The sequence below is a fragment of the Noviluteimonas lactosilytica genome (assembly GCF_020866925.1).
GTDB lineage: Bacteria > Pseudomonadota > Gammaproteobacteria > Xanthomonadales > Xanthomonadaceae > Noviluteimonas > Noviluteimonas lactosilytica.
This window is the reverse complement of record NZ_JAJGAK010000002.1, coordinates 341,938-555,893: the sequence shown is the minus strand read 5'-3', so window position 1 is coordinate 555,893 and position 213,956 is coordinate 341,938. Positions and strand designations below refer to the sequence as shown.

Sequence of the window (213,956 nt, the reverse complement as noted above, 5' to 3'; positions counted from 1 at the left end):
TTCCGCCGGATGCGTACTTGTTTCCCAGTCGGCAACGCGCCGACGCGCACCTTTCGACGCGGCAGTACGCACGCATCGTGAAAGGGTGGGTGCGAAGCGTCGGGCTGGGTGAGCCGAGCTACGGCACCCATTCGATGCGGCGCACGAAGGCGTCCCTGATCTATCAACGCACCAAGAACTTGCGCGCCGTTCAACTATTGCTTGGCCATTCCAAGATCGAAAGCACTGTCCGCTACTTGGGCGTTGAAGTGGATGACGCCCTGAGCATGGCCGAACAGACTGAGGTTTGATCAAGCAGTGCGCGAATGGCCGCCACCGGCCAGAAACGGACATTCACACATCAGCTCTACCGCATGGCGTCGAGCAACAACTGCCAGTAGCCCACGTCGATCCATCGGTCTTGTTTGAACCCAACACGCTTGAAATGCGCCACCTTCTCGAAGCCCATGCGCTCGTGCAGCGCGATGCTGGCATCGTTCGGAAGCGCGATCCCGCCGATGACGGTAACACGTCCGCTTCTGGCCGAGAGCGGACCCTGGCGGCCGCGGAGCTACGGAGTCGCCAAGTTGAATCAGAAAACTGATCCTCTCCGCTAGCATTAGCCCCGCTCCCGTCTTGGCTCTTGAGGAGCCAGCAAGAAGATCGATTCCTATTCAAGCGGGGGCATAAACGGGGGCACAAGAATTAAGGCGCCACAGTTGGCAGGAGTTTTCTGGGCTGAAACTAGTTCTGTTCGAGTCCTCTCCTGGCACCAGATTTCGCGCAGAACCCCCGAGCAATCGGGGGTTTTGTCGTTCAGGGGGTGGCAGCGGGCCGGAACACGGAAGGTGGGGTTGCCCGAAGCGACGCCTGCAGGTCTTCCATCGGCTTCTGCGACTCGTTGATTCCGCCATCGATGGGCCTGTCGATGTCGATGATCAACACGAGCGCGAGCGTGAACAGCAGGAACAGGAAGGTCGTCGACCATCGTTCGCGGCGGCTTTCGCGAGCGAACCCGACCAGGCCGGATGCGGCGACGAGGTAGATGAACAACACCAGGTAGACCTCGTAGGGCACCTTGGCGAGGCGGGAGATCTTGCGCGCTTCGCCCAGGTCGATGACCGCGTTCATCGAATCGATGTACGACGACGAGAAATCCATTCCGCGAATCGACGGCCACGCCGCGATGGTCGCGATCCAGAGGTCGGTCGTCATGCGGTCGTTGCGCGCCATCAGCGGGCGCGCCTCGGCGTTGGGGCGACGGGCCAGTTCCAGGCGGTTGTCGGTGTACGCCACCAGGAGCCCGCTGATGTGCGAGCGATGGGGTTCATCGAGGAGTTGCGTCCGCAGGTAGGCAGTGCCGATCGCGTTGGCCTCCTCGAGCACGAGCGCGCGACGCGTTTCGAAACGGTCGACCGCGAGCGCAAAGGTGAAGCCCACCAGCAACGCGAGCAAGCCGACGACGGAGGAGAGCATGAACCCTTCCTCGCCATCCGGTTTCGCTTCGACGGAAGACGTTACCCTCGACTTGTGCCATCGGCGCAGGCCGATCCCCACCGCGCGAGCCAGCGACATCGCGACGATCAACGACACGGCGATCAACCACAGCGGCGTCGCTTCGAGCCAGCCGGCAAAGCCCGGTGCGTTCATGCAACGGATCCTGGGTCAACGAACTGTCGCTGCATGCTCGCAGGTCGCTCCGATCGCTCGCTTGCGTAGTTCTACTGGTCGGTCCTGTGGAAACCACCGATGCCACTCGCCGTGGAATGGTCGACTCTGGTGCGTACCCCAAATGGATGACGGCCATGGGCAAGCACAACGGTGGTGGCAACGAGCCGGATTTCCCGCGCCACCTCGAACGCAACCACCTGCCCGAACCGGAATGGGCGTTTCCCGATGCAAGGATCGGGATGTACGCCACCGAGTCGAAGCCTGACTTCCCAAGGCCACGCGAAGCGCCGGAAGACGCACCGAACATCCTCTTCGTCCTGCTGGATGACGTCGGCTTCGGATGGTCGAGCGTCTGCGGAGGCCTGGTCCGCATGCCCGTGGCCGAGCGGCTTGCCGGACGTGGGCTGTTCTACAACCAGTTCCACACCACGGCGCTGTGTTCACCCACGCGCGCGGCGATGCTCACCGGCCGCAATCATCATTCGGTGGCCGCCGGCGTCATCCAGGAAATGGCGACGGGCTATCCCGGCTATTGCGGCATCATCCCCAAGAGTTGCGCCACCTTCGCAGAACTGCTCAAGCAGAGTGGCTACACCTGTGCGTGGTTCGGCAAGAACCACAACGTCCCCGACAACCAGACCAGCGCGGCAGGCCCGTTCGAAAACTGGCCGACGAACCAGGGCTTCGACTACTTCTATGGCTTCATCAGTGGCGAGACTGATCAGTTCTATCCCTCGCTGATTCGCAACACGGATCCGATCGAACCGCCGATGCGCCCGGAGCAGGGATACCAGCTCACGCGCGACCTCGCGGACCAATGCATCGGATGGATTCGCACGCAGAAGTCGATCGCGCCCGCGCGGCCGTTCATGGCGTACTTCTCCACGGGCGCGGCGCACGCCCCGCACCAGCCGCCGCTGGATTGGCGCGGCCGCAACGCGGGTCGCTTCGACATGGGGTGGGACCGCTATCGCGAGCAAGTCCACGCCGAACAGCTCAAGCGCGGCGTCATCCCGCCAGGCACGAAGCTCACGCCGCGCCCCGAGCAGATTCCTTCCTGGGACAGCCAGCCCGAAGCACATCGCAAGCTCTTCGCGCGGCAGGCGGAGAACTACGCCGACTTCCTCGAGCATGCCGACTTCGAAACCGGCCGCATCGTCGACGCCATCGAAGGCATGGGAGAGCTCGACAACACGCTGATCATCTATGTCATCGGCGACAACGGATCGAGCGGGGAAGGGTCGCTGGTCGGTACGCCGAACGAGATCATGAGCCTCAACGGTCGCCAGCCGTCGATGGAGGAATCGATCGGTTTCATGGATCGGTGGGGTTTGCCCGGCACCTCGCCGCATTACGCAGTGGGTTGGGCCTGGGCGGGCGACACGCCGTTCCAGTGGACCAAGCAGGTCGCCTCGCATTTCGGCGGCACGCGCAACGCGATGATCGTCTCCTGGCCGAAAGTGATCACCGACCACGGCCAGGTTCGCCCACAGTTCCATCACTGCATCGACCTGATGCCCACGTTGATGGAAGTGGTCGGCATCGCCGAACCCAAGGTCGTCAACGGCTACATCCAGCGACCGATCGAGGGCGTGAGCTTCGCCTACACCTTCGCCGACGGCGCCTCGGCCGTGCCAAGCGCACGGACGCAGCAGTACTTCGAGATGTTCGGCAATCGCGCGATGTACAGCAACGGATGGATGGCTTGTTGCCGGCACGGACGCTTGCCCTGGGAGACGTCCGGTTCCGCGGGTTTCGACGAAGACGTCTGGGAGCTCTACAACATCGCCGAGGATTTCAGCCAGGGCAACGACGTCGCACACGCGCATCCGGAGAAGGTGCGCGAGTTGCAGGACCAGTTCATGGCCGAGGCTGCGAAATACAACGTCTTGCCGCTTGACGACCGATTCGCGGAACGACTCGACACCACGCTTCGTCCCAGCTTCTTTGCCGGGCGCGATGTCGTGACCTTTTATCCAGGCATGACGCGCCTCCCCGAAGGCAGCGGACCGAAGCTTGTCGGCGTGCCGTTCACGATGACGGCGCCCATCGAAGTGCCGAAGCAGGGCGCGGAGGGCGTGGTCTTCGCGCTCGGCGGCGACGCGGCGGGATTTTCGCTGTTCCTGTGGGAGGGGAAGCCGCGCTTCCACTACAACTTCTTCGGGATCCGGCGCTATGACGCGATCGCACCCGAACGCTTGTCGCCGGGCAAGCACACGATCGAGATCGTGTTCGAACCTGCGTCGGCGACGCCCGGCGCACCCGCCGACGTCAGCATGTCCGTGGACGGCGCGCGCGTGGCGAGCGTGCACATCGACGAGCAGGTGCCACAACGATGCGGCACCGAGACGATGGACCTCGGCATGGATTGCGTGTCGCCGGTCTGCGCGGATTACGAGGACAAGGGGCTGTTCCCGTTCACGGGGACGATCGATTCGGTGACCTTCGCTTTCGGTCCGCATGTTCCGCCGACCGGCATGGAACGACTGCAACTCAGCGCACGGATGGATTGACGCACGCAACCGAGGAGCACGCTCATGGCAGCGCAAAAACCTTTCAACGGCGTCATCAAGCTCGACGTCCGGGATTCGAAGCCCGACTGGGGGCCTTTCACGCTGCCGCAAGCACCGAAGGGCGCGCCCAACATCCTGATCGTGCTGTACGACGATACTGGCCAGGCGGCATGGGAACCCTACGGCGGCCGCATCCGCATGCCCACGTTGCAGAAACTCGCCGACAACGGTCTCACCTACACGCAGTGGCATACGACTGCGCTGTGCTCGCCGACGCGGTCGTGTTTCCTCACCGGCCGCAACCACCATCTCAACGGTTGCTCGTGCATTACCGAAGCCGCGCAGGGGTTCCCGGGATGGAGCGGTCGCACGCCGGCCGAGTGCGCGACGATCGGACAGGTTTTGCAGGATGCCGGTTGGAGTACCTACTGGCTCGGGAAGGACCACAACGTGCCCGAGCAGGACATCGCGTCGGGCGCGAGTCGATCCGAATGGCCGTTGCGCAAGGGCTTCGACCGTTACTACGGATTCCTCGGCGGCGAAACCAACCAGTGGTATCCCGATCTCGTCGAGGACAACAAGTTCATCGACCAGCCCTACGGACCGGAAGACGGCTATCACCTGTCGAAAGACCTCGTCGACCAGGCGTTGCAGATGATCCGCGACCAGAAGGCGAGCAACCCATCGAAGCCGTGGTTCATGTGGTTGTGCCCCGGCGCGAACCACGCACCCCACCACGCGCCGAAAGAGTTCGTCGACAAGTACAAGGGTCAGTTCGACGACGGCTACGAGGCCTATCGCGAATGGGTCGTGCCGCGCATGGTCGAACGCGGCATGTTGCCGAAGGACACGACGCTCACGCCGATCAACCCACTGCCCGACGATATCGCCAACGCCGGCGATGCAGTGCGCCCGTGGGCTTCGCTCAACGCCGACGAGAAGCGCTTGTTCTCGCGCATGGCCGAAGTCTATGCCGGCTTCTCGGAATACACCGACGTGCAGGTCGGCCGGCTGATCGATTATCTCGAGGAGAGCGGTCAACTCGACAACACACTCGTGTTCTATTGCGCGGACAACGGTGCATCCGGCGAAGGCAGCCCGAGCGGGTCGGTCAACGAGAACAAGTTCTTCAACAACTTCCCGGACGAGCTGGAAGAGAACCTGAAGTACATCGACGTGCTCGGCGGCGTGGAAACCTACAACCACTATCCGACCGGCTGGGCGGTCGCATTCTCCACGCCGTACCAGATGTTCAAGCGTTACTCCGAATATGCCGGCGGCACCTGCTGCCCGATGGTCGTGCACTGGCCGAAGGGCATCAAGGCGAAAGGCGAAGTGCGCAATCAGTACCACCACGCCACCGACATCGTGCCGACGATCCTGGAGTCGTGCGGGCTGGAGATGCCGAAGACCTACAACGGCGTCGAGCAATACCCCTTGTCGGGCGTGTCGATGAAGTATTCCTTCGACGCCAGGCCCGACGGGCCGACGCGCAAGAAGCGCCAGTACTACGCGATGCTCGGCACGCGCGGCATGTGGGAAGACGGCTGGAAGGCGTCGGCCCTCCATGCGCCGCTGGTGAGCAAGGGCCACTTCGACAAGGACGAGTGGGAGCTTTATCACACCGATGTCGATCGCTCCGAATCGAAGAACCTCGCAAAGCAGCACCCCGAGAAACTCAAGGCGCTCATCGACGCATGGTTCGAAGAAGCCGAGATCAACAAGGTGCTTCCGCTCGACGATCGCACCGCGGCCGAACTGCTCGGCGTCGAACGACCTTCGGAAGAGGCCCCGCGCGAGCGCTACATCTACTATCCGGGGACGTCTCCGGTTCCGGAAGGCGTCGCGGTCAACACGCGCGGGCGTTCCTACAAGATCCTCGCCGACGTGGACATCCAGGGCGCCGACTGCGAAGGCGTCATCTTCGCCCATGGCTCGCGCTTCGGCGGGCACAGCCTCTTCATCAAGGACAAGAAGCTGCACTACGTGTCGAACTTCCTGGGGATCAAGCCCGAACAGAAGTTCGTCGCGGAGCAACCGCTCGAGCCCGGCAAGCACACGCTCGGCATCGAGTTCACGCGCGAGAAATCCGGCAAGCACGGCGAGTCGCTGGGCAAGGCGACGCTGTATGTCGACGACCAGGTCGTTGCGCAGGGCCCGATGAAGACGCAGCTCGGCAAGTTCACGCTTGCAGGCGATGGCCTGTGCATCGGCCGCGACAGCGGCGATGCGGTCAGCGAGGACTATGAATCCCCCGGCGAGTTCCGGGGCGGCGAAATCAAATTCGTCGGCGTCACTGTCGAAAAGGCCCAGTACCTCGACCTGGAGAAGCTGGCCGCGGCGGCGTTCGCGCGCGATTGAACCGGGAAGTCGCCAACCTCGACAAGTCGTTGATTCACAAGCCCACAATGCCGCTCGCCGGGTAGATCCGGCGAGGGCCTTGCGGCTCGCGGAACGCTTGGTTGCACCGGGAGCGCTTTGACGGGCAGTCCTCACGCCCGAAATCCCATGTGTCGCAAGCCACTTCGCAGGCCGCACATGAACAGGTTCTCCAGCTTCCTCCTTGGCGCTGCGCTGATCGCCGCAAGCTCGACCGTTGCCGCTGCCGACAAGGCGCCGGCGGAACCGCCGGTCGATTCGCCAACGGTCGTCCTCGTGCACGGCGCGTTCCTCGACGACGCTTCGTCCTGGAACAAGTTGATTCCGGTGCTCGAAGCCAAGGGCATCAAGACCGTCGTCGTGGACAATCCGCTGACCTCTTTGCAGGACGACGTCGATGCCACCCGTCGCGTCATCGACGCACAGACCGGTCCGGTCGTGCTGGTGGGGCATTCGTGGGGCGGCACGGTGATCACCGAGGCCGGCGCGAACGCGAAGGTGAAGGCGCTCGTGTATGTCGCGGGCTTCGCACCGTCTGCCGGCGCGTCGTCGCGCGATGACTTCAAGGATTTCCCCGCAGCGCCCGGCCTCGCGAATCCGGTGACCACGCCCGACGGTTACGTGACGTTGGCACGACAGACGATCCTCACCGACTTCGTGCAGGACGTGCCGCCGAAGGACGCGGTGGTGATCGCCGCGTCGCAGGCGCCGCTCCGCGCCGCGAACTACGACGAGCACGTGGGCACGCCCGCGTGGATGTCGAAGCCGAGCTGGTACATCGTCGCGGAGACCGATCGCATGTTCGATCCCGATGCGCAACGCGCGCTGGCGAACAAGATCCAGGCGAACACGGTGTCGCTGTTGTCGGGCCACGTGCCGATGCTGTCGCGTCCGGATGATGTTGCGAACGTGATCGAAGACGCCGTTCGTTCGTTGGATGTTCGCGGCGTCGCGGCGCTCAGCCAGCGGTAACGCCCCGCCTGTAGCGCCGACGCTGGCCGGGTTGAAACGGCCAGACCGTTGCGTGGGTGTCACGTCCGCCCGGAAGGAGGTGCCCCATGTACGCAACGACTCGGCGGTATGAAGGCGTGACCGATCCCGGCGAGGCAGGGCGCCGGGTCAACGAAGGCTTCGTGCCGCTCATCAGGCAGATGCCGGGGTTCGTGGCGTACTACTGGGCGGACGCCGGGGGTGGCGTAATGATCTCGACGAGCGTCTTCCAGGATCTGGCGGGCGTCGAAGACTGCAACAGGCAGGCTGCGGATTGGGTGCGCCAGAACATGGCGCCATTGCTTCCGAATCCGCCGCAGATCACCGCGGGTGAAGTTGTCGCGCACACGGCGAAGCAGGGATAGCTTCGCCTACACGCTGTATCCGGGCTTCTTGTAGAGATTCCCCGGCTTCGCGGTGATATCGGGCGCGACCACCTTCTCGGCCCATTCTTCCGACGGGATCTCCTCGAAGGACACCGACACGGAGGCCTCGCGCGAGCCGAGGAGGTCGATGACGTTCCGTGCGATCGCGTCGGCCAGCGCGGTCTTCTGCGCTTCGGTCTTTCCCGGCCACAGCTTGACGATGACGTGGGGCATGTCGTCCACCCTGGTTTTGTGCGATCGCCATCATGCGCCTGTTCGCAGCGGTTCACTCGCGAAGGATGCGCAGGACCTCCGCGATGGCCTGCGGATTCTCGTGGACGCGGTGCCCCGATTCGACGACGAGCGACGATGCGGCGCCGGGAAGCAGCGCGCTGTCGAGCGGCACGACGCCGTCGGTTCGGCGACCCGGTTGCGCGCCGGCGATCGTGTGATACGGAAATCCGGCAGGCGGCAACAGCGCTTCGGTCGCGCGACGCACGGGCTGCTCCGATTGCAGGGTCGTGATGCTGTTGATCCACCCTTGCCGGAGCACATCGCGCATTACCGGTCGCAACGCCGATGGATTGGCATTGGCGATGCGGCGCATCGCCTGCACTTCGATCGCGCGTCGTCCAACGAAATCCCCGGTGACGCGCCCGAGCATGGTGGCTGCCTCGGGGCTTCCTCGATGCGGCGCTGCGAGGAAGATCGCGCGGGACACGCCCGGATACGGATGGAAGAAGAAAATCCGCTTGATCACGTCCAGGTCTTCCGCACGCGCATCGAGCGACTCGGGCGGAACGAGGAACGCGGCATTCCATGGCGCATCGCCGCTGTCGGAGCAGAGCAAGCGAGCGACCACGCCGCCCATGCTGTGGCCGACGAACACGGCACTCGCGCGCGCCCTTGCGTTGCCGGTCGGATCGAGCACATGCCATGCCTCGTCCAGGTAGTCCTGGATGCGCAGGCGCGCCGCCAGCAGCGGCGCATCGGTCTGATGCACCACTTGCCAGATCTGGAATCGCGCGCGGAGTTGCTCGTCGCCCCAGATCGCATTCGACAGATGCGACCAGATCAGCGGATTGCTGCCCAGGCCATGGATCATCACCAGCGGACGCTTGCCGGGGTCATAATCCTCGAGCAGGTACAGGCCGGAGCGAAGTCCGATTTTCTTCCCGCCCACCAGGCCCCACAGGCCCAAGCGTTCGAGCTTCGAGATCTCCATGCACCACGCATACGCCGCGGACGTGTCGCATGCGAGCGGGAAGCGATGCGCGCCGATCGAAACCGCATCGAGTTTCAGTGGATCGGCCAGCACGAGGCGAGGTGTTGCATCCTCGCGAGCATCGGGCTCGATCCACGCAGTGAGATTGCGGAACGCGCCGGTTTGCGGCGCGAGTCGATCCAACGACGACGCATCCTGGCGGGACGACAACGTCGCAACAGGCACGCCGAAACCAGGACGGCTGTGACGCTGGCCGCCGAATACATCCATCGCGACATCCTGCGCACGCCTGATCCGCAGCGGCGGTCGAAGATGGTCCGAGACGTCGCGAAATTCGACGTGCAAACCTACGTCGCCCACTTGTCGCGGTCCCGCCGACCATCCATCGGGATGCTGCCGCAGCACGCGTGCGAAGACTTCGGCGGACGCCCGTGTCGCCATCGCCGCGGCTGCATCGGACAACGTGCGATCGTCGTTGTCGATCGCGCGATACGCGTCGATCGCGCGCTGCAACCACGCTTGCAACGCATTCGATTGCGAAGCGCTCATCGCGGCGTGCGCTACAACTGCGACTCGATCGGCAACCAGCTCGAAATTCGCACGAGCGCGCGACGCCAGAGACCGGCGTCGGGTTCGCGATCGAGCACGCGTTGCGTGGGCTGCGCGCCGTCGAGCCAGCGCAGGTCTCCCTGCTTGTCCCGGTACACCCGGTAACTCAGGTCCGAACCGCTCAGGCGCAAGTATTCGTCGCGCAGTTGAGACGCCATCACCGGGTCGTCGAACAACACGCCCATCTCGGTGTTGAGGTTCTTCGAGCGCGGGTCGACGTTGAACGAACCGACGAAGCCGCGCTCGCCGTCCAGCACGAAGGCCTTGGTGTGCAGGCTGGCCCGCTTGCCGACGAGCGTCTTCGCCGTGCGCTCGCGCGCGCTGGCACGAAGTTCGTGGATGTCCACGCCGTGTCCGACGAGGCGGCCCCGGTACGCAGCGTATCCGGCATGCACCGCGTAAACGTCGGTGGCCGCCAGCGAATTGGTGACGACGCCGACTCGCGCGCCGCGCTTCGTCAAGGCGGAGAGCATCGCCGTGCCGTCTTCACCCGGCACGAAGTAGGGCGAGATGACATACACCTCGCTGCGTGCGGCGGAGATCCTCGACGTGAGTCGCCCGACCAGCCATTCGGCGCGGTTGTCGCTCGCGCCTTTCACCGGTGGATCGGCGACGATCTGGATGCCCGCGCTCCAATGGGGATGCAGCACATTGCCGTAGTAATCGCGCGCCAGTTGCGAATCGGCGACGCGATCGAGATAGCGTCGCGCGCCTTCGCCCCGGGCGTCGCGAATGACCTTGGCGAGCAGGGCGCGCAACGCCTCCGGTTTCCCGGCGCCCAGCGTCGAAATGGGCACCGCCGCCGTGCTGTTCCAGTAGGCGTCGAAGATGGCCGTCGCCTGCTGTGCCGCCGGCCCGAGCAGGAGCAGGTCGAGGTCGCGGAAGTTCACCTCCGCGTCGGCGCTGAAGTACTGCTCGCCGATGTTGCGTCCCCCCACGATCGCGACACGGCCGTCGGCGATCCACGCCTTGTTGTGCATGCGGTGGTTCATGCTGACCATGCGCCTCATCAGTTCGAAGGCGCGTCCGACGCTCTCGCGGTTGCGGAACGGGTTGTACAGCCGCAGCTCGATGTTGGGATGCGCGTCGAGGGCGAGCAGGTGCGGATCGAGGCCGCTCGCATTCATGTCGTCGAGGAGGATGCGCACGCGCACGCCGCGCTCGGCAGCGTCGTGGGCTTCGCTCGCCAGCAGGCGCCCGGTGAGATCGTTGTGCCAGATGAAGTACTGCAGGTCGAGGCTGCGTCCGGCCTTGCGTGCAGAGAGGGCGCGCGCCGCGAACGCGTCGACGCCATCGGTCAGGAAGATCGCGCCGGTCTTGCCGGGATGCGCGGCGAGCAGCGGCGAGAGTTCGCGATCGATCCCGGTCTGCGCAGGCTGCAACGGCAATGCATGGCTCGGCACGCCGGTGGCCTGGGGTGCGAGTCGGTTCGTGAGCAAGAGGGCGCCTCCAACCAGGGCGATCAGGAACACGGGAGCAAGGACAAGCCGGTAGGACACGCGCCGCACCGTTTCAGCCTACACCCGCGATGCGCAACCCGAATGGGTGATGCATCGTGCCAACCGACTTGGCGACGCTGTGGGCATGGCGACGGCGCAACAGGACTACGTCTTCGGACCGGATGAACAGCCGGTCGTGCCGGGCTCGCCTTACACGCCCTGGCATCCGTGGCCGCGCCGGGTCAAGTACGGATTGGTCGCGATCGGCGTCGGCATCTCCGGGTCGTTCGCCAACGCGCTGGTGACCGTCAATATCGCGAGTCTCGCGGGCGGCATCGGTGAGTACGTCGTGCTCGCGAGTTGGCTGCCGGCGATCTTCGTTGCGATGAACGCCTGCGCCAACCTGATGCTGATCAAGTCGCGCTGGCGGTTCGGCATTCCGCTGATCACGCGCGCGGTCGTCGTGTTGTACGTGTGCATGGCGTTGCTGCAGTTCGCGATGCCCGGGTTCGCCACCGCCATCGCGGTGCGCGCGGCGAGCGGCATCGCCGCGGCCGCGCTGACGACGCTCGGCCTCTACGCGTTGCTGCAGGCGCTCTCGAAGAAGGTGCGGCCCGCGGCGGTCGCGATCGCGATCGTGCTTCCGCAGTTCGCCACGCCGCTTGCGCGCATGGTGCCGGTGGAGTTGCTGGCGCAGGACGCTTGGCGCGGACTGCGCCTGTTCGAATTGGGCACGGCGCTGGCCGCGCTTGCGTTCACATGGTCGTTGTCGTTGCCGCCAAGCCATCGGTTGCAGGCGTTCGAGCGCCTCGACTTCGTGACGATCGCAATCCTGGTGCCGGCCTTCGTGCTGCTCTGCGGCGTGCTGGGCCTGGGGCGCGTGGTGTGGTGGACGGACACGCCGTGGCTCGGCGTGATGCTGGCCGTGTCGGTGGTGTTGTTCGCGGTCGCGATCGGCATCGAACGCTCCCGCAGGGTCCCGCTCATCCACGTGACGTGGCTGGGCACCGCCGATCTCCTGCGCTTCACGGCGGTGGCGGTCCTCGTGCGACTCGCACTCGCGGAGCAAAGCTACGGGGCGGTGGGGTTGCTCACGTCGGGCGGGTTGAACAACGATCAATTGCGCACGTTGTTCCTGTGGGTGCTCGTGGCGATGGTGCTGGGAACGCTCACCGCCGCGGTGACGTTGTCGCTCGCGCGCCTGCCTTACCAGGTGATGGCCGCGGCCTTCATCATCGCGATCGGCGCCTGGCTCGACAGCGATGCCAACAATCTCACGCGACCGGAACAGTTGTACGTGAGCCAGGCGTTGATCGGTTTCGGCACGACGCTGTTCATCGGGCCGGCGCTGTTGTACGGACTGTTTCGCCTGCGCGCCGCCACGCCGCAGTTCCTCGTGAGCTTCGTCGTGCTCTTCGGCGTGACGCAGAACGTCGGCGGCCTCGCGGGATCGGCGTTGCTCGGTTCGTACCAGCAGATCGCGGCGCGTGAGCATGCGCAGGTGCTCTCGGCGCAGTTGGTCGCGTCGGACGCCAACGTCGCGACCCGCTTGCAGGGAGGCGCATCGACGCTTGCGCCGAGCGTCGTCGATCCCGGTCTGCGCAGCGCGCGCAGCGGCGCACTCCTGGCGCAGGCGTTGAACCGCGAAGCGAACGTGCTTGCGTTCAACGACGTGTTTCGCGTGGTCGCGATCCTCGCCGCGGCCACGGGTCTCTACGTGGCGTATCTCATTGCCGTGGCCGCCCGGAAGGGCGATCCATCGGCGCTGGACCCGAACCGATGAGCAACGACAACGTTCCGCCGCCGCAGGCGCCACCGCCGCAACAGCCACCGCCGCAGCCGTCATCCGCGCCCGCTCCCGGGCCCGCGCCGCCGCCGGGTGGGAACGCCGCACCGTGGCGTCCGCCGCCGTTGCGCCGGCGCAATCTCGTGTTGATCGCGGTGCTCGCCATCGCGGCGCTGTTGTTCATCCTGTCGGCGTGGGACCTGCCGCCCTTCGGTGGCCGCGTGCAGACCACCGACAACGCGTACGTGAGAGGGCGCGTGGCCTTCATCGCGCCGCAGGTCAGCGGCTACGTGGTCGCCGTGCACGTGCACGACTACCAGGACGTCCGCAAGGGGCAGCCGTTGGTGTCCATCGACGATCGCATCTATCGCGCACGCGTCGAGCAGGCGCGCGCGAATCTCGCCGCGCAGCGCGCAGCGCTGGCCAACAGCGCGCAGGCGCGTGCGTCGCGTAGCGCCGGGATCGATTCCCAGGTGGCGGGTTTGGCGAACGCGCGCGCGCAGCTGCTGCGCGCGCAGGCCGACATGGCGCGCGCGGAAGACCTCGTGCGCGACGGCTCCATCTCGATCCGCGAACGCGACCAGACCGCGGCGACCCTGCGACAGGCCGAGGCGGGCGTGCGGCAGTCGCTGGCCACGCAGGAAATCGCACGCCAGGATCTGCGCACCGTCGATGTCGGCCGCGCCGGACTGCAAGCGCAAGTCGAAGCCGCGGCCGCGCAACTGCATCTCGCCGAGATCGACCTCGGCAACACCGTCATCCGCGCGCCGGAATCCGGGCAGGTCGGCGAAGTCGGCGTGCGACTTGGCCAGTACGTCACCAATGGCGTGCAACTGATGGCGCTCGTGCCTCCCGATCGCTGGATCATCGCGAACTTCAAGGAGCAACAGATCGCGCGCATGAAGCGAGGACAGAAGGTGCGCTTCACCGTGGATGCATTGGGCGGCGAGGAGATGACCGGACGTGCCGAACGTCTGTCGCCTGCCGCCGGTTCCGAGTTCGCGGTGCTCAAGCCGGACAACGCGACAGGCAACTTCGTGAAGGTGCCGCAACGCATCGGCGTGCGCATCTCGATCGATCCCGGCCAGGCCGCATTGCCGCGGCTGCGACCCGGCATGTCCGTCGTCGTGCATGTCGACGACCGATCGCCATGAAGCGCATCGCAGCGCTGGCGTGTTGCATGTTCCTGCTCGCGGCATGCATGGGACCACGGCCCGATCCGCCGCCGGCGGCGAATGTCGTCCCGCCGGCCGAATGGCTCGGTCCCGCCGCGACCGGCGCGGCCGATCTGCGCGGCGACTGGTGGCGCGCGTTCGACGATCCCGTGCTCGATCGTCTCGTGGAGGAGGCGATCACCGGCAACGTCGACCTCGCGATCGCCGCCGCGCGCGTCGACGAAGCGCGTGCGCAGTTCCATTTCGTTGAAGGCCTCGCCGGGCCGGACGTGGCGTTCTCGGCCACCGGTGGTCGCCAGCGTGCTGTGAATGCTTTCGGGCGCGGATTGACGCAGACGTACGGGCAGGCGCAGGTGTTCGCGTCCTACGAAGTCGATCTGTTCGGGCGCCTGCGCGCGGCCAGTGAATCCGCGAGGGCCTCGCTGCTCGCGACCGAGGAAGCACGCGACACCCTGCGCCTGTCGGTCGCGGCCACGATGATCGGCGGCTACATCACGCTGCGCGCGCTGGACGCACGCCTCGTGCTGCTGCACGACACGCTGGAGGCGCGCGGGGAAACCTTGCGCCTCATCCGCAGGCGCGTGGACGCGGGCTACGGAACGCGACTCGAACTCGCGCAATCCGAAGCCGACTATCAGGCCGCCGCGCAGGCCATTCCGGCAACGCAACTCGCGATCGCGCGACAGGAACACGCACTGCGCGTCCTGCTTGGCGACAATCCCGGCGGCATCGTGCGCGGTCTCGCGCTCGTCGACCTGCGCGTCGCGGAACCGCCGCCCGCAGGCGTGCCTTCGTCGTTGTTGCGCAGTCGCCCCGACATTGCGCAAGCCGAGCATCAACTCGTCGCCGCCGATCGCAGCCTCGATGCGGCGCGCGCGGCATTCCTCCCGCGACTCCAGCTTTCCGGCTCGCTGGGCACGGTGGAATCGAACATCCTGCGCAGCGGCGTGGATGTCTTCACTCTCGGCGCAAGCGTGCTCGCGCCGCTCTTCCAGCGCGGAAAGCTGGAAGCGCAGGCGGACGCGGCGGCCGCGCGTCGCGACCAGGCCGCCTTCGCGTATCGCCGCACCGTGATCGTCGCGTTCCGCGAAGTGGAGGATGCGCTCTCCACGATCCAGCGCAGCGCGGAACAGGAGCAGGCGCTGCAAGCGCAGAACGAGGCGGCCACCGCGGCTTTGGAACTCGCCACGAAGCGTTACCGGTCGGGCTACTCGCCGTACCTCGAACAACTCGATGCGCAGCGCGCGAAGCTCGCCGGCGAAATCCTGCTGATCCAGGCGCGCGCCGATCGACTGACGGCGATCGTGTCGCTGCATCAGAGCCTGGGCGGCGGTTGGACGGCCGTGCGCTGAGTGATCGAAGCGATCACCTGGCGAGAACGCCGACCAGGAAGATGTCGACCACGCGCTCCACGCGCGCCCGTTGTGCGCGTTCGCCCAGCGGCTTCCGAACACCCAGCACGACTTCCAGGTGGGATTCGTCGCGCAGCATGCCGATGAAGTGTTCCGCGGCTTCGCGGGGATTGGCGACGTCGACCAACCCTGCACGCGAATAGTGCCGAAGCAGCCGCGCCAGGCTTTCGGTCGCGCGGCCAGGGCCGCTCTGGAGAAACGTTTCGGCGAGCCCGGGCATCCGGCCACTCTCGGCGATCACCACGCGGTAAAGCGCGATCGTTCGGGGATCCATCAGGATGCCCATGATCGCCCGTGCTGCACGGATGAGTTCGTGGCGCACGTCGTCGCCCGCGCGCTCCTCCGGTTCGATCGCGACCAACGCCTGTTCGGAGAGGTCGGCGATCATCGCGGCGAACAGGTCTTCCTTGCCGCCGAAGTGGCTGTAGATCGCGCGCTTGGAGCCGCCCACCTTGGCGATGACTGCGTCGACGCTGGTGTTGGCATAGCCGTCGCGGAGGAAGAGTTCGCTGGCCGCGTCGAGGATCTGGCTGCGCAGGGCGTCGGTGTTGCGCCGGCTCCGACGCTGCAGGGAATCGTTGGGATTCGGCATGGGCACGATCCGTGGGACTTGACGCGCAGGGTACCGACGATTACCTTTCTGCTCAATCGGTACTGCAAAGTACCTAACTCGCGAAGCCAGCGGACACCGACATGAACCCGACCTCCCCCCGGAATGCGCGCAGGCGCCGCGTCCTTCTCGTCGTGCTCGCCAGTTGCACGACGGTGGGCGCCCTCGCGTGGGCGACCCATGGCTGGCTGTGGAAGGGCGCGTCGGTCTCGACGGACAACGCCTACACGCGCGGTGAGGTCACTCCGATCGCGCCGCGTGCCTCCGGCTACGTGTCGGAGGTGCTCGTCGACGACAACGCGGCGGTGAAGAGCGGCGACGTGCTCTTCCGGATCGAGGATGCCGACTACCGTGCGCACCTCGAGGAGGCGCGCGCCAACGTGTCGCGCCAGGTTTCCGCGCTCGCGAGCCTCGAGAAGCAGATCCAGTTGCAGGAGACGATGATCGGCCAGGCGGGCGCCGAAGTGCGCGCCGCCGAAGTAGAGGCGAATCGCGCATCGCTGGACGCGCGTCGATTCGCGGACCTCGTGGCGCAGAACGCGGCCAGCCGGCAGGCGCAGGAAGCGGCGGACGCCACGCATCTCAAGGCGCTGGCGGCGAGCGACGCGGCGCGCGCGAATCGCACGGCGCAATCCGACAAACTCCAGGTGCTCCGCGCGCAGAGGCAGGAGATCGCCGCCGCGATGCGGCAGGCCGAAGCGGCACGCGAACTCGCGACGATCGCGTTGGGGCATACGGTGGTCCGCGCGCCCGTCGACGGCGTCGTCGCGAATCGCCAGGTGCGCGTCGGTCGCTACGTCGCGCCTGGCGCCGCCGCGTTGTCGCTGGTGCCGCTGCGCGACATCTGGGTGATCGCCAACTACAAGGAAACGCAGCTGACCGACGTCAAGGTCGGGGATCGCGCCGAAGTGACGTTCGACATGTATCCCGGCGTCGAGCTCAGCGGCACGGTCGACGGCATCGCGCCAGGCAGCGGCGCGCAGTTCGCCTTGCTGCCGGCCGACAACGCCACCGGCAACTTCACGAAGATCGTGCAGCGCGTGCCGGTCAAGATCGTGCTGGCGCCTTCGCACGCGTTGTCGGGCAAGCTGTTTGCCGGGCTCTCGGCCGAAGTGACGATCCACGCAGACAGCGGCGGCGCCACGACCGCGACGAATTGAACGCCGACATGGCCAGTGTGCTGCGCCGGTCGATCGCGCTGTCCGCCATCGCTGCGTTGATCGCGGTGGATGGTGTCAACGGCACGCTGTCGTCCGTCAATCGCGCGCAAGTGATGGGCGGGTTCGCGGCGACGCCCGACGAAGCGGCATGGTTGAACATCGGGTACGTCGCGGCCAAGCTCATGGCGTTCGCACTTGCGCCCTGGCTCATTGCGCGATACGGCATGAAGCGCACGGTGTCGATCGGTGGTTGGTGTCTCGCGGCAGCGACTGCAGCGCTCGCGTTTGCGCCTGCACTCGAAGCGGCGGTCCTGGTTCGTGTCGCGCAGGGCCTCTTCGGCGCGCTCGTCCTGGTGGGCGGACAAACGCTCGTGTTCCGTTCCTACTCGGCGACCAGGCAACCGCTGCTGCAAGGAACGCTGGCATTGGCGCTCGTCGTCGTGCCCGTGATGCTCGCGCCCGCGTTGCATGGATGGGCGACCGATCACGCCGACTGGCGCGTCGTGTTCGTCGGAGGTTCGCTGGCGGCGGCGCTCGCAGCCGGCGTGTTCCATCTTTCGCAGGACGCGGATGCTGTTTCCGTTGCGTCACCGCAAGCGCCCGCGTTCGGCACGATGCTCCTGCTCGCTTCGGGCATCGTGGGCGGGGTCTACGTCCTGCAGGAAGGGGCGCGATTCGACTGGTTCGATGCCGGCCACATCCGGCTGGTCGCGGTGCTCGCGAGCATCGCGCTGGTCGCCGCCTCGTGGCTATGGGTCCGTCGTCCCGCGACGCTGCGATTCCTGCGAAGCATCGGTGGAAACGGCGACTTCGTCCTCGGCTTGTGCGCGAGCTTCTTTGCGGGCTTCGCGCTGTTCGGCAGCGGCGCGGCGATTCCGCTGTTCGGCACCGTCGTGTTGTCGCTCAGTCCGGAATACGTCGGGCAACTTGCGCTGACGAGTTCCATCGCGGTCGCAGCCGGTTTGCTGCTGGCCGCCGCGGTCCTGCAATCCGGTCGCGTGCCGAGTCTCGCGCCGGTGCCCGTCGGCATCGTGCTGTTCATGGCGGGCATGTGGCTGCTCTCCTTCTCGAGCGCGCAGACGGGCGAGCCGCAGGTGCGGCTCGCGACGTGGCTTCGCGGCTTCGGCATGGGCGTGCTGTTCGTCTCGCTCACGATGATGACGCTGGGTCGATTGGCCAGCGGATGGATGGCCAACGGCGTCGCGCTGTTCAACGTCGGCAGGCAGGTGGGCGGACTGGCGGGGCTGGCATTCGTCACGACGATGCTGGAGTGGCGCATGCCCGCGCACGCGATGGTGCTGTCGCAGTACCTGCAGCCGGGAAGCGCCGCACTGGAGTCGACGCAAGCCGCTGCGACGAGCGCGCTGGCGGGAACCATCGACGGCGCGTCCGATGCTGCGTCGGCGAGCACCGCATTGCTCGCGCGGATGGTCAATCAACAATCGGGCGCGCGCGCCTTCGATGAAATCTTCCTCGGGCTCGCGCTGCTCTTCGTGGTCGCGATCCCCGTGATGGTGGGCATCAAGCGGCACCTGGCGACGCGGGCGCCGCGTCGCGCGCGAACCGACGTTCGCGCCCACGAGGCACCTCTGTCCGATCCCAGCGAAGCGCTCGCGTAAGCGAGCGCGGGGTCACGCAGTCAGCGGCAAGTCCGCGCGGCGGGCTCGCCGATCGGGAACAAGGCTTCGAGCACCGATCGCTCCATGCCGAGATAGATGTTGGAGTGCTTCAGGTCCGGGCGCGGTTCGTAGCGCCATTGCAGCGACGAGACCGGTGTTGTGCGCAGCACATCGGCAAACTGTCCGACCTCGCTGACGTTGCCGTCGACGCCGGCCGAAGCTAGGAACAAGCGCGCTTTCCCATCCGCGGGCCACGCAGCGATGATCGCGGCGGCCTCCTGCGTCATCCGCCCCTTGTTCCACCACAGGCTCGGGTCGAGCGCGATGTACGTGTTGAACAAACCGGGCGCGCGCAGCATCGATTCGACGATGAACAATCCCGCGAACGACTCGCCGATGATCGCGCGCTCGCCGTTGGTGCGATAACGCGCGTCCACGATGGGTTGCAGTTCGTGACGGAAGAAGTCGCGCAGCTTTCCCGAGCCGCCGGGCGTCTTCGTGACTTCGAGGTCCGCGGGATCGTCGGTCGGCCACGTCATGTCGCGGCGACGATTCGTGTTCTCGAGGCCAACGACGATCATCGGGCGGATGCGCGACGCGCGAATGAGATCGTCGACCGCCGAAGCCACGTGCGGGAAGTCCTCCGCCGTTCCGCCATCGGGCATGTAGAGCACATCGTAGCGATCGGCGGCGCAGCGGTCGTAATCCGGCGGAAGATAGACGTTGATGCGGCGGACTTCACCGAGGCGCGGGGATTCGATGCGCAGCGATTCATGGCGCACTTCGGCGGCCGCGATGCCGGGCAGGGCGCAGGAGAGAAGCAGGGCGGAGGCAAATGCGCGCGTCACGTAACCGACCCGTTCGGGGAATGATCGGTGCAGGTTACTTCAGAACCCCTTGCGCACGTTGACCCAGGCTTCCGTCGAACTGTAGTTGAACCCCACCACGTTGCTCTGGTCGCGGATGTACAGCAGCTCCGGCCGCAGCGACCACCCGTCCGCGAACGCCCAGATCAGGCCCGCGCCGCCTTCGTAGAGGTTGTCCTCGCGTCGCAGGATCACGCTCTCGTCGAGCGCGTCGGGATGGAAGTGCATGCGATCGGTGTTGTACACGTCGCGTTGCCACCAGGCGTAGGCGAACGCGTCGAGCGATGCGCTGAACGTCCAGTCGATGCTCGCGGTCGCGCCGTACAGGTCGGAGTCGCCGTCGGGTCGGGAGGTCGCGTAGTTCCGGCCGGCGTGCCCGATGAAGCCGAAACTGCCTGCGCCATCGGCGAAGGTGTGGTTCCATCCGGCGCTCGCGATCGCCGCGGTGCGACTCCGCGGACGCAGGGGGCCGTGCGGATAGCGGCGGCGTTCCACCGACATGCCGAGCGAGAACGTCGAGTCGACGTCGAGGTTGCGCGTCCAGTCGATGTAACCGGAGACGTCGTTGCGATAATTGCCTTCGCCGCGATAGCTCACGCGCCCGCGCAACCCGCCGGCGAAGCGGCTGTCGTCGAAGCCCGCGCTTCCTGCGAGGCCCCAGCGCAGGTCGCGGTCGTCGCGCGACCCGTCCTGGTAGTCGCGATGGCGATAGTCGAGGGTGAAGTCGATGGCGTGCCTGTCGTCGATGGCATGGTTGAGTCCGCCGCCCACGCGCACGTTGTAGAACGTTTCGCGCCGGTCACCGCCGCCGAGTGCGTTGGTGCCGCGCGTCGAGTTGACGCGATAGCGGCCCCCGCCGGCGGCGACGTAGCCGAACATCGTCGTGCGCCGAGCTTCTTCCAGTGCCTCGCGCGCGGCCTCGTCGTAGATCTGCACCTGCGTCAGGAGGTCCAGCGGCAGGTTGTCGAAATGCAGCACGAGCGCGAACTGGTTGCGCGCGCGTGCGTCTTCGCCGAGTGCGTGGTACGCGCGGCCCAGGGCGAGATGCGTGGCCGCTCGGTCCGGTGCGAGCGCGATGGCGCGTTCGAGAGCCACGCGCGCACGCGCGGCATCGCCGATGCCGAGTAGCGCGCGACCCAGCCAATAGAGGAGCGACGGGTCGTCGGCGTTCGTCGCTTCCAGCGGCGCGAGCAACGCATGCGCCTGCGTGTACTTGCCTTCGCGCACCAGCGATTCGGCAGCGGTCAGCGCGTCCTCCTGGGCGTGCAGGAAGAGCGGAACGATCGCGAGCAATGCGGCGCAAGCTGTGCAGCGACGAAAGCGCATCCGCGCTCCCCAGGCAACACAAGGCGTGCATCAGGCGGCGAGCGCCGTTAACGCGATGTCTGTGGACTCATCAATACCGATTAACCGGATCCTTACGTGAATGGCGCGATCCTTCGCGGGCTTCGTCCGTTCAGTTGATCGCTGGGGTCGAACATGGGTGGTCAGAAGATTTCAAGGACGCAACTGACCGCCATGGTCGTCGGCGGCATGGTCGGTGCGGGCATCTTCTCGTTGCCGCGGACATTCGCGAGCGCGACCGGTCCGTTCGGCGCGATCATCGCGTGGCTCATCGCCGGCACCGGCATGTACATGCTCGCGCGCGTCTTCCAGTTCATGGCGGAGCGCAAGCCGGAGCTCGACGCCGGCGTGTTCGCGTATGCGAAGGAAGGGTTCGGCGACTACCCCGGGTTCCTCTCCGCCTTCGGCTACTGGATCGGCAGTTGCATCGGCAACGTGTCGTACTGGGTGCTGATCAAGAGCACGCTGGGCGCGTTCTTCCCGGTGTTCGGCGAAGGCAACACGGTGGTCGCGATCGTGGTGGCGTCGATCGGCATCTGGGCGTTCCACTTCATGATCCTGCGCGGCGTGCAGCAGGCCGCGGCGATCAACAAGATCGTGACGATCGCCAAGGTGATCCCGATCCTGGCCTTCATCGTGATCCTGGCTTTCATGTTCAAGGCCGACATGTTCCGCTTCAACTTCTACGGCGGCGACCTGACCGGGTCGGTGTTCGAGCAGGTGCGCTCGACGATGCTCGTGACCGTGTTCGTGTTCCTGGGCATCGAGGGCGCGAGCGTGTATTCGCGCTATGCGCAGAAGCGCGAGGACGTGGGCTTCGCGACGATCAGCGGGTTCTTCATCGTGACGGCGCTGATGGTGCTGGTCACGCTGCTGCCGTATGCGGTGCTGGAACGCGCGACCGTCGCGGGCATGCGCCAACCCTCGATGGCCGCGGCGCTGGAAGCGGTGGTCGGGCCGTGGGGCGCGATCTTCGTCAGTGTCGGCTTGCTGGTGTCGGTGCTGGGTGCCTACCTGGCGTGGTCGCTGATCTGCGCGGAAGTGCTGTCCGCCGCGGCGCGCAACCGCGACATGCCGAAGCTGTTCGCGGTCGAGAACGCCAACAAGGTGCCATCCGCCGCACTGTGGGCCACGAACATCATCGTGCAGCTGATCGTCATCACGACGTACTGGTCGCGCGACGCCTTCAGCCTGATGCTCAACCTCACCAGCGCGATGTCGCTCATCCCGTTCCTGATGGTGGCGACGTATGCCTTCATGGTGACGCGGCGCGGCGAGACCTACGACAGGATCCGCCCGCACGACCACGGGCGCGACCTCGCCATCGCGGTCGTCGCGACGATCTACACCGCGTTCCTGCTCTACGCCGGCGGATTGAAGTTCATCGTGCTGTCCGCGGTGCTGTATGCGCCCGGCACGATCCTCTACGTGTGGGCGCGACGCGAACAGGGCGTGGCGGTGTTCGCGCGCTGGATCGACTGGGTGATCTTCGCCGCCGCCGCGATCGGCGCGATCGTGGGCGTGTACTGGATCGCCACGGGTTACATCGAAATCTGACATCAACGACAAGCACGGAGCAACGCCATGGCCGCAGCCATTGAACAAGCGTTCGGTGTCCATTCCGAAGTCGGCCAACTGCGCAAGGTGATGGTGTGTTCGCCGGGGCGCGCGCACCAGCGACTGACGCCGACGAACTCCGATCGCCTGTTGTTCGACGACGTGCTGTGGGTCGACAACGCCAAGCGCGACCACTTCGACTTCGTGTCGAAGATGCGCGACCTCGGCATCGACGTGGTCGAGATGCACAATCTGCTCGCGGAGACCGTTGCGATCCCCGAGGCCAAGAAGTGGATCCTCGACAACCAGATCGTGCCGAACCAGGTCGGCCTGGGGCTGGTGCACGAGATCCGCAGCTATCTCGATGGCATGGACCCGCGCGACCTGGCGGAAACACTGATCGGCGGATTGTCGATCGAAGAGTTCCCCGAGAAGTTCGGTGGAGATGTCCTCAAGGTCGTTCACGAAGCGGTCGGCCAGACCGAGTACCTGTTGCCGCCGCTGCCCAATACGCTGTTCACGCGCGACACGACCTGCTGGATCTATTCCGGCGTGACGCTCAATCCGTTGTACTGGCCCGCGCGCCACGAGGAGACGATCCTCGTCACCGCGATCTACAAGTTCCACCCGCAGTTCGCCGGCAAGGTGAACGTGTGGTGGGGCGATCCGCTCGCCGACCACGGCATCGCGACGCTCGAAGGCGGCGACGTCATGCCGATCGGCAGGAAGAACGTGCTGATCGGCATGAGCGAGCGCACGTCGCGGCAGGCGATCAGCCAACTGGCCAGCGTGCTGTTCGCGAAAGGCGCGGCCGAACGCGTGATCGTCGCGGTGGTCCCGAAGATGCGCACCGCGATGCACCTGGATACGGTGTTCACGTTCGCCGATCGCGACCTCGTGCTGCTCGCGCCGGAGTTCATCAGCCAGGTGCGGACCTTCTCGTATCGTCCGAGCGACCACCCGAGCGGCATCTCGTTGCATCGCGAGGCCAAGCCGTTCGTCGACGTCGTCGCCGAAGCGCTCGGCCTCAAGGCGCTGCGCGTCGTCGAAACCGGCGGCACCGCGTATCAGCAGGAGCGCACCCAGTGGGACAGCGGCGCGAACCTCGTCTGCGCGTCGCCGGGCGTCGTGTTCGCCTACGACCGCAACACGCACACCAACACGCAGCTGCGCAAGGCGGGTGTTGAAGTGATCACCATCGTCGGCGCGGAGTTGGGCCGCGGACGAGGGGGTGGACACTGCATGACATGTCCGATCGTCCGCGACCCGGTGGACTACTGATTCAGCTACGGATGAAGGCCAGCAGTTCCGGATTCACCACGTCGGCGTGCGTCGTGCACATGCCGTGCGGGAAGCCCGGATAGATCTTGAGGGTCGCGTTCTTCAGCAGCTTGCTCGAGCGCATCGCGGAGATGCCGACCGGCACGATCTGGTCGTCGTCGCCGTGCATGACCAGCGTCGGCACGTCGATCTGCTTGAGGTCTTCGGTGAAGTCGGTTTCCGAGAACGCCTTGATGCATTCCCACTGCGCGTTGGACGCGCCCATCATCGCCTGGCGCCACCAGTTCTGGCGGATCGGCTCGGACAGCGTCGCGCCTTCGCGGTTGAAGCTGTAGAACGGAATCGGGAAGGTCCAGTAGGCGTCGGCGCGATTGTTCGCGAGCTGCTTGCGCAGGTCGTCGAAGACTTCCAGCGGAATGCCGTCCGGCGTCTTGTCGCTCTTCACCATCACCGGCGGCACCGCGCCGATCAGCACGAGCTTGGCGACGCGACCCTTGCCGTGCTTCGCGACGTAGTGCGTCGCTTCGCCGCCGCCGGTGCTGTGGCCGATGTGGATGGCATCGCGCAGGTCGAGCTGCTGCACGAGCGCGGCGACGTCGGCGGCGTACGTATCCATGTCGTGGCCGCCCGACGTCTGCGTCGAACGTCCATGCCCGCGGCGGTCGTGCGCGATCACGCGATATCCCTGCGCGAGGAAGAACAGCATCTGCGCGTCCCAATCGTCGGCGGTCAGCGGCCAGCCGTGATGGAAGACGATCGGTTGGCCGCGGCCCCAATCCTTGTAGAAGATCTGCGTGCCGTCGGCCGTGGTGATGAAGCTCATGGGGGTTTCCTCTTCGATATCGCCGCGGGATCGCGGCGCAGGCCATAACGTAGGCTCGCGCCCGGCGAGCCGGTAGATATCGAGTGGGATGCGCGGTGTTGCGTTCCGCGCACCAATCGCTACTGCAGGTGCAAAGGCCGGTGCGACAGGATCTGTCGCAGCTTCTCCGGGTTGCGCTGCACGTAGATGCGCTGGATGTGCTCGCCGTCGCTGACATACGACTGCGCGGATTCGAGCTCGCCGTTGAAGTAGCGCAGCAAGCCGACGTTGCCGTTGATGAGCGCGAGTTCGATGCGCATGCCGTTCTCCGGCCGCAACGACGGCGCATACAGCAGCTGTGCGATGCGCTCGCCGCCGACCATCGGTTCCGGGAAGCTCTGCACGACGCCGCCGCCGTCGCCCATCAGGACCGCGGACTCATCCATCATGTCCTTCAGGCCGAGGAAGTCGCCTGTCGACAAGGCTTCGGCGAAGCGCTTCATCAGCCGCTGGTGCGCATCCTGCGTGACGACGTAACGCTTGCGGTCCTCGAGCAACTGCGCCTTCGCACGGTGCACGATCTGGCGGCACGCGGCTTCGCTCTTGCCGAGTGTCTTCGCGATTTCGGCGTAGTCGGCGTCGAAGACTTCGTGCAGCAGGAACGCGGCGCGCGCATCGGGCGCGAGCCGCTCCAGCACGAGGAGGAAGGCGATCGACACATCGCTGGAGACTTCGTTCAACTGTTCCGGCGTGGTCGGACCGTCGGTGAGGACCGGCTCGGGCAACCAGATGCCGACGTACTGCTCGCGGTTGGTGTGCGCGGAACGCAAACGGTCGATCGCGCGGCGGGTCGTGGTCGCGACCAGCCACGCTTCGGCGTTGTCGATCGACGCCTGGTCGGCTTCGTGCCACTGCAGCCAGGCGTCCTGCACCACGTCCTCGGCTTCGGCGAGCGAGCCGAGCATGCGGTAGGCGGCGCCGAGCAATCTGGGTCGCAGGCGGCTGAAGGTGTCGGTGGCGTCTTCCATGTCCGGACAGACGAGGAGGAAGACGCCATTGTGACATCCGGGTGGCGGGGCCCGGCTTCCCTCATTCGAGGGGCGTGAGCACCGGCTTGTCCTTGTCCTTGAGCAGCACGACCACGAACTTCGCGGGCTCGGTCTTGCTTGCGTTGCGGCCGACGGTGTGGATGTCGTTCGGTCCTTCGTGGAAGGTCTGGCCGGCATGCAGCGTGACTTCCTCGCCGCCCTTCAAGCCCATCACGATCGTGCCTTCGAGCACGTACAGGAAGGCATGCGCGTCGTGGCGATGCACGGGGTCTTCGCCACCGGGCGGATACTCGACCACGAGCATCGTCGCTTCCTTGCCCGGGTATTCGGGCAGGTCCTGGGTCATCACCGCGGTGACGCCTTTTTCGCCGGCGTGCGACGGCCCGGCATAGCCGATCGCAGCGGCGACCAGCAGCAGCGCGCCGGTGACGACCGACGTGGCGCGGAACTTCGAAGTCTTCTCGCTCATGACAGATTCGCCTTGTCGAGCCCGAACGCTTTGTCCAGCGAACCGGGCGTGGTGTTGAAGCCGACGTTGACCCGGTTCCAGGCGTTGACCGCCATCACCGAGAACGTGAGGTCCGAGAGCTCCTTCTCGGAGAACTGCGTGCGCACGCGATCGTAGATGTCCTGCGGCACGCCCTGCGGCGGCAGCGACGTGAGGGCTTCGGTCCATGCGAGCGCGGCGCGTTCGCGCGGTTCGAACAGCGTCGATTCGCGCCACGTCGCGAGGTGGTACAGGCGCAGCGGCCGTTCGCCGTGGATGGTCGCGGCCTTGCTGTGCATGTCGATGCAGAACGCACAACCGTTGAGTTGCGAAGCGCGGATGGACACCAGGTCCTGGATCGCCGGCTCGATGCCGGATTTCGAAACGAGCATGCTGAACTCGACCAGCTTGCTGAAGAGTTCGGGCGACTGCTCGCGGTAGTCGATGCGTTGCTGGCTCATGGGGGAGAGGCCTCGTTGGGTGAAGGCCCACAAGCTAGGCCCGCACCCGCTCGCCGGGTAGGCATGGCAGCGGACGCACCGTGTTGCCTGTCCCGCACCAATGGCAGCAAGAAGCAGGAGCAAAAACAGGGGTCAGAGCACCATTTCCTCCTGTCACAACTGCGCGCCCTGGTTCGACTACTGGGCATGGACAAGGAATACGTCTGGTCGGAGTTCCTGGCAGTGCTCGATTCGCTGCCGCCGACCACGCGCGCCGTGTTCCTGCTGCACCGGCTGTTCGATGCCAGCTTCGAAGACATCGAACGCACCACCGGTGTGCGGAGGGAAGCGTGCAGGGACCACCTCGACGTGGCCCGGCGCGCGATGTGCGACGCAGCAAGACGTAATCCCGATTCCAAACAGGCCGATTCCACCCAGGTTGACCCCACCCAGGATCATTCCCCCCAGGATCCAACGCGATGACCATGACCCTCCAGTCCCGCGATCCCGATCGCGATCTGCTTCCCACCAGCCTGTCGGCGAGCTACGCCGGCGTGGTCGCGTTCCTCGCGGTTGCGACCGAAGGCAGCTTCGCGCGCGCTGCCGACCGGCTCGGCGTCGGCCGCTCCGCGGTGAGCCGCAGCGTGCAGAAGCTGGAAGGACAGCTGGGCGCGCGCCTGTTCTCGCGCACGACGCGCTCGACATCGCTGACCGCCGAAGGCGAGGTGTTCTACGACGGCTGCCGGCCGGGCGTCGACCGCATCCTGCAGGCGATGGAAGAGATGCGCGACCTGCGCGAAGGGCCGCCGCGCGGCCAGCTGCGCGTGTCGGCGACGCACGGGTTCGGGCGCAAGGTGATCGCGCCGCTGCTGTCGCGCTTCCGTGAGCGATATCCCGAGGTCGCGGTCGAACTGATGCTCGACGAGCGCGCACCCGATCTCGCCGGCGAGCGCGTCGACGTCGCATTCCGCGAAGGCACCCTCGAAGACAGCCAGGTCGTCGCCAAGCAGCTGATCCCGATGCAGATGATCGTGTGCGCATCGCCGTCGTACGCGGCGCAACATGGTTTGCCCTCGAAGCTCGAGGACATCGATTCGCGCTGCTGCATCACGCTGCGTTCGGCCAATGGCCGCCTGCAGCCGTGGAGCTTCAAGGTCGAAGGCGTGTCGACGTCGGTGACGCCGCAGGGCGCGATGACGTTCAACGATTCCGAACTGGCGCTGCAGGCCGTCCTGCGCGGCGAGGGCATCGCGCAACTTCCCGCGTGCCTTGCGGCCGATGCGATGAAGGCGGGCCTGCTCGTAACCGCACTCGACCAGTACGCGCCCGACGACCGAGGCCATTTCCTTTGCTACCTCAGCCGCAAGCAACTGCCCAAGCGCATCCGCGCCTTCATCGATTTCATGACGACCGAGATCCGCGCGATCGATCTCGACACGATTTCGCAGTGGCGCCCGGTCGTCGCCGAGGCAGAGGCCGTCGCCGAGGCGGTCGCCGGCTGAGCGATTGGTGCGCAAAAGGCAACACGCTGCGTCCGCGCCCAGGGCTACTCGCACGCAGCGCCGGTTCCTAGCATCGGACCCTGGGCTTATTCACCGGAGGGAAGACAATGAAGATCCTGGTCATCGGCGGCACCGGCCGCATCGGCAGCAAGGTCGTGCAGCGCCTGCGCGACGCGGGCAACGAAGTGCTCGCCGCTTCGCCCGATACGGGCGTGAACATCCTGACGGGCGAAGGGCTCGACGCCGCGATGGCGGGCGCTTCCGTCGTCGTCGATCTCGCGAACTCGCCGCCGCCGTACACGGGCGACGCGGCGCTGAAGTTCTTCCGCGCGGCGGGCGAGCACATCCTCGCGGCCGAAAAGAAGGCGGGCGTGAAGCAGCACGTCGCGCTGTCGATCGTCGGCACCGACCGTCCCGGCATCAACGACTACTTCATCGCGAAGGCGGAGCAGGAGCGCCTGATTCGCGAATCCGGCGTGCCGTACACGATCATCCACTCCACGCAGTTCTTCGATTTCCTGCCGGGGATCATCGAGTCGGGCACCGACGGCGACACCGTGCGCCTGTCGTCCGCGCTCGTGCAGCTGATCGCCGCCGACGACGTCGCCGACGCGGTCTCGCGCAATGCACTGGCGCCGCCGGTCAACGGCGTCGTCGAAATCGCCGGCCCGGATCGCGTGTCGATCGCCGACGTCGGCAAGCGCTTCATGGATGCGGTGCACGACACGCGCGAAGTGGTCTCCGATGCGCAGGCGCCGTACTTCGGCATGCCGCTCGATCGCGATGCGCTCGTGCCGCTGGGCGATGCGTGGAAGGGCTCGATCGACTTCCAGCGCTGGTTCGCGCAATCGGGTTACGGCAAAGACACGTCGGCGAACGCATGACCACCCTCAAGCCCCTGCCGCTCGGCACGCTGGACAAGTTCGTCGGCGACGAGGCGGAAGCGTTGTACACCGGACGCGTGCTCGTCACCGGTGGCGAGGCTGCGCATGGACGCGCCTCGGGCGTGGTGTGTTCCGACGACGGTGCGCTGCGCGCCGACCTGCGCCTGCCCGAACACCTGGGCGGGCCGGGTGGCGGCAGCAATCCCGAGCAACTGTTCGCGGCCAGTTACGCCGCGTGTTTCCACGGCGTCATGAGCCTGCTCGCCGCGCGCCACGGCATCGAACTGCACGATGCGCGCGTCGAGGCGGCGGTGACGTTCGCACGCGATCCGGTGGACGGCTTGTTCCTGCTGTCGGCCGAATTGCGCGCGCACTTGCCGGGCGTGGATCGCACGGTGGCCGCCGAGCTGGTGCGCCACGCGGAGCGCTACTGCCCCTACGCCAAGATGTTCCGCCAGGGCATCGCCCACGTCGTTGCGCTGGCGCCAGAGTGAGAGGTGCCCCGTGGCCCTGAAGTACGAGAAGGTGAATCCGAAGAACCGCGTGCTCGCTTGGGTCGAGGATCGCATCCCGGTGTTGTCGTTCCTTTCGGCGCACACGACCGGGTATTACTCGCCGAAGAACTTCAACGTCTGGTACCTCTTCGGCGCCCTCGCGGGCGTCGTGCTGGTCAACCAGTTGCTGACCGGCATCTTCCTGACGATGCACTTCAAGCCTTCGGCGGCCGAGGCATTCTCGTCGGTCGAATACATCATGCGCGACGTGGAGTGGGGCTGGCTGATCCGCTACATGCACTCCACTGGCGCGTCGCTGTTCTTCGTCGTGGTGTACCTGCACATGTTCCGCGGCTTGCTGTACGGGTCGTACAAGCGGCCGCGCGAACTGGTGTGGATCCTCGGCATGCTGGTCTACCTCGTGCTGATGGCGGAGGCCTTCGTCGGTTACGTGTTGCCGTGGGGCCAGATGTCGTTCTGGGGCGCGAAGGTGATCATTTCGCTGTTCGGCGCGATCCCGGTCATCGGCAACGGCCTGACCGAATGGATCATGGGCGATTACCTGCCGGGCGACGCGACGCTCAACCGCTTCTTCGCGCTGCACGTGATCGCATTGCCGCTCGTGCTGTTGCTGCTGGTCACGCTGCACATCCTCGCGCTGCACGAAGTGGGGTCGAACAACCCCGACGGCGTCGAGATCTTCGACTCGCCCGCGCCCGACGGCAAGCCGCTCGACGGCATCCCGTTCCACCCGTACTACACGGTGGAAGACGTGCTGAGCACCGGCGTGTTCGTGACGCTCGCCGCGTTCGTGATCTTCTTCGCGCCGACCTTCGGCGGCTGGTTCCTGGAACACGACAACTTCACCGAGGCCAACAAGCTCGTGACGCCGGAGCACATCAAGCCGGTGTGGTACTTCACCCCGTACTACGCGATGTTGCGGGTGATCCCGCACAAGCTGCTCGGCGTGCTCACGATGTTCGCGGCGATCGGCGTGCTGTTCCTGCTGCCGTGGCTGGATCGCGGCAAGGTGCGCTCGATCCGCTATCGCGGGCTCGGCTTCAAGGTCGCGCTGATGCTGTTCGCGGCTGCGTTCGTGGGCTTGGGCGCGATCGGCGCGGGCGTGCTGCCGACGGCGATCGAAACCCTTCTCGGGCGCGTGCTGGTGGCCGTGTATTTCGGCTTCTTCGGTTTCCTCTGGGTGTACACCGCGTTCGGGTTCGAGCGCACCAGGCCCGTCCCCGCGCGCGTGACCGCGCTGCTGCACTGATCCGAGGACTCGACCATGTTGATCGACCGCAACTACACCTTGCCGGAATTCCTGCTGTGGACCCGGCGCAACATCTACCTGTTGCTGGTCCTGAGCATCGTGCCGGTGGTCCTCTACGAAGTGGTCGGACTCAAATTCCTGACCATCCCGTTCGCGATCGTGTTCCTGCTCGGTACGACGGTCGCGTTGTCGGCAGGCTTCAAGAACCTGCAGGCGTACAACCGCATGCAGGACGCGCAGGTGCTGTGGGTGACGATCGCGAGCACGAGCCGCGCGTTCGGCATCGCGTGCCGCGATCTCATTCCCGACCGCATGGTGGCGAAGGTGTTCGTCAACCGCCACCTCGCGTGGCTGGCGACGCTGCGGCACGAGATGCGCAAGCGCAAGCCGTGGGAGTCGACGGACAAGGCGTACAACGTCGAGTGGCGCAATCGCTACAAGATCCCCGAGCGCGAGCAGACGCTGAACTCGGAACTCCTGCGCTACCTCGCGCCCGACGAAGCCGCGCAGGTGCTGGAATCGCGCAACAAGGCCTACCAGGCGTTGGCGCTGCAGAGCGCGGATGCCAAGCGGCTGCTCGATGCGGGCGCGCTCAGCCCGGTCGCGTTCGCCGAAGTGCAGCGTGCGATGCGCGAGTTCCAGGACCAGCAATGCAAGACCGAGCGCATCAAGGACTTCCCGTATCCGCGCCAGCTCGCCTTTATCCATTCCACGTTCGTCTGGATCCTGTGCATCCTGCTGCCGTTCGGGATGATCAGCGAGTTCGAACGGCTCAACGAGATGGTGGCGGGGTGGGCGAGCGGCAGGATGGTGTGGCTCGCGATTCCGCTCAGCCTGCTGATTTCGTGGATGTACACCTCGCTCGACCAGGTGAACGAAGCAACCGAGAATCCCTTCGAGGGCGGCACGAACGACGTGCCGATCAGCCACATGTGCGAGCAGGTCGAGCTGGACCTGCGCGAAGTGCTCGGCGAGATCGGCCTGCCGCAGGCGGTGCGCACACCGTCGGGGATCGCGATGTAGGACAATGCGTGGATGATCGACAGGCGTTCCATCGACATCGGTTCCATCGACATCCGTGCATTCGAGCCGCGCTGGAGCCAGGACTTCGCGCGCCTCAACATCGATTGGCTCGAGCGCTACTTCAAGGTCGAGCCGATCGACCGCGAAGTGCTCTCCGACCCGCAGACCCACATCCTCGACCACGGCGGCCGCGTGCTGATGGCCGTCGACGAGCACGATCACGTGGTGGGCACCGTCGCGCTCAAGCGTGAAGACGCGGGTGTGTACGAACTCACGAAGATGGCGGTGGAGCCCGCGCAGCACGGCCGCGGCATCGGGCGTCTGCTGATGCAGGCGGCGCTGGAGGAGTTCCGTGCGATCGGCGGCCGCGAACTGTTCCTGGAGTCGAGCAGCAAGCTCGGTCCCGCGCTTCAGTTATATGAAAGCGTCGGCTTCCGCCATCGGCCCGCGCCGCGTCCCGGCTCGAAGTACGTGCGCGCGGATGTCTACATGGTGTGGGAGCCGGGCGAGGAGTAGAGTCGGGGCCGCGGGGGTGGGCTTTCGGAGGCGCGCGGGATGGTGCCGGAAGACGATGCAGTCGCGAAATCCAGGGAGCGCATCGCGTTCCTCCTGCTCACGGCCGTGGTGTTTCCGCTGGCGACGGTGATGATCGTCGCCGGTTACGGCTTCGCGGTGTGGGTCTGGCAGATGTTCGCCGGCCCGCCGACGGGAGGCTGACGCCATGCATCTCACCAGCCTGGTGGTGCAGCACCGGCCCGATGCGATCGGCCCGCTCACGGAAGCGATCGCGGCGAGCGATGACCTCCAGCTCGCGCGCACGGATTCGACCCGCAGCATCGTGGTGTGCGAAAGCGACGAGGCCGGCGCGGTGCTCGATCGCATCGAACACATGCGCGCCGTGCCCGGCGTGCTCAACGTGCTGCTGGTGCACCACCACGCCGAATCGGGTCCGCATCTGCTGACGCGCCGCGAGTTCATCCGCAACAGCGCGATCGCGACCGCGGCCGCCGCGGCCGGCATGACGCTGCCGGGCGACGCGCAGGTCGTCACCGAGGGCGATCTCACCAAGCTCGAATGGAACAAGGCGCCATGCCGCTTCTGCGGCACCGGGTGCGGCGTCAACGTGGCGGTGAAGAACGGCCGCGTGGTCGCGACGCACGGCGACGTGCATGCCGAGGTCAATCGCGGCATCAACTGCATCAAGGGTTACTTCCTCTCGAAGATCCTGTACGGCAGCGACCGCCTTACCACGCCCCTGCTGCGCAAGAAGAACGGCCAGTACGCGAAGGACGGCGAGTTCACGCAGGTAAGCTGGGACGAAGCCTTCGACGTGATGGCCGCGCAGTTCAAGCGCGTGCTGAAGGAGAAGGGGCCCGACGGCATCGGCATGTTCGGCTCGGGCCAGTGGACGATCTGGGAGGGCTACGCCGCCGCAAAACTGATGAAGGCGGGCTTTCGCAGCAACCACATCGATCCGAATGCGCGCCATTGCATGGCGTCGGCCGCGGCGGGCTTCATGCGCACCTTCGGCATGGACGAGCCGATGGGCGTGTACGACGACATGGAAGCGGCGGATGCGTTCGTGCTGTGGGGCTCGAACATGGCCGAGATGCACCCGATCCTGTGGACGCGGGTGACCGATCGCCGCCTGTCGAACCCGCACGTGCAGGTCGCGGTGTTGTCGACGTTCGAGCATCGCAGTTTCGAACTCGCCGACATCCCGATCGTGTTCAAGCCGCAGACCGACCTGGTCATCCTCAACTACATCGCCAACCACATCATCCGCAGCGGCAACGTCAATCGCGACTTCGTGTCGCGGCACGCGACGTTCAAGCGCGGCAACGACGACATCGGCTACGGCCTGCGCCCCGAACATCCGCTGCAGGTGCGTGCGAAGAACGCGAACGACCCGGGCGGCGGCACGCCGATCGACTTCGAAAAGTTCGCGGAATTCGTCGCGCCGTACACACTGGACAAGGCGGTCGAGATGACCGGCGTCGAACGTGGCTGGCTGCAGCGCCTCGCGGATCTCTACGCCGATCCGAAGATCAAGGTGATGTCGTTCTGGACGATGGGCTTCAACCAGCACACGCGCGGTGTGTGGGCCAACAACATGGTCTACAACATCCACCTGCTGACGGGGAAGATTTCCACGCCGGGCAACTCGCCGTTCTCGCTCACCGGGCAACCCTCCGCGTGCGGCACCGCGCGCGAGGTCGGCACGTTCAGCCATCGACTGCCGGCCGACATGGTCGTGAACAACCCGGAACATCGCCAGCACACCGAAGAGATCTGGAAGGTGCCGCCCGGCACGATCAACGGCAAGCCCGGTCTCGATGCCGTCGCGCAGAACCGCGCGTTGCGCGACGGCAAGCTCAATGCGTACTGGGTGCAGGTCAACAACAACATGCAGGCCGCGGCGAATCTCTACGAAGAGACGTGGCCCGGCTATCGCAACCCGCGCAACTTCATCGTCGTGTCCGATGCGTATCCGACCGTCACCGCGCAGGCCGCCGACCTGATCCTGCCCGCCGCGATGTGGGTCGAGAAGGAAGGCGCGTACGGCAACGCGGAACGGCGCACGCAATTCTGGCACCAGCTCGTGAAGGCGCCGGGCGAAGCGCGGTCCGACCTGTGGCAACTGATGGAGTTCTCCAAGCGCTTCACCACGGACGAAGTGTGGGCGCCCGATTTCCTCGCGGCGAATCCGTCGTTCAAGGGCAAGACGCTGTTCGACGTGCTGTATCGCAACGGGCAGGTGGACCGCTATCCGGTGACCGACATCGCGAAGGGCTTCGCGAACGACGAGTCGGCCGCGTTCGGGTTCTACGTACAGAAGGGGTTGTTCGAGGAATACGCGACATTCGGTCGCGGCCACGGGCACGACCTCGCACCGTTCGATACGTATCACCAGGTGCGCGGCTTGCGCTGGCCCGTCGTCGACGGCAAGGAAACGCTCTGGCGCTATCGCGAAGGCTCCGATCCGTTCGTGCCGAAGGGTGCGGGCTTCAGGTTCTATGGCAACAAGGACGGTCGTGCGGTGATCTGGGCGTTGCCGTACGAACCGCCGCCGGAATCGCCGGACCAGGATTTCGACATGTGGCTGGTGACCGGGCGCGTGCTCGAGCACTGGCACTCGGGTTCGATGACGATGCGCGTGCCCGAGTTGTTCCGCGCGGTGCCGGCCGCGGTGGTGTTCATGAATCCCGACGATGCGCGCGCGCGCGGCCTCAAGCGCGGCGACGCGGTGCGCGTGGTGTCGCGACGCGGCGAAATGCGCTCGCGCGTGGAGACGCGCGGACGCAACCGGATGCCGCAGGGCGTGATCTTCGTGCCGTGGTTCGATGCGGGGCAGCTGATCAACAAGGTGACGCTCGACGCCACCGACCCGATCTCGAAGCAGACCGATTACAAGAAGTGCGCGGTGAAAGTGGTTGCGGTGTAGGAGGGAGGCGATGCTCACAGGGCGTACGTGGTGGATGGCGGGCCTCATCGCGGTGGCGGCGATGGCGCTGGTCTTCTTCATCGGCTGGTGGGTCGGGCACCGCGGTGAACGCGAAGCGCCGGCGCCGCGCGCGACCGCTCGCGCCGCGGTCGTCGATGCAGCGCCCGCCGCCGGGCAGATCGATCCCATCCGTCGCGGCATTCCCGTCGACCAGGAAGCGACGCCGCCACCGATGGCGCGCGTGGAGAACGTCGACCTCAAGCGCCAGCGCGCCTACCCGATGCAACCGCCGACGATCCCGCATTCGATCGAAAACTACCAGGTCGACAAGAACAGCAACCGCTGCATGCTCTGCCACGCGCGCGCGAACGCCGAACAGTTCCAGGCCCCGCCCGTGAGCGTCACCCATTACATGGACCGCGACGATCAGTTCCTCGCGGCGATCTCGCCGCGGCGTTACTTCTGCAACCAGTGCCACGTGGTGCAGACCGATGCGCGCCTGCTCGTGGGCAACGATTTCAAGGACATCGATGCGTTGCTCGCCGCGGCCGCCGCCGAAGCGAATCCGCCCGGGGAAGCGCACTGATGCGGCGCCGCTTCCAGGCGTGGCTCGCGCCTTACCTGCGCACGCTGCGCTCGCCGAGCCGGCATTACAGCCTCGGCTTCCTCGTCGCGGCAGGCTTCCTCGCCGGCATCCTGTTCTGGGGCGGCTTCAACACCGCGCTGGAGGCGACCAACACCGAAGCTTTCTGCACCGGTTGCCACGAGATGCACGACAACGTCTTCCAGGAATTGAAGACGACGATCCATTACACGAACCGCTCCGGTGTGCGCGCAACGTGCCCCGACTGCCACGTGCCGCACGAGTGGACGGACAAGATCGCGCGCAAGATGCAGGCGTCGAAGGAAGTGTGGGGCAAGATTTTCGGCACCATCAACACGCGCGAGAAATTCCTCGACCAGCGATTGATCCTCGCGACGCACGAGTGGACGCGGTTGAAGGCCAACGATTCGCTCGAATGTCGCAATTGCCACGACTACGATTCGATGGATCTCACGCGGCAGGGGTCGCGCGCCGCGCGGATCCATCGGCAGTGGTTGGGAAGCGGCAGCCGGACCTGCATCGATTGCCACAAGGGCGTGGCGCATCGGTTGCCCGATATGTCAGAGGTTCCGCAGGGGTAGGGCCCGCTCGGGATGTCGATGTCCGAAAACGGCGTGTCCGCCCGGGCGCCCGGTGCTAGCCTGCGTCCATGTCGACCGTCATCCACCACGATGCACTGCCACCGCAACAGGTCTGCGAACGCGCGCGCCTGAGCCGCGACGTGCGCTTCGACGGGTTGTTCTTCACCGCGGTCACCAGCACGCGCATCTATTGCCGCCCCGTGTGCCCGGCGCCGACGCCGAAGCCACGGAACGTCACCTATTACCCCAATGCCGCGGCCGCCGAAGCGGCGGGCTTCCGACCGTGCCTGCGCTGCCGGCCCGAGTTGTCGCCGGGCGACGGCGCATGGCGTCGTGGCGATGCGGCAGTGGAACGCGCGATCAAGCTCATCCACGAGGGCGCGCTCACCGACGCCTCGGTCGAAGCGCTGGCCGCGCGCGTGAACCTCGGCGAACGCCAATTGCGGCGGTTGTTCGTCGAACGTCTCGGCGCATCGCCGGTCGGCGTGCACGGCACGCGCCGCTTGTTGTTCGCGAAGCAGTTGCTCACCGAAACCGACCTGTCGATCACCGACGTCGCGATGGCGGCGGGCTTCGGCAGCTTGCGGCGTTTCAACACGACGTTCCGCGAGGCGTACCGCATGGCGCCGCGCGAGTTGCGCAAGCGACCGATCGCACCGCGCGGGGAAACGCTCGTGCTGCGCCTGGGCTATCGGCCGCCGTACGACGTGCAGGCGATGCTCGCGTTCCTGCGTGGGCGCGCGATGCCCGGCGTCGAAGTGGTGGATGCGGCGAGTTACCAGCGTGTCGTCGCGCCGATGATCGCGGGCGGTGCGCCCGGTTGGCTGCGCGTGTCCGCGTGGCCGGGCGACGAAGCAGCATTGCGGCTCGAACTGCACGGCATCGCGCCGCTGCAGTTGCAGGCGGTGGTGCAGCGCGTGCGGCGCATGTTCGATCTCGACGCCGATCCGCAGGCGATCGCGGCCGCATTGTCGACCGACCGGCGCATGCGCGCATCGCTCGCGCGCAGACCCGGATTGCGATTGCCCAGCGGTTGGGACGGATTCGAGATCGCGGTGCGCGCGATCATCGGGCAACAAGTGAGCGTGGCGGCGGCGCGCACGGTCGCCACGCGCGTGGCACAACGTTACGGCACGTCGCTCGCGGCGCCCGTGGCCGAGGGGTTGCTGCATTTGTTTCCGACTCCCGATGCGCTGGCCGAGGCCGACCTCGAAAGCGCCGGCCTCACGCGCGCACGCGCCGGCACCATTCGCACGGTGGCGCGCGCGCTGCTCGACGGCGCGGTCGACTTCGCACCCGAACGCACGCTCGACGACTTCGTCGAACGCTGGACCGCATTGCCGGGCATCGGGCCCTGGACCGCGCACTACATCGCGATGCGCGCGCTGTCGCATCCGGATGCCTTCCCCGCGGAAGATCTCGTGTTGCAGAAGACGCTGCCGAACGACGGCACGCGACTCACCGCACGCGCGTTGCGCGAACGCGCGGAAGCGTGGCGGCCGTGGCGTGCCTATGCGGTGATCCACCTCTGGCACGAAGCCTCGAACGCGCAGGCGAGGGCGGCCGCATGAACACGCAACGCATCTTCCATCGCTTTCACGAGAGCCCGGTCGGGCCGCTGCTGCTCGCGGTGTCCGATGCGGGCGTGCACGCGATCGAGTTCCAGGCCTCGCGTCATCCCGTGCGCCGCGATGCGCGCTGGGAAGCGGAGCATCATCCGCTGCTCGATGAGGTCGCGTCGCAACTCGATGCGTACTTCGCCGGCGGACGCCGCGACTTCGACCTCCCGCTCGCACCGGAAGGCACGGCGTTCCAGCAATCCGTGTGGCGTGCGCTGTCCGGGATTCCCTTCGGCCAGACGCGCAGTTACGCGGACATCGCGAGCGTCATCGGCAAGCCGAACGCCGTGCGCGCGGTCGGCGCCGCGAATGGCCGCAACCCGATTCCCATCGTCGTGCCGTGCCATCGAGTGATCGGCGCCGACGGTACGTTGACGGGGTTCGGTGGAGGCTTGCCGACCAAGCGCTTCCTGTTGTCGCTCGAAGGTGCAATGCCATGAAAGAGCTCTCGACCTTCTTCATGTTCTCCGGCGACAACGCGGGCCGCGCGAAGGAAGCGATCGAGTTCTACGTCGGCTTGTTTCCGGATTCGAAGATCGAGTCCATCGAGCTCAACGGTCCCGATCGTCCGGATCCCGCCGACCACGTGCGCGTCGCGGCGTTCACGCTGAAGGGGCGGCGTTTCATGGCGATCGACAGCAGCGCGCCGCACGCCTTCGACTTCACGCCGTCAATGTCGCTGTTCGTCGATTGCGACAACGAGGGCGAACTCACGACATTGCACGACGCGCTGATCGTCGACGGACAGGCGCTGATGCCGCTTGCGAACTACGGCTTCAGCCGCCTGTTCGCGTGGGTGAACGACCGCTACGGCATCTCCTGGCAGCTCAACCTGCCGGAGTGATGGCTTCCCGTCGCGGCGCTAGGGCGGTGGGAACTTCGCGAACATCTGCGGGATGTAACGGGCGATCGCGGCGTCGATCCCTGCCGGCGTGTCCGGGACTTCGCCCGACGCCGTGCCGCGCCAGATCGCCTGCTTCGTCTTCGCGTCGTACATGTCGAGCGTCAACTGGCCCATGACGTTGACGCGCGGCCGCGACGTGCCGGTGCTCGTTCCGATGGCGCCGCCGCTGCTGCCGCCCCAGTTGCCGAGGCCGAAGCCGAAGGACACGTTGTCGTAGTTGACGTCTTCGCGCGTGCCCCAGCCGCCGAGCAGCGCGACATCGCCTTCGGCGACGCGTTGCCAGCCCTTCGCCGCGAGTTCGGCGTCGATCGCACGGACGAGCTTGTCGCGCACGATCGGCGATTGCGTCTGCGGTTCTTCGACCCAGGTGTAGGTGCGGAACCGGCTGAAGTCGACGCCCGGCGCCTGTTCGGTATGCACGACCGGTGCGCTGCTGGCGCACGCCGCGAGCGCGAGCGTCGCGGCAAGGATGAGTCGCTTCATCGGAGGATCCCTCCGTTGTGCGTGCGGCAAACCTAATGCCATGCGGACGGTCCGACAAGTGGCCGTTCGCCCAATGCGGATGCGTTGGCCCTCTCGATGCTCATCCATTCGCAAGGGGATCGCCCATGAAGCGCGTCGACGAAGCCTCACGCCGCAGGATCCTGCAACGCGCCGCGGCGATGGGCGCCGTGGTGCTGGCCGCGCCGTGGCGGGCGGCGCTCGCGAGCCTGTCGCCGACGCCGGCGCAGACGAGCGGGCCGTTCTATCCCGATCCCGTGCCGCTCGAAACCGACGGCGACCTCACGATGCTCAAGGGCGCGACGGCGCGCGCGAGCGGGCAGGTGATCCAGGTCAGTGGACGCTTGCTCGATCGCGACGGCAAACCGGTTCCCGGCGCGACGATCGAGGTCTGGCAGGCCAACGCACACGGACGCTACGCGCATCCGCGCGACGTCAACACCGCGCCGCTCGATCCGAACTTCCAGGGCTACGCGCGGCTGACCACCGATGCGGAAGGGCGCTACACCTTCACCACCATCAAGCCCGGCGCGTATCCAATCAACCCGGCGAACCCCGACGGGGTGCGTCCGCCGCACATCCATTTCGATGTCGAAGCGAAGGGACGGCATCTCGTCACGCAGATGTATTTCCCCGGCGAGCCGCTCAACGAAGGCGACGTCATCTTCGGCGCGCTCGGCAGGCAGAAGCAGGCCACGATCGCGCAGGCGCTCGGCGAGTCGGCCTACGGTTGGGACATCGTGCTGGGGAAAGGCTGACGCGCCTTCAGTCGACGGCGCTCGCGCCGAGTTCGTAGTGCACGACGTTGGGTTCGAATTCGAGCAGGAAGTCCCGGTCTTCCGGGTAGTACTTCGCGACTTCGATGTCGTCGCCCGCGAACGCTGCAATGGCCTCGCGCGAAGTCCAGTGCGTCATCGTGATGAAGTGCGCGACGTCGCCTTCGATGCGCCGCAACAGCCACACGCCCGCGTTGCCGGGGATGCGCCGATAGTCCGGGATCGCGCGCTCCTCGAGGAACGCGAAGTACGCATCGGCGTCGCGCGCGTGCGTCCGGCCATGCCACATGCGGACGATCATGGCGCGTCTCCGTCGGCGGGCCAGAAGATCGCCCAGGCCATGAAGCCTTCGCTGAAACGCGTGAAGCGATGCTCGACGCGTGCGGCCACGAAAAACAGGTCGCCAGGTGCGAAGGGATGCTCGACGCCGTCGATCGACAACACGCCGCTGCCCTGCACGATGCAGTAGAGCTCGTCTTCGTCGTGCGGCGTTTGCGGATCGGTGCCGACGGGCGCGTACAACTCCACCGACACGCCGCCGCGTGCGAATGCACGCGTGAAGCGCTCGCCCTCCGGCCACCGTGCGGTCGCGGGGCCTGGCAGTTTTCGCAGCAGATCGTGCGGGGACCAATGCATCGTCATGCCATCCGTCGTGGGGCGCCCTCACTATACGTTTGATCCAGATCAATGCACCCGCGGGCGCGCGGGCGCAACGTAGGACTCTCGAACGGAGGTCCACGCCATGCCGAAGGAATTCCTCGTTCCCGTGCCGACTGCGTCCGACGAAGATGCGGTGATCGACAAGGCCCTCGCATTCGCGGGCGCGCACGATGCGCGCCTCACGCTCTACGTGCCCGCGGCCATCCCGACGCCGATGGCGTCGCCGTGGGGCCTGGCCGCCGACACCATGATTGCCGAACTCTACGGCACCATCGAACGCGAAGCGCATGCACGCGCCGATGGGCTGCGACAACGCTTGCGCGACGTCGACGCCGCGTGGGACATCCGCGTGGGTCGCGCTCGGTTCTCCGATCCGTCGCTCACGTTCGCGCAGGAAGCGCGTTGCGCGGACCTGGCGATCGTCGGGCAACCGCACGGCGTGGATGCATCGAACTGGCACGACTACTTCAGCGCGACGCTGTTCGAATCCGGGCGGCCGGTGCTGGTGTTGCCGCGTCGCGGATTCGAGCCCAAGCCGATTCGACGCGTCCTGCTCGGATGGAAGCCGACGAAGGAGTGCGCGCGCGCCGTGCACGACGCGCTCGCGCAATTCGCGGCGACGCAGGCGGACGTCATGGCGGTCGACGTCGTGGTGGTCGACGAGGGCGACAACGATCCCGAGCGCGGTGCTGACGTCGCCGCGCACCTGGCCCATCGCGGCCTGGCGGTGACGAAGACCGCGATGCCCGCCGCGGGCAAGAGCGTGGCCACGACGTTGTTGCTGCATGCCGCGGCCACCGGCGCGGACCTGCTGGTCGTCGGCGGCTACGGACATTCGCGCCTGCGCGAATGGGTGCTCGGCGGCGCGACGCGCGACCTGCTCGAACAACTCGAACTTCCCGTCCTGTTCTCCCGTTGAGGGCCCGGCCGCTTGGCCCAACGGCCAATTGCGCGCGCGCGCGGGAAGGCATCCCCTAGCGGCCATTGCCCGCCACGCCGGAGTCCCGCCATGTCCGCGCATCGCCTGCTCGTCGCCGCTGCCCTGATCCTCGCCAGCGCTCCCTGCCTCGCGCTGCCCGACATCGCGCAGAGCGCTTCCGAGCGCTTCAACCGCCTGGATGTGAACCACGACGGCGTGCTGAGCCGTTACGAGACCGATGCCGAGGTCGTGTTCGCGGCGCTCGACACGGACGGCGACCAGTCGATCACGCCCGCCGAGCTCAAGCCGCTACTCCCCGCCGGCCTGACGGACGCCGAGGTCCTCGACCGCGTGCGCGTCGCCGATCGCGACGCCAACGACGTGCTCAACGAAGCCGAGCTCACCCGCGCGACCTCGATGCGCTTCGAGTGGCTCGACGCAAACAAGGACGGCAACGTCGACCAGCAGGAACTGCAGGAGCGGTTCCTGGTGAAGATGGTCAACTAGCGCTGCCCGACCAGGGCCGCGCGATCAGGACTGCGTGGCCGACGGCGGCGTGAGGTAGGTGCCGCGGAACTTCTGCACGATGCGCTTGGCGGTCTTCTTGACGGGACCGACGGTCGCGCGATGCAGCCCGGCCACCATGCGGCGGCTGCGCGGGATGCGCCAGCCGAAGCCTTCGGTGATCGCGCTCTGGCAGGGATTGCACGTGCCGCACGGCTTCATGTTGACCGGCGAGTGGCAGAACCACGTCTCCGTCATCAGCGGCATCCAGTTCCGCAACTCCGCTTCGCGGCGCATCTGGAACTTCGTGGTCCGCGCGAGCGGGAAGTTGTAGTGGCCGAACAGCAGGCGCAGGTCGGGGTCTTCGGTCTCGGGCAGCACGTAGGTCGTGTAGCCCGACCACGACGTCGCTTCGACGAAGAGGTCGGTCAGCAGCGCGCCCGCGCCGTGGTAGGTGTACTCCGCGCCGATCTCCAGGTTGCTGAAACCGCGCTGGCGGCAGAAGCGCGCCATCCAGCCGTACTGCGTGCCGATCGGATGGATGCGCACCACCCGTTGGTAGGCATGTTCGATTTCGGTATCGGGCAGCAGGTCGGTGATCTTCGTGAAGAGCGTCGGCCGCAGCATCGTGCGCGTGTGGGGATAGCGCTCCGCGAGCAGTTCGCGAAGGCGATCCATGGTCTTGAGTTCGACTGCGAGCGACCCGCGCTTTTCGTCGATCAGGTAGACGGGTTCGACCGGGCAGCCGTGCACGAGCAACAGCCGCAACAGTTGGAATGTCGAATCCCAACCACCGGTCCACATCAGTTGTACAGGCTTCCCTTCCATGTGGTCTCGGATCCCCCCGCAGGTTCCTAAAGGCCAACGTCGGCGGCCGCGAAATGCGGTCAGCCGGTGCCGGCGAGCGACGTGCTGTCGATGACGAACCGGTACTTCACGTCGCTTTTCAGCATCCGGTCGTAGGCCGCGTCGATCTGCTGGATCGGGATCATCTCGATGTCCGAGACGATGCCGTGTTTCGCGCAGAAGTCGAGCATCTCCTGTGTTTCGGGAATCCCGCCGATGAGCGAACCGGCGATCGATTTCCGCCCGAAGATCAGCACCGCGATATTGGGGCTCGGGTGCGGGTGCTCGGGAACACCCACCAGGCACAGCGTACCGTCGCGTTTGAGGAGTTTCGTGAAGGCGTTCAGATCGTGGCTCGCCGCGACGGTATCGAGGATGAAGTCGAAGGTTCCCGCGTGCGCGTCCATCGCATTTTCGTCACGCGAGATCACCACCTCGTCAGCGCCGAGCTTGTGCGCGTCCTGGCGCTTGCTCTCCGACGTCGTGAATGCGACCACGTGCGCGCCCATGGCGTCGGCGAGCTTGATGCCCATGTGTCCCAGACCGCCGATGCCGACGATGCCGACCTTCTTGCCGGGGCCGGCTTTCCAGTGACGAAGGGGTGAATACGTCGTGATGCCCGCGCAAAGCAGCGGCGCGACGGCGGCCAGCTGTTCCTTCGGGTGATGGATCTTCAGGATGAAGGATTCATCCACGACGATGCGTTGCGAGTAACCGCCGAGCGTGTGGCCCGGCGGATCGGCGGTCGGCCCGTTGTAGGTGCCGATGAAGCCCTGCTCGCAATATTGTTCGAGGCCTTGCTTGCACGAGGCGCATTCGCGGCAGCTGCCGACGAGGCAACCGATGCCCACGTTCTCGCCGACGGCGAAGCGCGTGACCTGCGCGCCGACCGCGGTGACCTCGCCGACGATCTCGTGGCCCGGCACGCACGGATACAGCGTGCCGCCCCATTCGGAGCGCACCGTGTGCAGGTCGGAGTGGCACACGCCGCAATAGCGGATTTCCACCTGCACGTCGCGTGGTCCGGGCTCGCGCCGCACGATGTCGAGCGGTTCGAGTGGCTTGTCGCCAGCGTGTGCGCCCCAGGCCCGGCTCTGCATTCGTGACTCCCCTTCGAGTTGAAGAAACCGGCAATGTAACGTGCGCGATGTGGCGGTCCAGTAGAAATACCGACGCATCGGCCAGTAGAGATTCGCTGGCTGATCGTAGCCGCTGTCCAGAAGATGACACTCCCCCAGTCAGGGAGTGCCCCGCATGGCCACCGCTTCGAAGAAGAAAAAAGCCGCATCCCCCGCGAAAAAATCCGCCGGCCGGAGCGGCGCGAGGAAACCGAACATCCTCGTGATCTGGGGCGACGACATCGGCATCGCGAACCTCAGCTGTTACACGCACGGCCTGATGGGCTACCACACGCCCAACATCGATCGGATCGCCCACGAGGGCATGATGTTCACCGACTCGTACGGCGAACAGAGCTGCACCGCGGGCCGTTCGTCGTTCATCACCGGCCAGAGCGTGCATCGCACCGGTTTGTCGAAGGTCGGCATCCCGGGCGCGGCGCAGGGCATGATGGAGTCGATCATCACCATCGCGTCGCTGATGAAGGACCAGGGCTACGCGACGGGGCAATTCGGCAAGAACCACCTGGGCGATCTCAACAAGCACCTGCCGACGCTGCACGGCTTCGACGAATTCTTCGGCAACCTCTATCACCTCAATGCCGAGGAAGAGCCGGAGATGGACGGCTACCCGAAGGACCCGCGCTATCGCGAGAAGTTCGGGCCGCGCGGCGTGATCCACAGCTACGCGACGGACAAGGACGACAAGACCACGCATCCGCGCTGGGGCAAGGTCGGCAAACAGAAGATCGAAGACACCGGGCCCCTGACGCGCAAGCGCATGGAAACGTGCGACGACGAATTCGTGTCCGCGGCGAGCGACTTCATCAAGCGCAACAACAAGGCGGGCACGCCGTTCTTCGTGTGGCTCAACACCACGCACATGCACTTCATCACGCACACCAAGCCGAAGAGCCTGGGGCAGGCGGGCGATCACCAGTCGGCGTACCACGACACGATGATCGACCACGATCGCAACGTCGGGCAGATGCTGGACCTGCTCGATGATCTCGGCATCGCGGACGACACCATCGTGGTGTATTCGACCGACAACGGTCCGCACATGAACAGTTGGCCGGACGCCGGCATGACGCCGTTCCGCAGCGAGAAGAACACCAACTGGGAAGGCGCGTTCCGCATCCCCGAAATGATCCGCTGGCCGGGCCACATCCCCGCGGGCGTGGTGTCGAACACGATCATCCAGCATCACGACTGGATGCCGACGCTGCTCGCCGCGGCGGGCGACACGACATGCGTCGATCGCCTGAAGAAGGGCGCGACCGTCAACGGACGCAAGTACAAGCAACACATCGACGGCTACAACTTCCTGCCGTACCTGACCGGCGAGGAAGAGGATGGCCCGCGCAGGTGGTTCTTCTACTTCAGCGACGACGGCGACGTGCTGGGCATCCGCTGGATGAACTGGAAGATCTGCTTCATGGAGCAACGTTGCCGCGGCACGATGCAGGTGTGGGCGGAACCGTTCACGCCGCTGCGCATGCCGAAGATGTTCAACCTGCGCACCGATCCGTTCGAACGCGCCGACCAGACGTCCAACACGTACTGGGACTGGGTCATCCACAACGCGTTCTGGATCTACGGCGCGCAGGCCGCGGCGGCGGAGTACCTGGAAACGTTCGTCGACTTCCCGCCGGCGCAGACGCCGGGCTCGTTCGACCTCAAGCAGGCCGAGCAGAAGATGGCGGAGATGAAGGCGAACGATTGAGTCGAATGTGCGAAGCATGAAACGCGAAGGCGATCGGTTTCCCGATCGCCTTCGTCGTGGGTGAGCGTGGAGCGTGTGGGTCAGTTGCTGCTGCCGTGCGGCGATTCCATTTTTTTCTGTGCTTCTTCCAGCGCCTTCTTGAGGCTCAGCGTATCGGCGCCCTGCGACGGCGGGAATTCCTGCAGACTCTTCAGGTGCGCGGCGATGAAGGGGCCCGCCGCGGTCGGTGCCCAGAGCTTCGATGCCAGGAACTTGCGACCGACGTAACCCCACTCGTGCGAGTGCGGCGACATCTTCTCCATCGGATCCATGAGCAGGTTGAACACGTAGGGCACGCTCGGGTACGCCTTCGGGTCGAACCAGCTGCCGGTCATCTTCACGCCGATGTGCATCTTCCAGGCATCGACGCGGATCGCCATCAGGTCGGTCTCGTCGTAGTAGAAGATCTCGCGCCGCGCGGACTTGGCCGATTTGCCGGTCCAGTGATCGAGGTTGTTGTATCCGTCCAGGTGCACCTTGTACTTGGTGCCGTTCATCTCGTAGCCCTTGAGCAGCTTGTCCTTGAGGTCGGGCAAGCCCGCGGCCGCGGCGAGCGTCGCATACACGTCCTCGTGGTTCTGCACGCCGTTGGAGACACTGCCCGGCTTGATGTGGCCTGGCCACTTCATCAGGCACGGCACGCGCACGCCGCCTTCCCACGTGGTGCCTTTCTCGCCGGCGAATGGCGCATAACCGCCGTCGGGCCAGTACATCAGCTCGTTGCCGTTGTCGGTGCTGTACATGACGATCGTGTTGTCGTCGACGCCCAGGTCCTTGAGCTTTTTCAGCAACGTGCCGACCTGTTCGTCGTGCTCGATCATCTTGGCGCGAATCACGTCCTCTTCGGCGCGACCCTCGTCCACCGCCATCTGGATGTACTTCTTCGGCGGGTGCGACCAGATGTGGCACGCGGTTGTGTTGTGCCAGCAGAAGAACGGCTTGCCGCTCTTGACCGCGCGGTCGAGCCAGTCGAGCGTATGGCCCAACACTTCGCCGTCGATGGTCTCCATGCGCTTGCGTGTCAGCGGGCCGGTGTCTTCGATCTTCTGCTTGCCGACCTTGCCGAACTTCGGGTCTTCCGTCGGGTCGTCCTTGTCGCTCGCCCAGGCATGCATCACGCCGCGCGGGCCGAACATGTCCTTGTACTTCGGGTTCTTCTGGCCCGGGTAGTCAAGTTCTTCCGGTTCCTCTTCCGCGTTGAGGTGGTAGAGATTGCCGAACCATTCGTCGAACCCATGCATCGTCGGCAGGAATTCGTTGCGGTCGCCGAGATGGTTCTTGCCGAATTGCGCCGTGACGTAGCCCTGTGACTTGAGGACTTCGGCGAGCGTGGGATCGCTCGCCTGGATGCCGCGCTTCGAACCCGGGATGCCGACGGTGGTCATGCCGGTGCGGATCGGGAGTTGGCCCATGATGAAGGCGGCGCGGCCCGCGGTGCAGCTCGGTTGTCCGTAGTGATCGGTGAACAGCATGCCGTCGCGCGCGATGCTGTCGATGTTGGGGGTTTGGCCCATCATGCCGTGGGTGTAGGCGCCGACATTCCACATGCCGATGTCGTCGCCCCAGATGACAAGGATGTTGGGCTTCGCGTTCGCTTTCGCGGTCGCCATGGCGGATGACTCCGAGGGAGGGAGTCACGCGAGTCTCCGGGTCGAACGTGCCTTGTCGCTACCGAAAATCGACTTGGTCGCGATGCGTAGATTTACCTACCGGAGGACGAACTCAGCGGTGTGCCGCCATGCGCTCGCAACTGTCCGCGCAGGCCTCGCAGGCATCGTGCGTGGTGGGCCATGCCGATCTGCCTGATGTCGAAGTGAACAGCGCACCACATCCCGCATCAAACTTGCGAAAAGAGGCCCGAATCTGCGAATGACCTGCCCCTGCGGGGTTGCCTCATCCGGCCGCTTGTTGAATCATCGGCCCCCATGGGGTTGTCACCTGACCTGCGGCGCTTCGTCGTCGCCAAGATTCCGAGCGTTTCGCACCTGGAGGCCTTGCTGCTGTTGCGGTCGACGAGCGCTGCATGGCCGATCGACCAACTCGGCGCGCGGTTGTACGTCTCGCTGCCGCAAGCCGAGCAGCTGGTCGACGACCTGCAGGCCCGCGGCCTGGCCGTGCACCTGGGGACGAATGCGCAATACCTGCCGAAGTCGGAGCGTCTCGCGCGCGCGGTCGACGAGCTCGCGACCGTGTACGGACGCCGCCTCGTGGAGATCACGCAGCTGATCCATTCGGTGAACGAGAAGAAGGCGCGCCGCTTCGCCGACGCATTCCTCCTGCGCAGCACGGACAAGGAGTCCTGATGCCGTTCGTCGTGTATGCGTTGTGCGCGTTGACCGCCGCGACGTGTGCGGTGCTGCTGTTCATCGCATGGAGCCGCAGTCGTTCGCGCATGCTGTGGTGGAGCGCGATCTGCTTCGTGTTCCTCACGCTGGCGAACGTGCTGCTGGTCGTCGACTTTTTCATCCTGCCCGACCGCGTGTTGTGGCCTGTGCGCCATGGGCTGAGCCTGGCCGCGATCAGCGCGCTGCTGTACGGCCTGATCTTCGAGGAGCCCTGAGCATGCAACTGTTCCTGCTCGGCATGATCTCGATGGGATGCGCGGTGGCCGCGTTGCTGTTCCTGCGCTTCTGGCGCTCGAGCGGCGATCGGTTCTTCCTGTTCTTCGCCGCGGCGTTCGCGATCGAAGGGCTCAACCGGTTCGTGTTCGCCTGGCTCGGCCCGGGCTCGAGCGACTACCAGCTCGGGTATGTGCTTGCGCGGCTGGTCGCGTTCACGCTGATCATCGCCGCGATCCTCGACAAGAACACGCGGCGCCGTTGATCCGCTCAGCCTTGCGGCATCGCGGACTCGATGCGCGCCGCGAGTTCGCTTCCGAGGTGCGCGTAGTCGCCGTCGAAACGCGTTCCGTTGATGAAGAACGTCGGCGTGCCGTTGACGCCGCTGCGCAGGCCGCCGTTGAACTCGGCGCGCACGTGCGGTGCAAGGCGTTCGGTGTCGAGGGTTTCGAGCAGCGCATCGACATCGAGGCCGAGCTCCGTCGCGAGGGTCTCGAACATCGGCCGCCCGAGGTGCGCCTGGCGCTCGAACAACGCGTCGTGCATCTCCCAATAGCGCCCGTGCTCGCCGGCGAACTCCGCGGTGCACGCCGCTTCCATCGCATGCGGATGCGCCTGCACGAGCGGGAAGTTGCGGAATACCAGGCGCATCCGGTCGCCGAAGCGTTCCTGCAACTGCTTCACGATCGGATACGCCGCGCCGCAGTACGGGCACTCGTAGTCGCCGTATTCCACCAGCGTCACCGGCGCATCGGCGGGGCCTTGCGCGTGGTCGTATTCGTCGACGGGTTTGCGAAGCGTGGACATCGCATCAGCCTCCGAGGCGATCGAGTGCGTCGAGGATGCCGTCGGCGCCGGGATTGACCGCCGTCGGCGAGAGGTAGCTCCATGCGATCCTGCCGTCGCCATCGAGCACGAACAACGCGCGCTTGCTCGTGCCCGTGTCCTCGTCGTACGCACCATAGGCTTTCGACACCGCGCCCTTCGGCTCGAAATCAGCGAGCAGGTTGAAGTGCAACTTGCGATCGAGCGCGAACGCCTGGTGGCACCACGCACTGTCGACGGAAATGCCGAGCAACGTGGCGTGCGATTGCGCGAAGGCGGGCAGCACTTCGTTGTACAGCGCCATCTGGTCGCCGCAGACCGGGCTCCAGTCGGCGGGATAGAACGCGAGGATCACCGGCCGCCCGCGCAGTTCCGACAGGCGCAGTTGCTGGTCGGGCGTCGCCTGCAGGCGGAAGTCGGGCGCGGGCGTACCGGCGGCGAGGATCACGGCCGCCTCCGCCAATGCCCGGGCGACACGCCGGTGACGCGGCGGAACGTGCGGGTGAAGTGGCTCTGGTCGAAGAAGCCGAGTTCGACCGCGACCGCCGAGATCGACGGGTTCTGCACGAGCATCGCCTTCGCCGCGGCCACGCGCGTGTTGCGCACGTATTGCATCGGGCTCGCGCCGGTCGTCGCGCGGAACAGCCGCGCGAAGTGGAAGCGGCTGATGCACGCCGCCGCGGCGAGGTCTTCGAGCGTGATCGCATCGCGCAGGTGCGCATCGATGTAGTCGCGCACGCGCGCCAGGGCACTGGGGGAGAGGGAGGGTGCCCTGGCGGCGGGCGCGGTGGACTGGGTCGCGAACATTTCCGGCTCCTCGGAGGAGGGCGCCAGCGTCGCGCCGATGCCGCCGGAGGCCCACCCCAATCGGCGGACCATGCCGGTCCCTCTATCGAGGGACCGGGCGCGAAGCACGTTCGATGCCAACGCATGTCTACGTTTGCAGGCACTGGTCCGGCGTCGCCGGATGCGTGTAGCGTGTTCGTTTCGACTCGATCGAGGCGCACGCGATGACCGTGGGAATCGTGACCGACCCGCGACCGGGCGACGACGCGAATGCCGCCGCGCCCATCCGCGTCATGATCGTCGACGACCACCCGTTGCTGCGCGAAGGCATCGCCGCAGTGCTGGAACAGCAACCGGACATGCTGCTGGTCGCCGAAGCCACCGACGGTGCGCAGGCGATCGAACGTTTCCGCGAAACGCGCCCCGACGTCACCCTGATGGACCTGCAGATGCCGAACATGCACGGCATCGACACGATCGCTGCGATCCGCGCGGAGTTTCCCGCCGCGCGCATCGTCGTGCTGACGACGTACCACGGCGACGTGCAGGCGCTGCGCGCGTTCAAGGCCGGCGCGTCGGGTTACCTGCTGAAGAACCTGCTGCGCCGCGAACTCATCGACACCATCCAGGCCGTGCATCGCGGCGCGCGCCGCATTCCGCCGGAGATCGCGAGCGAGATCGCCGAACACGCGGCGGCCGACGCGCTGAGTGCGCGTGAGGTCGAAGTCCTGCGTTGCGTCGCCCAGGGCAACGCCAACAAGCGCGTCGCGGTCCAGCTCGGCATCGCCGAGGAAACGGTCAAGGCGCACATGAAGAGCATCCTCGCCAAGCTCGGCGCGAACGACCGCACGCACGCGGTCACCATCGCGCTGCGTCGCGGGATCATCGACGTCGAGTAGCCGCGCGCCGGGATCGGCGGCCGCCGCAAAACAGCACGCACGTCCAAGCCGGCCGTCGGGCCGGGGTCCACCCTCGGCCCATGGACGGCCCGGCCTACCCGCGGGATCGCACCGGCGTGCTGCTGGTGGATCCCTACAACGACTTCATTTCCGACGGTGGAAAGGTGCAGCCGCGCGCGAAGGCGGTGATGGACGCCGTCGGCACCGTCGCGCACATGCGCGCGGTCGTCGACGCCGCGCGTGCCGCGGGCATCCGCGTCTTCTACGTGCCGCACCATCGCTCCCGCCCCGGCGACTTCACGACGTGGAAGTACCCGACGCCGTACCAGCAAGGCGCCGCGCGCGTGCAGGTGTTCGCCGAAGGCGAGTGGGGCGGCGAGTGGCATCCGGACTTCCAGCCGCGCGACGGCGACATCGTCGCGAGCCATCACTGGTCGAGCGGATTCGCCGGCACCGATCTCGACGTGCAACTGCGCCAGCACGGCATCGATCGCATCGTGCTGGTCGGCCTGCTCGCCAACACTTGCATCGAAGCGACCGGGCGTTACGGCATGGAGCTCGGTTACCACGTCACCCTCGTGCGCGACGCGACCGCCGCCTATTCGGAAGAGGCCATGCGTTGCGCGCACGACATCAACGGCCCAACCTACGCGCACGCGATCGTGGACACCGCGACGTTGCTGGCCGCCTTCCCCCGTCCCTGACACACGAGGAACCCCCATGGCCACGTTCACCACCAAAGACGGCACGACGCTCTACTACAAGGATTGGGGCAACGGCCCGGTCGTCAGTTTCAGCCACGGCTGGCCGCTGTCGGCCGACGCCTGGGAAGCGCAGATGTTCTTCCTCGCGTCGAACGGCTATCGCTGCATCGCGCACGATCGTCGCGGGCACGGGCGTTCGAGCCAGCCCTGGGACGGCAACGACATGGACACCTACGCCGACGATCTCGCGCAGTTGTTCGATGCGCTCGATCTCAAGGACGTCACGATGATCGGCCACTCCACCGGCGGCGGCGAAGTCGCGCGCTACATCGGCCGGCACGGCACGAAGCGGGTCAAGAAAGCCGTGCTGATGGGCGCGGTGCCACCCATCATGGTGAAGACCGACGCGAATCCCGAAGGGCTGCCGCTGGAAGTGTTCGACGGCTTCCGCAAGGCCTACCTCGAAGATCGCGCGCAATTCTTCCTCGACGTCGCCAGCGGCCCGTTCTTCGGCTTCAACCGCCCGGGCGCGAAAGTGTCGCAGGGCGCGATCCAGTCGTGGTGGCGCCAGGGCATGCAGTGCGGCCACAAGAACGGCTACGACTGCATCAAGGCGTTCTCGGAAACCGACTTCACGCAAGACCTGAAGAAGTTCGACGTGCCCACGCTGATCATCCACGGCGACGACGACCAGATCGTGCCGATCGGCGCGGCGGCGATGAAGTCGAGCAAGCTCGTGCCGAACGCGCAGTTGAAGATCTACAAGGGCGGCGGCCACAGCCTCGGCGACACGGCGAAGGATGAACTCAACGCCGACCTGCTCGCCTTCCTGAAGTCCTGAAGCATGGAGGACACCATGAACGCAATTCGCGAAATGGCGCGCGTCCACGAAGAATGGCTGCCCGGTTCGGACGGCATGAAGATCTTCGTGCGCTCGTGGCAACCCGTGCAGGCGCCGCGCGCGATCGTGGCGATCGTGCCCGGCTTCAAGTCGCACAGCGGCCACTACCAATGGACCGGCGAACACCTCGCCGCGCAGGGCTTCGCGGTGCACGCGGTCGACCTGCGCGGGCGCGGCAAGTCGGACGGCGAGCGGTTCTACATCGATCGCATCGAGGATTACCTCAGCGACATCCGCCTGCTCGTCGACACCGCGCGCGGCCGCAATCCGGGGTTGCCGCTGTTCCTGCTCGGGCACAGCGCGGGCGGCGTGCTCGCGACCGTGTTCGCGCTCGACCACCAGGACGAACTCGCGGGCCTGGTGTGCGAGAGCTTCGCCTACCAGGTGTTCGCACCGCCGGGTGCGTTGCCGATCGTGCGCGGCCTCGGCGCGATCGCGCCGCACCTGCACGTGCTGAAGTTGCCGAACAAGCACTTCTCGCGCGATCCGCAGGTGGTCGCCGCGATGGACCGCGATCCGCTGCTCGCGAACGAAGTGCAGCCCACGCACACCGTCGCCGAGATGCTGCGCGGCGCGGATCGCCTGACGCGCGAGTTCGGCGAGCTCAAGTTGCCGACGTTCATCCTGCACGGCACCGCCGACAAGGTGACCAAGCCCGCCGGGAGCCAATACTTCTTCGACCACTCGGGCGCGAAGGACAAGCAACTCAAGCTCTACCAGGGACACGCGCACGATCTGCTCAACGATCTCGACAAGCAGCAGGTGCTCGGGGACATCCGTGCATGGATGCTCGCGCGCCTCTGACCCGCGTGCCGCTGGTGGACGAGGTCCTCGGACCCTATCGCGCGCACATCGGCGAGGACTGGGCGGGGTACCGCAACCACGTGCTGCGGGTGCTGAACTTCTGCCGCGCGCTCTCCGGCGAGGACGCGCTGCCGGAGGCGCTCGTGATCGCCGCGGCTTTCCACGACCTCGGCATCTGGAGCGACGGCACGTTCGATTACATCGAACCGTCGGCGGCGCACGCGGCGAGCTGGCTGCACAGCCACGATCGTCCCGGCGAGGTCGACGCGGTGCAGTCGGTGATCCGCATGCACCACAAGCTGCGGCCGTGCGACGGCGTGCATGCCGTGCAAGCTGAGCCGTTCCGGCGCGCGGACCTCGTGGATGTGTCGCTGGGCGTCGTGCGCTTCGGGCTTTCGCGCGATTACGTCGCGCAGGTGCAACGCGCGCTGCCCGATCACGGCTTCCATTGGCGACTCGTGCAACTCGCGGGCCGCCAGTTCCTCAAGACCCCGTTGTCGCCATTGCCGATGCTGCGCTGGTAGCACGGCCCACCCCCAGGAGAGTTGCATGGTCACCGCCACGCCCGCCGCCGCCCGTTCGCTGCTGAACCCGAACGACCACCTGCTGCTGCTCATCGACTACCAGTCGCAGATGGCGTTCCCGCTGCGCACGATGGACATCGGCCAGTTGCGTTCGAACGTCGCCATGGTCGGCAAGGGTGCGAGCGGCTTCCAGGTGCCGACGCTCGTCACCACGGTCGCCGCGGACAGCTTCTCCGGCCCGATGTTCCCGGAGTTGCTCGACATCTTCGCGGACGCGAAGGTCGTCGACCGCACGACGATGAACTCGTGGGAGGACCCGAAGATCATCGATCGGGTGAATGCGGCGGGGAAGTCGCGCATCGTCATGGCAGGGTTGTGGACGAGCGTTTGCATCGTCGGTCCCGCGCTGTCGGCGATCGACCAGGGCTTCACGGTCTACGTCATCACCGACGCGTGCGGCGACGTCAGCGACGAAGCGCACGAACGCGCGGTGACGCGCATGGTGCAGGCCGGCGCGATTCCGATGACCGCGTTGCAATACCTGCTCGAGCTGCAGCGCGACTGGGCGCGCGCGACGACCTACGCACACACCACCGGCGTGGCGCGCGTGCATGCGGGCGGTTACGGGCTCGGCATCCAGTATGCGGCGCACATGTTCGGCGGGCACGAGGGCGGAGGCGGCTGATGGACCTCGTCGTCCGCAACGCGAAGGTCTGGACCGGCGACGCCGCGCAGCCGCAGGCGTCGGCGATCGGCGTGCGCGGCGACCGCGTCGTCGTGGTCGGCGACGATGCGAGTGTGATGGCGCAGGCGGGCGAGGCGAAGGTGATCGACGCCAACCGTCGTCGCATGATCCCCGGCTTGCACGACAGCCACACGCACCTGATCCGCGGCGGCCTGAACTACACGCTCGAGTTGCGCTGGGACGGCGTACGCTCGCTCGCCGATGCGATGGCGATGTTGCGCGAACAGGTCGCGCGCACGCCGGCGCCGCAATGGGTGCGCGTGGTCGGCGGCTTCAGCGAACACCAGTTCGTCGAGAAGCGCCTGCCGACGCTCGCCGAGATCAACGCGATCGCGCCGGACACGCCGGTGTTCATCCTGCATCTTTACGATCGCGCGCTGCTCAACGCCGCCGCGCTGCGCGCCGCCGGTTACACGCGCGACAGCCAGGATCCGCCGGGCGGAAGCATCGAGCGCGACAAGGCGGGCAACCCGACCGGGCTGCTGCTGGCCAAGCCGAATGCGTTGATCCTCTACGCGACGCTCGCGAAGGGGCCGAAGCTCCCGGTCGAGTGGCAGACCAATTCGACGCGCCACTTCATGCGTGAACTCAACCGGCTCGGCATCACGTCGGTGATCGATGCGGGCGGCGGCTTCCAGAACTATCCGGAAGACTACGAGGTGATCCAGTCGCTGCATCGCGACGACGCGCTGACGGTGCGCATCGCCTACAACCTGTTCACGCAGAACCGCGGCGGCGAACTGGGCGACTTCAGGCGCTGGAGCGACATGGTGTCGCCGGGCGCGGGCGACGATTTCCTGCGCCATAACGGCGCGGGCGAGATGCTGGTGTTCTCCGCGGCGGACTTCGAGGATTTCCGCGAACCGCGGCCGGAGCTTGCCGCGTCGATGGAGGACCAACTGGAAGCGGTGGCGACGCTGCTGGTCGACAAGCGCTGGCCGTTCCGCATCCACGCGACCTACGACGAATCGATCACGCGCATCCTCGATGCGTTCGAGCGCGTGCACAAACGTCGACCGTTCGAAGGCTTGCGCTTCACCATCGACCACGCGGAAACGATCTCCGACCGCAACATCGATCGCGTGGTCGCGCTTGGCGGCGGCATCGCGATCCAGCACCGCATGGCCTACCAGGGCGAATACTTCGTCGATCGCTACGGTCGCGAGAAAGCGTCGCGCGCGCCGCCGCTGGGCGCCATGCTTGCGGCCGGCGTGCCGGTCGGCGCCGGCACCGACGCCACGCGCGTGGCGAGTTACAACCCGTGGGTCGCGCTTGCATGGATGACGACGGGGCGCACGCTCGGCGGCATGGCGCTGTACGACGACGACAATCGCCTCGATCGCGATACTGCGCTGTCGCTGTGGACGCAGGGCAGTGCGTGGTTCGCCAACGCCGAAAAGACGCGCGGGCGTCTGTCGCCCGGGCAGCTCGCGGACTTCAGCCTGTTGTCGTCGGATTACTTCGACGTGCCCGACGATGCGATCTCCCGCATCGAAAGCGTGCTGACGGTCGTTGGTGGCCGCGTCGTGCACGGCGCCGGCGACTTCGAGAAAATGGCGCCCGTCCTTCCGCCGCCGATGCCCGAGTGGTCGCCCGTGCGTCGCCACGGCGGTTACCAGGGCGCGCGCGATCCCGCCGTCGCTGCGCAGGTTGCGCACGCCGCGCACGCGCATTGCGCCACGCACCCCCATGCGCACGCAGCGCACTTCGACGCACCGAGCCACGATCCGCTCGGCTTCTGGGGCCCGCTCGGCTGCAGCTGCTTTGCCTTCTGAGATGGACGCGCCCCAGCCCCGTGCCGACGCGACCCCGGGCGCGTGGGCGCCGCTGGGCGTGCCGGCGTTCCGCTCGCTGTGGCTGGCGATCGTGATCGGCAACATCGGCACGTGGGTCAACGATGTCGCTGCCGCTTGGCTGATGACGGAACTGACGGATGCGCCGTTGATGATCGCGGCGGTGCAGTCGGCGACGTCGTTGCCGATGGTGGTACTCGCGCTGGTCGCGGGAACGTTGGCGGACCTCGTCGATCGCCGACGCCTGTTGATCGTGATGCAGCTGTGGATGATGGCGGTCGCGACCGCGCTCGCCGTGCTCGCGTGGTTGGGGCAACTGCACGCGTGGTCGCTGCTGGCGCTGACGTTCGCGATCGGAGCGGGCGCGGCGCTGGCGATGCCGGCGCAGTCGGCCGTCACCCAGGAACTCGTGCCGCGACCGCTCGTCGCCCCCGCCATCGCGTTGTCGTCGGTCGGCATGAACATCGCGCGGTCGATCGGACCAGCGCTCGGCGGCACGATCGTCGCGGTGGCGGGCGTGGCCGCGGCGTTCGCGATCAACGCGATCAGCTTCCTCGGCACCGTGTTCGTGTTGCTTCGCTGGAAGCGCACGCCGGCCGCGGCGGCCGGACACGCGCCGCCGGAGAATTTCATCGGGGCCTTTCGCGCGGGGTTGCGTTTCGCGTGGCACGCGCCTGCATTCCGTTCGGTGATCGTGCGCGCGGCGTGCTTCTTCGTGTTCGCGAGTGCATTGACGGCGTTGTTGCCGCTGGTGGTGCGGCGCACGTTGCAGGGCGGAGCGGGCACGTTCGGCCTGTTGCTCGGGTGCATCGGCGTCGGTGCGCTGTTCGGCGCGGCGCTGTTGCCGCGCGTGCGTGCGCGATGGGGCGCGGATCGCCTGATCGTCGGCGGCGCCGTGGGCTATGCCGTGTGCATCGCACTGGTTGCGCAAGTGACGGCGGTGTGGCCGGCGTGCATCGTGATGCTGGCGGCGGGCATGACGTGGATCGCGGTGCTGTCGTCGTTCCAGGCGGCCGCGCAATTGTCGGTGCCGGCGTGGGTGCGTGCGCGGGCGCTGTCGCTGTACATCATGACCTTCGCCGGCGGCATGGCGCTCGGGAGCCTGGCGTGGGGTTCCGTCGCGCAGTTCGCATCGGTGCCGATGGCGCTGCGCATCGCGGCGTTGGGCACCATTGTCGCGTCGCTGTGGGCGGGGCGCTATCGCATCGGCGACGTGGCGCACCTCGACCTCGCGCCGTCGGGACATTGGCCGCAGCCGATCATGGCGGCGGTGCTCGAAGGCGATCGCGGCCCCGTGCTCGTCACGGTGGAATACGCGGTGGCGCCCGGGGAGAACGCGCGCTTCCATGCGCTGATGGCGGCGCTCGGCGAATCGCGCCGTCGCGACGGCGCGTTGCAGTGGTCCGTGCTCGAAGATGTCGCGCAGCCTGGTACGTGGCTCGAATCATTCATCGTCGGCTCGTGGTCCGAGCACCTTCGGCAACACCAGCGTGTCACCGGCGAGGAACGCCGCTTGCAGGCGGGGATCGCCGAAGCCCTCGTGCCCGGCGCCGCGCCGGTGGTGCGGCACTTCCTCGCGCCGGATGCGCGCGCACGGCACGCAAGGAGTGCGGGTGCATGAACGTCAAGTTCGCGATCGGGTTGTCGCTCGGCTTCTCCATCGGCTTCGTTTGCCGATGGTTCGGCATTCCCGCGCCCGCACCGCCCGTGCTGGTCGGCGCGCTGATCGTGTTCGCGATGACCTGCGGCTACGTGCTGGCCGATCGCTGGATCGCGCGTCGCCACGCGACCCAGCATCTGCAGTGCGGCGGTCCCACCGGCGATACGCACGCGGAGCGCACACGATGATGCTCGCGATTACCGGCGTGGTCATGGCGTTGCTGGTCGGCGTCGTCTGTCGCGTGCTCGATTTGCCGCTGCCCGCGCCGCCGCGCCTGCAGGGCGCATGGCTGGTGGTCGCGATGACGCTCGGCTTCATCGCGGCCGCGCGGGTGCTGGAGTAGGCGACGATGTCGGCGCGCATGCGCGCGACGTTGGCGGCTCTCTGCATCGCGTCGATGCTCGTCGCGGGCTGCGCGAGCGTGGGCGCGCGCGAAGGCGAGATGCCGGGCGGCATCGCACTCGATGGCCTCGCGGTCGCCGATCATCTCTCGGATACGACGCACGAAGTCCTCTCGATGCTCGCCATCCAGGGCGACTGCGAACGCGAAGCCGCGGCCTGCGCACGCGCCGTGATCGAAACCCCGGGCACCGTGCGCGAAGCGACCCGCCTGCTCGCGGCGGCCGACCTGCTGCATCGCGGTTCGCAACGCGGCGTGCGCCCGGTGCAACTCGCGCTCGATTGCGCGCGCCACACCGAGCGTTATCTGTTCGCAGAAAACCTCGAAGGCCGCAAATCGGCGCTCGACGCGCGTTCGCAACTGGCATTGCGCCTGCACGATGCGTGCACGTCGAAGTTGGTGAACGAGGTTCCCTTCGACCGCGCCGAACCGATTCGCTGGCGCTGGCGCACCGACGACGCGCGTTTCCCACGCGCCGACGTGCAACGCGTGGTGCTCGCCGCGGGCGTGCGCACGCAGGGCCTGCGCACGCGGCAGGTCGACGACGGGCTCGGCGTGGCGGCGGTGGCGATCGGGCAAGCGAAGGGAATGCCGATGTTCCCACCGCAGCCGTTCGCACTGGCGATCAACGTGCGTTACGTGCGCGATGCAACGGGGGAGTCATTGGAAGTCACCGACGCCTCCAGCCACCAGCGCATCGACACTGCGCTCGGCCGCGTCGACCTCGCGCGCGACACGACCGCGGCCTACGCGCTGTCGGCGGCGCTGTTCGACGAGGAACTCAACGCATGGGGCGGCTTGCGTCGACCGGAGGCGATGGTCACGAGCGAACTGCGCCTGCTCGCGCCGATCGATGCGGAGAAGACGCCGCTGGTGCTCGTGCATGGGTTCGCGAGCAGCCCGGTCGCATGGGCCAACTTCGCGAACGAAGTGCTCGGCGATCCGGAACTCGCGGATCGCTACCAGGTGTGGCTCGCGCGCTACTGGACCGGGCCGCCGCTGCTCGCCAATCGCTACGCGCTCGCGCGCGGCATCGGCACGTTGCGCGACGCACACGTGTCAGGCGGCGGCGATCCGTCGCTGGTGATCGTCGGGCATTCGATGGGCGGCGTGCTCGCGCGGTTGCTCGTGACCGATCCGGGCATGGCGCTGTGGAATGCGACGTTCGCGAAGCCGCCGGGAGCGCTCGGCGTGTCGCCGGAAGACGAGGCGCTCGCGCAGGAAGTCTTCCTGTTCAAGCCGGTGCCGGACATCGACACCGTGGTGTTCATCTCCACGCCGCATGGCGGCAGCGAAGCCGCGGACGGTGTGGTGGCGCGTTTGCTGCGCGGCCTGGTTGAGAGTTCGGCGCAGGCCATCGGCTTGCTCAAGCGCATCGCCACCGGCGCGCCCGATGCGATCCAGCCGGCGTTGCAACCCGTGTTCGCCGCCGGGGGACCGAACAGCCTCGACACGTTGTCGCCGCGGAATCCCGTGCATCGCGCGGCGCGCGGATTGCCGATCGTACCGGGCGTGGAAGCGTGGTCGCTGATCGGCATCGTCGATCCCGATCATCCGGAACGCGGCGACGGTGTCGTGCCGCTCGAAAGCCAGGCGTGGCCCGGTGCGAAGGAAGTCCGCATCCGCGGCGACCATCACCTGCAGGCGGAGCCGGCCACGGTGGCCGCGCTCAAACGCATCCTGCTCGATCGCCTCGCCCGCATGCCGCCGCGCACTGGACCACGCGAGTGATCCGGTGCGCGACGTGCATCAACCGCGGTGCGATTACTTCGCCGTGGCGCGCGAGCGGTCGAACACCAGCAGCATGCCGCCGAAGATCGCGGTGTTCTTGAGGAACGCGGTGAGCTGATCGCTGAACTGCGCCGGCTCGGCCGACCAGAACGCATGGAACACCAGCGTCACCGGCACGAGGAAGATCGCGAGGCCCAGCGCGGCCCAACGGGCCTTCCAGCCGGTGATCAACATCGCGCCGCCGATCAGTTCGATCGCGATCGTCGCGACGAGCACGAGGTCGGGGAAGGGCAGGCCGTTGCTGCCGATCCAGCCGGACACGTAGGCGAACGCACCGATCTTGGTGATCGCGGAAACGAAGAACAACGCGCCGAGCAGTGCGCGGCCGATGGCAAGCAGGGGATTGCGGGTCGAAGCGGTCATGACGGGTCTCCAGTCGAAGTGGACGGACGGATCAAAGGGGAAGATCGAACAACAGGATTTCGGCGTCGTCGCCGTTCGCGAGCACGATCGATGCTTCGCTCGTGATCTTCAGTGCGTCGCCGGCCTGCAAACGCTGGCCGCCGACATCGAGGCTGCCGCGCGCGACATGCACGTACGCACCGCGTCCGGCTTGCAGCGCGTGTTCGACACGGTCCTCGCCATCGAGGATCGACGCGAACAACGACGCGTCCTGGTGGATCACCATCGAACCGTCGCGCCCGTCGGACGAACCGATGAGGCGCAGCACGCCGCGCTTCGACGCCGGGTCGAAGTGCTTCTCCTCGTAGCTCGGCGGCAGGCCGTTGCGATCCGGGAAGATCCAGATCTGCAGGAAGTGCACCGGCGACTCGGGCGAATGGTTGAACTCGCTGTGGCGCACGCCCGTGCCCGCGCTCATGCGCTGCACGTCGCCGTAACGCAGCACCGAGCCGTTGCCCATGCTGTCCTTGTGTTCCAGCGCGCCGTCGAGGACGTAGGAGAGGATCTCCATGTCCGCGTGCCCGTGCGTGCCGAAACCCTGGGCCGGGGCGACCCGGTCCTCGTTGATCACGCGCAGCGGGCCGAAACCCATGTGCCGCGGATCGCGGTAGTCGGCGAAGGAGAAGGTGTGGCGGGAGCTCAGCCAGCCGTGTTCGGCCCGGCCGCGCTCGCTGCTCTTGCGGAGTTCCTGCATGACGCGCTCCAGTAGGTGGGACTGGCGCGCACTCTAGATTGTTGCAGAGGCTAAATAAATAAACGCAAAAGCCACGTATCGTTGCACATACGCAACAATCATCCGCGGTCGTCGGAGGACGAGATCGTGGCCCGGCGCAGGGCCCAGTCCTTGAAGCGCCGCGCGGCGGTGACCGCATACGCCGTGCGTGCCGGCACCACGAGTTCGATCGCGGTGCCGCCGTCGGCGCCGGGTCCGATCGACAGCGCGCCCTGCACGCGTTCGGCGCGCTCGCGCATGCCGGCCAGGCCCCAGTGCCCGCGCAGTCCGCCGGCGCGCGCGACGGCCGGATCCATGCCGCGCCCGTTGTCGACCACGCGCAACACGAACCGATGGTGGTCGAACACCAACAGCAGCTCGATCCGGCTCGCATCGGAGTGGTTGAACGCGTTGAACAGCGCTTCGCGACCGAGTTGGTACAGGTCGTCCTGCACGATCGGATCGATGGTGCGCTCCACGCCCTGGATCGCGTGGCAGAACTGCCCCGGATAGCCTTCGGCGAACTGTTGCCCCGCGCGCACGAGGGCGACCGGCAGCGACGCCGACGACTCGGTCGAACGCCGCATGTTGCTCACGCGATCGCGGCCTTCGACCAGCATGTCGTCGGCGCGATCGAGCGCGCGATCGATCGCGGCGCGCAGCGGATTGTCGGCGGGGATCTGCACGCCGATCGCGTGGAAACGCAGGATCAACCCGTGCAGGCCCTGCAGCAGCGTGTCGTGCAACTCGCGGGCGATGCGCTCGCGCTCGTCGTGGCGTTCCTGCAAACGCGCGAGCATCTGCCGTTCCATCTGATGCAGGCGCAACAGGTACAACGCGCCGATCACCGCCGCGCCGAAGGCGAAGCACAGGAACAAAAACCAGCGCGCCTGCCAGAACGCCGGCGCGATCGACACGCGCATCGCCGCTTCCGGCCCGCCCCACGCTTGCCCGGGATGCGCGGCCTGCACATGGAAGACGTAATCGCCCGGCGGCACGCGCGAATACGCGGCTTCGCGCCGCGTGCCCGCGTCCTGCCACGCATCGTCGAACCCCGCGAGGCGATAGCGGAAGCGCACGCGTTCCGGCGCGGTGAGCGTCATCGCGGTGAACACGAACTCGAGGTGGTCGGTGCCGACGGGAAAGTCGGTGGCGCCCTTCGCGTCGATCGCCTCGTCGCGCGCGCGCACGGTGAGCAGGCGGGCTTCGGGATTCGGGCCCGGGGGGCGCAGTTTTTCGGGATCGACCCAGGCCAGGCCGGAGTCGGTGCCGAACCACAACACGCCGTCGCTCGCTTCCAACGCCGTGGAGTCGGTGGTGTTCATCTGCGGCGCGCCGGGCAGGCCGTCGCTTTCATCGAAACGTTGCGCGCGCACCGCATGCTTCGGATTGCGCAGCAGCGCGCGCATCTCGTCGACCGGGATGCGGATGAGGCTGCGCATCTCCGACAACCACACGTCGCCCGAATGCGTCGGCACGATGCCGCCCACGGCGCCCGGTTGCTGCGATCCGGCGAAGCGCACGCGATGGAAGCGCTTGCCGTCGAAGAGCGCGACGCCGAGTTCGCCGCCGACCCAGCGCTGCACCGCGTTGCCGCGGATCACTTTCACGCGGCCGATGTCGAGACCGTCCTCCGGCCCGTACGACGTGACGCGACCATGGTCGACGACGCGGATGCGATTCTCGGTGTAGCCAAACCATTGCACGCCCGCGCCGTCGTCCCAGCTCGCGCTCGGCACGCGCGACAACAGGCCCTGCGGCAAGCGTGCGGGCGACCATGCATCGCCGTCGACTTCCCACAGGCCGAGATCGTCGACGCCGAGCCAGAGACCGCGGCCATCGGATGCGTTGGCGAGATCCCAGATCCACGAGTTCGCGACTTCGCGCGGACCGGGCACGACATCCACGCGCTCGCCGCGTTGCCGATACAGCACGCCCAGGCCGCCCCACCAGGTCGTGCCGTCGCGCGTGCGCAACACGCTGCGCGCCTGCACGGGCTGGCTCGCTTCGAGGAACGGCGTGCGCGCGCCCGCGCGATGCGCGGCGTCGATGCGCACGAGCGGCGAGGTGAACATCCCCGCGACCCACACCGCGCCGTCTTCACCCGCGGCGATGGTGTTGCTCGTGTAGGCCTCGGGCAACGCGACCGGCACGACGGGATTGGAGCGGAAGCGATCGAGCCCGCGCGACGTGGCGACCCACACGTTGCCTTCGCGGTCCTCGAACATGTGGATGATGTTGTCGCTGGTGAGGCCGTCCTCGTCGGTGTAGGTGTCGGCGTTCTCGATCGTCGCGCCCAGCGCTTGCGCAGGATCGCGCACGCGGTACAGGCCGAAGTCGTTGCCGAGCCACAGCGCGCCGTCGCGATCGAACATGACTTCGACGAAGGGCGGGCGCATCGCCGCGCGATCGAACACCGGCGGCCCCGACACCGGCACGCGCAACATGCCGCCGTCGCACGACACCCAGACCGTCGCGTGCGCGTCGGCGACCATCTCCACCGGTTCGCATGGGACGTCGGCGAGCTTGGCGAAGCGCGTCGCGCGCGGGGGCAACAGCAACACTTCGCGCCCGACGACCGCGACCAAGCCGCGCGGCAACGCGATGAGCTGACGGACGCGATCGTTCGGCACGCCCCACGCGTCGTCCAGCGATACCCAGCGCGTGCCGTTCCATTGCGCGATGCCTTCGTGCGTGCCGGCGAACAGGCGACCGTCGAGCGCCGTCCGGATGGAATACACCTGCGTCTTCGGAATCTGGTCCGGCCGCGTGTAGAGCGTCAGGCGGCCATCGCGGATGAAGCCCAGGCCCGAGGGACGGAACGACACCCACAATCCGCCATCGGCGGTCGCATGCAGCGCGTAGGAGTTGTGCGACGGCACCTGCACGTCGTTGGTCGGTTCGAAGCGCTGGAAGCGAATGCCGTCGAACCAATACAGGCCCTGCGTGCTGCCGACCCACAGGAAACCGTCGCGGGTCTGCGCGATCGCGCTGATCTGGCTCGGTGCGCCCTGCGCACGCGTCCACGCGGTGTGGTGGAACTGGTGCAGGCCGCGATCGGTGTCGAGCGCGCGTGCGTCGGGCGCCGCGAGCATCGCCAGCGAGGCCACCAACAACGCGGGAATCCATCGGCGCAGGTCCATGCGCGAATGCTAGCGCGGCGACGCGGTCGGCGAATGGCTCGATCGAGGGAGGTGCCCGCCGGGCAACAATCCCTCCCCCGCGAACGGGGGGAGGGCGTGGGGCGCAGCGTTACTCGCCCAACAGGTGCTGCTGCCAGAACAGCATCGTGGCCGCGCCGAAGTAGTCGGCGTTCGCCTTCTTCTGGAAACCGTGTCCTTCGTCGTTGAACAGCAGGTACCACACCGGCTGTCCGTTGCCGCGCACGGCTTTCACGATCTGCTCGGCTTCGGTGTACGGCACGCGCGGGTCGTTCTTGCCCTGGGCCACGAACAAGCGCGACGCGATGCGTTCGGGATGGCGGGCCGGCGAGATGCGCGCGAACACTTCCTGCATTTCCGGCGTGCGCTCGTCGCCGTATTCGGCGCGGCGCAGGTCGCGGCGATAGCTCTCGGTGTTGGTCAGGAACGTGGTGAAGTCGGAGATGCCGACGATGTCCACGCCCGCGCGGATGCGATCGCTGTAGTGCATCAGCGAGGCGAGCACCATGTAGCCGCCGTAGCTGCCGCCGTACACGCCGATGCGCGAGGCGTCGAGTTCGGGTTGCTTCGCGATCCAGTCGAGCAGCGCGCCGATGTCCTTGACCGAATCCTCGCGCAGCGCCGCGTTGTCGAGCGAGAGGTACGTCTTGCCGTAGCCGGTCGAGCCGCGCACGTTCGGCACCAGCATCGCCACGCCGAGTTCGTTGGCGAGGAACTGCGCGGTCGGGCTGAAGGTCGGCAGCGACTGGCCTTCCGGACCGCCGTGGATGTTGATGATCACCGGGAGCTTCCTGCCCTTCGGTGCGTTGGCGGGGCGGTAGTAGAACGCCGGGATCGTGCGCTGCTTGCCGTCGACCTGGTCGAAGGTCGAATAGCGCACCAGCGTCGGCGCCACGAATTTCGACGAATCGAGGCCGCCGACTTCGCTCTGCGTCCAGCGTTCGAGCTGCTTGCCAGCGAGGTCGATGACGTACGTATCGCTAGGCGACGTCGCGCTGTTGAGCGTGAGCGCCAGGCGCTTGCCGTCGGGCGAGAACTCGAAGCCGCCGATCACGCCGATCGGCAGGTCGGGGATCGCGACTTCCTTGTGCGAGGGCAGCGCGAGCACGTGCAGCTTGCTGATGCCGTCTTCGTTCGTCACGTACGCGAGGTGCTTGTCGTCGTCTGCGATGGTGAAGCCATCGACGTCCCACGGAATCGCGCGCGTCAGGATCTCGAGCTTGCCGCTCGCCGGTTCGTGCCAGCGCAGCGTCTGGAATTCCTGCGGCTGGCCCTGGATCGGTTCGTCGGACACGAAGTACACCGACTTGCCGTCGCCGGCGAACGCGAAGCCGCCGAACGACGCCTTGCCGCCGTCGACCGGGAACATCTCGAGCTTGCCGTCCTCGAGGTTCACCGCGCCCGGATACGACTCGGCCGCGGACACGTAACGCGAGACCAGCAATTCCTTGTTGTCGGGCGAGAAATCCATCGCGCCCCAGCTGCCGCCCTCGGTCACCACCGTCTTCGTTTCGCCGGTCGCCACGTTGCGCACGTAGATGTCGCGGTCGGTGCCGTTGCGACCCGTGCCCGCGTACGCCATCAGCGTGCCGTCGGGCGAGAACACCGCGCCGCCGTTCTGCGAACGCTTGCCGTCGGTGAGCATCGTCGTGTTGCGTGTGCCGAAGTCGAACCAGTACAGCTGCGAGAACTCGTCGCCGCCCTTGTCCTTCGAGAAGACGAAGCCGTTGGCTTTCGCTTTGGCCGGCGCCGCGGCGACGCCGCCGACCGGTTCCGGATAGAAGGTAAGCTGCTCGCGCGCGCCGAGCGGCTTGCACACGCGATGCACCTGCGAAGTCTCGGCGAAGCGCGTGTTGATCAGCACGCAGCCTTCGCGCGTCCAGCCCGCGAGACCCGCGCCGCGCGTGTTCTGGTAGCGACTGAGCTTCTCGAGCAGCTCCGCCGGGATGGCGGGGATGTTCTCGCTGACGCGATTGCCGACTTCCTCGCGTTGCACCGCGGCGGGCTTGGTCGAAGCAGGTTCGGCAGCGAAGGCCTGGGCACAGGCGAACGTCAGGACTGCGACAGGCAGTGTGCGGCGCAACATAAGGGAGGCTCCCCGCGGATGAAGGCCCGACTTTAGCGCGGGGAGGTGAGGAGAGGGCGTCGGCCGGAAGTCATGGCAGGGCAGAAGCGGGAAACGGGAAACAAAGAGCGGGAAACGGGAGGTTACTGTCCGCTCCGGCTTGCAGGTCCGTCGGCCGAAGTGAGCGCCTCTCTCCCGTTTCCCGCTCTTCGTTTCCCGTTTCCCTTCTCAGCCTTCCGGCAGCGACTTGTTGCGCTCGAGATTCGCCTGCAACGTCGCCAGTCGATCCCCGCGCCCTTCGCACAGCAGCACGAACATGCGATCGAGCAGATGCTGCACGCCGGATTGGTACAGCAGCGGCGCGACGTGCGGGCGGTCGTCGTGGCCGGCGATCAGCAACGCGATATCGGCGTGCGCACGCAGCGGGTTCGACGTGTGCCGCGTGACGCTCACGACCTTGCCCTGGCGTTCGCGCATGCTGCGGGCGAGCTGGCACAGCGCGGGTTGCTTGCCTTGTTCGCTGATCGCGAGCATGACGTCGCCGGCGCGGCACGAGGCGATGCTCGCGCCGAGGTGCGCGTAGTCGAAGTGGTGCAGGGCGGTGACGCCGAGCAACGTGAGTCGATAGGTGAACGCACGCGCGATCGCGCTGTCTTCCGCCGCGCCGAACAGCAGCACGCGGTTGGCGCGGCCGATCAGCGAGGCGACGTACTCGATCGCCGACGGCGGGTTGATCGCGCGCGTTTCCGCTTCGGCTTCGCTCTTGCGCCGCCACAGGTCGCCGGACACGAGTTCCGGCATTTCCTCGGTCGCGGGCACGATGGCGCCGCGTTCGGGCGTCATCGCTTCGGCGATCGAATACTTGAGGTCGGGGTAGCCGCGATAGCCGAGCTTCTGGCTGAACTTCACCACGCTCGACTGGCTGATGCCGAGCGCGGCCGCGAGCTGCTGCGACGAGTAGTCGCGCAGCAGCTGGGCGTTGTCCAGGATGAAGTCGGCGATCCGCCGCTCGATCGCGGACATCTGTTCGCGCTCGGCGCGGATCTTCGACAGCGGTTTCATGGTCACGCGGTCAACGGTTCCAGGCCGTTGATGCGGCGGATGCCGAGGCCCGGCGCGTCGGTGATCGTGATCTCCGATTCGTTGAAGATCACGCCGCCTTCGACGGGATTGAACTGGCTGAGCGACGGGCCGTCGAGGTCGACCTTGGTGATCGCGTCGGCCTTGGCGACCGCAAGATGCACTGCGGCGGCGACGCTGATCGAGGATTCCAGCATGCAACCGATCATGCACTCGATGCCGTGCAACGACGCGATGTCGGCCATGCGGATCGCGTTGGAGATGCCGCCGGTCTTCATCAGCTTGATGTTGATGATGTCGGCCGCGCGCATGCGGATCAGCTCGATGACCTGCGCCGGGCCGAACACGCTTTCGTCCGCCATGATCGGCGTGTGCACGCGCTCCGTGACGTAGCGCATGCCTTCCAGGTCGGTGGCCTTGACGGGCTGTTCGACGAGTTCGAGCACGATGCCCGCGTCTTCCATCGCGTTGATCGCGTGCACGGCCTGCTTCGCGGTCCAGCCCTGGTTGGCGTCGAGGCGGAGCAGGGCGCGGTTCTCGACCGCGGCGTAGATCGCCTTGGCGCGTTCGATGTCGACGCCGATTTCCTTGCCGACCTTGATCTTCAGCGAATCGAAACCGCGATCCACCGCCGCCAGCGAGTCGGCGACCATCTTGTCGATCGTGTCGACGCTGATGGTGATGTCGGTGGTGATGACCGGATCGCCGCCGCCGAGCACGCGATAGAGCGGCGCATCGAACGACTGCGCGAACAGGTCGTACAGCGCGATCTCCACCGCCGCCTTCGCGCTCGTGTTGCGTTCCATCGACGTCTGCACGAGGCGCGTGAGGCGGTTGAGGTCGGCGACGTCCTGGCCGATCAGGCGCGGCGCGATGTAGTTCCTGATCGCGTCGACGATCGAGCCATGCGTGTCGCCGGTGATCACGGCCGTCGCGGGCGCTTCCCCGTAACCGACGTGGCCGGTGTCGGTGTGCATCATCACGACGACGTCCTCCACCTTGTCGACCGTGCGCAGCGCGGTCTTGAACGGCGTCTTCAGCGGCACGCGCAGCATGCCGAACTCGATGCGGGTGATCTTCATGCGGAAGCGGCTCCGGCTTCGAAACTTGGGATGGATCAGTCCTGGGTCGCGACGCGGACGACGCTGGTCATGCGGTCCACGTAGCGGTGATCTTCGTCGTACATCAGCGGCAGCAGCGGCGTCACCGAGACGCCGTTGAGGTGCAGCGAGCGCAGTTTTCCGTCGGGCGCGCGCATCGTGCCGCCGTTGGTGTCGTGGATGACGAACGGCTGGTCGCCGATCCAGCCGATCACCATCATCACGTGGCCGGGGATGTAGACCAGGTCGCCGGGTTGCAGCGCCTCGACCGCGGCCTCGCGTTGCTCGCGCGTGCTCTTGTCGTCGAACAGCGTCTTGTGCAGCGACGGGCTCTTCGACTGGTCGCGCGTGTTGCGCGGCAACAGCACGCCCATGCTCGCGTAGATCTCGGACACGAAGCCGCTGCAGTCGCGCGCTTCGTAGTCGTGGCCCCAGCCATAGCGTTCGCCGAGGAACTTGAAGGCCTGGCGGATGATGTTGGCGTGGGTCAGCGGAAGCGGCGCGGCCGACGTGTCGGAGATGTCCTGCACGAGCGCGGGCGCGATGCGCAGCGCGCCGTCGGCTTCGCGGATCGGGAGTTGCACGACGTGCGAGGAGTACGGGTGCTGGCCGTTGACGATCTGGTCGGGCGGCACGGCGGCGAGCGGCAGGCGCGTGCCCATGTCGAGCAGCACGTCGGACGCCTGCGGCAGGTTCGGCGTGTAGGTCGTGCGCACCTTCGCGCCGGTCACGAGGCGATAGGGCGCCGCGTCGGCGAAGCCGAGGACGACGTCGCGCGCGCCTTCGGCGAGATGCTTGCGTTCCACCCAGGCGCGATAACGCTGGCTCACGACGAACGCCCACTGGCCGTCGCGGCTTTCATGCACGATCGCGACCGGCACGCCGGGGAACAGCGCGCTTTCCTGGAAGCGGTCGATGTCGGTGTCTTCGTTGTTCGAGAACACGCGCAGGGTCGTGGGGAACGTGCGCAGCGCGGCGCGGCTCACGACGAGCGCGTAGCGCGGCGTCGTGTCGGCGGCGATCCTGTCGAGCGCGAGCGCATCGACGAGGCCGTCGAGCGTGGCGGCGGGGACTTCCTTGTGCTGCTCATCGTACAGCGTGCGTGTCGGGCGTTCCGACAGATCGGTGATCCATTCGCGCACCGTGGCCTGCGGAATCGAGGCGGGCAGGGCGACGTCGTGGATGGTCGGGTCCTGCGCGCGCATCTTCGTGTTGGCGGCGCCGATCGCCGCCGCGTCGAGCAGCACGCGATTGGCATCCGTGCCCAGCTTCGACACCCAGAACTGCGGATCGAGCTGCGCGGCTTCGACGCCGACGACGCCGCTCGGCGGGCGCACCAGCTGCACCGGCTCGCGTGCGTACGCAGTGGACAGGACGAGCGCCAGCGCCGAGGCCAGCACGAACATGTTCGAACGGATGCGCATCTGCATTCTCCTCAAGGCGCCAGCGCTGCGAGCACTTGCGCCATGACCAAACCAAAACCCGTCCCGAGGATATAGCCGAGCAACGCAAGCAGGATGCCGACCGGGACGAGCGCGGGCGAATAGGAAGCGGCGAGCACCGGCGTCGCGGCGACACCGCCGACGTGCGCGAGCGACGCGATGCCGCAGAGGTACAAATCGAAACGGAACAGCTTCGCCAGCAGCGCGAGCAGCGCCGCATGGATGAGCAGGATCGACAGCCCGCACGCGATGTACCACGGCGCCGCGCCGATGCCTTCGAAATTGCTCTGCGAGGCGAGGATCGCGACGATGAAGATCAGCAGCGCGCTGGCGATCTTCGACGCGCCGGGGAAGCGCGCGAGCGGTGTGTGCGCGGCGACGAGGCCCAGGCCCGTCGCGATCATGATCGTGTATGAGGTCGCGCTGACGTATTGCGATTCGGGCAGCATCCCGGCGATCCAGCGCGAGGCGACGCCCGCGCCGAGCGCAAGGCCGAGCCACAGCAGGACCGCATCCGGCGTGATCGCGCCTTTCGCTTCGGGCACGGCCGCGATGATGTCGGCGCTCGACTTCGCACGCGTCCAGCGATCGAAGGCCGGCGCCAGGCGCCCGACCGAGAACAGCACCGCCACCCACACCGAATAGCAGAGCGCATCGGTCAGCAGTGCGAGCGCAATCGATTGCTCCGACAGCCCCGCGCCCTGCGCGACCGCGATCAGGTTCGCCGATCCGCCGACCCAGCTGCCGCTCAACGCGGCGAGCGGTTCCCACTTGGTGAGCGCGGGCAGGGCGTTGCGGAACAGCAGGTACGTGGTCGCGAACGCAATGAACAGGCACACCGTCGTGCTGAAGAACACCGCCAGCACGCGCGGCCCGAGCGCGAGGATCGCCCGCAGGTCGCAATGGATCATCAACAGGAACAGCATCGCCGGCAGGATCTGCGCGATCAGCGTCTTCTGCGCGGCCTGGATCTCGCCCTGCACGTGCCACGCGCCTGCGACCGACAGCGCGGTGACCAGCAGGTAGACCATGACGATCGGCGGCATGACGGAGAACACGCGCCATTGCGTGCGCCGCTCGAGCATGGGGAACAGCCCGGCGATCCCGAGCATCAGCGCGAGGTAGGGCCACACCGTCTGGATCATCCGGTTCCCCCGTCGCCCCGGGATCGGGGGCGGTCGGAATATATATTCATCGAAGCGGCCGGGGGAAGAATAATTTATTGACCGGCCATCACGGAGATGTTACAGAAGCATTTCGCAGCTCTCTCGCAGGGGTCGTGTGCGCTTGGACAAGGTCGGAGCCATCGCGATGTCCACTCCGCTCCACGTGCGTTCGCGCATGTGGATGCCCCTGCTGTCCCTCGCGATCGCCGGGTGCCTCGCCGCCGGCGCGGTCGCCGCCTTCGATCCGCCGCCCGCACCGCCCGCCATCGTGGCGATGGTCGATCGCGGCGACTTCAAGGCCGCGAACGCGGCGATCGACGAAGCGCTGAAGCAAAACCCCGACGCCGCGACGCAACGCGCACTCGATTACGAACGCGAGCGCATGCGCCGCATCCGCCTGGACTTCCCGCACGACGAAGCGAAGATCCGCGCGGACGTGAAGAAGCAGATCCCCGACCTGCGCGACGACGAGTTCGCGAAATGGGATGCGGCGAACCAGCTCGAACACATGACCATCGACGGTGAGAAGCGCTACTTCCAGCGCGCCGTCGGCAATCTCTGGCGCCTGAGCCCCGAAGCGGTCGCGCGCCGCACGGAGCCGCCGAAGCGCAACGACAACCCGCTCGAGAAGCTGCACCCGCACCACCAGCTCGCGCGCAAGACCGCGCTCGAGACGGGCAAGTCGAGCGTGCTGCCGCAGCGCGTGCGCATCACCCAGTCGCTGACCGTCAATGCCGACGCGGTGCCCGCGGGCGAGGCGATCGATGCGTGGATCCCGTTCCCGCGCCACATCCCCGGCCACCAGGACGACATCGAGCTCGTATCGACGACGCCCGCGAAGAACACCCTCGCGCCCGAATCCGCGCTGATGCGCACCGTGCACCTGCAGGACAAGGCCGAAGGCGGCAAGCCGACGCGCTTCGACGTCACCTACGAAGTCACGCTCTCCACGCAGTACCACGCGATCGATCCTGCGAAGGTCGTGCCGCTCACCGACGCGCAACGCACCGAGCTCGCGCCGTTCCTGGGCGAGGAAGCGCCGCATATCGTCTTCACCGATGCGATGAAGCAGTTGTCGCGACAGACCGTCGGCGACGAAAAGAACCCGTACGCCATCGCACGCAAGCTGTTCGCGCTTGTCGACGCCAACTATCCGTGGGCGGGCGCACGCGAATACTCGACGCTTTCCAACATCCCCGACTACGTGCTGCATGCGCGCCACGCCGATTGCGGCCAGCAGACGCTGCTGTTGATGACGCTGCTGCGCCTCAACGGGATTCCCGCGCGCTGGCAGTCGGGAATGATGTTCTCGGACACGGACTACTGGAACCTGCACGACTGGGGCCAGGTGTACATCGCACCTTATGGATGGGTGCCCATGGACGTGACGTTCGGCCGTCTCGCCGGCGATCCGGATGTGGAATGGTTCTACCTCGGTGGGCTCGATCGTTATCGCGTGGCGTTCAACGACGCATGGGGCACGCAGTTCGAACCCGCCAAGACGCACTTCCGCTCCGACAACGTCGACTCGCAGCGCGGCGAAGCGGAATGGCGGGGCGGCAACCTGTATTTCGACCAGTTCGACTACGACTTCGAATGGAACGTCGTTCCAGCCAAATAGCCGGGAGGGGCAAAGGGCATGAAGGGGATCAACCGAGTGAAGAAGAACGCCTTGCAGAAGTCGACGTTGTGGCTCGCGCTGGGCATGGCCCTGTCGATGCCGCTCGCGATGCCTGCGTTCGCGGCCAACACCGACGGTTCGCTCGTCGGCCACGTGCCCGCGGGCGCGCAGGTCACGGTGCGCAATCCGGAGACGGGTTTCGAACGCACGGTCACGGCGGATGCGGACGGCAGCTATCGCTTCCCGTTGCTGCCGGTCGGCAGGTACACCGTCGAGGTGCAGTCGGGCGGTGCCGCGGTCGGCAGCATCCAGACGGTCACCATCAGCCTCGGCAACGCGACGACGCATGACGTCGGCACGGGGCCTGCGACGCTGGAAGCGGTGACGGTGACGGGTTCGTCGATCTCGCCGATCGACGTGAGCTCCACCGAAACGGCGACCAACCTGACCATCGAACAGATCGATCGCCTGCCGGTGCAGCGCGACGCATTGTCGGTGGCGCTGCTCGCCCCGGGCGTGGTGCGCGGCGAATTCGGCGGCGTGTCGTTCGGCGGTTCGTCGGTCGCGGAGAACGCGGTCTACGTCAACGGCCTGAACATCACCGACTTCTACAACCGCGTCGGCTTCTCGACGGTGCCGTTCAACTTCTTCCAGGAATTCCAGGTCAAGACCGGCGGTTACTCGGTCGAATTCGGCCGCACCACCGGCGGCGTGCTCAACACCGTCACCAAGTCCGGTACCAACGACTTCAAGGCCGGCGCGCAGCTGGTGTACGAACCCGACTGGCTGCAGAGCGAGCAGCAGGACAACCCGGGCCGCATTTCGCGTTACGACGAGTTCGACCGCGCGGCGCTGAACCTCTGGGCGTCCGGCGCGATCGTGAAGGACAAGCTGTTCTTCTTCGGCATGTACGAAGCGCGCAAGTACGATCCGCGCAATTCGGACGACACCTACGACACGTTCTTCGATGGCCGTTCGAACCCCGGCTTCTGGGGCGCGAAGGTCGACTGGCAGATCACCAGCGACCACGTGATTTCGGCGATGGGCTTCTCCGACAAGACCAAGCTCACCACGGACGAGTACGGGATCGAGCCGGCGCAGGACCTCAACGGCGCGCGCATCTACCAGAACACCACGTTCAACGAGAGCGGCGGCGACAACTGGAACCTGACGTACACCGGCTACCTCACCGACACCTTCACGATGAAGGCGATGTACGGCGAGAACAGCCGCACCTCCGACATCCACAGCCTGACCGACGACCAGTGTTCGCTCGTGCAGGACCGTCGCGTGGGCTCGGGGTTCCTCGGCTGCACCAGCAACACGGCCGTGATCGCGCGCGCCGACGATCGCGAGCAGTACCGCCTGGACTTCGACTGGCAGCTGGGCGACCACCTGCTGCGCTTCGGTTACGACCACGAGAACAACACCAGCTTCTACAACCAGCGCTATCCCGGCGACGGCCGTCGCTTCGAAGTCTTCGAAGCCGGCGACGAGGTCAACGGCGTGCCCACGCCCGATGGCGTCGACGCGTACGTCCGCACGCGCGAGGTCCGCAACGAAGGCAACTTCGAGACGGTCAACTCGGCGTACTACCTCGAAGACAACTGGCAGATCACCGACAACTTCCTGCTCAACATCGGTATCCGCAACGAGGAGTTCGACAACAAGAACGGCGAGGGCGTCAGCTACATCAAGATGGACAACATGTGGGCGCCGCGCCTGGGCTTCTCCTGGGACATCCTCGGCGACTCCTCGTTGAAGATCTTCGGCAACGTCGGTCGTTACTTCCTGCCGGTCGCCAACGTCATCAACATCAAGCAGGCCGGTCCGTTCCTCGATCGCCGCACGTTCTACGTGTTCGAAGGCTTCGACGAGAACAACATCCCGATCCTCGGCGAGCAGCTCGGCGACGTGGACGACTCGCAGGGCGACGGCACCGTGCCCGACGTGCGCGGCGAAGTCGACGCGGACATGGATCCGGTCTACCAGGACGAGTTGATCCTGGGCTTCCAGAAGCAGATCGACGCGAACTGGTCGTTCGGCGCGCGCGGCATCTTCCGCAAGCTCACGAACGCGATCGACGACATGGAGATCACGTACAACGGGCTCTGCGAAGTCGGCGGCTTCATCATGGGCAACCCGGGTGAAGTGGCGACCATCTACAGCGACACCGACTGCGACGGCGAGAACGACGCCTTCGTCGACATCGACACCCGCAACACGGGCTGGGCGCTGTACGACGTGGACGGCAACTTCGTCGGGTCGACCGGCTGGATGAAGCCGCGCCGCGACTACCAGGCGATGGAGCTGGTGCTCGACCGCGCGTGGGACAACAACTGGTCGTTCAACGCGTCCTACACGCTCGCCTTCAGCCAGGGCAACGCGGAAGGCCCCGTCAACTCCGACACGGACTTCTCCGACTCCGGCCGTACCGAGGCGTTCGACAATCCGTGGGTGAACTTCAACGCGCACGGTTACCTGCCGAACGATCGTCGCCACCAGATCAAGTTGAACGGCACGTATGCGCTCAACGACGCGTGGGAGTTCGGCGCGACGCTGGATGGTCGTTCGGGCCGTCCGGTCAGCGTGTTCGGCGTCGGCAACCCGTTCGACGAGACCGAGTTCCACTCGTTCTACGTGTGTACCGCGAACTGCGATGCGTCGCATCCGGAACGCACGTACACGCTGTTCCCGCGCGGCAGCGAGGATCGCCTGCCGTGGGAATGGGACGTCGGCGCGAGCGTGACGTACAAGCACTCGTTCGGCGCTTCGGACCTGTCGGTGAAGTTCGCCGTCTTCAATCTCTTCGACCGCCAGGTCGTCAACGAGGTCAACGAAGATCGCGAACTCGCCAACGCCATCGGCCTGATCAACCCGCTGTACGGCCAGGGCACCGGCTACCAGGCGGCGCGCTACGGCCAGATCACGGTTTCGCTGGATTTCTAAGGCACCCCCGGCGGCCCCCCGGGCCGCCGTTTTTTTTCCGGGTGGAAGGATGAAGCGAACCGTTCTTTGCATGATGCTCGGCCTGCTCGCCTTCGGCGCGCAGGCCGGGCCATCACCGCAACAACCGTCATCGAACGCTACGTACGACCGCATCGTCGACGATGCGGTCGCGCGTTATCGATTGCCCGGCATCGCCGTCGGCGTGATCGAGGACGGCAGGATCACGTATGCGACCACGCGCGGCGAGCGCGTGGCCGGCAGCGGCGAAACATTGACGCCGCAATCCATTTTCAAGATCGCCTCGAACACCAAGGCGATGACCGCGAGCGTGCTTGCGCGCCTGGTCGACCAGGGCAAGTTGCGCTGGGACGATCCGGTGGTGAAGCACCTGCCGCGCTTCGCGATGTTCGATGCGTGGGTCACGCGCGAGATGACGGTGCGCGACCTGCTGGTGCACAACAGCGGCCTGCCGGAAGGCGGCGGCGACCTGATGCTGTGGCCGGAACCCAACAACTTCACGCGCGACGACATCGTCGCCGGACTGCGCCACATCAAGCCCGCCTACAGCTTCCGCTCGGGCTATGCGTACGACAACCTGCTGTACGTGGTCGCCGGCGAAGTGGCCGCGGCCGCGGGCGGCGCGCCGTACGAAACGCTCGTGCAACGCGAGATCTTCGAGCCGCTGGGGATGACGCGCTGCCGCGTCGGTGCGTTCGACCGTGATGCGACCGGCGATGTCGCGCAGCCCAACGTGCGCAAGCCCGACGGCCGTTATGTCGCCGGCGACAACGTCGACGACGCGCAGGTCCCCGCGATCACCTCCGCCGCCGCCGGCGGCATCCGCTGCAGCCTCGACGACATGCTGCGCTGGATGCAGGCGTGGCTCGCGCCCGATGCGCAGGCGAAGGCGTGGTTGTCGGAAGAACAGCGCAAGGAGATGTGGAAGGCGCGTACGCCGATGCCGATTTCCTCGCGCCGCGTGCGCTGGGACAACACGCACGCGCTTGCGTACGCGTATGGCTTCCGGCTCGCCGATGTCGACGGGCAATGGACCGTATCGCACACGGGCACGTTGTCGGGCATGTATTCGGCGATGGTGCTGCTGCCCGATCGTCGCAGCGGCTTCGTCTTCATGATCAACGGCGACGCCGACGATGCGCGCACCGCGCTGAGCACAGTGTTGCTGAAGACTTTCACGAAGCCGGGGCAGGGCGTCACGATCGCGCGCTACGCCGACGAGCTCGACGCGGAAGACAAGGACGCCGAAGCGAAGGCGAAGCACGAGACGAAACCCGATGCGCCGCGCACGCCGGTGACGGCGCCGTTCGACGACGCGCGCACGGGCACGTGGCGCGACCCGTGGTTCGGCACCGTGCGCGTGTGTCCCGCGAACGGGCGCCTGCGCTGGCAGTCTGAGAAGTCGCCGCTGATGGTCGGCACGATCGTCGCGGTGGACGGCCGCTGGCGCGTGGACTGGGACGAAGACCGCGTGGATCTCGAAGCCTGGGTCGACTTCGCCGACGGCCGCATGCGGATGGCGAAGGTCGATCCGGAAGGCGATTTCAGTTCCGACTACGAGGACCTCGATTTCACGCGCGTGGGCGACTGCGCGCTAAAGTAGGCCGCGCGTCCCGCACGACGGAGTCCGCGCCATGACATCGGCCACCCTCCAGCGCATCCTCGCCGCGATCTTCATCATCCTCGGCACGTGGTGCATGTTGCTGCCGCGCATGGTGGAGCAGCTGACGATCCGCCCCGAGCACCAGGTGCTCACGCCCGCCTCTTCGGTCTTCATCGCGTGCTTCGGCGCGCAGGCGGTGCTGTGCGGTGCGATCATCTGGTTCTCGAAGTTCACGCCGAAGACCTTCCTGGTCTTCGGCCTGCTGGGCTCGATCCCGTTCTTCGCGTTCAACTGGTACTTCTACTTCGTGCAACCGATCTTCACGAAGTGGATGCTGCTCGATCTCGCCGGCAACGTCGGCATCCTGCTGGTCGGGCTGATCGGCTATCGCATCTCCAAACGCGAGCATCCGTTAGGGTGAGGTTGCGTTCGACGCCGGCGCGGTCGACGCTGGCGCGGTCGACGAGAACGCTGCCTGCAGCTGCTTGCCTGCCAGTTGCTGCGCGTCCTTCGCCTTGTCGACCACGGCACCCATGCCGAAGAACTCGTGCGCGACGCCGTCGTAACGCTGCACCGTCACCGGCACGCCCGCGGCACGCAGCTTCTCGCCGAGTCGTTCGCCTTCCGAACGCAAGGGGTCGATCTGCGCGAGGATGATCGTCGTCGGCGGAAGGTTGGCGAGGTTCGCTTGATCGACCAGCGCAATGCGCGGATCCGACGCCTTCGACGCATCGCCCAGGTAATTCTTCGCGAACCATTCCATCATCGGTTTGTTGAGCGGCTTGGCGTTCGCGTTCTCGATGTACGACGGCGAATTCATGTCGTCGTCCGCGACCGGATACACCAGGACCTGCGCGAGCGGCGCCTGCCACTGGTTGTCGCGCGCGGCGATCGACACGTTCGCGGCCATGTTGCCGCCCGCGCTTTCGCCGACCACGGCGATGCGTTTCGGGTCGCCGCCCAGGCTTGCGGCATTCTTCAGCAGCCACTGATACGCGGCCTTCGTGTCTTCATGCGCGGCGGGGAAGGGATGCTCGTGGCCCTGGCGATAGTGTGTCGACACGACGACCGCCTTCGCTGCGTTGGCGATCGCGCGCGGGCTCGCGTCGTAGGTGTCGAGGTCGGCGATCACCCAGCCGCCGCCGTGGATGTACAGCACGACGGGGAACGGTCCTTCGCCTTCGGGCGTGTAGATGCGGATCGGCACCGCGCCGCGGGGGCCGGGGAACGTGCGGTTATCGACTTTCGCGACGGCTTCCGGCGTCGTCGGTTTGCCTTGCGACTCGAGCAACGCCTTCACCGCATCGGCAGGCGAGGGTTGCTTGCGTGCCTCGACGGCGGTGAGCGTTTCGATCGGCTTGCCGCCAAGTTTGCCGAGCTGGTCGAGCACGGCCTGCATCTGCGCATCCGCCTGCGGCGGCGTGCTTGCAGGCGTGGCCGCGGTTGCCGGCGTCGCTGGCGTCACGGCGTTGGCGAGCGTCGCAGGCGCGGCCGGCGTTGCAGGGGATTCCGCGTTGCGATTGCACGCGACTGCGAGCAGCGACAACGACAGCGCGAACAGCAGCGGTTTGCTTCCTTGCATGACGACATCCTCGGCAAGGCGATGCACGTCGCATCGCGGTGCCGTGGACGCTACGCAGCACGCGATCCACGTCGCGTGACCAGCCTCTTCCGTTGCAGGCTCCGCTCGCGCTCAGCGTTGTACGAACGCGATGTTGTCCAGCCGTGCCGAACGCGCCTGCGCAAGCACGCGCGTCACCACGCCGTAATCCGCGTCGCCGCTCGCATCGATCTCGAGCACCGGCGGCCGCTTCGCATCGCGTTGCGCTTCCACTTCCATCAACGATTGCAACGCGGAGAACGGTTGCGCCGCGCCGTTCCAGGTGACGGAACCATCGGCCAGGATCGCCAGGTGGATGCGTTGCGGCGGATCGACGATGTGCGGGGCCGGCTGCGGCAGGTTGAACTCGACCGACTTGGTCAGCGTCGGCGCGGCGACCATGAAGATGATCAGGAGGACCAGCATCACGTCGACCAGCGGGGTGATGTTGATGTCCGCGAAGTCGCGATCGATCGGCTGCGTGAATGCGGAGACGGCCATGCTGCACCTCCGGATGCGGGCGGGAGGCCCGCTTGGGGCCAACGTTACGCCCGACCTCACAAACCTCGCAACTGGCGTGAAGAGCGAGGCGATTTTCACGCCGTCGCAACATCCCGTTTGCTGCTGAGTTCGCGCAAGACGTGCCTGATTTCTCGCTTTAGCATTTTTGTAACATCACAAAAATCAGGCGTTTGGAGCGTCTTTTTCGCATTCAGAATTCGAAGCTGAACCGTACACGTGGACCAATCCGCAGAATTGCGAAATTCTGCTTCCCATCTTTCACGTGGTATCTACATTTGCCCTCGCCCCGGCGATGACCCGGGTTTGAACTTCAACGAGGGGAAACACCATGCAGTCCACGAACACCGCGCGCCGCGCCTTCATCAAGAACTCCGCGTTGGTCGCGGTCCCGCTGCTGATCGGCGGCGTTTCCCTGCCGGCCTTCGCGCTGACCACGCCGCCGACCCGCGCGCGCGGCACCACGATCCGCAACGTGAAGAACTACGGCGCCTACGGCGACGGTCTCCACGACGACACGGCCGCCATCCAGGCCGCCATCAACTCGCTGCCGACCACCGGCGGCATCGTGCAGATCCCGGCCGGCACGTACCTGATCGACGTGGCGAAGAAGATCAACTGCCGCAACCTCATGCTGCTGCAGATGGATCCGAACACGATCCTCAAGGCGAAGACCAACGGCCTGTCGCGTTATTACATCATCAACCTCAGCGGCAAGTCCGACGTCGAAGTCGCCGGCGGCCAGCTGGTCGGCGACCGCGACACGCACAACTATTCCGCCGTGTCGGGTACCCACGAGTGGGGCCACGGCATCTACGCCGGCAGCGGCGCCAAGCGCATCACGATCCGCGACCTCCGCGTGTCGAAGTGCACCGGCGACGGCGTGTGCATCGGTGGCGCGTCCTCGGACGTGGTCATCGCCAACATCATCTCGACCAACAACCGTCGCCAGGGCCTGTCGATCACCAACTGCTCGAACATCAAGGTCTACGACTCCGAGTTCAGCTACACGCAGGGCACGGCGCCGGAGTGCGGCATCGACATCGAGCCGGACGCGGGCTACACCTGCACCAACGTGCTGATCCAGAACTGCCGTTTGAACAACAACAAGAAGTACGGCATCAACATCTGGAACCGCACGACCAACGTGACGATCACCGGCTGCACGCTGGAATACAACGGCAGCCTCGGCATGGGCACCGTGGGCATCAACGGCCTGACGGTCACCAACAACACGTTCCGCTACAACTCGGCGACCGGCGTGGTCTACAACACGAACACGCTCAACGGCAAGCACAACGGCAACATGTCGTACAGCAACTACACGCGCCTCGGCGCGAAGACGCGCACGCCGTTCACGCAGACCGGCTGGTCGTCCAAGATCGAACGCGACGTGCTGCTGCGCAACGGCGCCCAGGTCGTCATCGGTTCGAACAACTTCAAGTAAGACCTGTCGCACTCGTCGGCGACACGAGGGCCCCCGGCAACGGGGGCCCTTTCTTTTTGCGCGACGCGCGCGGCGATCAGCGCACCGGAATCATCAGGTGCTGGTACGGCGTGCCCGCCCACATGACGTAAGGCACCGAGGTGTCGGGGTCGGCGTTGCCCGGATACATCGCATAGAACTCGGGCGCGGCGCCGACGATCATCACGTGCGGCCCGGTTTCCACCCAGTGGTTCTCCGCCGACGGCGCGGTCGCGTACGGATCGGTGTTGCTCGCATCGGTGCCGCCTTCGAGCATGTACATCAGGCCGACCTTGCCGACGGTCGGCGACTGCTTGCCCATCCACGCGTTCGCCCATGCCATCGCCGCCTCGTCCATGCACATCGGATCCGGGCCTGGCGTGGTGGGGTTGTCGGGCATGCAGGTGAACCCGTTGCTGCCTTCGCGCAGGATGCGCATGCCGCCCTTGTCGTCGGCGGCGACGATCTTCGCGCCGCTGGCGACTTTCGCCGGCGCGGCCTTCATCGCGCTGTCGATGAGTTGCTGGTCGGAGAAGGGCGCGGCCGGTTTGTCTTTTTCGCCGGCGAGGACCGCCACGCAGGCGGCCGCGAGCGTCGCGGCGAGCACGATCTGGATTCGACGCATCGGGAACCTCCACGAATCGCGCCGGACGCACGTCCGGCGTCCGGTTGAACGCGATCGGGGCACGGGTGCGGTCGTGTGCGGCGGGTTAACCCGCGATCAATGCGAGGCGCTGCTTTCCAAGCCGAGTTTCGCGTTGCGCCGATTCGGGTAATGCGCAAGCGCGCGCGCGTAAGCGTCATGTGCCTGCGCGCGCTGGCCGTTCGCGAGATAGGCCTGTGCGAGCAACTCTTCCGCAGGCAATGTCGGTCCGGGCGTCACTGCGTGCTTGGGCGTGCCGGATTCCAGTTGCGCCGCGGCCTGCAACTTGGCGATGCCATCGTCGACATGGTGGTTCGCCTGCGCGAGCGCGCCTTCGAGTTCGAGTCGCAGCACGCGGATGTTGCGCTCGAACAGCGATTCGCCCGCACGCGCGGCGTTCGCTTCGAGCGCCTGCAAACGCGCATGCGCGGTGCGCGCTGCATCGAGTTCGCCGATGCGCGCCGACCCCAGGCCGTGCGCGAACTGCGCGATCGCTTCCGGCCACGGAAACTTGTCCCACGCGACCCATGCGGGTTGGCGCGGCACGAGTGCGGCCGCGGCGTTCCAGTCGCCGGTTTCCAGCGGAATGCGCGCCTGCACGGACGCAAGGTGGAAGGCGGTCTTGAACGACGGTTGCAGGTGCTGTGTCGCGAGCAGTCGATCGCGTTGCTTCACGGCGTTCGCAACGTCGCCTTCCTGCAGGTACGCGTACACGAGGTACTCGATCGCATGCGGGAACTCGTCCCACACGAATTCGCCGCGCTCGCCCGCCGGGTAACGCAGCGCCGCATCCGCCGCGCGCAGGTTGCCGCGCACGACGCCGGCCCAGTCGCCCTGGCGCGTGTACACGTGCGTGGGCATGTGCAGCGCGTGCGGGTTATCGGGTGCGACGGATTCGTAGCGATGCACGACGTTCGGCGTTTCGCGCTCGCGGCCCGGGACGTCGTCGGCATGCACGAGGTAGTGCATCGCGCCGGGATGGTCGGGCGTGCGCGCGAGCACGGGCGCAAGGATCGCCGCGGCTTCGTCTGCGTTCGCACGCGTCGCGCGATCCTGCGGTGTCGTCGCGAGCACGGCCAGCGCGTGGAAGGCCGCCGCATCGGCATCCCGGGGAAACGCCGCATGCACGCGCGCCGACGCATCGGCCCAGCGACGGATGCGCGCCCAGTAGTCCTCGGAAGCCGGGTCCTGGAAGAAGGCCGCCGTCGCGTCGACGAACAATGTCTCGCGACGATCCTTCGTTCCGATCGCGCGTGCGCGCTCTACTTCATTCCAGCCCGCCTGGCGCTCGGCGAGATCGGGTCGCGTCGGCCACAGCGGCTGGAACAGCGTCGACGCCACGCCCCAGTGCGCCATCGCGCACTTCGGATCGCGCTCGGCGACCTCGCGAAACGCCGCGCGCGCCTGCGGATAGGTCATGTGGTGGAGCAGGGCGAGCGCGCGATCGAAGCCGGCCTGCACCGCCGGCGCGCAATGCACCTTGAAGTCGACGGCGCCCGCGGCGTGGCCGGCATGCGGATCGCCGGCCAACGCGGCGCTCGTGCATGTAACAAGAAGCAATGTAACGGCGCGCTTCACAGGGGCCTCCGTCTACATCGCACGGATCGTAGCCCCCATGTAATCGTATGCAAGGCCAGCCGCCGTCACCGCGGGTAGGGGCAATGCGGTTTAGTCTTTACCGTCGCCCAACCCCCATTCAGCCGCATGCCCGCTACGCCTGCTTCGCCCGCCACGCTGCTCGTCATCTTCGGCGCCTCCGGCGACCTCGCGCAGCGCATGCTGCTGCCTTCGTTGTATGGACTGCAGCAGGCGGGCCTGCTGCCGGACGGCTTGCGCATCCTCGGCACCGCGCGCAGCGAACTCGACGATGCGGCCTTCCGCGCGAACGTCGCCGACGCCGTGCGCGCGCAGGTGCCGGCCGCCGATCTCGACGATGGCTCGCTCGACACGTTGCTCGCGCGCATCGGCTACCAGCCGGCCGACAGCAGCGACGGCGCGTCGATGGAACGCCTCGGCGCGCGCATCCGCGAACTGCGCGACGGCGACATCCTCTACCACCTCAGCACCGCGCCGCGTTTCTATGGCCCCATCTGCGACGCGCTCGGTGCGCTCGACCTGGCTGGTCCCGGCACGCGCGTGATGCTCGAGAAGCCGATCGGCCACGACCTCGCCAGCGCGATCGCGATCAACGATGGCGTCGCGTGCGTGTTCGACGAAGACCGCGTGTTCCGCGTCGACCACTACCTGGGCAAGGAAGGCGTGCAGAACCTGATCGCGCTGCGCTTCGGCAACGCGATGTTCGAGCCGCTGTGGAATTCTCGCCACATCCAGCACGTGCAGATCACGGTGGCGGAGACGGTCGGCGTCGAAGGTCGCGGCGATTACTACGACACCAGCGGCGCCATGCGCGACATGGTGCAGAACCACCTGCTGCAGTTGCTGTGCCTGACCGCGATGGAGCCGCCGTCGCGCTTCGAGCCCACCGCGGTGCGCAACGAGAAGATCAAGGCGCTGCGTTCGCTGCGCCGCATCGGGCGCGCCGAAGCGCTGCACGAAACCGTCAGCGGGCAATACACGTCGGGCGCGGTCGGCGGCAGGGTCGTGCCGGGCTACGTCGAGGAACTCGGCCGGACGAGCCGCACCGAAACCTTCGTCGCGCTGCGCGCGCACATCGACAACTGGCGCTGGTCCGGCGTGCCGTTCTACCTGCGCACGGGCAAGCGACTGCCGAGTCGCGCGACCGAGATCCACCTGCAGTTCCGCGCGGTGCCGCATTCGATCTTCGATCCGGGGGCGCGCATCGCGCCGAACGCACTGACGATCCGCCTGCAGCCGGAAGAACGCATCGAACTGCGCCTGATGAGCAAGACGCCGGGCCTGGATCGCACGGGTCTGCAGTTGTCGCAGGTCGCGCTCGACCTCGACATGCACGAAGAGTTCGCCGCCGCGTCGCGTCGGCCCGCATACGAGCGCCTCTATCTCGACGCGCTGGAAGGCAACGGCACGCTGTTCGTGCGCCGCGACGAAACCGAAGCGGCGTGGGAATGGGTCGACGCGGTGATCGACGGCTGGCGCGCGAACGACATCGCGCCCAAACCCTATCCCGCCGGCACGTGGGGTCCCGCGAGCGCCGTGGCGATCACCGAACGCCATGGCCACACCTGGCGAGAGTGATGGCCTGGATCGAACACGACCACGCAAGTCCCGAAGCGCTCGCCGAAGCGCTCGCCGACGAGTTGCACGCGCGCTGCCGCGACGCGATCGACACGCGCGGCCGCGCGTTGCTCGCGCTCGCCGGGGGACGCACGCCGTTGCCGGCGTATCGTGCGTTCGCGGCGAAGCGGCTGGACTGGTCGTGCGTCGTGATGTTCCCCACCGACGAACGCTGCGTGCCGCACGATCATCCCGCGTGCAACGTGACCGAACTGCGGCATGCGTTCGATGGTGCGCGCGGCGAGATCATCGAGTCGCTGACGACCGAAGACGGCGATTGCGCGCGTTCGGAAATGCATGCGCGCCGGCGCCTTGCGGTGTATCCGGAATTGTTCGACGCGGTCGTGCTCGGCATGGGCCTGGACGCACACACCGCCTCGTTGTTCCCCGGCGCGCCGCAATTGCGTGAAGCGATGGACCTCGACAACGCGCTGCCCGCCACGCGCGTGGATCCGCATCCGTTGCCCCCCGAAGCCCCGTTCCCGCGCATTTCGCTCACGCTCTCGCACCTGCTGCATTCGCGCAGGCTGATCCTCGCGATCACGGGCGAGGGCAAGCGCGAGGTGTTGCGCAAAGCGCGCGCGTCCACCAGAGTCTCGTCCTTCCCCGTGGCCGCATTGGGGCAGGGGGAAACGGACGTGCACGTGCACTGGAGTCCTTGATGCACCCTGTCGTCGAACGTGTCACCCAACGCATCGTCGAACGCAGCCGCCGCACGCGCGGCGATTACGTCGCGCGCATGGATGCAGCCGCCGCCGCGCACGAAGGCCCGGCGCGCATGCGCCTGAGCTGCGGCAACCTCGCGCACGCCTTCGCGGCGTCGGGCGAAGACAAGCCGCGCCTGCGCGGCGGATACACCGGCAACATCGGCATCGTCACCGCCTACAACGACATGCTCTCGGCGCACCAGCCGATGGAGCATTACCCGACGCTGATCCGCATGGCCGCGCGCAACGCGGGCGGCAGCGCGCAGGTCGCCGGCGGCGTGCCGGCGATGTGCGACGGCGTGACGCAAGGGCGCGTCGGCATGGAGTTGTCGCTGTTCTCGCGCGACGCGATCGCGATGGCGACCGCCGTGTCGCTCTCGCACGACATGTTCGACGCGGTGCTGTGCCTGGGCGTGTGCGACAAGATCGTGCCGGGCCTGCTGATCGGCGCGCTGAGCTTCGGCCACCTGCCGGTGATCTTCGTGCCCGCAGGCCCGATGCCGCAGGGCCTGACCAACAAGGAAAAGGCGGCCGTCCGCCAGCGTTACGCCGAAGGCAAGGCGACGCGCGAGGAACTGCTCGACGCCGAAGCCGCCTCGTACCACGCGCCTGGCACCTGCACGTTCTACGGCACCGCCAATTCCAACCAGACGATGATGGAAGCGATGGGCCTGCACATGCCGGGCACCGCGTTCGTCAACCCGGGCACGCCGCTGCGCGATGCGCTCACGGTGGCGGCGACCGAACAATCGCTGCGCATCAGCAAACTCGGCGAAGACTTCCGGCCGCTGTACCGGACGATCGACGAACGCGCGATCGTCAACGCGATGGTCGCGCTCGCCGCCACCGGCGGATCGACCAACCACGCGATCCATCTCGTCGCGATGGCGCGTGCGGCGGGCGTGATCATCGACTGGGACGACCTCGACGAACTCTCGCGCGTCACGCCGCTGATCGTGCGCGCGTATCCCAACGGCGCCGCCGACGTGAACCACTTCCACGCCGCGGGCGGCATCGGCTTCGTGTTGCGCGAACTGATCGACGCCGGCCTCGTGCATGCCGACATCCCGTGCGTCAGCGGCGGCGACCTGCGCCAGCAGGCGATGGAACCCTGGCTCGACGGCACCGCGTTGCGCTGGCGCGATCCGCCCGCGGTGACACTCGATGCAGGCGTCGTGCGCCCGGCCGCCGATCCGTTCGACGTCGAAGGCGGCTTGCGTCGCGTGCAGGGCACGCTCGGCCGCGGCATCGTGAAAATCTCCGCCGTCGCGCCGGAATACCGCAGGATCGAAGCGCCCGCGCGCGTGTTCGAATCGCAGGACGACCTGCTCGCCGCGTTCAAGGAAGGCACGCTGCAGGGCGATCTTGTCGCCGTCATCCGCGGCCAGGGCCCGCGTGCGAACGGCATGCCGGAACTGCACAAGCTGACACCGACCCTCGCGGCGATGCAGGACCGCGGGCAGCGCGTCGCGTTGCTCACCGACGGCCGCATGTCGGGTGCGTCGGGCAAGGTGCTGTCGGCGATCCACGTCACGCCGGAATCCGCGGACGGCGGCCCGATTTCGCGCGTGCGCGACGGCGACCGCATCCGCATCGACGCGGATGCCGGCACGATCGACATCGGTGTTCCCCAATCCGAATGGCAGGCGCGCGAACCGCATCGCGCCGACCTCGCGGCCAACCGCACCGGCATGGGTCGCGAATTGTTCGCGATGATGCGCGCGCAGGTCGGCACCGCGGAGGCGGGCGGCAGCGCGTTGTGGACGGACGAGGAGGGCGCGCGATGACGATGGACGCCGCCTCGAAGCGGGCCTGCGCGCCGGACGTGGCGCTCGTCGCCGACATTGGCGGCACCAATGCCCGGTTCGCGCTGACCGACCTCGATGCGCCGACGGCGACGCTGCGCGAGATGCGCGCGCTGAAGGCCTCCGAGTTCGCGAGCCTGGAACACGCGATCGAACATTACCTGGCGGAAGTCGGCGTCGCGCCGAAACGCGGTGCGCTCGCGGTCGCGAGTCCGGCCGATCGCGACGAGATCCGGCTCACCAATCGCGCGTGGTCGTTCAGTCGCAGCGCGTTGCAGAAGACGCTCGGCTTCGACGAACTGCGCGTCATCAACGATTTCGGCGCCGTGGCCTGGGCCGTGCCTGCGCTGACGCAGGCCGATCGGGAAACGCTGCACGGCCCGACGTCGGGTCCGTTGCGCGGCCCGGTCACCGTGATGGGCCCGGGCACGGGCCTCGGTGTCGCGATGCTCGTCGGCGACGAAACGCACGGCTGGCACGCGGTCGAAACCGAAGGCGGGCACGTGACGTACGCGCCGATCGGGGAAGAAGAACAGGCGATCGCGCGCTGGCTGACGTCGCAGTTCGGCCGGTGTTCGAACGAGCGCGTGCTGTGCGGCGCGGGCCTTGCGCACGTCGATGCGGTGTTGCGCGGGGCGACGCACGATCTCGACGCGAAGGTCGTGTTGCGCGACCCGGCCGACATCGTCGCCGCCGCGCTCGCCGGACACGATGTCGCGGCGCGGCGCGCGCTCGCGCGCTTCTGCGCGGTGCTGGGCAGCGTGGCGGGCGACGCCGCGCTCATCCACGGCGCACGCACGGTGGTGATCGCCGGCGGCATGGTGCCGCGCTTCCTCGGGTTCCTGCGCAGCAGCGCGTTCCGCGAGAAGTTCCTGGCGAAGGGCCGCTTCGCCGCCTGGCTCGAGAACGTCACCATCCACTGCATCACGCACCCGCAGCCCGGCTTGCTCGGCGCGGCGATGGCGTTGCGCGCGAGCGCGAAGGCAACGACATGAACTGGACGATGGAATCGCGCATCGCGGCGGTCGATGCGATCCTGCGGGCCGCACCGGTGGTGCCGGTGCTGACCATCGAGCGCCTCGACGACGCCGTGCCGCTGGCGCGCGCGCTTGCCGACAACGGATTGCCGGTGCTCGAAGTCACGCTGCGCACCGATGTCGCGCGCGCGGCGATCGAGCGCATCGCGCGCGAGGTCCCCAATGCGATCGTCGGCGCGGGCACGGTGCTGAAGCGCGAGGATCTGCTCGCGGTCTCCGATGCCGGCGCGCAGTTCGCGATCTCGCCCGGGGTGACCGACGGGTTGTACGCCGCGGCCGCGACGTCGGCGATTCCCTTCATTCCCGCGATCGCGACTGCCAGCGAGTTGATGCACGGGCTCGACGAAGGACACGCGCGCTTCAAGTTCTTCCCGGCCGAATCGGCGGGCGGGGTGGGCGCGATGAAAGCCTTCGCGGGACCGTTCGCGCACGTGGGTTTCTGCCCGACCGGCGGCATCGACGCGGCGAAGGCGCCGGCGTATCTCGCGTTGCCGAACGTGATCACCGTCGGCGGTTCGTGGATGGTGCCGAAGGACGCGCTGGCCGCCCGCGACTGGGACACGATCGGCAAACTCGCGGCGGACTGCGCGCGCCTGCGCGGCTGACGCCGCGCTTCCGGAATTCCTACAAACCGACGCGGCATCTACCGATGCCGCGCGGCGACGCCGTGCGCGAGGCTGGCTCCGACCCCGACAAGGAGCAGCACATGCGCATCGAAGACGTCCACATCGGCATGAAGGAAAACGAACTGCGTGCCGCGCTTGGCGCGCCGTACCGCGTGCAACTGGCCGGTGCATCGATGGTGTATCGCTGGCAGGACGCGCACGGCGACGCCGACGCGTGCGAATGGCTGCGCGTGCGGTTGCGCCGCATCCGCGGGCAGACGATGGCGCATGCCGTCGTCGACCAGGTCGAGGGGCGCTGCAACGGCAAGGCGATCGCGATGCCGTGAGGCTCGCGGTCCTCCTCGCGCTATTGACATTGCTCGCTTATAGGCGAACACTCCCCATGCCCGTCGAACTCCGCCACTACATCTCGCCGTGGGGCTCGGACCCTTATCAGCGTTGGCTCAAGGACCTGCGCGACGTGCGCGGCAAGGTGGCGATCCTGCGGCGCATAGACCGCCTTGAGAACGACAACCCCGGCGACCACGCGCTATGCCGGGAAGGCGTGTGGGAGCTGCGCATCGACGCAGGCCCGGGCTATCGCGTGTATTTCGGCAAGGCCGGCGGCGCGATCGTGCTGCTGGGCGCCGGAGACAAGGATTCGCAGTGGCGCGACCTCGATCGCGCGATCGAAGCATGGCAGGACTACAAGAGAAGGAGCCGATCATGACCAAGCCGCACCGCAGCCACGACGAAGCGACCGCCGAACTGTTGCGCGAAGATCCTGCGCTCGCAGCCGAATACCTCGACGCCGTGCTCGAGGATGGCGACCAGGCGGAAGTCCTCATCGCCCTTCGCCACATCGTCAACGCGCGCAGCAGCATCCAGAAGGTCGCCGAGCAGACCGAGCTCAACGCGACCACGCTCTATCGCACGCTTTCACCCACGGGCAACCCGGAACTGCGCAGCCTCATGAAGGTGCTCGGCGCCGTCGGCCTGAGGCTCTCGATCGAACCCGTGCGCGCGTGATCCGCACCGCGCTGCGCGCAGGCAAAAAAAACCCTGCCGGCGCGAACCGGCAGGGCGGAGGTCACACGAGGGGTGATCAGAACTTGTAGCTGACGCCCAGCAGGTAGGTACGGCCCCACTCGATGTTCTCGAGCGGACGGTCCTTCGACGTGGCGTACGTGGTGTAGCCGGAGTTGGTCAGGTTGCTGGCCTGGAGCAGGAGGGTGACGCCCTTCAGCGCCGTGCCTTCGCCGAACATGTAGCTGACCTGCGCGTCGGTGATGTCTTCACCCTCGACGTAACGCAGCGTGCGCTCGGCGGCGAAGTTGCTGATCTCGCCGATGAAGTCCGAACGCCAGCGCTGGTTGACGCGCGCTTCGAAGCCGCCGCGCGCGTAGTACGCCGTGAAGCTGTAAACCTCGTCCGACAGGCCGGGCAGGGTGATGTTGCTCGCGCCGACGCTCGAGACGCTCGACGGATCCGGCGGGATCGTGATGTTGCTGTCGAAGAACGACGCGCTGCCGACGATGCCGAAGCCTTCCGCCGCGTCCCAGAACAGGTCGAGCGGGAGCGAAGCGGTCAGTTCGAGACCCTGCAGGTAGCCGCCCTTGCCGTTGTACGGCGCGGTGAACGTACCGATCGGCGACACCGGCACCGGGAAGGTGTCGGAGGTGATGAACGGCGTGAAGTCGAGCTGGCGACCTTCGGTGAAGATGTAGGTGCGCAGGTCCTTGTAGAAGGCTGCGGCCGACACGTAACCCTTGGTGCCTTCGAAGTACTTCTCGTACGACACGTCGAACGCGTTCGCTTCCCACGGATCGAGCAGCGGGTTACCGCCCGAGCCGCCCGGAAGCAGCGTCGAGGTGCTCACGCCGAATTCGAACGAGGCGCGGAGCTGGTCGAGGCGCGCGCGCGCGAGCTGGCGAGCCGCGGCGAAGCGCAGCGTCTGCTCGTGCGGCAGCATGAACGCGAGGTTGAGGCTCGGCAGCCAGTTCGTGTAGTCCTTGCCGTTCTCGAACGGCACGCGGTTTTCGCCTGCCGGGCGGTTCGGATCCCAGTAGAAGGAATTCGACGACTGGTCGGTGTGCTGCATCTGCACGCCGACGTTGCCGCGGACCGGGATCGAGCCCCACGTGGTGTCGATGTTGCCGCGCAGCCAGCCGGTGGTGATTTCTTCGTCGACCGTCCAGGCCTTCGACACGAGGTACGAGGCGTCTTCGTTCGGCGCAAACGTCATGTAGCGCGCGACGGCGCCCGGCACGTTCCAGGAAGGAATGAAGCCGATGCCGGCGAACGTCAGGTCGACCAGGCCGTACTGCAGGTCCGGCGCGATCGTCGTCGGGCCCTGCGCGCCGAGATTGATGTTGCCTTCCGGCTGGCGCTTGGTCTTCTCGCGATCACCGAAGTGGCCGCCGATGTCGAAGTCGGAGAACAGACCGTCGAGCGCGCCCGGCACCGGAATGTTGGCGTTGAGCTTGAAGCCCTTCAGTTCGTCGACGACGCGCGGCGTCTTGCCGTAACCCGAACCGTAGATCGTGTTCGCGATGAACAGCGTCGACGGATCGGAGTAATCGAGACCCGGCTGGATCGTGGCGAAGCCCGAGCTGGGGAAGTTGAGGTTCAGCGTGTCGAACGTCGGGTTCGGCAGCAGCTGCAGGTTGTTCTCGAGGCTGAGCTCGTCGCGGTGCGACTTCGACCAGCTCATGTCGGCGGTGAGGAGCACTTCGCCGGCCTTGATCTCGTTGTTCCAACCCACCGCGTCGATGCTGTCCTGGCGCTTGTTGTACATGCCGCGCACGAGCGGATACGCGTTGGTCAGCGTGCCGCCGGTCAGCGTGCCGTTGCCGTTGACGTTCGGCGTCCAGACCTGCGGGTCGGGGTTGCCGTTGTAGTTGAAGTTGGCCTCGAACTGGTTCGCCGTGTCTTCCTGCACCGCGGAGGTGTGGAAGATGTCGAGCGTGGAGGTCCACTCGGTGATCGGCGCGAACTGCACGGTGGCCATCGCCGCGTTGCGGCGGATGTGGCCGGTGCGGCGCAGCGCCTTGGCGCCGTCGGTGACGGACGTGCCTGCCGGCACGCCGTTGCGACCCGCGACCTGCCACGGCTCGTACAGGCCGGTCTGTTCTTCCTGGATCGGAATGTCGGAGTGCGAGAAGCCGATCGCGAGACCGAGGTCGCCGCCGGCGAACTGGTTGATCACGCTCGCGTTGATGCGATTGCCGTCGCCGTCGGCGTTCGCGGCCGAGCCCAGCGAGTTCTTCTGGTAGCGCGCGCTCACGGCGTACACCGGCTTGTCGAAGTCGAGCGGGCGCACGGTGCGCATGTCGATCGTGCCCGACAGGCCCTGGCCCACGAGCGCGGAGTCGGGCGTCTTGTACACGGTGACGCCGGACATCAGTTCGGACGGGTACTGGTCGAACTCGACGCTGCGGTTGTCGCCGGTGCTGACCATTTCGCGGCCGTTGAGCAGCGTGGTCGCGAAGTCGGGCGACAAGCCGCGGACGCTGATGACCTGCGCGCGGCCACCGACGCGCTGCGCGGCCAGGCCCGGCAGGCGCGAGATCGATTCGGCGACGGAGATGTCGGGCAGCTTGCCGATGTCTTCGGCGGAGATCGCTTCGACGATCGACGTCGAGCGCTGCTTCACGTTGATTGCGTCTTCGATACCGGCGCGGATGCCGGTGACCGTCACGGTCTGGAGCTGCTTTGCCTGCTGCTGCTCCGGCGTTTGCTGGTTGGCCTGCTGGTCCTGCGCGTTGGCGGTGTCGGCGTCGGTCGTCGTCGTGGTCGACTGCGCCCAGGCGCCGGTCGCCAGCATCATCGTGGCCGAAGCCAGCGCCACGCTGAGCATGTTTCGCTTCAACTGCTTCATTTAGCTCCCCTCCCAAAAGGAAAATCCCCGGTGACGGATGGTAGGCGGAGCCCGTCAGCTAACGACTTTTTTGCATACGTATTCATTACATCCGCGTTGCCTGCCGCTCGGCAGGGCGTCGGCGCGCATGGAATAGTCGGGGTCCGCCGCCCCCGAGCCCCGAGCCGCCCATGCATTCAGGTCCGCGCATTGCAGCCTTGGCGGCGCTCCTCTGGGCCGGATCGACCTTCGCGGCCGTGCCCGGCGACGGCCCGCTGCACGTGCCGTCGCCCGATTGGCGCGACCAGGTGCTGTACTTCCTGATGATCGACCGCTTCGCCAACGGCGATCGCGGCAACGACGACCAGCACGCAGGCGAGTTCGACCCCGCCGACAACGCGAAGTGGAGCGGCGGCGACCTGCGCGGCGCGCGCGAGCGCATCCCTTATATGCAGGCGCTCGGCGCGACGGGCGCCTGGATCACGCCGCCCGTGGCCAACCAATGGTGGAACCCGCGCTCCCGCTACGGCGGGTACCACGGCTACTGGGCGACCGACTTCTCGAAGGTCGACGCGCATTTCGGCACGCTCGGGGACTACCAAGCGCTCTCGCGTGCGCTGCACGGCGCGGGCATGTACCTCGTGCAGGACGTGGTGGTGAACCACACCGCGAACTTCTTCCGTTTCGACGCGCCGCCCGACGAAGCGGACATCGCACGCGGCCTGTCGTTCGCGCGCGACCCGCAGGGACGGACGGCGCCGACGCAATCGCCGTTCGACCGCAACGATCCGCGCGACCCCGCGCAGCGCAAGCAGGCGATCTATCACTGGACGCCGGACATCGTCGATTTCTCGAACGAGACGCAGCGCCTGACGTGGCAGCTCGCCGGCCTCGACGACATGAACACGGACAACCCGGTGGTGCGCCGCGCGTTGCGCGAGAGCTACGGCCAGTGGATCCGCGACGTCGGCGTCGACGCGTTCCGCGTCGACACCGCGTTCTACGTGCCGCCGACGTACTTCCTCGACTTCCTGCATGCCGACGATCCGCAGGCGCCCGGCATGGCGATCGTCGCGAAGGAGACGGGCCGCAACGATTTCCACGTCTTCGGCGAAGGCTTCGCGATGGACAGGCCGTTCGACGACACGCAGGCGCGGCGCATCGACGCGTACATGCGCACGCCCGACGGCACGAAGCTGCTGCCGGGGATGATCGACTTCCCGCTGTACGGCACGACCGTCGACGTGTTCGCGCGCGGCGTGCCGACCGCGCAGCTCGGCGATCGCCTGCAGCGCCGCATGCAGGTCCACGCCGATCCGTGGCGCATGCCGACCTTCATCGACAACCACGACGTCGATCGCTTCCTCGCCAGCGGCGACGAAACCGGGTTGAAGCAGGCGGTGCTGATGCTGATGACGGTGCCGGGCATCCCGGTGATCTGGCAGGGCACGGAGCAGGGCTTCACCGAGCAGCGTACGTCGATGTTCGCCGGGGGTTACGGCGCGCAGGGGCGCGATCACTTCGACCAGGACGCGCCGTTGTTCCGTTACGTGCAACGCGCGATCGCGCTGCGCCGCGGCGACAAGGTGTTCTCGCGCGGCACGCCCACGGTGTTGCGCGACAACGGGGCGGGTCCGGGCCCGATCGCCTGGCGCATGCGCACCGATGATGGCGCGCTTGCCATCGTCGCCATCAACACGGCACGACACGAGGTGTTGCTCGACAACCTCGACACGGGCGCCGCGCCCGACACGCAACTCGCGGGCGTGTTCGCGATCGACGGCGAAGCGCCGGCGCTGACCACCGATGCCAACGGGCGCGCGACGCTCGTGATGCCGCCGCGCGCGGGCTTCGTGTGGAAGTCGACGAACACGCCGGCCGAGGCGGGCTTCTCCGTCCGTCCGCCCTCGATCGATCCTTTGCCGCAATCGCGCTTCGGCGGCGACTTCACCATCGCGGGCACCGCCACCGGCGCCGAGCCCGTGCGCATCGTCGTCGACGACGACATCGAGCACGCGCTCACGGTCAAGCCGCGCAACGGACGCTGGGAAGCGAAGCTCGACACGTCCGCGATGATCGACCCCGATGTCGACCACGTCGTCGTCGCATGGGAGCGCACGTCGAACAACGCGAGCGAACGCCGCACCTTCCGCGTCGCGCGCGCATGGACGCCGGTCGCCGCGTTCGACGACCCGCAAGGCGACGACACCGGGCCGGACGGTCGCTATGCCTATCCGAGCGACGCGAGCTACACGCCGCGCCAGGGCGACATCGAGCGCGTCGAAGTCTCGACCGCCGGCGGCGCGCTGCGCATCGCGTTGCGCATGCGCGCGCTGAGCGCGCCGTGGAATCCGCCGAATGGATTCGACCACGTCGCGTTTTCCCTCTTCATCGATTTGCCGGACGAGAAGGGCGGCGCGCGCGCGATGCCCGGCCAGTTCGCCGACGTCCCCGACGACATGCGCTGGGACGTGCGCCTGCGCGCGAACGGCTGGACCAACGCGATATTCTCGTCGAAGGGCGCCTCCGCGACGCAGGACGGCACGCCGATCGCCGAAGCCGCGCTGCTGCATGTCGATGCCGCCACGCGCACCATCTCTTTCACGATTCCGGCCGCGGCACTCGGCCGTGCGACCGATCTGTCGGGCGCCCGCGTGTACGCGACGACCTGGGATTACGACGGCGGCTGGCGCGCGCTCGCGCCGGAAGCCGGACCGCACGCATTCGGCGGCGGCGATCCCGCGCGCGATCCGCGCGTGCTCGACGCCGTCGGACCCATTCGAATTCCATGAACCACCTCGGGGGAGGACCACGATGAGTACTGCCGCACCACCGATCGAACAACACGCCACCATGCGCGTGTTGCTGATCACCGCCGCCGCCGCGCTCGGCGGATTCCTGTTCGGTTACGACACCGCCGTGATCAACGGCGCGGTCGACGCGATTCGCGGCGAATTCGGCCTGAGCGCCGTCGCCACCGGTGTCGCCGTGTCGTGCGCACTCGTCGGTTCGGCGATCGGCGCGTGGTATGCCGGTCCGCTCGCCGACCGGTTCGGTCGCGTGTCGACGATGCGCGTGGCCGCGGCGTTGCTCGCGATCAGCGCGCTCGGTGCGGGCCTCGCGTTCGGCGTGTGGGACCTGATCTTCTGGCGCATCGTGGGGGGCATCGGCGTCGGTGTCGCGTCGGTGATCGCGCCGACGTACATCGCCGAGGTCTCGCCGGCGCACGTGCGCGGACGGCTCGGTTCGATGCAGCAGCTCGCGATCGTGCTCGGCATCTTCGCCTCGCTGCTCGCCGATGCCTGGCTCGCGAACACCGCGGGCGGTGCGGCGCAGCCGTTGTGGCTCGGCATGGACGCGTGGCGCTGGATGTTCCTGGTCGCGGTCGTGCCTGCGCTGATCTACGGCGCGCTCGTGTTCGGCGTGCCGGAATCGCCGCGCCATCTCGTCGCGAAGGGACGCTTCGAAGAGGCGAAGCGCGTGTTGCGCGACGTGCTCGACCTGCGCAACGAAGGCGCGCTCGACGCCAAGCTTGCCGACATCCGCAACAGCCTGCGGACGGAGTACGTGCCGCGTCTTTCGGATCTGCGTGGCCCGCGCATGGGGCTGCTGCCGATCGTGTGGGTCGGCATCCTGCTGTCGGTGTTCCAGCAGTTCGTCGGCATCAACGTGATCTTCTATTACTCGTCGACGCTGTGGCATTCGGTCGGCTTCAGCGAATCCGATGCGTTCTCGATCACCGTCGCGACGTCGATCGTCAACGTGCTGGTCACGCTCGTCGCGATCGCGCTGGTCGACAAGGTCGGGCGCAAGCCGTTGCTCCTCGTCGGCTCGGCGGGCATGGCGGTCACGCTCGGCCTGATGGCGGTGGCGTTCTCGCATGCCACCGGCACCGGTGCGTCGCTCACGTTGCCGGGCAACTGGGGCCCGACGGCGCTGGTGGCCGCGAACCTCTACGTCGTGTTCTTCGGCCTGAGCTGGGGTCCAATGGTGTGGGTGCTGCTCGGCGAGATGTTCCCGAACCGCATCCGCGCGATCGCACTCGCGGTCGCTGCCTCGGCGCAGTGGATCGCGAACTTCGTGATCACCGCGACCTTCCCGAGCCTCGCGGAGATGGGGCTGACGTTCGCTTACGGCCTCTATGCGGCGTTCGCGGTGATCTCGTTCGTCTTCGTGCAGCGCGCCGTGCGCGAGACGAAGGGCATGGAACTGGAAGCGATGACCGACTGAGGTCTGTCGAATCGAATGGGGGTTCGGCTACTTGCCAAATCCCCATTCCAGGAAGCCCGGCAACATCGCGGCCCACGACGATTGGCGATGGATGCCGCCGTCGAGTTCGACGACCTCGACCTCGTTCCCGGCCCGTTCGCGTAGCAACGTCGCGAGCTCATTCGCATCGTCGATGACGTCGATCATGCCGTCGCTGTCGCGATCGCCTTCTTCTTCCTTCGTGCCGACGGCGAAGTACGCGCGCAGGCCTCGCTTCGGTGCGTTGTCGGCGACGAGTGCTTGCGCGATGCGTCGATCGTTCGCATCGGCGAGCCAAAACGACGGCGAGAACGCGCCGATGCGGCCGAACACCTCGGGGTAGTTCCAGCCGAGCGAGAACGCGTGGATGCCGCCAAGAGACCAGCCGAGCACGGCGCGGCCGTCGGCATCGGCCTGCGTGCGCCAGTGCGCGTCGACGTAAGGCACGAGCGTGCCGACGACCCATTCGGACAATGCCTGCGCGTTCACGCCCACTTCGCCGTACTTCGTCGGCGACACGACGCTGCGGCCCGCGGCACGATCGGCCAGGCCGTAACCGGCCATGCGATCGCGCGGCATGTGCATCGCGACGACGATCAGCGGTGCGATCTTCTGTTCGCGGTAGAGGCGATCGAGCGTGTCGCGCACGTGGACGTCGGCGAGGTCCTGACCGTCGTCGAGATACAGCACGGGATAGCGCTTGCGTGCATTCGCGTCGTAGCCGGGCGGCAGCTGCACGTCTACGGTCATGTCTTCGACGCCCGACAGGTGCGCGGGCAGGCGGAACGTGAGCAGGTCGGGCAGGGTCGCGTTCTCCGGCTGCACGAACACCACGGCCGTGCGCGGCGGAATCGTGAAGCGCCCGGTGTCGCGATCGAATCGCGCGTCGCGGGCGCGCACGTCGGCCGCCGTCGGCGACAGGTGGACCGGATGCAAGACCCACGGTTCGCCGCGCGACGCGGGCAGCACGACGTCGCGCGCCTGCGTCGATGCGTTGAGGAAGTACTGCACGGCGGGGAAGCGCGCGCCCTCGAGGTCCGTGCCGTCGAGGCGGCCGGCGACCAGGTCGGGCGTGCCGGTGTCGGGGAAGGTCAGGCGCCGCTGCACATCGTCGGCGCCGCGCAAACGGAACAGCGTCGAACTCGCGCGAATCCGCACCAGGTCGCGAAACGCATCGCGCATCCACGCGATGTCCGCGGGGCGCGGCTCGATGCGCGCCGCATCGGCGAGCAGCGGCTCGATCGCGGCGTAATCCTGTTCGTTCTCCTTCGCCGGCGGCAGCGCACCGCCGAAACCGTTGTCGGTATACGTCCAGTTGAGCCGATTGAACGCATCGCCAGAGTCGAAGCTGTTGCGATCCAGCGACTTCGAACGCAGCACGTCGATGCCCGCGTGGTAGTACGCGACGCCCTGGCTGAACGCCGTCGTCGCCGCGCCGAGCAACTGCACGCGCGCGCGTTCTTCCGGCGTCGTGTCGCGAGGCAGCTTCAGCGCCGCGATGTCGAACAGCGTCTGGTTGTCGTGGTTCTCGACGTAGTTGACGACCTCGGACGGTTGCGTCGCGTAACCCGCGGGCTGTCCGTGGTAATCGATCGCCGACAGCTTGCGTCCATCGGCAAGCGTGTAATCACGCAACGTGCCGGCGAGTCCCGTGCGTACGAGGTCGGCATTCGCCGCCGTCGCGCCGCCCGTGATCCAGCCCTTCGCGTCGACCAGCGCAGGCACGTGATCGCCCGGCCCGCCGCCGCGCACCGCATCGCGCGCGCGATCGCTGAACGTGCCGATGCCGGAACCGCCGAGCGACAACTGCGAGGCCTGCACGAATCGTTTGCCGTCGGCGACTTCGCCGAAGTTCCATCCTTCGCCGATCAGCGGAATGTCGCGGCCCGTCGCGGCCTTCAACGCACGCTGCAGGTCCTCCATCGCCGCGCGCGGCTGGTGGCCCATGAGGTCGAAGCGGAACGAATCGATGCCGTACTGCGTGGCCCACAGCACGACCGAGTCGCGCATGAGCTTGGCCATCATGCGGTGTTCGGTCGCGGTGTTGGCGCAGCACGTGGACGTGGCGAGCGCGCCGTCGTCGTTGTAGCGGTGGTAGTAGCCGGGGACGATGCGGTCGAGCACCGACCATCCGTCCTGGCCCGCGGCCATCGTGTGGTTGTAGACGACGTCCATGCCGACGCGCAGGTTCGCGCGATGCAGCGCCTGCACCATGCGGCGGAACTCGACGATGCGCGCGACGCCGTCGGGATCGGTCGCGTAGCTGCCTTCGGGGGCGTTGAAGTGGAACGGGTCGTAGCCCCAGTTGAAGCAGTCTTCCTTCGTCTCGCCGGCCGGCTTGCAATCGCGCTCGGGCACCGATGCGAAATCGAACACGGGCAACAGGTGCACGTCGGTCACGCCTGCATCGGCGAGCGCGCGCAGGTGGCGCATGCCGTTGGATTCGGTGTCGGTGAACGCGAGGTACTTGCCGCGATGTTCGACGGGGACCGTGGCATCGTCGCGCGAGAAGTCGCGCACGTGCAGTTCGTAGACGACGAGGTCGGTCTGCGCGCCGATGCGGTCGGGACCCTTGGGGTCCCAGCCTTCGGGCTTCGTCGCCGTCGCCGCGAGGTCGAATTTCAGGCTGCGGGTGCCGTTCGCCGCGAGCGCCACGGAATACGGATCGGTGACGCGCTGCCGCACGAGCCCCGTGCCCGGCACGAACACATCGACGAGATAGAGGTAGTACGTTCCGTCGCGCACGGGCAGGGAAGCACGCCATGCGCCGGTCGCGTCGTCGCGCCGCATCGCGTGCAACGCCGTCGAAGCGGAGCGCGGTCCGTCGTAAGTGCACACCGCAACATGGCGCGCGGTCGGCGCCCACAACGCGAAGCCATCGTCGTTCGCGCCGAGCGCAAGCTTGTCGGCCGCATCGCCGTAGCGCGCATCGAGCGCGGCCGGCGACTGCACGTCGCGTGCATCCGGTGCATGCGTCTTCGACAACACGGTGAACGCCGCGGGATCGTCGCAATCCGCCTGCGTCGCCGCACGCGACCACGCCGGCGCGGCGCACGCCAGCAGCGCGACGCCGGCCAGCCACGTTCTCACGTTCAAAGCTGCGCGAAGAACACGCCGCGCGCCGGCAGGTGCAGCGTGCCGTCCACGATGCGGCCCGTCGCCAGTCCGTGATCCCCGATCGCCTTCGCGTCCTGGTGCGCGGGCAACTGCCATGCGACGTCCTTCCCCGACAGGTTGAAGGCCACCAGCATCGCCTGATCCGCGTGACGACGCACGAAGGCGAGCACGGGTTCGGGCGCATCGAGGAACGCGATGTCGCCCTCGACGAGCGCCGGGTGTGCCTTGCGCCAGCGCAGGAAGCGGCGCGTCGCGTTGAGCGCGGAATCGTTCGCGGCTTCCTGCGCCGCGACGTTGAGGCCGCGATGCTCGGAAGGAATCGGCAGCCACGGCTTGCACGCGCTGAAGCCGCCATCCTCGGTCCACGGCATCGGCGTGCGGCATCCGTCGCGGCCCTTGAAGTTCGGCCAGAAGGTGATGCCGTAGGGGTCCTGCAGGTCTTCGAATGCCACTTCGGCTTCGGTGAGTCCGAGTTCCTCGCCCTGGTACAGGCAGACCGATCCACGCAGCGAACACACGAGCGCGACGAGTTGCTTCGCGAGTGCCTCATTGTCGGTGCCGTCGCCCCAGCGCGTCACCGCGCGCACGACGTCGTGGTTGGAGATCGCCCAGCACGGCCAGCCGTGCGGCATCTTGGCTTCGAGCGTCTCGACCGTCATGCGGATGTAGGCCGCGCTCCTGTCGTCGGTCAGCAACTCGAAGCTGTAACCCATGTGCAGGCGCGTGTCGCCGACGTACTCGGCCATCGTCGCCAGCGAGTCTTCGGCCGAGATCTCGCCGAGCGCGGTCGCGCCCGGATACCGGTCGAGCAACGCGCGCAGTTGTTCGAGGAAGCGGAGGTTCTCGGGCTGCGTGTTGTTGTGCCAGTGGTACTGGAACGCGTACGGATTGTCCGGGCTGAAGCCGCGACCCACGCGCAGTTCCGCCGGCTTGGGCGGGTTGTCGCGCAGCTTCGCGTCGTGGAAGCAGAAGTTGATCGCGTCCAGGCGCAGGCCGTCGACGCCGCGATCGAGCCAGAACTTCACGTTGTCCAGCGTCGCCTGCTGCACCGCCGGATTGTGGAAGTTGAGGTCGGGCTGCGAGGCGAGGAAGTTGTGCAGGAAGTACTGCCCGCGGCGCGGTTCCCAGCGCCATGCGACACCGCCGAAGATCGACAGCCAGTTGTTGGGCGGCGTGCCGTCGGGTTTCGCGTCGGCCCACACGTACCAATCGTGCTTGTCGTTGTCGCGGGTCGCGCGGCTTTCCTCGAACCACTTGTGCTCGATCGACGTGTGGCTGAGCACCTGGTCGATCATCACGCGAATGCCGAGTGCGTGCGCCTTTGCGAGCACGCGATCGAAGTCCTCGAGCGTGCCGAACAACGGATCGACCGCGCGATAGTCGGCGATGTCGTAACCGAAGTCGGCCATCGGCGACTTGAAGAACGGCGAGATCCAGATCGCGTCCACGCCGAGGCTGGCCACGTAGTCGAGCCTGTCGAGGATGCCGGGGAGGTCGCCGACGCCGTCGCCATCCGTGTCCAGGAAGCTGCGCGGGTAGATCTGGTAGATCACCGCGCCACGCCACCAGCGATTGTTGTCCATGCGTCCTCTTCGCGAATCTGCGCGCGCGCGAAAGCACGTGCGGCTCGGGCGTCATCTTCCACGCCGACGCCGGGCGCGCGGATTGAATACGTTTGCAGCCTCGCCGTCCAGCACGAGGCCGCTGCACTACCATGGGCCGGGGCAGAGGGAGTGGGTATGGCAGGGCGTTGGCGGAAGACCCGGATCCGGGTGGTGACGACGATTGCAGCGGCGCTCCTGGCGTCGGTGTTGCCGTTGCCGGGTGCGTTCGCGGCCGAGTCGGCGATGCGGAGCGAAACGGCCAGCGCCGAGTTCGACCGTCTGTTCCAGCTCGCGCAGACCGAGCTCGAGCAGGACAAGGTCGACGCGATCACCGACTGGTCGTTCAACGACCAGGAACCATTCCCCTGCGTATGCTTCGAGACCGGCGAGAAGTGGCATTACGTGTGGACGCGCGATCTGTCGTTCGCGGCCGACCTCGCGCTCGCGCGGCTGGATCCGGAACGCACGAAGACCTCGCTGCGCTTCAAGTTGTCGGAAGTGCGCAACCCGGCGCGTCCGCAAGGCCTGTTCGTCGCGCAGGACACGGGCTCCGGCGGCAGCTGGCCGGTCAGCACCGATCGCGTGGTGTGGTTCCTCGCCGCGCGTCACCTGCTCGATGATCCGAAGTTCGCCGACGAGACCTGGCGTGCGTTGAACGACACGCTGGCGCAGGATCGGCAGTTCGCGTTCGACGCGTCGATGGGCCTGTATCGCGGCGAGACCTCGTTCCTCGACTGGCGCGAACAGAACTACCCGGCGTGGACCGCGAAGGACACGACCTTCATCGCGCAATCGTTCGCGCTGTCGACCAACGTGCTGCATTACGAAGCGCTGCGCCTGGCCGAACGGATGGCCGGCGAACGCAACGATCCGCGCGCGGCGCAGTACAGGCGCGAAGCCGATGCGCTGCGCGAAGCGATCGACCTTCGTTTCTGGCGCGAGGATCGCGGGCTTTACATGAGCTGGTTCGGCCCGGCGTTCGCGCCGATGCCGGTCGAAAACTACGATCTGCTGGGGACGTCGCTGGCGATCCTCGCTGGCGTCGCCCCGCAGGAACGCGCGCAACGCGCGCTGGCCCATTATCCGGTCGTCGAATTCGGCAGCCCGGTGATCTGGCCGCAGCAGCCGAACACCGCGATCTACCACAACCGCGCGATGTGGCCGTTCGTCAGCGCCTACGCCTTGCGCGCCGCGCGCAGGACCGCGAACGCCGAACGCATCGAACACGAGATCCGCTCGCTGATGCGCGGCACGCAGCGCGCGGGCTCGAACATGGAGAACTACGAGCTCACCACGCAGGACGTGCACGTGGACGATGGTCCGCTGAGCGGCCCGGTGGTGAATTCGAAACGGCAGCTGTGGTCGGTCGCCGGTTACATCGACATGGTGCAGCGCGGTGTGTTCGGTCTCGAAGAGGAAGGCCGCGTCGCGCCGCTGTTGCCCGTTGCACTGGCGAAGGAGCTGTTCGGTGACAAGCGCGAGATTCGACTCGTCATGCCGGGGCGCACGATCGTGTTGCGTCGGCCGAAGCATTGGGTCGGGCCGTTGCTCGGTGCGGCGGACGTCGATGTCGATGGCGACACGATGACGATCCATCTCGGTGCCGGCGAAGCACCCGCGACGACGCTGGTGAAGACAGGCGCGACATTCGCGCCCGCGCAACCCGCAGCGCCGCAAGCGACGAAGACGGCCGACGGTTGGAAGCTCGCGTTGCCGGCCGGCACGCGGCTGTACGTCGACGGCGTGCTGCACACGAAGGAAGACGCGGCGCGCGACCTGGTGCTGCCGGCCTCCGCGTATTCGCAATGTCTCGCCGCCACGGCGGTGGCGAACGACATCGAATCGCTGCCGTCGCCGACCGTTTGCATCGGACCCGAAGACCGCGTCGCAGGCGAGTTCCCGCGCAAGTGGACCGCGCCGCGCGACGGCCGCTTCCGCGCGCATTTCCGCTATCGCAACGCGAACGGCCCGATCAACACCGGCATCACCGCCGCGGTGAAGCTCGTGCAGATCCAGTGCGGCGCCATGCGAGAGTCCGTTCCGGTCGTCATGCCGCACAACGAAACCGAGACGGATTCGACCGCGTTCATGTTCGAAGCGAAGGCCGGTGCACGCTGCACGTTCGCGCTCGAAGACGGCTTCAACATGAGCGACCTGGCCCACTTCACGAATTACACCGGCGGCAAGGGCGGCGCGAGCGGCCCGTTGAACACCGCCGATGTCGGCACCCTCACGATCGTGCCGGCACGCTGAGACACCACGAGGACCTTCGATGAATTCGTCCACCCACACGCCGACGCCCACCGCAAAGCCGACGCTGTCGTTCTGGCAGATCTGGAACATGTGTTTCGGGTTCCTCGGCATCCAGTTCGGCTTCGCGCTGCAGAACGCGAACGTCAGCCGCATCTTCCAGACGCTCGGCGCGAAGATGGACGACATCCCGATCCTGTGGATCGCGGCGCCGCTCACTGGCCTGATCGTGCAGCCGATCGTCGGTTACCTTTCCGATCGCACGTGGACGGGTCTCGGACGCCGGCGTCCGTACTTCCTCGTCGGCGCGGTGCTGGCGACGTTCGCGCTGTTCTTCATGCCGAACTCGCCGACGTTGTGGATCGCCGCCGGTCTGCTGTGGGTGCTGGACGCGTCGATCAACATTTCGATGGAACCCTTCCGCGCATTCGTCGGCGACCAGTTGCCGGTGAAGCAGCGCGCGAACGGATACGCGATGCAGAGCTTCTTCATCGGCGTCGGTTCGGTGATCGCGAGCCTGCTGCCGTGGCTGCTGGCGAAGTTCGGCGTCGACAACACCGCGGGTCCCGGTGAAGTGCCGGCGACCGTGCACTACGCGTTCTACTTCGGCGGCGCGGTGCTGCTGGGCGCGATCCTGTGGACCGTGTTCACCACGCGCGAGTATCCGCCGGAGCGCCTGCATGCGTGGGACGAAGCGCCGCCGATCGCGCCGCGTGCGCGCGACACCGGCCGCATGCGTCGCAACGCGATGATCTGGCTCGTCGTCGGCATCGCCTTCATCGCCGCGGTGGCGACGCAGGGCTGGGCGAAGGAGCTCTACATCCTCGGCGGCCTGGTCACCGCGTACGGCGTGCTGCAGTTCATGCGCACGACGATGACGGGCGAGGGCGGCTTCCAGCACATCATGGACGACCTGCAGGACATGCCGCAGACGATGCGGCAACTCGCGGTCGTGCAGTTCTTCTCTTGGTTCGCGTTGTTCGCGATGTGGATCTACACGACGGGCGCGGTGACGTCGGTGCATTACGGCAGCAGCGACACGACTTCCGCCGCCTACAACGAAGGCGCGAACTGGGTAGGCGTGTTGTTCGCGGCCTACAACGGTTTCGCGGCGCTCGCGGCGATCGTGATCCCGTTCATGGTGAAGCGCTGGGGCCTGCGTGTCTCGCACCTGGTCAACGCGACGCTGGGCGGCCTCGGCCTGATCTCCATCGCGGTGTTCAAGGATCCGCAGTGGTTGCTGCTGTCGATGGTGGGCGTGGGCTTCGCGTGGGCCTCGATCCTGTCGCTGCCGTACGCGCTGCTGTCCGACTCCGTGCCCGCGCAGAAGATGGGCGTGTACATGGGCATCTTCAATTTCTTCATCGTGATCCCGCAGCTGGTCGCGGTCAGTACGTTGCCCGTGTTGATGCGTTGGTTCGGGAACCACCCGCTGTACATGCTCGTGATCGGTGGGATCAGCATGATCATCGCGGGCCTGTGCGTGTTGCGCGTGCGCGAACCTGCGATGCATGCGACCGCGGCGGTGACGCCGTGATGCTCGCTTCGAAGCGTCCGCTCGCAGTCGCGCTCGGCGTCGCGCTGATCGCCTGCGCCTGCAAGCCGTCGACGCCGCCTGCCGAACCACAGGCGCAAGCACCTGCGCAGGCGCCCAAGCCCGTCGAGTACTACGGCACCACCGAACCCTTCGCCGCCGACGCGGTGTACTTCCTCATGACCGATCGCTTCGTCAACGGCGACGAATCGAACGACCACCGGGACCAGGCCGCGAAGAACCCGAAGCTGCGCACCTTCGATCGCCCGACGCCGGGTGCGCCGAAGGGCAAGTCCGACAACGTCGGCTACATGGGCGGCGACTTCCGCGGCGTGCTCGACAATGCCAACTACATCCGGGACATGGGCTTCGGCGCGGTGTGGATCACGCCGATCGTCGACCAGCCCGACGAAGCGTTCACCGGCGGCGAGCCGGTGAAGTGGGCGGGTTTCTGGACCGACGGCGGCAAGACCGGCTACCACGGCTACTGGGGCGTCAACTTCTACAAGCTCGACGAACACCTGCCGAGCAAGGACCTCGACTTCCGCGGCCTTGCGAAGGGCCTGAAGTCGCACGGGCTCAAGACCGTGCTCGACATCGTGGCGAACCACGGCTCGCCGTCGTTCACGATGCCGAAGGACCAGCCGAAGTTCGGCGAGATCTACGATCGCGACGGCAAGCTGGTCGCCGATCACATGAACCTCGCGCCCGAGAAGCTCGATCCGGCGAATCCGCTCAACGCGTTCTACAACCGCAAGCCCGGCATCGCGCAGCTGTCCGACCTCAACGAGAACGACCCGCGCGTGCTGCCGTACCTGCTGGGCGCGTACGAACAGTGGATCGGGCAGGGCGCCGACGCGTTCCGCATCGACACGATCGGTTGGATGCCGCATTCGTTCTGGCATGCGTTCTCGACGAAGATCCGCGAGAAGCATCCGGGCTTCTTCATGTTCGGCGAAGCGTTCGAGTACGACGCCGCGAAGATCGCCGAACACACCTGGCCGGAGAACGCGGGCGTCAGCGTGCTCGACTTCCCGTTGCAGAAGGCGATGGGCGAAGCGTTCGGCGGCGCGACGTCGGGCAAGCCCGCGGCAGGTTACGAGCGCATCGCCGAAGCGCTGCATCTCACCAGCGGCCCGTACGCGAACCCGTACGACCTGATGACGTTCTACGACAACCACGACATGCCGCGCATCGACGCGACCGACGACGGGTTCGTCGACGCGAACAACGCGCTGTTCACCCTGCGCGGCATCCCGGTCGTCTACTACGGCTCGGAAACGGGCTTCGAACGCGGCACCGCCGAGCATGCGGGCAATCGCAACTACTACGGCCAGGAACGCGTCGACGCCGGCAAGGACCACCGCATCTGGCGCCAGCTGCGTCGCATCGCGAACGTGCGCAAGCAGGTGCCGGCGTTGCAGCGTGGCCTGCAGGTGAACGTCGAAATGCAGGGCGACCGCGCGGCCTTCTATCGCGTGCTGCAGCAGGGAGAGGCGAAGCAGATCGCGCTGGTGCTGCTCAACAAGGGCGAAACCCCGGCGCAGTTCTCGGTGCGCGAGTCGCTGCAGGCGGGGCAGTGGAAGAACGCGTTCGATGCGACGACGGTCGACGTCGCGGCAGGTGGCGCGATCGAGGCGACGGTGGCACCGCATGACGTCGCGGTGTTCGTGCTCGATGGCGCGACCGTGACCGACGCGACGCTGACGACCGAATTGGATCGCGCCATGGCGCGAGCGCGTCGTCGCGTCGACTGATCCCAGAAAGACAAAGCCCCTGCCGAGGCAGGGGCGGACACGGGTTCGAAGCGCTTGTCATCGCGGCTTCGACCGGCTGCAGCTACCAGCCCGAAGGGCTCTCATTGCAGTCTCGAAGGTCGTGTGTTCCCGACGACGCAAAGTGTGCGTCGTCGGTCGTCGAAATTCGACTGGATTTCGGCGCTTTTTAGTACGGCATCTTCGTCCGCTTCGCCGGCTTCCCGCGCACGGGCAGCGGCTTCGCGCCACGCTCTTCCACCAGGCGGAAATCGATCCGCCGATCCTCGACGCTCGCCTTGAGCACGATGATCTCCACGCGATCGCCCAGCCGGAATTCGCGCGCGGTGCGTTCGCCGGTGAGCGTCTTGCGGATCGGATCGAAGTGATAGTAGTCGTTCGGCAGCTGCGTCACGTGCACGAGGCCGTTGACCTTCGATTCGTCGAGTTCGATGAACAGGCCGAAGCTGGTCACGCCGCTGACGGTGCCGCCGAACTGGCCGCCGACGTGCTGCTCCATCCACGCGGCGCGGTAGCGTTCGTCGACTTCGCGCTCGGCTTCGTCGGCGCGGCGTTCGCGCTCGGAGCACTGCAGCGCCAGCGCGGCCATCTCGTGTTCGCTGTACTTGAAGTTGATCGCGTTGCCGCCCGCGAGCGCATGCTTGATCGCGCGATGCAGCAGCAGGTCGGGGTAGCGGCGGATCGGCGAGGTGAAGTGCCCGTAGGCCTCCAGCGCGAGGCCGAAGTGACCGAGGTTCTCGTGCGCGTACACCGCGAGCGCCTGGCTGCGCAGCAGCACCGATTCCAGCAGCGCGGCGTCGGGCCGTTCGCGGATCTTGCGCAGCAACGCGGTGAAGTCGCGCGGCTGCACCTTGTCCCACGTCGGCATCTTGAGCTTGAACTCCTTCAGGAATTCGAGCAGGTCGGTGTACTTCTGTTCCGGCGGCTTGTCGTGGATGCGGAAGGGCGCGGGGATCTTCTTCTTCAGCACGAACTTCGCGGCTTCCACGTTCGCCGCGATCATGCATTCCTCGATCAGCATGTGCGCGTCGTTGCGCTGGAGCATGCCGGCCTGCACGACTTCGTTGCCCGGGCCGAGGACGAAGCGCACTTCCGAGGACTCGAACTCGATCGCGCCGCGCTTTTCGCGCGCGCGCTTGAGGATCTGGTAGAGCTGGTGCAGGCGTTCGACCTGCGGCATGAGGCCGCCGATCACCTGCAGTGCGTCTTCGCGGTCTTCGGGCAGGGCATCGCCGCCCACCGCGTTCCACACTTGCGTGTAGGTCAGGCGCGCGTGCGAGTTCATCACCGCTTCGTAGAACTTCGAGCGCGTGACCTGGCCTTCGCGATCGATGTGCATGTCGCACACGAAGCACAGGCGATCGACCTTCGGGTTGAGCGAGCAGATGCCGTTGGACAGCGTCTCCGGCAGCATCGGGACGACGAAGCCGGGGAAGTACACGGACGTGGCGCGCAGCTGCGCTTCGTCGTCGAGCGGCGTGCCGGGGACGACGTAATGCGAGACGTCGGCGATGGCGACGATGAGGCGGAAACCATCGCGCGTCGGCTCCGCGTACACCGCATCGTCGAAGTCCTTCGCGTCTTCGCCGTCGATGGTGACCAGCGGCAGCGCGCGGAGGTCGACGCGGCCCTGGATCATCGATTCGTCGACGACCAGCGGCACGGCCGTCGCCTGGTCGAGCACCGCCTGCGGGAATTCGTGCGGCAATTCGTGCGCGTGGATCGCGGCTTCGACCGCGAGCGACGCGGTGAGGCGATCGCCGAGCACGGTGAGCACCTTGCCGATCGGTGGGCGCGAGCGGTCGGGCGCCTGGATCAACTCGGCGACGACGAGCTGGCCTGGCTTCGCATCGCCCGATTCCCCCGGCGGGATCAGCACGTTGCGCTGGATGCGGCGATCGTCGGGCACGACGTAACCGATGCCCGCTTCGACCGTGTAGCGGCCGAGCAGGCGATTGATGCGACGTTCGAGCACTTCGACGATCGCGCCTTCGCGACGACCGCGGCGATCCATGCCGGTGACCGACGCGAGCACGCGATCGCCGTGCATCACCTTGCGCATCTCGGAAGGCGGCAGGAACAAGTCGTCGCCGCCGCCCTTGTCGGGGCGCAGGAAACCGAAGCCGTCGGGGTTTGCAATTACGACGCCTGGCACGAGGTCCAGGCGTTCGGCGGGCATGTAGGCGCCGTTGCGGTTTTGATGCACCTGGCCGTCGCGGACCATCGCGTTGAGGCGCTTGGTGAGCGCGTCGAAGCGATCGGGTTCGGTCAGCGCGAGCTTGCCGGCGAGCGCATCGATGTCCATCGGGCCTTCGTTGGCCTCGAGGATGCGCAGCAGCATTTCTCGGCTGGCGATGGGTTGTTCGTAACGCGCGGCTTCGCGCGCGAAGTTCGGGTCGCGGTGCGGCGCGGGGCGCGGCGTCGACTTCGGGCCACCGCTGCTGCGCACTGGCGCGCCGCGCATGCCCGGCGGCGGCGGGGCCGGCATCCAGCCCGGGCGCTTCGCGGCCTTGTGTTTCGGGCCCCCCTTCGCGGGGGGTGCATTCTTCTTCGGGGGCTTGCCGCCACCGCGCTTGCTCGGGAATTTGGCCATGCGCGCATGGTCGCATGCCTGTTCATGTCGGCGCCGTCAACGACAGCGTGACCGGCCGGCCTTCACACGAAGGCCGCGCCTCTGCCATGCTCGGACCGATGCGCAAGAAGACCAAGGCCACCTCCGTCGACATCGCCTACCGCGCCGGCGTTTCGCAGGCGACGGTGTCGCGCGTGTTGCGCGGCAGCCCGCTGGTCAACATCGAAACGCGCAAGCGCGTGGAAGCCGTCGCGCGCGAACTCAACTACAAGGTCGACCGCCACGCATCGAGCCTGCGCACGCAACGCGCGGGTTGCATCGCGTTGCTGCTGTTCGAGGATCCGACGCCCGACGAGTCGCACATCAACCCGTTCTTCCTGTCGATGCTCGGCTCGATCACGCGTGCGTGCGCCAAGCATGGGCAGGACTTGCTCGTGAGCTTCCAGCAACTGAGCGACGACTGGCACGCCGATTACGAGAACAGCATGAAGGCCGACGGCCTGATCCTGCTCGGATACGGCGATTACCTGCTGTACCAGAGCACGCTCGATCGGTTGGTGGAGCAGGGCACGCACTTCGTGCGCTGGGGTGCGGTGTTGCCGGGGCAGCCCGGTGTGTCGATCGGCTGCGACAACTTCCACGGCGGGCAGCTGGTCGGCGAACACTTGTTTGCGCTGGGGCGTCGCAAGGTCGCGTTCCTCGGTGATGCGTCGAGCCGCTATCCGGAGTTCTTCGCGCGCTATCGCGGGTGCGGCGTCGCGCTGCACGACCTGGGCGTGCAGGTCGATCCTGCGTTGCAGGTCGATGCGGAGAGTTCGGAGGATGCGGGATATACCGCGGCGCGCACGTTGCTGGATCGTGGGGTGCCGTTCGATGCGGTGTTCGCGGCGAGCGACCTGATCGCGGTCGGCGCGATGCGTGCATTGGCCGAGCGCGGCCTGCGCGTTCCCGACGATGTCTCGGTCGTGGGCTTCGACGACATTCCCATGGCGCGATTCGCCAATCCCGCGCTGACGACGGTCTACCAGAACACGCAACGCGCGGGCGAGTTGCTCGTCGATTCGCTGCTGCGGCAGATCCGCGACGAACCCGTCGAGAGCCAGATGATTCCCGCGAGCCTGATCGTGCGGAAATCGAGCGGCGAAGTGCCGGAGCCGTCGGAAGAATAGGCGCAACCAGCCGGCGCACATCCACGAACATCATCGAACCGGCAGACCCTGCGGGCTTTGCGCCGGTCCGAGGGGAGCGGAACGGCGCGGATGATGCGGACACCACCTAGGGGGAGGGAGTGGGTGTCTGGCATTGAGGCGGGATGACCCGCCGACTGGTTGCTTTAGCTGTGTTCGATCAGAAGTCGAACCTGATCTGGAGTTGCGCGAGGTCCGTATCAAGGTCCTCGATCTCGAATCGGCTGTATTCGCCGCGCACGGCCCACTGATCGTTCAGGCGGTACTGCACGCCGACGCCGTAGGTCGGGTCGGTGCCGCTGTCGTCGCGGCTGCCGGTGAGGCCGGGCATCGCCTGGTCGAGGTTCCAGCGATGGAAGCCGGCCTTGGCGTACGCGGAGAACTGCGAGGTGATCGGCACGATGCCGACCGCGGTGAGATACGCGGTGTCGCCTTCGAAGCTCGGCGCACCCGCGACGTTCGATTCGATCTCGCCGAAATCGGCGTAACCGCCCTCGAGCGCGAAATACGGGTTGAACTGGTAACCGCCGAACGCGGAGAACGCGGTGTCTTCGTCGTCGAAGGCCCCTTCGTCCACGAACGACTCGCCGACGCCGGCGCCCGCATACCAACCCTTGTCATTGCTGTCCTGCGCCTGCGCGCCCAATGCGGTAGCGCCGAAGACGGCGGCGAGCAGAACGGAAGAAATCAACTTGGTCTTGCGCATGGAAACTCGATCCTTGGGGGGAGGGTCGCGGTCTTTCGCCGCTGACCGCCGCGCGGGTCCCGGGCCCGATGCCCGGGGCTGCCGCTACGTGCCGTCCCTTTGTATGACCGCGATTGCCGCGGACAATGTCGCGAATCGGCGACAGTCAGTCCCGGATACGGGACAGTGATGAATGCGCTAGGCTGGTTGACATGCACAGATGGTGGTTGCTCGCATCGCTTGCCTTTTCGCTCGTTGCATTCGCGGGCGACGAACCCGCGCACACGGCGCCTCTCGATGTCCGCAACTTCCTCGTGAAGCAAGGTTGCGACGAAGTCGTCGACTTCTACTCCGAGCAGGACGTCGTCGGGCAGCCTTACGTCTACGGCATCGGTTCGTTGATCGATGAGGGACCGCTCATGCGCGACTTCACGTTCGTCGCCTGGTGCGTGCGCGACCACGATTACCAAGTGGTCGCCGACCTGGGTGGACGTGCATGGCCCGGCGGTTGCCGCTTTCCGATTCGGGGGTTCGATTTCGCCGGAAGCCTGACGATCACCGACTCGGGGCGCGGCATCCTGATCCGATCGGAGCGCGACGGACTGGTCGTCACGATCCGGTGCGATGCGGGCCAGTGGGTTCGGCAAGCCTCCGACTGACGTCCTTCCCGCGCGCTTAGTAATAAACCGGCGACAGCAGGAAGCGGCCGGTCGGATCGAAGATCCGCAGGCGAGGCGCGCAATCGCAGCGCTGGCCCAGCGGGCAGCCGCATTCGCGTACGCGGGGTGCGAGCGCGACGTTCGCCGGCAGCACGATGGCGCTCGCTCGCGCCGGCGACGCGTGGGCCGGCGCCTTCTTCGGCTTGCTGACGCGAACGGCGGCCACGGCGCTCATCCCTGCTCACCCACTGCGATGACCGCGGGCGACGCGTTCGCTGCTTCGACATCGCGCCACCAACGCGTCGCGACGCGCGGCGCCGACAGATCCAGGCGTTCGCCCATGCGCGGCGTCGCGAGCGGGATGCCGCGCGCTTCGCTCAACGCGAGCACGCGTTCGAACGGCTCGTGCCAGCTGTGCATCGCGAGATCGAACGTGCCGTTGTGCACCGGCATCAACCAGCGACCACGCAGGTCTTCGTGCGCCTGCACGGTGTGCTCGGGCTGCATGTGCACGTACGGCCATTGCGCGTCGTAGGCGCCGGTTTCGATCATGGTCACGTCGAACGGTCCGAAGCGACGCCCGATTTCCTTGAACCCGTCGAAGTAACCGGTGTCGCCGCTGAAGAACAGGCGCGTGTCGCCGTCGACGATCACCCACGAGGCCCACAGCGTCTTGTTGCCGTCGAACACGCCGCGCCCGGAGAAGTGCTGCGCCGGCGTGGCGGTGAACTGGATGCCGTCGATCGTCGTGCCTTCCCACCAATCGAACTGGCGGACCTTCGATGCATCCACGCCCCACGCGATCAGGCGATCGCCGACGCCGAGCGGCGTGAGGAAGACATCGGTGGTCTTCGCCAATGCAAGCACCGTGTCGCGGTCGAGATGATCGTAATGGTCATGCGAGAGCAGCACGCCGCGCAGCGGCGGCAAGTCTGCGAGCGCGATCGGGGGCGCGTGGAAACGCTTCGGCCCCATCCATTGCACGGGCGACGCGCGCTCGGCGAACACGGGATCGGTGATCCAGAAGTCGCCGCGCAGTTTGATCAGCATCGTCGAATGGCCGAGGCGGAACAGGCTGCGATCGGGCGCCGCTTCGAGCTCGGCGCGCGTGAGCGTGTCCACGGGAATGGGTGCCGTCGGCACGGTGGTCTTCGGCTTGTTGAGAAGGACGTTCCAGAGGATCCCGAGCGTCTTGGCCAGGCCATCGGCGGGCTTCGGGGCTGGGTTGCGGAAGCGGCCGTCCGCGGCTTGCGGGGAGTTGGCATAGCCGGCGACGGGCAGGTTGGTCTTGGCGGCGGAGAGCAGGCAGGCGGTCACGAGAAGGGCTCCGGACAAGAGGAGGACGCGCCTAACCCATTGAAATCCGGGGGAGAAAGGCCGGGTGCGTCGGTGCATGGGCTGAATGGTGGCTCAGGAAGTACACGACACAGTGTAGTTCCTGATCCAGAAAAGTAAACCCACTGGTGTAAACTTTTTTGCCATGAACACGCAGCCCGCCCCGACCCGCCTGACCGACCGCAAACGCGAGGCGATCCTCGATGCCGCCGTGGCCGAGTTCCGCCAGGCCGGCTACGAGGCGACGAGCATGGATCGCGTCGCCGAGCGCGCCGGGGTTTCCAAGCGCACGGTCTACAACCACTTCGAGAGCAAGGAAGCACTGTTCGCGCAGATCCTCGAAAAGTTGTGGGATCGCAGCGCCGAGGGACGCGAGCTCGTCTACAACGCCGACCGCCCGCTGCGCGATCAGCTCATGGACCTGGTGATGCAGAAGCTGCGCTCGCTGGACGACACCAACTTCCTCGATCTCGCACGCGTCGCCATCGCCGCCGGCATCCATTCGCCGGAACGCGCACGCGAAATGGTCGCGCGCATGAACCAGCGCGAAGAAAGCCTCACCATCTGGATCCGCGCCGCCGCCGCGGACGGGCGCCTGAAAACGAACGACCCGGTGTTCGCGTCGACGCAGATGCAGGGGCTGGTGAAGAGCTTCGCGTTCTGGCCGCAGATCTCGATGGGACAGCCGCCGCTGGGCGACGAAGCGCAGAAGAAGGTCGCCGAAGGCGCGGTCGATATGTTCCTCGCCTGCTACGGCAAGTAAGCACCGCTACTCGACGCGCTCACCTTCGAAGCCCAGGTGCCGCGCAAGCCTGCGCACGCCGCGTTCGTTCGCCCGCCATGCGCGCGCTTCCAGTTGGTCGGAGACCATCGTGGCATCCATGCGCCACGTTTCGTTGCGCCAGTTGGTCATGTAGAACTCGCCGCTGCCCGCCTTGAGCATCGCGGCCAGGTCGACGTCGGAGAAGTGCGGCGTACCGTAAGGATGCGTGTGCGCGAGTGCGAACAGGCGGAAGCCCGCCGCGCGATACGCCTCGAACAAGGGCGCCGTCGCGACCTTGCGCACGTTGCGTCCGCCTTTCCCCGGCGTGAGATAGCCCCAGCCTTCGCCGACCTGCACGATCGCGGTGATGTATTCGGCGCGTCGAAGTTCGTGATAACGCCGGCCGAAGCATTTCGCTGCTTCGGCGCGCGTGGCGAAGCCCGCCAGTTCGACTTCGATCGTCCTCGGCACGCGCGTGCTTCGCGGATGCGACGTGGCGACCGTCGCCAACGTCGGCTCGAAGCGCGGTACATCGAGATCGCATGGATCGGCGCATGCGATGCCTGCCGCCGACAACATTGCCACGCACCACGCGCTTCCTTTCGCCACGATCGCGTCCATCCCGTTCGGAGGGACGGCATTGCAGCGGTTCGGTGCGCGTGCAGGGTGCGGCGCGCGGCGTCAGTGCGGTGGTGTTGATTCGCAGATGTCGCCTGAAAGGTCGCGAGACGTCAGCACGGCGAAGCCTCGTCCGCAATCGCAGACGAATGCCGAACTTGCAGAGGAGTTGGTATCGCACGATCTGCGCAAAATGCTGGAACTGCCGCCGACGGGAAGGACTGCCTGCCGTGATCGCAAAGGTTTGCTTCAGGATCGAACAGGACGAGGGGTTTCCGCCGATTCGCGTCGAGCAACTCGACGCGACGGCGCTGCCGGACGGGCACTTCCGATTGGAGAGCGGGCCGTGCTTCGCGGAAGGCGTCGCGTACCACGACATCGTGGAAGCGTTGCCGACGAGCGTGCCGGGTCAACATGCGTTCGTTCGTGTCGTCGAGCGATCGGGGTTCGTCTCCGTGTCCATCATCCTGCTGGACGACGATGTCGAAGGCCGGGTGATGGACGTGCTGCGTGGAAAGGATTGCGTCATCGAACAGGCGACGTTCGCCAGCTATCGCGTTGTCGCGGTTGGTGTCCCGCCGCAGACCGTGTACGCGCCGCTCATCGCGCAGCTTGGCGAGCTTGCCGACCGGGACCTGATCAGCCTGATCGAGATTGCGCTCGGCGCCCGGGACGAGCTGAGGGAAGGGGCGTAGCCGGAAGCTTCGGGTCGCATCAGGCACAATGCGCCCCCTATGAACAAATCCGCCCAATGGATCGCCGGCATCAACGCCGTCGCCTCCGCCATCGAGCACGACGCCGAGCACGTGCGTGAAATCCTGCTCGAGGCCGGTGCCAAGAACCCGCGCATTGCCGAGATCGAGGCCAACGCGCGCCGGGTGGGCATCGAAGTCCGTCGCGTCGCGACCAACGCGCTCGACGGCGTCGCGGGCGGGCTCCGCCACCAGGGCGCGGTCGCGCGCTATGCCGCGGCGAAGACCTGGGACGAAGACGAACTCGCCGGCCTCGTCGAAGCCGCCGAAGGCAAGGCCCTCGTGCTGGTCCTCGACGGCGTGCAGGATCCGCACAACCTCGGCGCATGCCTGCGCAGCGCCGCCGCTGCCGCGGTCACCGCGGTCGTGATCCCGAAGGACAAGGCGGTGCAGGTCAACGCCACCGTGCGCAAGACCTCCGCGGGCGCGGCCGACAGCATTCCCGTCGTGCGCGTCACCAATCTCGCGCGCTGCCTGCGCGACCTGCAGCAGCAGGGCGTGTGGATCTACGGGCTCGCGGGCGAAGCCGATGCGTCGCTGTATTCGATCGACCTCAAGGGCAACGTCGCGCTCGTGCTAGGCGGTGAAGCCGACGGGCTGCGTCGTTTGACGCGCGAGCATTGCGACCAGCTGGTGCGCATCCCGATGCCGGGCGAGTTCGAGAGCCTCAACGTGTCGGTCGCCACCGGCGTTGCGTTGTTCGAAGCGGTGCGGCAGCGCATCGCGTAGTAAACTGCCCGTCCATCACGGGAAGTGGGGACGACCCCACCGCTCCATTCGCATCCGGGGACGGCCCCAATCGCAATGGGAGCGTGTCATGCCCTGGATCGTGCTTGTCCTCGCGGGTCTGTTCGAGATCGGTTGGGCCATCGGCCTGAAGTACACCGACGGCTTCACGAAGTTGTGGCCCACGGTGGGCACCCTCGTGTCCATGGTGATCAGCCTCGGCTTGCTCGGCATCGCGATGAAGTCGCTGCCGGTCGGCACGGCTTACGCGGTGTGGGTCGGTGTCGGCGCCGTCGGCACGGCGATCCTCGGGATCGTGTTGCTCGGTGAACCGTCGAACGCGGGGCGACTCGTCAGCCTCGGGCTGATCATCGCGGGTATCGTCGGGTTGAAGCTCGCTTCGCCGTAACGGTTACGCCTGCGTGCCGGGCAACGCCGGCGTCGCGAAGCGATCGCTCCACGCGTTCGCCACCTTGCAGAACAACGCCGCCGTCTTCTCCGCGTCGTACACGGCGGAGTGCGCTTCTTCGCTGTTCCAGTCCATGCCCGCGGCCTGCACGGCGCGGGCGAGCACGGTTTGTCCGAACGCCACGCCGCCCAGCGTCACCGTGTCGAACACGCTGAAGGGATGGAACGGATTGCGCTTGTGTTGCGTGCGCGCGACCGCGGCGTTGAGGAAGTTGAGGTCGAAGTGCGCGTTGTGGCCGACGAGGATCGCGCGCTGGCAGTTGTGCTTGCGCACGGCGGCGCGCACCGCGGCGAAGACGTGGTCGAGGCCTTCCTTCTCGTGCTTGGCGAGGCGGAAGGGATGGTCGAGCACGATGCCGGTGATCTCCAGCGACTTCGGATCGATGTCCAGGCCGGGCGCGGGAATGAAGTGCGCGCTCGCGCCTTCGCCGGGGATGTAGCGGCCTTGTTCGTCGAGGTCGATCGGCACGACCGCGAGTTCGAGCAGCGCGTGCTTCTGCCAGTCGAATCCGCCGGTTTCCACGTCGACGACCACGGGCAGGTACCCGCGGAAGCGTTCGTTCATGCGTTTGAAAAGCGGCGCGTCGCTCGCGGCGACGGTCGGGGTTTCGGCCTGCGTCATCGCGACAGCCTAGCAGCGCGGTGCGGTTCCGAGGAGGACGGCATCGAGGCGCAGCTGCTGGAACTGTCGGGCGCCGTCGCGGAGGAAGGCGGCGCGGTCCGGTGCGGCCGCTTCGTCGGCCAGGGTTTCGAGGACTTCGCGGCCGGTGGCGTCCGCCGCTTCCAGCAGTTGGAGGAGGCGGAAGGTCAGCGGCGAGAGTTCGGAGAAGTGGACGTCGCCCGCGGGATCGCGGCGGACCAGCAGGAGGGTCGGATGGTCCGGTGGCGCGTCGGGTTGGTGGTCGGGGCCGATGCGGTGGACGGGCCAGGCGTAGGCGACGGGGCGGGCGTGCGGGGAGAGCAGCGGTGTGCCGTCGAGGAGGTCACCGTCGGGGTCGTGTGCGGGGAGCGGGTCGTCGGAGATCGAGACGGCAAGTTCGAGGTATTCGTAGTGCGCGAGTTCGGGGAGCCACGCGGGCCAGGATTCACGCGTGCGCGGTAATGACGGCGCACCGAGGTAATCGACGAACTCGGCGCCGACTTCGGTGAACAACGGCGTCGCGCACCGATGCGTCGCGTAGAACGCGCGCACGAGGTCGCGCCACGCTTCTTCGCCGAGCGTCTGCTTGATCACCGGGAATTTGGAGGCGAGCAAGCCTTCGAGGCTGTTGAACAGCAGATCGCGATACACCGCGAGGCGCCGTTCTTCGATGCCCGTGGGCGCGGCGTGGTGCACCGGGTCGCGCAGGTGCGCAGTGAATGCGAATTGCTGGTCGCGCAACGTGTCAGACATGGCGGCGCTGCACTTCGCGGATGCGTTCGACTTCGCCCAGCAACACGTCGAACGGCGGGAAGTTGAAGTCACGTTCGAGCAACGTGGGTCGCACGCCGTGCAGTACGTACGCATGGTCGAGCAGCGCCCACACGTCGTCCTTCACCGGCGCGCCGTGCGTGTCGATCTTCAGGTCGTCGGTTTCGTCGAAGTGGCCGGCGATGTGGTACTGCGCGACGCGCGCACTCGGCATTTGCGCGAGGAACGCGCGTGCGTCGTAACCGTGGTTGATCGCGTTGACGTAGACGTTGTTGACGTCGAGCAGCAGGTCGCAGTCGGCCGCATCGAGCACGGCGTTGACGAAGTCCGCCTCGTCGAGCGCACGGTTCGGCGCTGCGTAGTAACTGACGTTCTCGATCGCGATGCGGCGGCCGAGCCGATCCTGCACCGCCTTGATGCGGTCGGACACATGGCGCACGGCCTCAACGGTAAATGGAATCGGCAGCAGGTCGTAGAGCTGCCCGTCGTCGCTGCAATAACTCAAGTGTTCGCTGTAACTGCCGACCGCATGGCGATCGAGAAACGCACCGACGCGATCGACGAACGCGACGTCGAGCGCCGCGGGTCCGCCGAGCGACAGCGACAACCCGTGGCACGTGATCGGATGGCGCGCAGCGAGCGAGTCGAACGCATCGCCCAGGCGTCCGCCGACGCCGATCCAGTTTTCCGGTGCGCATTCGAGGAAATCGAACGCGCCCGATGGTGCGTCCTGCAGCGCGCCCAGGAGGGCGCGCCGCAGGCCGAGTCCCGCGCTGGCGTCGGCGAGGGGACGTTGCATCGGGCGATCAGGTCTCGCTGGCGCCGCCCATGTGTTCCTTGAGCTCATCGGCGGTGAGCACGCCGTCCTTGTTGGCGTCGTGGCCGTCGAAGTTCCCGCCGCCGTCCGCGTGCGCCGCGGTGTACTCGGCCTTGGTGATCTTGCCGTCCTTGTCGGCGTCCATGTGGTCCATGCCGCACTTGCCTTCGGACTTCATCTTCTCGTCGCCGGCCGCGGTCTTCTGTTCGGCGGCCATCTTGTCCTTGTGCTCCGCGCCGCACGAGCCCTCGGCCACGGCCGAGGCGGATGCCATGTAACCGGAAGCGAGCGGATGCATCGCGAACGACGAACCCGTCAGCACGAGGCCGCCCGCGAGCGCGGCGCCGAGGACGAGGGGGGATTTCATCTTGCTGGACATACGCATCTCCATGACGCGGCGTGGCCGCAGGGGGTGGAAGCGGGGCAATGATGCCTGAGTGGGGCTTCCGGGCGGAGATACGGGGGGGGGGGGGGGGGGGATGCAGGCTCCAAGGCGGGGAAACGGGAAACAAGAAGCGGGAAACGGGAAATCAGTCTTCACTTCGGCCGAAAGCCCACCGGCCGAAGCAGCGCCAACCTCCCGTTTCCCGCTCTTCGTTTCCCGTTTCCCGCTGTTCGTTTCACGCACTATTCGTCGCATCCCGCTTCTCGCGAGGCGGCAGCTGGTCCTCGCCATGCACCAGGAACCAGACGTTCTCCGCGATGTTGGTCGCGTGGTCGCCGATGCGTTCGAGGTTCTTGGCCATGAACAGCAGGTGCGTGCACGGGGTGATCGCGCGCGCGTCTTCCATCATGTAGGTCAGCAGTTCGCGGAAAAGGCCGGTGTAGAGCGTGTCGAGTTCGGCGTCGCGGGCGCGCACGCGCTGGGCGAGGTCGGCGTCGTTGTCGCGGTAGGCGACGAGGACGTCGCGCACCTGTTCCAGTGCGAGGCGGCCGAGTGCGTCGAGGCCGCGCGTGTGCGGCAGCGGCGGCGACAGGTTCAGCGCGGTCGAACGCTTGGCGACGTTGGCGGCGTAGTCGCCGATGCGTTCGAGGTCCGCGGCGACCTTGAGCGCGGCGAGGATCGTGCGCAGGTCGCGCGCGAGCGGGCCGCGCAGGGCGAGCTTCATCACGCCGTGGTCGACCTCGCGTTCGAGTGCGTCGATCGCTTCGTCGTTGGCGATGATGCGCTCGGCGGCCTTGTCGTCGCGGCGTTCCACCACGTCGAGCGCGGCTTCGAGCTGCGACGCGGCGATCGCGCCCATGCGCAGGATCTCCTCGAGCAGGCGATGCTGTTCTTCGTCGTAGCTCTTGACGATGTGGTCGTGCATGGTCGTGGTTGCCATTAGCCGAAGCGCCCCGTGATGTAGTCCTCGGTCTGCTGCTTCGAGGGATTGGAGAAGATGGTTTCGGTCGTGTCGTGTTCGACCAGGTCGCCCAGGTACATGAAGGCGGTGTAGTCGGACACGCGCGCGGCCTGCTGCATGTTGTGGGTGACGATGACGATCGTGTAGCGCTGCTTGAGTTCCTCGACCAGCTGCTCGATGCGGCTGGTGGAGATCGGGTCGAGCGCGGAGGTCGGTTCGTCGAGCAGCAGCACGTCGGGACGCAGGGCCACGGCGCGCGCGATGCACAGGCGCTGCTGCTGGCCGCCGGAGAGGCCCAGCGCGCTCTGCTTGAGCTTGTCCTTCACTTCGTCCCACAGCGCGGCCTGGCGCAGCGCTTCTTCCACGCGCGCGTCCATGTCGGACTTCGACAGGCGTTCGTGGTGGCGGATGCCATAGGCGACGTTCTCGAAGATCGTCATCGGGAACGGGACCGGCTTCTGGAACACCATGCCGACCTTGCTGCGCAGGCGGTTGAGCGGGTACTTCGGATCCAGCACGTTCTGCCCGTCGAGCAACACTTCGCCGGAGGCGACCTGCCTGGGGTACAGCGCGTAGATGCGGTTGAACACGCGCAGCAGCGTCGACTTGCCGCAGCCCGACGGTCCGATCAGCGCGGTGACGCGGCGCTCGGGGACGTCGAGGTGGATGTTCTTCACCGCATGGAACTTGTCGTAATGGAAGTTCAACCCGCGCGCGGCGAGCTTGATCGGTGCGTCCATGGCGTTGCCGGTGTCGCGCATGGGCGTTGCGACGGCGATGCGGGCGTCATTCATGGCAGGTGTCTTCTGGAAAACGGTCATGGGATCAGTCGTGGACGATGCGCGACCTGGCGACGATGGCGCGTGCCGCCAGCGAGATGAGGAGGACGAACAGGGTGAGCACGAAGGCGCCGGCCCAGGCGAGCGTGTGCCAGGCTTCGAACGGGCTCATCGCGTACTGGAAGATCACCACCGGCACGTTCGCCATCGGCTGCGACAGGTCGGTCGTCCAGTACTGGTTGTTGAGTGCGGTAAACAACAGCGGCGCGGTTTCGCCGGAAATGCGGGCCAGCGCGAGCAGGATGCCGGTGACGATGCCGGGCAACGAGGCGCGATAGAGCACCTGCATCGTGACCTTCCACTGCGGCACGCCGAGCGAGAGCGCGGCTTCGCGCATCTGCGCGGGCACCAGGCGCAGCATCTCGTCCGTCGTGCGCACGACGACCGGCAACACGATGAAGGCCAGCGCGACCGCACCGGCGAACGCGGAGAAGTGGCCCATCGGCGCGACCACGAGCGTGTACACGAACAGGCCGAGCACGATCGACGGCGCCGACAGCAGGATGTCGTTGACGAAGCGGATCGTTTCGCCGAGGCCCGCGGTCCAGCGGGTGCGGGCGAACTCCGCGAGATACGTGCCGGCGAGCACGCCGATCGGCGCACCGAACAACACGCCGAGCAGGCTCATCGCGATGCTGCCGAAGATCGCGTTGAGCATGCCGCCGTCGTCGCCGGGGGGCGGCGTCATCTTGGTGAAGAGGTCGAGATCGAGCGCCGCCAAGCCATTGGTCAGCGTCGTGTAGACGATCCACGCGAGCCAGAACAGGCCGAACAGCGTCGCCAGCGTGGCGAGCACCTGCGCGAACACGTTCGTCGCGCGGCGCATGTTGTAGAGCGCGTCGGTGGAGAGCATCAGTTGCCTTCCTTGCGCGAAAGCTGGCGGAGCATCAGGCGGGCGATGGTCAACACGGTGAAGGTCACGAGGAAGAGGACGAAGCCGAGTGCGATCAGCGAGGAGCGGTACATCTCCGAATCGGCTTCGGCGAATTCGTTGGCGATGGTCGCCGCGATCGAGTTGCCCGGCATCAGCAGCGACGTGGTGAGTTCATGCGCGTTGCCGAGCACGAAGGTCACTGCCATCGTTTCGCCGAGCGCGCGGCCGAGGCCGAGGAAGATGCCGCCGATCACCGCCGAGCGCGTGTAGGGCAGCACCACGTCCCACACCACTTCCCAGCGCGTCGAACCCAGCGCATACGCCGATTCCTTCAAACGCCCCGGCACGGTGAGGAACACTTCGCGCATCACCGATGCGATGAAGGGAATGACCATGATCGCGAGCACCAGGCCCGCGGTGCCCATGCCGAGGCCCAGCGGCGGACCGGCGAAGAACTGGCCGACGATCGGCCACTGGCCCATGTGTTCGTCGACCCACGGATACACGTGTTCGGAGAGCACGGGGACGAGCACGAACAAGCCCCACATGCCGTAGATGATCGAAGGAATGCCGGCGAGCAGTTCGATCGCCGCGCCGACCGGGCCGCGCAACCACTTCGGCGCGATCTCGGTGAGGAACATCGCAATGCCGAAGCTGACCGGCACGGCGATGATCATCGCGAGGATCGCGGTGACGACGGTGCCGTAGATCGGCACGAGCGCGCCGAACACCTGGTTGACCGGATCCCACGCGTCGGTCCACAGGAACTCCAGGCCGAACTTCTCGAACGCGAGACGGCCGCCCCACAACATCGACAGCGCGGCGGCGACGAGCGAGACGAGCACGAACACGCCGGCCGTACCGACGACCCACGCGAAGGTGCGGTCGTTGCGCACGTCGCGCGAGGAACGATCGTCGGTGATGGGTTGCGAAGGGAGGACGGTGGAGTTCATGGCGATAGCGTGTGGCAGTTCCGTGACACGCAAATGACAGGGCCGGAGGTTTCAAATGTCCGGGCAAAAAGAACGCGGGCTTGCGGCCCGCGTTCCGGTGATCGTCCCCGGGGAGGGGTGGGGATGCGATCAGTACTTCAGGTTCTGCTGCCAGTAGGCTTCGATCTGCTGCACGAGCGCGTCGGGCAGCGGGACGTAGTCGAGCTTCGTCGCCGCGGCGTCGCCGTTCGCGTACGCCCACTCGAAGAACTGCTTCGCGTTCTTCGCGCCTTCGGCGTTCTTCGGCTGCTTGTACATGAGGATGAAGTTGGTTGCGGTGATCGGCCAGGACTGCTCGCCCGGCGCGTTCGTCATCACCAGGTAGAAGTCCTTCGCGTTGGCCCATTCGGCGCTCGCGGCGGCGGCCTGGAAGCTGTCGTTGCTCGGCATGACGAAGTTGCCCGCGGCGTTCTTCATGCGCGAGTAGGTCATCTTGTTCTGCAGCGCGTAGGACATCTCGACGTAGCCGATGCCGCCCTGGATCTGCTTGACGTATGCGGCGACGCCTTCGTTGCCCTTGCCGCCGATGCCGGTCGGCCACTTCACGGCGGTGCCTTCGCCGACCGACGACTTCCACTCCGGGCTGACCTTGGAGAGGAAGTTGACGAAGTTGAACGTGGTGCCCGAACCGTCGGAGCGGTGCACGATCGTGATCTTCTTCGCCGGCAGCTTGATGCCGCCGTTGAGTTCGGCGATGCGCGGGTCGTTCCACATCTTGACCTTGCCGAGGAAGATGTCGGCCAGCAGCGGACCGTCGAGCTTCATCGCACCGGCCTGCACGCCCGGCAGGTTGATCACCGGCACGACGCCGCCAAGCACCGAGGGGAACTGCGCCAGGCCGAACTTCGCGAGTTCTTCCGGCTTCAGCGGCGCGTCCGACGAACCGAAGTCGACGGTGCCGGCCTTGATCTGCGCAATGCCGCCGCCCGAACCGATCGACTGGTAGTTGACCTTCTTCTGCGACGCGGCGGCGTAGTCGGCCGACCACTTCGACATGATGGGATACACGAACGACGCGCCCGCGCCGGTCACGTCGGCGGCATGGGCGGACGCGGCGAAACCGCCGGCAAGGACGAGCGCCAGCGACAGCGCGGTGGTGCGGAGCGGAGCGAAGTAGGACACGGGTGTCTCCTGGAGGGATGTGCACGGGCGCAACGCGGCCCGGATGCGTGCATTGCATAACGGTTGCGTGACACTCCGATGTTCGGCGTATGACACTCGCGTGACACGGTTGGAAAGCGCAGGTATCGCGCGGAGTAGAAGGGCGGAGGGGTGTGCATGCGTGCATGGCCCTCCGCCGGTCCTGGCAAGACCATCCATGGCCAGCCAAAGACCGGGCGCACGGCCATCCTGGCCGTGCTCTACGGGCCATCCACGCATGCACACCCCTCCTCACTCCCGCATCGTTACCTGCGCTTCTCCAACCTTTCCAAGTCAAAAGCGCAACACCAGCTTTTCGCTGTTCGCCGTTGCCGTTCGCTTCGAACGGTGGGAGGAATGGGGGCGCGGGAGGGGAGGTGAGGCACGGCGCGTGCACGCCTATGTACCCCCGAGCAAAACCAGGAGGGTTTTGCGCACGGTCTTTGGCTGGCCATGGATGGCGCTTGCCAGGACCGGCGGGGGTACATAGGCGTGCACGCGCCATGCCGTCGTTCAAACACCCGCGCCCCCATTCCCCCCGTCGCCGTCGAAACAAAAGGAGAGGGCGCGATCTTGCGATCGCGCCCTCCGGGGGGCCAATCCGTTTTTCCCGTGCGGCTTACCAGTAGAACTGGAGGCGCGCTTCGAGGATGTTGGGGTTGTCGTCCACGACGCGGTTGAAGGCGACGCCGTTGTTGATCGGGTCGTTCGCGTACGTCGCGCTGGTGGTGCCGATGTACTTCGAGCTGTCGACCATCACGTAGTTCAGCATGAACTTGAAGTTCGAGCGCCAGTACCAGTTCACGCCGAGCGTCCAGGCATCCATCTCGCCGCCGAGCGCGCCGAGGATGCGCGGGCTCTGGCCTTCGCGCGGGACGATCGTGCCGTCGTTGAGGTCGGCCGTGTCGTAGCGCAGGCCCAGCTGCCACATGCCCTTCGACGGATCCGTCGGCAGGCCGGTGGTCGGCGTGCCGCCCTTGTAGCCCCAGGTTTCGCCGGTGATGTTCCAGAGGCCCGAGATGTAGCCGGCCGAGCCGCTGAAGTTGGTGGCGGTCGTGCCGTAGCGCTCGGTGTCGGACGACATGTACTCGCCCTGGATCTTGAACGGGCCGTGCACGTAGAACGATTCCAGGCCCCACGTCTGCACGCGGTCGGTGTTCTTCATGTCGCCGGTGTCGACGATGCGGTTCGACAGGTCGGCCTGCGGGCGGATGCGCCAGCGCTGCGTGTCGGCGAACGTGTCGTAGTCGTTGTACGACGCGCCGATGTGGAAAATGTTGCCGCCGGAATTCACCGGGGCCCAGTAACCGCGCAGGCCCCAACCCGGGCCGTGCGGCGTCGGCGCCGGATGTTCGGTCAGTTCACGCGTGAAGTAGCTGGCCGCGATCGCCCAGTTGTTGTCGCCGTACTGGTACATCGCGCCGAGGCGGCGCGCGACGCCGAAGGTGTTGGTGACGGCGGCCTTGGAGATGAAATCGTTGTTCTTCGTCGACGACAGTTCTTCGAGCGAGTTCAGCTGCTTGTACTGGCCGACCTGGAAGAAGTGGTTGGCGTTGCCGCTGATCTTGTACTTGACGTTGACGTCGAGCCACTTGTCGGCCTTCGCGTCGTAGCCGGTGACCCACTCGATGTTGCCCGGGCCCTTGCCCTTGAGCACGAGTTCGGCGCGGCGCATTTCGTAGTCGGCATCGCTGCCGTCGGGACCGTCGGCGCTCAGTTCGGCGAAGTCTTCGTCGTACCAGTACGAGTCGGCCTGCACGAGGCCTTCGAAGGTGACTTCCGAATCGCCGATCACGTCGATGGCGACCTGCGCGTGCGCGGCCGGGGCGGCGAGATAGCCGATCGCGCCGAGCAGCGCGAGAGTCAGGGTGCTGCGGGTGAGGTTCATGGCAAGGCCCTTTTGGGCGGTAGTGGGCGAACGCCGCGCAGGTTAGGGCGTGAATCTTTCGTTATTGTGACAAGTTTCGTCCGCATGACATTGCGAAGACGGCTGGTCACACGTCGTCATCGACCGTCTTGTGCGGATATCGGCACAGATCCCGAATCGGGCAGGCGGGGCAACGCGGCTTGCGCGCGATGCAGGTGTAGCGGCCGTGCAGGATCAACCAGTGGTGCGCGTCGTGCAGGAATTCGGCGGGCACCACGTGCACGAGGTTGTCTTCGACTTCGCGGACATCCTTGCCGGGCGCCAGGCCGGTACGGTTGGCGACGCGGAAGATGTGCGTGTCGACCGCCATCGTCGGTTCGCCGAACGCGGTGTTGAGCACGACGTTCGCGGTCTTGCGGCCGACGCCGGGCAGCGCTTCGAGCGCTTCGCGCGTGCGCGGCACCTGACCGTCGTGTTCCGCGAGCAACTGTTCGCTCAGGGCAATCACGTTGGCGGCCTTCGCGTTGAACAGGCCGATCGTCGAAATGTAGCGCTTGAGCTTTTCGACGCCGAGCTTCGCGATCGCCTGCGGCGTGTTGGCGACGGGGAACAGCTTGCGCGTGGCCTTGTTCACGCCGACGTCGGTCGCCTGCGCGGAGAGCACGACCGCGACGAGGAGTTCGAACGGGGTCGAGTACTCGAGTTCGGTCGTTGGTTTCGGGTTGAGCTCGCGCAGGCGACCGAACAGCTCGGCGATCTGCGCGCGGGTGAGTTTGCTGCGACGCCGACGCGTCGCCTTCTTCGCGACGGGCACGCGCTACTCCGGCTTGCGTTGCGCGGCGCGCGCCTTCGCGCGTTCGAGCGCGGCGGCCGCGGCGGGCGGAAGCGCGGGCGCGCCGGTCGGCGCCTGCACGGGGGCGCGCTTCGCATCGCGCTCGCGTTGCAGGCGTGCGAGGCGCAGCGCGCGATCGCGATGGCGCTCGCGCGCGGCCAGGGCGCGGCGTCGGTCGTCGCGCGCGTGTGCGAGCGCTTCGCGGCAAGCGGGTGCGCATGTGCTGCACGCGATGTCGTCGAGCAGGCCGAGGTCGATCGCGCGATCGAGGTCGTCGTCGCGCAACGCCGCGTTGATGCGATGCGCGGCGTCGCCTTCCGGCGACGCGCACGCACAGGCGGGGCAGGGTTGCGTCCCCGCTTGCATCATCACTTTCCGGCGAACGACGGCTTGCGGCGTTCGAGGAACGCGGTCGTGCCTTCGCGCATGTCCTGCGTGGAGAACATCAGGCCGAACTGCGCGCTCTCGTATTCCAGGCCTTCCTCGATGCCGCACTCGCCGCCAACGTTGATGCAGTCGAGGATGCCGCGCAGTGCGAGCGGGGCGGCGTTGGCGAGTTGTTCCGCGAGCGCCATCGTCTGCGCTTCGAGTTCGGCGGCGGGCACGACGCGATTGACGATGCCCAGCTGCATCGCGCGTGCGGCGTCGATCGGCGCGCCGGCGAGGCAGAGTTCGAGCGTCGCCGCGCGACCGGCGAGGCGCAGCAGGCGCTGCGTGCCGCCGAAGCCGGGGATCAGGCCGAGGTTGATCTCGGGCTGGCCGACCTTCGCGGTGTCGGAGGCGATGCGCAGGTGGCAGCACATCGCGAGTTCGAGACCGCCGCCGAGCGCGAAGCCGTTGACCATCGCGATCACGGGCTTCGGCATCGTTTCGACGAAGCGCATCATGCGCGTGCCGCGCTGCGAGAAGTCGCGGCCTTCGACGGGCGTGAGCCCGTTCATCTCGGCGATGTCGGCGCCGGCGACGAACGCCTTGGGGCCGCTGCCGGTGAGCACGACCACGCGCACGGCGGGGTCTGCGGCCGCTTCTCGGAAGGCTGCATGCAACGCATCGAGCGTGGCCGCGTTCAAGGCGTTCAGCTTGTCGGGGCGATTGACGGTGATCACGCGCACGGCGCCGCGATCGGCGGTGAGCAGGACGGGGTCTGACATGCTATTCGGGCTCTGTATGGGGGCGAAACCGGCAGTGCGTAACCGGCTGTAGGAGGCGCTCGTCGGGGGGTTGGAACTTCGCTGGCGAAGCGCGGTCGGAGGGCTGCGGTCGTCAGTGGCGATTCAGCGCCCCCGCCGTTATCCTAGCGCGCCCTTCCGGGACAGACGGTCGGGCAATCCCATTCCAAGAGGTGTGTTCCGAATGAAGTTGCGTCTGCTTGCCGCGTCCGTCGCGGCCCTGACCCTGGCGATGGGTTTCGCCCACGCCCAGGACACCACGAGCGAGAAGGGCAAGCTCAGTTACTACTTCGGCTACCGCTTCGGCAGCGATCTCGCTGCGAGCGGCGAGCAGGTCGACCTCGCGGTGGTCTACAAGGCCCTGCAGGACGCCTACGCCAAGAAGCCGCCGACCGTCGCCGAGAAGGACCTGGCCCCGGCCGTCGAAGCCATGCAGAAGCGCCAGAAGGCCAAGATGGACAAGGCCAAGTCTGACTTCGACAAGCTTTCGACCGACAACAAGGCGAAGTCCGACCAGTTCCTGGCCGCCAACAAGGCCAAGGCCGGCGTGAAGACCCTGCCGAGCGGCGTGCAGTACCGCGTCATCGAAGCGGGCTCGGGCGCCAAGCCCACCACCGCCAGCACCGTCGACCTCGAAGTCGCCGGTCCGTTCGGCCTGAACCAGCGTCCCGCCACGGCCCCGGCCGCCGAGAAGCTGACGGGCATCAAGATGAGCGAAGTCGAGATGCGCGGCATGCGCGAAGCGCTGCAGCAGATGCCGGCCGGTTCGAAGTGGGAGATCGTGCTCCCGCCGGACCAGGGTTTCGGCGCCGATCCGCGCAGCCCGTTCCCGCCGAATGTCGCGGTCGTGTTCGACGTCAAGCTCGTCAACGTCAAGTAATCGCGATCCACCCATCGCGATCACGCAACATCGAGAACGCCGGCCCCGCGCCGGCGTTCTCTTTTTCGGCGCACGCATTCCTGCAAGACTCCACACCGATGTATTCCCCCACGTTCCGCCCCGTCCTCTCTCCCTGCGTCGGTGTGTGCCGGCTCGACGAACAAGGCGTGCTTTGCCTTGGTTGTCGCCGCACGACCGCGGAGATCGCGCGCTGGGGCCAGATGAGCGACGACGAACGCCTGCGCATGATGGAAGTCGTGCTGCCGATGCGTGAGTCGCTCGCCGAACAATGACCGGCGGCGTCGACCTGATGCACCTGCGCGCGGTGCTGCATCCGGTGGATGCGCCGCCGACCGGGCCCGGCTGGAACCACGCCGACCTCGATGGCCTGTTGCCCGATGCACCGTTGCGCGAAGCCGCGGTGCTGGTCGGTCTCGTCACGCGAGTCGAGGGCTGGCAGGTGTTGCTCACGCGGCGCACCGATGCGCTGCGCCATCACGCGGGCCAGGTGAGTTTCCCCGGCGGTCGCGTCGAACCGGGCGACCGCGACGCGATCGATGCCGCGCTGCGCGAAAGCCACGAGGAGATCGGCCTGGTCGCATCGCAGGCCGCGCCGATCGGCTTCCTCGATCCGTTGTGCACGATCACCGGCTTCCGCGTGTTGCCGCTGGTGGCGATGGTCGACCCGGAGTTCGTGCCGCAGCCCGATCCGGGCGAAGTGGCGGAAGTCTTCGAGGTTCCGCTCGCCTACCTCCTCGACCCGGCAAACCTCAACGCATCGCAGGTCGACACCATCCTCGGGCGCCCGATCCCCGGCGGGCGGCCGCGCACCGTGCTGGAATTCGTGGATAGGGGTAACCCGCGACAGCGGATCTGGGGCGCGACCGCGTCGATCCTGTACAACCTGCGCGAACGCATCGCCGCCGCGAGCGGCACACCATAGGACACTCGGGCCCCAGGCCCGACTCGGAGGACAGGATGGCCGGCTGGAACACCCTCGTGCAGGCGGAGACCCTCTCGATCGCGCTGGGCAGGCCCGACCTGAAGGTCGTCGATGCCCGCTTCACGATCGTCAATCCGGGCGCCGGCGAAAGCGCCTTCCTCGTCGGCCACATCCCGGGCGCGGTGTACGCGCACCTGGATCGCGACCTCTCCGACATGAAGCGCACCGGCGCGGGCCGCCACCCGTGGCCGGATGCGGCGACGTTCACGCAGAAGCTCGGCGAATGGGGCATCGGGCCCGACGACCAGGTGATCGTGTACGACGATGGCGACGGCGCGCACGCGGCGCGCTTCTGGTTCCTGATGCGCATGCTCGGCCACGAGAAGGTCGCGGTGCTCGACGGCGGGTGGAACCGATGGACCGCGCTCGGTTTGCCCGTCGACACCGCGACGCGCAAGCCGATCACCACGCGCTACCACGGCAAGTTCGACGAGTCGCGCCTGCTCGATGCGGACCAGGTGCGCGAACGCCTCGACGCCGGCGACGCGCTGATCGATGCGCGCGCGGCGGATCGCTTCCGCGGCGAGAACGAAATGCTCGACCGCGTCGCCGGCCACGTGCCCGGTGCGATCAATCGCCCGTTCGCCACGAACCTCGTCGACGGCAAGTTCAAATCGCCGTCGCAACTCGCCGACGAATTCCGCGCATTGCTCGACGGCACGCCGCCCGATCGCGCGATGGTGATGTGCGGCTCGGGCGTCACCGCGTGCCATCACCTGTTGGCGATGGAACGCGCGGGCCTGCGCGGCGCGCGCCTATTCACCGGTTCGTGGAGCGGCTGGATTTCCGATCCGTCGCGACCGATCGCGACGGGCGCCGACTGACCGAATTCCCCCGAAGGCGGGGCGAGCGTCCTTCGCGTTACTTGCCGAGTCGCGCCATCAACGCGCGCAACCCCTTCTGCGTATCCGGCGCAGCCCACGCATCGACGAAACGTTCCAGCCGGATGTTCTCCGGCTGCATCGCCGCGACGACATCGGCGCGCGAGATCGCGCGCGTGCGCAGCATCGGTTCGCGCGGCAACGCGATGAGGCCTTCGAGCCACACGCGCGCACGCGTCGCGACGTCGTCGATGTTCGTGAGTTCGTCGACCAGGCCGATCGCATGCGCCGTCGCGCTGTCGATCATCTGGCCGCCGACGAGCAACCGCTCCGCGCGATGCGGCCCGACGATGCGACGCATCAGCGTTTGCACGCCTTCGGGCGCGACGAGGCCCACCTGCGTTTCGTTGAGGCCGAGGCTGAAAGGCCCTTCGGCCATGACGCGATAGTCGCAGCACAACGCGAGCACGCAGCCGCCGGCGGGCGCATGGCCCGCGAGCGCGGCGGCGACCGGCACCGGCGATTCGGCGAGCGCACGCGCGGCGTCGAAGAACGCCGACCACGCCGACATCAGCGCCGCGCGATCCTCGCCGAGCGACAACAGGAACGGAACATCCAGGCCCGCGGAGAACACCTTCGGGCCGCCCGACAACACGATGCCCTGCGCGCCGCCGTCGATCGCTTCGGCGAGCGCGGTCCGCAGGTTGTTGCACAGGTCGGGATTCAGCGCGTTGACCGGTGCGCGCGCGAGCTTGAGTTCGACGATGGGGCCGTGCGGGATGCGTTCGACGAGCATGCGGGCGAGTCCGTGGCGGAGGAAGCGGTATCATAGGCGCATGGACGCATTCCGCCGCACGCTTGCTTCGTTCGCCATCGTCGTCGCCGCCGTCGCCACGCCCGCGTGCGCGAAGGAACCCGCAGGGAAGGGCGCGTGTGTTCCCGTCGTGCGCGACGGCTGGATCCGCCTCGTGCCCGGCGGCATGCCGATGCATGGCGGCTTCGGTCGCATCGACAACACGTGCGATGCACCGGCCACGATCACCGGTGCGAAGAGCGCGGCGTACGGCAGCGTCGAACTGCACGAGACCAAGCTCGTCGACGGCGTGAGCCGGATGCGCGCGGTGCCGACGCTTTCGATCGCGGCGAACGGCAACGCCGAGTTCGAGCCCGGCGACCTGCACATGATGCTGATGGATCCGGTGTCGCCGCTGAAGGCGGGCGACAAGGTGACGATCGACTTTGCGTTGCAGGACGGCCGCAACGTGCGCGGCACGTTCATCGTGCGCGCGCCCGGCGGCTGATCGAAGCGTAAGCGCGATCGCGAGAGCGATCCGCGCAGATCCGGGAAGTGCGGGAGATGTCGGTGCGATCGTGTGCGCCGACTGTGGCAGGACTTCCACAGAGAGAGCCCTGCCGATGATTTCGTTCACTCCGATGCTGCGTCCGCTGCACGCAGCCGTCCTGGTCGCCTCGTGTGCCGGTGCGTCGCTGTCATCGGTCGCGCACGCCACGTCCCCCAACGATCCGTTCTATCCGAACCAGCAGCATCTGTTCGGGCCGCAAGGCATCGGCGCGAACCTTGCGTGGGCGACGTCGCAGGGGGCGGGCGTGCATGTCGCGGTCATCGATGCGGGCATGGCGCCGCATCCCGACCTCGATGCGGCGCTGCTGCCGGGTTACGACTTCGTCGACGACGATGCGGATGCCCGCGTGCCGTCGTGCGCATCGACGTCGGGCACGCGCGTGGCGGGCACGATCGCCGCGATCACCAACAACGCGCGTGGCATCGCGGGCGTTGCGCCGCACGCGCGCATCGTGCCGATCCGCGTGGCGCCAGGATGCGGCGGCGACGCGCAGTCCGACGACATCGGTCGCGCGATCCGCTGGGCGATCGGCGAAAAGGTCGACACCGCGCCGGTCAATGCCAACCCCGTGGAGGTCGTCAACATCAGCCTGGGCAATCGATGGTCGTGCACGCCGGCCGTGCAATCGGCGATCGACCTCGCCGTTGGTCGAGGCGTTGCCGTCGTCGTGTCCGCAGGCGACGAGGGCGCGGATGCAGGTGGCGTCGAGCCAGCGAACTGCGCCAATACGATCGCGATCGCGGGCGTCGATTCGCAGGGCCGGCGCAACGTCTTCTCGAATCATGGCGTGGCAGTCGACCTCGCCGCGCCGGGCCAGGTCTGGTGGCCGAGCGTGGACGACCGAGTGCTCGCTTACGAAGAAGGATCGGCCCATGCCGCGGCGATGGCGTCGGGCATCGCGGCCCTGGTCCAGTCGGCCGCGACGATCCCGCTGACGCCGCGCCACCTCGAAGCGATGCTGAAAACGACGTCGAGGCCATTCCCCGCGACGCCTGATCGCCCCATCGGCGCCGGCATCGCGCACGCGCCCACGGCGCTCGACTACGTGACGCAACTCTCGCGCCCCAAGTTGCGCGGTGACTACCTCATCGTGCCGTCAGGCATGAACGGATGTCTGATCGTCGGCAACAACGGGCTCGCGGAACGACCGAGCTACCATCGCTGGGGCGGCACCGGCGGTCCGGAAACCTGCGGGCTCGGCAACACGAAGACGCTGTACGACAACAAGCAAGCCGTGTGGAAGCTGCAATCGGTCACGTCGAGCGACGGGCTGTCCGCTTACATCATCCGCAGTCGCGTGAACGACAAGTGCCTCATTCGCAGCAACGGCGGCAACGCGACTACGGCTTCGCTGCACATGTTCGCGCAGAGCGCCGATACCACGTGGTGCGGGCTCGCGAATGCGGATGCACTGATCGCGAACGGGCAGGCTGCGTGGTTCCTCCACGAGCCGGTCGACGCATCACGCGACGGCGCGACGTTTACGCAAGCCGGGCTCAAGCAATTGCGCGCGACTGTCGCGTACCTCGGCTTCGATTCCGCGACGGCGCCAGGCGAGAACCGCCTGCTGGCCGACGATGGGTGGTCGTTCGAGTTGCGTGCGATGCCGCTGGTGGATGAAGCGGGCGTGCCCATCGCAGGCCTGCCGGTGCGCATTCAATCCGACAGGAACCAACTTTGCCTCGATGTCGAAGGCGGCGTCGGCGCAGGGCATCGCCTGATCACGCACGGGTGCCACGACGGTCAGAACCAGCGATTCGTCCTGGGGAACGAGCGCCTCCACGTTGGCGACGCCAAGGCCTTCTGCGTCGAGATCAAGGACGGCAACCCTGCGCTGGAAGCGCACATCGTTGCCGCCACGTGCACGGGAGCGGTGCACCAGCGATGGGGTGTCGACGGATGGGGCCGCTTCTACAGCAGGATGAACACCACCCTGTGCATGACGCTGCTTCCGAACCCCTGGCGCATGGTGTCGTATCAGTGCCAGGACGCGGGGAGGCATCCCTTGCAGTCGTTCTACTTCACCGCGCCCTGACTCACGACGCCATCGCGCGAATCGACTCCGGCAGCGGGATGGGACGCCCGCTGCGCGGATCGATCCACACCATGACCACGTGCCCGTCGGCGTACAGCGTCGCGCCGTCCGCCGATGCGATGCGATGACCGACCGTGCAACTCGTGTTGCCGACCTTGTCGCCGTACAACTCGACGACGACGTCCGACGGGTACGGGATCGGCAGCTTGTAGTTGATCTGCACCGCGGCGAGCAGCGGCATCATCGTGTCGTTGACCCATTCGCTGTCGAGCGATGCGAACCAGCGGATGCGCGCTTCTTCCAGGTAGGTCAGGAAGTTCGAGTTGTTGACGTGGTTGAACGCATCGAGGTCGCGCCAGCGCAGCATCAGCGGCATGGTGAACAACGGCGTGCGCGGCGTCCCGGCGCTCATGCCGCGGACTTCCGCTTCGGCGCCTTGGCCGCGGCCTTCGCCGCCTTCTTCGCTGCGACCTTCTCGGCCTTGGTCGGCGGGCGCGGCGCTTCCGGACGCGCCGACGGCGCAGGCTTCGTCGGCTTCGCCTCCGTGCCGAGTACCTTCGCGAGGAAGCGGCCGGTGTGCGAGTGCGCGATGCCTGCGATGTCTTCCGGCGTGCCCGAGGCGAGGATCGTGCCGCCGCGATGCCCGCCTTCCGGACCGAGGTCGATGACCCAGTCGGCGGTCTTGATCACGTCGAGGTTGTGTTCGATCACCACGATCGTGTTGCCGTCGTCGCGCAGCTTGTGCAGCACGGCGAGCAGGTGCTCGATGTCGTGGAAGTGCAGGCCGGTGGTCGGCTCGTCGAGGATGTACAGCGTGCGGCCGGTGTCGCGGCGCGAGAGTTCCTTCGACAGCTTCACGCGCTGCGCTTCGCCGCCCGAGAGCGTGGTCGCCGGCTGGCCGAGCTTGACGTAGCTCAGGCCGACGTCCATCAGCGTTTCGAGCTTGCGCGCGATCGCGGGCACCGGTTCGAACAACGACAACGCATCCTCGACCGTCATCTCCAGCACGTCGTGGATGCTGTAGCCCTTGTAGAGGATTTCCAGCGTCTCGCGGTTGTAGCGCTTGGCGTGGCACACGTCGCACGGCACGTAGACGTCGGGCAGGAAGTGCATCTCGACCTTGATCAGGCCGTCGCCCTGGCACGCTTCGCAACGGCCGCCGCGTACGTTGAACGAGAAACGCCCCGGCGAGTAACCGCGCGCACGCGCTTCCGGCACGGAGGCGAACAACTCGCGCAGCGGCGTGAACAAGCCGGTGTACGTCGCCGGATTCGAGCGCGGCGTGCGGCCGATCGGCGACTGGTCGATGTCGACGACCTTGTCGAACAGATCGAGCCCATGCACTTCGCGGTGCGGCGAAGGCTTGTGCGACGCGCCGTTGATCTCGTTCGCGGCGAGCGCGTACAGCGTGTCGTTGATCAGCGTCGACTTGCCCGAGCCCGACACGCCGGTGACGGCGGTGAACAGGCCGGCCGGGATTTCGAGGTCGACGTCCTTGAGGTTGTGGCCGCTCGCGCCGAGCAGCCGCAGCGTCATCTTCTTGTTCGGCTTGTGGCGGTGCGCAGGAATCTCGATCTGCTTCTTGCCGCTCATGTACTGGCCGGTGAGCGAGCGCGGCGCCTTGAGGATGTCGGCGAACACGCCCTGCGCGACGACTTCGCCACCGTGCACGCCCGCGCCGGGACCGATGTCGACGATATGGTCGGCCAGGCGGATCGCGTCTTCGTCGTGTTCGACGACGATGACGGTGTTGCCCAGGTCGCGCAGGCGCGTGAGCGTACCGAGCAATCGTTCGTTGTCGCGCTGGTGCAGGCCGATCGACGGTTCGTCGAGCACGTACATCACGCCGACCAGGCCCGCGCCGATCTGCGACGCAAGGCGGATGCGCTGCGCTTCGCCGCCGGAGAGCGTGTCGGCCTTGCGCTCGAGCGTGAGGTAATCCAGGCCGACGTCGACGAGGAAGCGCAGGCGCTCGGCGATTTCCTTGACGATCTTCACCGCGATCTCGCCGCGCCAGCCGGGCAGTTCGAGATGCGCGAAGAACGTCAGCGCTTCATCCACCGGCAACACGACGATGTCCGACAGCGGGCGCTCGGCGACGAACACGTTGCGCGCGCTGCGATTGAGGCGCGCGCCGCCGCACTCGACGCACGGGCGCTCGCTGATGTACTTCGCGAGTTCCTCGCGCACGGCGGCGCTTTCGGTTTCCTGGTAGCGGCGCTCGAGGTTCGGCAGGATGCCTTCGAACTTGTGCTTGCGCTGCGTGCGCCCGCCCGCTTCGGTGAGATAGGTGAAGGACACGACCTGGTTGCCGCTGCCGTACAGCACGGCCTGTCGATGCGTTTCGTCGAGTTCCTGCCACGCGGTGTCGACGTCGAACCCGAAGTGGCGCGCGAGCGATGCGATCAGCTGGAAGTAGTAGATGTTGCGGCGATCCCATCCGCGCACCGCGCCCGCGGCGAGCGAGAGTTCCGGATGCACGACCACGCGCGAAGGATCGAAGAACTGGCTCACGCCGAGGCCGTCGCACGTCGGGCATGCGCCGACCGGCGAGTTGAAGGAGAACAGGCGCGGCTCGAGTTCCGGCAGCGAGTAATCGCACACCGGGCAGCTGTACTTCGACGAGAACAGCAGCGGCGTGGCGTTGGCGTCGTCGATCTGCTGCACGATCGCCATGCCGTCGCCGAGCTTGAGCGCGGTCTCGAAGGATTCGGCGAGGCGCTGCTTGAGATCCTCGCGCACCTTGAAGCGGTCGATCACCGCTTCGATCGTGTGCTTCTGGCGCAGCGCGAGCGGCGGCACCGCGTCGATCTCGTGCAGCACGCCGTCCACGCGCACGCGCACGAAGCCCTGCGCGCGCAGTTGTTCGAAGACCTGCGCGTGTTCGCCCTTGCGTTCGCGAATCACCGGCGCGAGCAGCATCCAGCGCTGCTCGGCGAGCTTCTCGTCCTTCGCGATCGCCAGCACCTGGTCGACCATCTGGCTGATGGTCTGCGCTTCGAGCGGGAACCCGTGGTCGGGGCAGCGCGGCGTGCCGACGCGTGCGTACAGCAGGCGCAGGTAGTCGTAGATCTCGGTGATGGTGCCGACGGTCGAGCGCGGGTTGTGCGAGGTCGCTTTCTGTTCGATCGCGATCGCCGGGCTCAGGCCCTCGATGTGGTCGACGTCGGGCTTCTCCATCACGCTCAGGAACTGGCGTGCGTAGGCCGACAGCGATTCGACATAGCGGCGCTGGCCTTCGGCGTAGATCGTGTCGAAGGCGAGCGACGACTTGCCCGAACCCGACAGCCCCGTGATGACGATCAGCTTGTCCCTGGGCAGGTCGATGTCCAGGTTCTTGAGGTTGTGCGTCCGCGCGCCGCGGATGCGGATGAAATCCATCGCCATCGAAAGTGGGGTCCGTGCAGGAGAGCCGTGGCCGAACAGGGGAGCGTATCGAGCCAACTAGGTGGGGGCAAATCGCCGATGCGCAAACCTGTGCGCGCGTCGGCGCACAGGTTGCGACTCAGGCTCCTGAACGGGCCGCGCAGCTCGATCAACGCAGGACCGTGAACTCCATGCGGCGGTTCTTCGCCCGCCCTTCCTCGGTGTTGTTGTCGGCCACCGGCTTGTCCTGGCCGTAGCCCTGGCTGGTGAGGTTGCCCGGGTCGACGCCGTCCTTCACCAGCTGCGTCACCACGGCGGCCGCGCGATCGCGCGAGAGCGTGAGGTTGGCCGCGGCATCGCCGGTGTTGTCGGTGTGGCCGCCGACTTCGATCCGCGTGCCGGCCGGTGCGGCCTTGATGACGCTGGCCGCCTTCGTGAGGATCGCCATGCTGTCGGCGGAGATCGTCGCGCTGTCGGTCTCGAAGTGGATCGTCATCAGGTTCAGCGCCTTCACCAGCTCGTCTGCGTTGAAGGTGCGGCCGACGAGTGCGTCGAGCGCCGCGCCCGCGTCGGGCAGGTCGATGACCGGCGGGGTGATCGCCGGCGCAGCGACGGTGGATGGCGTGGACACGGAGGCGACCGGCGCGGTTTCGCGCTTGCAACTGCGGAAGGCGAGGAAGGCGATCAGCGCGAGCGCGATGATCGCGATCCACGGCAACCAGCGGCTCATGCCGCCGCCCGCGGCGCGCACCACGTCGCCTCCCGCGGCCGCCGCGGCGCGCGCGCCGCCACTGACCGCCGCTGCACCGCCGCCGAGGAGGCCTGCGAGGCTCGCCGGGATCGAGGTCGGCATCTTGCCGCCCTCGGTCAGGCCGTTCACGACATTGGGCAACAGGCCGCTGAGCGCGCCGGACACGGTGCCGCGATCCAGGCCGAGCTTGCCGGCCATGTCGCCGATGGCCGAAGCACCGAGCACGTTTTCGACCTGGCCCGGGGCAATGGGCTGGTTCGGCCCGCCGCCGACCCAGGACTGGACCATGTCGCCCATGCCCTGCTGGCGGAAGCGGTCGAGGAAACCGGCGAATCCGCCGGACTGGTTGAACATCAGGCCGGTCAGCAACGCGAGCAGCTGGCGGACCTTGTCGGCGCCGATGCCGAAGCGGCCGGCGACCTGGTCGATGAGACCCTCGAACATGGGACGTTCCTCCCGAAGCGGTGGTGGGGAGCGCCGCGCCCCTCAGTCGCGGGCCCCGCATTTAGGCACCCGCGGGGGTTAAAGCGGCATCACACCGGCCGATGTCGGGTGGAGTTGACCGTAACCCGCTGAAACCCCTAGAATTCCGCTTCTGTTCGCCCTCGATGGCGGGCAGCGACCACAATAACTACAGAGGAAGGCTTGGTCATGTACGCAGTCCTGGTCACCGGCGGTAAGCAATACCGCGTGATGCAAGGCGAAACGCTCCGCGTCGAGTTGCTCGACGTCGAAGCCGGCAGCTCGGTCACGTTCGACAACGTGCTCATGCTCGGCGACGGCGAAGGCGTGACTCTCGGCGACGCCCTCAAGGGCGCGAGCGTCACCGCCACCGTCAAGGGTCACGGCCGCGCCGACAAGGTGCGCATCGTGAAGTTCCGCCGCCGCAAGCACCATCGCAAGCAGATGGGCCATCGGCAGCACTACACCGAAATCGAGATCACCGGCATCGCCGGTGGTTCCAAGAAGTAAGGAGCAGCAGCCATGGCACATAAAAAGGGCGTAGGTTCTTCGCGCAACGGCCGCGACTCCAATCCGAAGTACCTCGGCGTGAAGCTGTACGGTGGCCAGGTTGTCGAAGCCGGCAACATCATCGTGCGCCAGCGCGGTACGCAGTTCCATCCGGGTGGCGGCGTCGGCGTCGGCCGCGACCACACCCTGTTCGCGCTGGTCGACGGCAAGGTCGAGTTCTCGACCAAGGGCCCGAAGAAGCGCCGCACCGTCAGCGTCGTCGCGTAATCTCGACGCGCTGGTGTGCGACGAGCCCCGCTCCGGCGGGGCTTGTCGTTTGTAGCTCCCGAAAAATTCGAATCGCAACGCAACGCAACGCCCGCACGGATCGCCCCATGAAGCTCGTCGACGAAGCAGAAATCACCGTGACCGCCGGCAATGGCGGCAACGGCTCCATCAGTTTCCGGCGCGAGAAGTTCATCCCGCTCGGCGGTCCCGACGGCGGCGATGGCGGCGACGGCGGCAACGTGTATTTGCAGGCCGACGAGAACCTCAACACGCTCGTCGACTTCCGCCACCAGAAGCAGTTCCGCGCGCAACGCGGCGAGAACGGCATGAGCCGCCAGATGTACGGCAAGGGCGGCGAGGACATCACGATCACGGTGCCGGTCGGCACGGTCGTGCACAACGTCGAGACCGATGAAGTCATCGGCGACCTCACCGCGAATGGCGAGCGCCTGCTGGTCGCGCGCGGCGGCAAGGGCGGCCTCGGCAACATGCATTTCAAGAGTTCGATCAATCGCTCGCCGCGTCGCGCGACGCCTGGCGCCGAAGGCGAGATGCGCACGCTGCGCCTGGAACTCAAACTGCTCGCGGACGTCGGCCTGCTCGGCTTCCCGAACGCGGGCAAGTCGACCTTCATCCGCGCGGTGTCCGCCGCGACGCCGAAGGTCGCGGACTATCCGTTCACCACGCTCTATCCGAACCTCGGCGTCGTCAGCGTCGAACCGCACCGCAGCTTCGTCATCGCCGACATCCCCGGCCTGATCGAAGGCGCGGCGGAAGGCGCGGGCCTCGGCAGCCTGTTCCTGCGCCATGTGCAGCGCACGCGCCTGTTGCTGCACCTGGTCGATCTCGCGCCGATGGAAGGCGGCGTCGAAGCCTCGCCGGCCGAACAGGTCCGCGCGATCGAACACGAGTTGCGCAAGTACGATCCGGGCATGCTCGAGAAGCCCCGCTGGCTCGTGTTGAACAAGGCCGACCTGATGTTCGAGGACGAAGCGCGCGAGAAGGCCGAGGCCGTCGTGCGCGAACTCGGATGGACGCAGCCGTGGTACCTCGTGTCGGCCATCGGCCGCGAAGGCACGTGGCCGATCATGCTCGAGGTGCAGACGTTCTTCGATCGCCTGCGCGAGGAGCAGCTCGATGTCTGATGCCTGCGTGCAGGCAACAAAAAACCCCGCCGAGGCGGGGTTTCTTGCGAAAGCTGCTGCGGCGCCGGTATCAGGCGGCCTGCAGGGCCTTGATGCGCGCGGTGAGGCGGCTCTTGTGACGGGCGGCCTTGTTCTTGTGGATCAGGCCACGCGAGCTGAAGCGATCGAGGATCGGCTGGGCGACAACGAACGCGGCCTGGGCGGCAGCGGCATCGTTGGCGTCGAGCGCCTTCAGCACCTTCTTGACGGCGGTGCGCAGCATCGAGCGCTGAGCGGCGTTGCGAGCGTTGCGCACGACGGTCTGCTTGGCGCGCTTCTTGGCGGACTTGATATTGGCCACGACGGGAATCCTGGGGAATCGATGAAGAAAAAGATGGGGTGGGACGGCACAACGAAGCGCGGAAGTATGGACGCATCAATCACTTGCGTCAACCCGCGGGCTTGCGTCAACCAGCGGGTCACCGCATGACCGCTGCCTCCCAGCGCCCCCGCATGCTCCGGGGCATCCTGTCGTTCGGCAGCATGACCATGGTCAGCCGGGTGTTCGGCCTGGTCCGCGACATGGTCATCAACGCCGTGTTCGGCGCCAACGCCGCCACGGATGCGTTCTGGGTCGCCTTCCGCATCCCGAACTTCATGCGCCGGCTGTTCGCCGAAGGGTCGTTTTCGACCGCCTTCGTCCCCGTCTTCACGGAGGTCAAGGAGAAGCGCAGCCACGAGGAACTGAAGGAGCTGATGGCCCGCACCGCCGGCACGCTGGGCGGGGTGCTGCTGGTGATCGTCGCGCTGGGCGTGCTGTTCGCCCCGCAGGTCACGCTGCTGTTCTCGCCGGGCGCGGCGGACGAGCCGGCGAAGTTCTCGATGACGGTGCAGCTGCTGCGGCTGACGTTCCCGTTCCTGTTGTTCGTGTCGCTGACTGCGCTCGCGGCCGGCGCGCTCAACAGCTTCCAGCGCTTCGGCATGCCGGCGCTGACGCCGGTGATCCTCAATCTGTGCATGATCGCCGGCGCTTTGTGGCTCAGCCCCATGCTCGACGTGCCGATCCTCGCGCTCGGCTGGGCGATCCTCGTCGCGGGCGTGCTGCAGTTGCTGTTCCAGTTCCCGCAACTGGCGAAGCTCGACCTGCTGGTGTGGCCGAAGTGGGGCGCCGCCCACGCGGGCGTGCGTCGCGTGATGAAGCTGATGGTGCCGACGCTGTTCGGTTCGTCGGTCGCGCAGATCAACCTGCTGCTCGACACGATCATCGCGTCGTTGCTGATCGCCGGTTCGCAGACGTGGCTGTCGCAGGCCGATCGCTTCCTCGAATTGCCGCTCGGCGTGTTCGGCGTCGCGCTGGGCACGGTGATCCTGCCGGCGCTCGCGCGTCATCACGTCAACACCGATCGCGAAGGCTTCTCCAACGCGCTCGACTGGGGCCTGCGCACGACGATGATGATCGCGATCCCGGCGATGCTCGGCCTGATGCTGCTCGCCGTGCCGCTGGTGTCGACGCTGTTCCAGCATGGCCAGTTCACCGCGTTCGACACGCACATGGCGGCGTTGTCGGTGTTCGGCCTGAGCTTCGGCCTGCCGGCCTTCGCGCTGGTGAAGGTCGTGCTGCCCGCGTTCTACGCGCGCCAGGACACGACGACGCCGGTGCGCGCGGGCGTGGCATCGCTGATCGCGAACATGGTGTTCAACGGGCTGTTCCTCGCGATCCTGTACCTGCTGTGGGTGCCGGAAGAACTGCGCCACGTCCCGGTCCTCGTCGCGCTGGCCAAGGTGCCCGGCCTGCATTTCGCGCTGGGCCTTGCGAGCGCGGCGGCGAGCTACCTCAACCTCCTGCTGCTGTGGCGGTGGTTGCGGCAGGCGGGCGTGTACGAACGCAAACCGGGGTGGGGCAAGTTCCTGATGCGCCTGGGCGCGGCGTGCAGTGCGATGACGCTGTGCCTGCTCGCGGGCCTGAAGTGGGCGCCGGATTTCACGGTCGTGCCGGTGATGGAGCGGGTCCTGTGGCTCGGCCTGCTGGTCGGCGGCGGCGCGCTCGTCTATTTCGCTTCGATGGTCGCGCTGGGCTTCCGCCTGTCGGACCTCAGGGAACACTAGGTTGCCGGGCGGGCGGGGCGGGGCGCCCGCTATACTCCCGCGTTCCATGAGCAGGCTGTTCCGTGACGTCGAAGGCGGGCCCTTGTGCCCCCAAGGCAGCGTGGTCTGCATCGGCGCCTTCGACGGCCTCCATCTCGGCCATCGCGCGCTGGTGCGCCGCGCCGTCGAACGTGCGCGCGCGCTCGGCGTGCCCGCGGTCGTGCTCACGTTCGAACCGCTGCCGCGCGAGTTCTTCGCACCGCAGGATCCGCCGCCGCGCCTCACGCTCGCCCGTGCGAAGTTCGAGCAACTGCGCGCGCTCGGCGTCGATGTCGTCGGCCTGCTGCGCTTCGATGCGAAGCTCGCGTCGATGACCGCCGAGCGCTTCGTGCGCGAAGTGCTGATCGACCGCCTGCAGGCGCGCGAAACCTGGATCGGCCCCGACTTCCGCTTCGGCAAGGGGCGCGCGGGCGACCTCGCGTTGTTGCGCTCGTTCGACACCTTTGAATCGCACGCGATCCACCCCATTGTCGTGGATGGCGAACGTGTTTCCAGCACGCGCATCCGCGAGGCGCTGACGTCCGGCGACTTCGATGCGGCGGAACGCTGGCTCGGTCGCCGCTACGCGATCGGCGGGCGCGTGGTGCGCGGCAAGCAACTCGGGCGCACGCTCGGCTTTCCGACCGCGAACCTGCGCTACGGCCGCCGTCGTCCGCCGCTGCAGGGCATCTTCGCCACGCGCGTGCACGGGCTCGGCGATGCGCCGGTCGATTCGGTGTCGAGCTTCGGCACGCGGCCGACGGTCGCGGGCGTGGAGCCCCTGCTCGAGGCGCACCTGTTCGATTTCGACGGCGACCTGTACGGTCGTCGCATCGAAGTCGAGTTCATCGCGAAGCTGCGCGACGAACTCGCCTTCGCCGACCTGCCTGCGCTCGTCGCGCAGATGCACCGCGACGCCGACCAGGCGCGCGATCTCCTTTCCACCTTTTCGCAACAGGCTTGCGCGTGACCCACGATCGCGACCCCAACCAGTACAAGGCCACCATCCATCTCCCCGCGACGGAATTCCCGATGCGCGGCGACCTGCCCAAGCGCGAGCCCGAAACGCTCGCGCGCTGGGAGGCCGAAGGCCTGTACGCGCAGATCCGCGCGAAGGCGCAGGGCCGCCCGACGTTCGTGCTGCACGACGGCCCGCCGTACGCGAACGGCCAGATCCACATCGGCCATGCGGTCAACAAGGTCCTCAAGGACATGGTGGTGAAGTCGAAGCTGCTCTCGGGCTTCGACGCGCCTTACGTGCCCGGCTGGGATTGCCACGGCCTGCCGATCGAACTCGTCGTGGAGAAGAAGTTCGGCAAGGTCGGCACCAAGCTCGACGCCGCCGAATTCCGCGCGAAGTGCCGCGAATACGCGGGCGAGCAGATCGACGCGCAGCGCCGCGACTTCAAGCGCCTGGGCGTGACCGGCGAATGGGATCGCCCGTATCGCACGATGGATTTCCGCTACGAGGCGGACATGCTGCGCGCGCTCGCGAAGATCGTCGATCGCGGGCATCTGTCGCGCGGCGTGAAGCCGGTGCACTGGTGCTTCGATTGCGGATCGGCGCTCGCCGAGGCGGAGATCGAATACCAGGACAAGAGTTCGCCGGCGGTCGATGTCGCGTATCGCGCGCGCCAGTCGCAGCAGCTCGCGTCGGCGTTCGGCGTCGCGTTGCCCGAAGGCGTCGATGTCGCCGTGCCGATCTGGACCACGACGCCGTGGACGCTGCCGGCGAGCCTCGCGGTCACGCTCGGTCCCGAACTCGATTACGTGCTGGTCGAAGGCCCGGTGCAGCGCGACGGCACGCGCCTGTGGCTCGTGCTCGCCGAAGCGCTCGCCGAGAAGGCGCTCGCGCGTTACGGCGTGACCGACCTCGTCGTGCATGGGCGCGCGCTCGGCACCGAACTCGAAGGCCAGCGCCTGCAGCATCCGTTCTATGACCGTGAGATCCCGCTGATCCTCGGCGAACACGTGTCCGCCGAGGACGGCACCGGCGCCGTGCACACCGCGCCCGGCCACGGCCAGGAAGACTTCGCGGTCGGCCTGCATTACGGCCTCACCGACGCGTACACCGCGGCGCAGGTGAACCCGGTCGACGCGCGCGGCGTGTACCTGCCGTCGACGCCCGAAGCCAATGGCGTCGCGCTCGCCGGCCTGCACATCTGGAAGGCCAACGACACGATCGTCGAAGTGCTGCGCGACAACGGCGCGCTGCTCGCGCACGCGACGCTCGTGCACAGCTATCCGCACTGCTGGCGCCACAAGACGCCGGTGGCGTTCCGCGCGACGCCACAGTGGTTCATCTCGATGGAACAGGCGGGCCTGCGCCGCGACGCGTTGTCGTCGATCGGCAAGGTGGAGTTCTTCCCCGAGTGGGGCGAGGCGCGCATCTTCGCGATGGTCGAGGGCCGTCCCGACTGGTGCATCTCGCGCCAGCGCACGTGGGGCGTGCCGATCGCGTTGTTCGTCGATCGCGAAACGGGCGAACCGCATCCCGATTCCCCGGCGCTGATGCGCAAGGTCGCCGAGCGCGTCGAACAGGCGGGCGTCGATGCGTGGTACGCGCTCGATGCAGCCGACCTGCTCGGCGCAGATGCACCGCGGTACGACAAGGTCACCGACATCCTCGACGTCTGGTTCGATTCCGGCGCGAGCCACGAGTGCGTGCTCGCGCAGCGTCCGGACGACATGCTGCGCAAGCCGGCCGACCTGTATCTCGAAGGCTCCGACCAGCATCGCGGCTGGTTCCAGTCCTCGCTGCTCACGGGCGTGGCGATGGATGGCGTCGCGCCGTATCGGCAGGTCCTCACGCACGGCTTCACGGTCGACCAGAACGGTCGCAAGATGTCGAAGTCGCTGGGCAACACGATCGAACCGCAGCGCGTGATCGACCAGATGGGCGCCGACGTGCTGCGCATGTGGATCGCGTCCACCGACTACAACAACGAGATCGCCGTCTCCGACGAGATCCTCAAGCGCACCGGCGAGGTCTATCGCCGCATCCGCAACACCGCGCGCTTCCTGCTGGGCAACCTGCACGGCTTCGATCCGTCGCGCGATCTCGCGCCGCTCGACGCGATGGTCGCGCTCGATCGCTGGATCGTGCATCGCGCGTTCGCGTTGCAGGAGAAGATCGTCGCCGCGTACGCGCGCTACGACTTCGCCGAGATCGTGCAGTCGCTGGTGAACTTCTGCAGCGTCGACCTCGGCGCGCTGTACCTCGACGTCACCAAGGACCGCCTGTACACGCTGCGCGAGGACTCGCCGGCGCGTCGTTCGGCGCAGTCGGCGATGTACCGCATCAGCGAAGCCTTCGTGCGCTGGATCGCGCCGGTGCTGACGTTCACCGCGGATGAAATGTGGCGCCACCTGCCGGGCGAACGCGACGGCAACGTGCTGTTCGCGACGTGGTACGACGGTCTCGCGCCGCTCGGCGACGATGCGGTGTTGTCGCTCGAAGACATGGAACGCCTGCTCGCGTTGCGCGACGACGTCGCCAAGGTGCTCGAACCGATGCGCGCGAACGGTGCGATCGGCGCGGCGCTGGAAGCGGAGATCGGCCTGCGCTGCGGCGTGGCCGACCAAGGCTGGCTCGCGCCGCTGGTCGACGAACTGCGCTTCCTGCTGATCAGCGGCGACGTGCACCTGGTCGCCGACGACAATTCGCACGAGATCTCGGTGACCGCGGCGCCCACGCAGAAGACCAAGTGCGTGCGCTGCTGGCAGCATCGCGGCGACGTGGGCGCGGTGCTCGCGCATCCGCAACTGTGCGGCCGCTGCGTCGACAATGTCGAAGGCCCCGGCGAATCGAGGATGTACTTCTGATGACGAAGGTGTCGCCCAACGCAACGCCGTGGCTCGCCGTGTCGGCGCTGGTCATCGTGCTCGACCAGCTCACGAAGGAATGGGTCCTCAAGGCGCTGCCCGAATACCAGGCCGTGCCCGTCATCGAGGGGTTCTGGAACTGGTACCGCAGCTACAACACCGGCGCCGCCTTCAGTTTCCTGAGCGATGCCGGCGGCTGGCAGAAGTGGATGTTCACCGCGCTGGCCTTCGTCATCAGCGGCCTGCTGACGGTGTGGCTGTCGCGCACGCCGCGCCGCGACTGGCGCACGGCCGCCCCGTTCGCGCTGGTGATCGGCGGCGCGCTGGGCAACGTGATCGACCGGCTGCGCCACGGCCACGTGGTCGATTTCATCCAGTGGCACTGGCAGGACCACGCCTGGCCGGCCTTCAACGTGGCCGATTCGGCCATCGTCGTGGGCGCGATCGGGATCGCCCTGTTCGGCTTGTTGCAAGGCAAGCAGGCGAAGGAAGCGCGATAATCGCGGCCATGGACATCCTGCTGGCCAATCCCCGCGGTTTCTGCGCCGGTGTCGATCGCGCGATCGAGATCGTCAAGCGCGCGCTCGAACTGCTGGGCGCACCGATCTACGTGCGCCACGAAGTGGTGCACAACCGCTTCGTGGTCGACGACCTGAAGCATCGCGGCGCGGTCTTCGTCGAGGAGCTCGACGAAGTGCCCGACAACGCGACGGTGATCTTCTCCGCGCATGGCGTCTCGCAGGCGGTCCGCACCGAAGCGGCGCGCCGCGGGCTGAAGGTGTTCGACGCCACGTGCCCGCTGGTGACCAAGGTCCACCTCGAGGTCGCGCGCCAGTGCCGCGCCGGCCGCGACATGGTGCTGATCGGCCACGCCGGGCATCCGGAAGTCGAAGGCACGATGGGGCAGTGGAGCACGCAGAACGGCGGCGGGCGCATCTACCTCGTCGAAGACCTCGGCGACGTCGGCACGCTCGTCGTCGACCAGCCGGAGAACTGCGCCTACACGACGCAGACCACGCTGTCGGTCGACGACACGCGCGGCATCATCGACGCGCTGCGCCAGCGGTTCCCCGCGATCCAGGGCCCGAAGAACGACGACATCTGCTACGCGACGCAGAACCGGCAGGACGCGGTGCGCGAGCTCACGCGCGATTGCGACCTCGTGCTCGTCGTCGGTTCGCCCAACAGCTCCAACTCCAACCGCCTGCGCGAACTCGCCGAGCGCGAGGGCGTGGAAGCCCACCTCATCGACGGCGCCAGCGAGATCGACCCGCGCTGGGTCGAGGGCCGCCGCCACATCGGCGTCACCGCCGGCGCTTCCGCGCCCGACGTGCTGGTCCGCGGCGTGATCATGCGCCTGCGCGAACTGGGCGCAGGCGGCGTCCGCGAACTGGACGGCAAGCCCGAGGACATGGTGTTCGCGCTGCCGAAGGAGCTCCGCCTCACGCTGGTCGATTGACCCGCGGCAGGCCCGCACCCTAGAATTCACGGCTCGCCGGAATAGCTCAGTTGGTAGAGCGGCGCATTCGTAACCCCTTTTCGCAAGTTTCGAAGCGCATCCCACAAGCAACACCGCACTAGGCCCGCACACGCGGGCCTTTGTTTTTTAAGGCGTTTCCATCAAGTACGGATGGTCCTTACCCAATCATGGGTTTTGGCCGCTAGCTAGCGTTTGGCTTACCAGCTACTTACGGAGCCAGACGCAATGCGCACCCAGTTGACGAAGCGAATCGTCGCGAACGCCCAGCCACAGTCGAAACCCTACGAAATGAGGGACATCCTCGTTCGCGGGCTGATTTTGCGCGTTCAACCCTCAGGCCATAAAGCGTGGATCGTGTCCTGGGCGCATGGGAAGCGACGCACGCTTGGAGCCATCGATCATCTGACCCTGGAACAAGCCCGGGCGCACGCGTCCCAGGCGATGGCTGAGGCTGTCCAGCAGCGTCTGCCCAGCGTCGCCAAAGCAAAAGTCACAACCTGCGCGCTTGGCGATTTTTTAACAGACCACTACGAGCCTTGGGCGCGAGTTGAACTGCGTCGTGGGGCGAGATATGCCCAACGCATTCGCACGCACTTTGCAGACCTGCTGAAACGCCCGCTGCATGAAATCGACGTGCCGACAGTTGATCGCTGGTGGCGTGATCGCCTGTCTAATGACATCGGCAAGCAAGTTGTCAAGGCAACCGCATACAGGGACCTGGCAACGTTGCGGGCAGCGCTGTCGATGGCAGTGGAATGGAAACTGCTGGAGCAAAACGCGCTATTGGGCATGCGCCAGAAGGGTGTCGAGTCGCGCAAGATTGTTCGGTTCTTGTCGCTCGCAGAAGATTCCCAATTGCGCAAAGCGCTTGCAGCGCGCGATCGCAATCTCATTGAGGGTAGGGCGCGGGGCAACGAAGCGCGTAAAGCGCGCGAGATGCCGTTGCTGCCGGAATTGCCCCGCGACGGTTTTGGCGACCATCTGACGCCTATCGTGTTGCTCGCCATGAACACGGGATTACGGCGTGGCGAGCTACTGTCTTTGCGGTGGACAGACATCGATCTCCACGCGAAGGCGATCACCGTGCAGGCCGAAAACGCCAAGAGTGGTCGGCAACGCCATATCCCCCTAAACGCGGAAGCCTTAACGGTAGTCACGAAGTGGGCGAAACAGTCGGAAGGCAAGGGCAGGCTCTTTGATGCTCTGGACGTAAAGAAGGGCTGGTGCGCCTTGCTCGATAAGGCTGGTATCAAAGCCTTTCGCTTCCACGATCTGCGGCATGATTTCGCCAGCAAGCTTGTGCGCGCTGGGGTAGACCTCAACACCGTGCGCGAGCTGCTAGGTCACGCTGATATCAAGATGACCTTGCGATATAGCCACTTGTCACCCGATGGGCTTGCCGCAGCCGTGGCGAAGTTGGGCGCGTAGTCGCGAATCCGAGATCGAAGTCCTAGGTCCCATGTGGGGACCTCAACACCCGTGGCCCGAAGTGGACAACTGGCGGGTCGAACTCCATACAGGGGGAATGTCCGCTATCGGCCAGAAGCGAACATTCGCGTGCTACCAAAGTGATGTTGGATTAAACCAATAGCGCATCGACTGATCCCTGCGCGAGCGCAGCGAAGACCGCTTCGATGTTGGCCGCTTCCTTCGACCGGTCGTGCACCCATTCACCGCGTTTCACGAAAATGTTGCCGTGGTTGTGAATGAGCTCCCGACAACCGCACATCGCCGATGCTTGGACGGGATAGGTGCAGACCGCCATCATTCGGGCATTCTGGATCGCGACATTGACCATCGTCTCGTATTGCATGAAGCGGGACATGCTCTCGCTGTCTTGAACAAAGCTGACGCTCCCGGAAGCGCGAAGACCTTCGAAGCCCTGCTCCCTGGCGCTCGACCCCATCGCAGCAAACTGATAACTCAGTTGTTCCGGCGCCCTCACCGTGCCACTGGGATCGGTGTAGAACTCCGAATAATGCCGAATCTGCATCTGGCCTTTTGCCAGGTAGCGGTCGAGGTCCGGAACCTGCGCCGCAAGCGAATGCCTCGCTTCCTCGACGGTAAGGTCTGCGACCAGCCATGCGCACGCCTCGTTCCGCTCCAGCCCCTGCTTGAAATAGGGAACGAGCATTTCGAGTTGATCCTGTTTGGTCTCGTAGAATTGACACACGTGCGAGCCCCACGGCAGATCAAGCAAGGCCTGCTGGCTGGGCGCACGAAGCGTCACCACACCCTTCGAGATGAGATACAGGAGCAGTTCCGCGACGGCGTCGGACCCAAGTTGTTGCAGCAACCCCGGTTTGATGTCGGGAATGCGAGCCAACAGTGCGTCGGCCGCGTGCTCTGTTTCCGGAATGCCGGCAACAATCAGTTTCTGCCGAAGTGACGGGTTCGGTAATTTGCTACTCATCTAAAGTTCCCCATCTTCCAATCCGAACTCAATACGCGCCGGAGACGCAGGCGCAACCATACCAGCGAGCGACCGCTTTGGGTGCGACGTCCGCTATCGGCCAAAGCGGCCACTGGGGCAGCGTGTCTGCATCCGCCAGGAGCGGTCACCCGGAGGGATGCGAAAGTGAGTCAGGCTGTGCGCGCCAACATTCACAAAGCTAGGTCGTAGGTCAGGAACTTCGTCTTGCTGGCAATTTTGTCGTACGAACTCCGTGCCCGGTAGTTGTCTTCGGCCGTCAGCCAGCGGATCACCGACCAGCCCCGTTCGCGACCAATCGCGGCAACGGCTGCGATCAATTGCTTGCCGATGGCTTCGCCCCGAGCGCCCGGATCGACAAACAGGTCGTCCAGCCAACCGCCGATGGTCGCCGATAGCGGGCGTGCAAATGGGCGGTAATGGGCCAGCCCGACGGCCGTGCCGCCCGCGTCGAAGGCGATGAGTCCAGACAGCTCGTGCGCGGGATCATGAAGCCATGACCACACGGTCTCGCGCATTTGCGCAGATTGTTGAACCTGGTAGAAGGCCGCATATCCGCCGAACAGTACCGCCCAGACCTCATAGTCCTGCGCAGCGATGGGGCGGATGACAGCCATGGGAGTGTCCTCAACAGGTTGGCTAGGCGGACTGCAACACTATCCCCATGAGGGGTATGCGCGCATCTCAACGCAACCAAGCAGCCGGGTGTCCGCTTTGGGGCGGTAGCGGTTTTCGGGTGGCAGCTTTCGGGCAGAAGTGGACATTAGCGAGGGGCCTGGATGGGGCTTTGCCGACCTCGCGGAGCGGGCGTATAAGGCCTCATCGAGACGTTCTGGTTCGGGACAGTGGACACGCGGTCGATACGCGATCAGTTGTTTCGCGAGGTGCCCGTCGAGCGGCGCCCTAGCTTCGACCTGGTCGCTGTGCTGGTATTTTTGCCTGAGCGCAAAGAGTGGGAAGCAACCCACTATGCGGTCAGGGATGCCACCGGCAAGTGGATGCGTTGCTTCGGGATACACCCGGAGAACCCTCAAGAAGCGATGGATCGTGCGATGTCGTACCTTGAGAAAGTCGCCCCCAAGCACGCGGGTGACGATAGAAAAAAGGCCCCGCCGGGGGAAGGCGGGGCTCGGAAGATCGCTCGCAACCTAGGGGCGACCGGCTAGCTAGACTGCCTCACGGCGGGCGTCGTACGACCAAAAGGGCATTTGGACGTGCCAGCATTTCGGATAACGGAGGCCGACGACAAACCGGTCAGCCTGCCGATGTGGCCCATTCCAGCCCTAGTCCTCAGGCTGCATCTCCAACGAACTTGGGGGCTTCATGCCGAGCAGTTCCAGGACGCGGATTCGGACCGGCTCAATAGCTAAGTGAGTTAGCTTGGGAACCGGCACGAGAACGATCTCCGTCCCGGACTCGAATGGATTGGCCCACACAATCAACGAGATCAGGCCATCCGTCGCGCTCACGGTGCGGGCGCGGCGTAGGACCTCAACAGAAAGGTTGGGCAGCTCGACTACTTCCATGGCAGCTCGGGAATCGGGCGCGGCGGCGTGTCAGTCTAAGCGGCCGTCCTAAACGTAGTTTTGACTCGATACTTTCCATGTCCGCTTTGGGTCGAAAGCGGACACTCATTTGGGCTGACTAGTTTCGGAAGGAGGGCTGCGGCCATGAGTCAAGCGTCGCCTTGCGAACGCGACGCTCGCCCCCTCGGGATGAGCGGAAAGACCTATTGGATCAAAGACTACCGGCTGAGCTGACCCGTTGATAAATGGGGGTAAGTGCCTCTTAAGCCGGAGGCGCCTGGGGTTGAGATTGACCCAGATCCTGATGCACTGCACCACGTGTTCGCAGGCTCATCGGGTCTACAAAGCTGCTCAGGCATGAGGTCTCCAACAAATCCTCGGCGGGTAGAAAAGGCCTTCAGTCTCGGCGGACGGTGTAATCAATCGGAGTGTCGAGCTGATCAGGATGGTAGCCCGTCACCGCGACCGTTCGCTTGGGATTCAAGAGCATATTCACTCGGTTTGCGACTAAGTCGTGGTCCGGGACAATCACGTCAATCTGCCTGAGAGTGGCGTTATTCCAGCCTGACGCCAGCGTCTGGCAAAGCTCAGCGTCAAGAGGTGACAGAGACAGTCCGTAAACCACTACATGGGTAACGCCCTCTAGTCCCCTCATGATGCTCCCATGAATCGTTCCGATCTCCTTATCTTCTTCGGGCGTTCTGTAAGGCTCGCGGGTCACCTCAGTCGGCAAATAAAGCATGTGTTGATGGGCGATGCTCCCGTGAACATGCAGTGGACGAAGGGTGACCAGAAATCGATCGTGAAGGATCCTAAGTAACGCCTTGTCTACGACCTCGTCCCAGTTCGTGTTGATCAGCAAGAAGGTATTGGATCGATCGACTACGAATCGCTCAACAACCGATTCAAAAGATGAGCGGACCGAAAGCTCCCCCCGTTCTTCGGCATCTCTGAGTTCGTCGCAGATTCGCTGACGGACTTCTGCAAGAAACGTCTTATGTTTCGTTAGCTCGTTCGTGTCTCCGATACTCGCAAACCACCGCAAAAGATATACAAGCCGAGCCAAGAAGGAGTTGACCCCATCGCCATTGAGGGGGAAATCGTAATACGGTTGAACGGCGCGTAAAACGGGCGCCCACGCGTTCTGGACGGCGCCCGCTCCCACAATCAACGCGACCATCTTCCGGTCGGTTGCGTACGATGTGGGAGGCTGCTCTCGGCCTAGTGCCTGAGCAAGGCCGCGCGTGAGCTTGTTCTGCCCAACGGACTTCTTTCGCATTCCACATCCTTGTGCGTTCGTTGATTCGTTTCGGTGCCGCTGACGCTAAACACCAAACGTCGGCTCTCCGAATTTGACCCGCAACTCGGATATCAAATCTGTGTCCGTCGTATGCGGGGTTTCTTCGACGGAAACGTTGGGTCTGGCGCCGATCGCGCCAACAACGACATGCCGTCGGACGGTCAAGACCGCATCAGTTGGCATTGGAACAGTTTCGCCACCGTTGTCATGCTTATAGCTTCCATCTACCCAGCCGTTCGGGGTGAGATGGACCTTCTCCCATTCGTCGCTAAGAGCCACTTTTCCTCCAGGAGTTGAATCGTCCAATACCAGGCACAAGACGATATCAAAGGTCGTTCCTCCGAAACATGGCAGGCGAGGTCTAGCCCCGGTCAGGGAGCGGACCGAAGCCCAGTCAGGGTGGGTTGGTTCCCTAGGAAAAGTTCCCTGATGTCGCGGCATTCCGTTGCCGTATATAGACTGAGGGTGCAGCGTGGGGACACTGCCGAATGCGACCGCAAGAACTAGTAGGGGGAGTGAGCTGATGACCGTCTACAACACGCCATCCGATGCGGCCAATACGGCGGTAAGGTCGTTCCTGACCTCAGTCGGTCAGCACTACCTCGGCAAAGCCTTCAACACCGGCACGGGAAGCGGTAAGGCCACCTGGGCGCAAATCTGCGACGACTTTGGTGGCATGTGCGCATACTGCGGAACGCTAGCTCCGATGCAGATCGAACACCTGGTCATGTTCAACCGCACGGAATACGGACTCCATCATCCGGGCAACGTTGTTCCGGTCTGCAAGCCATGCAACAAGCGCGCGAAGGATGCGAACAATCAGTTCGTGTCCTGGGAGGCGCACCTAGCCCACGTCTGTGGAGGGAGCGATTCGGGGGAGTACATGTCGCGCTACGCCAGGATCTTGGGTCATATCGCCAAGTACAACTACCCGGCGTTGACAGATCATGAGCGCCATGCGATTCGGGTGATCGCCGAAGCGTTGTACGAGAACATAAAGACTGAGTCTGAAAAGGCGCTTTCGATGTATCGGAAGCTAGACGCTGCGTTTGTGCAGCCGCCGAAGACTCTGGAAGAAGCGAAGTCCTAGAACAATCGCCAACCGCACAATCCCACTGCGCCAAACTGGACGACTGGCCGGACGAACTCCATAGAGGCCGCTGGGTCGTTATCGCCCGCTCTTTTCGAAGTCGCGTTGCCACTTAGGCTTCTTGTATGCCTTCGCTGGTGCCCTAGCTCTCGTCTTGGTTGCATGCTTGCTCAACGTCCTGATGTAGGCTTCGCGACGATCCGTCGCATGCTTTTCGGCAAGCGCCTTGTTTGCCAGTTCAAGGAACCTGAAGAAAGAGCTCCGATGTTTGCTCGGGATGACCTTTGTAAAGTCGTCCAGGACGTCTGACCGGGCAGCAAGGCCGTCCAAGAGTGCTTGCCGCCCTAGCGGAAGAAGTTTGACGGGCTGGTTTCTGATCCCATCAGCACGGCTAATGGATACATAGCCCTTCTCTGCAAGCCGATCAATCGCCGGCGATAGCGTGCTTCGATCAACCCCTAGTGCTTCCGCGATTCGACTCTTGGTCATGTCCGAATTGCGAGGCTTCTGAAACAGAAGCGTGAGCACCTGCAGCGCCGTCAGGGATAGGGGATGGCGCGCCTGCTTCTTCAAAGCGCCATCCAATTGTCCCCACAGCTCGTTGTAGAAGCGAAAGAGCAGATCAAACTCAGGATGCGGGACGTCGATTCGCATTATCACAGCGGCCGATGGTCAAATGGTGGGGTACCACCGATGCACCATATACCATCAGCGCAGGCTTCTCCACGCCGCAGCAATTCCGCTGCAGCAAACTAATGGAGAAGGAAGCTATGTCCACGAAGACCCCCGGGTCCTACACCCGCGCTAAGCGCATCCTGGAAGCCCGTGACCGCGGTGCTACGGCACTGGAAGCTGCTGAGCACGAAGTGTCGGTGACTCTGCTCAGCCCCGAAGTGATGGCCACGGACCAGCAGGTCCGCAAGGCCTGTTTCCCGCAGTATGGCTATATGTCCCCGTTCGCTGCCACGCAGGTCCTTGCTAAGGAGCTGCGCCGCGCTCTCGGCTGGTATGCGTCCAACGTCGGGCTCAAGGCGCCGGGCTACGGGACTTTCAATCCGCTGTATTCCGACCCGGAGATGTTCGAGGAGGTGTGGCAGCTCCGCCAGGTGATTGACGAGCTGGGCATCTCCTACTGGTTCTATATCGAGTATGCCGTCTTCTACTGGGCAACCCAGCGTCAGAAAACCACCAAGCGTCCTAATCGCATGCCGCGTCCCAAGCAGCTTGCGGAGGACGACGTCATTCACTACGTGCTGGAGATCTGGCACGACCCCGCGTTCCGCATCAACGTCCCGATCTTCGGCGCGTGGGACCCGCGCTTCGGTGCTGACATGTTCGAAGGGGACGAGCAGCAGGTTGCCGCCCGCAAGCTGATTGATCAGCGTGTGGCGGACGCGAAGGTGCTTCACCGTAACCCGGCGCATGAGCTGCACAAGTTCCTTGGTGATGTGATCAGCGAGGAAGACGCCCGCGAGCGCTACGGCTCGGCAATGGTGGACGAGGCCATTGCCTGGGACCCGGGCATCGACATCGGGGACATTGTCCAGAACGGTGACGCCTCCGGCGAGCCGGCGGCCTGACGTCCGAGGGGCGGCCTTCAACGGCCGCCCCTTCTGGCGATTCCAATGGAGCGCACACATGGCTAAGACGCCAGGGTCACCGCTGCCCGAGACAAAGCGGCGAAGGAAGCGACGCAAGAACCCGTTTGTCCCCACGCGTACGAAGGCAAAGAGTCCCCAGCAGCGCTGGGAAGCGCATATGCGTGCAGCGGCGCTTTCGAAGGCAAATGCGATTGAGGACCAAGACGAGCGAAGGAAGGCGCAGCAGGTATTCGAACGTACCTACTTAAGCAAAGCGATTCAGCAGAAGGAACCCAAGCTTCAACCGATGGTTTGGGTTGAATACGGCTACATCGGGTCGTTGGACCGTACGATTCTGTTCGCGCAGGAGTTCATAGCGGCTTATCGGCGCGCCTACGCGCACATCGACCCCAAGGTCGCGCGTCGTAAACAGCCGATCAAAGCCAATCTTGCTCAGAACAGTAGCGACGTGATCTGCAGCCTCTATAAGGCGAGGCAGGAGGCTGATCGCCGGGGCATGCCATACGGATTGTTCCTGGACATCCTTATGCAGGGCAAAGTTGTGAACGACAAGCACAAGCAACCACCGATGCCCAATCAAATGCTGTCCGACGGCCACTCCATCGCACGACTCAAGCACCGTCCTACCCGCGACGAGATTTCGTCGCGCTTGTTCCTGCGGCATTGGGATCGGCGGTTTTTCGCGGCGCGGACCGAGGACGATCCGGTGCAGGCGGCGGCGATGCGTGAGCTGTATGCAGACGTTTTGAGGGCGGATGATAGTGGAGGTCGCCTGGCGCGGTACTTGTCCATTCATGGGCTAATTGATGAAGCGCGCGCCCGCGCGATGTTTGAGGGCGATTTGGCCGATGCCGCGATTAAGCGTGCAACGAAAACGCGAGGACCCAAGGAGGTGTATGCCCCAGCCGACTACAAGCCGGCTTGTTTCGGTCACCGCATCATCGCGAAGGACACACCCTGTTTGGATTGTCCGTTCACGCGACCGTGCAAGGCATTCCGAGCAAGCGTCACGGGAACCTTGATCAGCACCACCGGATCGGGCGATCCGTTCGAGGCTCGGAGGCGTGTCCAAGCCCGGGATCGGAAGCGAAAACAGCGTGCAAAGGCTCGCAAGGAACCGGAGCCATGACTCCTCGCATGGATGTCACGCTTCCCTTAAGAGCTAAGATCAACAGCAAGAACTTCTGCTTCGCAGAAGATTCTTTTTAACGTCCGACACCAGAAACGCCTCTCCTAGTGCACGTGGACCTGTAGGTGCGGTCGGGCCTTCGGCCCTCCCTGCCTACGGTCCACGTGGGCGCCTTCGGCGCCGGGGATTTATTCCGTAGGGTAGGGTGTCTAGAAATTACGGCTTGGTTCCCCAAAGGTCACGGTGTTGCATGAGGTTCCGGCACACCCACACCGTGCCTTCGGCACACACGGGCACATCCGGCAAGCACCACGCTTTCCGTTGGTATGAAGCGTCTTCGCTGTGTCGCGTCATACGTCGCGCGCGCTGCGCCAACCACCCAAAGTCAGTATCGGCGGTGCGTGCCAGGCCGCACCAAACGCGCTACTGCGCGCGCGTAACGCCGGGGCGCTGCGCAGGTACTTCTGCCATGGCTGCGTGAGGCAAAAGCTCATCCAGGGCGTTCTACATATAAAGCTCCATCAGCCGATCTTCGTTACTGGTAAGCCCCTCATTGACGGTGACCATCGGTCGCGCGTCTAGGAAAAATTCTTACACTCCATCTGCCCGTAGGCCATTAGCGGGCATCAATCATGCCCGCGCTTTGCGTAGGATCGCGATAGTTCGATTCCTGGGGGCGTAATGTCTCTTAAGCGTGTTTCCAATCGGCGCGACGACGCGCTCGCCCGTACCGACTGGGCGGAAGTCGAACGTCTGCTCGCCAAGCATTACGGTTACGCTGGTTACGAGGTCGATCACTGCGGCACCGGCAACGTCGGGACCCGATACGACGGTGGCATCGACTTGAAGTTGCGGCGGGGTGACGAGTTCATCATCGTCCAGTGCAAGCACTGGAACGCGATGAAGGTGCCGCATAACGACGTCCACCAGTTGATTGGCCTAATGGTCAATGAAGGGGCTACGGGCGCGATCCTGGTAACGAGCGGGGAATTTACTCAAGCCGCAATCGAAGCTGCTGCCAAACAGGGGCACGTGCAGTTGGTGGATGGGGATGGCTTGCGGGATATGTTGGGCCCGCTGCCGGAGCCCTCGAAGACATCCCGCTACACAGAGCTGATGATGTCGGAACTGGGCCAGGGCGCTCGCAATGCGGCCCGACACGCAGGCGAGCGTTTGCTAGGTGCGGCCGAGGATCGAATTCGGGGCGAAGTAGGCCGACGGTCAAGCATCGCGAAATCTACGGGGATCGCGTTGAAGATTGCGGCGGTGAAAGCGCTGCTCGCGATCTTGGTCACGATTGCGGCTGGACTGGTGTTCTTGTCGGTGGTTCGGCAGGTGCTTCGACCTGACAACTTTGTGCAGCAGCCACCGCCTGCAAAACACGCGCCCGCTAAGCCTCAGGTGACTCCGTCCGCTGTTAACCAGCCGGCACCGCAACAAGTTGTCGCATCCCCACCACCGCAGCGGGTCTACCGCGAACCAACTGATGAAGAAATCCGCGAATCCCAGCGCAAAGCCGAAGAAGCCATGAAGATCCTCGAAGCCACGACGCCGGAGCTATATCAGGGGCGCGACGGACAAGTGCGGGGTCAGTAGTGCTGGGCGTTTGGACGCCTACGCAGCTTCACCAATCACGCCAGGAGCCACTCCTAGCGCACGCGAGCTACAGTGCGAGAGTGCGCCAGGTTGCGTTTTGATTGGCTCGTGCTGGTCGAGGATCACGCGTCATCCCCAAAAAAGTAACGCGGCGACAGTGGTGATCACTCCGGCAGCAATGCCAGCTACATCGCGTTTTCTTGCTGGTTTGGCCTCGGGAATGACTGGTCCAGCAATGGCGGCCCCGCCTTCGGCGCCCGCATTGACAGTCAAGATGCCTTGGTGAACTTCCAAGGGGGCCGAGAAAGGTAGGTTGTGGTATGCAGCGGGTTGTGCCAGCCCATCGATCCCCAAATGGTAGGCGATTCCTACGGATGCTCCGCGACAGGCGGCATGTCCGATTCTGGCAGATCGAGTATTGATTTCGTCCCAAAGAGGGTCATGGACGGATGGGAGATATGCGTGAGCGCGATTGATTAGGTCAACTAGGCTGACAAGACCTGTTTCAATGACAGCGCCTGCGACGATCGAATGCGTAAACAACGAGCGATGTGCGTCGATACCAATCAACGCGATATCGAGGTCTGGTGCACCGCCGTCACCGTCGAGGCCTCCGCTCGACGTGTAAGCTGCCAAAGCGCCAACCATTAGGGCTGGCCCGACGGTACCCGGATCGGCCGCAAATGCAGCGACAAGTGGCTTTGCTGAGCTACTTAGGCGACGACAAGTTGCGATTGTTGTCTTGGAAGCAACGTTGCTCCGCGTCGCAACGTGATCAACCACGCGTCCATCGATTAACGCAGTGCCGAAGTCAATAATTTCGCGTCCGCCGTACTCCAGGATCGACACGCCTAAGCCGGCTACGCGGTTGACGCGCGACACAATTGAGAATCCGAACCTGCAAACGGTGTCCTTGCTCCAGGACGACATTGCATCCGCTGGTGCGTGGCGATAGGCGTGCTCAAGCTCGGCAATCATTCGCTGACTACGAGACTGAGCCTTCGTCCTGGACCTTGCTCTGCCTGCAACGAACGTCGCAGTGCCGACGTCGTTAATAGCGGTTTCGAGCTTTGATGGTCGCTGCTTGGTCGTCTGCGGCGTATTAGACTGCGTAGTGGGTGAAAGAAGGCCCAGCAACGCGCGATCAACATAGATCGAGGTCCGCTTTTGAGTGATGCGTGCGGGTCCATGAGCCGCGACGAGCGAGCGGCTAAGCGCCGAGGCGGACTGCCAGTCGGCGCAATCTTTGTACAGGACGTGATCCGGTCTCTTCGCCACGGCTCCTCCCATTACTCAGGCAGAACGCTCGGGCGCATACAGGCCGGCCAACCAACACTAGGCGGATTTCAAGAGTGCCATCGCCTCTCTCTTGCCCAGTCCACGAAGCGCCGCCAATGCCGCAACTTGCGACGCCCTCGGCATTGTTTTGCCCGTTTCCCAACCGTAAACGGACTGGCCCGACACGCCAGCTAGTCGCCCGTAATCTCCCGCAGACAGCCCAAGCTTGGCCCGGTGTGATTTGAGCCCTTTCGCCGAAAAGCGGACTTTCGCTGATTCGGTCGATTCTGACGGAGCGGCTCGCTTGCTCGATCGTGTCGCAACAGCCAACTGACGCTGGATGTCCGTGACCTGGCGTTTCAGGGCTGCGATGTCTCGCCTGTATGAAGCGCCGGATTTACGTAGGGCTTCGATTTGGGCTTTGACTTCCTTACGGGCGAGTCGGGTGATTTCGGACTTGAGGAGGGTGGCGATGTTAGCCATGTATGGAGCTCGATGGGGACTGCCACCAATAGTAGCGTGTTGACCGTCTAGGAATTTTTCTTGTAGTGCACTTCACTCCGTACCGCATAGAAACCACATTGAAGCCACATACTCAAAGAAGGGAAATGAAGTTCGAATCGAGTCGCGACTGCCGGCTCGGGGCGCTGCGAAGCGACGTATGGAGAGCTAGCTCACTGTCGTCAGTATGCACATCACCGTGAACTCAGCGTCTACCGCTTTCACAAGAACGCAGACACAACATCCGATTCTCGCCTTACTCATGGAGAGCTCTAATGCCTATCAGCGTTGCCGATATTGTCGTTGGTGGAATCTACGGAACAGCGAATAATCAAGAGCGCCGCGTGACGAAGATTGAGAACGGAAAAGCGCATTACGAATCACGGGGTGGCAATGTCAAGAACGAATGGGGCTACGGTCATTCAATCTCGAGTCCGCCGAGTCTCCAGAGCTTCGCGGATGCGTGCGACCGAGTGATCTCGCTGCCGAAGGTCTAGCGCTGCGCCTTGGGCCGCAACAATTCCGGGCGGTAACGATGCAGGGAGGGGGTGATGCGCTCTGGATCAAACACAACGCCGGTTCGCTGACCATCAACGCGCCGCGCGAGTAAATCCCAAATGAGCTCAACCGACCAGATTATCTGGCGAAACCTGTCGATTGGTTCTCCTGATGCGGAGGCCGACAACCTTCTGTCGTCCTGCTTTATCGACAACGGTTGTTTGTCACTAGTAAGAAATGTTGACGATCACGCATCGATAGTTCTTGGCCGCACAGGTCAAGGGAAAAGCGCCGTGCTAATTCGGCTCCTAGACGTTGAACCGAACGCAATTGAGATCAAGCCTCTGGAGCTAGCATTTCGCTTTGTCGAGAACTCCACAGTAATTCGGTTCTTCGAGGATGCTGGAGTCAATCTAAATCTCTTCTATCGACTGCTATGGCGTCATGTTCTTGTCACTGAATTAATCAAGCGACGCTACAACCTCAATGACCAGAATGGATTGAGTCGATGGCTGGATTCCTTTCTTGGGAAACTGAAACCAGACTCGGCCAAGTCAAACGCGATATTGTATCTAAGAAGGTGGGGGGAGAACTTTTGGCAAGAAACGGAGACGCGCCTTACCGAGATCACGAAGAAGATTGAGTGCGAGTTGTCTTCGTCGCTCGAAGCGCCACTACTAGCAAAAATGAAACTTGGCAGCGCGGACAAGTTGTCCGATGCAGAGCGCCGGGAGGTCTTTAGCCGAGGTTCTGCTGTCGTCAATAGAATCCAGATTGCGGACCTCAATCGGGTAATGCAACTTCTATCCGAAGAGGCGTTCTACGATCGACAAAACAGGTACTACATCGCGATTGACTCCCTGGATGAGGACTGGGTTTCAACGTCGGCAAAATACCGGCTGATTCGCGCTCTAATTGAGGAGGTTAGGACATTCCGGAGCGAGCTTAAGCACGCCAAGATCATCGTTGCCCTCCGGTACGACCTCATTGAGAAGGTGTTTAACGAAACGCGAGACGGAGGATTTCAAGAAGAAAAATACGAGACCTACTACGCGCGCATTGAATGGACTAGACAGGATCTTCAGGAATTGCTGAGGCGTCGTGTAAACGAGGTTTTTCGGCGCAAGTACACAAGCGCTGAAATAAAACTTGAGGACATCTTTCCGAAGTCGAGGGGGGATGTAACGCCCTACGAATATATTATCGAGCGCACGATGTCTCGTCCTCGCGACGTGATTGCATATGCCAACGAATGTTTCCTTGTTGCCGCAAATAGGCCTCGGGTTTCGTGGCAGGCAATCACAGATGCTGAGTTGAACTACTCGCGCAAGCGAAAGAATGCCCTTGCTGATGAGTGGTTGAATACACTGCCATCCGTCAATGTGGTTATAGACATTCTCCGCGGCATGCCAGAAACATTTTCCCGCTCCACTCTCACAGAATCTGCGGTCGAATCCATCGTCACCCAATTGGCGACTTTTGAGCGAGAGGATGACCTGGTTCGAATGTGCAAGTCGGCATTGGAGCCCAGAAGCACAGTCACGAATGCTCAATTGCTGACTGCGATGATTCAGGTCCTCTATCACATTGGCGCGATCGGCGTGAAATTCTCGACGGATTCGCCCTTCATTTGGTCATTCCGCGATCAGCAAGCCTTGAGTTCGGGAGAGGGGAAGCGAGTTCAAAGCATCAAAGTCCACAAGATGCTCTGGCGTGCGCTGGAGATTCGAACCGGTAACATCTACGGGTCTGATCACAAAGCGAGCAGGTCTCCGCGGCGTTAGGGGGTGGACCTATCTGAATCGTTTGCGGGTTTCGAGAATGTAGATCGTTCCAACCGTCGCACGAAGGGGAGCCATCCAGGCATGGATCAGGAGAAGATCAACAGTTACGTCTCTGCGTACTACCAGACCAACCAATCGCACGTACTGTGGAGTTTTTGGGCGAGCATGGCGGCGCTAACAGTTGGTCTGGTTGTGCTGGTGGTCGGATTGGGCTTGGCCTTGGCGGGTTGGTCCGAGGCCCTAGCAATAACTCTCAGCGCTGCTGGCGTGCTTACGCAGTTTATCAGCGCAGGATTCTTCTTCCTGTACAACAAGAACCTAAAGCAATTGAATGTGTTTTACGGAAAGTTGATCGAGAATCAAGACATGTTTTTTGCACTGAGTCTCGTGGGTCATACGGCACCGGCCGAGCGACCTGGGCTGATTCTCGCGGTGATTGGAAAGATCTTGTCGCGCACCGGACCTCAAACGGATCTGACCCCGGATCTGATACGAGCATTGGCCGAGTCAAGACGGGCTCAAGAGGGCTCTTCCCCATAGAATCTGTGATCGAGCAGATGTGCTCGGCCAGTGATCGATTTCTGCATAGTCCCTGGAGTCGGCCGGTTAACGCTTACGTTTCTATAGAATGACTGACCCAGACAAGCCAACGAACAATTCGAAGCTGCTTGCGGACCTCGCCCACGCGATGAAATCCGCTCCTGCCTTCGATGAAGCTCTGCTTCAGCACAGTCGAGCTGCGAGTGCAGCCGTGACGGAAGCCGTCGCCACGATGCCGGATATCCGCGCAGCGCTGGAGCCAGCTTTCAGGGCGACGGAGGAAATGCAGCGTCGGCTCGCAGAAGACGTCGCGAGCCCCATTGCCGAAGCTGCGGCAGCAGTCCGCGCGGCTGTGGATGGGATCCCTAGCGTCGCCAGCCATCTGCGAAGCCACATGGAGCCGATTTATCGCTCCATCCAAAGCGTCTTAGATGATCTTCCCGCCGAAATTCGCGAGGGCCTACGTCTATTGGCGGAGGCTGGCTGGTACTTCGATGCCGAAATGCCGGCTCGCGCTCTGATGCACTTGAGCAGGCGCGCCGATGACTCAGTAGGCGTATATATGGCCAGTTACTTTCGGGAGGCAGCTCCCAGGATTCGAGGCGAGCTTCTGGAGCGACACCGAGCCAGGGTTAGCGCCTTAAAGGCTGCGTTTGATGCTCACTTCCGAGGGGAGTACTTCCTATCAATTCCCGTGTTTCTTGCCCAGGCTGATGGCATCAGCTTTGACGCGACCGGTCGAAACGTCTTTCGAAGCGGTGTCGGACCGCAAGTAGCATCGGCAAAATTGAGCGCAATCGAGGCAGCCTACTGGACTCCGTTGACGCTGCAAAAAATTCCGCTCACGGAAGCCAAGGCTTGGCGGCGTCTGAATCCAGCGGAACTGAATCGCCATGCCGTGATGCACGGAGAATCGCTCGCATACGGAACTGAGGAGAACAGTCTCAAGGCGATTTCGTGGCTCAACTACGTGTCTTACATGCTTAAGGCGGACACCTAACTCCAGCCACGATGCGATCCGGCTGGCTAGGTGCAGCTAGGCCGCGATTGGGGCGTTTCGAAGTGTGGGAACTAGCTGCCGCATCGGAGCTTGCTAGGCGCGATCCTGGTGGGTTCCGCTAGTCGGCTTATTAGGGACTTACGGATCTGAGGCAAGGGGAGCCCGTCGCCGGTAGTCCTTGATCCGCAAGGGGTTCCAGGCCAGCCCGGACGGCAAATCGGCGCATTGCTGATGCCACGCGCCCCGGACGCCCCGCTTGCTCGTAGTCGAGGGCCATCCTCATCCTCCCAGCCCGGTGAGACGCGATTGATGCAAGATTGGCTTATCAGGTGCTTATTCAGCGCTGCCGCCTGCGTGAACTGGGGGCCGGTGGCGTCCGCGAACTGGACGGAAAACCCGAGGACATGGTCTTCGCGCTGCCCAAGGAGTTGCGCCTGACGCTCGTGGACCAATAAAATGCCCGACTTCGCCGGAATAGCTCAGTCGGTAGAGCGGCGCATTCGTAATGCGTAGGTCGTAGGTTCGATTCCTATTTCCGGCACCAAAAACAAAGAGCCCCGCGCAAGCGGGGCTTTTTGTTTCTGGATGACTGCGGACCCGCCGGGTCCGCCATTCCGGCCCCCGTAGATTTACTGGGCCGCGCCCTCGGGATTTACGGTCGTGCCGCGCTTGGGGCCTCGCCGAGAATTTGTCGCTCCCTCGACCGAAGGAAACGGCCATGGCGAGCAAGTTCAACGGCACGATTGCCCTCGACATCCGCGATTCGAAGGCCGATTGGCCCGCGTTCCTCGACAGGCAGGCGCCTGCGGGCGCGCCGAACGTCCTCGTCATCCTCTACGACGACACCGGCCAGGCAGCGTGGTCGCCGTACGGCGGTCGCATCGAGATGCCCACGCTCGATCGTCTCGCGAAGAACGGGCTGACCTACACGCAATGGCACACGACCTCGGTCTGCTCGCCGACGCGTTCGTGTTTCCTCACCGGGCGGAACCACCACCAGAATGGCTTCGGCACCATCGCCGAATCGGCGGCCGGCTATCCCGGATACTCCGGCCACATCCCGACGTCGATCGCGACCATGGCCACCGTGTTGCGCGACGCGGGGTGGAGCACGTTCTGGGTCGGCAAGAACCACAACGTGCCGGTCGACGCCTTCGACATCGGCGCCAATCGCAAGAGCTGGCCGCTCGGTCTCGGTTACGACCGCTTCTACGGGTTCATCGGCGGCGAAACCAACCAGTGGTTCCCCGAGCTGATCGAAGACAACCACTTCGTGCAGCAACCGAAGCTGCCCGAGGACGGCTACCACTTCTCCAGCGACATCGCCGACAAAGCGATCTCCTTCATCCGCGACACCAAGCAATCGCGCGCCGACAAGCCGTGGTACCTCTGGTACTGCCCCGGCGCGAACCACGCCCCGCATCACGCGCCGAAGGACTACATCGAGAAGTACAAGGGGAAGTTCGACGACGGTTACGAGGCGTACCGCGAGTGGGTGCTTGCGCGGATGATCGAACGCGGCATCCTTCCCGAGGGCACCGGACTCACGCCGATCAATCCGATGTCGCCGGAAACGTGCGTGGAAGCCGACACGATGCGGCCGTGGGACACGCTGTCCGCCGACGAGAAGCGCCTGTTCGCGCGCATGGCCGAGGTGTACGCCGCGTTCTCCGAATACACCGACGTGCAGGTCGGGCGCGTCATCGATTACCTCGAAGAGTCAGGCCAGCTCGACAACACGCTGATCTTCTATTGCGCCGACAACGGTGCGTCGGGCGAAGGCAGCCCGAACGGTTCGGTCAACGAGAACCGCTTCTTCAACGGATATCCCGACGACATCGCCTCCAACCTGGCGATGATCGACAAGCTCGGTTCGCCCGACACCTACAACCATTACCCCACCGGCTGGGCCGTGGCCTTCAGCACGCCGTACCGCATGTTCAAGCGCTATGCGAACTACGCCGGCGGCACCTGCGATCCGATGGTCATCCATTGGCCGAAGGGCATCCAGGCGAAGGGCGAACTGCGCCACCAGTACCATCACTGCACGGACATCGTGCCCACGATCCTCGAATGCTGCGGCGTTGCGTTCCCCGATGTCGTCGACGGCATGCGGCAGACGCCGCTGGCCGGCGTGTCGATGCGTTACAGCTTCGACGACGCGAACGCGCCGACGCGCAAGGAAACGCAGTACTACGAGATGCTCAGCACGCGCGGGCTGTGGCACAAGGGCTGGAAGGTATCGTCGGAACACGGGCCGATGATCAACGTCGGCAAGTTCGACCAGGATCGCTGGCAGCTGTTCAACGTCGACGAGGATCGTGCGGAGGCGCACGACCTTGCAGCGCAGCACCCGGAGAAGGTCGAGGCGCTCGTCGCGTTGTGGATGGACGAGGCGAAGAAGAACGACGTGTTGCCGCTCGACGATTACGGTGTCGTCGGCATCCACGAGATCGAATACAAGGTCGCGCCGCCTTCGAACGGGCGCTACGTGTACTACCCCGATACGACCGAAGTGCCCGAGGCTTCCGCGGCGCGCACGCTAGGTGCGTCGTTCAAGATCATCGCCGAAGTCGACTTCGAAAAGGATGCGCAGGGCGTGATCGCTTCGCAGGGCTCGCGCTTCGGCGGGTACTCCTTGTTCGCGAAAGGCGGCGAGCTGCACTTCGTCTACAACTTCCTCGGCATTCCGCCGGAACAGAAGCTCGTCGGCCCGTTGCCGACGACAGGCAAGCATCTCGTAGGCGTCGGCTTCGAGAAACGCGGGATGGGCAAGGACAACGAAACGCTCGGCAAGATGACGCTGTACGTGGACGACAAGCCTGTCTCCGACGCCGACTTCCGCACGCAGTCCGGCCATTACGCGCTGGCGGGCGAGGGGTTGGCGATCGGTTACGACGCAGGCGACCCGGTGACGACGGCATACGACTCCGGCTTCGGCTTCCGCAACGGGAAGATCCACAAGGTGATCTACGACGTGGCGGACGACGCGTACGTCGACCTGGAGCGCAAGTTCGCGGCGAGGTTGGCCAGGGACTGACGGGCGGCCGTGAGCCGTTCCTGCGGCCGCTTCCATGCGGCATAGTGCGGGCACCCAACCAGCAAGGAGCAAGTCGCCCGTGATCAGGCCCAGTCTCCCGCTCGTCGCTTTGCTCGCAGTCGCCACCGTTTCGGCCGGCGAGTTGCACGGGATCCAACCCGGCGACATCAACCGCAACGCCGATGCCTGCACTGACTTCTTCGATTACGCCAACGGCGCATGGCGGCAGCAGAACCCGATTCCCGACTACATGGACCGCTGGAGCCGCCGCTGGGAGTCGGGCGAGGTCAACAAGGAACACGTCCGCGACATCCTGACCGAGTTGTCGGCGAAGACCGACTGGCCGCAGGGGAGCGCGGGGCAGCTCGCCGGCGACTTCTATGCCGCGTGCATGGACGAGTCGCGCGTCGATGCGCTCGGCAGCAAGCCGGTCCAGCCGTGGCTCGCCGACGTCGATGCGATCCAGGACACGGCCGGCCTGCAGCGCGAAATCGGCAAGCTGCACGCCGTGGGCGTGACGGTGCCGTTCGGCGTCTACGCCAGCGAAGACCTGCACGAACCGTCGAAGACCATCGCGCACGTCTACGCCAGCGGCCTGGGCATGCCCGACCGCGATTACTACCTCAAGACCGAACCGCGTTTCGTCGAAGCGCGCGCGAAGTACCTCGTGCATGTCGCGAAGATGTTCGAACTCGCGGGCCTCGCGCCGGAACAGGCGAAGCAGGACGCCGACACCGTGTTCGCGTTCGAGAAGCGCCTGGCCGAAGCCTCGTTCGACAACGTGCAGTTGCGGGATCCGCAGTTGCAGGATCACCCGACCGCGTTCGCCGACCTTGCGAAGCTCGCGCCCGCGTTCGACTGGGCGGCGTACTTCGACGCAGCGAACATGCCGCACGACGCGGTCAACGTGATGCAGCCGAAGTTCGTGCAGCAGGTCGACAAGGAACTGGCGACGACACCGTTGGCGCAATGGAAGCCCTACCTGCGCTGGCAGATCCTCCACGCCGCGGCGGACTCGCTGTCCAGGCCGTTCGTCGAGGAGAACTTCGCCTTCAACGGCAAGTTCCTCGCGGGCACCACGCAGATCAAGCCGCGCTGGAAGCGCTGCGCCGAGGCCACCGACAACCAGCTCGGCGAAGCGCTCGGGCAGAAGTACGTCGAGAAGTATTTCCCGCCGGAAGCGAAGTCGCGCATGCAGGAGATGGTGAAGAACATCCTGCTGGCGATGGACGACACGATCCGCGAGCTCGACTGGATGGACGAAGCGACGAAGAAGAAGGCGTTGGAGAAGCGCGCCACGTTCTTCCCCAAGCTCGGTTATCCGGACAAGTTCAAGGACTACAAGGGCGTGGTCGTTTCGCGCGACTCCGCGTGGGACAACGTCGTCGCCGCATCGCGCTGGAACGTCGCGGACAACCGCAGCCAGGTCGGCAAGCCGACCGACCGCAGCCGCTGGGGCATGACGCCGCCGACTTCGAACGCCTACTACAACCCGCTGCAGAACGAGATCGTGTTCCCCGCGGGCATCCTGCAGCCGCCCGCGTTCGACGTGACCGCCACCGACGCGGTCAACTACGGCGCGATCGGCGTGGTGATCGGCCACGAAATCAGCCACGGCTTCGACGACCAGGGCGCGCAGTTCGACGCGCAGGGACGCCTCGCCAACTGGTGGACGCCCGAGGACAACAAGCAGTTCCAGGCGAAGGGCCAGTGCGTGGTCGACCAGTTCGAGGGCTACGAGATCGAACCGGGCGTGCACCACAACGGCAAGCTGGTGCTCGGCGAATCCATCGGCGATCTCGCCGGCGCGAAGATCGCGTACCGCGCATACCTGAAGTCACGCGAGGGCAAGGGGCCGGAGCCGACGCTCGACGGCTTCACGCCCGAACAGCAGTTCTTCATCGCGTGGGGGCAATTCCGCGGCGACGAGACGCGCATGGAAACGCAGCGCACGATGATCCAGGGCGATCCGCATCCGGTCGCGAAGTACCGCGTGAACGGGCCGGTGTCGAACCTGCCCGCGTTCCGCGAAGCGTTCCAGTGCAAGGCCGATGCGCCGATGGTGCGGGCGGAGAAGGATCGCTGCGAAGTGTGGTGATGCGGGATCCTCGCCTGCGCGGCCAGTAATTTTACGTAGGCGAGATACGGCAAATTTCGGACGCGGCGAACCTCGCCGCGTCCGAACATTTCGACCTCGTCCGCAAAGAGGTCAGTCACATGGCCGCCAAAGCCGCCGCGCAAAAGCCCAACGTCCTGTTCATCATGGCCGACGACATCGGCTGGTTCAACGCGAGCTGCTACCACGGCGGGGTGATGGGTTACGAAACGCCCAACATCGATCGCATCGCGCGCGAAGGCGCGAAGTTCACCGACTTCTACGGCCAGCAGAGTTGCACCGCGGGCCGCGCGGCGTTCATCACCGGCCAATCGCCGATTCGCACCGGCCTGACGAAGGTCGGCATGCCGGGCGCGACGTTGGGCCTGAGTTTCGAAGATCCGAGCGTCGGCAACTTCATGAAGTACTTCGGTTACGCGACCGGGCAATTCGGCAAGAACCACCTCGGCGATCGCAACGAGCACCTGCCCACCGTGCATGGCTTCGACGAGTTCTTCGGCAACCTCTATCACCTCAATGCCGAAGAGGAGCCTTATTACGACAACTGGCCGAAGGATCCGAAATTCACCAAGCGCTTCGGCCCGCGCGGCGTCCTGCGCTGCAAGGCGACGGACAAGGACGATGCGACCGTCGACGAACACTTCGGCAAGGTCGGCAAGCAGACGATCGAAAACACCGGGCCGCTGCCGAAGGAGCGCATGGAAACCGTCGACGAGGAATTCCTCGCCGCGGCGCTGGACTTCATCGATCGCAAGCATGCGGCGGGAGAGCCCTGGTTCTGCTACTTCAACCCGACGCGCATGCACGTGTTCACGCATCTCAAGCCGTCGTCGAAAGGAAAGACGGGCCTCGGGCTGTATCCCGACGGCATGGTCGAACTGGATGGCTATGTCGGACAGCTGCTGAAGAAGCTCGACGACCTCGGCGTCGTCGACAACACCATCGTCGTGTTCACCACCGACAACGGCGCCGAAGTGTGCACGTGGCCCGATGGCGGCACGACACCGTTCCGCGGCGAGAAGGACACCAACTGGGAAGGCGGCTGGCGCGTGCCGTGCGTGATGCGCTGGCCCGGCGTGATCGAACCCGGGCGCGTGATCAACGAGATCGCGTCGCTGCAGGACTTCATTCCGACATTCGCCGCCGCCAATGGCGAGACCGAACTGGTCGAGAAGGTGAAGAAGGGATTCGAGATGGGGGGCAAGACCTACAAGGTCCACCTCGACGGCGAGAACCTGTTGCCGTTCCTGTCCGGCAGACAGGACAAGTCGCCGCGCGAAGCCTTCATCTACTGGAGCGACGACGGCGATTGCCTGGCGATGCGCGTCGGAAGGTTCAAGATCGTGTTCACGGAGCAGCGCACGCAAGGGCTCGAAGCCTGGCGCGAGCCGTTCTCGCAGATGCGCATCCCGCGGTTCTTCGACCTGCGCGCGGATCCCTTCGAGCGCGGCACCGAAAGCTTCCTGTACGACTCGTGGTTCATGCAGCAGAACTACCTGATGTACGGCGCGCCGCCGTTGCTCATGAAGTGGCTGGAAAGCTTCAAGGAGTTCCCGCCACGCGCGCGTTCGGCGAGTTTCAGCATCGACAACGTCATCGAAGCGATGATGCCGAAGAGTTGAGCGCGACCTGCAGCGAGCGCCCCGCGCGGGCGGGGCGCTTGTCGTTACTGCGCCGCCGGCACGTTGATCGAGTAGGCGAGCGTGGTGATCTTCCAGCCGTCCTCCGTGCGCACGAGCAGCCAGCTTTCCTGGCCCCGGTTCGTCTCCTTGCCGTCGGAGAGGAACGCATAGTCGAAGCTCACGGCGGCGACGTCCGCGTCGGCGTCGATGCGGATGTTGTCGAACGTCTCTTCGCTGCGCTTCTCGCTCTTCACGATCGAATCGATGAAGGCGGTCGGATTGTTGTCGGGCTTGTAGCGGGCCTTGACGGCTTCCGGGCGCCTGGCCTTGAGTTGCGCGAGGCTCGAATCGCCGAGCACCGATTGCCACGGCAGGTCGGGCTGCACGAACAAGGCGAGGAAGCGCGGCTTGTCGCGTTCGATGATCGACGTGCGGAACGACTCGATCACCGCGCGGATCTCGGGGTGGTCAAGCTGCGCGGCGGCGGTGGGTTCCGCGGCGAAAGCGGGCAGGGCGGTGGCGGCAAGCATCAACGGCAGGAAACAACGCGCGATCGCTTTCATTGGCATCCGTGTCCATGGGGCGGCGCGCAATGATCACATGTTCCCCGGCCGCGTGGCGTCCGCGAGCAATCGCGCGAACTCTTCGTCGGTGGTGCCGTGCGGCGCGTAGGTCGCGATCTGCACCGACGCATCGTCGCGACGAACGTGCTCGACCCTCCGGCGCGAATACACGATCGCCTGCCCGGAGAATTCGAGCGGCATGTCGGGCTCGGGGTCGGCCATGACCACCCGGCGCCGGTGCAAGGGACCGCCGACGAAATGGACTTCCGTGAGCCCGGGTCGCGCTTCTTCCGATTGGTGGTCGTTCGGCATCCGTGCGTTTTCCCATGCGCCGGGCAAACCGAGCATTAATGATTCGCGGCGAGCGTTCAGGTTCGAAAACCCCGGCGGCGAAGTGAACCGCGCGGCCGGCACGCCGCATCCACCGGATGCACATCTACGCATGACCGGAGGTGCGCCATGCGTTTCCATCGTCCCGTTTTCACGCTGTTGTTCGGCATGGCGCTCGCCGCCGGGCTGCATGCACAGGCGGCGCCGCAGATCGTGTGGTCGATCCCCGGCGTCCATCTTCCCAACTATCCGTATCCGATCCGCGGTGTCGCCTGGTCGCCGGGCACGGGCGCGCGCGTCGCGTTCGGTTCGGCGGATCGCTGGATCCGCGTGCGCGTGGCGTCCAGTGGCGCGCTCGCGTGGGAGCTCAAACAACAACCCGACCGCATCGGCGGCATCGAACACCTCGTGTATTCGATCGATGGCACGCAACTGGCGACGTACAACGCGAACCGCCCGCTCGCGTATCGCGTGCATCGCGCCTCCGATGGCGTGTTCCTCGGGTCGCTCGTCGTGACCATTGCGCCAAGCGAAATCGTGCGCTTCGCGCCGGACGCACAATTGACCGCGAGCACGGGCGACACTGGCTTCTCGCGCTGGCGCCTGTCCGACTTCTCCGTCGTGCGCGTCATCGGCACCGGCTACGACAAGATCACCACGAACTGGGTGTTCTCGCCCGACGGCACGCTGCAGGCGTCCGCCTCGCAGGGGACGATCACGCTCCAGCGACGCAGCGACGGCACTGTGCTGCGCCTGCTCACCGGGGGAAGGACGCACGGCGTGTCGCCGATGGCGTTCTCGCCCGACAACACGCGCCTGGCCGCGTGGTCGAACTGGCCGAACGAAACGACGCTGTTCCGCGTGTCCGACGGTGCGGTGGTGCGGCGCTTCCCGAACGCCGATCGCTTCGAGACGGTCGTCGGCGTGCGCTTCTCGCCGGGCGGGACGCGCCTGGTCACGAGCGGCGACCAGACCTTCCCCGCGCCCGACGGCAGCACCGCGCATCGCGGCCTGATCCGCTTCTGGCGCGTGTCCGACGGCGCGTTGCGGCATGTGTTCGGTGCGGGCACGGGCACGCGCGTGACGTCACCCGTCGCGTGGTCGCCGGGGTTCACGCGCTTCGCCTACGGCACGCAGGAGGCGAACGCGGTCGTCGCGGTGGTGCCTTCGCCCTGAAGTCGCGAGTCGGCGAAGGCGACACAGGGTCACGGTTACACTCGACCCATGATCCATCGCATCCTGATCGTCTGCGTCGGCAACATCTGCCGATCGCCCATGGCCGAAGTCGTGTTGCGCCACCACCTCGGGGGCGAAGACAGCGACGTCGTCGTCGAGTCGGCGGGCCTGGCCGCGCTCGTCGGCAACCCGATCGATCCGCTCGCCGAGATGGTGCTGGCGTCGCACGGGCACACCGGCAAGGACCATGTCGCCCGGCAAGTGACCGAGGCGATGATCTCGAAAGCCGACCTCGTGCTGGCGATGCAACGCCGTCATCTCGGTGCGATCCACGCGATCGCGCCACAGGCGCGCGGCAAGTCGTACCTCGTCGGCAAGTGGGAAGGCGACAGCGAGATCCCCGATCCCTACGGCAAGACGCGCCCCGTGTTCGAGGACGCCTTCGGCCAGCTCGACCGCATGCTGCATGCGTGGCGCATGCATCTCTAGCATCCGCAACCTGACCTAAACGCACGCCGGCAACGCGACCGGCCATGCGGATGAACGTTACTGAACAGATGCATGATCGGCAGCATCCAGCGCTGGTTTAACGCTTTTTCTTCATCTTCCCATCAACCGCGCATCCCTAGCCTTTCCTGAACCTGTTGCGCCGCACCAGTGCGTTTACTGGAGGGCGCGCGCAACGGGCAGGGGGCGGTGCATGCAAGCGCGCCCTTCGATCCCGGTCATCGAGAGGCGCACATGGAAGAAGCAAAACTGGTGGCCGCGAGCGCGATCGCATTGGCCGTCACCTTGTTCTCGATCTTTTCGCTGCGCCCGGTCGCGCGGCGACTGGGCCTGGTCGACAAGCCGGGCGGGCGCAAGGCGCATAAGGGTCGCGTTCCCCTCATCGGCGGGCTGTGCTTCTTCCTCGGCACGGTCGCGGGCCTGACCTACCTGGGGTATGTCGACGCGTTCGTCGCGAGCCTGCTCGTGCCGTGCGCGCTGATCGTCATGACCGGCGCGGTCGACGACCTCAACAACATGAGCGTGCGTTCGCGCCTCATCATCCAGGCATGCACCGCGTGGCTGGTGATCGGCGCGACCGGCATCTATCTCGACAGCGCCGGGCACCTGCTCGGCGAGGGCATCGACCTGCAGCTCGGACTGCTCGGCATCCCGATCACGATCGTCGCGGTCATCGGCCTGGTCAACGCGTTCAACATGATGGACGGCATCGACGGCCTCGCCGCGGGCATGGCGATGGTCAGCATCGGCACGATCCTGCTGTTCGCCGGCGGAAGCTGGCCGGCGCTCGGCGTGGTGCTGCTGTTGCAGGTGCTGTTCGCCTCGCTCGTGCCATACCTCGCGGTCAATCTCGGCTGGCCCGACGGCCGCAAGATCTTCATGGGCGATGCGGGCAGCACGCTCATCGGCTTCCTGATGGCGTGGAGCCTGATCTATCTGAGCCATGGCAAGGTCGGCGTGCTCGCGCCGGTCGACACGCTGTGGTGCATCGCCATTCCGGTGATGGACACCGTCGGCGTCATGCATCGCCGCATGCGCCTGGGCCGTTCGCCGTTCGAGCCCGATCGCCAGCATCTGCATCATCTGTTGTGCGACGCCGGTTTCTCGTCGCGCGCCACGCTCGGCATCATCGTGCTCGCCGGCCTGCTGCTCGGCGGTCTCGGCTACGCGCTGCGCAACCTGCCGGAAGTGGCGAGCCTGGGTGCGTTCGCGTTCGTGTTCGCGCTGTACCTCGCACGTTTGCCGCAGGCGATCGAAGCGATGGGCCGCGCGTTCGCGAAGCCGCAGGTCGCGATCGTCGAACATGTGCCGGCGCCCGCGGTGTACGCGTCGACGCCCGCGATGGTCGAGGCCACGCCGTCGCAGCCCGGCCTGATGAAGGCGTTGTGCGTGCTGAGCGCGTCGAGCGACGCCGCGCAGATCGCACCGATCGCCGAACAGATGGCGCGCGACGGACGCTTCGACGCCCGCGTGGTGATCGCAGCGACCGACGACACGCAATCGGAAGGCGTGCTCGGCCTGTTCGATCTCGCGCCCGACGTGCGCGTGACGCTGGCCTCCGCCGACGACGATGCGCAGGTCACGTCCGCCGCGCTCGGCACGCTCGATCGCCTGCTCAGCGAATTCCGCCCCGACGTCGTGGTCGTGCCGGCCGGCGCGCCGACGAGCGTGGCGACCACGCTGGCCGCGACCTACCAGCACATCCCGGTGGCGTGCGTCGAAGCGGCGGGCGCCCCGGGCGGCCGCGATGTCCTCGATGCGTCGCGCAAGGTGATGGGTTCGCTGGCCGCGATGCACTTCACCGCGACCGAGTCGGTCGGCCGCTCGCTCGTCGCCGACGGCGTGCCGTCCGACCGCGTGGTCGTGACCGGAGATCCGGCGGCACGCACCTTGCATACCGCGGTCGACCGGCTGCACGAAGACGAGCAGTTGCAGCGCGAACTCACGCAGCGCTTCGGCTTCCTCCGCGAAAACGCGCCGCTCCTCCTGGTGCTGGGGCGCGAAAAGATGGGCGAGCGCCTGGAGCCGCTCGCCCGGGCGCTGCGGCGGATCGCGCTGCGCCGGCCGGACTACGACATCGTTTGCCTGCTGCCACCCTCGCGCAACATGGATGGAATCGACGGGATGCTCGGCGCATTCGCGAATATCCATCTGGTTGCGCCGGGGGATTACACCGCGTTCGCGTACCTGGCCGATGCCGCCTACCTGACGCTTGCCGTCGCCGGCGAATGCGCCGCCGAGGCAGCGCCGCTGGGCAAGCCGGTGCTGCTGCTGAACGGGGCGGGCGAGCCGGGGCTGAACGCGAGCCCCCTCACAAGCGAGATGCCGAACATCCGCCGTATCGATGTTCACGAGCAAACGATCTCCGATGTCGTACTGAATCTGATGTCCGACCGTCGTGCGTGGGAAATGCTGCGCAACGATGAGCGGCCGCGCGTGGATGCGTGCGAGCGGATCGTGGAAGCGCTGGCCGCGATGCGGCCGAGCCCGGCCACGGTCGTGCCGCTGGTGCCGGCAGCGGGGCTGCCGCGCTTCGAACGCGTGCGCGGAGTGTCCTGAAGGCCCAGGGGACGGCTGGGGCCAGGGAAGCAGGGCGCGGCGCACGGCGTGCGTCGCGTGCGACTGCACGACACCGCGACACGACGACGACATACCTATTTTTCTTTGAAAGCGAGACGACATGGCGACTTACCTTTCGACCCGCACCACGCCGCCGCCGCACATCGCGCCCAGTTCGGTGCGCGATGAAGAGATCGATCTGCGCACGCTGTTCACCACGGTCGGCGACCACAAGAAGCTGATCGCGTTCGGCACGTTGATGTTCCTGCTGGCGAGCCTGCTGTACGTCGTGCTCGCCACGCCGATGTACGAATCGACCGCCACCGTGCAGGTGGAACGCCGCACGCCGACGTTCCCGGGCCTGTCGGCGAACTCCGCCGCGCAGACCGCGTCGGCCGAATCGCCGGCGGCCACCGAGATCCAGCTGCTCACCTCGCGCAGCGTGCTGAGCGAAGCGCTCGACAACCTCGACCTCGACGTGCAGGTCAAGCCCGCGCGCTTCCCGGTGTTCGGCAACTACATCGCGCGCAACCATCCGGCCGATTCCGGCGAAGTCGCCGAGCCGTGGTTCGGCCTGAATCGTTACGGCTGGGGCGGCGACCGCGTCGACATCGCGCGCCTGGACGTGCCGGAACACCTGATCGACCAACCGCTGCGCCTGGTGGCCGGCGATGCGAACAGCTACACGCTGTACGGTCCCGACGGCGACGCGCTGATCAGCGGCGTCGTGGGTCAACCGGCGCAGAGCGGCGGCGTGCATATGCTGGTGCGTTCGATGGCGGCCAACCCGGGCATGCGCTTCGATGTCACCCGCCTCAATACGCTCGCGATCCTCGGCCAGCTGCGCCGCGACATCAGCGCGTCCGAACAGGGCCGCGATTCGGGCGTCATCGCGCTGAGCTACCAGAACGAAGACCCGATCCTCGCGCGCCAGGTGCTCGAGCAGATCAGCCGCGCGTACGTGCACCAGAACGTGGCGCGGAACTCGGCCGAAGCGGCCAAGCGCCTGCAGTTCGTGAAGCGCCAGTTGCCGAACGTGCGCAAGGAACTGGACAAGGCGCAAGCCGCGTTGACCGACTACCAGACGAAGACGCAGACGCTCGACGTCACCGTGCAGAACCAATCGCTGCTCAACCAGACGGTGTCGATCGATTCGGCGATCAGCCAGCTGCGCATCCAGCAGGCCGACCTCGCCAGCCGCTTCACGCCGAACCATCCGACGTACAAGGCGCTGCTCGCGCAGATCGGCCAGTTCGAGGCGCAGAAGGCGGGCCTGCGCGGCCAGATCGCGGAGCTGCCGGAAACGCAGCAGAACCTGTTCCGCCTGACGCGCGACGTCGAAGTCACCAACCAGACCTACGCCAGCCTGCTCGACCAGGCGCAGCAGCTCGACATCGCGCGCGCCAGCGCGATCGGCAACGCGCGCGTGATCGATCCGGCCGCGGTCGACTACGAACGCCCGGCGTGGCCGAAGCCGCTGCCGGTGCTCGCCGGCGGCACGCTGGTCGGCGCGCTGGTGATGTTCGGCTTCGTGCTGACGCGGCAGATGATGCGTCGCGGCGTCGAAGATCCGGCCGACATCGAACTGCTCGGCCTGCCGGTGTACGCGTCGATCCCGTACAGCGAGCGCGGCCGCGAACTCACCGTCAATCCGCAGCGCTTCGCCAACGGCAACCAGCGCCTGCTCGCGCTCAACGCACCGACCGACCTTGCGATGGAAGCGCTGCGCAGCCTGCGCACGAGCCTGCACTTCGCGCGCTTCAAGACCAAGAACAACCTGCTGATGATCTCCGCGCCGAGCCCCGGCGTCGGCAAGACCTTCGTCTGCGCCAACCTGGCGGTGACGATGGCGCAGGCGGGCCAGCGCGTGTTGCTGATCGACGCCGACATGCGTCGCGGCACGCTGCACCACGCGGTGGGCGTGCGTTCGGAAGGCGGCCTGTCGGAATTGATCACCGGCCAGATCCCGCTGGAAGAAGCGATCCGCCGCGTGGCGGGCACCGACAACCTGTCGTTCATTTCGCGCGGCGAGATCCCGCCGAACCCGTCGGAGCTGCTGATGAATCCGGCGTTCAACGAACTGCTCGAACAGTGCGGCCCGCGCTACGACATCGTGATCATCGATACGCCGCCGGTGCTGGCGGTGACCGACGCCGCGGTGATCGGCCACCAGGTCGGCACCTGCCTGATGGTGGTGCGCTTCGGCCTGAACCAGCAGCGCGAGATCGCGCTCGCCAAGCAGCGCCTGGAACAGAACGGCGTGGAAGTGAAGGGCGCGATCTTCAACGGCGTGCAGAAGCGCAGCGGCGGCCACTACGCCTACACCTATTACGAGTACCTGCCGAGCCAGCAGACCGGCACCCACAAGGCTTATCGCTGACCATGAACGTTTCGCTGCTGGCTCCGCATGCCGTCCCGTCGCCCGCGCCGCCGACCAGGCCCGCGCGCACGCAGATCATGATGTCGCCGTACTACGGCCGGCCCGATTTCGCCGGGCTGTCCGTCGAGGGCGATGCCGCGCGGAAGATCGACCTGGTGTCGGTCGCCGACGTGCTGCGCAATGCTTTCGTGTATCCGCCGCACTCGATCTTCGAGGACGTGAAGCTTGTGACCTTCGGCTTCTGTCCGTCGCAGGACATGTATGCGAACCCGGAGTTCCACTTCAAGTTCCGCGATTCGGGCAAGCGCGGCGACACCGATCCCGCGCACCCGGACCATGACACCGACTGGGTCGGCACGTACCACCGCCTGTTGTGCGAAGCGGTCACGACCTCGACCTGCGAAGTGCGGCAGCCGTGGATGTTGCAGAGCGGCGGCAAGGATTCGACGACGCTCGCCATCGCGGTCGCCGACGCGCGGCCCGACACGATCTGCCTGACATACCTCGGCGGTCGCGAAGAGGACGAAGTGGATTCGGCGCGTTTCGTCGCGAGCACGCTGGGCCTGCGGCACGAATCGCTGGTGTGCGATCCGGGCCGCGCCTACGACCGTTACCTCGCGGTCGCCGACCGCATGCCGCTGCTCACCGCGGACTTCGCGTTGTTGTCGTACGTGGACCTCGCGACCGAGATCGGCGCGCGCGCCGGCGACGGCGTGCTCGACGGGCTCGGGGCCGACAGCTACTTCGGCATGCCGGTGTCGCGCCAGCAGCGCATCCTCAAGTGGCTCTCGCGCTCGGTGCGCCTGCCGCCGGGCGTGTCGACGCTGCCGTTGCTCGATCGCAGCTTCACCGCGTCGTTCCTGCTCGGCACGCTGCAGATGAACACCATCGAGCGCGTGTTCCCCGGCTCGCGCTTCACCGATGCGGAAGTCGACGAAATGTTCGGCAAGCCCGTGTCGGATCGCTCGCGCTCGCGCCTGCAACCGTTCCTGTCGGAGATCGCGTCGGCGACGAGCGAGGACGAATGGCGCGACATGTCGGCGTCGATCGCCGGTTCCGCGGGCGCATTCGCGAAGGGGCTGTACACCTGCGCGGCGCTCGGGCTCAACGCGGTGTACCCGTTCACCGACGTGCGCTTCCGCGAGTGGGTGTATCGCGAAGTGCCGCCGCACATGATGATCGACCCGGTCACGCACGCGAACAAGATCCTCGTGCGCGACCACATCGCCACGCGCTTCCCCGACTTGCCGTACGTCAAGACGAAGGGCAGCTTCCGGTTCGACGTGCGCGGCCTTGCGAAGACCCGCTACGACACCGTGCGCGATTTCGCGGTGCAGGCGCGCGACGTGCTGCCGGGCGCGGTGACGTGGCTCGATCGCAACCGCAAGAGCCTGGACAACAAGTACCACGCCTCGAAGTTCTACCTGCTCGCAGTGGTGCTGCCATGGATCCAGTTGCACCGCACCCGCGGGGCCTGATGTCGCTGTCGCGGCGCGCGCTGCTCGCGCGGGCCGCGGGGGCGTTGTCGTTCCTCGCGCTCGCGCCCGCCGCATTCGCGAAGACGAAGAGCGGGCCCACCGTCGACGTGCGCCGCTTCGGCGCGCGCGGCGACGGCACCGGCGACGATACGCGCGCCTTCCAGGCCGCGATCGATTCGCTGCGCGGTGGTGGCGTCGTGCGCGTGCCGGCCGGCGTCTATCGCATCGACACGCTGCGCAGCGTGCGCCTGCGCAACGGCGTGCATCTGCAGATGGCGAAGGACGCGGAGTTGCATGCGATCCCCAACGCGGCGCCGCGTTCGTACGTGCTGCTCGTGCAGGCCGTGCATGACGTGCAGATCAGCGGCGGGCGCATCGTCGGCGATCGCGATCGCCACCTCGGCACCGAAGGCGAGTGGGGCCACGGCATCGCGATCTACGACGGCGTGCGCGTGGTCGTGCGCGACATCCACATCTCGCGCTGCTGGGGCGATGGCATTTCGATCGGCGGCAAGCGCCGCGGAAAGAACGACCCGCGACCGAGCATGGACGTGGAGATCGCCAACGTGAAAAGCATCGGCAATCGCCGCCAGGGATTGTCGGTCGGCCGTTCGCGCCGCGTGTGGGTGCACGACTGCGAATTCGCGGGCACCGGCGGCACGCCGCCGATGGCGGGCATCGACGTCGAACCCGACAAGGGCGATCCGGCGAAGGACGTGCGCATCGAACGTTGCCATTGCCACGGCAACCGCGGCCCGGGCATCCAGGTGTGGCTGGACACGCACGACGTGGCGATCCGCGACTGCACGATCGAGCGCAACCGCAATCCCGGCATCCTCGCGGTCGGCGCGAACGGGCTGGCCATCGAAGGCAACCGCATCCGCGACAACGCGAAGGTCGGCATCCTGCTGCGCAAGCAGTCGCGCGGTGTGCGCATTGCGAACAACACCTTCGAAGGCAACGCGCCGGGCCGGCGCCGCAGGCCCGAAGGCATCGACGACCCGCGCTGGGCGCACCACCTGGAAGTCGCGGCCGACGCGTATCGCCCGCAGATCGGGCCGGGCAATCGCCTGCAATGATGCGGTCGGCCGTGATGGCCACGCGCCCTGCTTAGCCGATCACGTTTCGCATCCCGGGATTACGGGAAAAAGACACCAACGGCGGTGCACGCATGCGACCCGCCGCGGGGAGGAAGCGCTGGGGGGCGCTTCCTCCCCTTTTTTTGCCTGTCGCACCCGTCCTTCACGTTCCTGCCGATAAGGTCCGCGCACTTTCACGGTCGCAAGGACGGCATGGAACCGACGCAGGCAGGCGCGACAGGCATGGTGGACGAACCGTCGCGCATCGCGCAGTGGCTCATTCCGGGCTGGAAGCGCGCACTCAAGACCATCTCGATGCTGGGCGCGGCCACCGCGCTCGGAGCCTTGTTCGTGTTCCTCACCCAGACGCTGCTCGCGCGCGAGCTGGGTCCGCAGGACTACGGCCTGTTCGCCTCGTCGCTGGCGACGGTCACGATGATCGCGCCGCTCGCGGGCTTCGGCCTCAACCAGTTCCGCCTGCGCGTGTACGGCGTGGAAGGGTGGGGCGCGCGTCGATGGATCGCGCCGTCGCTGCGCTTCGTAGCGTTCACCACGCTGATCGCGTTGTCGATCGTCGTCGGCTGGGCGTTGCTGATCGCGCCGGATGCCGACACGCGCTTCGACCTGCTGGTGATGACGCCGATCGTGCTGCACCTGCTCGCGATCGAACTGCTCACCAACAAGTACCGGCTCGAGGATCGCTTCGCGGCGATGGCGACGTGGCAGCTCGCGTTGCCGTTCATGCGCATGCTGGTGGCGATCTCGCTGCTGCTCGTGCCGCAACTGACGGGGCGTTTCGTCGCGGCGAGTTACGCGGCGATTTCGATCGCGATGATCCTGTGGTCGACGCGGCCGCTGCTGCAGTTCATGCGCAACCAGATCGACCTCAAGGGGCACGGTCCCGCACCCGAAACGTATGCCGACGTCGCAACGCCCGGCGTGCGCGAGTTGTGGTCGATGGCGTGGCCCTATGGCGTGGTCGCAGTGCTGTATCCGATCTTCTTCCAGGTCAGCACGGTGTTGCTGAAATACCTGGGGAGCAACGCGCAGGCCGGCCAGTGGGCGATCGCGCTCGCGGTGATGATGGCGATCTACCTGGTTCCGGCGACGATCTACCACAAGTTCCTGTTCGCCAAGCTGCATTACTGGGCCGCGCAGAACCCGCCGAAGTTCTGGCTCGTCTACAAGCGCAGCAACGTCGCGCTGTTCGCGCTCGGCGTGCTGATCGGTGCGGCGATGGTGGTGGTGGTGCCGTACGTCGTGCCCGTGCTGTTCGGCGAGGCGTACGCGCGCGTCATCGACATCCTGATGGTGCTGGCGCTGTGCCCGCCGATCCGGTTCCTGTCGACTTCGATGGGCGCGGCCCTGCTGACCGACGACCACATGCGTTACCGGGTTTGGGCGATGGTGTGGGCGACGGTCGTGGCGATTTTGCTGAACGCCGCCTTGATCCCGAAGTTCGGCGAAATGGGCGCCGCCTGGGGCACCGTGGTGGCCGAACTGGTCCTGTTGGCGGGCACCTGGTGGGGCGTGCGCCACTTCAAGCGCGCCAAGGGCATGGCCCCGTGACCTCCCGCTCACGGCCAGATCGTTATCAGAACGTCATGACCGACGTTCCCTACGCCGATCTCGCGGAAGAGCATCGCACCCCTCCGGCACGCAATGTGCTGGGGAAGGCGAGCGTGTACGCGATCTTCGTGTGCTGGACGCTGTTCGCGGTCTACGTCTACAGCCGATACAGCCAGCTCGGCGATGCGCGCGCCTACATGACCGGCGGCTACGACGACGAGTCGCAGGCGCGCACGTACCTGGTCACGCAGCTGGCGACGATGATCATCGGCCTGGTGAAGGTCGACGTGCTCGCGCACCTGGCCTTCTCGCTGTTCGCGGCGAGCGGCGTGGCGTATCTCGTCGGGCAGGCGCGCCTGCACGGTCCGTATCGCTGGCCGCTGCTCGCCATCCTGCTGATCCCGAGCTTCGGCGTGTGGGCCTCGGTGGTCGGTCGCGAATCGCTGTACATCGGCTTCCTCGGGTTCTTCATGGGCGCGATGGTCGGGTACTACCGCGCGCGCGGCATCCACCGATGGTGGCTCGCGGTGTTGTGCGTGGCGGGCATGGTGTTCATCCGCGCGCCGTTCGGCGGCGCGATGGCGTTGTTCTTCGTCATGGCGTGGATGCTGATGCGCGGGCCGCGCGTCGGCCTGAGCCTCGGCGTGCAGATGATGTTGCTGCTGCTGATGGGCGCGATCGTCGCCATCATCGCGTGGCCGCAGGTCGACGACTACATCGCCAACGAAGCGTTGCCGAAGGCGCGCAGCTACTTCACGGTCGGATCGGCGACGACGCGCATGTGGGTCAACATCGACACCACGCAGGGCCTGCTGACGAGCCTGTGGTGGACGCTGCCGCTCTCGCTGGTCGGGCCGACGCCGGGCGAAGTGTTCGCGCGGCCGGTGATGTTCCCCTTCATGGTGTCGGGCCTGGTCGTGTTCTTCCTGCTGCTCTACGCGATCCAGACGGCGTTCCGCGCGCCGTCGGGTACCGCGCGCAAGGTGCTGGTGCTCGCGTGGTTGCCGGCGATGCTGGTCACGCTGGTCGCCTACGTGCCGTTCGGTGTCTACAACCCGGGCTCGGGCATTCGTTACGCATCGTGTTTCCTGTTGTTCCTTGTCTTCCCGTGGATGCTGCGTTCGGCGATCGCGTCGATGGCGGAGTCGGAGGCGCCCGCGCGCCGCTACCTGCCGTACCTGCACCACCATCGCCTGGCGGAGTCCACCCGATGAAGTTCGTTTTCTACGCAAATACGGATTGGTACCTCTACAACTTCCGGCTTTCGACCGCGCGACAGTTGCTCGCCGAAGGCCACGATGTCGTCATGCTCTCGCCCCCCGGCGAATACGGCGCGCGTTTCGCCGAACACGGGATGCGCTGGGTGCAGTTGCCGATGGATCGCGCGAGCCTCAACCCGTTGCGCGAAATGCAGACGATCCGCGCGCTGACCCGCGTGCTGCGCGACGAACGCCCGGACCTGCTGCACAACTTCACCGTGAAGTGCGCGATCTACGGCGCGCTCGCCGCGCGCGCCGCGCGCGTGCCCGCGGTCGTCAACGCGGTCGCGGGGATGGGCTACGTGTTCGCGAGCGACGCGATGCTCGCGCGCACGCTGCGGCCGATGGTGAAGCTGCTGATGCGCGGCACGCTCGGCCACAAGGATTCGCGCCTGATCCTGCAGAACCCCGACGACGCCGATGCGTTCGTGCGCGCGCGGCTCGTGCCGCAGCAGCACATCCGCGTGATCCGCAGCTCGGGCGTGAACCTCGAACGCTTCGTTCCCGTCGAGCCCGTCGCCGAACCGCGCCCGCTGCGCGTGCTGCTCGCCGCGCGCCTGCTGTGGGAAAAGGGCATCGGCGAATACATCGAAGCCGCGCGTTTGCTGCGCGCGCAGGGACGCAACATCGAGTTCCTGCTCGCCGGTTCGCCGGATCCGGGCAACCCGCGCTCGGCGAGCCGCGAACAGGCGCAGGCGTGGGTCGCCGAAGGCCTCGTCGACTGGCGCGGCCACGTCGACGACATGCCGTCGCTGATGCGTTCGGTCGATGTCATCGCGTTGCCGAGCTATTACCGGGAAGGCGTGCCGAAGAGCCTGATCGAAGCTGCCGCGTGCGGGCTGGCGATCGTCACCACCAACCTGCCGGGTTGTCGCGAAGTGGTCAGCGACGACGGTGTCGACGGCCTGCACGTCGAGCCGCGTTGCGCGCGTTCGCTCGCCGAATGCATCGCGAAACTCGACGACGACCGCGAACTGGTGCGTCGCCTCGGCGACTGCGCGCGGCGCAAGGCGATGGAACACTTCGACGAGCAGATGGTCATTCGTCGCACGATCGAGGTGTACGACGAACTGTTGCCGCGTCGCAAGGCGGCGGCGCGCGCGCACGCCAGGGCCGCCTGACGCATGGGGTTCGTGCGCGAACTGCTGGTCGCACTGACGTTCCCGCTGGCGCTCACGCTCGCGGTGTTGTGCGTGGCCGGCGTGGTGTACCTGCTGCGATTCAGGCGCGCTGCCGTGGCGCTGTCGGTGGTGGCGATCGGATGGACGCTGTTCTGGTCGGTGCCGCGCAACGCCGAATGGCTGCGCGACTCGCTGGAAGATCGCCACGCGATCGCATCGCCCGCGTCGTATCCGAGGGCCGATGCGATCGTCGTGCTCGGCGGCGGATGGTACGGGTGGGTGTCGCGTCCCGACGTCCAGCTCGACGACATGAAGTACAGCCGCCTCGCGGAAGGCGCGCGTCTCTACCTCGCCGGGCGCGCGCCGCGCGTGATCCTCTCGGGCGGCGGCGAAGGCGAGCGCACCGAGGCGCGCAACATGGCGCGCGGCGCAGACCGGCTGGGCATTCCCGCGCAGGCGTTGCTGCTCGAAGAACACAGCACCGATACCGAAGGCAACGCGCGCTACACGGCGCAGCTCGCCCGGCGCAACGGCGTGCAGTCGGTCCTGCTGGTCACCTCGGCGCTGCACATGCCGCGCGCGAGCCAGCTCTTCCGCAACGCCGGCCTGGCCGTGGTCGAAGCGCCGGTGCCCGAACCGCCGTCGGTCCGCGGCGACCGCTGGTCGGACCGCTGGCTGCCGAGTCCGCGTGCATTGTGGCGAAGCGGCCGCGCGCTCAAGGAATACGCCGGCCTGCTGGCCGCCTGCGTCGGTGGAAAGACCGCGTGAAGGAAACCGGGCTCGCAAGCCCGGCCGTTTTCACACGGCGCGCGCAACCCTGTCCGTAAGGTGCCCGGCACAACCTGAATTCGGGCCACGGGGCCTTCCCGTCGGTATCGACACCAAGACATCGGCGCGCGGGTGCGCGCTTCCCAGCTAGGAGGGCTCCACCTTGAACACGCATCTGACTCGCGTCATCGCGCTCGCGACAGCCCTGGTTCTTACCGGGTGCATCCCGGGCCAGAAAATGTCGGTGAAGGGCGGCGGTACCGAGGTCGTGGGCGGAATCGAAATCCCGGTGCAGACCATCACCGCCGACATGGTGTCCGCCAAGCGCCAGCCCGTCGTGCTTCCCGCCGAGCTCACGTCCTTCCAGCCCGAGTCCTACGTGGTCAGCCCCGGCGACACGCTGATCATCACCGTGTGGGACCACCCGGAACTCACCACGCCCGCCGGTTCGCAGCAGCAGGCCGTCACCAACGGTCGCCAGGTGCAATCGGACGGCACGCTGTTCTATCCCTACGCGGGCAAGATGAAGGTCGGCGGCATGACCGTCGAACAGGTGCGCAGCCAGCTCGCGAACAAGCTCTCGCGCTACCTCAAGGAACCGCAGGTCGACGTCAACGTCGTCGGGTTCGGTGGCCGCGTCGCGCTGCAGGGTGCCTTCACCAACACCGCGCCGCAGGACACCACGACGGTGCCGCAGACGCTGGCGCAGGTGGTGGGTCGCGCGGGCGTCGACGTCGCCAACGCCGACATCTCCGGGCTGGTGCTGACGCGCGACGGTCGCAACTACATCATCGATCTCGACGCGATCAATCGCGACGGCGTCGCGCAGGACATCTACCTCAAGACCGGCGATCGCCTGTTCATGCCGTACAACGATCGCAAGGAAGTTTATGTCGTCGGCGAAGCGAACGAGCCGCAGGCCATCCCGTTCAAGACCACCGACATGTCGCTGACCCAGGCGCTGGGCCGCGCGGGCGGCCTCGATCCGAGCACGTCGAAGGGCAGCGCGGTGTACGTGATCCGCGGCATGGACGACCAGGGCAATCCGGCTAGCGTCTACAACCTCGACGCCACGTCGCCTGCCGCATTCGCCGTCGCATCGCGCTTCAACCTGCGCGCCGGCGACGTCGTGTGGATCGGCCCGGCCGGTATCACCCGCTGGAACCGTTACATCACGCAGCTGCTCCCGTTCTCGGGCCTGATCCGGAACGCGGCCGCCGCCGGGAGCGATCTGTAAGCAACGCATACAACGTGGGGAAGAAAGCAGGACCTCCTTCATCGCGCGGCGTCAGGGACGGCGTCGCGCGAGGCACCCGGGAACGGAAGCCCGGAGCCGGACACTCTCACAGGGACGCGCACCATGGATGGTGTCGCAAAGGCCGGGGACTCCCCGGCCTTTTTTTCTGCGCGCGATTTTGTCGCGCCATGTCTCACGCGATGGGATCGCAGCGGCTAAAGTGCGGCATCGCCCCACGCAATGCGCACGCCCGATGGCCAAGGTCGCCGTTTCGAAGAAATCCCGCAGCACCGCCTACGTCTGCAACGAGTGCGGCGCCGATTACGCCAAGTGGCAGGGCCAGTGCGACGCATGCGGCGCATGGAATTCGCTGGCCGAGATCGCGCTCGAGGCCACTGCCGCGGCGGCGCCGGCCGCGCGTCGCGGCGGTTGGGCGGGGAAGGTCGACGCACCGCAGGTCACCGCGCTGCGCGAAGTGCGCCACAGCGAGGAAGCGCGCGTGCCGACCGGCATCGGCGAGTTCGATCGCGTGCTCGGCGGCGGGCTGGTCGAAGGCGCGGTCGTGCTGGTCGGCGGCGATCCCGGCATCGGCAAGTCGACGCTGTTGCTGCAGGCGCTCGCGCAGATGGGCGAGTCGCTGCCGGGGTTGTACGTCACCGGCGAGGAATCGCTGGCGCAGGTCGCCGGTCGCGCGGTGCGCCTCGGATTGCCGATCGACCACCTGCACGCGCTCGCGGAGACGGGCGTCGAACGCATCCTCGAACAAGCCGTCGCGATGCGCCCGAAGGTGATCGTCGCCGACTCCGTGCAGACCCTGTGGACCGAATCGATCGGCGCCGCGCCAGGTTCGGTGAGCCAGGTGCGCGAGAGCGCGGCACGCCTCGTGCGCTACGCGAAGGAAACCGGCACGGCCGTCTTCCTCGTCGGCCACGTCACCAAGGAAGGCGGCATCGCCGGTCCGCGCGTGCTCGAACACATGGTCGACGCGGTGCTGTACTTCGAAGGCGAAAGCGGCAGCCGCTTCCGCGTGCTGCGCGCGTTCAAGAACCGCTTCGGCGCGGTGAACGAACTCGGTGTGTTCGCGATGGGCGAAAAGGGCCTGCGCGAAGTGCCGAATCCTTCCGCGATCTTCCTCTCCGGCGGCAGCACCGCGCAGCCGGGCAGCGCGGTGATGGTCACGCGCGAAGGCACGCGCCCGTTGCTGGTGGAAGTGCAGGCGCTCGTCGACAGCTCGCCGTTGTCGAACCCGCGCCGCGTCGCCGTCGGCCTCGAACAGAACCGCCTCGCGATGCTGCTCGCAGTGCTGCACCGCCACGGCGGCGTCGGCGTCGGCGACCAGGACGTGTTCGTCAACGTCGTCGGCGGCATCCGCTTGCAGGAAACGGCGGCGGACCTGCCCGTGCTGCTCGCGGTGCTTTCGTCGCTGCGCGACCGCCCGCTCGCGGAGAAGACCGTCGCCTTCGGCGAAGTCGGCCTCTCCGGCGAGATCCGCCCCGTGCCCAACGGCGAAGAGCGCCTGAAGGAAGCCGCGACGCACGGCTTCAAGCGCGCGATCGTGCCGAAGGGCAATGCGCCGAAGGCGGGGGCTTACAAGGGGCTCGAAGTGATTGCGGTCGAACGATTGTCCGACGCGTTGTCCGCGGCAAACTGACGCGCGCAGCCTCAGCCGAGCGCGGGCAAACGCTTCACCTGGAAATCCAGGCGTCGTCCCAGCACGCGGAACGCTTCCGCGATCGTGTCGATCTTCGTCACGTGGTCGAGGTCGATGATGCGTTGCACCGATTGCGGCGTCGTTTCGAGGCGGCGCGCGAGCTCGGCCGGTGTCACCTGTTGCGCGAGCATTTCGTTCAACAGCAAGACCTTTGCGCTGAGCGATGCGGGAAGTTCGACGAATGCCTGGCCTGCGCGTACCTTGCTCGGCAGCGGCACCGGGCGATGATCCTCGAAGTAGAACTCCATCGCGGTTTCGAGCGCATCCTGCGCCATCTCCATCGCATGGGCCTTCGTGCGCCCCGAGGTCAGCGCTTCGGGAATATCCGGAAAGCAGACGAACCAACCCTTGCCGTCGCGTTCGAGCTCCAGGGGATACACCAACATTCGCGCGCTCCTTCACAGGCCAAGTTGACGGAGGATCGCCCTGCGCAACGTATCGCCGATCTCGTGCGCAGGGTGGCGGGGCAGGGAAGATTGCCTGCCACGCAGGAACACCTTCGTGTGTTTCCGGCCTTCCTTGAACAGGGCGCCCTGTGCTGCGAGCCAGCGGCGGAATTCGCTCTGCTTCATGGCCTGCACGCCGAAGTGGGGTGTGCAGGTTCCAACGTGGGCGACGCCTTTCCAGTCAGGCGAACGCGCGTCGGAGTGTCAGAAAAACACCAGCGCGATCAGCGATCGAACTGATGTCTGACTGTAAACATTAATGTTGATCAGCGCAAGCGCGGGTCAGTGCCCCGATGCCGCTTCCGCCGACGGCCCCGCCTTCGCCTGGAAAGGCGGCTTCGCGATCCACACGAACGCGATGACGACGAGGAAGACGATGCCGAGCAGGTGGAAGATTTCGTTGAACCCGATCTGCGCGGCCTGGTTGGAGATCATCCGCTCGAGCACGGCCGCGCCCTTTTGCATGTCGCCGCCGCCCAGGCGCGTGACCGTGTCGATCGTCGCGGGGTCGTAGGACGACAGCTTCTCGGTCAGGTGCGCGTGGTGCACCGCGCCGCGTTCGGTCCACATGTACGTGGTGAGCGATGCGGCGAACGAGCCGCCCAGCGTGCGCATGAAGGTCGCAAGGCCGGAGCCCGCCGCGATCTCGTGCGGTTGCAGGTCCGACAGCAGGATCTGCAGCACGGGCATGAAGAAAAGGGCGACGCCGAATCCCTGGAACAGCTGGACCAGGGCGATGTGGTTGAAGTCCACGTCGAGGTTGAATCCGGCGCGCGCGAAACTGGTGAGCGACATCGCGATGAAGGCGATGCTCGCGAGCATGCGCAGGTCGAACTTGTGCGCGTACTTGCCGACGAAGGGCGTGAGCAGCACCGGCAGGATGCCGATCGGCGCGGTCGCGAAGCCCGCCCAGATCGGCGTGAACCCGAGGTTGCGCTGCAACCACAGCGGCACGAGGATGCCGACGCTGAAGAACGCCGCGTACGCCACGACCATCGCGATCGTGCCCGCGGTGAAGTTGCGGTGGCGGAACAGGCGCAGGTTCACGATCGGGTCCTTGTCCGTCATCTCCCAGATGACGAACACCACGAGCGAGATCACCGACACGATCGCCAGCCACACGATCAGCGTCGAATGGAACCAGTCCTCGTCGTTGCCGAGGTCGAGCAGGATCTGCAGCGCGCCGACGCCGAGCACGAGCGTGATCAGGCCGACGTAATCCATCTTCGGCTTCTCGAGCCGCTCCGGGCGTCCCTTCAACTGCCGGCCGACCACGAACGAGGCGAACAGCCCGATCGGCACGTTGATGAAGAAGATCCACTCCCAGCTGTAGTTGTCGGTGATCCACCCGCCGAGGATCGGGCCCGCGATGGGCGCGACGACGGTGACCATCGCCAGCAGCGCGATCGCCTGTCCGCGTTTGTGCGGTGGATAGATCGAGATCAGCAGCGCCTGCGTGATCGGATACATCGGGCCGGCGACGAAGCCCTGCAGCGCACGCGCGGCGACGAGCAGGCCCATGCTGTTGGCCAGGCCGCACAGCAGCGACGCGACCACGAACAACGCGGTCGCCCAGACGAACAGCTTGCGCTCGCCGAAGTGGCGCGTGAGCCAGCCGGTCAGCGGCAGCGCGATCGCGTTGCTCACCGCGAACGAGGTGATGACCCACGTCGCCTGGTTCGCGCTGCCGCCGAGGTTGCCGGAGATGGTCGGCAACGAGACGTTCGCGATCGTCAGGTCGAGCACCTGCATGAACGACGCCAGCGCGAGGCCGAGCGTCGTCAGCGCGATGTTGGGCGGACGGAACCCGGCCTGCGGCAGGGCGCCGGCGCCGTTTCCCGGCGCGTTTGCGGCGACAGCGGACATGGAGGCTTAGCCGTGGCGGCCGAGGTTCTCGCGCACGATCTTCGCGATGCGCGCTTCGGCTTCGAGGAGTTGCTTGTCGTAGGCGTCGGTCGTCAGCAGCGGCTTGGCGGGCGGCGCATCGGCGAGCAGCGCGCCGTCCTGGTCGCGGATCGTCACGTCGGCGTGCATCGACAGGCCCAGGCGCAACGGATGGTCCTTCAGCTGCGCGGTGTCGACGGAGATGCGCACGGGCACGCGCTGCACGATCTTGATCCAGTTGCCGCTCGCGTTCTGCGCGGGCAACAGCGCGAACGCGCTGCCCGTTCCGAGGCCGAGGCTGACGAGGTGGCCGTCGAAGCGCACCTTCTTGCCGTACAGGTCCGAGTGCAGTTCGACCGGCTGGCCGATGCGCATGTTCGCGAGCTGGGTTTCCTTGAAGTTCGCTTCCACCCACACCTGTTCCAGCGGCACGACCGTCATCAGGGTCGTGCCCGGTTGCACGCGCTGGCCGAGCTGCGCGGTGCGCTTGGCGACGTAACCGCTCACCGGCGCGACGATCGCCATGCGCTGCAGGTTGAGGTACGCCGCGCGCAATTGCGCGGCGGCGGCGGCGACCTGCGGCTGCGTCTGCACCGTGGTGGCGTCGACGAGCGCGCGATTACGCGAGAGGTTTTCGTTCGACGCGGCGAGCGCGGCTTCGGCCGAGGCGAGTTCGTCGCGGGCGTGCGCGAGTTCTTCCGCGGCGACCGCACCGGTGGCGACGAGGCCCTGGCGACGCGCGACGTCTTCGCGCGCCTTCTGCACCGCGACGCGACGCGCGGCGATGTCGGCCTGGTTCGCTTCGACCGTGCTGTACAGGCCGCGGGCCTGGCGCACGGTGTTGGCGAGGTTGGCTTCGGCTTGTTCGTACGCGACGCGCGCGTCGTTGGGGTCCAGGCGCACGAGCACGTCGCCGGCCTCGACCTTCATGCCGTCGTCGGCGGCGATGCTGACGACCGTGCCCTGGGTCTGCGGCGTGATCGACACGACGTTGCCCTGCACGTAAGCATCGTCGGTGCCTTCGTGCCAGCGCGCGACGAGCAGGTACCACGCCGACCACGCGATGGCCGACACGACGACGACGCCGGCGAGGATCGCCAGCGCGCGCTTGCGCTTGTTCACCGGCGGCGTCGCCGAGGCGGGAGCGTTGGGGTTGATTTGCTGGGTCATGGGCGAGGCGGCAAGGAATATTGGGTGGGGGTCGGGTTTTGCGATGCAAAACCCCGGGGGGAGGGAATCAGTTGCTGGAAAGTTCGACCGGGTGCGCGATCGCGAGACCGCCACCGAGCGCGCGCTGCAGGTCGATCGTCGCCTGCAGGCGTTGCGCACGCAGCGCGTCGATCTGCTGCTCGAATTGCAGCAGCGGTCGTTGCGCGGCGAGCACGTCGAGCTGCGTGCCGAGGCCGGCCTTGTAACGCGCGGTGGCCAGCGAGTACGCGGATTGCGCGGCGTCGCGGGCCTGGTCGAGCGTCGCGAGTTGCGTTTCGAGCGCACGCGCGGATTGCACCGCGTCGGCGACTTCGCGCACCGCGCCGACGAGCGCCTGGTCGTAGTCGGCGACTGCGAGGTCGAACTCGGCATCGGTCTTCGCGAGGTTGTTGCGCAGTCGCCCGCCATCGAAGATCGGCAGGCTCAACGCGGGACCGCCGTTGACGAGCGCGGCGTCGCTGGAGAACAGATCGGACAGGTGGCCCGATGCGAGACCGGCCATCGCGTTGAGATTGACCGTCGGATAGAACGCGGCCTTCGCGACATGGATGCGTTCGCCCGCGGCTTCGACGCGCCAGCGCGCGGCGACGACATCGGGGCGATGACCGAGCAGTTCGCTCGGCAGCACGTCGGGCACGCCCGGCGCCGGCGCCTGCAGCAGCGCAGGCTTCGTGATTGCGCGACCGCGGTCCGGGCCCTTGCCGAGGAGTGCGGCGAGCGCGTTGCGGGCGAGATCGGCCTGTTGCTGCGCGGCTTGCGCCTGTTGCTTCGCGCCGGCGACGTTCGCCTCGGCGTTGCGCAATTGCAGCTGGTTGTCGAGGCCGGCCTTGACGCGTTGTTCGGAAAGCGAAGCGAGGTTCGCCGCGCGCGCGGCTTCGGCCTCGGCGGTGTCGGCGGCGTCGTGTGCGAGCGCGAGCGCGATGTAGGTGCGTGCGATGTTCGACGCGAGCACCAGGCGCGCGGCCTGCGCGTCGACTTCCGCGGCGCGTGCCTGGTCGAGCGCGCCGCGCCATTCGGCTGCGTGCGCACCCCACAGGTCGATGCTCCACTTGAAGTCGAGCCCGAGCAGCATCACGCCCTGGTATTCGCCGCCGAAGTCGCCGGGGGCGATCGTCTTCGGGACGAGCAGGCCGAGGTATTGCGCGCTCGCACCGAGCGTCGGCTTGCGCGCGGCGTCGGCCAGGCCCGCCTGCGCGATCGCCTGGCGCACGCGCGCATCGGCGGCGGCGAGCGACGGCGTGCCGGCGAGGGCTTCTTCGATCAACGCGTTCAACTGCGGATCGCCGTACGCGGCCCACCAATCCTGTTGCGGAAAGCGCGCGTCGGACGTCGCGCCGAAGGATTGCCGTGTCGCGAGCGTCGTGTCCGCATCGCGCGGTTGCGAAGCGGGCGCGAGGCCGTGCGTGCTGGCGCAACCGGCGACGAACACCGCGATCGCCATCGAGAGGGGGATCAAAGGCAGGCGCATGTCAGTCGTTCGCCGCGAGGTTGTCGCGGACCTGGGAGAGGAGGCGGAGGAGTTCGGCGCGTTCGGCGTCGTCGAGGTTCGCCATCGCGACCTCGTGCACGCGCTGCGCGGAGGGGGCGACGTCGGTCCACATGGCGCGGCCGGCATCGGTGAGCACGATGTGCAACGCGCGGCGATCACCGGGAACGGCTTCGCGCGCGAGCAGGCCGCGTTCCTCGAGCTTGTCGAGCAGGCGCGTCATCGCGCCGGGATGCAGGTAGGCCGCGCGCGCCAGTTCGGTCACGCCGGCCGGGCCGTGGGCCAGCGTCTTGAGGGTGATGTACTGGCTGAAGTTGAGGTCGTGGCCGTTGGCCGCGAGCTCGCCCTCCATGCGTGCCCACATCGCGTCCCGCACCTGGCGGAACAACAGCCCCAGCGAGGAGCCGTTGCAGGGTTCGGTCGTCTTCATGCCCGGCATGATGGATGCCGACGCAATAGTTGTCAATGCAACTATTGTGAAAGCAGCCTTTGCAGGCCGGGCCGTTGGGCCGCCAGCAAGGCTTACACCCGCTTGAGGACCATCTCCAGCACGAACTGGCTACCGAAGAAGGCCAGCAGCAACAGGGTCATCGCGACCAGGGTCCAGCGCACGGCCTTGGCCCCGCGCCAGCCGCGGCGCCAGCGGCCCAGCAGCAACCCGCCGAAGACGAGCCACGACAGCACGCTCAGCACGGTCTTGTGCACCAAGTGCTGCGCGAACAGGTTCTCGACGAACAACACGCCGGTCAGCAGCGTCGCGGTGAGCAGCGCGAAGCCGACGGCGATCGTGCGGAACAGCAGCGATTCGAGTTCGGTGAGCGGCGGCAACGCGCGCAGCCAGCCGTGGAATTCGCGGCGGCGCAACGCGCGTTCCTGCGCCCAGAGGAACACGGCGAGCACCGCGGCGATGCCGAGCGTCGCGTACGCGAGCAGCGCGCACCACGCGTGCAGTTGCAGGCGCCAGTCGAGCGGTTCGGCGGCGGTCACGTGCCCGCGCATCGCGTAAGCGACGGCGACGCCCGCCGCGATCGGGAACACGAGGACGCCGAGCGCGGCCATGCGTCCGCCGGCGCCGAACAGCGTCGTCAGCGCCGCCATGCCCAGCCCGACCAGCGACAGCGCGGAGAAGAAATGCAGGTCGAGCGCGCCGGCCTCGCGCCAGGTCATCACGTGGAGCGCGGCATGGAGCACGAGCGCGACGACGGTGGGCAGCAACCACGCGCGGCCGTGCCCGTCGCGCGCGACGCCGCGGGCGAGCAAACCGGCGGCGAGCAGATAGGCGAGGGCGGCGATGAATGCGAGCGTCATGCGGCGAGTGTCGCACGAGGCAGGGGCTATACTGCGCGGCCCCGTCTTCCATGGGCGGATGCATTCCAGCGTCCGCGCGACCGCCTCCATGTTCGAATCCCTGACCCAGCGACTCTCCGGCACCATCGAGCGCCTGCGCGGCCGTGGCCGATTGACGGAGGAGAACATCCGCGAGTCGCTGCGCGAAGTGCGCATCGCGCTGCTGGAAGCCGACGTCGCGCTGCCCGTCGTGCAGGCGCTGGTCGAACGCATCAAGGTCCGCGCGGTCGGCCAGGAAGTGCTGAAGTCGCTGACGCCGGGCCAGGCACTGATCAAGGTCGTGCGCGACGAACTCACCACGGTGATGGGCGCCGCGGCGGCCGATCTGAACCTCAACGTTCCCGCACCCGCCGTCGTGCTGATGGCCGGCCTGCAGGGCGCCGGCAAGACGACCACCGTCGCCAAGCTCGCCAAGCACCTCAAGGAACGCCGCAAGAAGAAGGTGATGGTGGTGTCGGCCGACGTGTATCGCCCGGCCGCGATCGAACAGTTGAAGACGCTGGCGCAGCAGGTCGACGTGCTGTGGTTCCCGTCCGACCCGTCGCAGAAGCCCGAAGCGATCGTGCGCGCCGCCATCGAAGATGCGCGCAAGTCGTACGCCGACGTGCTGATCGTCGACACCGCCGGCCGCACCAGCATCGACGAAGCGATGATGCGCGAGATCCAGGCGCTGCATGCCGCGGTCTCGCCGGTCGAAACGCTGTTCGTCGTCGACTCGATGACCGGCCAGGACGCCGCGGTCACCGCGAAGCATTTCGGCGAAGCGCTGCCGCTCACCGGCGTGGTGCTCACCAAGACCGACGGCGACGCGCGCGGCGGCGCCGCGTTGTCGGTGCGTTACATCACCGGCAAGCCGATCAAGTTCATCGGCACCGGCGAGAAGCCCGACGGCCTCGACGTGTTCCATCCCGATCGCGTCGCCAGCCGCATCCTCGACATGGGCGACGTGCTGTCGCTGGTCGAGCAGGTGGAGCAGCAGGTCGACAAGGACAAGGCGGCGAAGCTCGCCGAGAAGGTCGCCAAGGGCAAGCGCTTCAACCTCGAGGACATGCGCGACCAGCTCGAGCAGATGCAGAACATGGGCGGCCTGCACGGCCTCATGGACAAGCTGCCGGGCATGGGCCAGGTCCCCGAGCACCTGAAAAGCCAGGTCACCGGCAAGGAAGTCCCGCGGATGATCGCGATCATCGGTTCGATGACGCCGAAGGAACGCCGCAATCCGCACCTGCTCAACGGCTCGCGCCGCGCCCGCATCGCCCGGGGCTCGGGCACCCAGCCGGCCGACGTGAACAAGCTGCTCAAGCAGTTCCAGCAGATGGAAAAGATGATGGGCAAGCTCGCCGGCGGCGGCATGAAGGGCCTGATGCGGGGCATGAAGGGCATGATGGGCGGCCGCGGCGGCATGCCGTTCCGCTGAACCCGTCCGGGAGGATCGGGCCGGGCAGGGGTTCCACCGACCCCCGTCGATCCCCTACAATCGCCGGCTTACCTCGGCACCCTGCCGACTGGGCAACACAGGAAACTCCGCACCATGGTCAAGATCCGCCTTACCCGCGGCGGCGCGAAGAAGCGCCCCTTCTACCACATCATCGTCACCGACTCGCGCAGCGCGCGCGACGGCCGCAACATCGAGCGCCTGGGGTACTACAACCCGATCGCCGCGGGCAACGACAAGCCGGTGGAACTCAACACCGAGCGCCTGAACTTCTGGATCGCCCAGGGCGCGCAGATGACCGACAAGGTCGCGAACATCGCCAAGCAGGCCGCCAAGGCCGCGCCGGCCGCCTGAGTTTCGCGTTCGCGCACCGCGCGACGCCGAACGCATGAGTGATCAAGACGCCCCGCAGAAGGACCTTCTGGCGGGGCGTCTGCTTTTGCTGGGCAAGTTCCATGGCGCCTTCGGCATCAAGGGCGAAGTGAAGCTCGAAAGTTTCACCGACCCGCCGGAGCGCATCTTCAAATACCAACCGTGGACCTTGCGCGATGCGCAGGGCCGCGAACGCGCGTGCACCGATGCGCGCGGTCGCGCCACGCCGAAGGGCGTCGTCGCGCGCGTGCCCGGCATCGAGGACCGCGACGCCGCCGACGCGATGCGCGGCACCGAGGTCTGGGTCCCGCGCTCCACGCTGCCGCCACCGGCGCCCGGCGAGTATTACTGGGTCGACCTCGAGGGCCTGCGCGTGGCGAACATCGAAGGCGTGGACTTCGGCACCGTCTCGCACCTGTTTTCCACCGGCGCCAACGACGTCATGGTGGTGCAGGGCGATCGCGAACGCATGATCCCGTTCGTCGAACCCGACTTCATCAAGTCGGTCGACTTCGAAGCGCGCCTGGTCACCGTCGACTGGGACGCGGACTTCTGATGCGCGTCGACGTCGTCAGCCTGTTTCCCGAATTCGTCGCGCAGTGCGCGGCCTTCGGCGTCGTCGGTCGCGCGCAGGAGCGCGGGCTGCTGTCGCTGCATGGCTGGAATCCGCGCGACTACGCGCCCGGCAACTATCGCCGCGTCGACGACCGTCCCTTCGGCGGCGGGCCCGGCATGGTGATGCTGATCGACCCGCTGCACGACGCGATCGAAGCGGCGCGCGCCGCCGATCCGCGCGAGGCGAAAGTCGTCTACCTCACGCCGCAGGGCGCGCGCCTCACCCAGGCGAAGGTCCGCGAACTCGCCGCGCATCCGCGCCTCATCCTGCTGTGCGGCCGCTACGAAGGCGTCGACGAGCGCCTGATCGAAGCCGAGGTCGACGAGGAACTCTCGATCGGCGACTACGTCCTCTCCGGCGGCGAGCTCGCCGCGGCCGTGGTCGTCGACGCCGTGGCCCGCCTGCAGGAGGGCGCGCTGAACGACGCGGAATCCGCGGCCCAGGACAGCTTCGAGCACGGCCTGCTCGATTGCCCGCACTACACGCGGCCGGTCGAACACCCGCTGGGCCACGTCCCCGAAGTCCTGCTGTCTGGCAACCACGCCGAGATCGCCCGCTGGCGGCGGATGGAGTCGCTGGGCCGCACCTGGCTGCGCCGGCCGGACCTGCTCGATGAACAGGCCCTGGGCAAGGCCGACCGCGCGCTGCTCGACGCCTTCCGCGCCCGCTACCTGCAGGGGCTCGACGAACCCGACGGCGACGCGTAACTCCCGGCTTCCAAACGGAAAGCTGGCATTTCCGGTGCGAAGCCCGCTAGAATGCGCGGCTTCGTCCCAAAGCCCCGGTACCGACCTTCGCGTCGATGCCCGAAAACAAGCGCCACGACACCGTCGCGGCCACCAACAGGCGCAAGTCCCATGAACAAGCCCTCGCTCAACACGCTGCTGCAGAACTTCGAAGCCGAACAGATCCAGCGCAAGCTGCCCGACTTCGGCCCCGGCGACACCGTCGTGGTCAACGTCAAGGTCAAGGAAGGCAACCGCGAACGCATCCAGGCCTACGAAGGCGTGGTCATCGGCAAGAAGAACGCGGGCCTGAACTCCGCCTTCACCGTGCGCAAGATCTCGCACGGCTTCGGCGTCGAGCGCGTGTTCCAGACCCACAGCGCCGCCATCGACTCGGTCGAAGTGAAGCGCCGCGGCGACGTGCGTGCGGGCAAGCTGTATTACCTGCGTGGCCTGGAAGGCAAGGCCGCCCGCATCAAGGAAGACCTGGCCGGCAACGCGAAGGCCAAGGCCGCTGCCGCTGCTGCCGCCGCCGCGCAGCAGTAAGCGTCCTGCGAACATCGCGCCTGCTGCCATCGCGCTGCAGGCGTGCACGACGACCGCCCTCGTGGCGGTCGTTTTGTTTTTGCACACATGGAAGCGCGCACACTCCACGCATGACGCAAACGCAACATCTCTCCCATCCACATCCGGCGACCGCCCCGCAACCCGGCGTGCGCATCGACGTCTGGCTGTGGGCCGCGCGCTTCTTCAAGACGCGCAGCCTCGCCAAGCATGCGATCGAAACCGGCAAGGTCGAGGTCGGCGGCCAGCGTGCGAAGGCCTCGCGCGCGGTGCACGTCGGCGATGCGATGACGGTCGCGCGCGGCGAGGAACGCTTCGAACTCGTCGTGCGTGGATTGTCGGACACGCGCGGTCCCGCCCCCGTCGCGCAGGCGCTGTACGAAGAGAGCGTCGAATCGAAGGAACGCCGCGCCGCCGAGCGTGCGACGCGCGCGGCCGAGCGTGCGGGTTACAAGGCGCCCGAGACGAAACCGGACAAACGCGCGCGTCGATTGATCCGCGCGCTGGGCGACATCGACGCGCTGTAGGTCCGTCGCAAGGGGCGTTGTCCCCTTGCACCCCGTGTCAGTCAGAGCAAACCTTTCAGGCGATACAACGCTTCGAGCGCCTGCCGCGGCGTCATTTCGTCCGGCTCGATGGAGGCAAGCGCTTCGAGCGCCGCCGACGACGGCGCGAACAACCCGAACTGCTGCGGCGAATCCATCGCCTCGGCGGTCATCGGCATCGTCGGCGCGTCGCGGCCCTGCTGTTCCAGTTCGGCGAGGCGACCTCGCGCCTGGCGCACGACCGACTTCGGCAAGCCCGCGAGCGCGGCGACCTGCAGGCCGAAGCTGCGGTTGGCGGGCCCGTCCTTCACCGCGTGCATGAACACCAGCGCGTCGCCATGCTCGACGGCGTCGAGGTGCACGTTCGCGATGCCGCTGCCCGGTTCGGCGAGCGCGGTGAGTTCGAAGTAGTGCGTCGCGAACAGCGTGTAGCTGCGATTGACGGCGGCGAGGTGGCGCGCGCACGCGTCCGCGAGCGCGAGTCCGTCGTAGGTCGACGTGCCGCGGCCGATTTCGTCCATCAGCACCAGCGACTCGTTCGTCGCGTGGTGCAGGATGTAACTCGTCTCCGCCATCTCGACCATGAAGGTCGACTGCCCGCGCGCGAGATCGTCGCCGGCGCCGATGCGGGTGAGGATGCGGTCGATCGGCCCGAGTTCGGCGCGCGCCGCCGGCACGAAGCTGCCGATGTGCGCGAGCAGCACGATCAGCGCGTTCTGCCGCATGTAAGTGGACTTGCCGCCCATGTTCGGGCCGGTGATGACGCGCATGCGCACGTCGTCGTCGAACACGAGGTCGTTCGGCTCGAAGGGCTCGTCGCGCACCGCTTCGACGACCGGATGGCGGCCGCGCTCGATGCGCAGGCCCGCCTCGTCGCGCAGCAGCGGGCGCGACCAGTCGAGCGCCTGCGCGCGATCGGCGAAGCAGCCGAGCACGTCGAGTTCCGACAACGCGCCGGCGCAACGCTTCAGCGGTTCGAGATCGTGGTTGAGCGCGTCGAGCAGGCCCTCGTACAGCAGCTTCTCGCGCGCGAGCGAGCGTTCGCGCGCCGACAGCACCTTGTCCTCGAATTGCTTGAGCTCTTCGGTGATGTAGCGCTCGGCGCCGGTCAGCGTCTGCCGGCGCGTGTAATGCGTCGGCGCGCGATCGGCCTGGCCCTTGCTGATCTCGATGTAGTAACCGTGCACGCGGTTGTAGCCGACCTTGAGCGTCGCGATGCCGCTGCTGGCGCGTTCGCGCGCTTCGAGGTCGACGAGGAACTGGTCGGCGTTGGTGGAGAGGCGGCGCAGCTCGTCGAGTTCCTCGTCGTAGCCTTCCGCGAAGATGCCGCCGTCGCGTGCGAGCATGGGCGGTTGCGGCACGATCGCCGACGTGAGCAACGCGGCGTTGCCCGCGTGTTCGCCGAGCTCCGCCGCGAGCGCTTGCAGGCGCGGCGAATCGAGCGGCGCGAGCAACGCGCGCACGTCCGGCAACATCGCCAGGCCGTCGCGCAGCGTCGATAGGTCGCGCGGGCGCGCGCTGCGCAGCGCGACGCGCGTGAGGATGCGTTCGAGGTCGCCGAGTGCGCGGAAACGTTCGCGCAGGTCCGTGTCCGCGCGTTGTTCGATCAGCGTCTGCACCGCGTGGTGGCGCTCGCCGATGATGCGCCGGTCGCGCAACGGACGATGCAGCCAGCGGCGCAGCAGGCGGCCGCCCATCGGCGTGATCGTCGAATCGAGGACGCCGAGCAGCGTGGTGCGCACGTCGCCGTCGATGCGCGTGTCGAGTTCGAGGTGGCGGCGCGTGGCGGCGTTCATCGCGATCGCGCCGTCGCTGGCTTCCACCGCGATCGAGGACAGATGCGGGAGGCGCTGCTTCTGCGTTTCTTCGACGTAGCCGAGGAGCGCGCCGGCAGCGGCGGTCGCGCGCGGGCGATCCTCGATGCCGAAACCGGTGAGGTCGTGCAGGCCGAAGAACTGCAGCAACTGGCGGCGGCCGCTGTCGGCGTCGAACAACCACGGCGCGCGGCGACGCAGGCCGGTGCGGGTCATGACTGACGCGGGCCACGCGTCTTCGTCGGGGACCAGCAGTTCGGCGGGTTCCAGGCGCGCGAGTTCGGCGTCGAGTGCATCGATGCCTTCGACCTCGTTGACCAGGAAGCGGCCGCTCGACAGATCCATCCACGCCAGGCCGTAGCCCTTCTTGTCGCGCGAGAGCGCGAGCAGCAGCGTGTCGCGACGTTCGGACAGCAACGCTTCGTCGGTCACGGTGCCGGGCGTGACGATGCGGACGACCTTGCGTTCGACCAGGCCCTTCGACGCCGCGGGGTCGCCGATCTGTTCGCAGATCGCCACCGATTCGCCGAGCGCGACCAGCCGCGCGAGGTAGCCCTCGTACGCGTGGTACGGCACGCCCGCCATCGGGATCGGCGCGCCGGCCGACGAACCGCGCTGGGTCAGCGTGATGTCGAGCAGGCGCGCGGCCTTGCGCGCGTCGTCGTAGAACAGTTCGTAGAAGTCGCCCATCCGGAAGAACAGCAACACGTCCGGGTGCTCCGCCTTGGCGGCGAAGAACTGGCGCATCAGCGGCGTATGGGCGTCGTTGCGCGCGGCGGCGCGCAGTGCGTTCGAATCGTGGAGGGACACGGCGTCGGGCAGGGCAAGGGCCCGGGCAGTATGCCAGCGCGCCTGCGCGTTGCTTCGATTTGCGCTACAAGACGCGCCACGCCCGCATTCGTGGATCCGCATGGCCGCCCCCGACGACCTCGCATTGCAGACGCTGTCCGAACAGCTCGGCGAACGCCTGCGCCTTTCGCGCCACATGCTGGTGACCGCCGAGAGTTGCACCGGCGGGTGGATCGCGAAGGCGGTGACCGACATTCCCGGCTCGTCCGACTGGTTCGACTGTGGCCTGGCCGCCTACAGCTACGAGGCGAAGCAGGCGTTGCTCGGTGTGCGGCCGGAAACGCTCGAACGCTTCGGCGCGGTGAGCCGGGAGACGGTCCTCGAAATGGTGTCGGGCGCGCTCGTGCATTCCGGCGCGACGCTTTCGGTCGCGGTCACCGGCATCGCCGGGCCGGGCGGCGGCACCGCCGACAAGCCGGTCGGCACGGTGTGGCTCGCGTGGAAGCGCCGCGGCGGGTACCCGAAGGCCGAAGTCTTCCACTTCGACGGCGATCGCGAGGCGGTGCGCAGGCAGACGGTCGAAGCCGCGCTGCGCGGACTGGGGTTGCTGCTCGACTAAGTGTTGACGGCCACCCGTGGTTAGCAGTAATACTACTAACCATGGACCTGACCGACACGCAGCAAGCCATCCTGGCCCTGATCGCCGAGCGGATCGAGCGTGACGGCGTCCCGCCGTCGCAGACCGAGATCGCGCATGCCTGCGGGTTCAAGGGCGTGCGCGCGGCGCAGTACCACCTCGAGGCGCTCGAACAGGCCGGCGCGATCCAGCGCATCCCCGGCGTGGCGCGCGGCATCCGCGTCGTCCACCCGGCTTCGACGAAGCACGAGCCCGCCGCCAACGAGGACATGCTGCGGCTGCCGGTGCTCGGTCGCGTCGCGGCCGGCGTGCCGATCGGCGCCGACGTCGGCGGCGACAGCTACGTCATCCTCGATCGCGTGTTTTTCTCGCCGACGCCCAACTACCTGCTGAAGGTGAAGGGCGACTCGATGCGCGACGAAGGCATCTTCGACGGCGACCTGATCGGCGTGCACCGCACGCGCGATGCGCGCTCGGGGCAGATCGTGGTGGCGCGCGTCGATGACGAGATCACGGTGAAGCTGCTGAAGGTCACCGCCGACCGCATCCGCCTGCTGCCGCGCAACCCGGACTACGCGCCCATCGAGGTGCGGCCCGGCCAGGAATTCGAGATCGAAGGCCTGTACTGCGGCCTCGTGCGACCCAACCGATAACACGGCAAATACGGAGTTTCCCGACATGCGCGCGCGGCAACACCCGATCCCCCCGAACAGCGCGAAAGGAAACACTGCGGCATGCGATCCAAATCCACCAAGGCCGGTCTCAACCTGCGCGACCGAGCGCCTCTAACGTCCCCGTCAACGCACGACAACCATCCCAATCAGGACACCACCATGGACGAGAACAAGAAGCGCGCCCTCTCTGCGGCCCTCGGTCAGATCGAAAAGCAGTTCGGCAAGGGCTCGGTCATGCGCATGGGCGACAAGAGCGTGGAGCCGGCGGAAGTCATCGGCACCGGCTCGCTCATGCTCGACATCGCGCTCGGCATCGGCGGCCTGCCCAAGGGGCGCGTCGTCGAAATCTATGGTCCGGAGTCCTCGGGCAAGACCACGCTGACGCTGCAGGCGATCGCGCAGTGCCAGAAGGCGGGCGGCACTGCGGCCTTCATCGACGCCGAACACGCGCTCGATCCGATCTACGCGCAGAAGCTCGGCGTCAACATCGACGACCTGCTGGTCTCGCAGCCCGACACCGGCGAACAGGCGCTGGAAATCGCCGACATGCTCGTGCGTTCGGCCGCGGTGGACATGGTGGTGATCGACTCGGTCGCCGCGCTCACGCCGAAGGCGGAAATCGAAGGCGAGATGGGCGACCAGCTCCCCGGCCTGCAGGCGCGCCTCATGAGCCAGGCGCTGCGCAAGCTCACCGGCAACATCAAGCGCAGCAACTGCCTCGTCATCTTCATCAACCAGCTGCGCATGAAGATCGGCATCATGATGCCGGGCCAGAGCCCGGAAACCACCACCGGCGGCAACGCGCTGAAGTTCTACGCCTCGGTGCGACTGGACATCCGCCGCATCGGTTCGGTGAAGAAGGGCGACGAGATCATCGGCAACGAAACGCGCATCAAGGTCGTCAAGAACAAGATGGCGCCGCCGTTCAAGCAGGTCATCACCGAGATCCTGTACGGCGAAGGCATCAGCCGCGAAGGCGAACTGATCGAGATGGGCGTCAACGCGAAGCTCGTCGAGAAGTCGGGCGCCTGGTACAGCGCGTACGACGAACGCATCGGCCAGGGCAAGGAGAACGCCCGCCAGTTCCTCAAGGAGAACCCGCAGATGGCCGCGCGTCTCGAATCGGAGCTGCGTGCGAAGTTCCAGCCGCAGGAAGCGCCGCGCGATGCGTCGGAAGGCGCCGAAGCCTGATCCGTCGTCCTCCCCGCTGGCTATGGGATGGCGCAGCGGGGAGGACGACCGGACCTCGGGCGACGTGAGCGTTGACGCGAACGCGGAGAAGAAACCGCGTCGCCCGCGGGCCGAACCCACGCCGACGCAGCGCGCGCTCGGCCTGCTGGTGCGTCGCGAACACTCGCGACGCGAACTGACCCGCAAGCTCGCCGCGCGCGGCGTCGAACGCGACGACGCGACCGCCGCGATCGACAAACTCGAAGCTGCCGGCTGGCAGGACGACGGTCGCTTCGCGGAAGCCCTCGTGCGTTCCCGCGTCGCCAGCGGCTACGGCCCGGTGCGCATCCGCGCCGAGCTCGGCACCCACGCCCTCGAGCGCGAAGCCATTGCCGCCGCGCTCGAAACCGCAGAGATCGACTGGGACGCAACGGCCCGCGATCTCGTGCGCCGCCGCTTCGGCGACGCCGTCGCGGACGACCGCAATGCCCAGCGCAAGGCCGCGGACTGGCTCATGCGCCGCGGCTTCACCGGCGCGCAGGTCCGCGCCGCGACCCGCTTCGACCCCGAAGACTGACGCGCCGGCGCACGCCTGTCCCACGCGCCCTTAGGGCGGACACTCTCCATACGGCCTGTTACGCTTGGCGTCTTCGGAAGCGCCTCGTCGCGCCCCGCCGCCGGTGGCGACGCGGGCGTGCATTTGTCGGCGGTTCTTCCGGCCCCACCTCCGGTTCGACTGCATGAATTCGCCCAACCCCATCCGCACCAGCCACCAGATCCGATCCGACTTCCTGGAGTTCTTCCGCTCCAAGGGTCACACCATCGTGCCGTCCAGCCCGCTCGTCCCGGGCAACGACCCCACGTTGCTGTTCACCAACGCCGGCATGGTCCAGTTCAAGGACGTGTTCCTCGGCGCCGAGAAGCGCTCCTACGTGCGCGCGACGAGTTCGCAGCGCTGCGTGCGCGCCGGCGGCAAGCACAACGACCTGGACCAGGTCGGCTACACCGCGCGCCACCACACGTTCTTCGAGATGCTGGGCAACTTCAGCTTCGGCGACTACTTCAAGCGCGACGCGATCGCGTGGGCGTGGGAACTGCTGACGCAGGTGTGGAAGCTGCCGCCCGAGCGCCTGCTCGTGACGATCTACCACACCGACGACGAAGCCTTCGACATCTGGCACAACGTCGTCGGCCTGCCGGCCGATCGCATCATCCGCATCGGCGACAACAAGGGCGCGCCGTACGCGTCGGACAACTTCTGGCAGATGGCCGACACCGGTCCCTGCGGCCCGTGCACGGAAATCTTCTACGACCACGGTGCGCATATTCCCGGTGGTCCGCCGGGTTCGCCCGAGGAAGACGGCGATCGCTACATCGAGATCTGGAACAACGTCTTCATGCAGTTCGACCGCCAGGCCGACGGCACGCTCGTGCCGTTGCCGGCGCCGTGCGTCGACACCGGCATGGGCCTGGAGCGTCTCGCGGCCGTGTTGCAGCACGTGCACAGCAACTACGAGATCGACCTGTTCCAGCACCTGATCAACGCCGCGGCGAAGATCACCCACACCGCCGATCTCGAACACAAGTCGCTGCGCGTCATCGCCGACCACATCCGCGCGTGCAGCTTCCTGATCGTCGACGGCGTGCTGCCGTCGAACGAAGGCCGCGGCTACGTGCTGCGCCGCATCGTGCGCCGCGCGGTGCGCCACTTCTGGAAACTCGGCGCGTTGCAGGCCGACGGTGCGTTCTGGCGCATGGTCGCGCCGCTGTGCGACGTGATGGGCGAGGCGTATCCGGAACTCGTGCGCAAACGCGATCTCGTCGAGCGTTCGCTCAAGGCTGAAGAAGCCGCGTTCGCGCAGACGCTCGATGCCGGCATGCAGCGCCTCGAAGGCTACCTGCACCAGTCCGACGGCGCGCTCACCGGCGAGCAACTCTTCCAGTTGCACGACACGTATGGCTGCCCGCCGGACCTGATCGCCGACATCCTGCGCGAGAAGGGCATGACGCTGCCGCCCGAAACGATGACCGCCTACGACGGCCTGATGGAGCAGCAGCGCGAACGCGCGCGCGCCGCGGGCAAGTTCGGCGGCGGCATCGCGCTGCCCGGCGAACTCATCGCGCAGCTCGCGCCGACGCAGTTCGAAGGCTACGACCACGCCGACGAAGACGGCCTGGTCGTGCAGGCGATCGTGCGCGACGGACGTCCGGTCGACGTGCTGCGCGCCGGCGAAGAAGCCGTCGTGGTGCTCGACCGCACGCCGTTCTACGCCGAGAGCGGCGGCCAGGTCGGCGACACCGGCCAGCTCGCCGCGCCGAACGCGACGTTCGACGTGCGCGACACGCTCAAGCTCGCGGGCCAGTTCCATGGCCACGTCGGCACGCTGCTCGCGGGCGAGATCAAGGTCGGCGACACGCTGTCCGGTTCGATCGACGCGCAGCGCCGCGCCGCCACCGTGCTCAACCACAGCGCCACGCACCTGCTGCATTCCGCGCTGCGCACCGTGCTCGGCACGCATGTCACGCAGAAGGGTTCGCTGGTCGCGCCGGATCGCTTGCGTTTCGACTTCTCGCACTTCCAGCCGGTGTCGGCGGAGGAACTCGCGACGATCGAACGCATGGTCAACGCGGAGATCCGCGGCAACCACGCTGCCGAAATCCGCCACATGGGCATGCAGGAAGCGCTCGATTTCGGCGCGATGGCATTGTTCGGCGAGAAGTACGGCGAAAACGTGCGCGTGCTGCGCATGGGCGAGACGTCGACGGAATTGTGCGGCGGCACGCACGTGTCACGCACCGGCGATATCGGCCTGTTCAAGATCGTGTCGGAAGGTGGCGTGTCGGCCGGCGTGCGTCGCATCGAGGCAGTGACGGGGCAGGGCGCGCTCGACCATGTCACGGACGAGGAGCGCCGCTTGAACGACGCCGCACGATTGCTCGGCGGCAACGCCGGTGAAGTGAACGAAAAGCTGCGCGCGTTGCTCGATCGCCAGAAGAAGCTCGAACGCGAACTCGAATCGTTGAAGGCGAAGGCTGCATCGGGCGCGACGTCCGATCTCGCGGCCGCCGCCGTCGACGTGCAGGGCACGCGCGTGCTCGCCGCGCGCCTGGAAGGGTTCGACGCGAAGGCGTTGCGCGATGCGGTCGATCGCCTGAAGCAGCAGCTCGGCGATGCGGTGATCGTGCTCGCCGGCGCCAACGACGGAAAGGCCGCGCTCGTCGCGGGCGTGATCGGCGCTCCGAGCGGCAAGGTCAAGGCCGGGGAACTGCTGGCGCACGTTGCGAGTCGTATCAACGGCAAGGGCGGTGGGCGTCCGGACCTCGCGCAGGGCGGCGGCGACGACGGCCCGGCCTTGCAGGCGGCGTTGGAAGCGGTTCCGCAGTGGGTGGCCGAGCGCCTACACTGAGCGTCCGGCCATCGGAGCAGCGGTTCCGACGGCATGACGAGTTGCGGTTGTGGGCCGACGTGGCCCGCGACTATGATCGTTCAGCTTCGAGCACCAAGGGATGTGCCCCGCCGCGCGGTTTGCGCGGCGGAAAGGACCAGCGGGAAGGCCGCTGGCGAAGGAGACTCAACATGTTGATCCTCACCCGACGCGTCGGCGAAACACTCATGATCGGCGACTCGGTGACCGTGACGGTGCTGGGCGTCAAGGGCAACCAGGTCCGTATCGGCATCACTGCGCCGAAGGATGTCGCCGTGCACCGCGAAGAGATCTACCAGCGCATCCAGCGCGGTGAAGAACCCGCAGAACCGCAGGGCAAATCAGGTTTGCCGGGGGCAGGCTGAATCTGTAGACTTCGCCGCTCTTCGGAGACGTGCCCGAGAGGCCGAAGGGGCTCCCCTGCTAAGGGAGTATGGGGTCAAAAGCTCCATCGAGGGTTCGAATCCCTCCGTCTCCGCCAGTTGCACGCAACACGCGATTCAAAGGCACACCGCTTCATCGGGATACGCTTCAAAACGTTCGTTCAAATTCGTGATCAAGTCTTGCGAAGAGAACGAACGATCTGCATAATTCCGCTTCTGCGCCCGTAGCTCAGCTGGATAGAGCACCAGGCTACGAACTTGGTGGTCGGGAGTTCGAATCTCTCCGGGCGCGCCACACAAGCAAAAGGGCCGATGGGAAACCATCGGCCTTTTTGTTTTCGGTGGCGGCCCTTTTGCTTGTGTGGCGCTGCTCGTCATGCACGCTTTGCGTGCATGACATTGCCCCCAAAGTTTTTCGCATGGCGAAAAACTTCGGGGCCCCGGCGCGGTTACCGCCAATTTCCCGCGCTGACGCGCGCCCCTTTTACTAAAAGGGGCTGTTCCACCCGATGGGTTCGTCTGGGGCGCGCTGCGCGCTGGCCGGCCGGTGGCGCGAAAGGCCCTACGTTTGCGTATGTGAAAGCCCGGTTGGTGCGGGTCATTGCGTTGATTGTCGTGGACGGCTCACACTTCCGTTTTCGACGCGCGAACCCCCAATGAATCGCCCCAGTTCGTTCAGCCGCGAGGAGCTGCTTTCCTGCGCGCACGGCAACATGTTCGGACCTGGCAATGCCAGGCTGCCGCTGCCCCCGATGCTGATGTTCGATCGCATCACGCACATCGCCGAAGACGGCGGACAGAACGGCAAGGGCGTGATTCGCGCCGAGCTCGATATCACGCCGGATCTCTGGTTCTTCGCGTGCCACTTCGAGGGCGATCCGGTGATGCCCGGTTGCCTCGGCCTCGATGCGCTGTGGCAGCTGTGCGGTTTCTACCTGCCGTGGATGGGCGAACCGGGTCGTGGTCGCGCACTCGGCGTCGGCGAAGTGAAGTTCACCGGGCAGGTGTTGCCGAGCGCGAAGCTGGTGACGTACGAGATCGACATCCGTCGCGTGCTGCGCGGCAAGTTGCGCATGGTCATCGGCGACGGACGCATGTTGGTGGACGGTCGCGAGATCTACACCGCGAAGGATCTGCGCGTGGGCCTGTTCTCTTCGACGGAGGGCTTCTGATGCGTCGCGTCGTCGTCACTGGCCTCGGCATCGTGTCGTGCCTGGGCAATGATCGCGCAAGCGTCTCGACGTCGCTGCGCGAATTGCGCTCGGGCATCCGGGAGATTCCCGCATACGCCGAGCACGGCTTGCGCTGCCATGTCGCGGGCGTGCCGGAGATCGATCTCGAGAGCCTCATCGACCGCAAGCTCAAGCGCTTCATGGGCAACGCCGCGGCGTATTCGTACCTCGCGATGCGCGATGCCGTCGCCGACGCGGGCCTGGCGCAGGAAGACGTGCAGGACGCGCGCACGGGCGTGATCGCCGGCTCGGGTGGCGGTTCGCCGGAGTGGCAGGTGGAAACCGCCGATCTGCTGCGCAACAAGGGCGTGCGTCGCGTCGGTCCGTACATGGTGCCGCGCACGATGTGTTCGACCGTGTCCGCGACGCTGGCGACGGCCTTCGGCATCCGCGGGCTGACGTATTCGATCTCCGCGGCCTGCGCCACGTCCGCGCATTGCATCGGCGCGGCGGCGGACCTGATCCGCCATGGCGCCAAGGACGTGATGTTCGCCGGCGGCGGCGAAGAAGAACACTGGAGCATGACCTCGCAGTTCGATGCGATGGGCGCGCTCACCACGCACCACAACGACACGCCGTCGACCGCGTCGCGTCCCTACGACGCCACGCGCGATGGCTTCGTCATCGCCGGTGGCGGCGGCATCCTGGTGCTGGAGGAATACGAACACGCGAAGGCGCGCGGCGCGCGCATCATCGCCGAGCTCGTCGGCTATGGCGTGACGTCGGATGGCGTCGACATGGTCGCGCCGTCGGGCGAAGGCGCGGTGCGCTGCATGCAGATGGCGATGGCGGGCTTCGACGGCAACGGCGTCGGCAAGATCGACTACCTCAACACGCACGGCACCTCGACGCCGCTGGGCGATCTCACCGAGCTGCAGGCGGTGCGCAACGTGTTCGGCGACGACGTCCCGCCGCTGTCGTCGACGAAGGCCCTCAGCGGCCATTCGCTCGGCGCCGCGAGCGTGCACGAGGCGATCTACTGCCTGCTGATGATGGAAGGCGGCTTCGTCGCCGGCTCGGCGCACATCACGCAACTCGACCCCGGCGCCGAGGGCTACCCGATCCTGCGCGAGAGCAAGCCGGCGACGCTGGACACGGTGATGTCGAACAGCTTCGGCTTCGGCGGCACCAACGGGACGCTGGTGTTCAAGCGCGTCGCGGCGTAACGCACGGGCGCGCAACTCGCGCGCTTCCGCGTCGCTACTCGTTCGGCTGCGCCGCTTCCGTCGGCGCGGTCGTCGCGTGCTTCTTCGAGAGCGTCGCCTCGCGATGGGCGATGTAGGCGTTCGCGCTGAAGATGATCGCGGCGCCGATGACGGTCCAGCGGTCTAGGCGTTCGTCGAACAGCAGCCAGCCGAAGATCGCGACGATCGGCAGCTGCATGAAGCTGATCGGCGTCAGCGCGCTCACGTCGCCGAGCTTGAGCGCGCGCGTCCACAGCATGTGGCCGCCGGTGCCCATGAAGCCGGCGGCGACGATCCACGCCCAGGTGATGCCCTGCGGCCATTCCCACACGAACAGCGCGGGCACCAGCGACATCGGCACCCACAGCATCGTCGTGTACAGCACGATGCGGTCGGCCGGTTCCGTGCGCGAGAGCTGCTTGATCTGGATCGACACCAGGCCGCTCAGCACCGCCGCGCTCAGCGCGACGAGCGTGCCGAGGGTGAAGCTCGAACTGCCGGGGCGCACGATGACGAGCACGCCGATGAAGCCGACGATCACCGCGGCCCAGCGTCGCGCGCGCACCTGTTCGCCGAGCATCCACACCGCGGCGATGGTGACGAACAGCGGCGTGGAGTACGACAGCGAGACCGCCTGCGCGAGCGGCAGGTGGCCGATCGCCCAGAAGCCGCAGAACATCGACACCACGCCGATCACGCATCGCACGATGTAACGCGGGAACTGGGTCGTGCGCAGGATCTGCGGCCCGTGGCGCAGCAGCAGCGGCGCCGCGGCGACGAGCCCGAAGAAGTTGCGGAAGAACGCGATCTCGAACGTGTGCAGCGTCGCCGACGCCAGCCGGATCGCCACCGCCATCAAGCCGAAGAAACACGCGCTGCCCAGCATGAGCAGCGCGGCTTGCCAGTAGCGGGAGGGTTGTTGCGCGACGGCGATCACCAGCGGTCGCCGACGATCCGCGGTTCGGGTTCGATGGCGACGCCGAAACGTTCGCGCACCGATGCGGCGATGCGTCGCGCCAGCGCCAGCAGTTCCGCGCCCGTCGCATGGCCGTGGTTGACGAGCACGAGCGCATGCGTGGCCGCGACGCCCGCGTCGCCTTCGCGATGGCCCTTCCAGCCGCACTGGTCGATCAGCCATGCGGCCGACAACTTGCGCGTCGCCTCGTTGCCGCTGCGGAACATCGGCAACGCCGCGTGCTCGCGCTGCAGCGCTTCGGCCTCGGCGGCGGGCACGATCGGATTCTTGAAGAAGCTGCCGGCGTTGCCGATGACGGCAGGGTCGGGCAGCTTGCGGCGCCGGATGCGGCACACCGCTTCGGCGACCTGCGAAGGACGCGGTGCATCGATGCCCATCGCCGCGAGTTCGTCGCCGACGCCCGCGTAGTCGGTGCGCAAGTGCGGCGTGCGCGACAGGCGGAAGTCGACGGCGGTGACCACGTAACGGTCGGGCGCGTGCTTGAACACGCTGTCACGATAGGCGAACGCGCATTGCGCGGCCGTGAGCGAAGTCATGCTCCGCGTGTCGCGGTCGAAGGCATGCACGGCGTGGATCGACTCGCGCACTTCGACGCCGTACGCGCCGATGTTCTGGATCGGCGCAGCACCGACGGTGCCGGGGATCAGCGCGAGGTTCTCGAGCCCCGCCAGGCCATGACCCAGCGTCCACAACACGAAGGCGTGCCACTCGACGCCCGCGTCGGCGCGCACGATCGCGATGTCGCCGTCGTCTTCGAGCAGCGCGATCTTCTGCGCGGTCAGCGCGAGCACCGCGCCCGGCGCATCGCCGGCGAACAGCAGGTTGCTGCCGCCGCCGAGCACGAGCACGGGACCGTCGCGCAGCATCGCGTTGCCGAACAGGTCCGGCAGTGCGTCGGTGTCGGCCACTTCGACGAGCATCGGCGCGCGCGCGGCGACGCCGAAGGTGTTGCGGGCATCGAGCTTCGCGTTTTCGACCAGGCGGTACTTGCCCATTTCGATCGTGCTCATGCGAATCGCAGGCATCCTGGCGTCAGCCATGCGGCGGCAGGTTCCCGCGGCTCGGCGCTTCCTTGCGGCGGCGCACGGCTTCCACGCATTCGCTGATCAGCGCGGGCCCGCGATAGACCAGGCCCGTGTACATCTGCACCAGCGTCGCGCCCGCGGCCTGCTTCGTCGCCGCATCGGCGCCCGAAAGAATGCCGCCGACGCCGATCATCGGGATGTGTTCCGGCAGGCGCGTGCGCAACCGGCGCAGCACGAGCGTCGACTTGCCCATCAGCGGTTCGCCGGACAGGCCGCCCGCTTCGTTCGCGTGGCGCACGCCG

196 protein-coding genes, 3 tRNA genes and 2 pseudogenes (1 of these 201 running past the window's edge) are annotated in these 213,956 nt (G+C 66.4%); 122 read left to right on the top strand and 79 right to left on the bottom strand.

Annotation, left to right across the window (positions count from 1 at the left end):
- The coding region (locus tag LK996_RS11815) for a tyrosine-type recombinase/integrase (RefSeq protein WP_230527488.1) at positions 1-290 on the top strand (290 nt) is incomplete at its 5' end.
- Between the two features lie 56 nt (positions 291-346).
- Here LK996_RS11815 and LK996_RS11810 read toward each other — a convergent pair.
- On the bottom strand, positions 347-490 hold the full coding sequence (locus tag LK996_RS11810; protein ID WP_343225881.1) for a GNAT family N-acetyltransferase: 144 nt from the start codon (positions 488-490) through the stop codon (positions 347-349).
- 305 nt (positions 491-795) lie between these two features.
- Positions 796-1,629 carry a bestrophin-like domain gene (locus LK996_RS11805; protein WP_230527481.1) on the bottom strand — a complete coding sequence of 278 codons (834 nt, stop codon included), beginning with the start codon at positions 1,627-1,629 and terminating at the stop codon, positions 796-798.
- Between the two features lie 155 nt (positions 1,630-1,784).
- Here LK996_RS11805 and LK996_RS11800 point away from each other — a divergent pair, with 155 nt between their 5' ends.
- From LK996_RS11800 to LK996_RS11785, 4 genes are all read left to right on the top strand, one after another.
- Positions 1,785-4,163: an arylsulfatase gene (locus LK996_RS11800; RefSeq protein ID WP_230527479.1), complete on the top strand. Its 2,379-nt coding sequence runs from the start codon at positions 1,785-1,787 to the stop codon at positions 4,161-4,163.
- Between the two features lie 24 nt (positions 4,164-4,187).
- On the top strand, positions 4,188-6,524 hold the full coding sequence (locus tag LK996_RS11795) for an arylsulfatase (protein WP_230527477.1): 2,337 nt from the start codon (positions 4,188-4,190) through the stop codon (positions 6,522-6,524).
- Between the two features lie 177 nt (positions 6,525-6,701).
- Positions 6,702-7,514 carry an alpha/beta fold hydrolase gene (locus tag LK996_RS11790; protein WP_230527475.1) on the top strand — a complete coding sequence of 271 codons (813 nt, stop codon included), beginning with the start codon at positions 6,702-6,704 and terminating at the stop codon, positions 7,512-7,514.
- 86 nt (positions 7,515-7,600) lie between these two features.
- On the top strand, positions 7,601-7,897 hold the full coding sequence (locus tag LK996_RS11785; RefSeq protein WP_230527473.1) for a hypothetical protein: 297 nt from the start codon (positions 7,601-7,603) through the stop codon (positions 7,895-7,897).
- 6 nt (positions 7,898-7,903) lie between these two features.
- Here LK996_RS11785 and LK996_RS11780 read toward each other — a convergent pair whose 3' ends face one another.
- Genes LK996_RS11780 through LK996_RS11770 form a run of 3 tightly spaced genes read right to left on the bottom strand, consistent with a single transcriptional unit; the run spans position 7,904 to position 11,170 of the window.
- A complete protein-coding gene (locus LK996_RS11780) occupies positions 7,904-8,131 on the bottom strand; it encodes a tautomerase family protein (protein ID WP_230527472.1) in 228 nt (75 codons plus the stop codon).
- Between the two features lie 52 nt (positions 8,132-8,183).
- The gene (locus LK996_RS11775; RefSeq protein ID WP_230527470.1) at positions 8,184-9,671 is read right to left on the bottom strand and encodes an esterase/lipase family protein; all 1,488 of its coding nucleotides are present in this window, start codon (positions 9,669-9,671) and stop codon (positions 8,184-8,186) included.
- A gap of 11 nt (positions 9,672-9,682) precedes the next feature.
- Complete coding sequence (locus LK996_RS11770) at positions 9,683-11,170, bottom strand: phospholipase D family protein (RefSeq protein WP_255656805.1); 1,488 nt, start codon at positions 11,168-11,170, stop codon at positions 9,683-9,685.
- A 109-nt stretch (positions 11,171-11,279) separates the two neighbouring features.
- Between LK996_RS11770 and LK996_RS11765 the strand changes: the two genes are divergently transcribed.
- The 3 genes from LK996_RS11765 to LK996_RS11755 are packed head-to-tail and all read left to right on the top strand — an operon-like array spanning position 11,280 to position 15,483.
- Positions 11,280-12,953 (top strand): MFS transporter, encoded by a 1,674-nt coding sequence (locus LK996_RS11765; RefSeq protein ID WP_230527466.1) that lies wholly within the window; start codon positions 11,280-11,282, stop codon positions 12,951-12,953.
- Positions 12,950-14,110: an HlyD family secretion protein gene (locus LK996_RS11760; RefSeq protein WP_230527464.1), complete on the top strand. Its 1,161-nt coding sequence runs from the start codon at positions 12,950-12,952 to the stop codon at positions 14,108-14,110. The genes LK996_RS11765 and LK996_RS11760 overlap by 4 nt, the downstream gene beginning before the upstream one ends.
- Complete coding sequence (locus LK996_RS11755; protein ID WP_230527462.1) at positions 14,107-15,483, top strand: efflux transporter outer membrane subunit; 1,377 nt, start codon at positions 14,107-14,109, stop codon at positions 15,481-15,483. Before LK996_RS11760 ends, LK996_RS11755 begins: the two co-directional genes overlap by 4 nt.
- Before the next feature lie 13 nt (positions 15,484-15,496).
- Here LK996_RS11755 and LK996_RS11750 read toward each other — a convergent pair whose 3' ends face one another.
- A complete protein-coding gene (locus tag LK996_RS11750; RefSeq protein WP_230527460.1) occupies positions 15,497-16,135 on the bottom strand; it encodes a TetR/AcrR family transcriptional regulator in 639 nt (212 codons plus the stop codon).
- A 101-nt stretch (positions 16,136-16,236) separates the two neighbouring features.
- Here LK996_RS11750 and LK996_RS11745 point away from each other — a divergent pair, with 101 nt between their 5' ends.
- Complete coding sequence (locus LK996_RS11745) at positions 16,237-17,313, top strand: HlyD family secretion protein (protein WP_230527458.1); 1,077 nt, start codon at positions 16,237-16,239, stop codon at positions 17,311-17,313.
- Between the two features lie 8 nt (positions 17,314-17,321).
- The gene (locus LK996_RS11740; protein WP_230527456.1) at positions 17,322-18,932 is read left to right on the top strand and encodes an MFS transporter; all 1,611 of its coding nucleotides are present in this window, start codon (positions 17,322-17,324) and stop codon (positions 18,930-18,932) included.
- Positions 18,933-18,952: 20 nt separating this feature from the next.
- Here LK996_RS11740 and LK996_RS11735 read toward each other — a convergent pair whose 3' ends face one another.
- Together LK996_RS11735 and LK996_RS11730 are read right to left on the bottom strand one after the other, a co-directional pair.
- Positions 18,953-19,780 (bottom strand): alpha/beta hydrolase, encoded by an 828-nt coding sequence (locus LK996_RS11735; RefSeq protein WP_230527454.1) that lies wholly within the window; start codon positions 19,778-19,780, stop codon positions 18,953-18,955.
- Between the two features lie 39 nt (positions 19,781-19,819).
- Positions 19,820-21,124: a tetratricopeptide repeat protein gene (locus LK996_RS11730; RefSeq protein ID WP_230527452.1), complete on the bottom strand. Its 1,305-nt coding sequence runs from the start codon at positions 21,122-21,124 to the stop codon at positions 19,820-19,822.
- 153 nt (positions 21,125-21,277) lie between these two features.
- Between LK996_RS11730 and LK996_RS11725 the strand changes: the two genes are divergently transcribed.
- Positions 21,278-22,699 carry a basic amino acid/polyamine antiporter gene (locus LK996_RS11725; RefSeq protein ID WP_230527451.1) on the top strand — a complete coding sequence of 474 codons (1,422 nt, stop codon included), beginning with the start codon at positions 21,278-21,280 and terminating at the stop codon, positions 22,697-22,699.
- A gap of 27 nt (positions 22,700-22,726) precedes the next feature.
- Entirely contained in the window at positions 22,727-23,980 is a 1,254-nt protein-coding gene (gene arcA, locus LK996_RS11720; protein WP_230527450.1) for an arginine deiminase, read from the top strand.
- Between the two features lies 1 nt (position 23,981).
- Here arcA and LK996_RS11715 read toward each other — a convergent pair whose 3' ends face one another.
- The 4 genes from LK996_RS11715 to LK996_RS11700 form a co-directional block, all read right to left on the bottom strand.
- On the bottom strand, positions 23,982-24,803 hold the full coding sequence (locus LK996_RS11715) for an alpha/beta fold hydrolase (protein WP_230527449.1): 822 nt from the start codon (positions 24,801-24,803) through the stop codon (positions 23,982-23,984).
- Positions 24,804-24,922: 119 nt separating this feature from the next.
- On the bottom strand, positions 24,923-25,810 hold the full coding sequence (locus LK996_RS11710; protein WP_230527447.1) for an RNA polymerase sigma-70 factor: 888 nt from the start codon (positions 25,808-25,810) through the stop codon (positions 24,923-24,925).
- Positions 25,811-25,871: 61 nt separating this feature from the next.
- Complete coding sequence (locus LK996_RS11705; RefSeq protein WP_230527445.1) at positions 25,872-26,300, bottom strand: cupin domain-containing protein; 429 nt, start codon at positions 26,298-26,300, stop codon at positions 25,872-25,874.
- The gene (locus LK996_RS11700; RefSeq protein WP_230527443.1) at positions 26,297-26,779 is read right to left on the bottom strand and encodes a carboxymuconolactone decarboxylase family protein; all 483 of its coding nucleotides are present in this window, start codon (positions 26,777-26,779) and stop codon (positions 26,297-26,299) included. The genes LK996_RS11705 and LK996_RS11700 overlap by 4 nt, the downstream gene beginning before the upstream one ends.
- A 186-nt stretch (positions 26,780-26,965) precedes the next feature.
- Here LK996_RS11700 and LK996_RS11695 point away from each other — a divergent pair, with 186 nt between their 5' ends.
- The 14 genes from LK996_RS11695 (at position 26,966) to LK996_RS11630 (ending at position 39,024) form a co-directional block, all read left to right on the top strand.
- Positions 26,966-27,241, top strand: coding sequence for a sigma factor-like helix-turn-helix DNA-binding protein (locus LK996_RS11695; protein ID WP_230527441.1), 276 nt, complete (start codon positions 26,966-26,968; stop codon positions 27,239-27,241).
- On the top strand, positions 27,238-28,260 hold the full coding sequence (locus LK996_RS11690) for a LysR family transcriptional regulator (RefSeq protein ID WP_343225879.1): 1,023 nt from the start codon (positions 27,238-27,240) through the stop codon (positions 28,258-28,260). The genes LK996_RS11695 and LK996_RS11690 overlap by 4 nt, the downstream gene beginning before the upstream one ends.
- Positions 28,261-28,367: 107 nt before the next feature.
- Positions 28,368-29,144 (top strand): SDR family oxidoreductase, encoded by a 777-nt coding sequence (locus LK996_RS11685; protein WP_230527440.1) that lies wholly within the window; start codon positions 28,368-28,370, stop codon positions 29,142-29,144.
- On the top strand, positions 29,141-29,638 hold the full coding sequence (locus tag LK996_RS11680) for an Ohr family peroxiredoxin (RefSeq protein WP_230527438.1): 498 nt from the start codon (positions 29,141-29,143) through the stop codon (positions 29,636-29,638). Before LK996_RS11685 ends, LK996_RS11680 begins: the two co-directional genes overlap by 4 nt.
- Positions 29,639-29,654: 16 nt before the next feature.
- Positions 29,655-30,908: a cytochrome b gene (locus LK996_RS11675; RefSeq protein ID WP_425493767.1), complete on the top strand. Its 1,254-nt coding sequence runs from the start codon at positions 29,655-29,657 to the stop codon at positions 30,906-30,908.
- Positions 30,909-30,923: 15 nt separating this feature from the next.
- Positions 30,924-31,931 (top strand): bestrophin family protein, encoded by a 1,008-nt coding sequence (locus tag LK996_RS11670; RefSeq protein ID WP_230527436.1) that lies wholly within the window; start codon positions 30,924-30,926, stop codon positions 31,929-31,931.
- A 12-nt stretch (positions 31,932-31,943) separates the two neighbouring features.
- Entirely contained in the window at positions 31,944-32,447 is a 504-nt protein-coding gene (locus tag LK996_RS11665) for a GNAT family N-acetyltransferase (protein ID WP_230527434.1), read from the top strand.
- 39 nt (positions 32,448-32,486) lie between these two features.
- Positions 32,487-32,648, top strand: coding sequence for a periplasmic nitrate reductase, NapE protein (napE, locus tag LK996_RS11660; RefSeq protein WP_230527432.1), 162 nt, complete (start codon positions 32,487-32,489; stop codon positions 32,646-32,648).
- Positions 32,649-32,652: 4 nt separating this feature from the next.
- Positions 32,653-35,376 carry a periplasmic nitrate reductase subunit alpha gene (gene napA, locus LK996_RS11655; RefSeq protein WP_230527430.1) on the top strand — a complete coding sequence of 908 codons (2,724 nt, stop codon included), beginning with the start codon at positions 32,653-32,655 and terminating at the stop codon, positions 35,374-35,376.
- Between the two features lie 10 nt (positions 35,377-35,386).
- Positions 35,387-35,962, top strand: coding sequence for a nitrate reductase cytochrome c-type subunit (locus LK996_RS11650; protein WP_230527424.1), 576 nt, complete (start codon positions 35,387-35,389; stop codon positions 35,960-35,962).
- A complete protein-coding gene (locus tag LK996_RS11645) occupies positions 35,962-36,561 on the top strand; it encodes a NapC/NirT family cytochrome c (protein ID WP_230527422.1) in 600 nt (199 codons plus the stop codon). Before LK996_RS11650 ends, LK996_RS11645 begins: the two co-directional genes overlap by 1 nt.
- 68 nt (positions 36,562-36,629) lie before the next feature.
- Positions 36,630-38,132 (top strand): DNA-3-methyladenine glycosylase 2 family protein, encoded by a 1,503-nt coding sequence (locus LK996_RS11640; protein WP_230527421.1) that lies wholly within the window; start codon positions 36,630-36,632, stop codon positions 38,130-38,132.
- On the top strand, positions 38,129-38,620 hold the full coding sequence (locus LK996_RS11635) for a methylated-DNA--[protein]-cysteine S-methyltransferase (protein WP_230527420.1): 492 nt from the start codon (positions 38,129-38,131) through the stop codon (positions 38,618-38,620). Before LK996_RS11640 ends, LK996_RS11635 begins: the two co-directional genes overlap by 4 nt.
- Positions 38,617-39,024, top strand: coding sequence for a VOC family protein (locus tag LK996_RS11630; RefSeq protein ID WP_230527419.1), 408 nt, complete (start codon positions 38,617-38,619; stop codon positions 39,022-39,024). Before LK996_RS11635 ends, LK996_RS11630 begins: the two co-directional genes overlap by 4 nt.
- A gap of 18 nt (positions 39,025-39,042) precedes the next feature.
- Here LK996_RS11630 and LK996_RS11625 read toward each other — a convergent pair whose 3' ends face one another.
- Entirely contained in the window at positions 39,043-39,567 is a 525-nt protein-coding gene (locus tag LK996_RS11625) for a DUF4136 domain-containing protein (protein WP_230527418.1), read from the bottom strand.
- Between the two features lie 125 nt (positions 39,568-39,692).
- Here LK996_RS11625 and LK996_RS11620 point away from each other — a divergent pair, with 125 nt between their 5' ends.
- Complete coding sequence (locus LK996_RS11620) at positions 39,693-40,343, top strand: dioxygenase family protein (RefSeq protein ID WP_230527417.1); 651 nt, start codon at positions 39,693-39,695, stop codon at positions 40,341-40,343.
- 7 nt (positions 40,344-40,350) lie between these two features.
- On the opposite strand, the gene LK996_RS11615 is transcribed toward LK996_RS11620, so the two are convergent.
- Positions 40,351-40,662: an antibiotic biosynthesis monooxygenase family protein gene (locus LK996_RS11615; RefSeq protein ID WP_230527415.1), complete on the bottom strand. Its 312-nt coding sequence runs from the start codon at positions 40,660-40,662 to the stop codon at positions 40,351-40,353.
- Positions 40,659-40,997, bottom strand: coding sequence for a cupin domain-containing protein (locus LK996_RS11610; protein ID WP_230527414.1), 339 nt, complete (start codon positions 40,995-40,997; stop codon positions 40,659-40,661). The genes LK996_RS11615 and LK996_RS11610 overlap by 4 nt, the downstream gene beginning before the upstream one ends.
- Before the next feature lie 106 nt (positions 40,998-41,103).
- On the opposite strand from LK996_RS11610, the gene LK996_RS11605 reads away from it, so the two are divergent.
- Together LK996_RS11605 and LK996_RS11600 are read left to right on the top strand one after the other, a co-directional pair.
- Positions 41,104-41,940, top strand: coding sequence for a universal stress protein (locus tag LK996_RS11605; protein ID WP_230527412.1), 837 nt, complete (start codon positions 41,104-41,106; stop codon positions 41,938-41,940).
- A 90-nt stretch (positions 41,941-42,030) separates the two neighbouring features.
- The gene (locus tag LK996_RS11600) at positions 42,031-42,447 is read left to right on the top strand and encodes an EF-hand domain-containing protein (protein ID WP_230527409.1); all 417 of its coding nucleotides are present in this window, start codon (positions 42,031-42,033) and stop codon (positions 42,445-42,447) included.
- Positions 42,448-42,471: 24 nt separating this feature from the next.
- Here LK996_RS11600 and LK996_RS11595 read toward each other — a convergent pair whose 3' ends face one another.
- Both LK996_RS11595 and LK996_RS11590 read right to left on the bottom strand, forming a co-directional pair.
- Positions 42,472-43,272, bottom strand: a complete 801-nt coding sequence (locus LK996_RS11595) for a hypothetical protein (protein WP_230527407.1) — start codon at positions 43,270-43,272, stop codon at positions 42,472-42,474.
- Positions 43,273-43,331: 59 nt separating this feature from the next.
- Positions 43,332-44,390, bottom strand: coding sequence for an NAD(P)-dependent alcohol dehydrogenase (locus LK996_RS11590; RefSeq protein ID WP_230527405.1), 1,059 nt, complete (start codon positions 44,388-44,390; stop codon positions 43,332-43,334).
- Positions 44,391-44,544: 154 nt separating this feature from the next.
- Between LK996_RS11590 and LK996_RS11585 the strand changes: the two genes are divergently transcribed.
- A complete protein-coding gene (locus tag LK996_RS11585) occupies positions 44,545-46,134 on the top strand; it encodes an arylsulfatase (RefSeq protein ID WP_230527403.1) in 1,590 nt (529 codons plus the stop codon).
- A gap of 80 nt (positions 46,135-46,214) precedes the next feature.
- Here LK996_RS11585 and LK996_RS11580 read toward each other — a convergent pair whose 3' ends face one another.
- Complete coding sequence (locus LK996_RS11580; protein ID WP_230527402.1) at positions 46,215-47,783, bottom strand: arylsulfatase; 1,569 nt, start codon at positions 47,781-47,783, stop codon at positions 46,215-46,217.
- A gap of 315 nt (positions 47,784-48,098) precedes the next feature.
- Between LK996_RS11580 and LK996_RS11575 the strand changes: the two genes are divergently transcribed.
- Genes LK996_RS11575 through LK996_RS11565 form a run of 3 tightly spaced genes read left to right on the top strand, consistent with a single transcriptional unit; the run spans position 48,099 to position 48,996 of the window.
- On the top strand, positions 48,099-48,476 hold the full coding sequence (locus LK996_RS11575; protein ID WP_230527401.1) for a hypothetical protein: 378 nt from the start codon (positions 48,099-48,101) through the stop codon (positions 48,474-48,476).
- Positions 48,476-48,733, top strand: coding sequence for a DUF5985 family protein (locus LK996_RS11570; protein WP_230527400.1), 258 nt, complete (start codon positions 48,476-48,478; stop codon positions 48,731-48,733). The genes LK996_RS11575 and LK996_RS11570 overlap by 1 nt, the downstream gene beginning before the upstream one ends.
- 2 nt (positions 48,734-48,735) lie before the next feature.
- Positions 48,736-48,996, top strand: a complete 261-nt coding sequence (locus LK996_RS11565) for a DUF5985 family protein (protein ID WP_230527399.1) — start codon at positions 48,736-48,738, stop codon at positions 48,994-48,996.
- Positions 48,997-49,001: 5 nt separating this feature from the next.
- Here the strand turns inward: LK996_RS11565 and LK996_RS11560 are convergent, their stop codons facing one another.
- From LK996_RS11560 to LK996_RS11550, 3 genes are read right to left on the bottom strand one after another with little or no spacing between them, the layout of a single operon-like run.
- On the bottom strand, positions 49,002-49,538 hold the full coding sequence (locus tag LK996_RS11560) for a DsbA family protein (RefSeq protein WP_230527397.1): 537 nt from the start codon (positions 49,536-49,538) through the stop codon (positions 49,002-49,004).
- A gap of 4 nt (positions 49,539-49,542) precedes the next feature.
- On the bottom strand, positions 49,543-50,004 hold the full coding sequence (locus LK996_RS11555; protein ID WP_230527395.1) for a redoxin domain-containing protein: 462 nt from the start codon (positions 50,002-50,004) through the stop codon (positions 49,543-49,545).
- Positions 50,001-50,435, bottom strand: coding sequence for a helix-turn-helix domain-containing protein (locus tag LK996_RS11550; RefSeq protein WP_230527393.1), 435 nt, complete (start codon positions 50,433-50,435; stop codon positions 50,001-50,003). Before LK996_RS11550 ends, LK996_RS11555 begins: the two co-directional genes overlap by 4 nt.
- Before the next feature lie 200 nt (positions 50,436-50,635).
- Between LK996_RS11550 and LK996_RS11545 the strand changes: the two genes are divergently transcribed.
- The 11 genes from LK996_RS11545 to LK996_RS11495 all read left to right on the top strand — a co-directional run bounded on the left by LK996_RS11545 (position 50,636) and on the right by LK996_RS11495 (position 60,503).
- Positions 50,636-51,241 (top strand): response regulator, encoded by a 606-nt coding sequence (locus LK996_RS11545; RefSeq protein ID WP_230527567.1) that lies wholly within the window; start codon positions 50,636-50,638, stop codon positions 51,239-51,241.
- Between the two features lie 80 nt (positions 51,242-51,321).
- Positions 51,322-51,945, top strand: a complete 624-nt coding sequence (locus tag LK996_RS11540; protein ID WP_230527391.1) for a cysteine hydrolase family protein — start codon at positions 51,322-51,324, stop codon at positions 51,943-51,945.
- 16 nt (positions 51,946-51,961) lie between these two features.
- Positions 51,962-52,786 (top strand): alpha/beta fold hydrolase, encoded by an 825-nt coding sequence (locus LK996_RS11535; RefSeq protein WP_230527389.1) that lies wholly within the window; start codon positions 51,962-51,964, stop codon positions 52,784-52,786.
- A gap of 15 nt (positions 52,787-52,801) precedes the next feature.
- Positions 52,802-53,650: an alpha/beta hydrolase gene (locus LK996_RS11530; RefSeq protein ID WP_230527387.1), complete on the top strand. Its 849-nt coding sequence runs from the start codon at positions 52,802-52,804 to the stop codon at positions 53,648-53,650.
- Positions 53,629-54,174 carry an HD domain-containing protein gene (locus tag LK996_RS11525; protein ID WP_230527385.1) on the top strand — a complete coding sequence of 182 codons (546 nt, stop codon included), beginning with the start codon at positions 53,629-53,631 and terminating at the stop codon, positions 54,172-54,174. Before LK996_RS11530 ends, LK996_RS11525 begins: the two co-directional genes overlap by 22 nt.
- Positions 54,175-54,199: 25 nt before the next feature.
- Positions 54,200-54,859: a hydrolase gene (locus tag LK996_RS11520; protein ID WP_230527383.1), complete on the top strand. Its 660-nt coding sequence runs from the start codon at positions 54,200-54,202 to the stop codon at positions 54,857-54,859.
- Complete coding sequence (locus LK996_RS11515) at positions 54,856-56,694, top strand: amidohydrolase (protein ID WP_230527566.1); 1,839 nt, start codon at positions 54,856-54,858, stop codon at positions 56,692-56,694. Before LK996_RS11520 ends, LK996_RS11515 begins: the two co-directional genes overlap by 4 nt.
- A gap of 1 nt (position 56,695) precedes the next feature.
- Positions 56,696-58,333 carry an MFS transporter gene (locus LK996_RS11510; protein ID WP_230527381.1) on the top strand — a complete coding sequence of 546 codons (1,638 nt, stop codon included), beginning with the start codon at positions 56,696-56,698 and terminating at the stop codon, positions 58,331-58,333.
- Positions 58,330-58,560, top strand: coding sequence for a DUF1427 family protein (locus LK996_RS11505; protein ID WP_230527379.1), 231 nt, complete (start codon positions 58,330-58,332; stop codon positions 58,558-58,560). Before LK996_RS11510 ends, LK996_RS11505 begins: the two co-directional genes overlap by 4 nt.
- Positions 58,557-58,715, top strand: coding sequence for a XapX domain-containing protein (locus LK996_RS11500; protein WP_230527377.1), 159 nt, complete (start codon positions 58,557-58,559; stop codon positions 58,713-58,715). The genes LK996_RS11505 and LK996_RS11500 overlap by 4 nt, the downstream gene beginning before the upstream one ends.
- Positions 58,716-58,733: 18 nt before the next feature.
- Positions 58,734-60,503, top strand: coding sequence for an esterase/lipase family protein (locus LK996_RS11495; protein ID WP_230527375.1), 1,770 nt, complete (start codon positions 58,734-58,736; stop codon positions 60,501-60,503).
- 33 nt (positions 60,504-60,536) lie between these two features.
- On the opposite strand, the gene LK996_RS11490 is transcribed toward LK996_RS11495, so the two are convergent.
- The 8 genes from LK996_RS11490 to LK996_RS11455 all read right to left on the bottom strand — a co-directional run bounded on the left by LK996_RS11490 (position 60,537) and on the right by LK996_RS11455 (position 71,670).
- On the bottom strand, positions 60,537-60,926 hold the full coding sequence (locus LK996_RS11490) for a DoxX family protein (RefSeq protein ID WP_230527373.1): 390 nt from the start codon (positions 60,924-60,926) through the stop codon (positions 60,537-60,539).
- A 31-nt stretch (positions 60,927-60,957) separates the two neighbouring features.
- A complete protein-coding gene (locus LK996_RS11485) occupies positions 60,958-61,659 on the bottom strand; it encodes a pirin family protein (RefSeq protein ID WP_230527372.1) in 702 nt (233 codons plus the stop codon).
- Positions 61,660-61,757: 98 nt separating this feature from the next.
- A complete protein-coding gene (locus LK996_RS11480) occupies positions 61,758-64,820 on the bottom strand; it encodes a sensor histidine kinase (protein WP_230527371.1) in 3,063 nt (1,020 codons plus the stop codon).
- Between the two features lie 109 nt (positions 64,821-64,929).
- The gene (locus LK996_RS11475; RefSeq protein WP_230527370.1) at positions 64,930-66,924 is read right to left on the bottom strand and encodes a S9 family peptidase; all 1,995 of its coding nucleotides are present in this window, start codon (positions 66,922-66,924) and stop codon (positions 64,930-64,932) included.
- A gap of 207 nt (positions 66,925-67,131) precedes the next feature.
- Positions 67,132-67,965 carry a MurR/RpiR family transcriptional regulator gene (locus tag LK996_RS11470; protein ID WP_230527565.1) on the bottom strand — a complete coding sequence of 278 codons (834 nt, stop codon included), beginning with the start codon at positions 67,963-67,965 and terminating at the stop codon, positions 67,132-67,134.
- A 2-nt stretch (positions 67,966-67,967) separates the two neighbouring features.
- Positions 67,968-69,065 carry a dipeptide epimerase gene (locus tag LK996_RS11465; RefSeq protein WP_230527369.1) on the bottom strand — a complete coding sequence of 366 codons (1,098 nt, stop codon included), beginning with the start codon at positions 69,063-69,065 and terminating at the stop codon, positions 67,968-67,970.
- Between the two features lie 35 nt (positions 69,066-69,100).
- Positions 69,101-70,507 (bottom strand): C40 family peptidase, encoded by a 1,407-nt coding sequence (locus tag LK996_RS11460; protein ID WP_230527366.1) that lies wholly within the window; start codon positions 70,505-70,507, stop codon positions 69,101-69,103.
- A gap of 11 nt (positions 70,508-70,518) precedes the next feature.
- A complete protein-coding gene (locus tag LK996_RS11455; protein WP_230527365.1) occupies positions 70,519-71,670 on the bottom strand; it encodes a DUF819 family protein in 1,152 nt (383 codons plus the stop codon).
- A gap of 166 nt (positions 71,671-71,836) precedes the next feature.
- Here LK996_RS11455 and LK996_RS11450 point away from each other — a divergent pair, with 166 nt between their 5' ends.
- Genes LK996_RS11450 through LK996_RS11435 form a run of 4 tightly spaced genes read left to right on the top strand, consistent with a single transcriptional unit; the run spans position 71,837 to position 78,303 of the window.
- Positions 71,837-73,312, top strand: coding sequence for a transglutaminase-like domain-containing protein (locus LK996_RS11450; protein WP_230527363.1), 1,476 nt, complete (start codon positions 71,837-71,839; stop codon positions 73,310-73,312).
- Positions 73,313-73,348: 36 nt separating this feature from the next.
- Positions 73,349-76,261, top strand: coding sequence for a TonB-dependent receptor (locus LK996_RS11445; protein ID WP_230527361.1), 2,913 nt, complete (start codon positions 73,349-73,351; stop codon positions 76,259-76,261).
- A 49-nt stretch (positions 76,262-76,310) separates the two neighbouring features.
- Positions 76,311-77,882 (top strand): serine hydrolase, encoded by a 1,572-nt coding sequence (locus LK996_RS11440; RefSeq protein ID WP_230527359.1) that lies wholly within the window; start codon positions 76,311-76,313, stop codon positions 77,880-77,882.
- A gap of 31 nt (positions 77,883-77,913) precedes the next feature.
- A complete protein-coding gene (locus LK996_RS11435) occupies positions 77,914-78,303 on the top strand; it encodes a hypothetical protein (protein ID WP_230527357.1) in 390 nt (129 codons plus the stop codon).
- Here the strand turns inward: LK996_RS11435 and LK996_RS11430 are convergent.
- Both LK996_RS11430 and LK996_RS11425 read right to left on the bottom strand, forming a co-directional pair.
- A complete protein-coding gene (locus LK996_RS11430) occupies positions 78,295-79,464 on the bottom strand; it encodes an alpha/beta hydrolase (RefSeq protein WP_230527356.1) in 1,170 nt (389 codons plus the stop codon). The two genes, LK996_RS11435 and LK996_RS11430, sit on opposite strands and share 9 nt — an antisense overlap.
- A 111-nt stretch (positions 79,465-79,575) precedes the next feature.
- Positions 79,576-79,983 (bottom strand): ExbD/TolR family protein, encoded by a 408-nt coding sequence (locus LK996_RS11425; protein WP_230527351.1) that lies wholly within the window; start codon positions 79,981-79,983, stop codon positions 79,576-79,578.
- Between the two features lie 349 nt (positions 79,984-80,332).
- Between LK996_RS11425 and LK996_RS11420 the strand changes: the two genes are divergently transcribed.
- Positions 80,333-81,448 carry a right-handed parallel beta-helix repeat-containing protein gene (locus tag LK996_RS11420; protein WP_230527349.1) on the top strand — a complete coding sequence of 372 codons (1,116 nt, stop codon included), beginning with the start codon at positions 80,333-80,335 and terminating at the stop codon, positions 81,446-81,448.
- Between the two features lie 76 nt (positions 81,449-81,524).
- Here LK996_RS11420 and LK996_RS11415 read toward each other — a convergent pair whose 3' ends face one another.
- Positions 81,525-82,091, bottom strand: a complete 567-nt coding sequence (locus tag LK996_RS11415) for a hypothetical protein (protein WP_230527348.1) — start codon at positions 82,089-82,091, stop codon at positions 81,525-81,527.
- A 96-nt stretch (positions 82,092-82,187) separates the two neighbouring features.
- Positions 82,188-83,687, bottom strand: a complete 1,500-nt coding sequence (locus LK996_RS11410; protein ID WP_230527347.1) for a tetratricopeptide repeat protein — start codon at positions 83,685-83,687, stop codon at positions 82,188-82,190.
- A gap of 126 nt (positions 83,688-83,813) precedes the next feature.
- On the opposite strand from LK996_RS11410, the gene zwf reads away from it, so the two are divergent.
- The 8 genes from zwf to LK996_RS11370 all read left to right on the top strand — a co-directional run bounded on the left by zwf (position 83,814) and on the right by LK996_RS11370 (position 90,505).
- Complete coding sequence (zwf, locus tag LK996_RS11405; protein WP_230527346.1) at positions 83,814-85,283, top strand: glucose-6-phosphate dehydrogenase; 1,470 nt, start codon at positions 83,814-83,816, stop codon at positions 85,281-85,283.
- Complete coding sequence (gene pgl, locus LK996_RS11400) at positions 85,283-85,984, top strand: 6-phosphogluconolactonase (protein ID WP_230527345.1); 702 nt, start codon at positions 85,283-85,285, stop codon at positions 85,982-85,984. Before zwf ends, pgl begins: the two co-directional genes overlap by 1 nt.
- The gene (gene edd / locus LK996_RS11395) at positions 85,984-87,816 is read left to right on the top strand and encodes a phosphogluconate dehydratase (RefSeq protein WP_230527343.1); all 1,833 of its coding nucleotides are present in this window, start codon (positions 85,984-85,986) and stop codon (positions 87,814-87,816) included. The genes pgl and edd overlap by 1 nt, the downstream gene beginning before the upstream one ends.
- Positions 87,813-88,829 (top strand): glucokinase, encoded by a 1,017-nt coding sequence (gene glk / locus LK996_RS11390; protein WP_230527341.1) that lies wholly within the window; start codon positions 87,813-87,815, stop codon positions 88,827-88,829. Before edd ends, glk begins: the two co-directional genes overlap by 4 nt.
- 8 nt (positions 88,830-88,837) lie before the next feature.
- The gene (locus tag LK996_RS11385; protein ID WP_230527564.1) at positions 88,838-89,476 is read left to right on the top strand and encodes a bifunctional 4-hydroxy-2-oxoglutarate aldolase/2-dehydro-3-deoxy-phosphogluconate aldolase; all 639 of its coding nucleotides are present in this window, start codon (positions 88,838-88,840) and stop codon (positions 89,474-89,476) included.
- A 101-nt stretch (positions 89,477-89,577) separates the two neighbouring features.
- Positions 89,578-89,823 carry a hypothetical protein gene (locus tag LK996_RS11380; RefSeq protein WP_230527339.1) on the top strand — a complete coding sequence of 82 codons (246 nt, stop codon included), beginning with the start codon at positions 89,578-89,580 and terminating at the stop codon, positions 89,821-89,823.
- 56 nt (positions 89,824-89,879) lie between these two features.
- Positions 89,880-90,206 carry a type II toxin-antitoxin system RelE/ParE family toxin gene (locus LK996_RS11375; RefSeq protein WP_230527337.1) on the top strand — a complete coding sequence of 109 codons (327 nt, stop codon included), beginning with the start codon at positions 89,880-89,882 and terminating at the stop codon, positions 90,204-90,206.
- Positions 90,203-90,505 carry an addiction module antidote protein gene (locus LK996_RS11370; RefSeq protein ID WP_230527334.1) on the top strand — a complete coding sequence of 101 codons (303 nt, stop codon included), beginning with the start codon at positions 90,203-90,205 and terminating at the stop codon, positions 90,503-90,505. Before LK996_RS11375 ends, LK996_RS11370 begins: the two co-directional genes overlap by 4 nt.
- Before the next feature lie 76 nt (positions 90,506-90,581).
- Here LK996_RS11370 and LK996_RS11365 read toward each other — a convergent pair whose 3' ends face one another.
- Positions 90,582-93,356, bottom strand: coding sequence for a TonB-dependent receptor (locus LK996_RS11365; protein WP_230527333.1), 2,775 nt, complete (start codon positions 93,354-93,356; stop codon positions 90,582-90,584).
- 197 nt (positions 93,357-93,553) lie between these two features.
- Here LK996_RS11365 and LK996_RS11360 point away from each other — a divergent pair, with 197 nt between their 5' ends.
- Both LK996_RS11360 and LK996_RS11355 read left to right on the top strand, forming a co-directional pair.
- Positions 93,554-96,127: an alpha-amylase family glycosyl hydrolase gene (locus LK996_RS11360; RefSeq protein ID WP_230527331.1), complete on the top strand. Its 2,574-nt coding sequence runs from the start codon at positions 93,554-93,556 to the stop codon at positions 96,125-96,127.
- Between the two features lie 22 nt (positions 96,128-96,149).
- On the top strand, positions 96,150-97,565 hold the full coding sequence (locus LK996_RS11355; RefSeq protein WP_230527329.1) for a sugar porter family MFS transporter: 1,416 nt from the start codon (positions 96,150-96,152) through the stop codon (positions 97,563-97,565).
- Positions 97,566-97,592: 27 nt separating this feature from the next.
- Here LK996_RS11355 and LK996_RS11350 read toward each other — a convergent pair whose 3' ends face one another.
- Both LK996_RS11350 and LK996_RS11345 read right to left on the bottom strand, forming a co-directional pair.
- The gene (locus tag LK996_RS11350; protein WP_230527327.1) at positions 97,593-100,673 is read right to left on the bottom strand and encodes an alpha-1,6-glucosidase domain-containing protein; all 3,081 of its coding nucleotides are present in this window, start codon (positions 100,671-100,673) and stop codon (positions 97,593-97,595) included.
- A 2-nt stretch (positions 100,674-100,675) separates the two neighbouring features.
- Positions 100,676-102,283: an alpha-glucosidase family protein gene (locus tag LK996_RS11345; RefSeq protein WP_230527325.1), complete on the bottom strand. Its 1,608-nt coding sequence runs from the start codon at positions 102,281-102,283 to the stop codon at positions 100,676-100,678.
- Positions 102,284-102,475: 192 nt separating this feature from the next.
- Between LK996_RS11345 and LK996_RS11340 the strand changes: the two genes are divergently transcribed.
- From LK996_RS11340 to LK996_RS11330, 3 genes are read left to right on the top strand one after another with little or no spacing between them, the layout of a single operon-like run.
- The gene (locus LK996_RS11340; RefSeq protein WP_230527323.1) at positions 102,476-104,557 is read left to right on the top strand and encodes a glucosidase family protein; all 2,082 of its coding nucleotides are present in this window, start codon (positions 102,476-102,478) and stop codon (positions 104,555-104,557) included.
- Positions 104,558-104,576: 19 nt separating this feature from the next.
- Entirely contained in the window at positions 104,577-106,091 is a 1,515-nt protein-coding gene (locus LK996_RS11335; protein ID WP_230527321.1) for an MFS transporter, read from the top strand.
- Complete coding sequence (locus LK996_RS11330) at positions 106,091-107,845, top strand: alpha-amylase family glycosyl hydrolase (protein ID WP_230527319.1); 1,755 nt, start codon at positions 106,091-106,093, stop codon at positions 107,843-107,845. The genes LK996_RS11335 and LK996_RS11330 overlap by 1 nt, the downstream gene beginning before the upstream one ends.
- 187 nt (positions 107,846-108,032) lie before the next feature.
- On the opposite strand, the gene rnr is transcribed toward LK996_RS11330, so the two are convergent.
- Positions 108,033-110,456, bottom strand: coding sequence for a ribonuclease R (rnr, locus tag LK996_RS11325; RefSeq protein WP_230527317.1), 2,424 nt, complete (start codon positions 110,454-110,456; stop codon positions 108,033-108,035).
- A gap of 98 nt (positions 110,457-110,554) precedes the next feature.
- Here rnr and LK996_RS11320 point away from each other — a divergent pair, with 98 nt between their 5' ends.
- Entirely contained in the window at positions 110,555-111,604 is a 1,050-nt protein-coding gene (locus LK996_RS11320; protein ID WP_230527563.1) for a LacI family DNA-binding transcriptional regulator, read from the top strand.
- Between the two features lie 178 nt (positions 111,605-111,782).
- Here LK996_RS11320 and LK996_RS11315 read toward each other — a convergent pair whose 3' ends face one another.
- Entirely contained in the window at positions 111,783-112,328 is a 546-nt protein-coding gene (locus tag LK996_RS11315) for an outer membrane beta-barrel protein (RefSeq protein ID WP_230527315.1), read from the bottom strand.
- Positions 112,329-112,519: 191 nt separating this feature from the next.
- Between LK996_RS11315 and LK996_RS11310 the strand changes: the two genes are divergently transcribed.
- Positions 112,520-112,966, top strand: coding sequence for a hypothetical protein (locus LK996_RS11310; protein ID WP_230527313.1), 447 nt, complete (start codon positions 112,520-112,522; stop codon positions 112,964-112,966).
- A 16-nt stretch (positions 112,967-112,982) separates the two neighbouring features.
- On the opposite strand, the gene LK996_RS11305 is transcribed toward LK996_RS11310, so the two are convergent.
- Complete coding sequence (locus LK996_RS11305) at positions 112,983-113,192, bottom strand: hypothetical protein (protein WP_230527311.1); 210 nt, start codon at positions 113,190-113,192, stop codon at positions 112,983-112,985.
- Positions 113,193-113,197: 5 nt separating this feature from the next.
- Positions 113,198-114,361, bottom strand: a complete 1,164-nt coding sequence (locus LK996_RS11300) for an MBL fold metallo-hydrolase (protein WP_230527309.1) — start codon at positions 114,359-114,361, stop codon at positions 113,198-113,200.
- 85 nt (positions 114,362-114,446) lie between these two features.
- Here LK996_RS11300 and LK996_RS11295 point away from each other — a divergent pair, with 85 nt between their 5' ends.
- Entirely contained in the window at positions 114,447-115,064 is a 618-nt protein-coding gene (locus tag LK996_RS11295) for a TetR/AcrR family transcriptional regulator (RefSeq protein ID WP_230527307.1), read from the top strand.
- A 6-nt stretch (positions 115,065-115,070) separates the two neighbouring features.
- On the opposite strand, the gene LK996_RS11290 is transcribed toward LK996_RS11295, so the two are convergent.
- Positions 115,071-115,649 (bottom strand): hypothetical protein, encoded by a 579-nt coding sequence (locus tag LK996_RS11290; RefSeq protein ID WP_230527305.1) that lies wholly within the window; start codon positions 115,647-115,649, stop codon positions 115,071-115,073.
- Between the two features lie 263 nt (positions 115,650-115,912).
- On the opposite strand from LK996_RS11290, the gene LK996_RS11285 reads away from it, so the two are divergent.
- From LK996_RS11285 to sugE, 3 genes are all read left to right on the top strand, one after another.
- A complete protein-coding gene (locus LK996_RS11285; protein ID WP_230527303.1) occupies positions 115,913-116,377 on the top strand; it encodes a DUF4265 domain-containing protein in 465 nt (154 codons plus the stop codon).
- A gap of 39 nt (positions 116,378-116,416) precedes the next feature.
- Positions 116,417-117,163: a 23S rRNA (guanosine(2251)-2'-O)-methyltransferase RlmB gene (gene rlmB / locus LK996_RS11280; RefSeq protein ID WP_230527301.1), complete on the top strand. Its 747-nt coding sequence runs from the start codon at positions 116,417-116,419 to the stop codon at positions 117,161-117,163.
- A gap of 88 nt (positions 117,164-117,251) precedes the next feature.
- On the top strand, positions 117,252-117,569 hold the full coding sequence (gene sugE, locus LK996_RS11275) for a quaternary ammonium compound efflux SMR transporter SugE (RefSeq protein WP_230527299.1): 318 nt from the start codon (positions 117,252-117,254) through the stop codon (positions 117,567-117,569).
- Positions 117,570-117,572: 3 nt separating this feature from the next.
- Here the strand turns inward: sugE and rnt are convergent, their stop codons facing one another.
- The 13 genes from rnt to LK996_RS11210 all read right to left on the bottom strand — a co-directional run bounded on the left by rnt (position 117,573) and on the right by LK996_RS11210 (position 128,897).
- Positions 117,573-118,250 carry a ribonuclease T gene (gene rnt, locus LK996_RS11270; RefSeq protein WP_230527297.1) on the bottom strand — a complete coding sequence of 226 codons (678 nt, stop codon included), beginning with the start codon at positions 118,248-118,250 and terminating at the stop codon, positions 117,573-117,575.
- Between the two features lie 9 nt (positions 118,251-118,259).
- Positions 118,260-119,021, bottom strand: a complete 762-nt coding sequence (locus LK996_RS11265) for an HvfC family RiPP maturation protein (RefSeq protein WP_230527295.1) — start codon at positions 119,019-119,021, stop codon at positions 118,260-118,262.
- Positions 119,014-119,838, bottom strand: coding sequence for an HvfB family MNIO-type RiPP peptide maturase (locus tag LK996_RS11260; RefSeq protein WP_230527293.1), 825 nt, complete (start codon positions 119,836-119,838; stop codon positions 119,014-119,016). The genes LK996_RS11265 and LK996_RS11260 overlap by 8 nt, the downstream gene beginning before the upstream one ends.
- 7 nt (positions 119,839-119,845) lie before the next feature.
- Entirely contained in the window at positions 119,846-120,235 is a 390-nt protein-coding gene (locus tag LK996_RS11255) for an EF-hand domain-containing protein (protein WP_230527291.1), read from the bottom strand.
- A gap of 241 nt (positions 120,236-120,476) precedes the next feature.
- Positions 120,477-121,181, bottom strand: a complete 705-nt coding sequence (gene phoU / locus LK996_RS11250) for a phosphate signaling complex protein PhoU (protein ID WP_230527290.1) — start codon at positions 121,179-121,181, stop codon at positions 120,477-120,479.
- Entirely contained in the window at positions 121,181-121,996 is an 816-nt protein-coding gene (gene pstB, locus LK996_RS11245) for a phosphate ABC transporter ATP-binding protein PstB (protein ID WP_230527289.1), read from the bottom strand. The genes phoU and pstB overlap by 1 nt, the downstream gene beginning before the upstream one ends.
- A gap of 31 nt (positions 121,997-122,027) precedes the next feature.
- Positions 122,028-122,894, bottom strand: coding sequence for a phosphate ABC transporter permease PstA (pstA, locus tag LK996_RS11240; protein ID WP_230527288.1), 867 nt, complete (start codon positions 122,892-122,894; stop codon positions 122,028-122,030).
- Positions 122,894-123,868, bottom strand: coding sequence for a phosphate ABC transporter permease subunit PstC (gene pstC, locus LK996_RS11235; RefSeq protein WP_230527287.1), 975 nt, complete (start codon positions 123,866-123,868; stop codon positions 122,894-122,896). Before pstC ends, pstA begins: the two co-directional genes overlap by 1 nt.
- A gap of 129 nt (positions 123,869-123,997) precedes the next feature.
- Positions 123,998-124,996, bottom strand: a complete 999-nt coding sequence (pstS, locus tag LK996_RS11230; RefSeq protein ID WP_230527562.1) for a phosphate ABC transporter substrate-binding protein PstS — start codon at positions 124,994-124,996, stop codon at positions 123,998-124,000.
- A 670-nt stretch (positions 124,997-125,666) separates the two neighbouring features.
- Positions 125,667-126,935, bottom strand: coding sequence for an OprO/OprP family phosphate-selective porin (locus tag LK996_RS11225; RefSeq protein ID WP_230527285.1), 1,269 nt, complete (start codon positions 126,933-126,935; stop codon positions 125,667-125,669).
- Positions 126,936-127,041: 106 nt separating this feature from the next.
- Positions 127,042-127,728, bottom strand: a complete 687-nt coding sequence (nth, locus tag LK996_RS11220; protein WP_230527283.1) for an endonuclease III — start codon at positions 127,726-127,728, stop codon at positions 127,042-127,044.
- 3 nt (positions 127,729-127,731) lie between these two features.
- Positions 127,732-128,112 carry a hypothetical protein gene (locus LK996_RS11215; RefSeq protein WP_230527281.1) on the bottom strand — a complete coding sequence of 127 codons (381 nt, stop codon included), beginning with the start codon at positions 128,110-128,112 and terminating at the stop codon, positions 127,732-127,734.
- A gap of 2 nt (positions 128,113-128,114) precedes the next feature.
- A complete protein-coding gene (locus tag LK996_RS11210; RefSeq protein ID WP_230527280.1) occupies positions 128,115-128,897 on the bottom strand; it encodes an enoyl-CoA hydratase/isomerase family protein in 783 nt (260 codons plus the stop codon).
- Between the two features lie 202 nt (positions 128,898-129,099).
- Between LK996_RS11210 and LK996_RS11205 the strand changes: the two genes are divergently transcribed.
- The 3 genes and pseudogenes from LK996_RS11205 to LK996_RS11190 all read left to right on the top strand — a co-directional run bounded on the left by LK996_RS11205 (position 129,100) and on the right by LK996_RS11190 (position 131,622).
- Positions 129,100-129,795, top strand: a complete 696-nt coding sequence (locus tag LK996_RS11205) for an FKBP-type peptidyl-prolyl cis-trans isomerase N-terminal domain-containing protein (RefSeq protein ID WP_230527279.1) — start codon at positions 129,100-129,102, stop codon at positions 129,793-129,795.
- A gap of 98 nt (positions 129,796-129,893) precedes the next feature.
- A pseudogene (locus LK996_RS11195) lies at positions 129,894-130,738 on the top strand (NUDIX hydrolase).
- A gap of 35 nt (positions 130,739-130,773) precedes the next feature.
- Entirely contained in the window at positions 130,774-131,622 is an 849-nt protein-coding gene (locus LK996_RS11190; RefSeq protein WP_230527276.1) for a sulfurtransferase, read from the top strand.
- Positions 131,623-131,659: 37 nt separating this feature from the next.
- Here LK996_RS11190 and LK996_RS11185 read toward each other — a convergent pair whose 3' ends face one another.
- On the bottom strand, positions 131,660-132,415 hold the full coding sequence (locus tag LK996_RS11185; RefSeq protein WP_230527275.1) for an enoyl-CoA hydratase/isomerase family protein: 756 nt from the start codon (positions 132,413-132,415) through the stop codon (positions 131,660-131,662).
- A 40-nt stretch (positions 132,416-132,455) separates the two neighbouring features.
- Between LK996_RS11185 and LK996_RS11180 the strand changes: the two genes are divergently transcribed.
- Positions 132,456-132,920 carry a copper chaperone PCu(A)C gene (locus tag LK996_RS11180; RefSeq protein ID WP_230527274.1) on the top strand — a complete coding sequence of 155 codons (465 nt, stop codon included), beginning with the start codon at positions 132,456-132,458 and terminating at the stop codon, positions 132,918-132,920.
- Positions 132,921-133,035: 115 nt separating this feature from the next.
- Complete coding sequence (locus LK996_RS11175; protein ID WP_230527273.1) at positions 133,036-135,018, top strand: S8 family serine peptidase; 1,983 nt, start codon at positions 133,036-133,038, stop codon at positions 135,016-135,018.
- Position 135,019: 1 nt separating this feature from the next.
- Here the strand turns inward: LK996_RS11175 and LK996_RS11170 are convergent, their stop codons facing one another.
- The 3 genes from LK996_RS11170 to LK996_RS11160 form a co-directional block, all read right to left on the bottom strand.
- Positions 135,020-135,430, bottom strand: coding sequence for an acyl-CoA thioesterase (locus tag LK996_RS11170; RefSeq protein WP_230527271.1), 411 nt, complete (start codon positions 135,428-135,430; stop codon positions 135,020-135,022).
- On the bottom strand, positions 135,427-138,405 hold the full coding sequence (gene uvrA / locus LK996_RS11165; protein WP_230527269.1) for an excinuclease ABC subunit UvrA: 2,979 nt from the start codon (positions 138,403-138,405) through the stop codon (positions 135,427-135,429). The genes LK996_RS11170 and uvrA overlap by 4 nt, the downstream gene beginning before the upstream one ends.
- Before the next feature lie 148 nt (positions 138,406-138,553).
- On the bottom strand, positions 138,554-139,579 hold the full coding sequence (locus LK996_RS11160; RefSeq protein ID WP_230527268.1) for an OmpA family protein: 1,026 nt from the start codon (positions 139,577-139,579) through the stop codon (positions 138,554-138,556).
- A gap of 207 nt (positions 139,580-139,786) precedes the next feature.
- Between LK996_RS11160 and rplU the strand changes: the two genes are divergently transcribed.
- The 3 genes from rplU (at position 139,787) to obgE (ending at position 141,519) form a co-directional block, all read left to right on the top strand.
- Entirely contained in the window at positions 139,787-140,107 is a 321-nt protein-coding gene (rplU, locus tag LK996_RS11155; protein WP_230527266.1) for a 50S ribosomal protein L21, read from the top strand.
- Between the two features lie 12 nt (positions 140,108-140,119).
- Positions 140,120-140,374 carry a 50S ribosomal protein L27 gene (gene rpmA, locus LK996_RS11150; protein WP_230527264.1) on the top strand — a complete coding sequence of 85 codons (255 nt, stop codon included), beginning with the start codon at positions 140,120-140,122 and terminating at the stop codon, positions 140,372-140,374.
- A gap of 107 nt (positions 140,375-140,481) precedes the next feature.
- Positions 140,482-141,519, top strand: coding sequence for a GTPase ObgE (gene obgE / locus LK996_RS11145; protein ID WP_230527263.1), 1,038 nt, complete (start codon positions 140,482-140,484; stop codon positions 141,517-141,519).
- Positions 141,520-141,589: 70 nt separating this feature from the next.
- Here the strand turns inward: obgE and rpsT are convergent, their stop codons facing one another.
- Positions 141,590-141,859, bottom strand: a complete 270-nt coding sequence (rpsT, locus tag LK996_RS11140) for a 30S ribosomal protein S20 (RefSeq protein ID WP_036166639.1) — start codon at positions 141,857-141,859, stop codon at positions 141,590-141,592.
- 152 nt (positions 141,860-142,011) lie between these two features.
- On the opposite strand from rpsT, the gene murJ reads away from it, so the two are divergent.
- The 6 genes from murJ to LK996_RS11110 all read left to right on the top strand — a co-directional run bounded on the left by murJ (position 142,012) and on the right by LK996_RS11110 (position 150,355).
- Positions 142,012-143,604 (top strand): murein biosynthesis integral membrane protein MurJ, encoded by a 1,593-nt coding sequence (gene murJ, locus LK996_RS11135; protein WP_230527561.1) that lies wholly within the window; start codon positions 142,012-142,014, stop codon positions 143,602-143,604.
- Between the two features lie 46 nt (positions 143,605-143,650).
- The gene (locus LK996_RS11130; protein ID WP_230527261.1) at positions 143,651-144,592 is read left to right on the top strand and encodes a bifunctional riboflavin kinase/FAD synthetase; all 942 of its coding nucleotides are present in this window, start codon (positions 143,651-143,653) and stop codon (positions 144,590-144,592) included.
- 62 nt (positions 144,593-144,654) lie between these two features.
- On the top strand, positions 144,655-147,447 hold the full coding sequence (ileS, locus tag LK996_RS11125) for an isoleucine--tRNA ligase (RefSeq protein ID WP_230527560.1): 2,793 nt from the start codon (positions 144,655-144,657) through the stop codon (positions 147,445-147,447).
- Positions 147,447-147,947, top strand: coding sequence for a signal peptidase II (gene lspA / locus LK996_RS11120; RefSeq protein ID WP_255656740.1), 501 nt, complete (start codon positions 147,447-147,449; stop codon positions 147,945-147,947). Before ileS ends, lspA begins: the two co-directional genes overlap by 1 nt.
- Before the next feature lie 8 nt (positions 147,948-147,955).
- The gene (gene ispH, locus LK996_RS11115; protein ID WP_230527259.1) at positions 147,956-148,906 is read left to right on the top strand and encodes a 4-hydroxy-3-methylbut-2-enyl diphosphate reductase; all 951 of its coding nucleotides are present in this window, start codon (positions 147,956-147,958) and stop codon (positions 148,904-148,906) included.
- Between the two features lie 246 nt (positions 148,907-149,152).
- Positions 149,153-150,355, top strand: coding sequence for a tyrosine-type recombinase/integrase (locus tag LK996_RS11110; RefSeq protein ID WP_230527257.1), 1,203 nt, complete (start codon positions 149,153-149,155; stop codon positions 150,353-150,355).
- A gap of 151 nt (positions 150,356-150,506) precedes the next feature.
- Here the strand turns inward: LK996_RS11110 and LK996_RS11105 are convergent, their stop codons facing one another.
- The 4 genes from LK996_RS11105 to LK996_RS11090 all read right to left on the bottom strand — a co-directional run bounded on the left by LK996_RS11105 (position 150,507) and on the right by LK996_RS11090 (position 154,163).
- Entirely contained in the window at positions 150,507-151,340 is an 834-nt protein-coding gene (locus LK996_RS11105; protein ID WP_230527255.1) for an MEDS domain-containing protein, read from the bottom strand.
- A gap of 191 nt (positions 151,341-151,531) precedes the next feature.
- On the bottom strand, positions 151,532-151,975 hold the full coding sequence (locus LK996_RS11100) for a GNAT family N-acetyltransferase (RefSeq protein ID WP_230527254.1): 444 nt from the start codon (positions 151,973-151,975) through the stop codon (positions 151,532-151,534).
- Between the two features lie 666 nt (positions 151,976-152,641).
- The gene (locus LK996_RS11095) at positions 152,642-152,884 is read right to left on the bottom strand and encodes a hypothetical protein (protein ID WP_230527252.1); all 243 of its coding nucleotides are present in this window, start codon (positions 152,882-152,884) and stop codon (positions 152,642-152,644) included.
- A 397-nt stretch (positions 152,885-153,281) separates the two neighbouring features.
- The gene (locus LK996_RS11090) at positions 153,282-154,163 is read right to left on the bottom strand and encodes a hypothetical protein (protein ID WP_230527250.1); all 882 of its coding nucleotides are present in this window, start codon (positions 154,161-154,163) and stop codon (positions 153,282-153,284) included.
- Positions 154,164-154,707: 544 nt separating this feature from the next.
- On the opposite strand from LK996_RS11090, the gene LK996_RS11085 reads away from it, so the two are divergent.
- Entirely contained in the window at positions 154,708-155,274 is a 567-nt protein-coding gene (locus LK996_RS11085; protein WP_230527249.1) for an HNH endonuclease, read from the top strand.
- A 78-nt stretch (positions 155,275-155,352) separates the two neighbouring features.
- Here the strand turns inward: LK996_RS11085 and LK996_RS11080 are convergent, their stop codons facing one another.
- Positions 155,353-155,928, bottom strand: a complete 576-nt coding sequence (locus LK996_RS11080; protein WP_230527248.1) for a MarR family winged helix-turn-helix transcriptional regulator — start codon at positions 155,926-155,928, stop codon at positions 155,353-155,355.
- A 116-nt stretch (positions 155,929-156,044) separates the two neighbouring features.
- Here LK996_RS11080 and LK996_RS11075 point away from each other — a divergent pair, with 116 nt between their 5' ends.
- From LK996_RS11075 to LK996_RS11065, 3 genes are all read left to right on the top strand, one after another.
- The gene (locus LK996_RS11075) at positions 156,045-156,854 is read left to right on the top strand and encodes a hypothetical protein (protein ID WP_230527247.1); all 810 of its coding nucleotides are present in this window, start codon (positions 156,045-156,047) and stop codon (positions 156,852-156,854) included.
- A gap of 58 nt (positions 156,855-156,912) precedes the next feature.
- Positions 156,913-158,004, top strand: a complete 1,092-nt coding sequence (locus LK996_RS11070; protein ID WP_230527246.1) for a hypothetical protein — start codon at positions 156,913-156,915, stop codon at positions 158,002-158,004.
- 681 nt (positions 158,005-158,685) lie between these two features.
- Positions 158,686-159,600 (top strand): restriction endonuclease, encoded by a 915-nt coding sequence (locus LK996_RS11065; RefSeq protein WP_230527245.1) that lies wholly within the window; start codon positions 158,686-158,688, stop codon positions 159,598-159,600.
- A gap of 129 nt (positions 159,601-159,729) precedes the next feature.
- On the opposite strand, the gene LK996_RS11060 is transcribed toward LK996_RS11065, so the two are convergent.
- Positions 159,730-160,878 (bottom strand): hypothetical protein, encoded by a 1,149-nt coding sequence (locus LK996_RS11060; protein WP_230527244.1) that lies wholly within the window; start codon positions 160,876-160,878, stop codon positions 159,730-159,732.
- Between the two features lie 57 nt (positions 160,879-160,935).
- The gene (locus LK996_RS11055) at positions 160,936-161,361 is read right to left on the bottom strand and encodes a helix-turn-helix domain-containing protein (protein WP_230527243.1); all 426 of its coding nucleotides are present in this window, start codon (positions 161,359-161,361) and stop codon (positions 160,936-160,938) included.
- Between the two features lie 635 nt (positions 161,362-161,996).
- On the opposite strand from LK996_RS11055, the gene LK996_RS11050 reads away from it, so the two are divergent.
- From LK996_RS11050 to LK996_RS11015, 8 genes and pseudogenes are all read left to right on the top strand, one after another.
- Positions 161,997-163,661 carry a P-loop ATPase, Sll1717 family gene (locus LK996_RS11050; protein WP_230527241.1) on the top strand — a complete coding sequence of 555 codons (1,665 nt, stop codon included), beginning with the start codon at positions 161,997-161,999 and terminating at the stop codon, positions 163,659-163,661.
- An 81-nt stretch (positions 163,662-163,742) separates the two neighbouring features.
- On the top strand, positions 163,743-164,201 hold the full coding sequence (locus tag LK996_RS11045) for a TRADD-N-associated membrane domain-containing protein (RefSeq protein ID WP_230527239.1): 459 nt from the start codon (positions 163,743-163,745) through the stop codon (positions 164,199-164,201).
- An 88-nt stretch (positions 164,202-164,289) separates the two neighbouring features.
- Entirely contained in the window at positions 164,290-165,201 is a 912-nt protein-coding gene (locus LK996_RS11040) for a hypothetical protein (RefSeq protein WP_230527237.1), read from the top strand.
- A 320-nt stretch (positions 165,202-165,521) separates the two neighbouring features.
- Positions 165,522-165,656: pseudogene (ispH, locus tag LK996_RS11035) on the top strand (4-hydroxy-3-methylbut-2-enyl diphosphate reductase); the annotation flags it as partial.
- A gap of 13 nt (positions 165,657-165,669) precedes the next feature.
- Positions 165,670-165,745 (top strand) — tRNA-Thr (locus LK996_RS11030).
- Positions 165,746-165,919: 174 nt separating this feature from the next.
- On the top strand, positions 165,920-168,241 hold the full coding sequence (locus tag LK996_RS11025; protein ID WP_230527235.1) for an arylsulfatase: 2,322 nt from the start codon (positions 165,920-165,922) through the stop codon (positions 168,239-168,241).
- Positions 168,242-168,320: 79 nt separating this feature from the next.
- The gene (locus tag LK996_RS11020) at positions 168,321-170,339 is read left to right on the top strand and encodes a M13 family metallopeptidase (RefSeq protein WP_230527233.1); all 2,019 of its coding nucleotides are present in this window, start codon (positions 168,321-168,323) and stop codon (positions 170,337-170,339) included.
- A gap of 119 nt (positions 170,340-170,458) precedes the next feature.
- Entirely contained in the window at positions 170,459-171,979 is a 1,521-nt protein-coding gene (locus LK996_RS11015) for an arylsulfatase (RefSeq protein WP_230527231.1), read from the top strand.
- A 44-nt stretch (positions 171,980-172,023) separates the two neighbouring features.
- Here LK996_RS11015 and LK996_RS11010 read toward each other — a convergent pair whose 3' ends face one another.
- Together LK996_RS11010 and LK996_RS11005 are read right to left on the bottom strand one after the other, a co-directional pair.
- Complete coding sequence (locus LK996_RS11010; RefSeq protein WP_230527229.1) at positions 172,024-172,542, bottom strand: Cif family virulence factor; 519 nt, start codon at positions 172,540-172,542, stop codon at positions 172,024-172,026.
- Between the two features lie 33 nt (positions 172,543-172,575).
- Positions 172,576-172,764, bottom strand: a complete 189-nt coding sequence (locus LK996_RS11005; RefSeq protein WP_230527228.1) for a hypothetical protein — start codon at positions 172,762-172,764, stop codon at positions 172,576-172,578.
- Positions 172,765-173,001: 237 nt separating this feature from the next.
- Between LK996_RS11005 and LK996_RS11000 the strand changes: the two genes are divergently transcribed.
- The 12 genes from LK996_RS11000 (at position 173,002) to radA (ending at position 189,656) form a co-directional block, all read left to right on the top strand.
- On the top strand, positions 173,002-174,048 hold the full coding sequence (locus LK996_RS11000; protein WP_230527226.1) for a WD40 repeat domain-containing protein: 1,047 nt from the start codon (positions 173,002-173,004) through the stop codon (positions 174,046-174,048).
- A gap of 48 nt (positions 174,049-174,096) precedes the next feature.
- Positions 174,097-174,537 (top strand): low molecular weight protein-tyrosine-phosphatase, encoded by a 441-nt coding sequence (locus LK996_RS10995; RefSeq protein WP_230527224.1) that lies wholly within the window; start codon positions 174,097-174,099, stop codon positions 174,535-174,537.
- A 252-nt stretch (positions 174,538-174,789) separates the two neighbouring features.
- Entirely contained in the window at positions 174,790-177,114 is a 2,325-nt protein-coding gene (locus tag LK996_RS10990) for a UDP-N-acetylglucosamine 2-epimerase (RefSeq protein WP_230527223.1), read from the top strand.
- Between the two features lie 121 nt (positions 177,115-177,235).
- Positions 177,236-179,494: a polysaccharide biosynthesis tyrosine autokinase gene (locus LK996_RS10985; RefSeq protein ID WP_230527221.1), complete on the top strand. Its 2,259-nt coding sequence runs from the start codon at positions 177,236-177,238 to the stop codon at positions 179,492-179,494.
- Between the two features lie 2 nt (positions 179,495-179,496).
- The gene (locus LK996_RS10980) at positions 179,497-180,972 is read left to right on the top strand and encodes an asparagine synthase-related protein (RefSeq protein WP_230527219.1); all 1,476 of its coding nucleotides are present in this window, start codon (positions 179,497-179,499) and stop codon (positions 180,970-180,972) included.
- The gene (locus LK996_RS10975) at positions 180,939-182,051 is read left to right on the top strand and encodes a right-handed parallel beta-helix repeat-containing protein (RefSeq protein WP_230527217.1); all 1,113 of its coding nucleotides are present in this window, start codon (positions 180,939-180,941) and stop codon (positions 182,049-182,051) included. The genes LK996_RS10980 and LK996_RS10975 overlap by 34 nt, the downstream gene beginning before the upstream one ends.
- A 243-nt stretch (positions 182,052-182,294) precedes the next feature.
- On the top strand, positions 182,295-183,620 hold the full coding sequence (locus LK996_RS10970) for a lipopolysaccharide biosynthesis protein (RefSeq protein WP_230527216.1): 1,326 nt from the start codon (positions 182,295-182,297) through the stop codon (positions 183,618-183,620).
- A gap of 35 nt (positions 183,621-183,655) precedes the next feature.
- Positions 183,656-184,834 (top strand): hypothetical protein, encoded by a 1,179-nt coding sequence (locus LK996_RS10965; RefSeq protein WP_230527214.1) that lies wholly within the window; start codon positions 183,656-183,658, stop codon positions 184,832-184,834.
- Positions 184,831-186,000, top strand: a complete 1,170-nt coding sequence (locus LK996_RS10960; protein ID WP_230527213.1) for a glycosyltransferase family 4 protein — start codon at positions 184,831-184,833, stop codon at positions 185,998-186,000. The genes LK996_RS10965 and LK996_RS10960 overlap by 4 nt, the downstream gene beginning before the upstream one ends.
- 12 nt (positions 186,001-186,012) lie before the next feature.
- Complete coding sequence (locus LK996_RS10955) at positions 186,013-186,768, top strand: YdcF family protein (protein WP_230527212.1); 756 nt, start codon at positions 186,013-186,015, stop codon at positions 186,766-186,768.
- A 163-nt stretch (positions 186,769-186,931) separates the two neighbouring features.
- On the top strand, positions 186,932-188,005 hold the full coding sequence (locus LK996_RS10950) for a polysaccharide biosynthesis/export family protein (RefSeq protein WP_230527211.1): 1,074 nt from the start codon (positions 186,932-186,934) through the stop codon (positions 188,003-188,005).
- A gap of 253 nt (positions 188,006-188,258) precedes the next feature.
- Positions 188,259-189,656 (top strand): DNA repair protein RadA, encoded by a 1,398-nt coding sequence (radA, locus tag LK996_RS10945; protein ID WP_230527210.1) that lies wholly within the window; start codon positions 188,259-188,261, stop codon positions 189,654-189,656.
- Positions 189,657-189,667: 11 nt separating this feature from the next.
- Here radA and LK996_RS10940 read toward each other — a convergent pair whose 3' ends face one another.
- From LK996_RS10940 to LK996_RS10910, 7 genes are all read right to left on the bottom strand, one after another.
- Entirely contained in the window at positions 189,668-190,102 is a 435-nt protein-coding gene (locus tag LK996_RS10940) for a type II toxin-antitoxin system HicB family antitoxin (protein ID WP_230527209.1), read from the bottom strand.
- A 12-nt stretch (positions 190,103-190,114) separates the two neighbouring features.
- The gene (locus LK996_RS10935) at positions 190,115-190,288 is read right to left on the bottom strand and encodes a type II toxin-antitoxin system HicA family toxin (RefSeq protein WP_230527208.1); all 174 of its coding nucleotides are present in this window, start codon (positions 190,286-190,288) and stop codon (positions 190,115-190,117) included.
- A 156-nt stretch (positions 190,289-190,444) separates the two neighbouring features.
- Positions 190,445-192,028: a DHA2 family efflux MFS transporter permease subunit gene (locus tag LK996_RS10930; protein WP_230527207.1), complete on the bottom strand. Its 1,584-nt coding sequence runs from the start codon at positions 192,026-192,028 to the stop codon at positions 190,445-190,447.
- A gap of 6 nt (positions 192,029-192,034) precedes the next feature.
- On the bottom strand, positions 192,035-193,216 hold the full coding sequence (locus LK996_RS10925; protein ID WP_230527205.1) for an HlyD/EmrA/EmrK family protein: 1,182 nt from the start codon (positions 193,214-193,216) through the stop codon (positions 192,035-192,037).
- Positions 193,217-193,283: 67 nt separating this feature from the next.
- The gene (locus tag LK996_RS10920) at positions 193,284-194,723 is read right to left on the bottom strand and encodes an efflux transporter outer membrane subunit (RefSeq protein WP_230527202.1); all 1,440 of its coding nucleotides are present in this window, start codon (positions 194,721-194,723) and stop codon (positions 193,284-193,286) included.
- 1 nt (position 194,724) lies between these two features.
- Positions 194,725-195,171, bottom strand: a complete 447-nt coding sequence (locus LK996_RS10915; protein WP_230527201.1) for a MarR family winged helix-turn-helix transcriptional regulator — start codon at positions 195,169-195,171, stop codon at positions 194,725-194,727.
- Positions 195,172-195,263: 92 nt separating this feature from the next.
- A complete protein-coding gene (locus LK996_RS10910; RefSeq protein ID WP_230527199.1) occupies positions 195,264-196,049 on the bottom strand; it encodes a cytochrome C assembly family protein in 786 nt (261 codons plus the stop codon).
- Between the two features lie 88 nt (positions 196,050-196,137).
- On the opposite strand from LK996_RS10910, the gene ffh reads away from it, so the two are divergent.
- The 6 genes from ffh (at position 196,138) to LK996_RS10880 (ending at position 200,327) form a co-directional block, all read left to right on the top strand.
- Positions 196,138-197,505 carry a signal recognition particle protein gene (ffh, locus tag LK996_RS10905; protein WP_230527197.1) on the top strand — a complete coding sequence of 456 codons (1,368 nt, stop codon included), beginning with the start codon at positions 196,138-196,140 and terminating at the stop codon, positions 197,503-197,505.
- 114 nt (positions 197,506-197,619) lie between these two features.
- Entirely contained in the window at positions 197,620-197,877 is a 258-nt protein-coding gene (gene rpsP / locus LK996_RS10900; RefSeq protein ID WP_230527196.1) for a 30S ribosomal protein S16, read from the top strand.
- A gap of 34 nt (positions 197,878-197,911) precedes the next feature.
- Positions 197,912-198,451 (top strand): ribosome maturation factor RimM, encoded by a 540-nt coding sequence (gene rimM, locus LK996_RS10895; RefSeq protein ID WP_230527195.1) that lies wholly within the window; start codon positions 197,912-197,914, stop codon positions 198,449-198,451.
- The gene (trmD, locus tag LK996_RS10890) at positions 198,451-199,218 is read left to right on the top strand and encodes a tRNA (guanosine(37)-N1)-methyltransferase TrmD (protein ID WP_230527194.1); all 768 of its coding nucleotides are present in this window, start codon (positions 198,451-198,453) and stop codon (positions 199,216-199,218) included. The genes rimM and trmD overlap by 1 nt, the downstream gene beginning before the upstream one ends.
- Positions 199,219-199,368: 150 nt before the next feature.
- Positions 199,369-199,782: a 50S ribosomal protein L19 gene (gene rplS / locus LK996_RS10885; protein WP_230527193.1), complete on the top strand. Its 414-nt coding sequence runs from the start codon at positions 199,369-199,371 to the stop codon at positions 199,780-199,782.
- Positions 199,783-199,892: 110 nt separating this feature from the next.
- Entirely contained in the window at positions 199,893-200,327 is a 435-nt protein-coding gene (locus LK996_RS10880; protein WP_230527192.1) for an RNA-binding S4 domain-containing protein, read from the top strand.
- 41 nt (positions 200,328-200,368) lie between these two features.
- On the opposite strand, the gene mutS is transcribed toward LK996_RS10880, so the two are convergent.
- The gene (gene mutS / locus LK996_RS10875; RefSeq protein ID WP_230527558.1) at positions 200,369-202,906 is read right to left on the bottom strand and encodes a DNA mismatch repair protein MutS; all 2,538 of its coding nucleotides are present in this window, start codon (positions 202,904-202,906) and stop codon (positions 200,369-200,371) included.
- Positions 202,907-203,069: 163 nt separating this feature from the next.
- On the opposite strand from mutS, the gene LK996_RS10870 reads away from it, so the two are divergent.
- The 10 genes from LK996_RS10870 (at position 203,070) to fabB (ending at position 211,635) form a co-directional block, all read left to right on the top strand.
- Positions 203,070-203,567 carry a CinA family protein gene (locus tag LK996_RS10870; RefSeq protein ID WP_230527191.1) on the top strand — a complete coding sequence of 166 codons (498 nt, stop codon included), beginning with the start codon at positions 203,070-203,072 and terminating at the stop codon, positions 203,565-203,567.
- A gap of 41 nt (positions 203,568-203,608) precedes the next feature.
- Positions 203,609-204,238 carry a transcriptional repressor LexA gene (gene lexA / locus LK996_RS10865; protein ID WP_230527190.1) on the top strand — a complete coding sequence of 210 codons (630 nt, stop codon included), beginning with the start codon at positions 203,609-203,611 and terminating at the stop codon, positions 204,236-204,238.
- A gap of 180 nt (positions 204,239-204,418) precedes the next feature.
- Complete coding sequence (gene recA, locus LK996_RS10860) at positions 204,419-205,450, top strand: recombinase RecA (protein ID WP_230527189.1); 1,032 nt, start codon at positions 204,419-204,421, stop codon at positions 205,448-205,450.
- A 64-nt stretch (positions 205,451-205,514) separates the two neighbouring features.
- Positions 205,515-206,006, top strand: coding sequence for a recombination regulator RecX (gene recX, locus LK996_RS10855; protein WP_425493751.1), 492 nt, complete (start codon positions 205,515-205,517; stop codon positions 206,004-206,006).
- A gap of 163 nt (positions 206,007-206,169) precedes the next feature.
- Positions 206,170-208,836, top strand: coding sequence for an alanine--tRNA ligase (alaS, locus tag LK996_RS10850; protein ID WP_230527188.1), 2,667 nt, complete (start codon positions 206,170-206,172; stop codon positions 208,834-208,836).
- A gap of 170 nt (positions 208,837-209,006) precedes the next feature.
- Complete coding sequence (gene csrA / locus LK996_RS10845) at positions 209,007-209,219, top strand: carbon storage regulator CsrA (RefSeq protein ID WP_230527187.1); 213 nt, start codon at positions 209,007-209,009, stop codon at positions 209,217-209,219.
- A gap of 23 nt (positions 209,220-209,242) precedes the next feature.
- Positions 209,243-209,335 (top strand) — tRNA-Ser (locus LK996_RS10840).
- 120 nt (positions 209,336-209,455) lie between these two features.
- Positions 209,456-209,532: transfer RNA gene (locus LK996_RS10835), tRNA-Arg, on the top strand.
- A 361-nt stretch (positions 209,533-209,893) separates the two neighbouring features.
- Positions 209,894-210,409: a 3-hydroxyacyl-[acyl-carrier-protein] dehydratase FabA gene (gene fabA / locus LK996_RS10830; RefSeq protein WP_230527186.1), complete on the top strand. Its 516-nt coding sequence runs from the start codon at positions 209,894-209,896 to the stop codon at positions 210,407-210,409.
- Entirely contained in the window at positions 210,409-211,635 is a 1,227-nt protein-coding gene (gene fabB / locus LK996_RS10825) for a beta-ketoacyl-ACP synthase I (protein ID WP_230527185.1), read from the top strand. The genes fabA and fabB overlap by 1 nt, the downstream gene beginning before the upstream one ends.
- Before the next feature lie 34 nt (positions 211,636-211,669).
- Here the strand turns inward: fabB and LK996_RS10820 are convergent, their stop codons facing one another.
- The 3 genes in view from LK996_RS10820 to LK996_RS10810 are tightly spaced (at most 47 nt apart) and all read right to left on the bottom strand, a layout consistent with a single transcriptional unit that may run on beyond the window.
- A complete protein-coding gene (locus tag LK996_RS10820) occupies positions 211,670-212,539 on the bottom strand; it encodes a DMT family transporter (protein WP_230527556.1) in 870 nt (289 codons plus the stop codon).
- A gap of 47 nt (positions 212,540-212,586) precedes the next feature.
- The gene (gene murB, locus LK996_RS10815; protein WP_230527184.1) at positions 212,587-213,639 is read right to left on the bottom strand and encodes a UDP-N-acetylmuramate dehydrogenase; all 1,053 of its coding nucleotides are present in this window, start codon (positions 213,637-213,639) and stop codon (positions 212,587-212,589) included.
- Between the two features lie 22 nt (positions 213,640-213,661).
- A protein-coding gene (locus tag LK996_RS10810; RefSeq protein WP_230527183.1) for a quinone-dependent dihydroorotate dehydrogenase crosses the window boundary here: on the bottom strand, positions 213,662-213,956 show its end. It continues 761 nt past the right edge of the window; 295 of the gene's 1,056 nt are visible here — the last part of the coding sequence; the start codon falls outside the window, past its right edge; it ends in the stop codon at positions 213,662-213,664.

Excerpts from the sequence above, each read along its gene's own strand:
- LK996_RS11805 (WP_230527481.1), bottom strand. The coding sequence starts at position 1,629 with ATGAACGCACCGGGCTTTGCCGGCTGGCTCGAAGCGACGCCGCTGTGG.
- LK996_RS11800 (WP_230527479.1), top strand. The coding sequence starts at position 1,785 with ATGGGCAAGCACAACGGTGGTGGCAACGAGCCGGATTTCCCGCGCCAC.
- LK996_RS11795 (WP_230527477.1), top strand. The coding sequence starts at position 4,188 with ATGGCAGCGCAAAAACCTTTCAACGGCGTCATCAAGCTCGACGTCCGG.
- LK996_RS11790 (WP_230527475.1), top strand. The coding sequence starts at position 6,702 with ATGAACAGGTTCTCCAGCTTCCTCCTTGGCGCTGCGCTGATCGCCGCA.
- LK996_RS11785 (WP_230527473.1), top strand. The coding sequence starts at position 7,601 with ATGTACGCAACGACTCGGCGGTATGAAGGCGTGACCGATCCCGGCGAG.
- LK996_RS11780 (WP_230527472.1), bottom strand. The coding sequence starts at position 8,131 with ATGCCCCACGTCATCGTCAAGCTGTGGCCGGGAAAGACCGAAGCGCAG.
- LK996_RS11775 (WP_230527470.1), bottom strand. The coding sequence starts at position 9,671 with ATGAGCGCTTCGCAATCGAATGCGTTGCAAGCGTGGTTGCAGCGCGCG.
- LK996_RS11765 (WP_230527466.1), top strand. The coding sequence starts at position 11,280 with ATGCATCGTGCCAACCGACTTGGCGACGCTGTGGGCATGGCGACGGCG.
- LK996_RS11760 (WP_230527464.1), top strand. The coding sequence starts at position 12,950 with ATGAGCAACGACAACGTTCCGCCGCCGCAGGCGCCACCGCCGCAACAG.
- LK996_RS11755 (WP_230527462.1), top strand. The coding sequence starts at position 14,107 with ATGAAGCGCATCGCAGCGCTGGCGTGTTGCATGTTCCTGCTCGCGGCA.
- LK996_RS11750 (WP_230527460.1), bottom strand. The coding sequence starts at position 16,135 with ATGCCGAATCCCAACGATTCCCTGCAGCGTCGGAGCCGGCGCAACACC.
- LK996_RS11745 (WP_230527458.1), top strand. The coding sequence starts at position 16,237 with ATGAACCCGACCTCCCCCCGGAATGCGCGCAGGCGCCGCGTCCTTCTC.
- LK996_RS11740 (WP_230527456.1), top strand. The coding sequence starts at position 17,322 with ATGGCCAGTGTGCTGCGCCGGTCGATCGCGCTGTCCGCCATCGCTGCG.
- LK996_RS11730 (WP_230527452.1), bottom strand. The coding sequence starts at position 21,124 with ATGCGCTTTCGTCGCTGCACAGCTTGCGCCGCATTGCTCGCGATCGTT.
- LK996_RS11725 (WP_230527451.1), top strand. The coding sequence starts at position 21,278 with ATGGGTGGTCAGAAGATTTCAAGGACGCAACTGACCGCCATGGTCGTC.
- arcA (WP_230527450.1), top strand. The coding sequence starts at position 22,727 with ATGGCCGCAGCCATTGAACAAGCGTTCGGTGTCCATTCCGAAGTCGGC.
- LK996_RS11715 (WP_230527449.1), bottom strand. The coding sequence starts at position 24,803 with ATGAGCTTCATCACCACGGCCGACGGCACGCAGATCTTCTACAAGGAT.
- LK996_RS11710 (WP_230527447.1), bottom strand. The coding sequence starts at position 25,810 with ATGGAAGACGCCACCGACACCTTCAGCCGCCTGCGACCCAGATTGCTC.
- LK996_RS11705 (WP_230527445.1), bottom strand. The coding sequence starts at position 26,300 with ATGAGCGAGAAGACTTCGAAGTTCCGCGCCACGTCGGTCGTCACCGGC.
- LK996_RS11700 (WP_230527443.1), bottom strand. The coding sequence starts at position 26,779 with ATGAGCCAGCAACGCATCGACTACCGCGAGCAGTCGCCCGAACTCTTC.
- LK996_RS11695 (WP_230527441.1), top strand. The coding sequence starts at position 26,966 with ATGGACAAGGAATACGTCTGGTCGGAGTTCCTGGCAGTGCTCGATTCG.
- LK996_RS11690 (WP_343225879.1), top strand. The coding sequence starts at position 27,238 with ATGACCATGACCCTCCAGTCCCGCGATCCCGATCGCGATCTGCTTCCC.
- LK996_RS11685 (WP_230527440.1), top strand. The coding sequence starts at position 28,368 with ATGAAGATCCTGGTCATCGGCGGCACCGGCCGCATCGGCAGCAAGGTC.
- LK996_RS11680 (WP_230527438.1), top strand. The coding sequence starts at position 29,141 with ATGACCACCCTCAAGCCCCTGCCGCTCGGCACGCTGGACAAGTTCGTC.
- LK996_RS11670 (WP_230527436.1), top strand. The coding sequence starts at position 30,924 with ATGTTGATCGACCGCAACTACACCTTGCCGGAATTCCTGCTGTGGACC.
- LK996_RS11665 (WP_230527434.1), top strand. The coding sequence starts at position 31,944 with ATGATCGACAGGCGTTCCATCGACATCGGTTCCATCGACATCCGTGCA.
- napE (WP_230527432.1), top strand. The coding sequence starts at position 32,487 with ATGGTGCCGGAAGACGATGCAGTCGCGAAATCCAGGGAGCGCATCGCG.
- napA (WP_230527430.1), top strand. The coding sequence starts at position 32,653 with ATGCATCTCACCAGCCTGGTGGTGCAGCACCGGCCCGATGCGATCGGC.
- LK996_RS11650 (WP_230527424.1), top strand. The coding sequence starts at position 35,387 with ATGCTCACAGGGCGTACGTGGTGGATGGCGGGCCTCATCGCGGTGGCG.
- LK996_RS11645 (WP_230527422.1), top strand. The coding sequence starts at position 35,962 with ATGCGGCGCCGCTTCCAGGCGTGGCTCGCGCCTTACCTGCGCACGCTG.
- LK996_RS11640 (WP_230527421.1), top strand. The coding sequence starts at position 36,630 with ATGTCGACCGTCATCCACCACGATGCACTGCCACCGCAACAGGTCTGC.
- LK996_RS11635 (WP_230527420.1), top strand. The coding sequence starts at position 38,129 with ATGAACACGCAACGCATCTTCCATCGCTTTCACGAGAGCCCGGTCGGG.
- LK996_RS11630 (WP_230527419.1), top strand. The coding sequence starts at position 38,617 with ATGAAAGAGCTCTCGACCTTCTTCATGTTCTCCGGCGACAACGCGGGC.
- LK996_RS11625 (WP_230527418.1), bottom strand. The coding sequence starts at position 39,567 with ATGAAGCGACTCATCCTTGCCGCGACGCTCGCGCTCGCGGCGTGCGCC.
- LK996_RS11620 (WP_230527417.1), top strand. The coding sequence starts at position 39,693 with ATGAAGCGCGTCGACGAAGCCTCACGCCGCAGGATCCTGCAACGCGCC.
- LK996_RS11615 (WP_230527415.1), bottom strand. The coding sequence starts at position 40,662 with ATGATCGTCCGCATGTGGCATGGCCGGACGCACGCGCGCGACGCCGAT.
- LK996_RS11610 (WP_230527414.1), bottom strand. The coding sequence starts at position 40,997 with ATGCATTGGTCCCCGCACGATCTGCTGCGAAAACTGCCAGGCCCCGCG.
- LK996_RS11605 (WP_230527412.1), top strand. The coding sequence starts at position 41,104 with ATGCCGAAGGAATTCCTCGTTCCCGTGCCGACTGCGTCCGACGAAGAT.
- LK996_RS11600 (WP_230527409.1), top strand. The coding sequence starts at position 42,031 with ATGTCCGCGCATCGCCTGCTCGTCGCCGCTGCCCTGATCCTCGCCAGC.
- LK996_RS11595 (WP_230527407.1), bottom strand. The coding sequence starts at position 43,272 with ATGGAAGGGAAGCCTGTACAACTGATGTGGACCGGTGGTTGGGATTCG.
- LK996_RS11590 (WP_230527405.1), bottom strand. The coding sequence starts at position 44,390 with ATGCAGAGCCGGGCCTGGGGCGCACACGCTGGCGACAAGCCACTCGAA.
- LK996_RS11585 (WP_230527403.1), top strand. The coding sequence starts at position 44,545 with ATGGCCACCGCTTCGAAGAAGAAAAAAGCCGCATCCCCCGCGAAAAAA.
- LK996_RS11580 (WP_230527402.1), bottom strand. The coding sequence starts at position 47,783 with ATGGCGACCGCGAAAGCGAACGCGAAGCCCAACATCCTTGTCATCTGG.
- LK996_RS11575 (WP_230527401.1), top strand. The coding sequence starts at position 48,099 with ATGGGGTTGTCACCTGACCTGCGGCGCTTCGTCGTCGCCAAGATTCCG.
- LK996_RS11570 (WP_230527400.1), top strand. The coding sequence starts at position 48,476 with ATGCCGTTCGTCGTGTATGCGTTGTGCGCGTTGACCGCCGCGACGTGT.
- LK996_RS11565 (WP_230527399.1), top strand. The coding sequence starts at position 48,736 with ATGCAACTGTTCCTGCTCGGCATGATCTCGATGGGATGCGCGGTGGCC.
- LK996_RS11560 (WP_230527397.1), bottom strand. The coding sequence starts at position 49,538 with ATGTCCACGCTTCGCAAACCCGTCGACGAATACGACCACGCGCAAGGC.
- LK996_RS11550 (WP_230527393.1), bottom strand. The coding sequence starts at position 50,435 with ATGGTCCGCCGATTGGGGTGGGCCTCCGGCGGCATCGGCGCGACGCTG.
- LK996_RS11545 (WP_230527567.1), top strand. The coding sequence starts at position 50,636 with ATGATCGTCGACGACCACCCGTTGCTGCGCGAAGGCATCGCCGCAGTG.
- LK996_RS11540 (WP_230527391.1), top strand. The coding sequence starts at position 51,322 with ATGGACGGCCCGGCCTACCCGCGGGATCGCACCGGCGTGCTGCTGGTG.
- LK996_RS11535 (WP_230527389.1), top strand. The coding sequence starts at position 51,962 with ATGGCCACGTTCACCACCAAAGACGGCACGACGCTCTACTACAAGGAT.
- LK996_RS11530 (WP_230527387.1), top strand. The coding sequence starts at position 52,802 with ATGAACGCAATTCGCGAAATGGCGCGCGTCCACGAAGAATGGCTGCCC.
- LK996_RS11525 (WP_230527385.1), top strand. The coding sequence starts at position 53,629 with ATGGATGCTCGCGCGCCTCTGACCCGCGTGCCGCTGGTGGACGAGGTC.
- LK996_RS11520 (WP_230527383.1), top strand. The coding sequence starts at position 54,200 with ATGGTCACCGCCACGCCCGCCGCCGCCCGTTCGCTGCTGAACCCGAAC.
- LK996_RS11510 (WP_230527381.1), top strand. The coding sequence starts at position 56,696 with ATGGACGCGCCCCAGCCCCGTGCCGACGCGACCCCGGGCGCGTGGGCG.
- LK996_RS11505 (WP_230527379.1), top strand. The coding sequence starts at position 58,330 with ATGAACGTCAAGTTCGCGATCGGGTTGTCGCTCGGCTTCTCCATCGGC.
- LK996_RS11500 (WP_230527377.1), top strand. The coding sequence starts at position 58,557 with ATGATGCTCGCGATTACCGGCGTGGTCATGGCGTTGCTGGTCGGCGTC.
- LK996_RS11495 (WP_230527375.1), top strand. The coding sequence starts at position 58,734 with ATGCGCGCGACGTTGGCGGCTCTCTGCATCGCGTCGATGCTCGTCGCG.
- LK996_RS11490 (WP_230527373.1), bottom strand. The coding sequence starts at position 60,926 with ATGACCGCTTCGACCCGCAATCCCCTGCTTGCCATCGGCCGCGCACTG.
- LK996_RS11485 (WP_230527372.1), bottom strand. The coding sequence starts at position 61,659 with ATGCAGGAACTCCGCAAGAGCAGCGAGCGCGGCCGGGCCGAACACGGC.
- LK996_RS11480 (WP_230527371.1), bottom strand. The coding sequence starts at position 64,820 with ATGGACCTGCGCCGATGGATTCCCGCGTTGTTGGTGGCCTCGCTGGCG.
- LK996_RS11475 (WP_230527370.1), bottom strand. The coding sequence starts at position 66,924 with ATGTTGCGCCGCACACTGCCTGTCGCAGTCCTGACGTTCGCCTGTGCC.
- LK996_RS11470 (WP_230527565.1), bottom strand. The coding sequence starts at position 67,965 with ATGAAACCGCTGTCGAAGATCCGCGCCGAGCGCGAACAGATGTCCGCG.
- LK996_RS11465 (WP_230527369.1), bottom strand. The coding sequence starts at position 69,065 with ATGAAGATCACCCGCATCGAGTTCGGCATGCTGCGCGTGCCGCTGAAG.
- LK996_RS11460 (WP_230527366.1), bottom strand. The coding sequence starts at position 70,507 with ATGCGCATCCGTTCGAACATGTTCGTGCTGGCCTCGGCGCTGGCGCTC.
- LK996_RS11455 (WP_230527365.1), bottom strand. The coding sequence starts at position 71,670 with ATGATCCAGACGGTGTGGCCCTACCTCGCGCTGATGCTCGGGATCGCC.
- LK996_RS11450 (WP_230527363.1), top strand. The coding sequence starts at position 71,837 with ATGTCCACTCCGCTCCACGTGCGTTCGCGCATGTGGATGCCCCTGCTG.
- LK996_RS11440 (WP_230527359.1), top strand. The coding sequence starts at position 76,311 with ATGAAGCGAACCGTTCTTTGCATGATGCTCGGCCTGCTCGCCTTCGGC.
- LK996_RS11435 (WP_230527357.1), top strand. The coding sequence starts at position 77,914 with ATGACATCGGCCACCCTCCAGCGCATCCTCGCCGCGATCTTCATCATC.
- LK996_RS11430 (WP_230527356.1), bottom strand. The coding sequence starts at position 79,464 with ATGCAAGGAAGCAAACCGCTGCTGTTCGCGCTGTCGTTGTCGCTGCTC.
- LK996_RS11425 (WP_230527351.1), bottom strand. The coding sequence starts at position 79,983 with ATGGCCGTCTCCGCATTCACGCAGCCGATCGATCGCGACTTCGCGGAC.
- LK996_RS11420 (WP_230527349.1), top strand. The coding sequence starts at position 80,333 with ATGCAGTCCACGAACACCGCGCGCCGCGCCTTCATCAAGAACTCCGCG.
- LK996_RS11415 (WP_230527348.1), bottom strand. The coding sequence starts at position 82,091 with ATGCGTCGAATCCAGATCGTGCTCGCCGCGACGCTCGCGGCCGCCTGC.
- zwf (WP_230527346.1), top strand. The coding sequence starts at position 83,814 with ATGCCCGCTACGCCTGCTTCGCCCGCCACGCTGCTCGTCATCTTCGGC.
- pgl (WP_230527345.1), top strand. The coding sequence starts at position 85,283 with ATGGCCTGGATCGAACACGACCACGCAAGTCCCGAAGCGCTCGCCGAA.
- edd (WP_230527343.1), top strand. The coding sequence starts at position 85,984 with ATGCACCCTGTCGTCGAACGTGTCACCCAACGCATCGTCGAACGCAGC.
- glk (WP_230527341.1), top strand. The coding sequence starts at position 87,813 with ATGACGATGGACGCCGCCTCGAAGCGGGCCTGCGCGCCGGACGTGGCG.
- LK996_RS11385 (WP_230527564.1), top strand. The coding sequence starts at position 88,838 with ATGGAATCGCGCATCGCGGCGGTCGATGCGATCCTGCGGGCCGCACCG.
- LK996_RS11380 (WP_230527339.1), top strand. The coding sequence starts at position 89,578 with ATGCGCATCGAAGACGTCCACATCGGCATGAAGGAAAACGAACTGCGT.
- LK996_RS11375 (WP_230527337.1), top strand. The coding sequence starts at position 89,880 with ATGCCCGTCGAACTCCGCCACTACATCTCGCCGTGGGGCTCGGACCCT.
- LK996_RS11370 (WP_230527334.1), top strand. The coding sequence starts at position 90,203 with ATGACCAAGCCGCACCGCAGCCACGACGAAGCGACCGCCGAACTGTTG.
- LK996_RS11365 (WP_230527333.1), bottom strand. The coding sequence starts at position 93,356 with ATGAAGCAGTTGAAGCGAAACATGCTCAGCGTGGCGCTGGCTTCGGCC.
- LK996_RS11355 (WP_230527329.1), top strand. The coding sequence starts at position 96,150 with ATGAGTACTGCCGCACCACCGATCGAACAACACGCCACCATGCGCGTG.
- LK996_RS11345 (WP_230527325.1), bottom strand. The coding sequence starts at position 102,283 with ATGGACAACAATCGCTGGTGGCGTGGCGCGGTGATCTACCAGATCTAC.
- LK996_RS11335 (WP_230527321.1), top strand. The coding sequence starts at position 104,577 with ATGAATTCGTCCACCCACACGCCGACGCCCACCGCAAAGCCGACGCTG.
- LK996_RS11330 (WP_230527319.1), top strand. The coding sequence starts at position 106,091 with ATGCTCGCTTCGAAGCGTCCGCTCGCAGTCGCGCTCGGCGTCGCGCTG.
- rnr (WP_230527317.1), bottom strand. The coding sequence starts at position 110,456 with ATGGCCAAATTCCCGAGCAAGCGCGGTGGCGGCAAGCCCCCGAAGAAG.
- LK996_RS11320 (WP_230527563.1), top strand. The coding sequence starts at position 110,555 with ATGCGCAAGAAGACCAAGGCCACCTCCGTCGACATCGCCTACCGCGCC.
- LK996_RS11315 (WP_230527315.1), bottom strand. The coding sequence starts at position 112,328 with ATGCGCAAGACCAAGTTGATTTCTTCCGTTCTGCTCGCCGCCGTCTTC.
- LK996_RS11310 (WP_230527313.1), top strand. The coding sequence starts at position 112,520 with ATGCACAGATGGTGGTTGCTCGCATCGCTTGCCTTTTCGCTCGTTGCA.
- LK996_RS11300 (WP_230527309.1), bottom strand. The coding sequence starts at position 114,361 with ATGCACCGACGCACCCGGCCTTTCTCCCCCGGATTTCAATGGGTTAGG.
- LK996_RS11295 (WP_230527307.1), top strand. The coding sequence starts at position 114,447 with ATGAACACGCAGCCCGCCCCGACCCGCCTGACCGACCGCAAACGCGAG.
- rlmB (WP_230527301.1), top strand. The coding sequence starts at position 116,417 with ATGAACAAATCCGCCCAATGGATCGCCGGCATCAACGCCGTCGCCTCC.
- sugE (WP_230527299.1), top strand. The coding sequence starts at position 117,252 with ATGCCCTGGATCGTGCTTGTCCTCGCGGGTCTGTTCGAGATCGGTTGG.
- rnt (WP_230527297.1), bottom strand. The coding sequence starts at position 118,250 with ATGACGCAGGCCGAAACCCCGACCGTCGCCGCGAGCGACGCGCCGCTT.
- LK996_RS11265 (WP_230527295.1), bottom strand. The coding sequence starts at position 119,021 with ATGTCTGACACGTTGCGCGACCAGCAATTCGCATTCACTGCGCACCTG.
- LK996_RS11260 (WP_230527293.1), bottom strand. The coding sequence starts at position 119,838 with ATGCAACGTCCCCTCGCCGACGCCAGCGCGGGACTCGGCCTGCGGCGC.
- LK996_RS11255 (WP_230527291.1), bottom strand. The coding sequence starts at position 120,235 with ATGTCCAGCAAGATGAAATCCCCCCTCGTCCTCGGCGCCGCGCTCGCG.
- phoU (WP_230527290.1), bottom strand. The coding sequence starts at position 121,181 with ATGGCAACCACGACCATGCACGACCACATCGTCAAGAGCTACGACGAA.
- pstB (WP_230527289.1), bottom strand. The coding sequence starts at position 121,996 with ATGAATGACGCCCGCATCGCCGTCGCAACGCCCATGCGCGACACCGGC.
- pstA (WP_230527288.1), bottom strand. The coding sequence starts at position 122,894 with ATGCTCTCCACCGACGCGCTCTACAACATGCGCCGCGCGACGAACGTG.
- pstC (WP_230527287.1), bottom strand. The coding sequence starts at position 123,868 with ATGAACTCCACCGTCCTCCCTTCGCAACCCATCACCGACGATCGTTCC.
- LK996_RS11225 (WP_230527285.1), bottom strand. The coding sequence starts at position 126,935 with ATGAACCTCACCCGCAGCACCCTGACTCTCGCGCTGCTCGGCGCGATC.
- LK996_RS11215 (WP_230527281.1), bottom strand. The coding sequence starts at position 128,112 with ATGCAAGCGGGGACGCAACCCTGCCCCGCCTGTGCGTGCGCGTCGCCG.
- LK996_RS11210 (WP_230527280.1), bottom strand. The coding sequence starts at position 128,897 with ATGTCAGACCCCGTCCTGCTCACCGCCGATCGCGGCGCCGTGCGCGTG.
- LK996_RS11205 (WP_230527279.1), top strand. The coding sequence starts at position 129,100 with ATGAAGTTGCGTCTGCTTGCCGCGTCCGTCGCGGCCCTGACCCTGGCG.
- LK996_RS11190 (WP_230527276.1), top strand. The coding sequence starts at position 130,774 with ATGGCCGGCTGGAACACCCTCGTGCAGGCGGAGACCCTCTCGATCGCG.
- LK996_RS11185 (WP_230527275.1), bottom strand. The coding sequence starts at position 132,415 with ATGCTCGTCGAACGCATCCCGCACGGCCCCATCGTCGAACTCAAGCTC.
- LK996_RS11180 (WP_230527274.1), top strand. The coding sequence starts at position 132,456 with ATGGACGCATTCCGCCGCACGCTTGCTTCGTTCGCCATCGTCGTCGCC.
- LK996_RS11175 (WP_230527273.1), top strand. The coding sequence starts at position 133,036 with ATGATTTCGTTCACTCCGATGCTGCGTCCGCTGCACGCAGCCGTCCTG.
- LK996_RS11170 (WP_230527271.1), bottom strand. The coding sequence starts at position 135,430 with ATGAGCGCCGGGACGCCGCGCACGCCGTTGTTCACCATGCCGCTGATG.
- uvrA (WP_230527269.1), bottom strand. The coding sequence starts at position 138,405 with ATGGCGATGGATTTCATCCGCATCCGCGGCGCGCGGACGCACAACCTC.
- LK996_RS11160 (WP_230527268.1), bottom strand. The coding sequence starts at position 139,579 with ATGTTCGAGGGTCTCATCGACCAGGTCGCCGGCCGCTTCGGCATCGGC.
- rplU (WP_230527266.1), top strand. The coding sequence starts at position 139,787 with ATGTACGCAGTCCTGGTCACCGGCGGTAAGCAATACCGCGTGATGCAA.
- rpmA (WP_230527264.1), top strand. The coding sequence starts at position 140,120 with ATGGCACATAAAAAGGGCGTAGGTTCTTCGCGCAACGGCCGCGACTCC.
- obgE (WP_230527263.1), top strand. The coding sequence starts at position 140,482 with ATGAAGCTCGTCGACGAAGCAGAAATCACCGTGACCGCCGGCAATGGC.
- murJ (WP_230527561.1), top strand. The coding sequence starts at position 142,012 with ATGCTCCGGGGCATCCTGTCGTTCGGCAGCATGACCATGGTCAGCCGG.
- LK996_RS11130 (WP_230527261.1), top strand. The coding sequence starts at position 143,651 with ATGAGCAGGCTGTTCCGTGACGTCGAAGGCGGGCCCTTGTGCCCCCAA.
- ileS (WP_230527560.1), top strand. The coding sequence starts at position 144,655 with ATGCGCGGCGACCTGCCCAAGCGCGAGCCCGAAACGCTCGCGCGCTGG.
- lspA (WP_255656740.1), top strand. The coding sequence starts at position 147,447 with ATGACGAAGGTGTCGCCCAACGCAACGCCGTGGCTCGCCGTGTCGGCG.
- ispH (WP_230527259.1), top strand. The coding sequence starts at position 147,956 with ATGGACATCCTGCTGGCCAATCCCCGCGGTTTCTGCGCCGGTGTCGAT.
- LK996_RS11110 (WP_230527257.1), top strand. The coding sequence starts at position 149,153 with ATGCGCACCCAGTTGACGAAGCGAATCGTCGCGAACGCCCAGCCACAG.
- LK996_RS11105 (WP_230527255.1), bottom strand. The coding sequence starts at position 151,340 with ATGAGTAGCAAATTACCGAACCCGTCACTTCGGCAGAAACTGATTGTT.
- LK996_RS11100 (WP_230527254.1), bottom strand. The coding sequence starts at position 151,975 with ATGGCTGTCATCCGCCCCATCGCTGCGCAGGACTATGAGGTCTGGGCG.
- LK996_RS11095 (WP_230527252.1), bottom strand. The coding sequence starts at position 152,884 with ATGGAAGTAGTCGAGCTGCCCAACCTTTCTGTTGAGGTCCTACGCCGC.
- LK996_RS11090 (WP_230527250.1), bottom strand. The coding sequence starts at position 154,163 with ATGCGAAAGAAGTCCGTTGGGCAGAACAAGCTCACGCGCGGCCTTGCT.
- LK996_RS11085 (WP_230527249.1), top strand. The coding sequence starts at position 154,708 with ATGACCGTCTACAACACGCCATCCGATGCGGCCAATACGGCGGTAAGG.
- LK996_RS11080 (WP_230527248.1), bottom strand. The coding sequence starts at position 155,928 with ATGCGAATCGACGTCCCGCATCCTGAGTTTGATCTGCTCTTTCGCTTC.
- LK996_RS11075 (WP_230527247.1), top strand. The coding sequence starts at position 156,045 with ATGTCCACGAAGACCCCCGGGTCCTACACCCGCGCTAAGCGCATCCTG.
- LK996_RS11070 (WP_230527246.1), top strand. The coding sequence starts at position 156,913 with ATGGCTAAGACGCCAGGGTCACCGCTGCCCGAGACAAAGCGGCGAAGG.
- LK996_RS11065 (WP_230527245.1), top strand. The coding sequence starts at position 158,686 with ATGTCTCTTAAGCGTGTTTCCAATCGGCGCGACGACGCGCTCGCCCGT.
- LK996_RS11055 (WP_230527243.1), bottom strand. The coding sequence starts at position 161,361 with ATGGCTAACATCGCCACCCTCCTCAAGTCCGAAATCACCCGACTCGCC.
- LK996_RS11050 (WP_230527241.1), top strand. The coding sequence starts at position 161,997 with ATGAGCTCAACCGACCAGATTATCTGGCGAAACCTGTCGATTGGTTCT.
- LK996_RS11045 (WP_230527239.1), top strand. The coding sequence starts at position 163,743 with ATGGATCAGGAGAAGATCAACAGTTACGTCTCTGCGTACTACCAGACC.
- LK996_RS11040 (WP_230527237.1), top strand. The coding sequence starts at position 164,290 with ATGACTGACCCAGACAAGCCAACGAACAATTCGAAGCTGCTTGCGGAC.
- LK996_RS11025 (WP_230527235.1), top strand. The coding sequence starts at position 165,920 with ATGGCGAGCAAGTTCAACGGCACGATTGCCCTCGACATCCGCGATTCG.
- LK996_RS11015 (WP_230527231.1), top strand. The coding sequence starts at position 170,459 with ATGGCCGCCAAAGCCGCCGCGCAAAAGCCCAACGTCCTGTTCATCATG.
- LK996_RS11010 (WP_230527229.1), bottom strand. The coding sequence starts at position 172,542 with ATGAAAGCGATCGCGCGTTGTTTCCTGCCGTTGATGCTTGCCGCCACC.
- LK996_RS11005 (WP_230527228.1), bottom strand. The coding sequence starts at position 172,764 with ATGGCCGACCCCGAGCCCGACATGCCGCTCGAATTCTCCGGGCAGGCG.
- LK996_RS11000 (WP_230527226.1), top strand. The coding sequence starts at position 173,002 with ATGCGTTTCCATCGTCCCGTTTTCACGCTGTTGTTCGGCATGGCGCTC.
- LK996_RS10995 (WP_230527224.1), top strand. The coding sequence starts at position 174,097 with ATGATCCATCGCATCCTGATCGTCTGCGTCGGCAACATCTGCCGATCG.
- LK996_RS10990 (WP_230527223.1), top strand. The coding sequence starts at position 174,790 with ATGGAAGAAGCAAAACTGGTGGCCGCGAGCGCGATCGCATTGGCCGTC.
- LK996_RS10985 (WP_230527221.1), top strand. The coding sequence starts at position 177,236 with ATGGCGACTTACCTTTCGACCCGCACCACGCCGCCGCCGCACATCGCG.
- LK996_RS10980 (WP_230527219.1), top strand. The coding sequence starts at position 179,497 with ATGAACGTTTCGCTGCTGGCTCCGCATGCCGTCCCGTCGCCCGCGCCG.
- LK996_RS10975 (WP_230527217.1), top strand. The coding sequence starts at position 180,939 with ATGGATCCAGTTGCACCGCACCCGCGGGGCCTGATGTCGCTGTCGCGG.
- LK996_RS10970 (WP_230527216.1), top strand. The coding sequence starts at position 182,295 with ATGGTGGACGAACCGTCGCGCATCGCGCAGTGGCTCATTCCGGGCTGG.
- LK996_RS10965 (WP_230527214.1), top strand. The coding sequence starts at position 183,656 with ATGACCGACGTTCCCTACGCCGATCTCGCGGAAGAGCATCGCACCCCT.
- LK996_RS10960 (WP_230527213.1), top strand. The coding sequence starts at position 184,831 with ATGAAGTTCGTTTTCTACGCAAATACGGATTGGTACCTCTACAACTTC.
- radA (WP_230527210.1), top strand. The coding sequence starts at position 188,259 with ATGGCCAAGGTCGCCGTTTCGAAGAAATCCCGCAGCACCGCCTACGTC.
- LK996_RS10940 (WP_230527209.1), bottom strand. The coding sequence starts at position 190,102 with ATGTTGGTGTATCCCCTGGAGCTCGAACGCGACGGCAAGGGTTGGTTC.
- LK996_RS10935 (WP_230527208.1), bottom strand. The coding sequence starts at position 190,288 with ATGAAGCAGAGCGAATTCCGCCGCTGGCTCGCAGCACAGGGCGCCCTG.
- LK996_RS10930 (WP_230527207.1), bottom strand. The coding sequence starts at position 192,028 with ATGTCCGCTGTCGCCGCAAACGCGCCGGGAAACGGCGCCGGCGCCCTG.
- LK996_RS10925 (WP_230527205.1), bottom strand. The coding sequence starts at position 193,216 with ATGACCCAGCAAATCAACCCCAACGCTCCCGCCTCGGCGACGCCGCCG.
- LK996_RS10920 (WP_230527202.1), bottom strand. The coding sequence starts at position 194,723 with ATGCGCCTGCCTTTGATCCCCCTCTCGATGGCGATCGCGGTGTTCGTC.
- LK996_RS10915 (WP_230527201.1), bottom strand. The coding sequence starts at position 195,171 with ATGAAGACGACCGAACCCTGCAACGGCTCCTCGCTGGGGCTGTTGTTC.
- LK996_RS10910 (WP_230527199.1), bottom strand. The coding sequence starts at position 196,049 with ATGACGCTCGCATTCATCGCCGCCCTCGCCTATCTGCTCGCCGCCGGT.
- ffh (WP_230527197.1), top strand. The coding sequence starts at position 196,138 with ATGTTCGAATCCCTGACCCAGCGACTCTCCGGCACCATCGAGCGCCTG.
- rpsP (WP_230527196.1), top strand. The coding sequence starts at position 197,620 with ATGGTCAAGATCCGCCTTACCCGCGGCGGCGCGAAGAAGCGCCCCTTC.
- rimM (WP_230527195.1), top strand. The coding sequence starts at position 197,912 with ATGAGTGATCAAGACGCCCCGCAGAAGGACCTTCTGGCGGGGCGTCTG.
- trmD (WP_230527194.1), top strand. The coding sequence starts at position 198,451 with ATGCGCGTCGACGTCGTCAGCCTGTTTCCCGAATTCGTCGCGCAGTGC.
- rplS (WP_230527193.1), top strand. The coding sequence starts at position 199,369 with ATGAACAAGCCCTCGCTCAACACGCTGCTGCAGAACTTCGAAGCCGAA.
- LK996_RS10880 (WP_230527192.1), top strand. The coding sequence starts at position 199,893 with ATGACGCAAACGCAACATCTCTCCCATCCACATCCGGCGACCGCCCCG.
- mutS (WP_230527558.1), bottom strand. The coding sequence starts at position 202,906 with ATGCGCCAGTTCTTCGCCGCCAAGGCGGAGCACCCGGACGTGTTGCTG.
- LK996_RS10870 (WP_230527191.1), top strand. The coding sequence starts at position 203,070 with ATGGCCGCCCCCGACGACCTCGCATTGCAGACGCTGTCCGAACAGCTC.
- lexA (WP_230527190.1), top strand. The coding sequence starts at position 203,609 with ATGGACCTGACCGACACGCAGCAAGCCATCCTGGCCCTGATCGCCGAG.
- recA (WP_230527189.1), top strand. The coding sequence starts at position 204,419 with ATGGACGAGAACAAGAAGCGCGCCCTCTCTGCGGCCCTCGGTCAGATC.
- alaS (WP_230527188.1), top strand. The coding sequence starts at position 206,170 with ATGAATTCGCCCAACCCCATCCGCACCAGCCACCAGATCCGATCCGAC.
- csrA (WP_230527187.1), top strand. The coding sequence starts at position 209,007 with ATGTTGATCCTCACCCGACGCGTCGGCGAAACACTCATGATCGGCGAC.
- fabA (WP_230527186.1), top strand. The coding sequence starts at position 209,894 with ATGAATCGCCCCAGTTCGTTCAGCCGCGAGGAGCTGCTTTCCTGCGCG.
- fabB (WP_230527185.1), top strand. The coding sequence starts at position 210,409 with ATGCGTCGCGTCGTCGTCACTGGCCTCGGCATCGTGTCGTGCCTGGGC.
- LK996_RS10820 (WP_230527556.1), bottom strand. The coding sequence starts at position 212,539 with ATGCTGGGCAGCGCGTGTTTCTTCGGCTTGATGGCGGTGGCGATCCGG.
- murB (WP_230527184.1), bottom strand. The coding sequence starts at position 213,639 with ATGAGCACGATCGAAATGGGCAAGTACCGCCTGGTCGAAAACGCGAAG.